Source organism: Paracoccus salipaludis (assembly GCF_002287065.1).
GTDB lineage: Bacteria > Pseudomonadota > Alphaproteobacteria > Rhodobacterales > Rhodobacteraceae > Paracoccus > Paracoccus salipaludis.
The window spans coordinates 56,348-277,036 of the sequence record NZ_NSJZ01000002.1 but is presented as its reverse complement, the minus strand read 5'-3'; the positions used below and the strand labels follow the sequence as shown (position 1 = coordinate 277,036).

At 69.4% G+C, this 220,689-nt stretch carries 217 protein-coding genes, 4 tRNA genes and 2 pseudogenes (2 of these 223 only partly in view); 100 read left to right on the top strand and 123 right to left on the bottom strand.

Annotated elements, in window-relative coordinates; genetic code table 11:
• The 13 genes from CK240_RS04005 to CK240_RS03945 form a co-directional block, all read right to left on the bottom strand.
• Positions 1-632: the 5' portion of a succinate dehydrogenase iron-sulfur subunit gene (locus CK240_RS04005; protein WP_095639036.1), read on the bottom strand. It extends 148 nt beyond the left edge of the window; the window shows 632 of its 780 coding nt (coding positions 1-632); its start codon is at positions 630-632; its stop codon lies beyond the left edge, outside the window.
• Between the two features lie 44 nt (positions 633-676).
• Entirely contained in the window at positions 677-2,407 is a 1,731-nt protein-coding gene (locus CK240_RS04000; RefSeq protein ID WP_095639035.1) for a glycosyltransferase family 2 protein, read from the bottom strand.
• A 30-nt stretch (positions 2,408-2,437) separates the two neighbouring features.
• Positions 2,438-3,202, bottom strand: a complete 765-nt coding sequence (locus CK240_RS03995; protein WP_095639034.1) for a hypothetical protein — start codon at positions 3,200-3,202, stop codon at positions 2,438-2,440.
• Between the two features lie 2 nt (positions 3,203-3,204).
• Complete coding sequence (locus CK240_RS03990) at positions 3,205-3,528, bottom strand: hypothetical protein (protein WP_095639244.1); 324 nt, start codon at positions 3,526-3,528, stop codon at positions 3,205-3,207.
• Positions 3,528-3,899 carry a hypothetical protein gene (locus CK240_RS03985; protein ID WP_095639033.1) on the bottom strand — a complete coding sequence of 124 codons (372 nt, stop codon included), beginning with the start codon at positions 3,897-3,899 and terminating at the stop codon, positions 3,528-3,530. Before CK240_RS03985 ends, CK240_RS03990 begins: the two co-directional genes overlap by 1 nt.
• Entirely contained in the window at positions 3,899-5,701 is a 1,803-nt protein-coding gene (sdhA, locus tag CK240_RS03980; protein ID WP_095639032.1) for a succinate dehydrogenase flavoprotein subunit, read from the bottom strand. Before sdhA ends, CK240_RS03985 begins: the two co-directional genes overlap by 1 nt.
• A gap of 7 nt (positions 5,702-5,708) precedes the next feature.
• On the bottom strand, positions 5,709-6,125 hold the full coding sequence (locus CK240_RS03975; RefSeq protein ID WP_095639031.1) for a succinate dehydrogenase, hydrophobic membrane anchor protein: 417 nt from the start codon (positions 6,123-6,125) through the stop codon (positions 5,709-5,711).
• An 11-nt stretch (positions 6,126-6,136) separates the two neighbouring features.
• Positions 6,137-6,526, bottom strand: a complete 390-nt coding sequence (sdhC, locus tag CK240_RS03970; RefSeq protein WP_095639030.1) for a succinate dehydrogenase, cytochrome b556 subunit — start codon at positions 6,524-6,526, stop codon at positions 6,137-6,139.
• A 170-nt stretch (positions 6,527-6,696) separates the two neighbouring features.
• Positions 6,697-7,557 carry an endonuclease/exonuclease/phosphatase family protein gene (locus tag CK240_RS03965; protein WP_095639029.1) on the bottom strand — a complete coding sequence of 287 codons (861 nt, stop codon included), beginning with the start codon at positions 7,555-7,557 and terminating at the stop codon, positions 6,697-6,699.
• Positions 7,554-8,591, bottom strand: a complete 1,038-nt coding sequence (locus CK240_RS03960) for a MaoC family dehydratase (RefSeq protein WP_095639028.1) — start codon at positions 8,589-8,591, stop codon at positions 7,554-7,556. Before CK240_RS03960 ends, CK240_RS03965 begins: the two co-directional genes overlap by 4 nt.
• Before the next feature lie 5 nt (positions 8,592-8,596).
• Positions 8,597-8,803: a DUF1737 domain-containing protein gene (locus tag CK240_RS03955; RefSeq protein ID WP_095639027.1), complete on the bottom strand. Its 207-nt coding sequence runs from the start codon at positions 8,801-8,803 to the stop codon at positions 8,597-8,599.
• Between the two features lie 2 nt (positions 8,804-8,805).
• Positions 8,806-9,351 carry an NnrU family protein gene (locus CK240_RS03950; RefSeq protein WP_095639026.1) on the bottom strand — a complete coding sequence of 182 codons (546 nt, stop codon included), beginning with the start codon at positions 9,349-9,351 and terminating at the stop codon, positions 8,806-8,808.
• 39 nt (positions 9,352-9,390) lie between these two features.
• On the bottom strand, positions 9,391-10,230 hold the full coding sequence (locus tag CK240_RS03945; RefSeq protein WP_095639025.1) for an HpcH/HpaI aldolase/citrate lyase family protein: 840 nt from the start codon (positions 10,228-10,230) through the stop codon (positions 9,391-9,393).
• A 171-nt stretch (positions 10,231-10,401) separates the two neighbouring features.
• Here CK240_RS03945 and CK240_RS03940 point away from each other — a divergent pair, with 171 nt between their 5' ends.
• The gene (locus CK240_RS03940; protein ID WP_095639024.1) at positions 10,402-10,941 is read left to right on the top strand and encodes a YciE/YciF ferroxidase family protein; all 540 of its coding nucleotides are present in this window, start codon (positions 10,402-10,404) and stop codon (positions 10,939-10,941) included.
• Between the two features lie 37 nt (positions 10,942-10,978).
• On the opposite strand, the gene CK240_RS03935 is transcribed toward CK240_RS03940, so the two are convergent.
• A complete protein-coding gene (locus tag CK240_RS03935; RefSeq protein WP_095639243.1) occupies positions 10,979-11,719 on the bottom strand; it encodes a sulfite exporter TauE/SafE family protein in 741 nt (246 codons plus the stop codon).
• Positions 11,720-11,850: 131 nt separating this feature from the next.
• Here CK240_RS03935 and mdh point away from each other — a divergent pair, with 131 nt between their 5' ends.
• From mdh to CK240_RS03885, 11 genes are all read left to right on the top strand, one after another.
• Entirely contained in the window at positions 11,851-12,813 is a 963-nt protein-coding gene (mdh, locus tag CK240_RS03930; protein WP_095639023.1) for a malate dehydrogenase, read from the top strand.
• 248 nt (positions 12,814-13,061) lie between these two features.
• Positions 13,062-14,255, top strand: a complete 1,194-nt coding sequence (sucC, locus tag CK240_RS03925) for an ADP-forming succinate--CoA ligase subunit beta (protein ID WP_095639022.1) — start codon at positions 13,062-13,064, stop codon at positions 14,253-14,255.
• A 2-nt stretch (positions 14,256-14,257) separates the two neighbouring features.
• Positions 14,258-14,818: a hypothetical protein gene (locus CK240_RS18160; RefSeq protein ID WP_135058788.1), complete on the top strand. Its 561-nt coding sequence runs from the start codon at positions 14,258-14,260 to the stop codon at positions 14,816-14,818.
• A gap of 53 nt (positions 14,819-14,871) precedes the next feature.
• Positions 14,872-15,756 carry a succinate--CoA ligase subunit alpha gene (sucD, locus tag CK240_RS03920; protein WP_095639021.1) on the top strand — a complete coding sequence of 295 codons (885 nt, stop codon included), beginning with the start codon at positions 14,872-14,874 and terminating at the stop codon, positions 15,754-15,756.
• Positions 15,757-15,865: 109 nt separating this feature from the next.
• A complete protein-coding gene (locus CK240_RS03915) occupies positions 15,866-18,832 on the top strand; it encodes a 2-oxoglutarate dehydrogenase E1 component (protein WP_095639020.1) in 2,967 nt (988 codons plus the stop codon).
• A gap of 1 nt (position 18,833) precedes the next feature.
• Positions 18,834-20,450, top strand: coding sequence for a 2-oxoglutarate dehydrogenase complex dihydrolipoyllysine-residue succinyltransferase (gene odhB / locus CK240_RS03910; protein ID WP_095639019.1), 1,617 nt, complete (start codon positions 18,834-18,836; stop codon positions 20,448-20,450).
• 57 nt (positions 20,451-20,507) lie between these two features.
• Positions 20,508-20,768 carry a hypothetical protein gene (locus CK240_RS03905; protein WP_095639018.1) on the top strand — a complete coding sequence of 87 codons (261 nt, stop codon included), beginning with the start codon at positions 20,508-20,510 and terminating at the stop codon, positions 20,766-20,768.
• Positions 20,765-21,163 carry an MAPEG family protein gene (locus tag CK240_RS03900; RefSeq protein WP_095639017.1) on the top strand — a complete coding sequence of 133 codons (399 nt, stop codon included), beginning with the start codon at positions 20,765-20,767 and terminating at the stop codon, positions 21,161-21,163. The genes CK240_RS03905 and CK240_RS03900 overlap by 4 nt, the downstream gene beginning before the upstream one ends.
• A 93-nt stretch (positions 21,164-21,256) precedes the next feature.
• Positions 21,257-22,645 (top strand): dihydrolipoyl dehydrogenase, encoded by a 1,389-nt coding sequence (lpdA, locus tag CK240_RS03895; protein ID WP_095639016.1) that lies wholly within the window; start codon positions 21,257-21,259, stop codon positions 22,643-22,645.
• Between the two features lie 200 nt (positions 22,646-22,845).
• A complete protein-coding gene (locus tag CK240_RS03890) occupies positions 22,846-23,334 on the top strand; it encodes a lytic transglycosylase domain-containing protein (RefSeq protein ID WP_095639015.1) in 489 nt (162 codons plus the stop codon).
• Between the two features lie 62 nt (positions 23,335-23,396).
• Positions 23,397-24,080 carry a hypothetical protein gene (locus CK240_RS03885; protein ID WP_095639014.1) on the top strand — a complete coding sequence of 228 codons (684 nt, stop codon included), beginning with the start codon at positions 23,397-23,399 and terminating at the stop codon, positions 24,078-24,080.
• A 68-nt stretch (positions 24,081-24,148) separates the two neighbouring features.
• On the opposite strand, the gene CK240_RS03880 is transcribed toward CK240_RS03885, so the two are convergent.
• The gene (locus CK240_RS03880) at positions 24,149-24,901 is read right to left on the bottom strand and encodes an NAD kinase (RefSeq protein ID WP_095639013.1); all 753 of its coding nucleotides are present in this window, start codon (positions 24,899-24,901) and stop codon (positions 24,149-24,151) included.
• Positions 24,902-25,014: 113 nt separating this feature from the next.
• Here CK240_RS03880 and glyA point away from each other — a divergent pair, with 113 nt between their 5' ends.
• The gene (gene glyA / locus CK240_RS03875; RefSeq protein WP_095639012.1) at positions 25,015-26,298 is read left to right on the top strand and encodes a serine hydroxymethyltransferase; all 1,284 of its coding nucleotides are present in this window, start codon (positions 25,015-25,017) and stop codon (positions 26,296-26,298) included.
• Positions 26,299-26,397: 99 nt separating this feature from the next.
• On the opposite strand, the gene CK240_RS03870 is transcribed toward glyA, so the two are convergent.
• On the bottom strand, positions 26,398-26,781 hold the full coding sequence (locus CK240_RS03870; RefSeq protein WP_095639011.1) for a hypothetical protein: 384 nt from the start codon (positions 26,779-26,781) through the stop codon (positions 26,398-26,400).
• A gap of 82 nt (positions 26,782-26,863) precedes the next feature.
• Here CK240_RS03870 and CK240_RS03865 point away from each other — a divergent pair, with 82 nt between their 5' ends.
• Entirely contained in the window at positions 26,864-27,631 is a 768-nt protein-coding gene (locus tag CK240_RS03865) for an alpha/beta fold hydrolase (RefSeq protein WP_095639010.1), read from the top strand.
• Positions 27,632-27,634: 3 nt separating this feature from the next.
• On the opposite strand, the gene CK240_RS03860 is transcribed toward CK240_RS03865, so the two are convergent.
• The 4 genes from CK240_RS03860 to CK240_RS03845 all read right to left on the bottom strand — a co-directional run bounded on the left by CK240_RS03860 (position 27,635) and on the right by CK240_RS03845 (position 29,471).
• Positions 27,635-27,835: a hypothetical protein gene (locus CK240_RS03860; protein WP_095639009.1), complete on the bottom strand. Its 201-nt coding sequence runs from the start codon at positions 27,833-27,835 to the stop codon at positions 27,635-27,637.
• Positions 27,836-27,901: 66 nt separating this feature from the next.
• Positions 27,902-28,438 carry a cytochrome b gene (locus tag CK240_RS03855; RefSeq protein ID WP_095639008.1) on the bottom strand — a complete coding sequence of 179 codons (537 nt, stop codon included), beginning with the start codon at positions 28,436-28,438 and terminating at the stop codon, positions 27,902-27,904.
• A gap of 68 nt (positions 28,439-28,506) precedes the next feature.
• Entirely contained in the window at positions 28,507-28,821 is a 315-nt protein-coding gene (locus CK240_RS03850) for a TraR/DksA family transcriptional regulator (RefSeq protein WP_095639007.1), read from the bottom strand.
• Positions 28,822-28,985: 164 nt separating this feature from the next.
• Complete coding sequence (locus CK240_RS03845; RefSeq protein WP_095639006.1) at positions 28,986-29,471, bottom strand: nucleoside deaminase; 486 nt, start codon at positions 29,469-29,471, stop codon at positions 28,986-28,988.
• Between the two features lie 101 nt (positions 29,472-29,572).
• On the opposite strand from CK240_RS03845, the gene CK240_RS03840 reads away from it, so the two are divergent.
• Positions 29,573-30,070 (top strand): REP-associated tyrosine transposase, encoded by a 498-nt coding sequence (locus tag CK240_RS03840; protein WP_240517273.1) that lies wholly within the window; start codon positions 29,573-29,575, stop codon positions 30,068-30,070.
• 43 nt (positions 30,071-30,113) lie between these two features.
• Here the strand turns inward: CK240_RS03840 and CK240_RS18155 are convergent, their stop codons facing one another.
• Genes CK240_RS18155 through CK240_RS03830 form a run of 3 tightly spaced genes read right to left on the bottom strand, consistent with a single transcriptional unit; the run spans position 30,114 to position 33,463 of the window.
• Positions 30,114-30,677, bottom strand: a complete 564-nt coding sequence (locus CK240_RS18155) for a hypothetical protein (protein WP_135058787.1) — start codon at positions 30,675-30,677, stop codon at positions 30,114-30,116.
• 41 nt (positions 30,678-30,718) lie between these two features.
• The gene (lepA, locus tag CK240_RS03835) at positions 30,719-32,518 is read right to left on the bottom strand and encodes a translation elongation factor 4 (RefSeq protein WP_095639005.1); all 1,800 of its coding nucleotides are present in this window, start codon (positions 32,516-32,518) and stop codon (positions 30,719-30,721) included.
• Between the two features lie 39 nt (positions 32,519-32,557).
• Entirely contained in the window at positions 32,558-33,463 is a 906-nt protein-coding gene (locus CK240_RS03830) for a DMT family transporter (protein WP_095639004.1), read from the bottom strand.
• A gap of 53 nt (positions 33,464-33,516) precedes the next feature.
• Here CK240_RS03830 and CK240_RS03825 point away from each other — a divergent pair, with 53 nt between their 5' ends.
• From CK240_RS03825 to CK240_RS03815, 3 genes are all read left to right on the top strand, one after another.
• Complete coding sequence (locus CK240_RS03825) at positions 33,517-33,705, top strand: heavy-metal-associated domain-containing protein (protein WP_095639003.1); 189 nt, start codon at positions 33,517-33,519, stop codon at positions 33,703-33,705.
• Positions 33,706-33,894: 189 nt separating this feature from the next.
• Complete coding sequence (locus CK240_RS03820) at positions 33,895-34,197, top strand: hypothetical protein (RefSeq protein WP_095639002.1); 303 nt, start codon at positions 33,895-33,897, stop codon at positions 34,195-34,197.
• Entirely contained in the window at positions 34,194-34,871 is a 678-nt protein-coding gene (locus CK240_RS03815; RefSeq protein WP_095639001.1) for an NAD-dependent deacylase, read from the top strand. The genes CK240_RS03820 and CK240_RS03815 overlap by 4 nt, the downstream gene beginning before the upstream one ends.
• A 78-nt stretch (positions 34,872-34,949) precedes the next feature.
• Here the strand turns inward: CK240_RS03815 and CK240_RS03810 are convergent, their stop codons facing one another.
• Complete coding sequence (locus CK240_RS03810) at positions 34,950-37,373, bottom strand: heavy metal translocating P-type ATPase (RefSeq protein WP_095639000.1); 2,424 nt, start codon at positions 37,371-37,373, stop codon at positions 34,950-34,952.
• Between the two features lie 426 nt (positions 37,374-37,799).
• On the opposite strand from CK240_RS03810, the gene CK240_RS03805 reads away from it, so the two are divergent.
• Together CK240_RS03805 and mnmH are read left to right on the top strand one after the other, a co-directional pair.
• The gene (locus CK240_RS03805; RefSeq protein WP_095638999.1) at positions 37,800-38,381 is read left to right on the top strand and encodes a L,D-transpeptidase; all 582 of its coding nucleotides are present in this window, start codon (positions 37,800-37,802) and stop codon (positions 38,379-38,381) included.
• 23 nt (positions 38,382-38,404) lie between these two features.
• Positions 38,405-39,490, top strand: coding sequence for a tRNA 2-selenouridine(34) synthase MnmH (mnmH, locus tag CK240_RS03800; protein ID WP_240517272.1), 1,086 nt, complete (start codon positions 38,405-38,407; stop codon positions 39,488-39,490).
• 3 nt (positions 39,491-39,493) lie between these two features.
• Here the strand turns inward: mnmH and CK240_RS03795 are convergent, their stop codons facing one another.
• The 3 genes from CK240_RS03795 to rpmB form a co-directional block, all read right to left on the bottom strand.
• Positions 39,494-40,003: a copper chaperone PCu(A)C gene (locus CK240_RS03795; protein WP_095638997.1), complete on the bottom strand. Its 510-nt coding sequence runs from the start codon at positions 40,001-40,003 to the stop codon at positions 39,494-39,496.
• Positions 40,004-40,042: 39 nt separating this feature from the next.
• Positions 40,043-40,366 (bottom strand): hypothetical protein, encoded by a 324-nt coding sequence (locus CK240_RS03790; protein WP_095638996.1) that lies wholly within the window; start codon positions 40,364-40,366, stop codon positions 40,043-40,045.
• Between the two features lie 112 nt (positions 40,367-40,478).
• The gene (rpmB, locus tag CK240_RS03785; RefSeq protein ID WP_090754202.1) at positions 40,479-40,754 is read right to left on the bottom strand and encodes a 50S ribosomal protein L28; all 276 of its coding nucleotides are present in this window, start codon (positions 40,752-40,754) and stop codon (positions 40,479-40,481) included.
• Between the two features lie 210 nt (positions 40,755-40,964).
• On the opposite strand from rpmB, the gene meaB reads away from it, so the two are divergent.
• Positions 40,965-41,948 carry a methylmalonyl Co-A mutase-associated GTPase MeaB gene (gene meaB, locus CK240_RS03780; RefSeq protein ID WP_095638995.1) on the top strand — a complete coding sequence of 328 codons (984 nt, stop codon included), beginning with the start codon at positions 40,965-40,967 and terminating at the stop codon, positions 41,946-41,948.
• A 152-nt stretch (positions 41,949-42,100) separates the two neighbouring features.
• Here the strand turns inward: meaB and CK240_RS03775 are convergent, their stop codons facing one another.
• Positions 42,101-42,796: a hypothetical protein gene (locus CK240_RS03775; protein ID WP_135058786.1), complete on the bottom strand. Its 696-nt coding sequence runs from the start codon at positions 42,794-42,796 to the stop codon at positions 42,101-42,103.
• Between the two features lie 209 nt (positions 42,797-43,005).
• On the opposite strand from CK240_RS03775, the gene CK240_RS03770 reads away from it, so the two are divergent.
• The 4 genes from CK240_RS03770 to CK240_RS03755 all read left to right on the top strand — a co-directional run bounded on the left by CK240_RS03770 (position 43,006) and on the right by CK240_RS03755 (position 46,843).
• The gene (locus CK240_RS03770; protein WP_095638993.1) at positions 43,006-44,088 is read left to right on the top strand and encodes a bifunctional transcriptional activator/DNA repair enzyme AdaA; all 1,083 of its coding nucleotides are present in this window, start codon (positions 43,006-43,008) and stop codon (positions 44,086-44,088) included.
• 163 nt (positions 44,089-44,251) lie between these two features.
• Positions 44,252-44,608, top strand: coding sequence for a thioredoxin family protein (locus tag CK240_RS03765; protein ID WP_095638992.1), 357 nt, complete (start codon positions 44,252-44,254; stop codon positions 44,606-44,608).
• 92 nt (positions 44,609-44,700) lie between these two features.
• A complete protein-coding gene (serS, locus tag CK240_RS03760) occupies positions 44,701-45,993 on the top strand; it encodes a serine--tRNA ligase (RefSeq protein WP_095638991.1) in 1,293 nt (430 codons plus the stop codon).
• Positions 45,994-46,087: 94 nt separating this feature from the next.
• The gene (locus CK240_RS03755; protein WP_095638990.1) at positions 46,088-46,843 is read left to right on the top strand and encodes a hypothetical protein; all 756 of its coding nucleotides are present in this window, start codon (positions 46,088-46,090) and stop codon (positions 46,841-46,843) included.
• 69 nt (positions 46,844-46,912) lie between these two features.
• Here CK240_RS03755 and CK240_RS03750 read toward each other — a convergent pair whose 3' ends face one another.
• Entirely contained in the window at positions 46,913-47,830 is a 918-nt protein-coding gene (locus CK240_RS03750; protein ID WP_095638989.1) for an MBL fold metallo-hydrolase, read from the bottom strand.
• Between the two features lie 213 nt (positions 47,831-48,043).
• Here CK240_RS03750 and CK240_RS03745 point away from each other — a divergent pair, with 213 nt between their 5' ends.
• Complete coding sequence (locus CK240_RS03745; protein ID WP_095638988.1) at positions 48,044-48,388, top strand: ArsR/SmtB family transcription factor; 345 nt, start codon at positions 48,044-48,046, stop codon at positions 48,386-48,388.
• A 340-nt stretch (positions 48,389-48,728) separates the two neighbouring features.
• Here the strand turns inward: CK240_RS03745 and CK240_RS03740 are convergent, their stop codons facing one another.
• From CK240_RS03740 to CK240_RS19560, 3 genes are all read right to left on the bottom strand, one after another.
• Positions 48,729-49,955: an extracellular catalytic domain type 1 short-chain-length polyhydroxyalkanoate depolymerase gene (locus CK240_RS03740; RefSeq protein ID WP_095638987.1), complete on the bottom strand. Its 1,227-nt coding sequence runs from the start codon at positions 49,953-49,955 to the stop codon at positions 48,729-48,731.
• Between the two features lie 25 nt (positions 49,956-49,980).
• On the bottom strand, positions 49,981-50,379 hold the full coding sequence (locus tag CK240_RS03735; RefSeq protein WP_095639242.1) for a CopG family transcriptional regulator: 399 nt from the start codon (positions 50,377-50,379) through the stop codon (positions 49,981-49,983).
• A 262-nt stretch (positions 50,380-50,641) separates the two neighbouring features.
• Positions 50,642-50,848, bottom strand: coding sequence for a hypothetical protein (locus tag CK240_RS19560; RefSeq protein WP_420818609.1), 207 nt, complete (start codon positions 50,846-50,848; stop codon positions 50,642-50,644).
• Here CK240_RS19560 and CK240_RS19145 point away from each other — a divergent pair.
• The 11 genes from CK240_RS19145 to CK240_RS03680 all read left to right on the top strand — a co-directional run bounded on the left by CK240_RS19145 (position 50,780) and on the right by CK240_RS03680 (position 64,087).
• A complete protein-coding gene (locus CK240_RS19145) occupies positions 50,780-50,917 on the top strand; it encodes a hypothetical protein (protein ID WP_420818607.1) in 138 nt (45 codons plus the stop codon). The genes CK240_RS19560 and CK240_RS19145 overlap by 69 nt on opposite strands.
• Positions 50,918-51,027: 110 nt before the next feature.
• Entirely contained in the window at positions 51,028-51,282 is a 255-nt protein-coding gene (locus CK240_RS03725) for a DUF982 domain-containing protein (protein WP_338048843.1), read from the top strand.
• A gap of 184 nt (positions 51,283-51,466) precedes the next feature.
• On the top strand, positions 51,467-52,051 hold the full coding sequence (locus CK240_RS03720) for an ANTAR domain-containing response regulator (RefSeq protein ID WP_095638984.1): 585 nt from the start codon (positions 51,467-51,469) through the stop codon (positions 52,049-52,051).
• Complete coding sequence (locus CK240_RS03715; RefSeq protein WP_095638983.1) at positions 52,048-53,175, top strand: CmpA/NrtA family ABC transporter substrate-binding protein; 1,128 nt, start codon at positions 52,048-52,050, stop codon at positions 53,173-53,175. Before CK240_RS03720 ends, CK240_RS03715 begins: the two co-directional genes overlap by 4 nt.
• A 264-nt stretch (positions 53,176-53,439) precedes the next feature.
• Positions 53,440-54,678 carry an MFS transporter gene (locus CK240_RS03710; protein WP_095638982.1) on the top strand — a complete coding sequence of 413 codons (1,239 nt, stop codon included), beginning with the start codon at positions 53,440-53,442 and terminating at the stop codon, positions 54,676-54,678.
• A 23-nt stretch (positions 54,679-54,701) separates the two neighbouring features.
• Positions 54,702-57,137 carry a nitrite reductase large subunit NirB gene (gene nirB / locus CK240_RS03705; RefSeq protein ID WP_095638981.1) on the top strand — a complete coding sequence of 812 codons (2,436 nt, stop codon included), beginning with the start codon at positions 54,702-54,704 and terminating at the stop codon, positions 57,135-57,137.
• Positions 57,134-57,469, top strand: a complete 336-nt coding sequence (nirD, locus tag CK240_RS03700; protein WP_095638980.1) for a nitrite reductase small subunit NirD — start codon at positions 57,134-57,136, stop codon at positions 57,467-57,469. The genes nirB and nirD overlap by 4 nt, the downstream gene beginning before the upstream one ends.
• A complete protein-coding gene (locus CK240_RS03695; protein WP_095638979.1) occupies positions 57,466-60,072 on the top strand; it encodes a nitrate reductase in 2,607 nt (868 codons plus the stop codon). The genes nirD and CK240_RS03695 overlap by 4 nt, the downstream gene beginning before the upstream one ends.
• 414 nt (positions 60,073-60,486) lie before the next feature.
• Complete coding sequence (locus CK240_RS03690; protein WP_095638978.1) at positions 60,487-61,566, top strand: zinc-binding metallopeptidase family protein; 1,080 nt, start codon at positions 60,487-60,489, stop codon at positions 61,564-61,566.
• A gap of 95 nt (positions 61,567-61,661) precedes the next feature.
• The gene (locus CK240_RS03685; RefSeq protein ID WP_095638977.1) at positions 61,662-63,116 is read left to right on the top strand and encodes a circularly permuted type 2 ATP-grasp protein; all 1,455 of its coding nucleotides are present in this window, start codon (positions 61,662-61,664) and stop codon (positions 63,114-63,116) included.
• Complete coding sequence (locus CK240_RS03680; protein WP_095638976.1) at positions 63,116-64,087, top strand: alpha-E domain-containing protein; 972 nt, start codon at positions 63,116-63,118, stop codon at positions 64,085-64,087. The genes CK240_RS03685 and CK240_RS03680 overlap by 1 nt, the downstream gene beginning before the upstream one ends.
• 14 nt (positions 64,088-64,101) lie before the next feature.
• Here CK240_RS03680 and CK240_RS03675 read toward each other — a convergent pair whose 3' ends face one another.
• On the bottom strand, positions 64,102-64,845 hold the full coding sequence (locus tag CK240_RS03675) for a proteasome-type protease (protein ID WP_095638975.1): 744 nt from the start codon (positions 64,843-64,845) through the stop codon (positions 64,102-64,104).
• A gap of 782 nt (positions 64,846-65,627) precedes the next feature.
• Complete coding sequence (locus tag CK240_RS03670) at positions 65,628-66,185, bottom strand: RNA ligase family protein (RefSeq protein ID WP_240517271.1); 558 nt, start codon at positions 66,183-66,185, stop codon at positions 65,628-65,630.
• 454 nt (positions 66,186-66,639) lie between these two features.
• Between CK240_RS03670 and CK240_RS03665 the strand changes: the two genes are divergently transcribed.
• Both CK240_RS03665 and chrA read left to right on the top strand, forming a co-directional pair.
• Complete coding sequence (locus CK240_RS03665) at positions 66,640-68,709, top strand: catalase (protein ID WP_095639241.1); 2,070 nt, start codon at positions 66,640-66,642, stop codon at positions 68,707-68,709.
• A gap of 376 nt (positions 68,710-69,085) precedes the next feature.
• Entirely contained in the window at positions 69,086-70,498 is a 1,413-nt protein-coding gene (gene chrA / locus CK240_RS03660; protein WP_476704009.1) for a chromate efflux transporter, read from the top strand.
• A 174-nt stretch (positions 70,499-70,672) separates the two neighbouring features.
• Here chrA and CK240_RS19555 read toward each other — a convergent pair whose 3' ends face one another.
• Positions 70,673-71,116, bottom strand: coding sequence for an MFS transporter (locus CK240_RS19555; RefSeq protein ID WP_420818606.1), 444 nt, complete (start codon positions 71,114-71,116; stop codon positions 70,673-70,675).
• Between the two features lie 96 nt (positions 71,117-71,212).
• Positions 71,213-71,289 (bottom strand) — tRNA-Arg (locus tag CK240_RS03655).
• Between the two features lie 98 nt (positions 71,290-71,387).
• Between CK240_RS03655 and CK240_RS03650 the strand changes: the two genes are divergently transcribed.
• Positions 71,388-72,416, top strand: coding sequence for a LacI family DNA-binding transcriptional regulator (locus CK240_RS03650; RefSeq protein WP_095638972.1), 1,029 nt, complete (start codon positions 71,388-71,390; stop codon positions 72,414-72,416).
• Positions 72,417-72,488: 72 nt separating this feature from the next.
• Here CK240_RS03650 and CK240_RS03645 read toward each other — a convergent pair whose 3' ends face one another.
• A complete protein-coding gene (locus CK240_RS03645) occupies positions 72,489-73,181 on the bottom strand; it encodes a metal-dependent hydrolase (RefSeq protein ID WP_095638971.1) in 693 nt (230 codons plus the stop codon).
• 92 nt (positions 73,182-73,273) lie between these two features.
• On the opposite strand from CK240_RS03645, the gene gatC reads away from it, so the two are divergent.
• Genes gatC through CK240_RS03615 form a run of 6 tightly spaced genes read left to right on the top strand, consistent with a single transcriptional unit; the run spans position 73,274 to position 77,802 of the window.
• Positions 73,274-73,561 carry an Asp-tRNA(Asn)/Glu-tRNA(Gln) amidotransferase subunit GatC gene (gatC, locus tag CK240_RS03640; protein WP_095638970.1) on the top strand — a complete coding sequence of 96 codons (288 nt, stop codon included), beginning with the start codon at positions 73,274-73,276 and terminating at the stop codon, positions 73,559-73,561.
• Positions 73,558-75,036, top strand: a complete 1,479-nt coding sequence (gatA, locus tag CK240_RS03635) for an Asp-tRNA(Asn)/Glu-tRNA(Gln) amidotransferase subunit GatA (RefSeq protein ID WP_095638969.1) — start codon at positions 73,558-73,560, stop codon at positions 75,034-75,036. Before gatC ends, gatA begins: the two co-directional genes overlap by 4 nt.
• A gap of 37 nt (positions 75,037-75,073) precedes the next feature.
• Positions 75,074-75,721 (top strand): hypothetical protein, encoded by a 648-nt coding sequence (locus tag CK240_RS03630; RefSeq protein ID WP_095638968.1) that lies wholly within the window; start codon positions 75,074-75,076, stop codon positions 75,719-75,721.
• A 34-nt stretch (positions 75,722-75,755) separates the two neighbouring features.
• Complete coding sequence (locus tag CK240_RS03625; protein ID WP_095638967.1) at positions 75,756-76,412, top strand: N-acetylmuramoyl-L-alanine amidase; 657 nt, start codon at positions 75,756-75,758, stop codon at positions 76,410-76,412.
• Positions 76,406-76,741 (top strand): DUF952 domain-containing protein, encoded by a 336-nt coding sequence (locus tag CK240_RS03620; RefSeq protein ID WP_095638966.1) that lies wholly within the window; start codon positions 76,406-76,408, stop codon positions 76,739-76,741. The genes CK240_RS03625 and CK240_RS03620 overlap by 7 nt, the downstream gene beginning before the upstream one ends.
• Positions 76,738-77,802, top strand: a complete 1,065-nt coding sequence (locus CK240_RS03615; protein WP_095638965.1) for a quinone-dependent dihydroorotate dehydrogenase — start codon at positions 76,738-76,740, stop codon at positions 77,800-77,802. Before CK240_RS03620 ends, CK240_RS03615 begins: the two co-directional genes overlap by 4 nt.
• On the opposite strand, the gene cysE is transcribed toward CK240_RS03615, so the two are convergent.
• From cysE to CK240_RS03580, 8 genes and pseudogenes are all read right to left on the bottom strand, one after another.
• Complete coding sequence (gene cysE / locus CK240_RS03610) at positions 77,799-78,623, bottom strand: serine O-acetyltransferase (RefSeq protein ID WP_095638964.1); 825 nt, start codon at positions 78,621-78,623, stop codon at positions 77,799-77,801. The genes CK240_RS03615 and cysE overlap by 4 nt on opposite strands.
• Before the next feature lie 59 nt (positions 78,624-78,682).
• Positions 78,683-79,402 carry a DUF2793 domain-containing protein gene (locus CK240_RS03605; protein ID WP_095638963.1) on the bottom strand — a complete coding sequence of 240 codons (720 nt, stop codon included), beginning with the start codon at positions 79,400-79,402 and terminating at the stop codon, positions 78,683-78,685.
• Positions 79,395-82,265 (bottom strand): annotated as a pseudogene (locus CK240_RS03600) (baseplate multidomain protein megatron); the annotation flags it as partial. The pseudogene CK240_RS03600 and the gene CK240_RS03605, both read right to left, overlap by 8 nt.
• 76 nt (positions 82,266-82,341) lie before the next feature.
• Positions 82,342-82,698, bottom strand: a pseudogene (locus CK240_RS19550) (phage major capsid protein); the annotation flags it as partial.
• A gap of 255 nt (positions 82,699-82,953) precedes the next feature.
• Complete coding sequence (locus CK240_RS03595; protein WP_205957746.1) at positions 82,954-84,330, bottom strand: Coenzyme F420 hydrogenase/dehydrogenase, beta subunit C-terminal domain; 1,377 nt, start codon at positions 84,328-84,330, stop codon at positions 82,954-82,956.
• Positions 84,327-85,382: a polysaccharide pyruvyl transferase family protein gene (locus CK240_RS03590; RefSeq protein ID WP_095638962.1), complete on the bottom strand. Its 1,056-nt coding sequence runs from the start codon at positions 85,380-85,382 to the stop codon at positions 84,327-84,329. The genes CK240_RS03595 and CK240_RS03590 overlap by 4 nt, the downstream gene beginning before the upstream one ends.
• A complete protein-coding gene (locus CK240_RS03585; RefSeq protein ID WP_095638961.1) occupies positions 85,383-86,369 on the bottom strand; it encodes a Gfo/Idh/MocA family protein in 987 nt (328 codons plus the stop codon).
• Positions 86,366-87,331, bottom strand: coding sequence for an MDR/zinc-dependent alcohol dehydrogenase-like family protein (locus CK240_RS03580; RefSeq protein WP_240517270.1), 966 nt, complete (start codon positions 87,329-87,331; stop codon positions 86,366-86,368). The genes CK240_RS03585 and CK240_RS03580 overlap by 4 nt, the downstream gene beginning before the upstream one ends.
• 119 nt (positions 87,332-87,450) lie before the next feature.
• On the opposite strand from CK240_RS03580, the gene CK240_RS03575 reads away from it, so the two are divergent.
• On the top strand, positions 87,451-88,023 hold the full coding sequence (locus CK240_RS03575; RefSeq protein WP_167649955.1) for a DUF1003 domain-containing protein: 573 nt from the start codon (positions 87,451-87,453) through the stop codon (positions 88,021-88,023).
• Here CK240_RS03575 and CK240_RS03570 read toward each other — a convergent pair.
• The 4 genes from CK240_RS03570 to CK240_RS03555 are packed head-to-tail and all read right to left on the bottom strand — an operon-like array spanning position 87,966 to position 91,403.
• Positions 87,966-89,087: an inositol-3-phosphate synthase gene (locus CK240_RS03570; RefSeq protein WP_240517269.1), complete on the bottom strand. Its 1,122-nt coding sequence runs from the start codon at positions 89,085-89,087 to the stop codon at positions 87,966-87,968. The two genes, CK240_RS03575 and CK240_RS03570, sit on opposite strands and share 58 nt — an antisense overlap.
• An 11-nt stretch (positions 89,088-89,098) precedes the next feature.
• Positions 89,099-90,031 carry a glycosyl hydrolase gene (locus tag CK240_RS03565; RefSeq protein ID WP_095638958.1) on the bottom strand — a complete coding sequence of 311 codons (933 nt, stop codon included), beginning with the start codon at positions 90,029-90,031 and terminating at the stop codon, positions 89,099-89,101.
• Positions 90,028-90,798: a TIGR04290 family methyltransferase gene (locus CK240_RS03560; protein ID WP_095638957.1), complete on the bottom strand. Its 771-nt coding sequence runs from the start codon at positions 90,796-90,798 to the stop codon at positions 90,028-90,030. Before CK240_RS03560 ends, CK240_RS03565 begins: the two co-directional genes overlap by 4 nt.
• Positions 90,799-90,809: 11 nt before the next feature.
• Positions 90,810-91,403, bottom strand: coding sequence for a histidine phosphatase family protein (locus CK240_RS03555; RefSeq protein WP_205957745.1), 594 nt, complete (start codon positions 91,401-91,403; stop codon positions 90,810-90,812).
• A gap of 140 nt (positions 91,404-91,543) precedes the next feature.
• On the opposite strand from CK240_RS03555, the gene CK240_RS03550 reads away from it, so the two are divergent.
• From CK240_RS03550 to CK240_RS03505, 10 genes are read left to right on the top strand one after another with little or no spacing between them, the layout of a single operon-like run.
• Entirely contained in the window at positions 91,544-92,659 is a 1,116-nt protein-coding gene (locus tag CK240_RS03550; protein WP_095638955.1) for an NAD-dependent epimerase/dehydratase family protein, read from the top strand.
• A complete protein-coding gene (locus CK240_RS03545; protein WP_240517268.1) occupies positions 92,659-93,747 on the top strand; it encodes an SDR family NAD(P)-dependent oxidoreductase in 1,089 nt (362 codons plus the stop codon). The genes CK240_RS03550 and CK240_RS03545 overlap by 1 nt, the downstream gene beginning before the upstream one ends.
• Positions 93,744-94,817 (top strand): glycosyltransferase family 4 protein, encoded by a 1,074-nt coding sequence (locus tag CK240_RS03540; RefSeq protein WP_095638953.1) that lies wholly within the window; start codon positions 93,744-93,746, stop codon positions 94,815-94,817. The genes CK240_RS03545 and CK240_RS03540 overlap by 4 nt, the downstream gene beginning before the upstream one ends.
• The gene (locus CK240_RS03535; RefSeq protein ID WP_095638952.1) at positions 94,814-95,923 is read left to right on the top strand and encodes a CgeB family protein; all 1,110 of its coding nucleotides are present in this window, start codon (positions 94,814-94,816) and stop codon (positions 95,921-95,923) included. Before CK240_RS03540 ends, CK240_RS03535 begins: the two co-directional genes overlap by 4 nt.
• Positions 95,920-97,011, top strand: coding sequence for a CgeB family protein (locus tag CK240_RS03530; protein ID WP_095638951.1), 1,092 nt, complete (start codon positions 95,920-95,922; stop codon positions 97,009-97,011). The genes CK240_RS03535 and CK240_RS03530 overlap by 4 nt, the downstream gene beginning before the upstream one ends.
• Positions 97,008-98,093, top strand: a complete 1,086-nt coding sequence (locus CK240_RS03525; protein ID WP_095638950.1) for a CgeB family protein — start codon at positions 97,008-97,010, stop codon at positions 98,091-98,093. The genes CK240_RS03530 and CK240_RS03525 overlap by 4 nt, the downstream gene beginning before the upstream one ends.
• A gap of 2 nt (positions 98,094-98,095) precedes the next feature.
• Entirely contained in the window at positions 98,096-99,124 is a 1,029-nt protein-coding gene (locus CK240_RS03520; protein WP_095638949.1) for a UDP-glucuronic acid decarboxylase family protein, read from the top strand.
• A 3-nt stretch (positions 99,125-99,127) separates the two neighbouring features.
• Complete coding sequence (locus tag CK240_RS03515; RefSeq protein ID WP_095638948.1) at positions 99,128-100,006, top strand: glycosyltransferase family protein; 879 nt, start codon at positions 99,128-99,130, stop codon at positions 100,004-100,006.
• Complete coding sequence (locus tag CK240_RS03510) at positions 100,003-100,410, top strand: DUF6165 family protein (protein WP_095638947.1); 408 nt, start codon at positions 100,003-100,005, stop codon at positions 100,408-100,410. Before CK240_RS03515 ends, CK240_RS03510 begins: the two co-directional genes overlap by 4 nt.
• 22 nt (positions 100,411-100,432) lie before the next feature.
• The gene (locus CK240_RS03505) at positions 100,433-100,891 is read left to right on the top strand and encodes a GNAT family N-acetyltransferase (protein ID WP_095638946.1); all 459 of its coding nucleotides are present in this window, start codon (positions 100,433-100,435) and stop codon (positions 100,889-100,891) included.
• Here the strand turns inward: CK240_RS03505 and CK240_RS03500 are convergent.
• The 5 genes from CK240_RS03500 to CK240_RS03480 all read right to left on the bottom strand — a co-directional run bounded on the left by CK240_RS03500 (position 100,878) and on the right by CK240_RS03480 (position 105,989).
• Positions 100,878-101,627 (bottom strand): DUF2243 domain-containing protein, encoded by a 750-nt coding sequence (locus tag CK240_RS03500; protein ID WP_095638945.1) that lies wholly within the window; start codon positions 101,625-101,627, stop codon positions 100,878-100,880. The two genes, CK240_RS03505 and CK240_RS03500, sit on opposite strands and share 14 nt — an antisense overlap.
• Positions 101,628-101,686: 59 nt before the next feature.
• A complete protein-coding gene (locus tag CK240_RS03495) occupies positions 101,687-102,721 on the bottom strand; it encodes an AI-2E family transporter (protein WP_095638944.1) in 1,035 nt (344 codons plus the stop codon).
• Between the two features lie 82 nt (positions 102,722-102,803).
• On the bottom strand, positions 102,804-104,231 hold the full coding sequence (locus CK240_RS03490; protein ID WP_095638943.1) for a UdgX family uracil-DNA binding protein: 1,428 nt from the start codon (positions 104,229-104,231) through the stop codon (positions 102,804-102,806).
• Positions 104,231-105,460 carry a putative DNA modification/repair radical SAM protein gene (locus tag CK240_RS03485; RefSeq protein ID WP_240517267.1) on the bottom strand — a complete coding sequence of 410 codons (1,230 nt, stop codon included), beginning with the start codon at positions 105,458-105,460 and terminating at the stop codon, positions 104,231-104,233. Before CK240_RS03485 ends, CK240_RS03490 begins: the two co-directional genes overlap by 1 nt.
• 67 nt (positions 105,461-105,527) lie before the next feature.
• On the bottom strand, positions 105,528-105,989 hold the full coding sequence (locus tag CK240_RS03480) for an Lrp/AsnC family transcriptional regulator (protein ID WP_095638941.1): 462 nt from the start codon (positions 105,987-105,989) through the stop codon (positions 105,528-105,530).
• 112 nt (positions 105,990-106,101) lie between these two features.
• Between CK240_RS03480 and putA the strand changes: the two genes are divergently transcribed.
• Positions 106,102-109,509, top strand: coding sequence for a bifunctional proline dehydrogenase/L-glutamate gamma-semialdehyde dehydrogenase PutA (gene putA / locus CK240_RS03475; RefSeq protein WP_095638940.1), 3,408 nt, complete (start codon positions 106,102-106,104; stop codon positions 109,507-109,509).
• A gap of 319 nt (positions 109,510-109,828) precedes the next feature.
• On the opposite strand, the gene CK240_RS03470 is transcribed toward putA, so the two are convergent.
• From CK240_RS03470 to CK240_RS03415, 12 genes are all read right to left on the bottom strand, one after another.
• Complete coding sequence (locus CK240_RS03470; protein WP_095639238.1) at positions 109,829-110,860, bottom strand: Ldh family oxidoreductase; 1,032 nt, start codon at positions 110,858-110,860, stop codon at positions 109,829-109,831.
• Positions 110,861-110,892: 32 nt separating this feature from the next.
• On the bottom strand, positions 110,893-111,921 hold the full coding sequence (locus CK240_RS03465; protein WP_095639237.1) for a trans-3-hydroxy-L-proline dehydratase: 1,029 nt from the start codon (positions 111,919-111,921) through the stop codon (positions 110,893-110,895).
• Between the two features lie 9 nt (positions 111,922-111,930).
• Positions 111,931-113,598 (bottom strand): cis-3-hydroxy-L-proline dehydratase, encoded by a 1,668-nt coding sequence (lhpI, locus tag CK240_RS03460; RefSeq protein ID WP_095638939.1) that lies wholly within the window; start codon positions 113,596-113,598, stop codon positions 111,931-111,933.
• Positions 113,595-114,596: a 4-hydroxyproline epimerase gene (locus tag CK240_RS03455; protein WP_095638938.1), complete on the bottom strand. Its 1,002-nt coding sequence runs from the start codon at positions 114,594-114,596 to the stop codon at positions 113,595-113,597. The genes lhpI and CK240_RS03455 overlap by 4 nt, the downstream gene beginning before the upstream one ends.
• On the bottom strand, positions 114,593-115,843 hold the full coding sequence (locus tag CK240_RS03450) for an NAD(P)/FAD-dependent oxidoreductase (protein ID WP_095638937.1): 1,251 nt from the start codon (positions 115,841-115,843) through the stop codon (positions 114,593-114,595). The genes CK240_RS03455 and CK240_RS03450 overlap by 4 nt, the downstream gene beginning before the upstream one ends.
• A 1-nt stretch (position 115,844) precedes the next feature.
• A complete protein-coding gene (locus CK240_RS03445) occupies positions 115,845-116,567 on the bottom strand; it encodes an amino acid ABC transporter ATP-binding protein (RefSeq protein ID WP_095638936.1) in 723 nt (240 codons plus the stop codon).
• The gene (locus CK240_RS03440; RefSeq protein ID WP_095638935.1) at positions 116,560-117,213 is read right to left on the bottom strand and encodes an amino acid ABC transporter permease; all 654 of its coding nucleotides are present in this window, start codon (positions 117,211-117,213) and stop codon (positions 116,560-116,562) included. The genes CK240_RS03445 and CK240_RS03440 overlap by 8 nt, the downstream gene beginning before the upstream one ends.
• Before the next feature lie 13 nt (positions 117,214-117,226).
• Positions 117,227-117,892, bottom strand: coding sequence for an amino acid ABC transporter permease (locus tag CK240_RS03435; protein ID WP_095638934.1), 666 nt, complete (start codon positions 117,890-117,892; stop codon positions 117,227-117,229).
• Positions 117,893-117,950: 58 nt separating this feature from the next.
• The gene (locus CK240_RS03430; protein WP_095638933.1) at positions 117,951-118,760 is read right to left on the bottom strand and encodes an ABC transporter substrate-binding protein; all 810 of its coding nucleotides are present in this window, start codon (positions 118,758-118,760) and stop codon (positions 117,951-117,953) included.
• A 129-nt stretch (positions 118,761-118,889) separates the two neighbouring features.
• Complete coding sequence (locus CK240_RS03425; RefSeq protein ID WP_095638932.1) at positions 118,890-119,852, bottom strand: dihydrodipicolinate synthase family protein; 963 nt, start codon at positions 119,850-119,852, stop codon at positions 118,890-118,892.
• Positions 119,853-119,941: 89 nt separating this feature from the next.
• Complete coding sequence (locus CK240_RS03420; RefSeq protein ID WP_095638931.1) at positions 119,942-120,643, bottom strand: GntR family transcriptional regulator; 702 nt, start codon at positions 120,641-120,643, stop codon at positions 119,942-119,944.
• Positions 120,644-120,716: 73 nt separating this feature from the next.
• Positions 120,717-120,793: transfer RNA gene (locus CK240_RS03415), tRNA-His, on the bottom strand.
• A gap of 108 nt (positions 120,794-120,901) precedes the next feature.
• Here CK240_RS03415 and CK240_RS03410 point away from each other — a divergent pair.
• Positions 120,902-121,141, top strand: coding sequence for a DUF6324 family protein (locus CK240_RS03410; RefSeq protein ID WP_095638930.1), 240 nt, complete (start codon positions 120,902-120,904; stop codon positions 121,139-121,141).
• 124 nt (positions 121,142-121,265) lie between these two features.
• On the opposite strand, the gene CK240_RS03405 is transcribed toward CK240_RS03410, so the two are convergent.
• From CK240_RS03405 to CK240_RS03375, 7 genes are all read right to left on the bottom strand, one after another.
• Complete coding sequence (locus CK240_RS03405) at positions 121,266-121,736, bottom strand: MmcB family DNA repair protein (RefSeq protein WP_095639236.1); 471 nt, start codon at positions 121,734-121,736, stop codon at positions 121,266-121,268.
• Positions 121,737-122,111: 375 nt separating this feature from the next.
• Complete coding sequence (locus CK240_RS03400) at positions 122,112-123,047, bottom strand: DUF481 domain-containing protein (protein ID WP_095638929.1); 936 nt, start codon at positions 123,045-123,047, stop codon at positions 122,112-122,114.
• A gap of 378 nt (positions 123,048-123,425) precedes the next feature.
• The gene (locus CK240_RS03395; protein WP_095639235.1) at positions 123,426-123,737 is read right to left on the bottom strand and encodes a hypothetical protein; all 312 of its coding nucleotides are present in this window, start codon (positions 123,735-123,737) and stop codon (positions 123,426-123,428) included.
• Positions 123,738-123,807: 70 nt separating this feature from the next.
• A complete protein-coding gene (gene nusB, locus CK240_RS03390) occupies positions 123,808-124,287 on the bottom strand; it encodes a transcription antitermination factor NusB (protein ID WP_095638928.1) in 480 nt (159 codons plus the stop codon).
• Entirely contained in the window at positions 124,284-124,844 is a 561-nt protein-coding gene (locus CK240_RS03385; RefSeq protein WP_095638927.1) for a 6,7-dimethyl-8-ribityllumazine synthase, read from the bottom strand. Before CK240_RS03385 ends, nusB begins: the two co-directional genes overlap by 4 nt.
• A gap of 6 nt (positions 124,845-124,850) precedes the next feature.
• Positions 124,851-125,963: a 3,4-dihydroxy-2-butanone-4-phosphate synthase gene (gene ribB / locus CK240_RS03380; protein ID WP_095638926.1), complete on the bottom strand. Its 1,113-nt coding sequence runs from the start codon at positions 125,961-125,963 to the stop codon at positions 124,851-124,853.
• Between the two features lie 194 nt (positions 125,964-126,157).
• Positions 126,158-126,751, bottom strand: coding sequence for a riboflavin synthase (locus CK240_RS03375; RefSeq protein WP_095638925.1), 594 nt, complete (start codon positions 126,749-126,751; stop codon positions 126,158-126,160).
• Between the two features lie 187 nt (positions 126,752-126,938).
• Here CK240_RS03375 and CK240_RS03370 point away from each other — a divergent pair, with 187 nt between their 5' ends.
• The 7 genes from CK240_RS03370 to CK240_RS03340 all read left to right on the top strand — a co-directional run bounded on the left by CK240_RS03370 (position 126,939) and on the right by CK240_RS03340 (position 136,699).
• A complete protein-coding gene (locus CK240_RS03370; RefSeq protein WP_095638924.1) occupies positions 126,939-128,276 on the top strand; it encodes a capsule biosynthesis protein in 1,338 nt (445 codons plus the stop codon).
• A 144-nt stretch (positions 128,277-128,420) separates the two neighbouring features.
• The gene (locus tag CK240_RS03365) at positions 128,421-129,533 is read left to right on the top strand and encodes a polysaccharide biosynthesis/export family protein (protein WP_420818605.1); all 1,113 of its coding nucleotides are present in this window, start codon (positions 128,421-128,423) and stop codon (positions 129,531-129,533) included.
• 2 nt (positions 129,534-129,535) lie between these two features.
• Positions 129,536-131,536 (top strand): capsular polysaccharide biosynthesis protein, encoded by a 2,001-nt coding sequence (locus CK240_RS03360; protein WP_095638923.1) that lies wholly within the window; start codon positions 129,536-129,538, stop codon positions 131,534-131,536.
• Between the two features lie 51 nt (positions 131,537-131,587).
• Complete coding sequence (locus CK240_RS03355) at positions 131,588-132,175, top strand: TetR/AcrR family transcriptional regulator (protein WP_095638922.1); 588 nt, start codon at positions 131,588-131,590, stop codon at positions 132,173-132,175.
• A gap of 7 nt (positions 132,176-132,182) precedes the next feature.
• Positions 132,183-134,063: a DNA primase gene (gene dnaG / locus CK240_RS03350; RefSeq protein WP_095638921.1), complete on the top strand. Its 1,881-nt coding sequence runs from the start codon at positions 132,183-132,185 to the stop codon at positions 134,061-134,063.
• A 127-nt stretch (positions 134,064-134,190) separates the two neighbouring features.
• Positions 134,191-136,170, top strand: a complete 1,980-nt coding sequence (gene rpoD / locus CK240_RS03345; protein ID WP_095638920.1) for an RNA polymerase sigma factor RpoD — start codon at positions 134,191-134,193, stop codon at positions 136,168-136,170.
• Between the two features lie 115 nt (positions 136,171-136,285).
• Positions 136,286-136,699 (top strand): BLUF domain-containing protein, encoded by a 414-nt coding sequence (locus CK240_RS03340; RefSeq protein ID WP_095638919.1) that lies wholly within the window; start codon positions 136,286-136,288, stop codon positions 136,697-136,699.
• 4 nt (positions 136,700-136,703) lie between these two features.
• Here CK240_RS03340 and CK240_RS03335 read toward each other — a convergent pair whose 3' ends face one another.
• Positions 136,704-137,258 carry an NADPH-dependent FMN reductase gene (locus CK240_RS03335; protein WP_095638918.1) on the bottom strand — a complete coding sequence of 185 codons (555 nt, stop codon included), beginning with the start codon at positions 137,256-137,258 and terminating at the stop codon, positions 136,704-136,706.
• A 106-nt stretch (positions 137,259-137,364) separates the two neighbouring features.
• Between CK240_RS03335 and CK240_RS03330 the strand changes: the two genes are divergently transcribed.
• The 5 genes from CK240_RS03330 to CK240_RS03310 all read left to right on the top strand — a co-directional run bounded on the left by CK240_RS03330 (position 137,365) and on the right by CK240_RS03310 (position 142,360).
• Positions 137,365-138,897 carry a DNA recombination protein RmuC gene (locus CK240_RS03330; protein WP_095638917.1) on the top strand — a complete coding sequence of 511 codons (1,533 nt, stop codon included), beginning with the start codon at positions 137,365-137,367 and terminating at the stop codon, positions 138,895-138,897.
• Between the two features lie 119 nt (positions 138,898-139,016).
• Positions 139,017-139,475 carry a transcriptional regulator NrdR gene (nrdR, locus tag CK240_RS03325; RefSeq protein ID WP_095639233.1) on the top strand — a complete coding sequence of 153 codons (459 nt, stop codon included), beginning with the start codon at positions 139,017-139,019 and terminating at the stop codon, positions 139,473-139,475.
• Between the two features lie 17 nt (positions 139,476-139,492).
• Positions 139,493-140,476 carry a bifunctional diaminohydroxyphosphoribosylaminopyrimidine deaminase/5-amino-6-(5-phosphoribosylamino)uracil reductase RibD gene (ribD, locus tag CK240_RS03320; protein WP_095638916.1) on the top strand — a complete coding sequence of 328 codons (984 nt, stop codon included), beginning with the start codon at positions 139,493-139,495 and terminating at the stop codon, positions 140,474-140,476.
• 178 nt (positions 140,477-140,654) lie between these two features.
• Positions 140,655-141,170, top strand: coding sequence for a hypothetical protein (locus CK240_RS03315; protein ID WP_095638915.1), 516 nt, complete (start codon positions 140,655-140,657; stop codon positions 141,168-141,170).
• A gap of 26 nt (positions 141,171-141,196) precedes the next feature.
• Entirely contained in the window at positions 141,197-142,360 is a 1,164-nt protein-coding gene (locus CK240_RS03310; RefSeq protein WP_095638914.1) for an alpha-hydroxy acid oxidase, read from the top strand.
• A gap of 102 nt (positions 142,361-142,462) precedes the next feature.
• On the opposite strand, the gene CK240_RS03305 is transcribed toward CK240_RS03310, so the two are convergent.
• On the bottom strand, positions 142,463-143,092 hold the full coding sequence (locus CK240_RS03305) for a hypothetical protein (RefSeq protein WP_095638913.1): 630 nt from the start codon (positions 143,090-143,092) through the stop codon (positions 142,463-142,465).
• Positions 143,093-143,313: 221 nt separating this feature from the next.
• Between CK240_RS03305 and CK240_RS03300 the strand changes: the two genes are divergently transcribed.
• The 3 genes from CK240_RS03300 to gluQRS all read left to right on the top strand — a co-directional run bounded on the left by CK240_RS03300 (position 143,314) and on the right by gluQRS (position 146,327).
• On the top strand, positions 143,314-143,931 hold the full coding sequence (locus CK240_RS03300) for a 50S ribosomal protein L25/general stress protein Ctc (protein WP_095638912.1): 618 nt from the start codon (positions 143,314-143,316) through the stop codon (positions 143,929-143,931).
• 162 nt (positions 143,932-144,093) lie between these two features.
• On the top strand, positions 144,094-145,431 hold the full coding sequence (gene trmFO / locus CK240_RS03295; RefSeq protein WP_095638911.1) for a methylenetetrahydrofolate--tRNA-(uracil(54)-C(5))-methyltransferase (FADH(2)-oxidizing) TrmFO: 1,338 nt from the start codon (positions 144,094-144,096) through the stop codon (positions 145,429-145,431).
• Complete coding sequence (gene gluQRS / locus CK240_RS03290) at positions 145,413-146,327, top strand: tRNA glutamyl-Q(34) synthetase GluQRS (RefSeq protein WP_095638910.1); 915 nt, start codon at positions 145,413-145,415, stop codon at positions 146,325-146,327. The genes trmFO and gluQRS overlap by 19 nt, the downstream gene beginning before the upstream one ends.
• Before the next feature lie 7 nt (positions 146,328-146,334).
• Here gluQRS and hisI read toward each other — a convergent pair whose 3' ends face one another.
• Positions 146,335-146,691: a phosphoribosyl-AMP cyclohydrolase gene (gene hisI, locus CK240_RS03285; RefSeq protein ID WP_095638909.1), complete on the bottom strand. Its 357-nt coding sequence runs from the start codon at positions 146,689-146,691 to the stop codon at positions 146,335-146,337.
• Between the two features lie 58 nt (positions 146,692-146,749).
• On the opposite strand from hisI, the gene CK240_RS03280 reads away from it, so the two are divergent.
• On the top strand, positions 146,750-147,178 hold the full coding sequence (locus CK240_RS03280; protein WP_090754375.1) for an iron-sulfur cluster assembly scaffold protein: 429 nt from the start codon (positions 146,750-146,752) through the stop codon (positions 147,176-147,178).
• Here CK240_RS03280 and hemC read toward each other — a convergent pair.
• Positions 147,175-148,149 (bottom strand): hydroxymethylbilane synthase, encoded by a 975-nt coding sequence (hemC, locus tag CK240_RS03275; protein ID WP_095638908.1) that lies wholly within the window; start codon positions 148,147-148,149, stop codon positions 147,175-147,177. The two genes, CK240_RS03280 and hemC, sit on opposite strands and share 4 nt — an antisense overlap.
• Positions 148,150-148,267: 118 nt before the next feature.
• On the opposite strand from hemC, the gene hemE reads away from it, so the two are divergent.
• Positions 148,268-149,335: a uroporphyrinogen decarboxylase gene (hemE, locus tag CK240_RS03270; RefSeq protein WP_095638907.1), complete on the top strand. Its 1,068-nt coding sequence runs from the start codon at positions 148,268-148,270 to the stop codon at positions 149,333-149,335.
• A 4-nt stretch (positions 149,336-149,339) separates the two neighbouring features.
• On the top strand, positions 149,340-150,209 hold the full coding sequence (locus CK240_RS03265) for an EamA family transporter (RefSeq protein WP_095638906.1): 870 nt from the start codon (positions 149,340-149,342) through the stop codon (positions 150,207-150,209).
• A gap of 4 nt (positions 150,210-150,213) precedes the next feature.
• On the opposite strand, the gene hemF is transcribed toward CK240_RS03265, so the two are convergent.
• On the bottom strand, positions 150,214-151,074 hold the full coding sequence (gene hemF / locus CK240_RS03260) for an oxygen-dependent coproporphyrinogen oxidase (RefSeq protein WP_095638905.1): 861 nt from the start codon (positions 151,072-151,074) through the stop codon (positions 150,214-150,216).
• Between the two features lie 79 nt (positions 151,075-151,153).
• Between hemF and CK240_RS03255 the strand changes: the two genes are divergently transcribed.
• Positions 151,154-151,564 (top strand): hypothetical protein, encoded by a 411-nt coding sequence (locus CK240_RS03255; protein ID WP_095638904.1) that lies wholly within the window; start codon positions 151,154-151,156, stop codon positions 151,562-151,564.
• Here CK240_RS03255 and CK240_RS03250 read toward each other — a convergent pair.
• Positions 151,561-152,541: a class I SAM-dependent methyltransferase gene (locus CK240_RS03250; protein WP_095638903.1), complete on the bottom strand. Its 981-nt coding sequence runs from the start codon at positions 152,539-152,541 to the stop codon at positions 151,561-151,563. The genes CK240_RS03255 and CK240_RS03250 overlap by 4 nt on opposite strands.
• Complete coding sequence (clpS, locus tag CK240_RS03245) at positions 152,542-152,862, bottom strand: ATP-dependent Clp protease adapter ClpS (RefSeq protein ID WP_095639232.1); 321 nt, start codon at positions 152,860-152,862, stop codon at positions 152,542-152,544.
• A 271-nt stretch (positions 152,863-153,133) separates the two neighbouring features.
• On the opposite strand from clpS, the gene CK240_RS03240 reads away from it, so the two are divergent.
• Entirely contained in the window at positions 153,134-154,714 is a 1,581-nt protein-coding gene (locus tag CK240_RS03240) for a D-alanyl-D-alanine carboxypeptidase family protein (RefSeq protein WP_338048841.1), read from the top strand.
• Between the two features lie 462 nt (positions 154,715-155,176).
• Here the strand turns inward: CK240_RS03240 and ccoS are convergent, their stop codons facing one another.
• From ccoS to ccoN, 8 genes are all read right to left on the bottom strand, one after another.
• A complete protein-coding gene (gene ccoS, locus CK240_RS03235) occupies positions 155,177-155,335 on the bottom strand; it encodes a cbb3-type cytochrome oxidase assembly protein CcoS (protein WP_095638902.1) in 159 nt (52 codons plus the stop codon).
• A complete protein-coding gene (locus tag CK240_RS03230; RefSeq protein WP_095638901.1) occupies positions 155,335-157,512 on the bottom strand; it encodes a heavy metal translocating P-type ATPase in 2,178 nt (725 codons plus the stop codon). The genes ccoS and CK240_RS03230 overlap by 1 nt, the downstream gene beginning before the upstream one ends.
• Complete coding sequence (locus CK240_RS03225; RefSeq protein WP_095638900.1) at positions 157,512-157,976, bottom strand: FixH family protein; 465 nt, start codon at positions 157,974-157,976, stop codon at positions 157,512-157,514. Before CK240_RS03225 ends, CK240_RS03230 begins: the two co-directional genes overlap by 1 nt.
• Positions 157,977-157,978: 2 nt before the next feature.
• Positions 157,979-159,439 carry a cytochrome c oxidase accessory protein CcoG gene (gene ccoG / locus CK240_RS03220; protein WP_095638899.1) on the bottom strand — a complete coding sequence of 487 codons (1,461 nt, stop codon included), beginning with the start codon at positions 159,437-159,439 and terminating at the stop codon, positions 157,979-157,981.
• 252 nt (positions 159,440-159,691) lie between these two features.
• Positions 159,692-160,630, bottom strand: a complete 939-nt coding sequence (ccoP, locus tag CK240_RS03215; protein WP_240517285.1) for a cytochrome-c oxidase, cbb3-type subunit III — start codon at positions 160,628-160,630, stop codon at positions 159,692-159,694.
• Positions 160,631-160,803: 173 nt separating this feature from the next.
• Entirely contained in the window at positions 160,804-161,013 is a 210-nt protein-coding gene (locus CK240_RS03210) for a cbb3-type cytochrome c oxidase subunit 3 (protein WP_095638897.1), read from the bottom strand.
• A gap of 13 nt (positions 161,014-161,026) precedes the next feature.
• Positions 161,027-161,752, bottom strand: a complete 726-nt coding sequence (gene ccoO / locus CK240_RS03205) for a cytochrome-c oxidase, cbb3-type subunit II (protein ID WP_095638896.1) — start codon at positions 161,750-161,752, stop codon at positions 161,027-161,029.
• A gap of 15 nt (positions 161,753-161,767) precedes the next feature.
• Positions 161,768-163,384 (bottom strand): cytochrome-c oxidase, cbb3-type subunit I, encoded by a 1,617-nt coding sequence (gene ccoN / locus CK240_RS03200; protein WP_095638895.1) that lies wholly within the window; start codon positions 163,382-163,384, stop codon positions 161,768-161,770.
• 192 nt (positions 163,385-163,576) lie between these two features.
• Between ccoN and CK240_RS03195 the strand changes: the two genes are divergently transcribed.
• Positions 163,577-164,416: a universal stress protein gene (locus CK240_RS03195; protein ID WP_095638894.1), complete on the top strand. Its 840-nt coding sequence runs from the start codon at positions 163,577-163,579 to the stop codon at positions 164,414-164,416.
• 39 nt (positions 164,417-164,455) lie between these two features.
• Here the strand turns inward: CK240_RS03195 and fnrL are convergent, their stop codons facing one another.
• The gene (gene fnrL / locus CK240_RS03190) at positions 164,456-165,178 is read right to left on the bottom strand and encodes a transcriptional regulator FnrL (protein ID WP_167649965.1); all 723 of its coding nucleotides are present in this window, start codon (positions 165,176-165,178) and stop codon (positions 164,456-164,458) included.
• A 77-nt stretch (positions 165,179-165,255) separates the two neighbouring features.
• Here fnrL and hemN point away from each other — a divergent pair, with 77 nt between their 5' ends.
• The gene (gene hemN, locus CK240_RS03185) at positions 165,256-166,611 is read left to right on the top strand and encodes an oxygen-independent coproporphyrinogen III oxidase (RefSeq protein WP_095638893.1); all 1,356 of its coding nucleotides are present in this window, start codon (positions 165,256-165,258) and stop codon (positions 166,609-166,611) included.
• A 160-nt stretch (positions 166,612-166,771) separates the two neighbouring features.
• Here hemN and CK240_RS03180 read toward each other — a convergent pair whose 3' ends face one another.
• Positions 166,772-167,590, bottom strand: a complete 819-nt coding sequence (locus tag CK240_RS03180) for a sulfotransferase family protein (protein ID WP_095638892.1) — start codon at positions 167,588-167,590, stop codon at positions 166,772-166,774.
• 143 nt (positions 167,591-167,733) lie between these two features.
• On the opposite strand from CK240_RS03180, the gene CK240_RS03175 reads away from it, so the two are divergent.
• Positions 167,734-169,311 (top strand): DUF5928 domain-containing protein, encoded by a 1,578-nt coding sequence (locus CK240_RS03175; protein ID WP_095638891.1) that lies wholly within the window; start codon positions 167,734-167,736, stop codon positions 169,309-169,311.
• A gap of 10 nt (positions 169,312-169,321) precedes the next feature.
• A complete protein-coding gene (locus CK240_RS03170; protein WP_095638890.1) occupies positions 169,322-169,696 on the top strand; it encodes an HIT domain-containing protein in 375 nt (124 codons plus the stop codon).
• A gap of 11 nt (positions 169,697-169,707) precedes the next feature.
• Here CK240_RS03170 and CK240_RS03165 read toward each other — a convergent pair whose 3' ends face one another.
• On the bottom strand, positions 169,708-170,652 hold the full coding sequence (locus tag CK240_RS03165) for an ABC transporter ATP-binding protein (RefSeq protein WP_095638889.1): 945 nt from the start codon (positions 170,650-170,652) through the stop codon (positions 169,708-169,710).
• A gap of 110 nt (positions 170,653-170,762) precedes the next feature.
• On the opposite strand from CK240_RS03165, the gene CK240_RS03160 reads away from it, so the two are divergent.
• Complete coding sequence (locus CK240_RS03160) at positions 170,763-170,993, top strand: zinc-finger domain-containing protein (RefSeq protein ID WP_240517266.1); 231 nt, start codon at positions 170,763-170,765, stop codon at positions 170,991-170,993.
• A 95-nt stretch (positions 170,994-171,088) separates the two neighbouring features.
• Here the strand turns inward: CK240_RS03160 and CK240_RS03155 are convergent, their stop codons facing one another.
• Together CK240_RS03155 and polA are read right to left on the bottom strand one after the other, a co-directional pair.
• Positions 171,089-172,024 carry a cation diffusion facilitator family transporter gene (locus tag CK240_RS03155; RefSeq protein WP_095638887.1) on the bottom strand — a complete coding sequence of 312 codons (936 nt, stop codon included), beginning with the start codon at positions 172,022-172,024 and terminating at the stop codon, positions 171,089-171,091.
• A gap of 85 nt (positions 172,025-172,109) precedes the next feature.
• A complete protein-coding gene (gene polA / locus CK240_RS03150) occupies positions 172,110-174,917 on the bottom strand; it encodes a DNA polymerase I (RefSeq protein WP_095638886.1) in 2,808 nt (935 codons plus the stop codon).
• Between the two features lie 190 nt (positions 174,918-175,107).
• On the opposite strand from polA, the gene fumC reads away from it, so the two are divergent.
• Complete coding sequence (fumC, locus tag CK240_RS03145) at positions 175,108-176,502, top strand: class II fumarate hydratase (RefSeq protein ID WP_095638885.1); 1,395 nt, start codon at positions 175,108-175,110, stop codon at positions 176,500-176,502.
• A 67-nt stretch (positions 176,503-176,569) separates the two neighbouring features.
• Here the strand turns inward: fumC and CK240_RS03140 are convergent, their stop codons facing one another.
• Complete coding sequence (locus tag CK240_RS03140) at positions 176,570-177,301, bottom strand: ZinT family metal-binding protein (protein ID WP_095638884.1); 732 nt, start codon at positions 177,299-177,301, stop codon at positions 176,570-176,572.
• A gap of 144 nt (positions 177,302-177,445) precedes the next feature.
• Here CK240_RS03140 and CK240_RS03135 point away from each other — a divergent pair, with 144 nt between their 5' ends.
• The 5 genes from CK240_RS03135 to CK240_RS03115 all read left to right on the top strand — a co-directional run bounded on the left by CK240_RS03135 (position 177,446) and on the right by CK240_RS03115 (position 180,314).
• A complete protein-coding gene (locus CK240_RS03135; protein WP_095638883.1) occupies positions 177,446-177,625 on the top strand; it encodes a DUF4169 family protein in 180 nt (59 codons plus the stop codon).
• Positions 177,615-177,884 (top strand): ribbon-helix-helix domain-containing protein, encoded by a 270-nt coding sequence (locus tag CK240_RS03130; protein ID WP_095638882.1) that lies wholly within the window; start codon positions 177,615-177,617, stop codon positions 177,882-177,884. Before CK240_RS03135 ends, CK240_RS03130 begins: the two co-directional genes overlap by 11 nt.
• On the top strand, positions 177,881-178,747 hold the full coding sequence (locus CK240_RS03125; RefSeq protein WP_095638881.1) for a class I SAM-dependent methyltransferase: 867 nt from the start codon (positions 177,881-177,883) through the stop codon (positions 178,745-178,747). The genes CK240_RS03130 and CK240_RS03125 overlap by 4 nt, the downstream gene beginning before the upstream one ends.
• 139 nt (positions 178,748-178,886) lie before the next feature.
• Complete coding sequence (locus CK240_RS03120; protein ID WP_095638880.1) at positions 178,887-179,633, top strand: YebC/PmpR family DNA-binding transcriptional regulator; 747 nt, start codon at positions 178,887-178,889, stop codon at positions 179,631-179,633.
• A 60-nt stretch (positions 179,634-179,693) separates the two neighbouring features.
• Positions 179,694-180,314 (top strand): LysE/ArgO family amino acid transporter, encoded by a 621-nt coding sequence (locus CK240_RS03115; RefSeq protein WP_240517265.1) that lies wholly within the window; start codon positions 179,694-179,696, stop codon positions 180,312-180,314.
• A gap of 165 nt (positions 180,315-180,479) precedes the next feature.
• Here the strand turns inward: CK240_RS03115 and CK240_RS03110 are convergent, their stop codons facing one another.
• From CK240_RS03110 to choX, 3 genes are read right to left on the bottom strand one after another with little or no spacing between them, the layout of a single operon-like run.
• Entirely contained in the window at positions 180,480-181,508 is a 1,029-nt protein-coding gene (locus CK240_RS03110) for a quaternary amine ABC transporter ATP-binding protein (protein WP_095638879.1), read from the bottom strand.
• Positions 181,505-182,362, bottom strand: coding sequence for a choline ABC transporter permease subunit (choW, locus tag CK240_RS03105; RefSeq protein WP_095638878.1), 858 nt, complete (start codon positions 182,360-182,362; stop codon positions 181,505-181,507). The genes CK240_RS03110 and choW overlap by 4 nt, the downstream gene beginning before the upstream one ends.
• Before the next feature lies 1 nt (position 182,363).
• Positions 182,364-183,302: a choline ABC transporter substrate-binding protein gene (choX, locus tag CK240_RS03100; protein WP_095638877.1), complete on the bottom strand. Its 939-nt coding sequence runs from the start codon at positions 183,300-183,302 to the stop codon at positions 182,364-182,366.
• A 98-nt stretch (positions 183,303-183,400) separates the two neighbouring features.
• Between choX and betI the strand changes: the two genes are divergently transcribed.
• Positions 183,401-183,970, top strand: coding sequence for a transcriptional regulator BetI (gene betI, locus CK240_RS03095; protein ID WP_095638876.1), 570 nt, complete (start codon positions 183,401-183,403; stop codon positions 183,968-183,970).
• A 10-nt stretch (positions 183,971-183,980) separates the two neighbouring features.
• Here the strand turns inward: betI and CK240_RS03090 are convergent, their stop codons facing one another.
• The 6 genes from CK240_RS03090 to CK240_RS03065 form a co-directional block, all read right to left on the bottom strand.
• Positions 183,981-184,445 (bottom strand): SspB family protein, encoded by a 465-nt coding sequence (locus CK240_RS03090; protein ID WP_095638875.1) that lies wholly within the window; start codon positions 184,443-184,445, stop codon positions 183,981-183,983.
• A 113-nt stretch (positions 184,446-184,558) separates the two neighbouring features.
• Positions 184,559-184,635, bottom strand: a tRNA-Asp gene (locus CK240_RS03085).
• A 30-nt stretch (positions 184,636-184,665) separates the two neighbouring features.
• Positions 184,666-184,742, bottom strand: a tRNA-Asp gene (locus tag CK240_RS03080).
• 168 nt (positions 184,743-184,910) lie between these two features.
• Entirely contained in the window at positions 184,911-186,164 is a 1,254-nt protein-coding gene (locus CK240_RS03075) for a hypothetical protein (protein ID WP_095638874.1), read from the bottom strand.
• Between the two features lie 149 nt (positions 186,165-186,313).
• Complete coding sequence (locus CK240_RS03070) at positions 186,314-187,132, bottom strand: PRC-barrel domain-containing protein (protein ID WP_095638873.1); 819 nt, start codon at positions 187,130-187,132, stop codon at positions 186,314-186,316.
• A gap of 108 nt (positions 187,133-187,240) precedes the next feature.
• On the bottom strand, positions 187,241-188,332 hold the full coding sequence (locus CK240_RS03065) for an anhydro-N-acetylmuramic acid kinase (protein WP_095638872.1): 1,092 nt from the start codon (positions 188,330-188,332) through the stop codon (positions 187,241-187,243).
• A gap of 64 nt (positions 188,333-188,396) precedes the next feature.
• On the opposite strand from CK240_RS03065, the gene tyrS reads away from it, so the two are divergent.
• The 3 genes from tyrS to CK240_RS03050 all read left to right on the top strand — a co-directional run bounded on the left by tyrS (position 188,397) and on the right by CK240_RS03050 (position 191,519).
• On the top strand, positions 188,397-189,644 hold the full coding sequence (gene tyrS, locus CK240_RS03060) for a tyrosine--tRNA ligase (protein WP_095638871.1): 1,248 nt from the start codon (positions 188,397-188,399) through the stop codon (positions 189,642-189,644).
• Positions 189,641-190,537 carry a PfkB family carbohydrate kinase gene (locus CK240_RS03055; protein ID WP_095638870.1) on the top strand — a complete coding sequence of 299 codons (897 nt, stop codon included), beginning with the start codon at positions 189,641-189,643 and terminating at the stop codon, positions 190,535-190,537. The genes tyrS and CK240_RS03055 overlap by 4 nt, the downstream gene beginning before the upstream one ends.
• Positions 190,538-190,610: 73 nt before the next feature.
• Positions 190,611-191,519 carry a pseudouridine-5'-phosphate glycosidase gene (locus tag CK240_RS03050; protein ID WP_095638869.1) on the top strand — a complete coding sequence of 303 codons (909 nt, stop codon included), beginning with the start codon at positions 190,611-190,613 and terminating at the stop codon, positions 191,517-191,519.
• Between the two features lie 84 nt (positions 191,520-191,603).
• On the opposite strand, the gene CK240_RS03045 is transcribed toward CK240_RS03050, so the two are convergent.
• The 6 genes from CK240_RS03045 to CK240_RS03020 all read right to left on the bottom strand — a co-directional run bounded on the left by CK240_RS03045 (position 191,604) and on the right by CK240_RS03020 (position 199,380).
• Entirely contained in the window at positions 191,604-192,653 is a 1,050-nt protein-coding gene (locus CK240_RS03045; RefSeq protein ID WP_095638868.1) for a patatin-like phospholipase family protein, read from the bottom strand.
• An 88-nt stretch (positions 192,654-192,741) separates the two neighbouring features.
• Positions 192,742-193,161, bottom strand: coding sequence for a hypothetical protein (locus tag CK240_RS03040; protein WP_167649954.1), 420 nt, complete (start codon positions 193,159-193,161; stop codon positions 192,742-192,744).
• An 81-nt stretch (positions 193,162-193,242) separates the two neighbouring features.
• Positions 193,243-194,370, bottom strand: a complete 1,128-nt coding sequence (gene prfB, locus CK240_RS03035) for a peptide chain release factor 2 (protein WP_095638866.1) — start codon at positions 194,368-194,370, stop codon at positions 193,243-193,245.
• Positions 194,371-194,455: 85 nt separating this feature from the next.
• Entirely contained in the window at positions 194,456-196,954 is a 2,499-nt protein-coding gene (locus tag CK240_RS03030) for a penicillin-binding protein 1A (RefSeq protein WP_095638865.1), read from the bottom strand.
• A gap of 75 nt (positions 196,955-197,029) precedes the next feature.
• Positions 197,030-198,235 carry an N-acetylmuramoyl-L-alanine amidase family protein gene (locus CK240_RS03025; RefSeq protein ID WP_095638864.1) on the bottom strand — a complete coding sequence of 402 codons (1,206 nt, stop codon included), beginning with the start codon at positions 198,233-198,235 and terminating at the stop codon, positions 197,030-197,032.
• A gap of 2 nt (positions 198,236-198,237) precedes the next feature.
• Positions 198,238-199,380, bottom strand: coding sequence for a pyridoxal phosphate-dependent aminotransferase (locus CK240_RS03020; protein ID WP_095638863.1), 1,143 nt, complete (start codon positions 199,378-199,380; stop codon positions 198,238-198,240).
• 137 nt (positions 199,381-199,517) lie between these two features.
• On the opposite strand from CK240_RS03020, the gene CK240_RS03015 reads away from it, so the two are divergent.
• Positions 199,518-200,267 carry a DsbA family protein gene (locus tag CK240_RS03015; protein WP_095638862.1) on the top strand — a complete coding sequence of 250 codons (750 nt, stop codon included), beginning with the start codon at positions 199,518-199,520 and terminating at the stop codon, positions 200,265-200,267.
• Positions 200,268-200,495: 228 nt separating this feature from the next.
• Here CK240_RS03015 and ispG read toward each other — a convergent pair whose 3' ends face one another.
• The 3 genes from ispG to hemA all read right to left on the bottom strand — a co-directional run bounded on the left by ispG (position 200,496) and on the right by hemA (position 204,269).
• On the bottom strand, positions 200,496-201,617 hold the full coding sequence (ispG, locus tag CK240_RS03010; RefSeq protein ID WP_095638861.1) for a flavodoxin-dependent (E)-4-hydroxy-3-methylbut-2-enyl-diphosphate synthase: 1,122 nt from the start codon (positions 201,615-201,617) through the stop codon (positions 200,496-200,498).
• 69 nt (positions 201,618-201,686) lie between these two features.
• Entirely contained in the window at positions 201,687-202,847 is a 1,161-nt protein-coding gene (locus tag CK240_RS03005) for a helix-turn-helix domain-containing protein (RefSeq protein ID WP_240517284.1), read from the bottom strand.
• A gap of 192 nt (positions 202,848-203,039) precedes the next feature.
• On the bottom strand, positions 203,040-204,269 hold the full coding sequence (hemA, locus tag CK240_RS03000; protein WP_095638859.1) for a 5-aminolevulinate synthase: 1,230 nt from the start codon (positions 204,267-204,269) through the stop codon (positions 203,040-203,042).
• Between the two features lie 178 nt (positions 204,270-204,447).
• On the opposite strand from hemA, the gene CK240_RS02995 reads away from it, so the two are divergent.
• Complete coding sequence (locus CK240_RS02995) at positions 204,448-205,833, top strand: dipeptidase (RefSeq protein ID WP_095638858.1); 1,386 nt, start codon at positions 204,448-204,450, stop codon at positions 205,831-205,833.
• On the opposite strand, the gene CK240_RS02990 is transcribed toward CK240_RS02995, so the two are convergent.
• Complete coding sequence (locus CK240_RS02990; RefSeq protein ID WP_095638857.1) at positions 205,718-206,551, bottom strand: sulfotransferase family 2 domain-containing protein; 834 nt, start codon at positions 206,549-206,551, stop codon at positions 205,718-205,720. The two genes, CK240_RS02995 and CK240_RS02990, sit on opposite strands and share 116 nt — an antisense overlap.
• Positions 206,552-206,670: 119 nt before the next feature.
• On the opposite strand from CK240_RS02990, the gene CK240_RS02985 reads away from it, so the two are divergent.
• The gene (locus CK240_RS02985) at positions 206,671-206,931 is read left to right on the top strand and encodes a hypothetical protein (protein WP_095638856.1); all 261 of its coding nucleotides are present in this window, start codon (positions 206,671-206,673) and stop codon (positions 206,929-206,931) included.
• A gap of 48 nt (positions 206,932-206,979) precedes the next feature.
• On the opposite strand, the gene CK240_RS02980 is transcribed toward CK240_RS02985, so the two are convergent.
• The 5 genes from CK240_RS02980 to CK240_RS02960 form a co-directional block, all read right to left on the bottom strand.
• Complete coding sequence (locus tag CK240_RS02980; RefSeq protein ID WP_095639228.1) at positions 206,980-207,489, bottom strand: CarD family transcriptional regulator; 510 nt, start codon at positions 207,487-207,489, stop codon at positions 206,980-206,982.
• Between the two features lie 267 nt (positions 207,490-207,756).
• Positions 207,757-208,095: a ferredoxin FdxA gene (gene fdxA / locus CK240_RS02975; protein ID WP_095638855.1), complete on the bottom strand. Its 339-nt coding sequence runs from the start codon at positions 208,093-208,095 to the stop codon at positions 207,757-207,759.
• A gap of 82 nt (positions 208,096-208,177) precedes the next feature.
• A complete protein-coding gene (locus CK240_RS02970; RefSeq protein WP_095638854.1) occupies positions 208,178-208,513 on the bottom strand; it encodes an RNA-binding S4 domain-containing protein in 336 nt (111 codons plus the stop codon).
• Between the two features lie 25 nt (positions 208,514-208,538).
• Entirely contained in the window at positions 208,539-211,538 is a 3,000-nt protein-coding gene (locus tag CK240_RS02965) for a helicase-related protein (RefSeq protein WP_095639227.1), read from the bottom strand.
• A gap of 70 nt (positions 211,539-211,608) precedes the next feature.
• Positions 211,609-212,076, bottom strand: coding sequence for a tetratricopeptide repeat protein (locus tag CK240_RS02960; RefSeq protein WP_240517264.1), 468 nt, complete (start codon positions 212,074-212,076; stop codon positions 211,609-211,611).
• Positions 212,077-212,234: 158 nt separating this feature from the next.
• Here CK240_RS02960 and CK240_RS02955 point away from each other — a divergent pair, with 158 nt between their 5' ends.
• Both CK240_RS02955 and CK240_RS02950 read left to right on the top strand, forming a co-directional pair.
• Positions 212,235-212,519 (top strand): SCP2 sterol-binding domain-containing protein, encoded by a 285-nt coding sequence (locus CK240_RS02955; protein ID WP_095638853.1) that lies wholly within the window; start codon positions 212,235-212,237, stop codon positions 212,517-212,519.
• A 6-nt stretch (positions 212,520-212,525) separates the two neighbouring features.
• A complete protein-coding gene (locus CK240_RS02950; RefSeq protein ID WP_095638852.1) occupies positions 212,526-213,497 on the top strand; it encodes an alpha/beta hydrolase in 972 nt (323 codons plus the stop codon).
• Between the two features lie 296 nt (positions 213,498-213,793).
• On the opposite strand, the gene pgi is transcribed toward CK240_RS02950, so the two are convergent.
• The 5 genes from pgi to CK240_RS02925 are packed head-to-tail and all read right to left on the bottom strand — an operon-like array spanning position 213,794 to position 219,377.
• Positions 213,794-215,404, bottom strand: a complete 1,611-nt coding sequence (gene pgi / locus CK240_RS02945; RefSeq protein ID WP_095638851.1) for a glucose-6-phosphate isomerase — start codon at positions 215,402-215,404, stop codon at positions 213,794-213,796.
• 20 nt (positions 215,405-215,424) lie between these two features.
• The gene (gene pgl, locus CK240_RS02940) at positions 215,425-216,087 is read right to left on the bottom strand and encodes a 6-phosphogluconolactonase (RefSeq protein WP_095638850.1); all 663 of its coding nucleotides are present in this window, start codon (positions 216,085-216,087) and stop codon (positions 215,425-215,427) included.
• Between the two features lie 18 nt (positions 216,088-216,105).
• Entirely contained in the window at positions 216,106-217,557 is a 1,452-nt protein-coding gene (gene zwf, locus CK240_RS02935) for a glucose-6-phosphate dehydrogenase (RefSeq protein ID WP_095638849.1), read from the bottom strand.
• Positions 217,558-217,614: 57 nt separating this feature from the next.
• Positions 217,615-218,160, bottom strand: coding sequence for an RSP_2648 family PIN domain-containing protein (locus CK240_RS02930; RefSeq protein WP_095638848.1), 546 nt, complete (start codon positions 218,158-218,160; stop codon positions 217,615-217,617).
• Positions 218,157-219,377 carry an RSP_2647 family RNA methyltransferase gene (locus CK240_RS02925; RefSeq protein ID WP_095638847.1) on the bottom strand — a complete coding sequence of 407 codons (1,221 nt, stop codon included), beginning with the start codon at positions 219,375-219,377 and terminating at the stop codon, positions 218,157-218,159. The genes CK240_RS02930 and CK240_RS02925 overlap by 4 nt, the downstream gene beginning before the upstream one ends.
• 150 nt (positions 219,378-219,527) lie before the next feature.
• Here CK240_RS02925 and CK240_RS02920 point away from each other — a divergent pair, with 150 nt between their 5' ends.
• Positions 219,528-220,689: the 5' portion of a glutamate--cysteine ligase gene (locus CK240_RS02920; protein WP_095638846.1), read on the top strand. It continues 203 nt past the right edge of the window; only the first 1,162 of its 1,365 coding nucleotides appear in the window; it begins with the start codon at positions 219,528-219,530; its stop codon lies off the right edge, out of view.

Here is a 220,689-nt window from a genome sequence, read left to right as displayed (position 1 = left end):
GTGGCCTCGTCGCGGGAATCGATGATCCAGCGATAGGCGGTCAGCAGCGCCGCAGGCCCCATGAAGCGGTCCTGGTTCCACCAGTAGGACGGGCAGGCCGTCGAGCAGGAGGCGCAGAGGATGCATTCATACAGGCCGTCGAGCTTCTTGCGGTCCTCGATCGACTGGCGCCATTCCTTGCCCGGCGCGGGCGTCTCGGTGATCAGGTAGGGGTGCACCGCCGCGTGCTGGGCATAGAAATGCGTCAGGTCCGGGATCAGGTCCTTGACCACCGGCATGTGCGGCAGCGGGTAGATGTTCACGTCGCCCTTGATCTCGTCCATGCCGTAGATGCAGGCGAGATGGTTGCCGCCGTCGATGTTCATCGCGCAGGACCCGCAGATCCCCTCGCGGCAGGACCGGCGGAAGGTCAGCGTCGGGTCGATCTCGTTCTTGATCTTGATCAGCGCGTCCAGGACCATCGGACCGCACTTGTCGAGGTCGATCCAGTAGGTGTCCAGCCGCGGGTTCTCGCCGGTGTCCGGGTCCCAGCGGTAGATGTTGAAGCGGCGCAGGTTCGTCGCGCCCTCGGGCTTGGGCCAGGTCTTTCCGACCCGGATGCGGCTGTTCTTGGGAAGGTTGAACTGGACCATCTGGCTATCCTTTCAGGGCGCGTCTGCCCCATGTTGTTGCTGGTTCAGCGCGGGTCGGTGAAGGCGCCCGCGAAGCGTGTCAGCTGCTCGGGCGGCAGGGATTGGGGACAGACCGTGAAGCGCGCCATCCGCCCGGTCAGTTCGTCGCGGGGGATCAGCTCCTCGATCCAGTGGTAGTACTTGCGGTCGATATAGTCATCGAACAGCACGGTGACAGGCCGCGTGCAGCGGATCATCGCGGCCAGGAAACAGGCCACCCGGAAGCGCCCGTCGATCAGCACGACATCGGGATGGCGGAAACCGGGACGGTCCCAGATGCCCGTGGCGTAAAGGTGGAACCGCCGGTAGGCCCCGCTTCCGGCGGGACGGCCCCAGGGGCCGGTCGGGCCGATGTCGGCGTGATGGACAAGGAAGCGGTCCGCGGGGAACTCGGCGCCCAGGGCCGCGCCGATCCGTTCGGACCAGGCCTTGTCGCTTTCCACCGACATCACGAACTCGGCCCCCGAACGCAGCGCAAGAAAGGTCGAGCCGCCGCTGCCGTATTCCAGCACCACCCGGGCCGAGGCATAGGCCCGTTCCAGCGCCTCGGCTTCCTGATCCGGCAAGGTCAGGCGGAATCCGGGCTGCGCCGGGGCCGGGGGCTCCTCGGGGGCGGGTCCGGTCACTTCCTCCTGCGGGCGGTCGCCCGTCAGTTCGGCCAGCGCCTCGGCCGACAGCCGGGAAATCTCCTGCCGCACCTTTTCCATTGCCGCGTCATGCGCCGCGCGGACGGAGGGGATTGCCAGAAGGCGCGCCATCTCGCGGCCACATGCGGCTTCCCAGCGCAGGATGCTGCGGTCTTCGGCTTCGTTGCGGTTGTATGTGCGGTAATAGCTTGCACGATGACGCGGGTTGACCACGCCTTCCTGGTCTGCCCTGTACCCGGCCCCCCGGACGCGCTTCAGCAGGAAGAATTCGGGCGTCCGCACCGTGTAGTGGTTCACCTGGGCGATCTCGAAGCCGCGATCGGCAGGCGCGGTCTTGTTGTGCCCGCCTGCCTTTCCGGAAAGCCAGGCCTTCGAGCGCCGGTTGGACAGCAGTTGCCGCCCGGAACCGGTCGCGACAGCCGCAGGGGTCAGGTGCCTGTTCCGCGAAACGGCAGGACGATGTATGTCCGTCGACGAAAAGCCCGTGATGCCGTTGCCCTTCCTGAAGAAGGACTTGATCTCGTCATTCACGGGATCGTCCGGAGTGGCGGCCTTCACGAAGTCACCGGATACAAACCGCCCGCCGAAGCCGGCGTGGCCGTTGTCGCCGAACACCTTCCACTGGATCAGCATGCAGACGCGGTCGCCCATCCACTCGATCAGCGAATCCAGCCGGCCGTCGGCGTGGTGGATGTTCAGGAACTCGTCCGCGTCCAGCCACGCGACCCATGCGCCGTCGGGGATGTAATTCCCTTCGTTGGCAAGCCGGACCGCGTTGGGCTGGGCTGCGACTCCTGCGGGCGGCTCATGCGGGACATAGGTGATCTCGCCCGCATCGTGCAGCGCCGCCAGCAACTCGTCCGTTCCATCGGTCGAAGGATTCGCGAAGATGAGAAATCTCTCGAAACCGATGACCTTGTGATAGGCGATCCACTCGATCAGGAACGGCGCCTCGTTGCGCACCGCCGAGAAAAGACAGGTGCCGGGAACCGCGCCCTTCGACCCGGAAGGCACCTGCCGTCCGGCACGGACCGACTCGCCATCCTTCAGCGGGACATCAGGGGCGACGGATTCTGCGGCTCGGGTCATGACATCTGCGGCAAGTTACCTGCGTCCCGATCAGGATCGTGAGACGGCAGGCTGTTGCGGTTGGTCAGCGTGCTCCGGCCTTCCGTCGATGAGTTCGCGGATGCCCGCCACCACGGGCAGCGAAGGCTCCCTGCGGCTGAGGGACAGGCCCTCCTGCCCTTTCCCCGGCAGGTCCGCCAGCCAGCGGCTTTCCCGCGGCAGCGCCCAGGCGCGGCGGCCCGCGCGGTGGTTCAGCAGGGCGAATCCCACGTCGGCATGGCCGAGATAGGGCGCCATGCCGCTGATCGCGGGGATCGCGTCGCCGCGTGCCAGAACGGTGCCGGTGCCCAGCATCCGCACGCCCAGGGGCTGCGGCAGGGCGGCGTCGGGACGGATCCGGCGCCAGCCGCGCTCGCCTTCGCCGCCGTGCCGAAAATCCGAAGCGGCATAGCCGAAGACATTGCCCTCCCAGCCGATCGCGGTCGCCCGCTCGATCGAGCGGGCCACGTAGTCGGCCGGATAGGCGATGTCGTCGTCGATCAGGAAAACGATGTCGTCGGGCTGGGGACGGACAAGGAACCGACCCAGATCCTTGGTGTCGCGGTCGGTGGTGATCGCCTCGATGCGGGGATCGGCCTGCAAGTCGGCGGGCGCCTGATCCATCTCGTTGAAGACGATAACCAGCCGGTCCACCTGCGGCAGGATGGCCTTCACCACCTGCCGGAAGATGCCTGCGCGGCCCGGAAAGGTCGCCAGATGGGCCCGCACCAGGCCCATGGGGGCGCCGTCAGGGCGGGGGATGCGGCTGTCCGGCATGTTCAGCTCCTGTAGCCCGGCTGCTCGTGCAGGGGACGGGTCGGCACCTGGCCCGAGCGCCGCACGACGCAGTCGTGGAACACCACCGCCGGGTCGCGGCCCCTGATGTAGTCCGAGGACACCGAGACGCTGAAGCCCGCCAGCACCCCCACGTCATCCCCGTCGGTGCCCACGCCCAGTGCAACCTCGCTGCGCGGGGCCGTGGCGTCGCGCGCATCCCTGAGGCAGCTGCGTTCCGCCTGGTCCACGGGGACCGGCCCGCAGGCCGCGACCCCCGTGCCCAGCGAAAGCAGCGCCGCGAGGGCGGGATGCGCGCGGGCGATCATCAGGCGGTCGCCGCCCGGGCGATGCACTGCGAGGTCGCGGGACGCGACACGACCGAGGCCACCGCGCCCGCCGCACCCGGCTGGCCCTGCTGCGCCGCGATGTCGGCCAGTTCCGCCATGGTCGCGTTCGACACGACGCAGTCGGTCAGCGGCCCGACGTTGCGGCCCGGCAGGCGGCGCGCCATCTCGGCGTTGATGACCTGGCGGGCGGCCGCATTGTTCGGCGTGGCCGTGGGTGGCGTCACGACGACCGCGCCACCGGCGGGCGGCGCCACGACGACGGGCCCGGGGGCGACGGCAGGCGGCGGAACCGCCACGCAGCCCGCCAGCGCGGCGGCCACGGCCAGGACGGGGAGAACGGAAAGACGCATCAGTAGACCCTCGCTTTCGGTGCGATCTTCTTTGGATCGATCCCGCCGTCCTCGTGCTTCGTCAAAGGCTCGAGGTGGACGGGCCGATAGGCGAGTTTGACGTCATTTCCATCGACCCACGCAAGCGAATGCTTGCGCCAGTTGGCGTCATCCCGCTCGGGGTAGTCCTCGTGCGCGTGCGCCCCGCGCGATTCCTTGCGCGCTTCGGCGGCGACGATGGTCGCCAGCGCGTTCGGCATCAGGTTCGTCAGCTCCAGCGTTTCCATCAGGTCGCTGTTCCAGATCAGGCTGCGGTCGGTGACGCGCAGGTCATCCAGGCCCAGCGCGATCTCGCGCATCTTGTCCACGCCCTCGGCCAGCGTCTTGTCGGTGCGGAACACCGCCGCGTCCGACTGCATCGTGCGCTGCATCCGGTCGCGCAGCACCGCCGTGGGCGTGCCGCCCTGGGCGTGGCGCAGCGAGTCGAAGCGGTCGAGCGCGCGCTCGACCTCGGCCTTGTTGGTCGAGGGGATCGCGCTGGCGCGGTCGATGACGTCGCCGGCCCGGATCGCGGCGGCGCGGCCGAAGACCACAAGGTCGATCAGGCTGTTCGACCCCAGGCGGTTCGCCCCGTGGACCGAAGCGCAGCCCGCCTCGCCCACCGCCATCAGGCCGGGGAAGACGCGGTCGGGGTTGCCCTGCTCGGGGGCCAGCACCTCGCCCCAGTAGTTCGTGGGGATGCCGCCCATGTTGTAATGGACGGTCGGCAGCACCGGGATCGGTTCGCGCGTGACATCGACGCCCGCGAAGATCTTGGCGGATTCGCTGATGCCCGGCAGACGTTCGTGCAGCGTTTCGGGGGGCAGGTGCGACAGATGCAGGAAGATGTGGTCCTTCTGCTCGCCCACGCCGCGGCCTTCGCGGATCTCCATGGTCATGCAGCGGCTGACCACGTCGCGAGAGGCGAGATCCTTGTAGGTGGGCGCATAGCGCTCCATGAACCGCTCGCCTTCCGAGTTGGTCAGGTAGCCGCCCTCGCCCCGCGCCCCTTCGGTGATGAGGCAGCCCGAGCCGTAGATGCCGGTCGGGTGGAACTGCACGAACTCCATGTCCTGCAGGGGAAGGCCCGCGCGGGCCACCATGCCGCCGCCGTCGCCGGTGCAGCTGTGGGCCGAGGTCGCGCTGAAATAGGCGCGGCCATAGCCGCCGGTCGCCAGCACCACCATCTTGGCGTTGAAGACGTGGATCGTGCCGTCGTCCAGCTTCCAGCAGACGACGCCCGTGCAGGCCCCGTCCGTGATGATCAGGTCGAGCGCGAAGTACTCGATGAAGAACTCGGCCTTTTCCTTGAGGCTTTGCCCATACAGCGTGTGCAGGATGGCGTGGCCGGTGCGGTCGGCGGCGGCGCAGGTGCGCTGGACGGGCGGGCCTTCGCCGAACTCGGTCGTGTGGCCGCCGAAGGGACGCTGGTAGATCTTGCCTTCCTCGGTGCGCGAGAAGGGCACGCCGTAGTGTTCCAGCTCATAGACCGCGGCGGGGGCGCTGCGCGCGAGGTATTCCATCGCGTCGGTGTCGCCCAGCCAGTCGGACCCCTTCACGGTGTCGTAAAGGTGCCACTGCCAGTTGTCGGGGCCCATGTTCGACAGCGAGGCGGCGATGCCGCCCTGGGCCGCGACGGTGTGGCTGCGCGTCGGGAAGACCTTGGTCACGCAGGCGGTGCGGAAGCCCTGCTCGGCCATGCCGAGGGTGGCGCGCAGGCCCGCGCCGCCCGCGCCAACCACCACCACGTCATAGTCGTGCGTCTGATATTCGTAAGCGGACATGGAAACCTCAGTTGACGACGACGGCGGCGACGGGCGCGACCACGGGGGACAGCGCCATGCGCGCCAGCGCATAGACGGCGGCGGCGATCACCGCCCAGCCGAACAGCTGCGAGGCGATGATGGCGACGCGGCGCTCGGTGTGATCGGCATAGTCGTCGATCATGATGCGGGTGCCGTTGATGTAGTGGAGCATCCCCACGATCAGGAACAGCGCGGTGACGATCGCCGGATAGGGACGGCTGAAATAGGCGAACACCGCGTGATGCGGCAGGCCCAGGGCCGTGGCGACGACGAAGATGAAGGCGGGCGTCAGGATCAGCAGCGCGACCGAGGTCACGGTCATGGACCAGTGCTGCGCGGTGCCCGTGCTGGGACCGGCGGCGCCGAGGCCCCGGGCGGCCTTGCGGGGGGTGATGTAGCGCATGGGACGGTTCCTCAGAACGCGAACAGGATGACGGTGATGAGCGTCAGCACCACCGAGCCGATGATCAGCACCCAGCTTGCGCGCTGCGCGTCGTCGCGGGTCAGCAGCAGGCCCGAGTCATAGCACAGGTGCCGGATGCCGGACAGGAAGTGGAACCACAGCGCCCAGGCCGAGCCGAGCAGCACCAGGTAGCCGATCCAGCTGCGCACCACCCAATCGGCGGTGGCGAAGGCGCGGGGCCCGGTCGCAGCCGCGACCAGCCACCAGACGATCAGCAGAAGCCCGGCCAGCAGGGCCTGCCCGGTGATGCGGGTCATGATCGAGGTGACCGCCGCCATCGGCAGGCGATAGACGCTCAGGTGAGGCGAAAGCGGGCGGTTGCCGCGGGGGATGTCTGCCATGGGCGCTCCTGTCCGAAAAGCGCGGGCCAAGCTGGCGCGCGGGCTGGCTTGAAATCGGAGTCTCTCTAGCCATCCTTTCGTCGCTGTCACGGGATTGTTCAAGTCCCGGGCAGGCTTTCGCGCTGTTAGCGCCAATCGTGATCACAAGCCGCGAGACAGTGATCACAAAGTCACGGAGCCAGCACCGCCCTCTGCCCGCGGTGGTCAGATCCGAGGCGCGGACGCATCGCGGTGACGGCCGTCCAGCCTTCCGGGGCAAGCACATGGTCGATGGTGATCGGCAGACCCAGCAGCGAGAAGCTGGGCCGCAGGGGGCCCGCGCGGTGCGTGCCGGTCGCCTCGGCGATGCTGGCGACCGTCTGCGACCACGGCATGGCGTTGAAGTCGCCCGCGAGGATCACGGGGCGCGGCACCTCGCGCAGCCGGGGCAGCAGTTGCGCGACCTGTTCCGGCTGGCCCTGCGGCCAGGGCCAGTCCAGGTGCAGCGACACGACAGCCGCCTGTCCCTGCGGCAGCATCAGTTGCACCCACGCAAGCCCTACCCCGGTCGCACAATGCAGATCGCCCTCGAAGGGCCAGCGCGACAGGATCGCCACCGTGCCGGGCGTGTTCGAGGGACAGACCCCCTGGTGCGGCAGCACCTCGGCCAGCATCTTTCTCAGTGCGCCGTTCTGCGCACTCAGTTCCTGCAACAGCGCCACATCGGTCCCGCTGTCTTGGATGTCGGCCGCGATTTCCGAAGGATCGTCAACGGAATAAAGCAGGTTCTTCTGGTAGACGATGATCCCCTGCCCCGGGGCCTCGATCGGCCGCATGGCCCACAGGACCGGCGCCAGCGCCAGCAGCCCGCCCGCAACGGCCGCCCAGCCCATCCCTCCCCGGATGACCAGCCCGGCCACCACCAGCAGCGCCGCCAGGAACGGCCGTCCCACCCCCAGCGAGTCGCCCGCCGGGTGCAGCGCGCCCGCATAGGTCGCGGCCAGGACCACCAGCCCGACGGCCAGGGCCGCCGGGGCAAGCCTCCGCCTCACAGCGGCATCAGCGCCCAGTAGTCGAGATCGAGCAGCACATGCGGCGCATAGCGGCCGTCCTCGCGCTTCAGCGTCAGGTCGCCCGCCGGGCCCTTGTGGGCGACCAGCCGCAGCCGGACGGCGCCCACGCCGGGGGCGTTGGTCGGCGCGCGGTCCAGCACCTCTGACCAGGCGCGCACGGTGTCGCCCGCAAAGCAGGGGTTGGCGTGGGCGCCCGCATTCAGCGCCACGATCAGCTGGGCATTGGCCAGCCCGTTGAAGCTGAGCGCGCGGGCCAGGCTGATGACATGGCCGCCATAGATCAGGCGCTTGCCGTCCTCGCGGAAGGTCGCGTCGAAGTGGACCTTGGCCGTGTTCTGCCACAGCCGGGTGGCGAGCATGTGCTCGGCCTCTTCCACCGTCACGGCATCCACGTGGTCGATGACCTCGCCCACCTGGTAGTCGCCCCAGCGGTGCGGCTCTCCGGCAAGGGTAAAGTCGTAGTCGCTGAAGTCGAGCCCGTCGGGGATCACCAGCGCCTGCGGCAGCACCACGCGGTCGAGCCTGGGCACCACCTCGTCGGGCGCGGGGCTGGCGGCGTCGCGCTTGCGCACCATCACCCAGCGGACATATTCCAGCACCGGCACGTCGCGCTGGTTCAGCCCGCGCGTGCGGACATAAACGTTCCCCGAAGCCCCGTTCGAGTTCTGCTTGAGCCCGATCACCTCGGATTCCGCGCGAAGGGTGTCGCCGGGCCAGACGGGTTCCAGCCAGCGCCCCTCGGCATAGCCCAGGTTCGCCACCGCGTTCAGCGACACGTCCGGGACCGTCTTGCCGAAGACCGTGTGGAAGGCGATCAGGTCATCCAGCGGCGAGGCGGCCAGCCCGCAGGCCCGCGCGAAGTCGTCCGAGGAATGCAGCGCGTGCCGCGCGGGGTAGAGCGCGTGATACAGCGCCCGCTCGCCGCCCGAAAGCGTGCGGGGGACGGCGTGGGGGATCACCTCGCCGATGCGGTAATCCTCGAAGAAACGGCCTGCGTTGGTCTTGGTCGCCATGGTCCTCACTGCTCGCCCAGCTTCATGTCGGGGTGATAGTCGGCCTCGATCTCCTTCGTGACCGCCTGGGCGCAGCGCATGATGCCGCGGGTCGGGTCGAAGGCGATCGAGGGCGCGCCGTGCAGCGCCCAGCCCTTCGACAGCGCGAGGCTGACCTTGTGGCAGAAGGCCGAGGTGTCGTCCTCGGTCAGCAGGCGGTAGATCTGGGGCATCCTCAGGCTCCGAACGGGTTGTAGCCGAGCCAAGCGTGGATCAGGCCGACGACCAGATAGGCGGCCACGGCGCCGACGGCGGCCATGACTTCCTTGCGCATCACGGTCTGGTGCGGCGGGCGCACCCAGTTCGGCTCGGCGCGGTTGATGACGGCCATCTCGACCAGCGCCCACAGAAGCAGCCCGCCGAACAGCACAAAGGACGGCAGGTCGCCGTTCACCAGCAGATGCGCGAAGGCCCACAGCGCGAAGCCCGTCAGCTGCGGGTGCCGCATCTGGGTGCCGATGCGGTTCTTTATCCCGGCCGAGGCGAACAGGAAGAAGCCCACCAGCACCAGCAGGTTGTTGATCCCCTTCAGCGCCGGGCCGGCAGCCCACCACATCGTCACGTCGGCCCGCTTGTAGCCGACCGTCATCAGGATCACCGACAGGACCAGCGCCACGGTGACGATGCCCTTGCGCCGGTTGTCCGGCCCGGGATGAGGGGCGATGCGCTTGTAGAGATGCGCCCCCCACCAGAGCGCGACACCGAGGATCAGCAGGATCATGCGAGGGCATCCTTCATGCGGTTTCGCGCCACCCTGCCATCAGCCCGCCAGGGCGGCAATCGCCTGCGCCTTCGCCAGGGTGCGGCGTGCTGTCTCGACATGCAGGTTCTCGACGATGCGGCCGTCCACCACGGCGACCGCCTTGCCTTCCGCGATGGCGGCCTCGTAGGCCTCGATCTGGCGGCGGGACAGGTCCACCTCGGCCTCGGTCGGCGCAAAGGCGGCGTTGGCGATGTCAAGCTGCGCGGGGTGGATCAGGGTCTTGCCGTCAAAGCCCATGTCGCGGCCCTGCTCGCATTCGGCGCGCAGGCCCTCGTCGTCCTTGAAGGCGTTGAAGACCCCGTCCACGATCACCCGCCCATGCGCGCGCGCCGCCAGCAGGCAGAGCCCGAGGCCCGCCTGCATCGCCAGCCGGTCGGGGCGGTTGCGGCTGCCCAGTTCCTTGGCAAGGTCGTTGGTCCCCATCACCATGCCCTGAAGGCGGGGATGCGCCGCGATGGCGGCGGCGTTCAGCATTCCCAGCGCGGTTTCCATCATCGCCCACAGCGGCGTGTCCGGCACGATGGCCGCGACCGCGTCCAGGTCCCCGGGGTGGCTGACCTTGGGCACCAGCACCGCGTCCGCGCCGGTGGCGAAGGCCGCCGCGTCGTCCCGGCCCCATTCGGTGTCGAAGCCGTTGATGCGCACGATCCGCGCCCGCCCGCCGTAATCCTGCGCCAGCGCCGCCTTCAGCAGCTCGCGCGCGCCGGCCTTCTCGGCCGGGGCCACCGCGTCCTCGAGGTCGAAGATGATCGCGTCGGCGGCAAGCGTTCGCGCCTTTTCCATCGCACGCTGGTTGGCCGCGGGAATGTAGAGGACCGAGCGGTAGGGGCGCGACATGGCGGCAAGCTCTCCTGCTTGAAAAAAGTCCCCGCGATGAGTGCCCACTCGCCCTGCCCTCGGCAAGGGCGTTCCGTGCCGGCCGTTAGAGTTTGTTAGTGGAACCCGACCGCCTTCGTCGGGCTTTCCACGTCCGATGACCTGCTCCGCACAACCTCGAAAGGACAACACATGGCGAGTGAAGAGATGGGACTGACCGACCTGCTCAAGCATGGGCTCGAGGACATGTATTACGCCGAGGCGCGCATCCAGAAGGCCCTGCCCAAGATGATCGCGGCGGCCCAGGACGAGGAACTCAAGCGCGGCCTGGAACGCCACCTTGAGGAAACCGCCGAGCAGATCACCATGCTCGAGGAAGCCTTCGAGGCGATGGGCGAAAAGCCCCGGTCCGAGAAATGCGACGCGATGGACGGCATCCTCAAGGAGGGCGATTCGCTGCTGCAGGACTTTGGCGGAACGGCGGCGGGCGACGCGGCCATCATCTTCTCCTGCCAGGCGGTCGAGCATTACGAGATCGCCCGCTACGGCAGCCTGCGCGCCTATGCGGAACTGCTGGGCCTGGACCAGGTCGCCGACCTGATGAACGACATCCTGGAACAGGAAGAGGCCGCCGACGAGCTTCTGTCCGAGATCGCCGAGGACCGCGCCAATCCGATGGCGGCGGGCGAGTCGCCCGACGACCTGGACGACGAGGACGAAGAACAGGAATGATCCGCGTGGCCGGGCCCGCCGCCGTGCGGGCCCGGCCTCACATCACCGCGTCGGCGATCAGCTTCAGCGACACCGCCAGCAGCGCCCAGGTGATGAACAGGTAGAAGGCGCGCTGCGGGATGCGCCGCACCAGCCAGACCCCCGCCCCCACGCTGAGCGCCGCGACTGGGATCATGGCCGCCGCCTTTCCCAGGTTCTGCGCCCCGAGCTGGCCCAGCGCCGCATAGGGGATCAGCTTCACCGCGTTCACCACCGCGAAATAGACCGTGACGGTCCCCGCATAGGTTTCCTTGCCCAGCCGCAGCGGCTGGACATAGATCTGGTAGGGCGGCGCCCCCGAGTGGCTGACGAAGCTGGTGTAGCCCGTGATGAGGCCCCAGCCGGTGCCCCGCGTCCAGCCGGGCCGGCCCGGCGCCGCGTCCGGCGCGGGCGGACGCAGCAGCGTCAGGGCGGCGAAGCTTGCCCCGATGACGCCCACGATGCCGCCCACCGCCGCGTCGTCCACCAGGCTGGCCGTGGCCCAGCCCAGCGCGATCCCCGCGATGGACCCGGGCAGCAGCGTCGCCAGCACGCGCCGGTCCCAGTGGCGGCGATAGGCGATCAGCCCGAAGATGTCGGACACCACATAGACCGGCAGCAGCACGCCCGCCGCCTGCACCGGCGACATGGCCAGCGACAGGATCGGCACCGCCAGCATCCCCACCATCGCCAGCCCGCCCTTGGCCAGTCCCACCAGCGCCGAAGCCAGCGCCAGCAGCAGCCAGCCCGCTGTTGTCAGTTCCACCTGTCCCGCCCCCGATTGCCTTGCCTTTTAGCGCAAACACCGCCGCGCGCGCCCGGTCTACGCCTTGCGCGGTGGGGGGCAAGGGTCTATCGCCACCGCAATCCATCAGCCAAACGGAGGACTCCATGGCCCGTCCCAAGATCGCCCTCATCGGCGCCGGCCAGATCGGCGGCACGCTGGCGCACCTTGCCGCCATCAAGGAACTCGGCGACGTCGTCCTGTTCGACATCGCCGAGGGCACGCCCCAGGGCAAGGCGCTGGACATCGCGGAATCCGGCCCGTCCGAGGGCTTCGACGGGTCCTTCAAGGGCACCAACGATTATGCCGACATCGCGGGCGCCGACGTCTGCATCGTGACCGCCGGCGTGCCGCGCAAGCCGGGTATGAGCCGCGACGACCTGCTGGGCATCAACCTCAAGGTCATGAAATCCGTGGGCGAGGGCATCAAGGCCCATGCACCGAACGCATTCGTCATCTGCATCACCAACCCGCTGGACGCGATGGTCTGGGCGCTGCGCGAGTTCTCGGGCCTGCCGCACGAGAAGGTCGTGGGCATGGCCGGCGTGCTGGACTCGGCCCGCTTCCGCCACTTCCTGTCGCTGGAATTCGGCGTCTCGATGCGAGACGTGACGGCCTTCGTTCTGGGCGGCCACGGCGACACCATGGTCCCGCTGGTCCGCTATTCGACCATCGGCGGCATCCCCCTGCCCGACCTCGTGAAGATGGGCTGGACCACGCAGGAGAAGCTTGACGCCATCGTCCAGCGCACCCGCGACGGCGGCGCCGAGATCGTCGGCCTGCTCAAGACCGGCTCGGCCTTCTACGCGCCCGCGACCTCGGCCATCGAGATGGCGGAAGCCTATCTCAAGGACCAGAAGCGCGTGCTGCCCTGCGCGGCCTATGTCCAAGGGGCCTACGGGCTTGACGGCATGTATGTCGGCGTCCCGACGGTGATCGGCGCGGGCGGCATTGAGAAGGTCATCGCCATCGACATGAACGCCGAAGAGCAGGCGATGATGCAGAAGTCGATCGACGCGGTGAAGGGCCTGGTCGAGGCCTGCAAGGGCATCGACAGCACCCTGGCGTAAGGCGCGGCATCCCCGTCCGAGGCTTAGGGCCGCCCCTTCCGGGGCGGCCCTTTCCCTTGGTGCGGACGGACGGAGACCGCCTGCCCGAAGCACGGCATGCAAAGGTACATCAACAGTGTGATCACACGCCGGCGGCCTGTGATCACGGAACCTGCAAAAAGCATGGCCATGCACCAAAAGCTGAACGCGCGGCTTTGCTTTGCACGCGCGTTCTGGCACAGGAACCCCAGTTTCCTTGCGAGGTTCCCATGAACATCCACGAATACCAGGCCAAGGCGCTGCTGAAGCAATACGGCGCCCCGGTGTCCGAGGGCCGCGCGGTCCTGTCCGCCGACGAAGCCGAGGCGAAGGCCCGCGAACTGCCGGGCCCGCTCTGGGTCGTCAAGTCGCAGATCCACGCGGGCGGCCGCGGCAAGGGCCGGTTCAAGGAAGCCGAAGCCGGCGAGAAGGGCGGCGTCCGCCTGGCCAAGTCGATCGAGGACGTGATCGAGAACGTCCGCCAGATGCTCGGCTCGACGCTGGTCACCCACCAGACCGGCCCGGCCGGCAAGCAGGTGAACCGCATCTACCTGGAAGACGGCTCGGACATCGCGCGCGAGCTGTATCTGGCGCTGCTGGTGGACCGCTCGACCTCGCGCATCAGCTTCGTCGCCTCGACCGAAGGCGGCATGGACATCGAGGAAGTCGCGGCCTCGACCCCCGAGAAGATCGTGTCCTTCTCGGTCGATCCCGCCTCGGGCCTGTCGGACTTCCACGGCCGCCGCGTGGCCTTCGCGCTGGGCCTGACCGGCGATCAGGTGAAGCAGTGCGTGGCGCTGGTGAAGATCCTCTACAAGGCCTTCGTCGAGCGCGACATGGAGATGCTGGAGATCAACCCGCTGATCGTGACCGAGCAGGGTCAGATCAAGGTTCTGGACGCCAAGGTCAGCTTCGACAACAACGCGCTGTATCGCCAGAAGGACGTGATGGCGCTGCGCGACGAGACCGAGGAAGACCCCAAGGAACTCGAAGCCTCGAAATACGACCTGAACTACATCGCGCTGGACGGCGAGATCGGCTGCATGGTGAACGGCGCCGGGCTTGCGATGGCGACGATGGACATCATCAAGCTGTACGGCGCGGAGCCGGCCAACTTCCTGGACGTCGGCGGCGGCGCGTCCAAGGAAAAGGTCACCGAGGCCTTCAAGATCATCACCTCGGACCCGAACGTGAAGGGCATCCTGGTCAACATCTTTGGCGGCATCATGCGCTGCGACATCATCGCGGAAGGCATCATCGCCGCGGTGAAGGAAGTCGGCCTGCAGGTCCCGCTGGTCGTGCGGCTTGAGGGCACGAACGTGGACCTCGGCAAGCAGATCATCCGTGACAGCGGCCTGAACGTGATCCCGGCGGACGACCTGTCGGACGCGGCCGAGAAGATCGTGAAGGCGGTGCGGGGCTGAGGATGACACTGGGTCTCGGTCGTCTTCCCGTCTCTCTGATAACGGGGGTCGCGCTGACCTTCGGCTCCACGGCATCGGTGGCACAGGCCCCGACAGCCGTGTGGCTGGAACGCTTGGCCGCCGCCTGCGACGCAGCGGCCGCAGACCCGGCCTCTCTGAATGCACCCGTAATTCCGGATTCCCGGGGAGTTGTCACGGCCGACGGAAAGCTCGCAATGTGGAGCGGCTTTGTGCCTGAGCTGACGGAGAAGGGTAGCCCGGCATCAATGACGATTACCGCCAGCACCCTGCCGCAAGGGCGACTGCTCGCCTGCACGCTGGAGGTCCTGAACCCAACGGCTGGCGCCTATACAGATCTACCCGCACTTGTGGCAGAACGGGCACCTGACCTGCTGAGCGCTGAGCCGATTGCGCTTGGTGGTCGCTGGCAGGGCGAGAGCATTCCCGAAGGTTCCGCAATGCAATGGGTTGCGCCGGGGTTTCCTCCTCCTGCCTCGCTGATGGTGACGATGAACCCGCCAGTTGTGACGGTCGCGCTGAAACGCGCGATCGCCGCACAATGAAATCACGGGCCGCCTCGGACGCCCGACAGAAACGCTGATCAAGGAAAGCCACTATGGCCATTCTCGTCGACAAGAACACCAAGGTCATCACGCAGGGCATCACCGGCTCGCAGGGGACCTTCCACACCGAGCAGGCGATTGCCTATGGCACGCAGATGGTCGGCGGCGTGACCCCCGGAAAGGGCGGCACGACGCATCTGGACCTGCCCGTCTTCAACTCGGTTCATGAGGCCGTCGAGAAGACCGGCGCGAATGCCTCGGTCATCTACGTCCCCCCGCCCTTCGCGGCGGACTCGATCCTTGAGGCGATCGACGCGCAGGTGCCGCTGATCGTCTGCATCACGGAAGGCATTCCGGTGCTGGACATGATGAAGGTCAAGCGCGCGCTGGAAGGCTCGTCCTCGCGCCTGATCGGGCCGAACTGCCCCGGCATCATGACGCCCGACGAATGCAAGATCGGCATCATGCCGGGTTCGATCTTCAAGCGCGGCCGCGTGGGCGTGGTCTCGCGCTCGGGCACGCTGACCTATGAGGCGGTCAAGCAGACCTCGGACGTGGGCCTCGGCCAGTCCTCGGCCGTCGGCATTGGCGGCGACCCGATCAAGGGGATGGAGCACATCGACGTGCTGGAAATGTTCCTGGCCGACGACGAGACCGACGCCATCATCATGATCGGCGAGATCGGCGGCGCGGCCGAGGAAGACGCGGCGCAGTTCCTGGCCGACGAGAAGAAGCGCGGCCGCTGGAAGCCGACCGCCGGCTTCATCGCGGGCCGCACCGCGCCCCCCGGCCGCCGCATGGGCCATGCCGGCGCCATCGTCTCGGGCGGCAAGGGCGACGCGGAATCCAAGATCGCCGCGATGAAGGCCGCCGGCATCATCGTCGCCGATAGCCCCGCGGGCTTGGGCGAGGCGGTGCTGAAGGCCATGGGCCGGTAAGGCTGTTGATAACGGGCCGTCCCTGCTTAGGTAGGGGCGGCAAGACTTTCCCCGGGCGCGGCGCGAGGCCCCTGCCCTTTTCACAAGGCCATATGGTCAGGTGTCCGTCATGAACGATCAATCCCCGAACTCCGCCTTCCGCGACACGTCCTTCCTGCAGGGGGCGAACGCGGCCTATGTGGAACAGCTCTACGGTCAGTGGGCGAAGGATCCGGCCGCCGTGGACCACGCCTGGGACGAATACTTCCGCAGCCTGGGCGAGGCGCAGGCGACCGCCGCGCGGGGTGCCCAGGGCGCAAGCTGGGCGCGCCCCGACTGGCCGCCGATGCCCGCGGACGAGAACACCGCTGCGCTGACGGGCGAATGGCCGATGGCCTCGCAGGCCGAGGCGAAGGCCGCGATCAAGAAGATCACCGCCAAGGCCGACGAAAAGGGCGTGTCGCTGTCGGACGAACAGCTTCAGCGCGCCGTGCTGGACAGCGTCCGGGCGATCATGCTGATCCGCGCCTATCGCATCCGCGGGCACCTGCACGCCGACCTCGACCCGCTGGGGATGCGCGAGATGCCGCCCCTGGGCGAGCTTGACCCGGCGACCTACGGCTTCACCGCCTCGGACATGGACCGGCCGATCTTCATCGACAACGTGCTGGGCCTTCAGGTCGCGTCGATCCGCCAGATCACCGAACTGATGAAGCGCACCTATTGCGGCACCTTCGCGCTGCAGTTCATGCACATCTCGGACCCCGAGCAGGCCGCCTGGCTGAAGGAACGCATCGAGGGCTACGGGAAGGAGATCGCCTTCACCCAGGAAGGCCGCAAGGCGATCCTGAACAAGCTGGTCGAGGCCGAGGGCTTCGAGAAGTTCCTCCATGTGAAATACATGGGCACCAAGCGCTTCGGCCTTGACGGCGGCGAGGCGCTGATCCCGGCGATGGAGCAGATCATCAAGCGCGGCGGCGCGCTGGGCGCGAAAGAGGTCGTCATCGGGATGCCCCACCGGGGCCGCCTGTCGGTGCTGGCCAACGTGATGGGCAAGCCCTTCCGCGCGATCTTCCACGAATTCCAGGGCGGCAGCTACAAGCCCGAGGACGTGGACGGCTCGGGCGACGTGAAATACCACCTCGGCGCCTCGTCGGACCGCGAGTTCGACGGCAACAGCGTCCACCTGTCGCTGACGGCGAACCCCTCGCACCTGGAAGCCGTGAACCCGGTGGTGCTGGGCAAGGTCCGCGCCAAGCAGGACCAGTACAACGACCACACCGACCGCACCTCGGCCATCCCCGTGCTGCTGCACGGCGACGCGGCCTTCGCGGGCCAGGGCGTGGTGGCGGAATGCCTGCAGCTGTCGGGCATCCGCGGCCACCGCACGGGCGGGACGATCCACATCATCGTCAACAACCAGATCGGCTTCACCACGGCCCCGCATTTCAGCCGGACCTCGCCCTATCCGACCGACATCGCCCTGATGGTCGAGGCGCCGATCTTCCACGTGAACGGCGACGACCCCGAGGCCGTGGTCCATGCCGCCAAGGTCGCGACCGAGTTCCGCCAGCAGTTCCACAAGGACGTGGTCATCGACATCTTCTGCTATCGCCGCTTCGGTCACAACGAAGGCGACGAGCCGATGTTCACCAACCCGACGATGTACAAGCACATCAAGGGCCACAAGACGACGCTGCAGCTGTACACCGAGCGGCTGGTCAAGGACGGCCTGATCCCCGAGGGCGAGATCGAGGACATGAAGGCCGCCTTCCAGGCGACGCTCAACGAGGAATTCGAGCTGGGCAAGACCTTCAAGCCGAACAAGGCCGACTGGCTGGACGGCAAGTGGTCGGGCCTCAAGCCCGAAGGGTCCGAATATCACCCCGGCGAGACCGGCATCTCGCCCGAGACGATGGCGCAGGTGGGCGCGGCCCTGACCCGCGTGCCCGAGGGCTTCGACCTGCACAGGACGGTGAGCCGCCTGCTGGACAGCAAGCGCGCCATGTTCGAGACCGGGCGCGGCTTCGACTGGGCCACGGGCGAGGCGCTGGCCTTCGGCTCGCTGCTGGTCGAAGGGCATCCGGTCCGCCTGGCGGGCCAGGATTCCACGCGCGGCACCTTCAGCCAGCGCCATTCGGCCTTCATCGACCAGACCACCGAGGACCGGCATTACCCGCTGAACCACATCCGCGACGGACAGGCGCGGTATGAGGTCATCGACTCGATGCTGTCGGAATACGCGGTGCTGGGCTTCGAATACGGCTATTCCATGGCCGAGCCGAACGCGCTGACGCTGTGGGAAGCCCAGTTCGGCGACTTCGCCAACGGCGCGCAGATCATGTTCGACCAGTTCATCTCGTCGGGCGAGAAGAAATGGCTGCGGATGTCGGGCCTGGTCGTCCTGATGCCCCACGGCTTCGAGGGCCAGGGACCGGAACACTCCTCGGCCCGGCTGGAGCGCTGGTTGCAGATGTCGGCCGAGGACAACTGGATCGTCGCCAACCTGACGACCCCGGCCAACTACTTCCACATCCTGCGCCGCCAGCTGCACCGGGGCTTCCGCAAGCCGCTGATCCTGATGACGCCCAAGTCGCTGCTGCGCCATCCGCAGGCGGTCTCGACGGCGGACGAGTTCCAGACGGGCTCGACCTTCCACCGCGTGCTGCATGACGACGCGGACCGCGGCAAGGTGGACTTCCAGCTGGCCCCCGACGACCAGATTCGCCGCGTCGTGATCTGCTCGGGCAAGGTCTATTACGACCTTCTGGCCGCCCGGAACGAGGCGGGGGCCAAGGACGTCTATCTGCTGCGGCTGGAACAGTTCTATCCCTTCCCCGCGCAGTCGATGTCCAAGGAGCTGGAACGCTTCAAGGGGGCCGAGATCGTCTGGTGCCAGGAAGAGCCCAAGAACCAGGGCGCCTGGAGCTTCGTCGAGCCGAACCTCGAGTGGGTCCTGAACCGCGTGGGCGCCAGCCACACGCGCGCGCGCTATGTCGGCCGCGTGGCCCAGGCCTCGGTCGCCACGGGCCTGGCCAGCCGCCACAAGGCGGAACAGGACGCGCTGGTGCACGACGCCATCACGATCGGAGCCTGAGATGACGACCGAAGTCCGAGTGCCCGCGCTGGGCGAAAGCGTCAGCGAGGCCACCATCGCCACCTGGTTCAAGAAGCCCGGCGACGCCGTGGCCGTGGACGAGATGCTGTGCGAGCTGGAAACCGACAAGGTGACGGTCGAGGTCCCCTCGCCCGCCGCCGGCATCCTGGCCGAGATCGTGGCGCCCGAGGGCGAGACGGTGGGACCCAACGCGCTTCTGGCGCAGATCACCGAAGGCGGGGCGGCAGCCGCCCCGCGCGACAATGCAACGGCGGCGGCCCAGCCCGCCCAGGACAAGACCGCAGACGGGGGAAAGCCGAAGATGGCGGGAAACAAGGTTGACGTGATGGTGCCGACGCTCGGCGAAAGCGTGACCGAGGCGACGGTCGCCACCTGGTTCAAGAAGGTGGGCGACACCGTCCGTCAGGACGAGATGCTGTGCGAACTGGAAACCGACAAGGTGTCGGTCGAGGTGCCCAGCCCTGCCTCGGGTGTCCTGACCGAGATCCTGGCCGGGGAAGGCTCCACCGTTGACGCCAAGGCCCGCCTTGCGCTGATCACCGAGGGCGGCGCTTCGGGCGGCTCGACCGGCGGCGCGGGTCCGGGCGACGCGCCCGTGGTGGACCCCGACAAGCGGATCGAGAAGGCCGACGAGGTGAACTCGCCCGGCGCCGGCCCCGAGCAGATGACCCCCCGCGAGGGTGCGGGCCGCACCGACATCGAGGACGCGCCCTCGGCCCGCAAGGCCATGGCCGAGGCCGGCGTCAGCCGCGACCAGGTCCAGGGCTCGGGCCGCGACGGCCGCGTGATGAAGGAAGACGTGGCCCGCGCCGCGCAGGCCCCCGCGCCCGCGCCCCAGCGGACCGAGGCGCCCCAGCCTGCGCCCGCGCCCCGCGCGCCCTCCTCGGCCGAGGATGCGCGCCGCGAGGAACGGGTCAAGATGACCCGCCTGCGCGCGACCATCGCCCGCCGCCTGAAGGACGCCCAGAACACCGCCGCGATCCTGACCACCTACAACGAGGTGGACATGTCGGGCGTGATGGACCTGCGGAACGCCTACAAGGACCAGTTCGAGAAGAAGCACAAGGTGAAGCTGGGCTTCATGTCCTTCTTCGTGAAGGCCTGCTGCCACGCGCTGAAGGAAGTGCCCGAGGTCAACGCCGAGATCGACGGCGGCGACATCGTCTACAAGAACTTCGTCCACATGGGCGTCGCGGTCGGCACGCCCAGCGGCCTCGTGGTCCCTGTCGTGCGCGATGCCGACCAGAAGTCCTTCGCCGGCATCGAGAAGGAGATCGCCGAGCTGGGCGTCCGCGCCCGTGACGGCAAGCTGACCATGGCCGACATGCAGGGCGGCACCTTCACCATCTCGAACGGCGGCGTCTACGGCTCGCTGATGTCCTCGCCGATCCTGAACCCGCCGCAGTCGGGCATCCTGGGGATGCACAAGATCCAGGACCGCCCGGTCGTGGTCGGCGGCCAGATCGTGATCCGCCCGATGATGTACCTGGCGCTCAGCTACGACCACCGCATCGTGGACGGCAAGGGCGCGGTGACCTTCCTCGTGCGCGTCAAGGAAGCGCTGGAGGATCCCCGCCGCCTGCTGATGGACCTCTGATCCGGTCCGGGGCGTTCGGACCGCTGAACGCCCCGTTCCGAAGAAAGGACCATACCCATGACCAACCAGATCATCGCCCGCTACGACATCGCCGACTATGCCCAGTTCCGGGCCGAGTTCGACGCGGATGCCGAGGACCGCGGCAACGCCTCGCTGTCGGTGCTGCAGATCTGGCGCGAGGGGACGGGACGGGTCTGGGTGCTGTATCAGGTCGCGGACGGCAAGCGCGCGCTGGACTACCTGCAAGGCGCGGCGCAGGTCTTGAATGGTCGCGCCGGCGTGCAGGACGCGGACTATCACGTGGTGCAGACGGCATGATCCCACCCTCGCCCGAACTGGTGGTCCTGGGCCTCGCCGCGATCCTGCAGGCGATCCAGATCGGGCTTGCCGGCTGGTCGATGGGCCGGGACGGGCTGAGCGGGTGGAACGCCGGCCCCCGCGACGCCGAGCCGCAGTTCTCGCCCCGGACGGGGCGGCTGCGGCGCGCGGTGAACAACCATTTCGAGGCGCTGGCCTTCTTCACCATCGCCGTCGTCCTGGTCCAGTTCACCCAGTCGAACGGTGGCCTGACCGCCACCTGCGCCTGGCTCTACCTGTTCGCCCGCGTCCTTTATGTCCCGGCCTATGCGCTCGGCTGGTCGCCCTGGCGCTCGCTGATCTTCGGGGTGGGGTTTCTCGCCACGATGCTGATGATCCTGACCGCGCTCTTCTGAGTCCGGGCGGTCGCAAATATCCCGCGGGATCGTCGTCCACGACGATGGGGGCGCGAAGCCCCGGTCCGGCGGCCAAGAACAAAGGACGATGTCATGTATGATCTGATCGTGATCGGCGCCGGCCCCGGGGGCTATGTCTGCGCCATCCGCGCCGCGCAGCTGGGCCTGAAGGTCGCCTGCGTCGAGGGGCGCGAGACGCTGGGCGGCACCTGCCTGAACGTCGGCTGCATCCCCTCGAAGGCGCTGCTGCACGCGAGCCACATGGCCCACGAGATGCACGAGAACTTCGCCAAGATGGGCCTGATGAACGCCCATGCCGACATCGACTGGGACCGGATGCAGGCCTACAAGGCCGAGACCGTGGGCACCAACACCAAGGGCATCGAGTTCCTGTTCAAGAAGAACAAGATCGACTGGCTCAAGGGCTGGGCCACCATCCCGGCCGCGGGCAAGGTCCAGGTGGGCGACCAGACCTACGAGACGAAGAACATCGTCATCGCCTCGGGCTCGGCCGCGACCTCGCTGAAGGGCGTCGAGGTGGACAACGACGCGGGCATCGTGGTCGATTCCACCGGCGCGCTGGCGCTGAAGAAGATCCCGCAGACCATGGTCGTGATCGGCGCGGGCGTGATCGGGCTGGAACTCGGCTCGGTCTACAGCCGCCTCGGCACCGATGTCACGGTGGTGGAATACCTGGACGCCATCACCCCCGGCATGGACGGCGAGGTGCAGAAGCAGTTCCAGCGCATCCTGTCCAAGCAGGGGCTCAAGTTCATCCTCGGCGCCGCCGTCTCGGGGGTTGAGGTCGCAGACGGCCGCGCCACCGTCACCTACAGCCCGAAGAAGGGCGGCGACGCCCAGACGCTTGACGCCGACGTGGTGCTGGTCGCCACGGGCCGCCGTCCGTATCACGACGGCCTGGGCCTTGATGCGCTGGGTGTCACCCTGACGGATCGCGGGCAGATCGCCATCGACAGCCACTTCGCCACCAGCGTGCCGGGCGTCTACGCCATCGGCGATGCGGTGCCGGGCCCGATGCTGGCCCACAAGGCCGAGGACGAGGGCATGGCCGTGGCCGAGATCATTGCCGGCAAGCAGGGCCATGTGAACTACGACGTGATCCCCGGCGTGATCTACACGACGCCCGAGGTCGCGGCCGTGGGCCTGACCGAGGAAGGCGCCAAGGCCTCGGGCCGCAAGGTCAAGGTCGGCAAGTTCCCCCTGATGGGCAACGCGCGCGCCAAGGCGATGCTGCAGGCGGAAGGCTTCGTGAAGCTGATCGCGGACGCGGACACCGACCGCATCCTGGGCTGCCACATCATCGGCCCCGGCGCGGGCGAGATCATCCACGAGGTCTGCGTGGCGATGGAGTTCGGCGCGGCCGCGCAGGACCTGGCGCTTACCTGCCACGCCCATCCCACGGTCAGCGAGGCGGTGCGCGAGGCGGCGCTCGCCTGCGGCGACGGCGCGATCCACGTGTGACCGGAAAGGCCGGGCGGTGCCCGGCCTGGCCTCCGGCGGGGGTATTTGGGTGAGAAAGAAGCCGAAGGGTCGCGCGATCCTTCGGCGTTTTCTTGCCGATGGAATGGCCGGCCGTGGCGGCGGTCCGCTTTGCCGCTGGCGCGAGGGTGATGTGCGGCTATCGTCCGGCGCAGCCATAACCAGAATCCGGCAGGACAGTGATGACCCGAACCATAACCCGCCTCAGTGCGCTTGCGCTGGTGACAGTTCTCGCGGCCTGCGGCAGCGGCGGCGGCAAGTCGGAGCGGATGTACCTGGCCCAGCCGCGTGTGTCTCAAGCCGATCTGCACCCCAACGAGACTCCCGAGCTGCGCGCGCTGATCCGCAAGTACTCGGCCCTTTATGGCGTGCCCGAGGACCTCGTCCATCGCGTCGTCATTCGCGAAAGCCGGCATCGCCCGGGCGCCCGCAACGGCCGCTACTACGGGCTGATGCAGATGGCGCCCGCGACCGCGCGCGGCATGGGGTATAGCGGTTCGCCCCAGGGGCTGCTGGATGCCGAGACGAACCTGAAATACGGCGTGAAATACCTGCGAGGCGCTTACCTGGTCGCGGACGGCAACCACGACGCCGCGGTCAAGTGGTATTCGCGCGGCTATTACTACGAGGCCAAGCGCAAGGGCCTGCTGGAAGAAGCCGGGCTGCGCTGAGGGTCCGCCCCGGAACGCGCCACCCGGCCGCGCGTTCGGAGGCGTAGCAAGCCCTGGGCGACATGCGCGGCATCAGCATCACCTCCTGGAACGACTTCCTGTCCGCCGTGATCGGCGTGGCGCTGTTCGCGCTGATCGGAATCGGCATCCGGCTGCTTCTGATGTTCACCATTCAGGCGCGGCGCGAGCGGATGAACCGGCAGATCAACGAGCGGCTCAAGCTGCTGATCGCGGCCTACAAGACGCTCGGCGGGTCATTCACGGGCGAGCTTTCGGTGGACCCCACCCACCTGCGCGACCTGCGCCAGCGCATGGCCGAGGAGGACGGTGCCCCCGACGCACCCGACAGCCCGGGCGCCGACCGCCGCCGCCGCATCCGCGACGCCGTCGAGGCCGCGCTGTCCGACATCCTGCTGCTTGGAACCGAGGAGCAGGTGCGCCTGGCCGAGCGCGCCGCGCGCGAACTGGTCGAGGGCCGGAGGGTCCACACGCAGGAGCTTGTCGTCTTGCTGCGCAACTTCATCCGCGAGGCGCTGGACCTTGACCCGGTGCCCACAAGCCTTGCCATTCCACCCCAGGGCCCTGCCCGGCCCGCGACGGGCGCGGGCAGCCGCAACCGGGGCGAAGGCGGCGGCAGCGGTCGTGGAGGCGGCGGCGGAATGGGCGAGGGCGGCATGGGCGGCGGCGGGATGGGCGGCGGCATGGGCATGGGACTGGGCACGGACCGCCATGATCCCGACCCCTAGGGCACCTGCCCCTCAGACATCATTACGCGAGGTTGGCCTTCCCGCCCCCGTGACGGGTTCGAAGCGCCTCAGGTGAACTGTTCGCGCAGCATCCGCTCCTCCATCCCGTGGCCGGGATCGAACAGAAGGCGGTGGGCGATGCGCGGCTCGGTGCGGATCTCGACCCACAGCACGCGGTCCACCTGCTTGGCGTCGGCATCGGCCATGACGGGGCGCTTGCGGGGGTCCAGCACGTCCATGCGGATCACCGAATCGTTGCGCAGGATCGCGCCCCGCCAGCGGCGCGGGCGGAAAGGGGCCAGCGCCGTCAGGGCCAGCACGTCCGAGCCCATCGGCAGGATCGGCCCGCCGGCCGAATAGTTGTAGGCGGTCGATCCGGCCGGCGTCGCCACCAGCAGGCCATCGCAGACCATCTCCTCCATCCGCACGCGGCCGTCCACGCTGATGCGGATGCGCGCGGCCTGCGGACCCGCGCGCAGCATGGACACCTCGTTGATCGCCAGCGCCCGGTATTCGTCGCCGTCGATCGCGCCAGCCACCATCGACAACGGGTTGATGACGGTTTCCTCGGCATGGGCGATGCGGTCGGGCAGGTCGTCCTCGTCGTAGCTGTTCATCAGGAAGCCCACGGTGCCCCGGTTCATCCCGTAGACCGGACGCCCGAGGTTCTGGCGCAGCGTGGACAGAAGGAAGCCGTCGCCCCCCAGCGCCACCACCACGTCGGCGCGGGTGGCGGGGGCCTGTCCGTAACGCTCCATCAGCCGGCCAAGGGCATTCTGGGCGACATCGGTCTCGTTGGCGGCAAAATGGATCGCGGTCATGGGGCGCATCCATGCACCCCGCCCGGCCCTTGGCAAGCCTCGGCAGCGCCGAGGCGCTGGAAGGACCGGCGCAAAGTGGCTAACAGGGCGCTGACCCTGGCCCGGAGGACTCCATGACCGACAGCGCATTCTTCACCGAAGCCCTTTCCACCCGCGACCCCGAGATCTTCGACGCGATCCGCAAGGAACTGGGCCGCCAGCGCGACGAGATCGAGCTGATCGCCTCGGAAAACATCGTCAGCCGCGCGGTGCTGGAAGCGCAGGGCTCGGTGATGACGAACAAGTATGCCGAGGGCTATCCGGGCAAGCGCTATTACGGCGGCTGCGAGTTCGTGGACATCGCCGAGAACCTGGCGATCGACCGCGCGAAGCAGCTGTTCGGCTGCGACTTCGTGAACGTCCAGCCGAACTCGGGCAGCCAGGCGAACCAGGGGGTCTACCAGGCGCTGCTGACGCCGGGCGACACCATCCTGGGGATGAGCCTCGACGCGGGCGGGCACCTGACCCATGGCGCCAGGCCCAACCAGTCGGGCAAGTGGTTCAACGCGGTGCAATACGGCGTGCGCAAGCAGGACAGCCTGCTGGACTATGACCAGGTCGAGGCGCTTGCGAACGAACACAAGCCCAAGGCGATCATCGCCGGCGGCTCGGCCATTCCGCGCATCATCGACTTTGCCCGCCTGCGCCAGATCGCGGACCAGGTCGGCGCCTGGCTGATCGTGGACATGGCCCATTTCGCGGGGCTGGTGGCGGCGGGGCTTTACCCCTCGCCCTTCCCGCACGCGCATGTGGCGACCACGACCACGCACAAGACGCTGCGCGGGCCGCGTGGCGGCATGATCCTGACGAACGACGCCGACATCGCCAAGAAGATCAACTCGGCGATCTTCCCCGGCATCCAGGGCGGCCCGCTGATGCATGTGATCGCCGCCAAGGCCGTGGCCTTCGGCGAGGCGCTGCGGCCCGAGTTCAAGGATTATGCCAAGCAGGTCGTCCTGAACGCGCAGGCGCTGGCGGACGAGCTGATGAAGGGCGGGCTGGACATCGTGACCGGCGGCACCGACACGCACCTGATGCTGGTCGACCTGCGGCCCAAGGGCGTGAAGGGCAACCAGACCGAGGATGCTCTGGGCCGCGCGCATATCACCTGCAACAAGAACGGCATCCCCTTTGACCCGGAAAAGCCGACCGTGACCTCGGGCGTCCGCCTGGGCTCGCCCGCAGGCACCACGCGCGGCTTCGGCGAGGAGGAGTTCCGCCAGATCGGCCGCTGGATCGTCGAGGTCGTGGACGGCCTGGCCGCCAACGGCCCGGACGACAATGCCGAGGTCGAGGCCCGCGTCGCGGGCGAGGTCAAGGCGCTTTGCGCGCGCTTCCCGCTTTACGAGGGGCTGTAAGGACCAAGGCGCGCCGGACCGTCCGGCGCGTCCATCTTCCCGGGCGCGCAATCGCAGGGCGCGTGCCTCGCAGGCATCGTCACCGCCCTGCCACCGCCTTCAGATCATCCCGCGCCGGACCATGATCCAGACGGCGATGGCGCCGACCAGCAGCAGCCCCAGCATGACGGCGGCGGCCACGTTCAGCGCCCCCTCCTGCCAGCGGGCCGAGGCCCCCAGCGGGCGAAGATAGCGGATCAGTTCGGCATGGGCCCTGGCGGCGGCCGTGCCGTCCACCTGCCGCGCCAGCCTTGGCGTCGCCGCCTGCTTCTGCGCCCGGGCCAGCAGCTCCGCCGCGCGGCGCTGGCGGCGCGGCAGGGCGCGGCCCCGGCGGCGCAGCATGGTGGCAAGGTCCGGCTGCGTGCCCCGCCGCGCGCCGCCCAGCCGCTGCGCCATCAGCACCGCCACCTCGTCGGCCATCGCCCGCACGTCGTCCTGCGCCATTCCCCTGTCCCCTGCCCTTCCGGATCGGGCGAAAGGATAGGTCGCTTGCGGGCGCTTCGCCAGACGGGCTAGCATCGCCCGCATGAAACTGTCGCTCACCGTCACGGGCCAGCCCGGTCCCCTGCCCCCCGTCCTTGTCGCGCATGGCCTGTTCGGGCAGGCGCGGAACCTCGGCGTGATCTCGCGCGCCCTGTCCGAAACGCGGCAGGTGCTGGCCGTGGACATGCGCAACCACGGCGACTCGCCCTGGGACGACCGGCACGACTATGACGCGCTGGCCGGCGACCTGGCCGAGGTGATTTCGGCGCATGGCGGTCGGGCGGATGTCGTCGGGCATTCGATGGGCGGCAAGGCGGCGATGCGGCTGGCGCTGACGCGCGGCGACATGGTCCGGCGGCTGGCCGTCCTGGACATCGCCCCGCTCGCCTATGGCCACACGCAGGACGGCATCATCGAGGCGCTGGAAGCCACGGATGTCGCCAGCGCCACCAGCCGCAGCGGCGCCGACACGCTTCTTGCCCAGCAACTGGACGACCACAGCGTCCGCGCCTTCCTGCTGCAATCGCTGGACCTCAAGGCCAGCCCGCCGCGCTGGAAGATGAACCTCGCGGCCCTGCGCGCCAACATGGAGAACCTCACCGGCTGGCCGGGGGGCGGCACGCCCTTCGACGGCCCCGCCCTGTTCCTGCGCGGCGGCGACAGCGATTACGTGACCGACCGGGGCGAGGACGCGATCCGCGAGTTCTTCCCGCAGGCCGTCATCGAGGCGGTCCCCGGCACCGGCCACTGGCTGCACGCCGAAAAGCCGGGGCAGGTCACGCCCCGGGTCGCGGACTTCCTGAACGGCTGAGCGTCAGAGGCTGTCCTTGGGGTCGGTCGCCTGGATGCGCTTTGCGACCAGCCAGGCGACCAAAAAGCCCCCGACCGCGCCGACAACGGCAGCCGACAGCATCGCGCGCCAGTCGTAATAGCCGAGCGTCAGCATGATGATGACGCCGACGCCCGCCAGCGTGGGCACGGACATCATTGCAAGAAACAGGAACAGCCGCGACATCGCCCAACCTCTTCGTCTCGTTCAGGCCCGCCTAACGCACGGCGGCGGGCCTCGCCTTGATCCAGATCAGCCCCGGCGGCGCTGATTGACGGGGGGCACCCGTTCCACCCCCTGCTCGGGCCGCGTCATGCGCCGGATCAGCCCGTCCCTGCGGATGAACTGGTGATAGACAACCCCCGCCAGATGCATCGCCACCAGCGCCAGAAGGACCGGCACGGTGTTCTCGTGCAGGTTCCCCATCGCGCGGCTGGGGATAAGATAGGCGGCCAGCCCCACGACCGGCATGGCGATCAGCACCACATAGAACAGCCAGTGGTTCAGCTTGGACAGCACCTTGTCCCAGCCGGGCGAATCCGCCTTGGACGGCGGCGCGCCATGGGTGAAGCGCAGGGCCAGCCGGGTCAGCATGAAGATCAGGATCGCGATGCCCGACACCATGTGCCAGACGGCGTTGCCCATGATCGGCCGGCCGTCTTCGGCCCGCATCAGGGCGCGGAAATATTCGCTCATCATCCCCCCGGTGAGAAGCTGGACGATGACCAGGGCGAAGACGCCCCAGTGAAGCGCGATCTGGATGGCAGAGTATCGGGCGGGGTGACGCATGGCGTTGCCTTCGCAAAGGGGGCTCTCAGGCTGGAATGCACCAGCGGCCCGAATGTTCCACGGCCGCCTCAGGGCGAGCAGTTGGCGCAGAAGGGCGTGTCCGGCAGAAGCTGCAGCCGCTTTTCCGCGATGGGATTGCCGCACCGCACGCAGTCGCCGTAGTCCCCCGCCTCGATCCGGGCGAGCGCCGCGTCGATGCGCCGGATCTCGGCCTGGTCGGAATGGCCGAGCGCGGTCAGCACCTCGTCCCCCTGACGTTCCGAGGCCGCGTCCTCCCAGTCCTTGGGCATGGGATCGTCGAGCTGGTCCTCGATGCGGGCAATGTTGCCGAGCAGTTCGGTGCGGCGGGCGAGAAGGATGTCCCTAGCGGCTTCGGGGGTCATGGTGTGCCCTTCCCTTGCTGGCTGTGGTGGAGTCCAGATCAGCGGGAGGCTACCCTTTCGTCAAGCCCGAGGGTTCGGGCTGCGGGGTTCCGCCGCAGCGGCTGGCACCGCGGGGGATCATACGGGGATGCTACCGCAGGGTGCAGGATGCAAGGTGACCCGTCCTATGACTGCTGCCGGGAGTGGCGCCGGTGGAGGTCGCGCATTTCCTCTGCCAGTTCGGGCACGGGTCCCTCGACCGGCAGGCCCGGCACCACCTCCTGGATGGGCAGGGGGCGGACGGAGAGAGGACCGCGACCAAGCTCGGCCATCCAGTCGGCGTATTGTTGCGCCGAGTGGACATAGACGATCCGCCCCAGCCCGACCCAGCCATGCGCGGCGGCGCACATGGGGCAATGCTCCCCCGAGGTGAAGACGGTGGCCGCCTCCCGCTCCTCTGGCGTCATGTGGCGGGCGGCCCACTGTGCCAGCGCGAGTTCCGGATGCAGGGTCGCATCGCCGCCCCCGGTCCGGTTCCGATCCTCGGCCAGCACGGTCCCGTCCGCCGCCACGAGGACCGAACCGAAGGGCTGGTCCCCCGCCGCGAGCGCCTCGGCCGCAAGCTCGATGCAGCGGCGCAGGTGGTGGAGTTCGGTGGCGGTGGGGGTCATGGGGTCCTCCGGCGGGTCAACCACCGGAATGATGGGCCGCGACCCTCATGCGGGTCAATGCGGTGAGGCTTTGTTAACTGCGCGCGCCCCAGGCTACGGGGATGCCGCGTTACATCCGCCCGCGCCATCCTGGCGCCACGATCTTCTTCACGGTCGCGCTGGCCCAGCGCGGATCGCACCTGCTGGTCGCGGAAGTGGAGCGGCTGCGCCAAGCCGTCCGCGACACCCGCGCCGAACGGCCGTTCGGCATCGAGGCATGGGTGGTGCTGCCGGACCATCTGCACTGCATCTGGCGGATGCCCGAGGAGGACGCGGATTACGCCACGCGATGGCGCCTCATCAAGGCGCGGTTCTCGCGTGGGATCCAGGCGGGTCCGCGGCGCCCAAGCCATGTGGCACGAGGCGAGCGCGCGCTGTGGCAGCAGCGCTTCTGGAAGCATCACATCGACGACGAGGCTGATCTCGCGGCGCATCTGCGGTATTGCTGGTTCAATCCGGTAAGCACGGGCTGGTGGAGCGGCCTTAGGACTGGGCGTTCTCTTCGATCCAACGCAAGATCGGCGGACCGCAACGGGCACGGGCAGACGGTGATCCGTTAGGTGCGTGCTCCCCACGCACCTAACGCTTACGTGCTGCCGTGCTTCAAGCTGAAACTAAATCCTTCGCGTTAGCCGCCATGCCCAATAGGCCCGCAACAGCCGGGAGACTTTTGGCGGCAAAGCTTAGCGCCCTCTCTCCGAAAAGATAGCGCGCAATTTGCCCAGCTGCATCTTGACGAAGATGAACTGGATCATGCGGACCTGTTCTGTGTAGTTCAATGGCTATGTCCCCGATAGATTCGATGAGGCGCAATATACCAGCATCACTGCGGCCGTTGAGACGAAGAAAATAATGATCCCTGTCGGGCGTTATCTCAAAAACAATAGCTGGCAGGGAGGCAGAAGTAAGGCCAAGCTTATTTATGGCAAGGTTCGTGGCAGCGTAATCATAATGCTCTTCGCTGAAGACAGCATCGACTGCATAGCCCTCAAATTTATAAGGTATCATGAAATGCCATGCTTTTCCTACTTGTGCATCAAAAGCTCGGGCTGCACGCATAATCTTTTCGACACGAGATGGATAATACGCTCGGTCAAGATACAAACTTAGGACAGCTCTTGAACGACGAAGCTCATCCATTTGACTCTGGTTTTTGACAAGCCACATTCCAGACCATATCCCTTTTTTAGTTAAGGCGCGCGCGCACCTCACCCATCCATCTTCAACGCCGAGATAAACGCGCTCTGCGGGATCTCGACCTTCCCGAACTGGCGCATCTTCTTCTTGCCGGCCTTCTGCTTCTCCAGCAGTTTCTTCTTCCGCGTGGCGTCGCCGCCGTAGCACTTGGCGGTCACGTCCTTGCGCAAGGCCGCCAGCGTTTCGCGCGCGATCACTCGGCCGCCGATGGCCGCCTGGATCGGGATCTTGAACATGTGCCGCGGGATCAGCTCCTTCAGCTTCTCCACCATCGCGCGGCCGCGCGCCTCGGCGCGGTCGCGGTGGACCATGATCGACAACGCGTCCACCGGCTCGTCGTTCACCAGGATGGACATCTTGACTAGGTTGTCCTCGCGGTATTCCGAGATCTGGTAGTCGAACGAGGCATAGCCCTTGGTCACCGATTTCAGCCGGTCGTAGAAGTCGAAGACGACCTCGGCCAGCGGCAGGTCATAGACCACCATCGCGCGCGAGCCCGCATAGGTCAGGTCCAGCTGGATGCCGCGGCGGTCCTGGCACAGCTTCAGCACGTCGCCCAGGTACTCGTCGGGGACCATGATCGTGGCCTTGATCCGCGGCTCCTCGATATGGTCGATCATCATGGGGTCGGGCATGTCGGCCGGGTTGTGCAATTCGCGCACCTCGCCGTCCTTCATGTGCAGGCGGAAGACCACGCTCGGCGCGGTGGTGATCAGGTCGAGGTCGTATTCACGCTCCAGCCGGTCGCGGATGACCTCGAGGTGCAGCAGGCCCAGGAAGCCGCAGCGGAAGCCGAAGCCCAGCGCCGCCGAGGTTTCCATCTCGTAGGAGAAGCTCGCGTCGTTCAGCGCCAGCTTCTCGATGGCGTCGCGCAGGGCGTCGAAGTCGTTGGCATCCACGGGAAAGAGGCCGCAGAAGACGACCGGCTGGGCGGGCTTGAAGCCGGGCAGCGGTTCCTCGGTGCCCTTGCGCTCATGGGTGATGGTATCGCCGACGCGTGTGTCGCGGACCTGCTTGATGGAGGCGGTGAAGACGCCGATCTCGCCGGGGCCCAGTTCGGGGATGTCCACCATGCGCGGGGTCAGGACGGCCAGCTTGTCGATGCCGTAGACGGCGCCGGTCTGCATCATGCGGACGCGGTCGCCCTTGCGGATCACGCCGTCCATGACCCGGATCATCACGACGACGCCGAGATAGGCGTCATACCAGCTGTCCACCAGCATCGCCTTCAGCGGCGCGTCGCGCGTTCCCTTGGGCGCGGGCAGGCGGGTGACGATGGCCTCCAGCACGTCGGGGATGCCCAGGCCCGTCTTGGCCGAGATCAGCACCGCGTCGGATGCGTCGATGCCGATCACGTCCTCGATCTGTTCCTTGACCCGCTCGGGTTCCGCCGCGGGCAGGTCGATCTTGTTCAAGACCGGCACGATCTCGTGCCCCGCGTCGATCGCCTGATAAACGTTGGCCAGCGTCTGCGCCTCGACCCCCTGCGTCGCGTCGACCACCAGCAGCGACCCCTCGACCGCGCGCATCGACCGGCTGACCTCGTAGGCGAAGTCCACGTGGCCGGGGGTGTCGATCAGGTTCAGCGTATAGGTCTTGCCGTCCTTCGCCTGATAGCTGATGCGGACGGTGTTGGCCTTGATGGTGATGCCGCGCTCGCGCTCGATATCCATGCTGTCGAGCAGCTGCTCCTTCATGTCGCGGTCGGCGACAGTGCCGGTCGACTGGATCAGCCGGTCGGCGAGCGTGGATTTGCCGTGGTCGATATGGGCCACGATCGAGAAGTTGCGGATGAGGTCAAGCTGGGTCATGCGCGGCTTCTACAGCCACGCCGGGCTTGCGGGAAGGGGTCAGCGGCGGCGGTTGCGCACAAGCTCGCGCCACATGGCGAAGGCGCCCGAGCCGACGATCAGCGCGGCACCGGCAAGCGTCGCCGCATCCGGCCGTTCGCCGAAGACGGCGACGGCGATCCCCAGGGCGAAGATCAGGCGGACATAGCGCAGCGGCGCGATCAGCGAGGCCTCTCCGGCGCGGGTGGCGCCGACCATCATCGCATAGCCCAGCACGCTGAAGGCGATGCAGCCCAGGAAGCCCAGCGCCTCGGGACGCGTGGGAACCAGCATCGGCGTCCCCTGCACCAGGGCCAGCGCCAGCCCCGCCGGCACCAGCGCCGCGAAGGCCGAAGCCGAAAGCTGGTGCGAGGGCACCCGCGCCGGCATCCGCCGCGTCGCCAGATCGCGCACCGCCAGTCCCGCCACGCCCACCAGCGCCAGCGCGGATTGCGGCTGGAACCCCGCCGCGCCGGGCCGGATGATCAGCAGGACGCCCGCGAAGCCGACAAGGATCGCCGTCCAGCGCCGCCAGCCGACCTTCTCGCCGAGAAACAGCGCGCCCCCCATCACCAGCGCCAGCGGCAGCGCCTGCAGGATCGCCGAGGCCGAGGCCAGGTCCGTCAGGGCCAGCGCCAGCGTGAAGCCGATGGACCCCACCGCCTCGCCCCCGTTGCGCAGCAGGACGGCGGGGGTCAGCAGGGCGCGGGTGAACAGCCGCCCCCCGGCCCGCCGGAGCATGATCCAGAAGACCGCCATGCCCAGCACGCCCAGCGTGGCCAGCACCTGCCCCACGGGCAGCCTCGCGGCCAGGGTCTTGATGGCCGCGTCCTCGACCGCGAAGGCGGCCATGGCGGCGATCATCAGGGCCGCCGCGCGCAGGTTGGCGGCGCCCTGCAGCGGGCTCGGGGGACTGGTGGCGGTCATGGCCCGGGCGATGCTAGACTGGCCCCCTCGCGTCAAGCACGAAAGGTTTCGCCATGAGGTTCCACGTCGAGGACATGAGCTGCGGCCACTGCACCGCCACCATCGAGGCCGCCATCGCCAGGGCCGGGGGGCAGGCCCGCACCGACCTGGACAGCAGGACCGTGACCGTCGAGGGCATGGGCAGCGCGCGGGCGGCCGAGGTCATCAAGGAAGCGGGCTACACCGCCGTTCCCGTCGAATAGCGTCACCGAATCGGCGCTTCCGCCCTCCTGCCCCGGCGCCGGTCGCGCGCCCCTTCATGCATGGATTTGCGGCATTCTGTTTCGTTGCCGCATGACCCCGGCGATGGTATTCCTGAAGCTGTCCGCAACCACCGGCGGAACCAAGGCACGACTGCCGCAAAGGCAGCATTCAGGACGAGGAGACACCAGATGATGAAGCCCGTCGTGGCCATCGCCGCCATCCTTCTGACCACCCCCTTCGCCGAGGCCGGCCCCATCGACAACGCCTGCATCCGGTCCGACCGCGGCGCCCGCAGCCCGGGCCTTTGCGGCTGCATCCAGCAGGTCGCGGACCAGACCCTGTCGCGCGCCGACCAGCGCCGCGCCGCCGGGTTCTTCCGCAACGCCCAGCAGGCGCAGGACGTGCGGATGTCCAAGCGGGCCGCCGACAACCAGTTCTGGGACCGCTACAAGACCTTTGCGGCCACGGCGGAACGCTACTGCGCGCGGTGAGGATCGTCGTCCTGACCGGCGCGGGGCTGTCGGCCGAAAGCGGCCTTGCGACCTTCCGCGACTCGGACGGGCTCTGGGAACGGCACCGCGTCGAGGACGTGGCCACGCCCGAGGCCTTCCGCCGCAACCCCGCGCTGGTCATGCGCTTCTACGACGCGCGCCGGCTGGGGGCCGCCTCGGCCCGGCCCAACCCCGCGCATCAGGCGCTGGCGCGGCTCAGCCGCCAGCCCGGCGTCACGCTGATCACCCAGAACGTGGACGCCCTGCTGGACCGCGCGGGCGCGCAGGACGTGATCCACATGCACGGGCGGCTCGACTCGGCCCTCTGCGCCGCCTGCGGCCATCGCTGGCCCGCCCCCGACACGATGCCCGTCGGGATGCCCTGCCCCCGCTGCGGCAAGCCCGAGGCCCGGCCCGACATCGTCTGGTTCGGCGAGATGCCCTATCACATGGACCGGATCGAGGCCGCGCTGGACCGCGCCGACCTTTTCGCAGCCATCGGCACCTCGGGGAATGTCTACCCGGCCGCGGGCTTCGTGGACGTCGCCGCGATGAACGGCGCGGAAACGGTGGAACTCAACCTCGCCGCCACCGCGCCCGGCCGCTTCGACCGGGTGATCGAGGGTCCTGCCAGCCGCACCGTCCCGGAATGGGTCGCCTCGCTGATCGGCTGAACTCGCCGGTTCGTTCTTCTTCGTGAAAATATCCCGCGGGGGTCCGGGGGCGCGAAGCCCCCGGTCCGGCCTCTGCCCTCAGCGAAACCGCCGCAGCCGCAGCGCATTCGTCACCACGAAGACCGAGGACAGCGCCATGGCTGCCGCCCCCAGCATGGGCGACAGCCGCGGCCCGCCCAGGGGCACCAGCACCCCCATCGCCACCGGGATCAGCGCGACGTTGTAGGCGAAGGCCCAGAACAGGTTCTGCCGGATGTTGCGCATCACCGCCCGGCTCAGCCGGATCGCCTTCGCCACCCCCGAGGGATCGCCCGAGGCCAGCACGACCTCGGCCGCCTCGATGGCGACATCGGTGCCCGAGCCGATGGCGATGCCCGTCTCGGCCGCCGCCAGCGCGGGCGCGTCGTTGATGCCGTCGCCCACGAAGACGCTGCCCTCGCCCATGCCCCGGATCGCCTCCAGCTTGCCCTCGGGCAGCACGCCCCCGGTCACATGGTCGATGCCCAGGCGCCGGCCCACGGCCTCGGCGGCGGCGGGAACGTCGCCCGAGATCATGCGCGTCTCGATCCCAAGCCCGTGCAGCGCGGCTACCGCCTGAGCCGAGGTGTCGCGCACCGGATCGGCCATGCCCATGACCGCGACATGCGTCCCGTCCACGGCCAGATGCACCGGAGTCGCGGCCTCGGCCGACAGCGCCCCGGCCCGTGCGACCAGTTCCGGGTCGGGGGTGATCCCGGCCTCCTCCAGCGCCCGGGCGTTGCCGATCAGCACGGCGCGGCCTTCGACCGTCGCGCGCAGGCCCCGGCCCGCGCTGGCCGACACGGCCGAGGCGGCAGGCACCTCGATCCCCTGCTCGCGCGCGGCGGCCAGAACGGCGGCGGCCAGCGGATGCTCGGACCGCGCCTCGGCACCCGCAGCCAGCCGCAGGGCCTCGGCCTCCTCCATGCCACGCGCCTCAAGCGCGACCAGCGCCGGGCGGCCAAGCGTCAGGGTGCCGGTCTTGTCGAAGCCCACGACCCGCGCGTCGGCCAGCCGCTGCAGCGCGTCGCCGCGCCGGAACAGGATGCCCAGTTCCGCCCCCCGGCCCGTGCCCACCATGATCGAGACCGGCACCGCCAGCCCCATCGCGCAGGGGCAGGCGATGATCAGGACTGAGATCGCGGACACCAGCGCGTCCGTCAGCCCCGCCCCCATCAGCATCCAGACTGCAAAGGTCAGGACCGCCAGCCCGATCACCACGGGCACGAAGACCCGCGTCACGCGGTCCACCATGCCCTGCACGGGCAGCTTGGCGGCCTGCGCGTCTTCGACCATCCGCACGATCCGCGCCAGCGCCGTGTCCGCGCCCACCGCCGTCACGCGATAGCTCAGCGCCGAGGCGCCGTTGACCGTGCCCCCCGTCACCCGGTCGCCCGGGGCTTTCGCCACCTGCAGCGGCTCGCCCGTCAGCATGGATTCGTCGATCGCGCCCTGCCCTTCGGTGATCTCGCCGTCCACCGCCACGCGCTCGCCCGGCAAAAGCTCGACCAGGTCGCCGGGAACCAGTTCCGCGACCGGCACCTCGGCCACCGCGCCGCCGCGCCGCACGCGGGCGGTCGAGGGGGCGAGTTCGACCAGCCGCCGGATCGCCTGACCCGCCTGTCCGCGCGCCCGCGCTTCCAGCCAGCGGCCCAGCAGGATCAGCGTCACGATGACGGCCGCCGCCTCGTAATAGACATGCAGCGCGTCGGCGGGCAGCAGGCCCGGCGCGAAGGTGGCGACAGTGGAATACAGGAACGCCGCCCCCGCCCCCAGCGCGACGAGGCTGTTCATCTCGGGCGCGCCGCGCAGCAGCGCGGGGATGCCGTGGGCGAAGAAGATCCGCCCCGGCCCCGCCAGCACCGCCAGCGTCAAAACGAACTGCACCCCCCACAGCAGCCGCATGTCCGCCACCGACATCAGCCAGTGGTGGAAGGGCGGGACCAGGTGCCCGCCCATCTCGAGGATGAACAGCGGCAACGTCAGGACGGCGGCCAGCATGAAGCGCCCGCGCAGCCCCGCGGCCTCGTCGCGCTGCGCCGCGCGGGCAGGTTCCGCCGCCGGGTCAGGAGCCGCTGCCTTGTAACCCGCGCGCGTCACCGCCCCCGCCAGCGCGGCGGGCGTGACCGAGGGCGCGTGCGTCACCGTGACCGACCGGGTGGCCAGGTTCGCCACCGCCCCCGTCACGCCGGGCAGCGCGGTCAGCGCGCGTTCCACCCGCCCCGTGCAAGAGGCGCAGGTCATCCCCTCGACGGACAGCCGCGTGGATGCCAGCGCGGCCGGATAGCCCGCGCGGCCCACCGCCTCGATGGCGGGGACCACGGCGGCGGGGTCGTCAAGATCCAGGCGCGCGCGGCGGGTGGCAAGGTTGACGCTGGCGCGGGCGACGCCGGGGACGGCGGCAAGCGCGCGCTCGGCCCGGCCCACGCAGGAGGCGCAGCTCAGGCCCTCGAGCTCGAATTCGATCTGTCGTGATTGTGCCATGATAAGCCTTCTCGATTCCATGTTTCATCGGAGCCGAAAAGGCGGAAGGGCGGGGCCTGCGGCCGTCCCGGAGGATCGGCGGCGGCCTCGGCCGGCTGCAGCACGGGCAGCAGGTCGGCATCCCGCGCGCGCAAGGTGACGGGGGCACGCGCCGCAAGCCCCCGGTCCCGCTGGTGGCAGCGGCAGCCGCGCCCGCCCCGTCCCCGGCACAGATGCGCCGGACGCACGGGCGCGCGACGCGGGCGCCTTGCGGGTCGGGGGGTCACGGAACGGCAGCACATGGGCGTTCTCCTTGCGGGACTCCATATGGGACCTCGTCCCGCCGGGCGCAACGCCGCCCCGTTGACGCCGCTTTGAGTTGAAATGCCGCCCCATAACCGCTAGCGCAAAGGCCAAAAGGCACGAACCACGAGGGACCGAGTGTCGATGAACCGCCGCCAGATGATGATGCTGACCCTGCCGCTGATCGCGGCGCCCGGCGCCCTGATGGCGCAGGCCACCGCACCGGCCGCCCCGCCGAAGGCCAAGGCCAAGGCTGCCTATGACCCCGCACCGACCGAGGTGCCGATCCGCGACGGCTTCGAGGTGGGCTCGATCGTGGTCGTCTCGGGCGACTATTACCTGTATCACGTCATCGCGCCGGGCCGCGCGATCCGCTACGGCGTGGCCGTCGGCAAGGACGAACTGGTCTGGAAGGGCCGCGCGCTGATCGGCCGCAAGGTCGAATGGCCCAGCTGGAAGCCGACCCCCGCGATGGTCCAGCGCAACCCGGCCCATTACAAGAAATACGAGAACGGGATGCCGGGCGGCCCGGAAAACCCCCTGGGCGCGCGCGCGCTTTATCTGCACACGGTCGGCGGGCAGGACACCTCGATCCGCATCCACGGCACGACCGAGCCGGGCTCCATCGGCCGCTCGGTGTCCAACGGCTGCATCCGGATGCGGAACGAGGCGGTGATGGACCTGTTCGACAAGGTGCCGATCGGCACCCCCGTCTACGTCTACTGAGCTTGCAACCGGCCGAGTTCCGCGTGACCAGCCTGTCGGACCTGGCGAAAGCCGGGTTCGACACGATCATCGACTCGCGTTCGCCATCCGAATACGCCGAGGATCACCTGCCCGGCGCGATCAACCTGCCTGTCCTGGACGACGCCCAGCGGGCCGAGGTCGGCACGATCTACAAGCAGGTCTCGCCCTTCCAGGCCCGCAAGATCGGCGGCGCCATCGCGGCGGCCAATGTCGCGCGCCACGTCGCGGGGCCGCTGGCGCGGCATGACGGCGGCTGGCGTCCGCTGGTCTATTGCTGGCGCGGGGGGCAGCGGTCGGGCGCCTTTTCGACGATCCTGGCGCAGATCGGCTGGCGGACATCGCGGCTGGAAGGGGGCTGGAAGTCCTGGCGCGCGCTGGTGCTGCGGCAGGTGCAGGACCTCGGGCCGCCCTCGCCGCTGGTCGTGCTGGACGGCAATACCGGCTCGGCCAAGACCGAGATCCTGGCGCGGCTTGCCCTGCGGGGCGTGCAGGTGATCGACCTGGAAGGGCTGGCCAACCACCGGGGTAGCCTGTTCGGCGCGATGCCCGGGGGGCAGCCCGCGCAGAAGCTGTTCGAAAGCCGCCTTGCCATGGCGCTGGCGGCGCTGGACCCCTCGCGCCCTGCGGTGATCGAGGCCGAAAGCTCGCGCATCGGCGATCTCGCGGTGCCGCGCGCCGTGTGGCAGGCGCTGTGCGCCGCGCCCCGGTTGCGGCTCGAGGTGCCTCTGGCGGCGCGGGCGGCCTATACGGCCAGAGCCTATGCCGACGCGGTGGCCGAGCCGGGCCGGGTCGAGGCCACCGTCGCCCGCCTTGCCCCCCTGCACCCGGCCGAGCGGATCGCGGCCTGGCGCGCCATGGCCAAGCGCGGCGACTGGGCCGCGCTCGCTTGCGGGCTGATGCGGGATCACTACGACCCGCGCTATGAAAAGCACCGCGCCCGGCACGAAGAGAACGAACGCGGGACGATTCCTGTGGCGCGGTTGACCGGGGACGGCCTTGACGCCGCCGCCGCTGCGGTCGAGGCCGCCGTGGAAGGGCTGGCATTGCCGGGGAACAAGGCTGCAGGCCCGGCCGGCCCGCAGCCCTGAGCGTCAGTTCGCCGGGGCCCCGTGCCCTGCGCCGTGGCCATGGGCGCCCGGCATCCCGGCCTTGTTGTCCACCTTCATCATCACCGGCACCTTCCCGCAGGGGCCGAAGTCCAGTGTCAGCGCGACCTCGTCGCCCTCGGCCAGCGCCGTCCTGGTGTCCATCAGCATGACGTGGTCGCCGCCGCGTTCCAGCGCGTGGGTTCCGCCCGCCGGGACGGTGACCGAGTCGATCGGCACCATGGACATGACGCCGTTTTCCTCGCGGTGGGTGTGCAACTCGGCGCGGTCGGTCAGGTCAGGGGCGCTGACGGCGGTCAGGACGCAGTCGGCGCTGCCCTTGTTCTCGATGGTCATGAAGGCCGCGCCGGCCTTGGGGTTGGTGGACCGCGCGTAGGCGCCGGTGACGGTCAGGTCGCCGGCGGTGACGCCGTGGTCATGGTCGTGGTCCGCACGGGCGGGCGCAGCAAGGGAAAGGACCGCCATCGCGGCGGCAAGGATCAGGGTCGGGTTCATGTCGGGTAAGCTCGCTTGAAGATGTCGCAAGGGGTTCGATCAGGCGGCGCGCCGGGGCGGAGGATCGCGCGCCTGCGGCATCGGTCGCGACAAGGGCGAGACCCGCACGGGCTCGGGCGGATCCGCGCGGCGGACCGCTCCCCTGCCCGGCGCGACGGTTGGTGAGGGCACATCCAGCGCCGCCAGCAGGCCCGGCGCCATGTCGGGGCAATAGCGTGCCCGCCCCGGATCACCCGGATCGGTGATGACGGCCATGCCGCCGCACAGGATCACTTCGGTCCCCGCGCGCAGCTGCCCCCGCGCCATGCCCAGCGACAGGCTGGTCAGCAGGACAAGCGCGATCAGGGCCAGCCGGAACACCATGGCGCAGCTTTAAGGCGCGATGGCGCCGCCGCCAAGGGATCGCGTCATCTGCCAACGGCAAAGGCCCCGCCGCCGCCGGCAGGGCCTTTCCGAAATTGCCGAAGGGAAGGGCTCAGGCCTTCGCCAGCTCGCGCTTGATCTTCAGGGCGCGGGGCGACAGCTCGTCGTCCTTGGCCTTCGCCAGGAAGGCGTCCAGCCCGCCACGGTGATCGACCGAGCGCAGCGCCGCCGCCGAGATCCGCAGCGAGTAGGACTGGCCCAGCTTGTCCGAGATCAGCGTGACGTCGTTCAGGTTCGGCAGGAACCGGCGACGGGTCTTGTTGTTGGCGTGGCTGACGTTGTTGCCGGTCATCGGCCCCTTGCCGGTCAGTTCGCAGACGCGCGACATGATGTTGATCCTTCGTTGCAGCGTCCGGCCCCGCTGCTCGGGTGCCGGAAATTGAAAGGGCGCCGACTGGCAGCGCCCGGAAATCCGTTGCGCGTGGATAGAGGCCGAAGTGGCCCGCGTCAAGCCCGAATCGCGCGCGGCTCCGTCTTGGCAAGCCGGCATCCCGCCAATACCACAGGCCGATCCGAACGCCCATCAGGGGGAACGCCCATGCCCGAGCCGACCGCGCCCGACATCGCCGACCTTGCCGCGCGCCTGGTCGCGGGCGAACGCAGGGCGCTGGCCCGTGCGATCACCCTGGTCGAAAGCGCCCGCCCCGACCACCGGGCGCAGGCGGTCGCGCTGCTGGCCGCCCTGCCCCCGCGGCAGGCGCTGCGGATCGGGCTGTCGGGCACGCCGGGGGTCGGCAAGTCCTCCTTCATCGAGGCCTTCGGGCTGATGCTGACAGGTCAGGGCCTGCGCGTGGCGGTGCTGGCGGTGGACCCCTCCTCGGCGCGCTCGGGCGGCTCGATCCTGGGCGACAAGACGCGGATGGAGCGGCTGTCGCGCGACCCCCTTGCCTTCATCCGCCCCTCGCCCAGCCAGGCCGAACTGGGCGGCGTCGGCCGCCGCACGCGCGAGGTCGTGCGCCTGGCCGAGGCCGCGGGCTTCGACGTGGTGCTGATCGAGACGGTGGGCGTCGGCCAGTCCGAGACGCTGGTGGCCGAGATGAGCGACCTTTTCGTGCTGCTGCTGGCCCCGGCGGGCGGGGACGAGCTTCAGGGCGTCAAGCGCGGCATCATGGAGATCGCCGACCTGATCCTGGTGAACAAGGCCGACGGAGAGCTGAAGGCCACCGCCACCCGCACCGTGGCCGACTATGCGGGCGCCCTGCGGCTGCTGCGCAAGCGCCCGCAGGACCCCGAGGGCTTTCCCAAGGCCCTGCCCGTTTCGGCGCTGGAAGGCGACGGCCTTGCGCGCGCATGGGAGGAGATGCAGGCCCTTGCCGACTGGCGCCGGCAGACCAGCCACTTCGCCCGCCACCGGGCCGAGCAGGCCGAAAGCTGGTTCCTGTCCGAGGTCCGCGCGGGCCTTCTGGCGCGTCTCCGGTGCGAGCCCGCCGCGGGCAGGCTGGCCGCGCTTGGCGCCGAGGTCGCCGCCGGCCGGGCCGATCCCGTGGCCGCGGCGGCGGAGATGCTGGCGGGACTGAAGTGAGCCCCCGGCAAGGGAACGCCTGCGCCTGGCCCGTTGGATCCGCAGGTCGTTCGAGGCGCAGCCACTAGACGACAGGCCTTCCGCATCCGTCTAAAGGTTTGCGGGGCGCTCGGCATCTTCCGCCCGGACCGGCCCTTTGCCCACGCTGCAGTTCAGCGGAACAGGGAAATTCCCGGCGCGAGACCGGCTTCCCCCCGGTACCGGATTAGGGCGAACAGGAACAGGATCACGCCCAGCCCTTCGGCGCCTTCCTCGATATTGACGAGCAGGCGGTAGGGCCGCGCGAGAATGTCTCCGTCGTTGGCCGACAGCACCTCGCCTCCGATCGCCTCCATGCCCAGCGCACCCGACAGGAAGATGCCCGCTGCCACCAGCATCATGCTTGCCACCTTCGGGCCGATCGCGCGCAGGAAAGGCACTAGGACGACAAGCCCGACCAGGCAGAGGATCGCTGCCGGTATCACCCAAGCGAAATGCAGGCCTCCCATGCCCCCAATCTTGGCGGACAGGATTTCATGAAAGCTCAGCCCCTCATCGGCGGAAAGCAGGAAGAACACGGCGCCGAGCAGAAGAAACTGAAGAGCGATGCGGCGGCTGCGAGAAAACATCTTGCTACCGGTATCGACCAGCATCAGCCCTGTCAGAGCCAGGATCGTCTGGGAAAACCAAGTGTAGAAGCTCCGCTCGGCATCGACGTCCAACAGCCAGACCCGGGCATCGGCGCTTAGCGCGATCGCATCCTGGAAGAAACTGCCGCCAAGAAGTACGGCCCACAACGTGCAGATAATTCCCATGCTCGAGGAATTGCTCAGGAAGCCACTCCTGACGTGTTGAGGATAAACAGGCATCGCAACCTTTGAAATTGTAACAGACTCATGACAGAGCTACCCGCAGGTCCATAAGGAAGGCTTTTCACCGCCGCCAGATCGATGATTGTGAAATCGTTGCGGTGATCATTTACTTCGTGAGAGGCGGGATATCAGGGTTAAGGCCAGCTATCGGAATGCCGCGCCCGATCACCGGCTGCGCGCCCGGGCGAATCGGATAAGGTGAGGGCATGGACACGCTTTTCTCCCTTCCCGACGATGCCACGCTCTACCGCGCGCTGACAGAGCGCGACGCCGCCTATGAGGGCCGCGCCTGGGTCGGCGTCAGGACGACCGGCATCTTCTGCCGCCTGACCTGCCCCGCGCGGAAGCCCCGTCCCGAGAACTGCCAATGGTTCGACAGCCCGGCGGCGGCCCTGGGCGCGGGCTTCCGCCCCTGCCTGCGCTGCCGTCCCGTGGCGCCCGAGGCGGAGGGCGATCCCGTGGTCCGGCGGATGCTGGACGCGCTGGCCTCCGATCCCGCGCGCCGCTGGACCGAGGCCGGGGTGGCGGCGCTGGGGCTGGACCCCTCGACCGTGCGGCGCGCCTTCAGGAGGCATTTCGGCATGAGCTTTCTCGACTACGCCCGCCAGTCCCGCCTGCGCGCGGGCCTGCGCGGCCTTTCCGGCGGCGCCCCCGTGATCGAGGCGCAGCTTGACGCGGGCTTCGACAGCGCCAGCGGCTTCCGCGACGCCTTCGCGCGGCTTTTCGGCCATCCCCCTGCCGCCATGGCGCGGGGCGGGCCGGGGCTGGTGGCGGAATGGCTGGATACGCCCCTGGGCGGCATGATCGCCGTCGCGGACGACCGCAGCCTGCATCTGCTGGAGTTCACCGACCGCAGGGAACTGGCGGCGGAACTGCGGCGGCTGTCCACGGCGGCGCAGGGCCGGATCGGGCTGGGGCGCAGCGCCGTCACCGATGCGGCCGAGGCGCAGCTTGCGCGCTATTTCGCGGGGGAAAGCGGCGAGTTCGACCTGCCCCTGGTGCTGCACGGCACCCCCTTCCTGCGCCAGGTCTGGACCGAGCTGCGCGCCATCCCGCCGGGCGCGACCGTCAGCTATGGCCAGCTTGCCGCGCGTCTGGGCCGCCCGACCGCAGCGCGGGCCGTGGCCCGCGCCGTGGGGACCAACCAGATCGCCATCGTGATCCCCTGCCACCGCGTCCTCGGCGCGGATGGCAGCCTGACCGGCTACGCGGGCGGGCTGTGGCGCAAGCAGGCGCTGATCGGGATCGAGCGGAAGCTGGCTCAGGCTGGACACGACAGCGCCGGTTGAGGCGCCGCACCGGGGGTTTTCCACCCCATCGTCGTATACGACGATCCCGGAGGATATTTGGACAAAGAAGAAGCCCGCAAGCCGAGGTCCGGGCAGTGACCTGCTTGCGACCGGTTGCCGCGCAGGCGAGACTCGGCCCGAGTTTTCGTCGAAAAGATGTCCCATGCACCGCCGCGCCGTTCTGACCACGCTTGCCCTTGCCGCCGCCTTCCCTGCCGCCGCAGCCGCGCCTGCGCCGCGCGGGTGGGCGCTGCTGATGGTCGAGGCGCCGCGCTGTCCCTTCTGCGCGGCCTTCCGGCGCGAGGTGCTGCCCGGCTATGCCTCGCACCCCTTGGGCCGGGCCGCGCCGCTGGTGTCCGTGCCGATCGATGGGCCCTGGCCGGACGGGCTGGCGCTGGCAAGCGCGCCGCAGGCCTCGCCGACCTTCATCCTGCTGAAAGACCGCATGGAAGTCGGTCGGTTCCAGGGCTACGACGATCCCGAAACCTTCTGGCGCGCACTGGGCGGACTGCTGGCGTGAGCCCGCCCCTTTTGCCGCGCGCGCCCCTGCGCTAAGGCAAACCCGCGCGGTTGGATTTTTCCAACCCGGACCGGCAGCGAAAGGGACAGGCCATGCACGACATCCGCGTGATCCGCGACGACCCGGCGGCGTTCGACGCAGCCCTCGCCCGCCGGGGTCTTGCGCCGATGTCGCCCGAGATCCTGTCGCTGGATGCCGAGCGCCGCACGCGCATCGCCGCCGCCGAAACCGCCCAGGCGGAACAGAACCGCGCCAGCAAGGAAGTCGGCGCGGCCAAGGCGCGCGGCGACGAGGACGAGTTCCAGCGCCTGCGCGTCCTTGTCGGCACCAAGAAGGACGAGGTCGCCGCCATGCAGGCCGAGGCCTCGGCGCTGGACGGGCGCCTGCGCGACCTGCTGATGACGATCCCGAACCTGCCGCTGGACAGCGTGCCCGAGGGGAAGGACGAGAGCGACAACGTCGAGATCCGCCGCTGGGGCGAGCCGCGCGCGATGGACTTTGCCCCCGCCGAGCATTTCGAGATCGCGGGCGTGCGCCCCGGCATGGATTTCGCCACCGCCGCCAAGCTGTCGGGCGCGCGCTTCGTCCTGCTGACGGGCGCCGTCGCGCGCATCCACCGGGCGCTGGCGCAGTTCATGCTGGACCTGCACATCGACCGCCACGGGCTGACCGAGACATGGACCCCGGTCCTCGTCCTGTCCGAGATGATGGAGGGCACCGGCCAGCTGCCGAAGTTCGGCGAGGACAGCTATCAGACGCGCGAGGGCTGGTGGCTGATCCCCACCGCCGAGGTCACGCTGACCAACACCGTCCACGGCGAGCTGGTGGACCAGGCCACCCTGCCCCGCCGCATGGTCGCCCATTCCCAGTGCTTCCGGTCGGAAGCCGGCAGCGCGGGCCGCGACACCACGGGGATGCTGCGCCAGCACCAGTTCGAGAAGGTCGAGATGGTGTCGATCACCGACGCCGACACGGGCCTGGCCGAGCACGACCGCATGACGAAATGCGCCGAGGCCGTGCTGGAGGCGCTGGGCCTGCCTTATCGCACGATCGTCCTGTGCACCGGCGACATGGGTTTCGGCGCGCGCATCACCCATGACCTCGAGGTGTGGCTGCCCGGGCAGGACCGCTATCGCGAGATCTCGTCGGTCAGCTATTGCGGCGACTTCCAGGCGCGGCGGATGAACGCGCGCTATCGCCCGGCGGGCGGCGGCAAGCCCGAGTTCGTCCACACCCTGAACGGCTCGGGTCTGGCGGTGGGCCGCACGCTGATCGCGGTGCTGGAAAACGGCCAGCAGGCGGACGGCTCGGTGGACCTTCCGGCGGCGCTGCACCCCTATCTGGGCGGCGCCACGCGGCTGACAGCCGAGGGAACGCTGGCCTGACCGGCATGGCGGGCGGCGGTGCCGTTCCGCCTTTGTCCGGGCAAAAAGCTTGCCCCGCGAGGGACCCCGCACAATCCTGCGGCGTTTCTCCGGCATGAATCGGAACCTTCAGGCCGTGATCGAGGCGTTCACCGCGGGATTGTTTGCGATCTCGGCGATCCTGACCGCATTGCGGACAGTCACGGCCTGGGATGACCTTTACACGGACCCGCTGACCTTCGACCGCCCCATCATGGGGCGGATGGCGCTGCACGGCGGCGGCACCGAGGTCAACCTGCTGGGCGTCATCGCGCAGCCCACCAACCTGATCCTGTGGGGACTGCTTGCCGCGGCGGTGGCGGCGGCCATCCTGCATGTCGTGGGCAGGCTGCAGGAACGCTTCGGCCCGCCGCTGCCACGAGCCCTGAACATAGGCCTTCTGGCAGCCACGGCCGCGCCCTGGGTGGTCAACAGCGTCCCGATCGCGGGTCTCGCGCTGGGCGCGCTGGCCTGCGGCCTTCTGGTTTACGGCATGAAGACCCTTCCGGCCCCCGCGCGCGGGCTGGGGTTCTTTCCCATCGCCTTCCTGTGCGGCTGGTTCGTCATGGCCACCTGCGCCTCGCTGAGCCTGCTGGCCTATTACATGGGCCTCGGGCTTGAACGGGCGATCCTTCTGGGCCTTCTGGCCGCAGCGCTGCTGTCGGTGTGGATCCAGCTGAGGATCGACCGCTTTCCCAGCTTCGCGCTGGCCGTCATCTGGGCGATGATCGGCCTTGCGGGCGAAACGGCGGGCACCAGCATCACGATCGCCACCGCCTGCGTGCTGGGGATCTCGGCCCTCGCGGTGGTGCTGGTGCGGGTGACGACCTGAGGCCGCTTGCGGGAAGGCTCGGCCGGCCCTGCCTGTCCGCCCGGCGGGGCGACGCGTCCGGCCGTCGTTTCAGAAGCGGTTCACCGGGATCCTGAGATAGCTGTGGCCATCGGCCTCGGGTGGCGGCAGGCGCCCGCCGCGAAGGTTGATCTGCAGCGCGGCAAGCATGCGGTCGGGCAAGGGCAGCCGGGCGTCGCGCTGCTTGCGCAGCCTGATCCAGTCCTCGCGCAGGGTGCCGTCCCTGACGTGGCGGTTCGTGGCGCGCTGCTCGGCCACCGTCGCCTCCCATCGCGGCTCGGCGCGGGTGTCGGTGCCATAGTCATGTCCGACGAACAGGCGCGTGTCTCCGGGCAGCGACAGGATCTCGTGGATCGACTGCCACAGGTCCTCGGCGCTGCCGCCCGGGAAATCGGCGCGCGAGGTGCCCGCGTCGGGCTGCATCAGCGTGTCATGCACGAAGGCCGCGTCCCCGCAGACGAAGGTGATCGATCCCAGCGTGTGGCCCGGCGACAACATCACCCGCACGTCCAGATCGCCGATGCGGAAGGTCTCGCCATCGGCGAACAGGCGGTCGAAGTCGCGGGCGGGATCGAAGGCTTGGGGCAGATGGTAAAGATCCGCCCAGAGGCGGGCGATCTCCACCACCTTCTCGCCGATGGCCGTGACCGCCCCCGTGCGCCGCTTCAGCAGGGCCGAGGCCATGACGTGATCGGCATGGGGATGGGTGTCCAGCACCCATTCGACCGTCAGGCCATTGCGGCGCACCAGGTCAAGCACCTGGTCCATGCTGTCGGTCGAAAGGCGGGCGCTGCACGGGTCGAGGTTCCACACGACATCGATCAGCGCGGCCTTTCTTGTCGCGGGGTCGGCGCAGACATACTGGACCGAGCCGGTGTCAGGCTCGTAGATGCCCCAGACATCGGGGCTGCCCGGCCCGCGCGACGGCGAATGGCGCGTGATCGGCTGCTTCGGCTGCGGATCGCTCATGCCCTTGTCCCTTTCCGTTCCGAAGGCGTCATTTTCAGGCACGCCCGGACAGCGCCGCGCGCGGCCTGGGCCGCCGGTCCGGGGCGCGGCCCGGAGATGTCGCAAGGCCCCTGCCCGGGGCGGACCGAGACCGGCTGCATCTGCGCTTCCATCGCCTTCCTTTGTCCTGCCGCGGCGCTTGAGGTATCCCTTTCGCGGGCCTATGTATTAGGCATGTCTAATTCAGTCAACGCTAATACATCCGGGCGGGACATCGCGGGTTCTGCCGCCGCCCTGCAGGAGCGGGCCGAGGACGTGGCGGCGCGGCTGGCGCTGATCGCCAATGCCAGGCGCCTGCTGATCCTGTGCGAACTGGCAAAGGGGGAGCGATCGGTCGGCGCCCTGCAGCGGGCCGTCGGCCTGAGCCAGTCGGCGCTGAGCCAGCATCTGGCCCGACTGCGCGAGGCCGGGATGGTGGACACCCGCCGCGAAGGCCAGACGATCCACTACCGCCTCTGCGATCCCGATCTCGAAATCCTGATGGACGCGCTTTACGAGGCCTTCTGCCGGGACGGCTGAGACGGGGGCGGCTGGCCCGGCCTTCGTTCGTGCGCTGCGGCCGGGGGCCGAGCCGTCCCCGCGCAGTCGCCTGCGGCGGCGGCTCTTCGGGGAACGTCCCTGTCGGCTTCAGGATACAAGGGCCGGGTTGTGTCCGGAACGCAGCCCCGCTTGCCGCCGCTGACTGGCACCCTTGCACTGTCCGACGTGGCCGTGCCGGCCTCTGCCGGACGAAGGGAGACAACCCGCGCCGGGTTGCCCCGAGTTGCCGGGAACGCCTGGGCGAAACGGGCGGGCGCCGGGGATCTGCCGAGGCTCCCTTCGCTGCCCGCTCACCCTGCGGGCTTGCAGGTGACCCCGGTCACTGCCGCCCATGCAGGAAGAAGCGGACCATCTCGGCCGAGGCATCGGGGCCTGCGGGATCGGTATAGCTGCCCTCCACGCGCCCTCCGGACCAGGCATGGCCCGCGCCCTCGATGCGCCACGACTCGACCAGTGGCGTGCCGTCCCCGGCCTCGACCAGATCGCGGCTGTAGGCCCGTCCGCCCTTGGATCGGCCCTGTTCACGCCTTGAGGTGCCGCTCAGGGCGTGACCTGCGGCGGCGACCAGCGCCTCGGCGTTCGAGGGGTGGACCGTGGCGTCCGCCATGCCGTGGAAGACGATCATGCGGACAGCGCCCCGTGTCTTGCCGGGCGCCCGTCCCCCCTGCCCGCGCATCGCCCCGAAGGCCGAGGGCATGTCCCGCGCGATGCCGTGGGGCAGACCCGAATGGATGCCGACCGCGGCGAAGAGGCTCGGGTGGGTTGCCGCCAGCGTGGCTGTCATCGCGCCGCCGGCCGACAGCCCCGCCGCGAAGATCGCGTCCGGCGACACCGAGAACTCGGCCGCGACGGCGCGGGCCAGCGCCCCGAGCAGCGCAGCCTCGCCCGCCTCGGCGCGCTGGTCCTCGGGACGGAACCAGTTCCAGCACCCTTGGGCGTTATGGGCACGGGACTGGTGGGGATAGACCACGATCAGCCCGCTCTGCTCGGCGTGGCGGTTCATGTCGGTGCCGCGGGCGAAATCGTCCGGGTCCTGGGTGCAGCCGTGCAGCATCAGAACCAGCCCCTTCGGCCCGCCGGGACGGTTGGACGGCACGAACAGCCGGTAGTCGCGCGACCCGTGTTCCGAGTCGAAGCTGCGGGTCTCGTATAGCGCGCCCTCGGGGACGTGGGGCCGCGCGTTCACGCGGCCAAGGCCCGGCAGGCCGTTCGATCCTTGCGGGACCATGCAGTCCAGATTGTCCAGCATCCGCTGCAGATCAACCTGCCCCGTCTGCAGCGCGTGGGCCCCGCCCTTGCCGGGTGACGCGCCAAAGGGCGGCGGGGACTGGCGCGGCGGTTGCTCCTCCACCACCTCGGCCTCCTCGATGTGGGCCAGCGGATCGCCCCCCGAGCCGGCCGGCGCTTGTGCTGGCCGCGCCATCTCGTCCGGCTGTCGGTCCTTCCCTGCCAGCGCGGCCTGGATGATGCGGGCGGCCTCGGCGGGATTGCCGGCGCGCGTCTGTTCGAGTGCCCGGCTCATCGCCGTCGCGAAGTGGCTGTTCATGTCCGTCTCTCCGGGGCCGCGGCCCCTATGTGATGCGGTCTTTCAGGGCCGCCCTGATCGCAGGCGGGGCCTGCAGCGCGCCCAGGACTGTCAGCGAAGCGATCGCCGCCCGCGCGAGGTCCGGGTCGATGTCGGGCGCGATCCGCGCCAGCCCCACCACCTTGATGTGCAGCGTCTCGCCCCGGGCGACCGCCGCTTCCAGTTCGCTGCGCGTCACGTCGCGCAAGCCCATCTCCAGCGTGTGACGCTCGATCGAGCGGCTGACGGCATCGGCCTCGGCCGTCAGCTGGTTGCGGATGGCGGTGCGGATGAAGTCGCTGCGATTGCCGTAGAACCCCTCCTGCACCAGCAGGTCGATCCGGCCGAGGTCGACATGACCCAGGTTGATGGTGATCTTCTCGTTGTCAGGCTGCTTCGCCAGGATCGCCTCCTTATCCCAACATCCATATGGATGGTATATGGATGGTGTTCCGCAAGCATTCAAGACATCCGAGACCCGGAGGGCTTCGGAGGCAGGCGGTCCCTTTCCACCCTGTGGGAGTCGAAATCCGCACCTGGTGCCCGACACTGCCTTTCCCAGCCTTTCACAGGGCCGGATGCAGAGAAACCGCGGCGGTGCCTTAAAAAGGCGGTGACTGGCACCTATGTGTGTCGGGCAACCCTCTTTCGAACCTGTTCCTTCCGGCTCAGCTCTCGATCCCCAGCTTTGCCAGTCCGCCACAATCCGTGGGCGGCTTCGACGAAAGGAACATCACCATGACCTGCGCCTTGTGAAATGGCTCGATGCGGCCAGAGGCTTCGGCTTCATCCAGCCCGAAGGCGGCTTGAAGGACGCTTCCGTCCACATGCCCGGATCCGAGCGTGCCGGCACCTGTCGGCCGGATGACGACCATGCGGTCCCGTTCCATCCGGAACGCGACGCCGATGGGCGAAAGGCGGCAACGCAGCTCGTCCCCGGCTGAGCGAAGCCTTTGACATCATGACTGCGGGGCCGCTTTCGGGCAGGTCCCCTTACCCGCGGACCGGATCGCGCTGGAACGCGCCGGCCTCCGCCTCTTCAGGAAAAAGAAACGTGATCGAAATCAACTGGGGCAAGCCCCTGTCCTTTGTCATATCGCCCGATGGCGACATCCAGGAATTCACCACCGCCGAGCAGGCGCACTATTGGCTGCGGAAGAGATGGCCCGTCGCGGACACTGCCCGCGACCGCGCCCTCCACCAGATCCGGGCGGCCATGGACTGCATGGTTTCCGTGGGCTCCGCGCGCCGCGCCTTCATCTCGGCCGCGAAGACCGCGGGCTTCCGGTCAGAAAGCCGCGTCGCCTAGGCCGCACGCACGGCCGCCGCGCGACGCGGCGCCCGCCTGCACGCCCGGCCGCGATCCTCGGATCGCTCCGCGGGGCGGCACCATTGCACAAGATGTCGGCAGGTGCCCGCCCCGTGCGGGGCCTCGGCCGCTTCGGCGGCAACGACCTGTTGCGTTCGCCGCGTGCACTGCGTTCGCTTTCCGCATGAACCGGCACCTCAATATCCTCGTGATCGAGTCCGATGAAACGCGCGCGCGGACCGTCGCCGACGCGCTGGCCCAGGATGGCACCTGCCGGGTCGTGATCCTGGCCGACACCAGCAGCCTCAGCCGCCGGATCGCCGAGATGGACCCCGATGTCGTGCTGATCGACGTCGCCGACCCGTCGCGCGATGTGATCGAGGACATGGCCGTCGCGACCTCGCCCAAGGAGCGGGCGGTCGCGCTGTTCGCGCCGGGCGGGGATACCGAGTTCATGCGTGCGGCCATCGAGGCGGGCGTGTCGGCCTATGTCGCCGAGGACATCCGTCCCGAGGTGCTCCGCCCCGTGATCGACCTGGCGATCGCCCAGTTCGGCACGGTCCGGCGGCTGCGGCTGGAACTGGAAACCACCCGCCGCGCGCTGGAGGAGCGCAAGCTGATCGACCGCGCCAAGGGCATCCTGATGCGGGCGCGGGGCCTGTCGGAAGACGAGGCCTATGCGCTGCTGCGCAAGACCGCGATGGACCAGAAGAAGAAGATGGCCGAGGTCGCCGGCGCGCTGGTGACGGCGGCAGGGCTTCTGGGATGAGCGGCAAGTCCCTGCGTCTGGCCTATGTGCCGCTGACCGATGCGGCGCCCGTCATCATCGCGCGCGAAATGGGCTTTGCGGCGTCCGAGGGGGTCGCGCTCGATCTCGTGCAGGCGCGCTCATGGGCGCTTCTGCGCGACTTCCTTTCCGCCGGGACGGTCGAGGCCGCGCATATGCTGGCGCCGATGGCGGTGGCCCGCGCGATGGGGTTGCAGGCCTCGCTGCCGCCGGTCGAGGTGCTGATGGTCCTGTCGCACGGCGGGCAGGTAATCGGGACATCCACCGCCCTGGCCCGCGATCTTCCGCCGCTGACGGGGGCCGCGCAGGCGGCGGACGCGATCCGGTCGGCGGCGGGGCCCCGCCCCCGCGTGGGCGTGCCCTTTGCCTTCTCGACCCACGCGCTGCTGATGGGGCGCTGGCTGGGGCGCGGGATCGAGATCCGCACCGTGCCCCCGCCCCTGATGGCCGAGGCGCTGGCGCGGGGCGAGATCGATCTCTTCTGCGTGGGCGAGCCCTGGGGCACGGTCGCCGCCGAGGCGGGGGTGGGGGCGATCCTCGCCTCGGGCCGCTCGATCTGGGCGGCGCCACCCGAAAAGGTGCTGGCGGCCCGGGCCGGATGGGCCGAATCCCGGCCCGAGGCCGCGGGGGCGCTGATGCGGGCCGTGTGGCGGGCGGGGCGCTGGCTCGACCAGCGAGGCAACCGCGAGGTCGCCGCCGAGATCCTCGCGCGCCCCGAATATCTGGGCCTGCCGGTCGAAACGGTTGAAGCCTCGCTGACCGGCCGCACCGCCTTCGCCCTGCCTCCGCCGCCGGGACCGTTCATCACCTTCCACGACGGCGGGGCGAGCTTTCCCTGGCGAAGCACCGGCGCCCTGATCGGCGCCCAGCTCGCCCAGCGCTTCGACCTGCCGCAGGAGCCCGCCGCCCACGCGGGGGCCGCGATCTTCCGCACGGACCTTTACCGCCGGCACATGCGCGCGGCGGGTGCGGACCTGCCCGGCGCGTCCATGAAGATCGAGGGGACGCTGACCCATCCGACCGCCGTCGCGTCGGAACGCGGAACGATGATTCTCGCGCCCGACAGGTTCTTCGACGGCTGGATTTTTGATCCTCCCGTGGACTGACTGCCCAGCGTTTGCGCAAAAGCGCAGGCCGGCCCGGCACCCGCGCCCGCAGCGCCGGGATTTTCCATCCTCGCGCTTGCGGCAGCGCAGCAACCCTGCTGTGCTGCAGGACAGGAAGCCTGCAACGGCGCAGCCTTCCCCGGCACCTCGGGTGCCATCTTCCGCGACGACGCGGCCCCCGGACATTCACCCGCAGACATGCCGGCCCGTCGCGGCCCCCGCATGCCCGCTTTCTTCGACGCCACGCCACCCGGAGCCCGAAGCATGGCCGATTCCGCCGTTACCCCCGTCCCCCATCCGACCCGTGCCCTTGTCCTGTCGACCGGGGCCTTCACCATCTGCTTCGCCGTCTGGACGATCTTCGCGATCATCGGCCTGCAGATCCGCGAAACGCTGTCCCTTTCCGAAACCCAGTTCGGCCTTCTGGTCGGGATGCCGATCCTGACCGGATCGCTGATCCGCGTCCTTCTGGGCGTCTGGACCGACCGCCTGGGCGGCCGCACCGTCTTCACCCTGACCATGCTGGCCGCCGCGGCGGCGACCTTTCTTCTGTCCTTCGCCCAAACCTATCCGCAGTTCCTTCTTGCCGCGCTGGGCGTGGGGATCGCGGGCGGGTCCTTCGCGGTGGGCGTGGCTTATGTCTCGCGCTTCTACCCGGCCGGGCGGCAGGGCACGGCGCTGGGGATCTTCGGCGTCGGCAACGTCGGCGCGGCCGTGACCAAGTTCGCGGCGCCCTTCCTGATGCTGGCGCTGGGCTGGCAGGGCGCGGCGCAGGTCTATGCCGCGGTGCTGGCGCTGACGGCGGTGCTGTTCTGGTGGCTGAGCGAGGAAGACCCCGTCACCGCCGCGCGCGGCAGGGGCGAGGCCCCCGCCCGCAGCTTTGCCGCCGAGTTCGCGCCCTTGGCCGATATCCGCGTGCTGCGCTTCTCGCTTTACTACTTCTTCGTCTTCGGCGGCTTTGTCGCGCTGGCGCTGTGGCTGCCGCGCTATCTGGTCGGGGTCTACGGCTTCGACGTCGCCTCGGCCGGGATGGTCGGCGCGGCTTATTCGATCCCCGGCTCGATCTTCCGGGCCTGGGGCGGGGCGCTGTCGGACCGCCACGGCGCGCGGGCCGTCCTTTACTGGACCTTCGGCGTCTCGGCGCTGGCGGCCCTGGCCCTGTCGCTGCCCCTGGGCGCGGCGGGCCAGCCGGGCCTCTCCCCGGCGGCCTTCATCGCGCTGGTCTTCGTCCTCGGCCTGTTCATGGCCATCGGCAAGGCGGCGGTCTTCAAGCACATCCCCGTCTATTACCCGCAGAACGTGGGCGCTGTCGGCGGCATGGTCGGGATGATCGGGGGCCTGGGGGGCTTTGTCCTGCCCATCGCCTTCGGCTGGCTCAAGGATGCGACGGGGCTGTGGTCCAGCTGCTTCATGCTGCTGTTCCTGATCGTCGCCGCCTGCTTCGCCTGGATGCACCTGACCGTGCGGCGGCTGGACCGCACCCCTGCCGGCCAGCCGGCATGACCCCCCGTTTGCGAGGACTTCCCATGACACAGCGACTTGTCGTCATCGGCGCCGGCATGGCCTCCGGCCGGATGATCGAGCACCTGCTCGACGGCGCCCCCGAGGGCTGGGACATCACCCTCTTCAACGCCGAACCGCGCGGCAACTACAACCGGCTGATGCTGTCGCCGGTGCTGTCGGGCGAAAAGACCTACGACGAGATCGTCACCCACGACGACGGTTTCTACGCCGCCCGCGGCATCGCCTGCCGCTTCGGCGAGACGGTGACGCGCATCGACCGGGCGCGGAAGGTGGTCGTCTCGGCGGGCGGCGAGACACCCTATGACAGGCTGGTCATCGCGACCGGCTCGGCCCCCTTCATCATCCCGGTGGCGGGCCGCGACCTGCCGGGCGTCGTCACCTACCGCGACCTCGAGGACACCAACGCCATGATCGCCGCCAGCGCCCCCGGCGCCAAGGCGGTGGTGATCGGCGGCGGGCTTCTGGGGCTGGAAGCCGCGGCGGGCATGGCCGCGCGCGGCGCCGACGTGACGGTGATCCACCTGATGGGCCACCTGATGGAACGCCAGCTGGACCCGGCGGCGGGCTACCTGCTGCAGAAGGACCTGGAACGGCGCGGCATCCGCGTCCACTGCAAGGGCGCCACCAAGGCGATCCTGGGCCGTGACCGGGTCGAAGCGGTGCTGCTGGAAGACGGCACCGTCTATGGCGCGGATCTCGTCTGCATGGCCGTCGGCATCCGCCCCGAGGTGCGCATCGCCACGGACGCCGCTCTGGATGTCGGGCGGGGCATCACCGTGGATGCCCGGATGCAGACCTCGGACCCGTCGATCTTCGCGCTGGGCGAATGCGTCGAGTTCGAGGAGCAGCTGTTCGGCCTCGTGGCCCCGCTCTACGACCAGGCGCGGGTGCTGGCGGATGTGCTGAACGGCGGCGACGCGGCCTTCCGGCCGGTGCAGACGGCGACCAAGCTGAAGGTCACGGGCTGCGACCTGTTCAGCGCGGGCGACTTCGCCGAGGCGCCCGGCCGCGAGGAGATCGTGTTCCGCGATCCCGGACGCGGCATCTACAAGCGGCTGGTGATCGAGAACGACCGCCTGATCGGCGCGGTCATGTATGGCGACACCGCCGACGGCAACTGGTTCTTCCAGGCGATCAAGGACGGCACCGATATCAGCGCCACGCGCGAGACGCTGATCTTCGGCCCGGCCTTTGCAGGGGGCGTCCAGTCGGACCCTCTTGCAGCCGTTGCAGCATTGCCGCCTGAAGCGGAGATCTGCGGCTGCAACGGCGTATGCAAGGGCAGGATCGTGCAGGCGATCGAGGGCGGCGCGACCGACCTGGGGCAAGTGCGGGCGCAGACCAAGGCCTCGGCCTCGTGCGGCACCTGCACGGGGCTGGTGGAACAGGTCCTCGCGCTGACCCTGGGCGACGCCTTCCAGAAGCCTGCCGCGCAAGCCATCTGCGGCTGCACCGACCTGACGCACGAGGAGGTGCGGCGCCTGATCAAGGCGCGCGAGCTGAAATCCATGCCGGCGGTGATGCAGGAACTGGGCTGGCGCACCTCCTGCGGCTGCCCGTCCTGCCGGCCGGCGCTGAACTTCTACCTTCTGGCCGACTGGCCGCTGGAGTATCGCGACGACGCGCAGAGCCGCTTCGTCAACGAGCGGCTGCACGCCAACATCCAGAAGGACGGCACCTTCAGCGTGGTGCCGCGCATGTGGGGCGGGGTCACCAACCCGCGCGAGCTGCGCGCCATCGCCGACGCGGCCGAGAAATACGACGTGCCGATGGTCAAGGTCACGGGCGGCCAGCGCATCGACCTGCTGGGCGTCAGGAAAGAGGACCTGCCCGCGATCTGGGCTGACCTGAACGCGGCGGGGCTGGTCTCGGGCCACGCCTATTCCAAGGGGCTGCGCACGGTGAAGACCTGCGTCGGTTCCGAGTTCTGCCGCTTCGGCACGCAGGACTCGACCGGGCTGGGGATCGCGCTGGAACAGCGGCTGTGGGGGTCCTGGACGCCCCACAAGGTCAAGCTGGGCGTCTCGGGCTGCCCGCGCAACTGCGCCGAGGCCACCTGCAAGGACGTGGGCATCGTTTGCGTCGATTCCGGCTACGAGATCGGCGTCGGCGGCGCGGCCGGCATGGACGTCAAGGAAACGCAGCGCCTGATCAAGGCCGGGACCGAGGCCGAGGCGATCGAGATCACCGTGGCATTCGTCCAGCTTTACCGCGAGCACGCGAAGTATCTCGACCGCCCCTACAAGTGGATCGCCAAGGTCGGGCTGGACTGGGTCCGCGACCAGATCGCAGATCCCGCCACCCGCGCCGGTCTGGTCGAGCGCTTCGACCTGTCCCAGCGCGTCTACCAGAAGGACCCCTGGGCCGAGCGCGCGCAGCCCCGCGAGGCGCGCCGCTTCCGCCCCGTCGCCGATCTTTCGCTGGAGGCCGCCGAATGACCATCTGGATCGACATCGCCGCGCTGGACGAGATCCCGCAGCGGGGCGCCCGCACCGTCAGGACCGCCCAGGGCTGCGTGGCGGTGTTCCGCACCTTCGACGACCGGGTCTTCGCGCTGGACGACCGCTGCCCGCACAAGGGCGGGCCGCTGTCGGACGGGATCGTCCACGGCCACGCCGTCACCTGCCCGCTGCACGCCTGGGTGTTCAGCCTGGAAACCGGCATGGCGCAGGGGGCCGACGCCGGATCGGTCGCCACCTACCCGGCGCGCGTCGAAGCCGGCCGCGTCCTGATCGACGCCGAGCGCCTGATGGGAAGGCGGGTCGCATGATCCGCTCGACCTGTCCTTATTGCGGGGTCGGCTGCGGGGTGATCCTGTCGCCCGCGGGCCATGGCCTGTCGGTCAAGGGCGACCCCGACCATCCCGCCAACCGTGGACGCCTCTGCTCGAAGGGCACCGCCCTGGGCGAGACGGTCGGCCTGTCGGGGCGGCTGCTGGCGCCGGTGATTGACGGGGCCGGGGCGGACTGGGACACCGCCCTCGACCATGTCGCCGCGCGCTTCCGCGACACCATCGCGGCGCACGGGCCGGATTCGGTGGCCTTCTACCTGTCGGGGCAGATGCTGACCGAGGATTACTATGTCGCCAACAAGCTGATGAAGGGCTTCATCGGCAGCGCCAACGTGGACACGAACTCGCGGCTCTGCATGGCCTCGACCGTGGCGGGGCACGTCCGGGCCTTCGGCGCCGATACCGTGCCCGGAACCTACGAGGACCTGGACGAGGCCGATCTGGTCGTGCTTGTCGGCTCGAATCTCGCCTGGTGCCATCCGGTGCTGTGGCAGCGGGTCGAGGCCGCCCGCGCGGCGCGCGGCACGCGGATCGTCGTGATCGACCCCCGCCGCTCGGTCACGGCCGAGGCCGCCGACCTGCACCTGGCCATAGCGCCGGGGGCGGATGTGGCGCTGTTCAACCGCCTTCTGGCCGCCATCGCGGACCGCGGCCTGACGAACGCGGCCTTCCTGTCCCACGTGACCGGCGCAGGGGACGCCATCGCCTCGGCTTCGGCCGAGCAGGGGGACACCGGCCTTTCCCCCGCCGATCTGGGGCGCTTCATCGACCTGTGGTGCCGGACCGAGCGGGTCGTGACCGTCTTCTCGCAAGGGGTCAACCAGTCCAGCAGCGGCACCGACAAGGTGAACGCGATCCTGAACTGCCACCTGGCGACGGGCCGCATCGGCAGGCCCGGCATGGGGCCCTTCAGCGTCACGGGCCAGCCCAACGCCATGGGCGGCCGCGAGGTCGGCGGGCTGGCCAACCAGCTCGCCTGCCACCTGTCGCTGGAGAATGCCGACCACCGCGCCGCCGTCGCGGGCTTCTGGAACGCCCCGCGCATGGCGGAACGGCCCGGGCTGAAGGCGGTCGAGATGTTCCGCGCGGTCGCGGAGGGCCGGATCAAGGCGCTGTGGATCATCCACTCGAACCCCGCCGTCACCCTGCCCGAGGCCGACAAGGTCCGGGCGGCCATCGCCGGCTGCGATTTCGTCGTGGTCAGCGACGTGACCGGGGCAACCGACACCGCGCGGCTCGCCCATGTGCTGCTGCCCGCCGCCGCCTGGGGCGAGAAGTCGGGCACCGTCACCAACTCGGACCGCACGATCAGCCGCCAGCGCGCCGCCCTGCCGCCGCCGGGGCAGGCGCGGCCGGACTGGTGGGCGCTGGCACAGGTCGCGCGGCGGATGGGCTTTGCCGGGTTCGATTGGGACGGGCCGGCCGCGATCTTCCGCGAGCACGCGTCGCTGTCGGGCATCGCGGGCCGGCTGGGGCGTGACTTCGACATCTCGGGCAAGGCCGCCATTTCTGACGCCGAGTATGACCGGATGGAGCCGTTCCGCTGGCCCTGCACCACCGACCGCCAGGGTGGCCGTTTTTTCGCGGACGGCCGCTTCCTGACCCCCGACACCCGCGCGCGCATGGTCCCCGTGACCGCCCGCGCGCCTGCCGCCGCGCTGACCGCCGACCGTCCGTTCCGCCTGAACACCGGCCGCATCAGGGACCAGTGGCACACGATGACCCGGACGGGCCGCGCGCCCCGGCTGAACCGGCATCTGGGCGAACCCTTCGTCGAGGTGAACACGGCGGATGCGCTGAAGCTGGGACTGGCTCCCTTCTCGCTTGCCGAGGTGAGCAGCGACTCCGGCCGGGCGATCCTGCGCGTCATTGTCACCGACCGCGTCCCCGGCGGCCAGATCTTCGCGCCCATGCACTGGACCGGCGAGACCGCGCCCACGGGCCGGGTCGATGCGCTTGTCCCCGCCGCAACCGATCCGCTCTCCGGCCAGCCGGAATCCAAGGCAGCGGCGGTGACGCTGGCGCCTTGGGCCGCGCGCTGGTTCGCCTTTGCCGCCACCTGCGACGTGCTTGCCCCGTCCACGCCCTACTGGGCGCGGCGCATGACCGAGACCGGACAGGCCGCCGAACTGGCCGCCCCTGCCGCGCCGCCCGAGGGCACCGAGGCCATGGCGCGGGCCCTTTTCGGCCTGCCTGACGCCCAGATGATCCGATCCGACGACCCGGCGCGCGCGCTGACGACGCTCTGCTTTGTCACCGAGGGCCGGGTGCGGGCGCTGCTGTTCGCGGGGCCGGCCCCGGTGATGGCCGCCCGGGACAGCATCATCGCCCGGATCGGCGCGCCGGTCGGCCCCGCAAGCCTGGCCCCGCGCGCCGGAATGGACCAGCCCGACGAGGGGCCGATCCTCTGCGCCTGCATGGGGGTCGGCCGCAACCGCATCGCCGCGGCCGTCGCGGCGGGCGCGCGGGACGTGGCAACGGTCGCCTCGGCGACATGCGCCGGCACCGGATGCGGCGCCTGCCGGCCCGAGATCGCCGCGCTGATCGCCGCCACCCCCGTTCCCGCCATCGCGGCGGAATAGCCGAGAACGAAGATGGAGGCATTTCCCATGTTCCCGAACATCGCCGGACGCGGTTCCGTCGGCCTGCGCCGCGGCAGGCGGGCTGCATCCGCCGGGACGCGGCCGGGCCCTGGAGCTGTGGCCGCTCCGGTTCGCCGCTGGCTGGACTGCGTCATGCCGTCCGGCAGGGGCGGGCAGCCTGGCGGGACAGGTCTGGTGGGCGCGGGAACAGGTTGAACGGATGAGGGCCTGTCCTCCTCACGTCTTGGGGCGAGCCATGGTCGCCGCCCGCCATGCACCAGGATCAAAGCCGGATCACTCGCCGGCGGCTGATCAGCCCGGCCGTGGAACCTTCGGCCTCTCAGCTGATTGAACTTGGCTTTGCTCTCGGTGCCGCCGGCAGATGTTCGCGAAGCAAAGGTGTCAGGGATCTCCATGCAACTGTTCGAATGCCAGAACTGCGGGCAAACGCTTCATTTCGAGAACCGCTTCTGCGGGCGCTGCAACCACCGGCTGGGCTATGTCGCGGCGCGACAGGCGCTGGTGGCCCTGCGTCAGGGGGGCGAACTGTGGTTCCCCATCGACGCGCCGCACGAAAGCTATCGCTTCTGCGCTAATGCGGAACATGACGTCTGCAACTGGCTCGTTCCTGCCGGCGGGACACGCATCTTCTGCGAGGCTTGCAGCCACAACCGCACCATCCCGGACCTGTCGGTCGAGGGCAATCTGGAGCGGTGGCGGCGGATCGAGGACGCCAAGCACCGGCTGTTCTACTCGCTGATCCAGTTCGGGCTGCCGCTGGTCACGCGGGCAGAGGACCCCGAGGGACTGGTTCTCGACATGATCGCCGATCCCGACGATCCGAACGCGGACAAGGTGCTGACCGGACATGCCTCGGGGCTGATCACGATCAACATCGCCGAAGCCGACGACGCCGAGCGTGAAAGCCGGCGCACAGGCATGGGCGAGCTTTACCGGACTCTGCTGGGCCACTTCCGCCACGAGGTGGGCCACTACTACTGGGACCGCCTGGTGCGGGACGGCGATCCGGCGGTGCTGGAGCAGTTCCGCGCGCTGTTCGGCGACGAGCGCGAGGACTATGCCGAAGCCCTGAACCGCCACTACGCGCAGGGGCCGGCCCCCGACTGGCGCGAACGCTGCATCTCGGCCTATGCCTCTGCCCATCCTTGGGAGGACTTCGCCGAGACCTGGGCGCATTACCTGCATATCGTGGACACCCTGGGCACGGCGGGCGCCTATGGCCTGCGGTTGCGCCCGGACGTGGACCAGGCGGGCGAGCTTGCCACGCGCATCGACTTCGATTCCTACAGGGGGCAGACCATCGAGGCGCTGGTGGACGCCTGGACGCCGCTCACGCTGGCGGTCAACTCGCTGAACCGCAGCATGGGTTTGGCCGATCTTTACCCCTTCGTGCTGTCCACGCCCGTCATCACCAAGCTTGGATTCGTGCATGACCTGATCGCCTCTGCCCAAACAACAGGCAGGAACGGATGACGGCAGCAGGGCTCCCGCTGGGTGGCTTGTTCCACCATGACGCCCATGCAACGGATTGGTGAACATGCACGGGCGCGTCTTCAGCCGGAGGTGACATGGGAATACGCTGGAATGACTATCCCGTGGACGGAGTCCACGACGAGGTGATCCTCGGGCAGGGCCGCCCTCGCCCGGGCGCCGAGGCGCTTTGCAGCTATCTTGCCTCGGTCGATGATGCCGCGCTGGCCGAGCGCGTGGCCTCGGCCGAGATGGTGATCCGGCTCATGGGCATCACCTTCAGGGTTTATGGCGACGATGGCGGCTCGATCGACCGGCACTGGCCCTATGACCTGATCCCGCGCATCCTGCCCCTGCCGGAATGGCGGCGCATCGAAGCGGGGCTGAAGCAGCGCGCGCTTGCGTTGAACATGTTCATCGACGACGTTTACCACGACCAGAGGGCCTTCGCGGACGGCATCGTCCCGCGCGAACTGCTGGCGACATCGAAGAACTTCCGCCCCGAATGCATGGGCGTCTCGCCGCCGCATGGGGTCTGGGCGCATATCTGCGGCTCGGACCTCGTGCGCCATTGCGACGGGACCGTCTATGTGCTGGAGGACAACCTGCGGGTGCCCTCGGGCGTGTCCTACATGATCGAGAACCGCCAGATCACCAAGCGGTGCTTCCCCGAACTGTTCCGCCGCGCGCGCATCCTGCCGGTGGACGACTATCCTTCGCAGCTTTACGCGATGCTGGCCTCGCTGAGCCCCCGCCCGGGCGACTTGCCGCAGATCGTCGTGCTGACGCCGGGCATCTACAACTCGGCCTATTACGAGCACAGCTACCTTGCCCAGCGGATGGGGGTCGAACTGGTCACGGGTGCCGACCTGTTCGTGGACGAGGACGACTGCGTGCAGATGCGGACCATCTCGGGGCCGCGCCGGGTGGACGTCATCTACCGCCGCGTGGACGACCTGTTCCTTGATCCCGAGGTGTTCCATCCGGATTCGATGCTGGGCGTGCCCGGCCTGATGCGGGCGTGGCGGCAAGGCAAGGTCGCGCTGGCCAACGCACCCGGCGCGGGCGTGGCCGACGACAAGGTCGTCTATACCTATGCACCCGCGCTGATCCGCTACTACCTGGACGCCGAGCCGATCCTGCCCAACGTTCCCAGCTTCCGCTGCGTTTATCCCGATGAGCGCGACCATGTGCTTGCCAACATCGACAAGCTGGTCGTCAAGGCGGCGAACGAATCCGGCGGCTACGGCCTGCTGATCGGCCCGCACGCGACCCCGGCCGAACGTGACGCCTTTGCCGACGCGGTGCGGCGCGATCCCCGCAACTACATGGCGCAGCCGATGCTGACCCTGTCCACCGTGCCGACCATTGTCGGCAACCGTGCGGTTCCGCGCCACGTGGACCTTCGCCCCTTCATCCTGTCGGGCGAGAGCATCGAGGTGACGGCGGGCGGCCTGACGCGCGTGGCGCTGGTCGAGGGCTCGACGGTCGTCAACTCGAGCCAGGGGGGCGGCAGCAAGGACACCTGGGTGGTGGACGTCGGAGGAGCCTGATGCTGTCGTGTGTCGCCGAGAACATCTACTGGATGGCCCGCTATCTCGAGCGGGCCGAGAACACCGCCCGCCTTGTCGCCGTCCATTCCGAGCTGCGGCTGGACCGGCCCGATCGCGCCGGCTTCTTCTGGGAGCCGGTGCTGGCGATCACCGGCACGCTGGAGGACTTCCGGGCGCGGGGCTTGCAGCAGACCGAGCGCGAGGCGACCAACTTCCTGCTCAGCGACCTGCAGAACCCGTCCTCGCTGCTGGCCTCCTCCGCCTATGCCCGCGAGAACATCCGCACCCTGATGGAGATCCTGCCGCGCGAAAGCTGGGAAGCCGTCAACAGGCTGCACCAGGCCGCCGCGCGGCCGGGCGCGGGCGCCCCCCATCAGCGCGACGTGCACCTGCGCGAGATCATCGGACGGTCGCAGGCGATGGCAGGGCTGTTCCTGGGCGCGATGAACGACGACGCCGGATATGCCCTCCTCCGGCTGGGACGCACAGTCGAGCGCAGCAACTTCACCGTCCAAGTGCTGGAGGACGCGCTTGCCAGGATCGGCGATGGCGCGGGCGACATGCAGGCGCTGTGGGCCGCCGAATGGGTCGGCGTGCTCAAGTCGCTGACGGCCTATCAGATGTACCGCCGCAGTCTTCGGGGTCCGGTGACCCGCGCCGGCGTGAGCCGTTTCCTCATCTTCTCGCAGGTCTTTCCCCGGGCGCTGGTCTATTGCGTGGGCGAGATCGGCCAGGCACTCACGCGGCTTCCGGACCCGGGTGCGGCCACGGGGATCGTTGCCCGCCTGTCTTCTGAACTGGCGGCCGCGGAAAAGGCCGGGCCCGATGCCGCCCGGATCGCCGAGCTGCTGCCAGCCGTGCGATCCCACCTGTCTGCGCTGCACCGCGCGGTGTGCGAAAGGTATTTCATCTCGGCAACCCAGGCGCCGCCTTCGGCCTCGGTCGGCCAGACCCAGGCGCAGAGCGCCTGAGTTGCCCCGCCGGCTCAGCCCGCCGGCTCGAAGGGCACCTTCGGGACCGCCCTGCAGGCCTCGTTGATCACTTCGGACCAGCGCCGCGACAGTTCGGCGAAATAGCCGTCGTTCGTCTCGATCCGGCGAACGACCTCGGCCTCGGATTGCCCCTGCCGCGCGGTGACAAGGTCGATGGGCAGCCCGACCGCAAGGTTCGAGCGCATCGTCGAACTGAAGGAGATGAGGCCGATCTTCACCGCATCGTAAAGGTCCGTGTCATAGTCGAGCGCCCGGTCGAGGATCGGCTTGCCATACTTGTTCTCGCCGATCTGGAGATAGGGCGTATCGGGACCGCATTCGATGCAGTTGCCCGCGGGATAGACCAGGAACAGCCGCAGCGGCTCGCCCCCGACCGAGCCGCCGACAAGCAGCGTCGCATCGAAGCTGATCTGGCCCTGCTGCAGGCTGTCCATGCCGTCGCGCGCGGCACGGATGGCGCGCCCTGCCGCAAGCGCTGCGTCATAGATGCTGGTGACCGTCTCGAAGCTGTCGAGCGCGCCGGTTTCCGGGTTCGGCACACCCTGCTGCAACCGCTGCACCGCATCCTGCGTCGTCGAAAGGCTGCCCGCCGACGCGGTGACGATCAACCGCGTGCCGTCATTGCCGTGGAGCCGGAGCTTGCGGTAGGTCGAGACATTGTCGACCCCCGCGTTCGTCCGCGTGTCGGCCATCATCACCAGCCCGGCACGCACCAGGAACCCGACGCAATAGGTCATTCCGATCGCCTCTTTCTCTGAAAGCCGAAAGTAGCAGGCTTTCCACCCCGCTCAAGCCAGTGTCATGGATCGGTCGGAACCAGCCACGGAGGTGACGTTCTGTCGGCTTGCTGCCGCTTTCGTGAGCAGCGGATCAGGCGGACACAGCCGGGACCCGCGCCCCCAGCCCCGAGCGGACCGGCCCCGGGTTCGCGCCGTTGCCGATGGCGCAAGCGCGTGATCGCCGGACAGGACCGGCACCGGCACGCTGCCCGCCGACATGGCCGCTGCCGACCCGCGCGCCCGCGCCGAGCGGACCGGCCCGGCCAGTCCGGACAGGGGCATTGAGCGGACGATCCGGGTGACATCGCGAGGGTGGCGAGACCAACGAGAGACCAAGGGCAGACGACTGCTCCGGAACCACAGTCCCGCCTTCAAGGCCACGGCAGCCCTGGCGGGCATCGCGGGCGACAGGACGGGGGCCGAGCAGTCCGGCGCGCACCCGAACCGGATCACGCAGCGGCGGACGCAGCGCCTGCAAGGTGCCTACGGCGCAATCGGGACTGCCACGGCTGTCGCGTGCAGGCCCGACAGTGGACGTGCCTGCAAGCGACGGGCTGCAAGTTCGTGCGGGGGAACGATCTTTTCCCTCTCTGCAGGCCGACGCCGGTCCTAGCACAAGACGATGATCGGCCGCGCCTCGCCCGAGGGGCCACGCCGCAGATCGCCGTTTCCAACGCCGCCCGGCGTGCCGCCCTGCTACATCCCAGCGGGCAACATCCGCGTTTCGGGTATCGCGGCCGTCAGGCACCGGCAAGGCGATTGGGGATGAGTTCAGCCTTCATCCAGTGGATTTCCGACTGGACATGCCTTTCCCGGACATACTTGCCCACCCGGGCAGGCATGTCGCCTTCGGGGAACGAGCCGGCGATCCTTGCCACGAAACCTTCCTGCCTGCCCGGATCGAGCGCCTGCGCCAGGTCATCGAACAGACCTGCGCGGTAAGGCCCCCGATAAAGCGTCGGAACTGGCATGATGCCCAGTTCCTCGAAACGTGCCTGCGTCAGGTCCCACGACTGGACTTCATCGCCGACGATCCAGGCGAAGCCGAGAAAATACGACGGCAGCGCGTCATAGGCGATCGAATGACGCGCATAAAGGTTCTCGCCCACGATGCGTTCGTTCCCTGCCAGAAAGGGTGAAATCCCTGCCGCGAAGGCTTTGAGCCAGTCCCGGGAAGGATGGTAGCGGCTGTCAGGGCTGCGCGCATGGCAGCCGCCCGCGTGAATGGTCGTGTTCTCGCCGTCCATCTTCTCGGTGACAACAAGGTCTTCCACCATCAGGCCGTCCAGCGACGCCATGATCTTGTCGTCGCTGGTGGCGCCGGGTGAAATCGGCAGGTGAAAGGTGCGACCGTATTTCCTCATGCGGAAGCCATAGCACGACCGACCGAGCGGGGGCCAAGGGCGCACAGCAGACTTCGGGCCGATTCAGAGCGGGCCGTGGGTTTTCGCGGTTCCGGAAAAGCGGCAAGGATGCCCGCCGCTCAGGCGCAGCGCCTTGCGGTGCGGTGTCGGGCAGATCGGCATCCCTCGCCGCGCCGGGGCGCGAAGCTCATGACTTTGCTGCCTGACGGCCGGGCGGCGCGGCGGAACTTTGGTCCGATGTCGCCGTTGTGGGACAGCCTGCCGCCGTCAGCGCGGCCATGATCTGACCTGAGAGACCCGCATGACCGACCGCATTCACCACCGTGACGTGGCCCCGGATGCCCCGGACAACCAGCCTGAACCGCCGCCTGGCGCGAAGCACGGAAAGATGGCCGCAGCCGTGCGCGCCAGCGAGGCGGCAATGGGCGATCTCCTCGACCTGCCCTTGGGCAGCGGCGGTGAAACGCAGCAGCGGGACGGCACCGGCATCCTGACGACCGATCACGGCGTGCCGATCAGCGACAACCAGAACAGCCTCAAGGCCGGGCCGCGCGGGCCGGTGCTGCTGGAAGACTTCGTGCTGCGCGAGAAGATCTTCCACTTCGATCACGAGCGCATCCCGGAACGGATCGTCCATGCCCGCGGCTCGGGCGCGCATGGCACCTTTACCGTCACCCGCGCCATTCCCGAACTGACCCGCGCCGCCCTGTTCCAGAAGGCGGGCAACAGCTGCGAGACCTTCACCCGCTTCTCGACGGTCGCGGGCTCGAAAGGGTCCAAGGACACGCCGCGCGACGTGCGGGGCTTTGCCACCAAGCTCTACACCGCCGAAGGCAACTGGGATCTGGTCGCCAACAACTTCGCCCCCTTCTTCGTTCAGGACGCGCTCAAGTTCCCCGACCTGATCCATGCCGTGAAGCCCGAGGCGGACCGGATGTTCCCTCAGGCGGCCTCGGCCCATGACACCTTCTGGGACTTCGTCTCGCTGATGCCCGAGACGATGCACACGGTCATGTGGCTGATGTCGGACCGCGCCCTGCCGCGCAGCTATCGCATGATGGAGGGCTTCGGCGTCCACACCTTCCGCATGGTCAACGCCGAGGGCAAGGCAAGCTTCGTCAAGTTCCACTGGAAGCCCCGGCTGGGGGTGCAGTCGCTTCTGTGGGACGAGGCCGTGAAGATCGGGGGCGCCGATCCCGACTTCAACCGCCGCGACCTGTGGGAAGCGATCGACCGCGGGGACTTCCCCGAATTCGACCTGGGCATCCAGGTCTTCGACGCGGCCTTCGCCTCGGCGCAGTTCTACGACGTGCTGGATGCGACCAAGATCATCCCCGAGGAGGATGTGCCCGTCCAGATCATCGGCACGCTGCAGTTGAACCGCAACCCGGACAACTTCTTCGCGGAAACCGAGCAGGTCGCCTTCATGCCCCAGAACGTGCCGCCGGGGATCGACTTCAGCGACGACCCGCTGCTGCAGGGGCGGCTGTTTTCCTATCTCGACACGCAGAAGTCGCGGCTGGGGACGACCAACTTCTTCCAGATCCCGATCAACGCCCCGCGCTGCCCCTTCGCCAACATGCAGCGCGACGGCATGATGCAGACGCTGGTCCACAAGGGCCGCGCCAATTACGAGCCGAACAGCCTCGACAAGGCGGGCGAGGACCAGGGCCCGCGCCCGTCCGAGCAGGGGTTCGAAACGATCCGCCGCATGGACCAGGCCGAGGACGCGAACCAGAAGCTGCGGGTGCGCGCCGACAGTTTCCGCGACCACTTCAGCCACGCGCGGCTGTTCTACCGCAGCCAGACCCCGGTCGAGCAGGATCACATCGTCAACGCCTTCACCTTCGAGCTGTCCAAGGTGGACCTGCCCCATGTCCGCCTGGCCGTGCTGGCGCAGTTGCGCAACGTGGACGAGACGATGGCCGCGCGGGTGGCCAAGGGCCTCGCCCTTGACCTGCCGCCACGCGCCGCCCCCGCGAGCGAGCCGGTGGACATGCCGGCCTCGGACGCGCTGTCGATCCTGAAGAACGCGGCCGAGACGCTGGAAGGGCGCAAGGTCGGCATCCTCATGGATGAGGACAGCGACGCGTCCCAGGTCAGGGCACTGGTCGCGGCCATCAAGGCGGCGGGCGGGGTCGCCATAACCATCGCGCCGCGCCGGGGCCTGGGCGACGGGCAGCTGGACGGCACGCCGTCGGTCGTGGTGGACGCCATCGCGCTGGTGCTGACCGAGGCGGCGGCGCGCAAGCTCTGCCAGCACAAGCCGGCCATCGACTTCGTGTCGGATGCCTTCGCCCATTGCAAGGCGATCGGCCATGCCGCGGGCGCGCAACCGCTGCTGGACAAGGCGGGGGTGGTCGCCGATGCGGGCGTGGTTCCCCTTGACGCGCTGCCCGCGGCGGCCGTGCGGCGCTATCACGACCGCGAGGCGAGGATCTGGGCCGCCCATCCCTGACCTTCCGCCTGACGGAAGGATGACGAAAGCAAGGCGGCAGCCGGGAGCGCCCGGCTGCCGCCAAATGCACGTTTCGCGCCGCATCTGGGTTGCGGCACAACCTCGGGCGCGGCTCGCCTGGCGGTTCCGGCGTCTTGCCCGGCAGGAAAGGGCAAGCCTGCACATGTCCGCCTCCCCCCCGCCGGACTGACCTCGCGCGCGGCTGCGCCGTTCGGGCAAGGCGGACTGTCGCCGGGATACCGTGTCGTTCGGCCTTGCACGCATGTATGCTGACGATCACGAGCCGTTGCAGGCCGGGTCGGAGGCCGGACGCCGCCGGCGAGGCCCACAACTGGCCCATTGCGGGAACGGGAGTTGCGCTGTGTCCGAAACGAGGATTTCCTCTGAACCAGACCGGTCCGGCGGCTCTGCCGTCCGGGCCTCCCGGCCCGAGTTTCCCTCGCTGGCCGAGGCCACCCGAACCTGGGGGCGCATCGCGCTGCTGTCCTTTGGCGGCCCTGCCGGGCAGATCGCCGTCATGCACCGCATCCTTGTCGAGGAAAAGCGGTGGCTCGGCGACGGGCGGTTCCTGCATGCGCTGAACTTCTGCATGCTTCTTCCCGGACCCGAGGCGCAGCAGCTTGCCACCTATATAGGCTGGCTGATGCACGGAACGCGCGGCGGCCTGATCGCAGGCGCGCTGTTCATGCTGCCCGGCGCGGTGGCGATCATGGCCCTGAGCTGGCTTTACGTCCTTTACGGTGACGTGGGCGTGGTCCAGGGGCTGTTCTTCGGCCTCAAGGCCGCCATCCTTGCCATTGTACTGCAAGCGGTGGTCCGCGTCGGCCGCCGTGCCCTGAAGAACGATGCCATGCGCCTGCTCGCGGTTCTGTCCTTCGTGGCGATCTTTGCCTTCGATGCGCCGTTTCCCCTGATCGTGCTCACCGCGGGCCTGATCGGCTTTCTGGGGGCGCGGTCCGGCTTGCGCGCCTTCGCGCCGGGTGGCGGCCACGGACCGGCCGGCGGCGTTCACATCGACGATGCCGAAACGCTTCTCGGGGAGGAGATGGCCGAGATGCCGGCTGCCGCACGGCGGAACGCGCTCAGGGCGGGCGCGGCCGCGCTGATCCTGTGGCTGGCGCCGGTGGCGATCCTGGTCCTTGCCCTCGAGAAGGGCAACGTCTTCACCGACATCGCCCTTTTCTTCTCGAAGATGGCGGTGGTGACATTCGGCGGCGCCTATGCCGTCCTTGCCTATGTGGCCCAGGAAGCTGTCGGGACCTATGGCTGGCTCGGCCCCGGCGAGATGCTGGACGGTCTCGGCATGGCCGAGACGACGCCCGGCCCCCTGATCATGGTGCTTCAGTTCGTGGGCTTCCTGGGCGCCTTCCGGGAAGCGGGGTGGGAAAGCCCGCTTCTTGCCGGCACGATGGGCGGCCTGCTGACCACCTGGGTCACCTTCGCACCCTGCTTTGCCTTCATCTTCCTCGGTGCTCCCTACATGGAGGGTCTTCGCGCCAACCGGGCCCTGTCGGCTGCACTGACGGCCGTCACGGCCTCGGTCGTCGGCGTGATCCTGAACCTCGCGATCTGGTTCGGGGTCCATGTCATCTGGCGGGACGTGCAGCCGGTCGAGCGCGGGCCGGTATCGCTGGAACTGCCTGTCCTCGGCTCCATCGACTGGACGGCGGCTGCGCTGTCGGCGCTTGCTCTCGTGGCCGTGTTCCGGCTGAAGCTCGGGATGACCACGGTGCTGGCGGGAGCGGCGGCCCTTGGCGTCGCCCTTCATGCCGTCGGAATGCTGGTCTAGCCATTCCGCGGCGACGCATTCGCCCCCGGGCACTGGGCTCTTCGCTCCGATCCTCGGGCTGTCGATGAGCGCCTGCCGTCCCTCTCAGGTGCCAGGGCGGCCGAGGCTGGCGAAGGACGAGGGGAGGGAAATGCCCATCGCGAGGCTGGACGGAAGATCCGTCGTATCCCCCCTTCAGAATGGAAGCCGGGGACCGAAGCGCCGGAAGGGCAAGCCAAGGGGGTGCCCGGCTCGCCTTCGCGGCCGAGGGACTGGATGGTGACCAGCAGCCCCAGGATGAACAGCAGGCCCGACAGGATCATCGGGCTCGGGAAGATTGGTCAGGCAGAACAGCACTACGGACGCCCACGACCAGTGTCGGGATGGCTTCCGGCCGAACATCCACTGCCAGCCGTGCCATCCCCTGAGCCCGTCCATTTCCGCCAGCGTCCCGGCAATTGACGAGCCGAGCACCGGAGAAATCGGAGCGGCGGCCGTGAACAGGCCAGTCACCTGCGTCCGGTCCTTGGCCGGAAACCAGTATCTGAGATAGAGGGTGATGCCGGGAAAGGCCCCTGCCTCTGCCGCGCAGGATGCGGAAGCTGGCCGGCCGCTGAACGAAGGCCATCGCCCCGAGATAAGTCCTCAGGTCGGCATGACCCGTGCGCTCCAGATCCGGGCGCTGAACCTTCCCAGCGCAAGGCCCGAGGGAGAAGAGCAAGCCCGTCGATTTCATGGCGACCCCGAGAGGATTCGAACCTCCAACCTGCCCCTTAGGAGGGGGCTGCTCTATCCAGTTGAGCCACGGGGTCGTCGGGGTTGTTCTCGCACGGGCGGGCGCCGGATGGCAAGGTTGCGGATGAGGGCTGTCATGCGCTAACGGTGGACCGTTCCCCCAGGTGATTTGCCCATGACAGCTTCCCGTCCTCGCCGCCGCCCCCTGACGCTTCGCGACGTGTCGCTGGCCTCGGGGGTCAGCGAGATGACGGTCAGCCGGGTCCTGCGCAACCGCGGCGACGTTTCGGCCGCGACACGGGAAAAGGTGCTGAACGCGGCCCGCGCGCTGGGCTATGTCCCCAACAAGATCGCGGGCGGGCTGGCCAGCCAGCGCGTGAACCTGGTCGCGGTGGTGATCCCCTCGCTGTCGAACCTGGTCTTCCCGGACGTGCTGGGGGGGATTTCGGCGGAACTGGACGACACCGAACTGCAGCCGGTGATCGGCGTCACGAACTACGGCCCCGCGCGGGAAGAGGCGGTGCTGTACGACATGCTCAGCTGGCGGCCGACGGGCGTGATCCTGGCGGGGCTCGAGCATTCCAGGGCGTCCCGCGCGATGCTGGAGGGCGCGGGAGTTCCGGTGGTCGAGATCATGGACGTGGACGGCATTCCGATCGACACGGCGGTGGGCATCAGCCACGACCGCGCGGGGGCGGAAATGGCCGGCGAGATCCTGGCCGCCGGATATCGCCGCATCGGCTTCATCGGCACACACATGCCCGAGGATCACCGTGCCCGGAAGCGCCTTGCCGGCTTCGAGCGCACGCTTGAGGCTGCGGGCGTGCCGCTGGTCGCGCGTGAATACTATCAGGGCGGATCGTCCCTGGCGAAGGGGCGCGAGTTGACCGAGCGCATCCTCGCGCGCGAGCCGGAACTGGACTTCCTGTATTACTCGAACGACCTGATCGGAGCGGGCGGCCTGATCTGGGCGCGTGAACGCGGAATCGACATCCCGGGGCGGCTGGGGCTTGCCGGCTTCAACGGGGTGGACCTGCTGGACGGGCTGCCGATGCGGCTGGCCACGACCGATGCGCGGCGGCTGGACATCGGGCGGCGCGCGGCGCGGATCGTGTCAGGCAAGGACCCACGCCCCGAGGACGGGATCGTGGCGCTGTCCCCGACCTTCCTGCCCGGTGACACGATCCGCCCCCCGAAGAGGTGAAGGATGGGGGCGCTGCCCCCGTCACTTCGTGACTCCCCCGGGGTATTTCACATCAGGAAGAAGCAGCGGAGCTTACAGTTCGACCGCTTCCATGACCTTCGGGGTGAGGACATCGACACCGGGAAGGGCGCGGCGCATTACCTCGGGGTCCTGTCTCAGCGCGGGGAAGGTATCGTAGTGACAGGGAATGACGGTTTTGAAGTCGAAGTACCGCCTGGCCGCCCAGGCTGCGCGCTCCATGTCCATGGTGTAGTGGCCACCTGCGCAGAGGATGCCGATCTCGGGGCGGTGCAGTTCCGCCATCCATTCCATGTCCGCCATGATGTCGGTGTCGCCCGAAACGTAGATCGTGCGGCCCTCGCCCTGGATCATGTAGCCCGACTCGTGCCCGGCATAGACGGGCTTGCCATCCACCATCAGCGACGAGGAATGGCTGGCGTTGACCATCGTGACCCTTGCGCCCTTCAGGTCCACCGTGCCGCCCTTGTTGAAGCCGATGCCGTCCAGCCCCTCGGCCTCGGACCAGTAACCGATCAGATCGGCAATGCCGACGACCGTGGCCCCGAGTTCCTTGGCCAGCGCCACCGCGTCGCCGGTGTGGTCCCCGTGGCCGTGGGTCAGCAGGATATGGGTGGCGCCGCGCACGGCCTCGTCGCGCCGGTCTGCGGGGAACACGGGATTCCCGGACAGCCACGGGTCGATCAGGATCACGGCCTGCTCGATCTCAAGGCGGAAGCTCGCGTGGCCCAGCCAGGTCAGTTTCATTCCATACCTCCTGCGTTTCGGGCCGCAGGCTAGCGCGGCTTGCAGGGCCGGTCCACCGCGGGTAAACCGCGGGCCAAGCGAAAGGAACCCCCATGTCCATCACCGAAGCCGAGGCCCGGAAGGTCGCGCATCTGGCGCGGATCGCGGTCGCGGACGAGGCGCTGCCCGCGCTCGCCGCCGAATTGAACGGCATCCTGCAGTTCATGGAGCAGCTGAACGAGGTCGATGTCGAAGGCGTCGAGCCGATGACGGGGGTCGAGAAGATGCGCCTCAAGCGCCGCGAGGATGTGGTGACCGACGGCGACATGCAGGAGGCGATCCTGCGCAACGCCCCCGACGCGCGCGAGGGGTTCTTTGCCGTGCCGAAGGTGGTGGAATGAGCCTGAACGAACTGACCATCGCCGAGGCCCGCGACCGCCTGCGCGCGCGCGAGATCACGGCGGCCGAGCTGACCGACGCCTGCCTTTCCGCCGTCGACGGCGCGGGTGCGCTGAACGCCTTTGTCCACCACACGCCCGAGATCGCGCGCCAGCAGGCAGCGGCAGCGGATCGGCGGCTCGCCTCGGGCGACGCGCCGGCGATGTGCGGGATTCCCGTGGGGATCAAGGACCTGTTCTGCACGAAGGGCGTGCCCTCGCAGGCGGCCTCGCGCATCCTCGAAGGCTTCCGCCCGGAATACGAATCGACCGTCACGCAGAACCTGTTCGACGCCGGCGCGGTGATGCTCGGCAAGTTGAACATGGACGAATTCGCCATGGGCTCGTCGAACGAGACGAGCGTCTATGGCAACGTGGTGAATCCGTGGAAGCTGGACGACCGGCAACTGACGCCCGGGGGCTCCTCGGGGGGCTCGGCGGCGGCGGTGGCGGCGGACCTCTGCCTTGCGGCGACGGGGACCGACACCGGCGGCTCGATCCGCCAGCCGGCGGCATTCACCGGCACCGTGGGATTGAAGCCGACCTATGGCCGGGTGAGCCGCTGGGGCACCATCGCCTTTGCGTCCTCGCTGGACCAGGCGGGACCGATGACCAAGACGGTGCGCGACGCCGCGATCATGCTGGGCGCGATGGCCTCGGTCGATCCGAAGGATTCAACCTCGGCCGATCGCCCGGTGCCGGATTACGAGGCCGCGCTGACCGGCGACATCCGCGGCAAGCGCATCGGCATCCCGCGCGAATACCGCATGGACGGGATGCCGGTGGAAATCGACGCGCTGTGGAAGCAGGGCGCCGAAATGCTGCGCGACGCGGGCGCCGAGATCGTGGACATCTCGCTGCCCCACACGAAATACGCCCTGCCCACCTATTACGTGATCGCGCCGGCCGAGGCATCCTCGAACCTCGCCCGCTACGATGGCGTCCGCTACGGTCGCCGCGCAAGGCTGAGCCAGGGCGACGGCATCACCGAGATGTATGAAAAGACCCGCGCCGAAGGCTTCGGGCACGAGGTCCAGCGCCGCGTGATGATCGGCACCTATGTGCTGTCGGCGGGCTTCTATGACGCCTATTACAACCGCGCCCGCAAGGTCCGCGCGCTGATCAAGCGCGACTTCGACCAGGTCTTCGCGCAGGGCATCGACACGATCCTGACGCCCGCGACGCCCTCGGCCGCCTTCCCGCTGGGGGCGATGACCGACGCGGACCCGGTGCAGATGTATCTCAACGACGTCTTCACGGTGACGGTGAACCTCGCCGGGCTGCCCGGACTTGCCGTGCCGGTCGGACTGGACGCCCAGGGACTGCCGCTGGGGCTGCAGCTGATCGGCCGCCCGTGGGACGAAGGCAACCTTCTGAACCACGGCGCCGTTCTGGAAAATGCGGCGGGATTTGTCGCCAAGCCCCGGCGCTGGTGGTAAGTGGTAAGCTGACGGCCACCCCTTCGAGGAGAATGAGATGCGCGCCCTGACCCTGATCCCGCTCCTCGTATTGGCTGCCTGTTCGGGCGAGAATCAGGGCTGGAACCCGAATTACCGGGCGAACGCCACGCCCTATGGCGACTATCTGCGGGGGCGGGAACTGGCGCTCACCGGCTACCGGGCCGAGCCGCCGCGGGTCATTCCGGTCGCCCTGCCCGTCCGCGCGCCCACCCCGGCCGAGATCGCGGGTCCCTCGCCGGTCCAGATCCTAGAACAGGCCGTGACCCCGGACGGACTTCCCCCGCACCGGGTGCCGTTCCGCGGCGCACCCGCCGTGGACCCGCGCCCGCCCACGCTTCCCAGCACGCGGCCCGTACTGCCCAGCGAGCGGACCGTGCTGCCGGTGCCGGTCGCGCCCGTGGTGCGCCAGCGCACGGTTGTGCCCACTGCGCGCGTCACCGTGCCGGCCCCTGTCACGTCCCGCCGGCTTGAAGGGAACGTCGCCCCGATCTATCCGCGTGCCGTTGGCACCACTGGCAACTGCGCTGCCTATCGGACGCCCATCGCCGCCCAGCGCGCCTTCATCGCGGAAGGCGGGCCCGAGCGTGACCGGCTGGGCCTTGATCCCGATGGCGACGGTTACGCCTGCAGCTACCGCCCTGCGGCCGCCCCGCCTGTCCAATGACCTCGTGCGCCGCCCCTGAGGGGACCGGCCGCGCATGAGCTTTCCGTCACCCAATCACGGCGAACGGCGCGGCGTGCAAAGGCCTGACCTTGTGGTGATCCATTTTACCGGCATGGCGGATTATTCCTCGGCCCGCGCGCGGCTGTGCGATCCCGCGGCCGAGGTCTCGGCCCACTGGATCATCGACGCGGACGGCACGACCGAGGCGCTGGTTCCCGAGGATCGCCGCGCCTGGCATGCCGGGGCTGGCAGTTGGCAGGGACGTGAGGACGTGAATTCTCACTCCATCGGCATCGAGCTTGCCAACCCCGGCGACCGCCCCTTTCCGCATCCGCAGATGAACGCGCTCGAAACCTTGCTGGCCGGGATCATGGCGCGCTGGGCGATCCCGCCCCATCGCGTGATCGCCCATTCCGACATGGCGCCGGCCCGCAAGACCGATCCCGGCCCCCGCTTCGACTGGGGGCGTCTGGCCCGCGGGGGCCTTGCGCTGAGCCCGGGCATCGGCACGCGCGAGGCACCACTCGCCGCCATGCTCGACCGCATCGGCTATCCCCCGGCGGCTGCCGATACGCGGCTGTCCGCCTTCCGCCTGCGCTTCTGCCCGTGGAACGTCGGCCCCGAGAATGACGACGACCGCCGCATCGCCGCAGGCGTGCTAGCGGTCCTGCCGCAAGAGGAAACATGCTGATCTACAAGGTGCTGCGCGCCGCGGAATGGGCCGCCCTGCAAGCCGCCGGTCGCACTGACGGCGCGCCGGTGGACGTGGCCGACGGCTACGTGCATTTCTCCACGGCCGAGCAGCTCGCCACCACGCTCGCCAGGCATTTCGCGGGCGAGAACGACCTTGCCCTCCTCGCCTGCGAGGCCGAGGCCCTCGCCCCCGACCTGCGGTGGGAGCCCTCGCGCGGCGGCGCCCTGTTCCCGCATCTCTACCGTGACCTGAGGCTTTCCGATGTCCTGTGGCATCGTCCCATTCCCCTTGGTCCCCAAGGCCACGAACCGGGGGAACTCGCATGAGCCTGATCGAACGCGCAGGCCTTGCCGCCCTTCACCGGCTCGACCCGGAACGCGCCCATGACCTGTCGCTCAAGGCGCTCTCCACCGGTCTCGTGCCGCTGCCCGGCAAGCCCTTCACCTCGCCACGGCTTGCCACGCGTCTGGCCGGGCTGGACCTGCCGAACCCCGTGGGCCTCGCCGCGGGCTACGACAAGAACGCCCGCGTGGTCGGCCCACTGACCCGCGCAGGCTTCGGCTTCGCCGAGGTGGGCGCGGCCACCCCGCGACCCCAGCCCGGCAATTCCAGGCCCAGGCTGTTCCGCCTTACCGAGGACCGCGCGATCATCAACCGCTTCGGCTTCAACAACGAGGGCGCCGAGGCGATCTGCGCCCGCCTGGCTGCGCGCCCGCGCAACGGTGTCCCCGTGGGCCTCAACATCGGCGCGAACAAGGACAGCGCCGACCGCGCCGCCGACTTCGCCCATGTGGCTGGCCTCGCCGCGCCGGTCGCGGACTTCCTGACGATCAACGTCAGCTCGCCAAACACCGAAAAGCTGCGCGATCTGCAAGGCGCCCGCGCCCTTTCGGCCCTGATCCAGGGCGTGCTGGATGCGCGTGATGCCTCGGGCGCCCGTCCGCCCGTCTTCGTCAAGATCGCCCCCGACCTCGACGAGCAGGCGCTTGCCGAACTCGCCACCGTCCTGCGCGACAGCGGCATCGATGGTGCCATCGCCACCAACACGACGCTGACCCGCGCCGGACTGGCCTCGCGCCACGCGGGCCAGAGCGGTGGCCTTTCCGGCGCGCCCCTGTTCGATCTGTCCACGAAGATGCTCGCCCGCCTCTACCGCCACCTCGGTGGCAGCCTGCCCGTCATCGGCGTCGGCGGCATCGCTTCCGTCGAGCAGGCCTGGGCCAAGATCGAGGCGGGCGCCTCGGCCATCCAGATCTACAGCGCCCTCATCTACCAGGGCTTCTCGCTGGCCGACCGCATCGCGCGCGGTCTCGACGCCCGGCTTGAGGCCGAGAGGATCACCCTCGCCGACCTCACCGGCAGCGCCGCCGACCGCTGGGCCGCCTAGACGATCCCTTCCAGCCCGAGGATCTGGTTCATCATGTCCGAGGGCGCGCTGCATCCCGCGTCGCCCACGATCCGCGCCGGCACCCCCGCAACGGTCTTGCAGGGCGGCACGTCCGTCAGCACGACCGAGCCCGCCGCGATGCGGCTGCAGCGGCCCACGGTGATGTTGCCCAGCACCTTGGCGCCCGCGCCGATCAGCACGCCGTCCCCGATCTTGGGATGGCGGTCGCCGTCCTCTTTTCCGGTGCCACCCAGCGTCACCGAATGCAGCATGGACACGTCATTGCCGACCACCGCCGTTTCACCGATCACGATGGAATGGGCATGGTCGATCATCACGCCGGTTCCGATCCGGGCGGCCGGGTGGATGTCCACGCCGAAGACCTCGGAACAGCGCATCTGCACGAAATAGGCCATGTCGCGGCGGCCGTGGTCCCACAGCCAATGGCCGATCCGGTAAGCCTGCAGCGCCTGGAAGCCCTTGAAGAACAGCATCGGCTGCATCAGCCGGTGGCAGGCCGGGTCACGTTCGTAGACCGCGCGCAGGTCGGCCTCGGCGGCCATCGCCAGCGCGGGCTCGCGCCGGTGCGCGTCGTCCGCGATCTCGCGCAGGATCTGCTCGCTCATCTCGCCGGATGCGAGCTTCAGCGAAAAGCGGTAACCCAGCGCCGCCGGGAAGGTCCGGTGGTGCAGCAGTCCCGCGTGGATCAGCGCGCCCAGCAGCGGCTCGGCCGCCGCCGCCTCGGCCGCCTCGCGCTGGATCTGGTGCCAGACCGAGGCGTGGGTCACCTCGGGGCCATCGGCATAGGGCTGTCCGTCCATGTCCCGGTTCCTTTCGTCGCCCTTACCCATCTAGGGCAGGTTGGGGGCGACGAAAAGGCTCAGACCGGATCGGGAACGCGCAAGGCAAGCCAGTGGATCGCCAGCCGCACCCGTCCCCCGGCGAAGTTGCCCCCCGTGGCGGTCAGACGCAGTTCCTGCGCCGCATAGACGGCCGAAGGCGCCGACAGCAGCCCCTGCGACCACGAGTTCAGCGGCAGGCCCAACCCCGAGCCATAGCGGTTGGTCGCCCCCGTGACGCCGATCATCCAGCTGGTCAGCGTGCCGGTGACGGGCTTGATGACCCGGCCCGTGACGCCAAGAACCAGCACGTTCGCCGGGATGAACACCCCCGTGCCGAGCGTGGCCCCGGCGGTGATCTCGACCTCGCCCGTGGTCATCCCGGCGCCCAGACCGCCGCCCGAGGCCCCCAGCGTCAGCGCGCCGGGCAGCCAGGCCGTGCCGTCCCACAGCGCGCTCAGGCCCTGGTCCAGCACAAAGGCCCGCTGCCCGCGCTGCGGCTCGGCAAAGACCCAGCCGCCATTCGCCCCGATGGCGATGCGCCCGGCCTGCCCCGCCCAGGGACCGCCTGCGCCGAAGGGAACGGCCCAGCACTGCCCGTCCGTCACGGCGGGCGGAGGGCTGGCGGCCGTGACGCTCTGCAGCACCAGGTTCACCAGCCCGTCCAGCCGCATCAGGCCGTCGTTCACCGTGACATGCTTCTGCGCCTGCGCGGGCTGCAGAAGCGGCAGCCCGCAGCGCAGCGTTGCCTGTTCAGACATGGATGTTCCTCCTGACAGACGGGCCCGGCCCGTGGATTTCGGAAAGCTGCGCCACCTCGATGACGAAGCCGCCCCCCTGCGCGGCGCGGGTCCAGACACTTTCGGGGATCGTCCAAGCGGGACGCGAGACTTCCTCGCGGTGCAGTTCGCTCGTCCCCCGCACCAGCCGGATTACATAGCGTTCATAGGCCTCGCCCAGCGGCACCTCGGGCGCATCCCAGCCGTCGCCGCCGGTCCGGGTGCGGCGGACCCAAGTCACCTCGCGGTCCCTCACAGACAGGTGGCAGGGCGACAAGGGCCGCAGCCCCGCGCCTGCGGCGACAAGGGACCGCGCACGATAGCTCTCGTCATCGGGCGACTGGCTCGACGGCCCGATCCGCCAATGGCGCAACTGCCCCCGCGCGTCCGGGTCCAGGTCCACCTGACGCGGCGCCCCGTCCATCAGCACGACGACGCTGCCCGCCGGCCATTGCGCCGGCATCAGCGCATCCGTCCCTGCCTGTCCCCGCAGCCGACCCGAGATCTCCCACTCGCCCGGGGCCACCAGCTTTGCCTCGGAAAACTGCATCAGCTCCCAGTTCCCCGGCGAGCCATCCCCGATCGCCATCACGTTGCCGCCTGCCAGCAGCGCGTTGCGGGTGACGGACCGCAGGTTGCCGCCCTTGACGCGCAGCCGCAGCGCAGGCCCCCGGTCCATGACCCCCGGCCTCGCCGCAAGCAGCGGCCCAAGCGTCACCCCCATGACCGCGCGCGAGGGCAGGATCACGTTCGGCTGCCAGCCACCGTCCTCCTCGACCGACACCCAGGCCCGTACCGCGCCGGGCCAGGGCGTCCCCGTGACGGCAAGCCACGGCGCATGGGGCACCTCGGTCCCCCTCATCAGCGGCAGGTCCAGGAAGACCGGCCACACCGGCCCCGCCGGAACATGCGCCTTCCCGCGCAACTCACCGGTGACATACGGCGCAGGGCGATAGACCCCCGGCTCGACCCGCACCGCCTCGACCAGCGTGGCACCGGCCCGCTCGACCCGGTCGATGCGCCAGCGGTCCCCCGCCCCCGCGCCATCCGCCAGCCGCACCCCATCGCCCGGTCCCAGGTCAGCCCTTGACGGAGGCAGCGCGAACCGCGCCGCCTCCTGCGCGACCTTCGCCTCGACCAGCCAGCGGGACGCAATTGCGTGCCCCTCGCCCGGCGTGAGCACCATCGGCATGTCGCTGTCCGACACCGAGAGGATCTGTCCGTCCGGCAAAGCCGCCTCGGCGGTGCGCGCACCATAGTCGGCGCCCGTCTCGACATGGCTCAGCCGCACCCGGCCCACCATCTCGGCCGCCGGCGCACGGGTGATCTCGAACCCGCCGACCTCCTCGGCCACGGCAAGCTCGTCTTCTGCCAGCACCGCGTCCACCCGCCCGTCGCGCATGACAAAGCGCAGCACGCCATCCCGCTCCACCGCGTCGAACCCGTGCGCAAGCATCAGCGGCTGCAAGGCCGCCCGCCCGCTTTCGGGTCCGCTGACGGCATAGCCGCGCATGGCCCCATGCAGACCGCTCACGTCGAAGGCCGCGACCCCGGCTCCTTCACAGATGTCGCGCACCACATCCGCCAGCGGCACCGCGCCTGCCCGGCCGTTCAGCCAATGCCCCCGCTCCCAGGCAGGCCCGTCCGACCAGAGGTCGCCCCGCGCCGGAAAGGCCGGATAGGGCCGCGCGTCCCATGCCCAGACATGGGCGCGCGATAACTCGACCATCCGCCCGCCATTCTTCATGGCGGGATTGTTCGCCGGATCGGCCCAATACGAGGTCACCGCCTCGACACAGGCCGCCTGGATGGCGTCGTCCCGCCGCCCGTCCGAGAACCAGGGCAGCATCGACTCGCTGCTCATGGCATCCAGGAACTTGTTCGGCTGGTTCGTCCCTTTGTCGAGCGCCGCGCAGCCGTATTCCGTGAACCAGATCGGCCTCGACCCCGGCACCCAGGCCGTCGGATCGGCCGACCTCTGGCCATCCGGCCTCCGGTCGTAATGCCAGTTCGACCACCAGCCCTTCAGGTCCTTGTAGCGCCAGATCCAGGGCTCGCCCTGCCCGTCCGTGATCGGCGTGGGGACCTGCGACAGCCGGTGCTCGTCGCTTGCGTAATACCAGTCGAACCCCTCGCCCCCGCAGACATTGGCGCGCAGGTAATCGACATTGTGGATGTCGCCCCAATGCGCGTCGAGGTGGCTTTCGCCCTCACGCCAGTCCGACAGCGGCATGTAGTTGTCGATGCCGACGAAATCGATGTTCTCGTCGCCCCACAGCGGGTCCAGGTGGAACACCGCCTCGCCCCCGCCCGAATGATGGCCGAAATACTCTGACCAGTCCGCCGCATAGCCCAGCTTGACGCCTGGCCCGAGGATCGAACGCACCTCCGCCGCCAGCCGCCGCAAGGCCGCGATCGCCGGATAGTCCTGCGCCCCCCGGATCTGCGTCAGCCCGATCATCTCGGAGCCGATCAGGAAGGCGTCGATCCCGCCCGCCATCCGGCACAGATGCGCGTAATGCAGGATGAAGCGCCGATAGCCCCATTCCTGCGGCCCCGAATAAACGATCCGGCCGTCCCTTTCGGCAAAATCCGAGACCGAGGCCGCCCCGAAGAACGCCGCCACCTCGGCATCCGCCACAGCCGTTCCCTGTGGCGAGCCCTTGCGCCCGGCCGCGACCGACGTCGTGATCCGCCCTCGCCAGGGCATGACCAGCTGGTCCTTGGCATCGCTCCAAGGGTCCGGCCGCCCGTTTCCTTCCACCTGCTCCATCAGGACGAACGGATAGAACACCGCCGCCTTCCCCGAGGCGCGGATCGCCCGGATCGCCTCGACCACCGACCCGTCGGACGGAGTCGGCGGTCGAGGTGACCTCGGACGCCCAGCCCGCGCCGATGTCCGACTTGTCCATCAGCACTTCGTAGGACGAGGCCTCGACCTGCACGACCGTGGCCAGCGAGCGGATGGATCCCGTCGTGCGCAGCACGGCCTGCACGGTTTCGGAAATGGTCGGTGCGGCCAGATAGCCCCCGTCGGTGCCCGAGGCCATCGCCTTCTCCTCCAGCGCGAGGCTGCGAAGGCCGGAATCGTCGCCGCGGCGCAGGTAGGCGGCGAAGGCCTTCTGGTGCGGCGCCTCGATCTCGGCGGCCTGCGACAAGGGCGAGCGGCCCCGGAAGGCGGTCTTGCGGTCCAGCATGGTCATGCGTTTGTCCTGTGCTTGCAGTTTCTCTTCGACGTTCTCGCGGAATGCCTTGAGTTCGTTCACGAACTCGGCCATCGCGCCCTTCAGCCCGGCAGGCGTCCCGCTGCCGCAGGCCTCCGCGCCGGTCCTTGCCTCGGTCATTGCCGTCCCTCCTCAACCGAAAAAGGCGGCCCCGGCGTCCCCGCCCCAGCCGCCTGCCATCGGCGCGGGCGCATGGCCCGGCCGGTTCCCTCTCGCCCAGGGCGCCCGTTCCGGGCCGCGCCTTGCCGTCCTGTCCACCACGACCCGCCCGAGCCCAGCGCCGGAATGCGCCCGTCGGGCTTGGCGGTCCTAGCCGTCCTTGCGCCGACCGGCCACGCGCTCGATGCGGGAGAAAAGCGGCGCGAACCGGCCGCGGTCGTAGGTCAGCCCCTCGTAAACGGCATAAGTCCGCCGCGCCCAGCCGAGGTAAAGCTGCGGCCGCCCCGTCCGCGCCGCCAGCCATGCCATCCGGTGCGAATCCCGGCTGATCGCCGCGCGGGTGCGATAGACCAGCTTCCTGCGCCAGCCGATCCCCTTGGCCTGCGGCGCCACGCGCTTGACGGGGCGAATGCCGCGTTTTGCCCAGGTCAGCCGATAGGCCAATCCCTCGCGCCGCTGCCGGAAGCCCGCGGCCTGGGTGTCGGCCACGAAATCGGCATCGACGGGCTGCAGGTCCAGCCGCCCCTCGGCCCGGCCCTCGTCGATCAGGCGCTGGATCAGCGGCGCGCGGACGACCACCACGTTCGTGCCGCGCCCGTCCGAGGAATAGGGCTCGACCCAGGCATCCCCGAAACTGACATCCGCCGTTTCCGCCACCACGTCGTCGCAGAAGTTGCAGGCCGAGTTCTGGAAGTAGCCCGCGCCCCAGTCGCCATCGGCCAGATGGAACCACTCGTTCTGGACGGTCGAGCCGTCGTCCAGCGTCAGGTGCGCCGTGTACCAGTTCGCGGGCCGGTTCGCGTCCTTCAGCCGATATTCGACGGCGCGCACGCGGTCGTGGTCCACGCCCAACTGCCAGGCGAAGCTTTGCACGAAGCGCGCGCTTTTCATGTGGCCGCAGAACAGGCCCAGCATGTGCGTGATGCGTTCCGCCAGCACGGGGTCCTGCGCGCGGGCCAGATGCACCGCCTTGATGAAGCAGGGGATGCCCACCACCGCATAGCGCCCCGGCGTGGCCCGCACCTGATCCAGCACCTCGGCCAGATGGACCGGGTGATAGCGCGACCGGGCGCCGGCCAGCAGCTCGTCTTCGTTGCGGCTGATACGGTAGCCGAAGAAGGGCTGCCCCGGCGTGCCGGGGTGGACATGCAGCACGCCGTCGATCTCGCCGCGCCGCATCAGTTCGGCCGCCACCCAGCTGACCATGCCGCCGGAACTGCCCCGCTCACGGAAGGGCGCTTCCGCCACCGCGCCGACGTGGCACGAGGTGTAGCGGCCGAGACGCGCGTCGTGCTGCGGCGCATCGGGGAAGCGGGCGGCGGCGATGGCGTCCTCGTTTGTCGCCTCGGGCGAGAAGGGGCAGAGCCGGGCAAACGCCTCGCTGCGCCGGTGGGTGGCGGGACCGGTGGGCTTCAACTGGCCGTAGTCGTCCCACTCCATCCGCGCCTCGGCCCCGGACGCGCAGGCCCCGCAGCCGATGCAGAGGCCCGAGCGGACGATCTGCGCGGGGCTGAGGGCCTGCGTCATGCCCGCCCCGCCAGCGCCGCGTCCAGCCAGGCCGCCGACTGCGCCCGAAGGTCGGCAATCCGCGCCTGGACCGCCTCTGACACCGGCTCGGCCAGCAGCGCGCCCACGTCGGCGGGGTCGCGGTCCTCGAAGGTCAGGTGCCGCTCGGCCCCCAGCAGCGCGGTCAGGTCGCGCACCTTGGTCCAGCGGTAATCCGAGGGCGCGCAGGCCAGCGGCTTGCCGTTCACCAGCGCAAAGCAGCAGCCGTGGAAATAGGTCGTGGCCACCGCCTGCGCGCCCGCGACCAGCGCCGCGAACTCCTGCGGTCCGGCGTCCAGCCGCTGCTCGTCCGCCCAGTCGTTGCGATAGCCAACGCTGAGCGTCCGCAGGCCCTGCGCGCGCGCCGCGTCCTGCACGCGGGCGGCGAACCAGTCGGGGATGTGGTGGCCGTAGACCAGCACATAGGGCGCCTCCTTCGCCGCCTGAACCCGGGGCGGGTTCAGCAGCACCGGGTCCAGCACCATCGCCGGTCCGGCGCCCGTGGCCCCTTCCACCAGCCCGAAGCTGTTGTCGTCGCGCACCGAGATCGCGTCCAGATCACGCAGGCGATCCGCCCATTGCGGCTCGACGAAATCGGCGGCGTAGTTCCCGAAGCTTGCGGCATAGGTCACGACGCGGGGGGCCGCGATCCCCTCGCCCCAGAAGACGGGCTTGCCGCCGTACCAGGGGTGCGAGAGGTTCAGCACCTCGTCGCTGCCGATCACCGCCAGATCGACCGCAGGCATCCCCTCGGGGGCGTCCAGGTCGAAAGGCGCCGACAGCGGCAGCGCGCGGAAGGCGTCGAGGAACTTGCGCAGCTTGCGCCCGTATTGCGCCACATCCGCGCGGGACGACCGCTCGGGGGTGAGCGGCTGGAAGGCATAACGCCACTCGCGCGACGTCACCTCGCGGGAATGGTGGTCCAGCAACACGGCGTCATGGCCGCGCGCGGCGATCGCCTCGACCAGGCAGCGGGCCTGCCAGTAGCTGCCGTAGTTGATGCAGCGGTGGAAGGTCAGGACGCCGACCCGCATCTAGCGCCCGTAGATCCGGTCGATCACCCGCGCGACCGTCACCAGATGCCGCGCCTCGTCGTCGAAGCGTGCCTCTCGGGACAGCCGCGCCAGCCAGTCCACCGCCGCGCGCCCGCCCCATTCGTCCGGCGGCTCGGCCAGCGCCTCGGCGCGGATATGGTGATGCCGCTCGGCCCGCAGGTCGTAGAAGGACCCGTTGACGTTGCGCAGGCTGGCCCCGCCCTCGGTGCCGAAGAACTCGACCGCGATCACCGCCTCGCGCCCGGCCTGCAGGCCCCAGGAACAGGCCAGCCGCACCACGGTCCCGCCCGCAAGGTCCAGCGTGGCGACGGCGTAATCCTCGACCTGCACCGAGGGGTCGGCCAGAGGCGCGCCCTTGGCGTAAAGGCGGCTTTCGACGCCCGTGACCTCGGGCCAGCCCAGCGACCACAGCGCGAGGTCGATCAGGTGGACGCCCAGGTCCACCACGCAGCCGCCGCCCGAGAGCTTCGGGTCATAGAACCACGACTTGTCCGGCCCCCAGGCGTTGTGGAAGGTCACGTCCACGCCGAAGACATGGCCCAAGGCGCCCGCGTCCAGCAGCGGCCGGATCGCGCCCATCGCGGCGGTCTGGCGATAGGACAGGTCCACGCCCAGCAGGCGGTCGGCGCGGCGGGCGGCCTCGACCACCTCGGCGACCTCGGGGCCGGTGCGGCCCAGCGGCTTCTGGCAGAAGACGGCCTTGCCTGCCTCCAGCGCGGCGATGGACTGCTCGGCATGGGCAGCGCTGGGGGTGGCGATCACCACTGCGTCGATGTCTTCGCGCAGCAGCGCATCCAGACCGTCCACTCGCCGCGCATTGGGAGCGAGCGCCAGCGCCTCGGCGGCCCCGTTGTCGTCGGGCTCGGCCACCGCGACGATCTCGGCCAGCCCCGTCGCGGCCAGCGCCGCCATCCGGTGCCGCCCGATCCAGCCGGTGCCGAGGAAGCCCAGCCTGGGGCGGCTCACAGCGCCACCCAGGCCTTGACGAAGGCGCCCGGCTTGTCGCGGGTCGCGGCCAGCGCCTCGCCCAGATCCTCCAGCGCATAGGTCCCGGTCAGCAGCGGCGACAGGTCCAGCCGGCCCGAGGCCAACGCATCGACCGCCGCCCGCAGGCCGGCCACGCGGACGCCCGCGTCGCGTTCATGGGCGCTGGCGATGTCGATGCCCTTCCAGTTCCACATCTGCATGTTGACCTGCCGCGGTCCGTCCTGGTGATAGCCTGCGATCACCAGACGCCCGCCCTCGGCCACGAGTTCCCCGGCCAGGTCCAGCGGCCACTGCTTGCCCACGCATTCGATCACCCGCTCGGCCATGCGGCCATCGGTCAGGCGCTTCACGTCCTCGATGATGCGCCAATGGTCATCCATCGTGATCGTCTCGGACGCGCCCATGCGGCGCGCAAGATCCAGCGTCTCGGCCCGGCGCGACACCGCGATCACCCTTGCCCCCGCATCGGTGGCCAGCCGCGTCAGGATCGCGCCCAGGAAGCCGATGCCGACGATCACCACCGTCTGGCCGGGCCGCACGTCCGAGCGCGCGAAGATGTTCATGGCGCAGGCCACCGGCTCGCCCGGAACCGGCATTTCGTCCAGGCTGGCAGGCAGCGGCACCACCATGTCGGCCCGCGCCACGTCGTATTCCGCATAGGACCGTTCCGTCAGCGCCGTCACGCGGTCGCCGACCGACAACCCCTCGACCCCCTCGCCCAGTGCCGTGATCCGGCCCCAGCCTTCGTGCCCCATGCCGCCCGGCGCGCCCGGCCAGGTGGACCAGGGCTGGCCTTCCCACGGCTCGACATTCGAGGCGCAAACGCCGCAGCCTTCCAGCCGGATCAGCACCTCGCCGGGGCCGGGTTCGGGCAGGGGCACCTCGGCCACGGAAAACCTCTGCGGTCCTTCAAGGACCGCCGCACGCATGGTCTGGGTCATCGGCAATCGTCCGTAACAATATGGGGGACCGGAACCGGATCGCGGCCCCTCCCCTTGTGGATGGCAAAGGTGGAAAGGCTGTCATGGACCCCAAGGACCCCATCCCTGCCAGGGAAGGCATGAACGAGCAGCTGACCAGCAACATCATGCGCCTGGTCAGGCGCCGCCGGCAGGAGGACGCCCGCGCCTCGCTGAGCGACAGGATCGCCGAAAGGATCACCCGCATCGCCGGCTCGATGAGCTTCATCCTGCTGCACGTCGCCTTCTACGGCGGGGCGCTGCTGGTCCTGACGGACCTGATCCCGGTCCCGGTCCCCTTCGCCGACGGCATCGGGCTGATCGGCTCGGTCGCGTCGACCGAGGCGATCTTCCTGTCGCTGTTCGTGCTGATGAACCAGCGGCGCGAGGAGCAGCGCGCCGACGCCCGCAACGACTTCACCCTGCATGTCAGCCTGCTGACCGAGGACGAACTGACCAAGATCGCCACGGTCATCCACCGGATCGCCGAGAAGCTCGACGTGCCGGTCGACGAAAAGACCGCCGAGGAGGTCGAGAAGAACATCGATCCCGAGCAGGTCCTTGACGCGCTGGAGCAGATCGAAGGGGACAGCGGCGCCCCCGGTCATCCCCGCGCTCACGATGCGGGTGCGGCCAGGGGCAGTTCCGCGATGAAGGCTTCGACCGCCTCGTAGGCCTCGTCGTCGGTCATCTGGCGCGGCGGGTGCTTGCAGAAATAGGCCGCCGGGGCGAGGACCGGCCCGGCAAGCCCCCGGTCGCGGGCGACGGCGGCGCAGCGGATCATGTCGATGGCGACCCCGGCCGAGTTCGGGCTGTCCTCGACCGACAGGCGCAGTTCCAGGTTCATGGGGACGCCGCCGAACAGCTCGCCCTCCATCCGCAGGAAGCAGACCTTGTTGTCCTTCTGCCAGGCGACGTAATCGGACGGCCCGACGTGGATGTTCTCGTCCGCGATCCGCTCGGCGGCGACGGACTGGACGGCCTCGGTCTTCGAGATCTTCTTGCTTTCCAGCCGCTTGCGGTTGGCCATGTTCAGGAAGTCGGTGTTGCCGCCGGTGTTCAGCTGGTAGGTCCGGCACAGCTTGACCCCGCGCTTGGCGAACAGGTCCGTCAGCACGCGGTGGACGATGGTCGCGCCAAGCTGCGCCTTGATGTCGTCCCCGATGATCGGGACGCCCCCCTGGCGGAAGCGCTCGGCCCAGGCCGGGTCCGAGGCGATGAAGACGGGGATGTTGTTGACAAAGGCCACGCCCGCGTCCAGCGCGCATTCGGCATAGAACTCGGTCGCCTTCTGGCTGCCCACGGGCAGGTAGTTCATCAGCACGTCCACCCGCGCCTCGCGCAGCGCGGCCACGACCTCCTCGCGCGAGGGTTGCGCGGCGTCGGCGGGCACGAAGGTCCGCTCGGCCGGGTGGTCGGCCATGTGCTCGGCCACGCCGTCGAGGATGCGGCCCATGCGGACAACCGCGCCCGTGTCCGGCACCTCGGGGGCGAAGACGGCGGTGCAGTTGGGCGCGGCGAAGATCGCCTGCGCCACGTCGCGGCCGACCTTGCGCGCGTCGATGTCCCAGGCCGCAACCACGCGGATGTCGTCGGGGCGGTAGCCGCCGAGGTTGTGGTGCATCAGCCCCGCGGCGTCGTTGCGCCCGGCATAATGGGTCAGTCCCTGCACCAGGGAACTGGCGCAGTTGCCGACCCCGACGATGGCGATGTTGATCGGCATGTGGGCGTCTTTCATGCGGAGGGCCTTCAGGTCAGGGCCGGCTGAAGCGCGGCCGGCGTCGCCTCAACACGGGCAGGCGCATATCGTTCGATCATCGCGGCGCAGAAATCCGCGAACTGCTGCGGGTCGTGCGGCGGGCTGGTGTGATGCGCGCCCGGGCCGAGATGCTCGGGCGTGAAGCAGAAGGTGACGGTTGTGTCGAAATCGGCCAGCGCCTCCATCTGCCGGTCGAACCAGCCTAGCGCGTCGGGGCGGAAGCTGTCCGCCCAGCTGAGGCCCGTGCGCAGGTGCCGCACGCCCAGCCGCTTCATCCAGGCCACCGCATCGTCCAGGCGCGGGTCCTGGTAGTGGAACCACTGCATCAGCCCCATGTCGGCGGCGTGGGGCGCATAGGCGTCCAGCCCCGGCTTGGGCGTGCCGTCGGCGCGGATCAGGCCCATGTAGAAATGGCGGTAATAGGACGAGCCCTCGGCCTCGCGGTGGCGGGTCGTGGCGCCCCATTCCTGCGGCAGGTCGAAGAGCGAATACCAGAAGATGCGCGGCACGCGGCCGACCAGCAGCTCGGCCGTCTTCTGCACGCCGAAGACCTGCACCTCTTCCGCGCCGAACGATCCGACGCCGACCTCGGTCACCCAGACGGGCTTGTCCGTCACGGCCTCGATCTCGGCCACCTTGGCGGGCCATTCCTGGATCTGCCACAGGTTCCAGTCCAGCGGAAAGCCGTGGACCGCGACCACGTCCACGTGGTCGAGCGCGCCGTGCCCTTCCATCCGCCGCACCCACAGCGGGTCGATCGGGGACATGCCGCCCAGGACGCGGGTGATCGCCGGGTTGGCCTGCTTGATCGCCTGCCCCGCCAGCGTCACGCACTGGCCGAAGCGCGACCAGTCCGGGTCGAGTTCGGGGTCCCAGTGGGACTTGTTGTTCGGCTCGTTCCAGATCATCGCGGCTTCGATCATCGGGCAGGCTCCTCGGGTCGGGCAGGATAGACCGCGTGGGGTCCGTAATTGGCGAAGGGCACCGGAGCGGTGCGGCAAAGATAGACCTCGTCGGCGGGCCCGGCTTCCACGGCAAAGCCCGAGGCGCGCAGCATCGCCTCGACGCCCGCACGGTTCGGCACCCACCAGTTGGTCCAGTCATGGGCCCACTTGTGCTCGATGAAGGCCATGCGGGGCCAGTCGGGCTGCTGGAAATGGGCGTCTTCCGAGAAATCGTAGTCCTCGGCGGGCTCGGCCACCGTGCCGGGACCGCGCGTCAGCGTCTGGAACAGCATGGTGTCGCCCGCGACATGCGCGCGGATCAGGTCCAGCGCCAGCAGCGGGTGGCGCAGGTGATACAGCACCCCCATGAAGATCACGAGGTCGAAGCGTTCGCCCAGCGCGGCCACGTCATAGACGCCCATCTGGCGGAACTCGACCCCGTCCATGTCCAGCACCTCGGCCGCCAGCCGCGCCTGCGCCAGATAGCGGGCGTCGCTGTCGATCCCGAGAACGCGCGAGGCGCCCCGGCGGCGCATCTCGAAGCTGTAGAAGCCCGCGTTGCAGCCGATGTCGAGCACGGTCTTGCCCGTCAGGTCGCGGGGGACGAGATGGGCGAAGCGGGCGAACTTGTCGGCCGGGTAGTCGCCCAGGAAATGCCCGGGCGCGGTGCGGACACCGTTGAGGTCGAGGTTCTGGAACCAGGGGCCAAGCGCCTCGATTCTTTCTGCGATCTGCGTTGCGTTCATCAACCGTTCCGTCAGGCAGTACCGTTAACGGCTATGACATGCCCCGCCCCTTGTCCATGCGCCATCAGCCAGCTGACCGAGGCGGGGGCGATCTCGAACCGCAGCAGGTTGTCGAGCGGCAGCCCCAGCACCTGCGCGACCACCCCCCGGATCACGTCGCAATGGCTGACGCACAGGACCGGCCCGCCGCCCTGACCCGCCAGATGGTCGATGTGGCGCATGGCGCGGGCGACCGCCGCCGCCATCGTCTCGCCACCCGGCGTGGGCGCCGTTCCGCGGGCGGTGTTCCAGCACTCCCAGTCCGGGTCGCCGTCCAGGGCGGCAAAGCGCCGACCCGACCAGCGGCCGAAGTCGATCTCGTCGAGGTCGGGCGCAAGGACGGGCGTGAGGTTCAGCCCCGCGCCGAGGATGTCCGCCGTTTCCACCGTCCGCCGCCGCGGGCTGGCGGTGATCCCGACCACGCCCCGCCCCGCGAGCCGCCGCGCAAGGGCCGCCGTTTCCTCTCGCCCTGCCGCGTTCAGGGCCACGTCGCGGGTCCGTCCGCTCAGCCATGTGCCCAGGTCGTCATGCGACCCGTGGCGGACCAGCCCGATCAGAATGCCCATGCCAAACCCCCGCTGTGCCTGAAAAACCATGTCAAGCAACAAAGATGAAGAAGAAGATGGAACCCATGTCGCATGAAGGCTTTTACATCACGACATTGAGACTGCTTCAATTTCCAAGAAACGGACGACGAGGGGACAAGTTGGAAAAGGTTCTGATCACCGGGGGTGCAGGGTTCATCGGCCGCTTCGTCGCGGACGAGCTGCTGCGGCGCGGCCACCAGGTCCGCGTGCTGGACGCGCTGATCCCGCAGGTCCACGGCGAGGGCGCGGGCCGCCCCGAGGCACTGAACAGCGAGGCCGAGTTCATCCACGGCGACGTCCGCGACGCCGAGGCCGTGACCCGCGCGCTGAAGGGCGTGGACAGCGTGATCCACCTGGCCGCCGAGGTCGGCGTGGGCCAGTCCATGTACGAGGTAGAACGCTACACCTCGACGAACGACGTGGGCACCGCCGTCCTGTTCGAGAAGCTGATCGACAACCCCGTGCGCCGTGTCGTCACCGCCTCCTCCATGTCGATCTATGGTGAGGGGCTTTACCGCGACGCCGACGGCACGCTGGTCGAGGACGCCGAGCGCGTGGGCATCCGCGACGGGCTGAAGCAGTGGGACCCGACCGATGCGCAGGGCCGCCCGCTGGTGCCGGTCGCCACGCCCGAATGGAAGCGCCCGAACCTCGCGTCCATCTATGCGCTCAACAAGTTCGTGCAGGAACGCACCACCCACATCATGTCCGCCCCCTACGGGATCGAGGGCGTGTGCCTGCGGCTGTTCAACGTCTTCGGCCCCGGACAGGCGCTGTCGAACCCCTATACCGGGGTGCTGGCGATCTTCGCCTCGCGCTATCTGAACGGCCAGGCGCCGATGATCTTCGAGGATGGCGAGCAGCGCCGCGACTTCGTCCACGTGTCCGACGTGGCCCGCGCCTTCGCCGAGGCGCTGAGCCTGCCGCAGGCGGCGGGCGGCACCTTCAACATCGGGTCCGGCAACGACCGGTCCGTGACCGAGGTCGCGCAGGAACTGGGGCGCGCCATGGGCCGCAACGACCTTGAGCCGCTGATCGTCGGCAAGGCCCGCATCGGCGACATCCGCCACTGCTTCTGCGACACCACGCTGGCGGCCGAGAAGCTGGGCTTCCGCGCCGACACCGACTTCCGCGCGGGACTGGCGGAACTGGCCGAATGGGTCGCCAGCCAGACCGCCGTGGACAATGTCGAGAAGATGCGCGCGGAACTCGACAAGCGCGGGCTGGTGGCGTGATGGGGCGGACCGACGCATCCGCCGATACGCGGCCCGTGCTGGTCACGGGGGGCGCGGGCTTCATCGGCTCGAACCTCGCCGACCGGCTGGCGTCCGAAGGCCACCGGGTCATCGTCTATGACGCGATGAGCCGCCCCGGCGTGGAACGCAACCTCGCCTGGCTGCAATCCCGTCACGGCGACCGGATCGAGCACATCCCCGCCGACATCCGCGACGGCGCCCGCATGGCGGCGGCGGCGCAACAGGCGAAGGCGGTCTTCCACCTCGCAGCGCAGGTCGCGGTGACCACCAGCATGGTGGAACCCGTCGAGGACATGACGATCAACCTGATCGGCACCGTGAACCTGCTGGAGGCCCTGCGCGCCAAGGGTGACGGCACGCCGCTGATCTTCGCCTCCACCAACAAGGTTTACGGCGATCTGGCCGACCTCGACTTCGCGCTGGAAGGCGAGGCCTACAAGCCCACCGACAGCGACGTGCGCGCCCATGGCATCGGCGAGGCCCGCCCGCTGGACTTCCACACGCCCTACGGCTGTTCCAAGGGCGCGGCGGACCAGTATGTGCTGGACTATGCCCGCAGCTACGGGGTGCCCACCTGCGTGCTGCGGATGTCCTGCATCTACGGCCAGCGCCAGATGGGGACCGAGGACCAGGGCTGGGTCGCCCATTTCCTGATCCGCGCGCTCAAGGGCCAGCAGATCACGCTGTTCGGGGACGGCTGCCAGGTCCGCGACATCCTCGACGTGTCGAACGCCGTGGAAGCCTATCTTGCCGCGTGGCAGCGGATCGAGGAGGTGCAGGGCCGGGTGTTCAACCTCGGCGGCGGGCCGCAGAACGCGATCAGCCTGCGGCAGCTGCTGGACTTCGTGGGCCGGATCCTCGACCGGCCCGTGGACATCCAGTTCTCGGACTGGCGGGCGGGCGACCAGCGCTACTTCGTGGCCGACACCCGCGCCGCGGAAAAGGCGCTGGGGCTGTCGCCCAAGGTGAACTGGCAGGAGGGGGTGACGCGGCTGGCCCAGTGGCTCGCTGCGGAAAACGGCGTGAACCTTCCCGTGGGGCAGCCGCCCCTGAAGCAGTCGGCATGATGCGGCTGCTGATGACCACCGACGCGGTCGGCGGGGTCTGGCAGTATTCGCTGGAACTCGCCGCCGCCTTGCAGGCCGAGGTCACGCTGGCGGTGCTGGGCCCCGCGCCCGATGCCGGGCAGCGCGCGGCAGCCGCTGCGGCGGGCCTGCGGCTGGTCGAGACCGGCCTGCCGCTGGACTGGCTGAGCGACGGCCCCGCCCCGGTGCTGGCGGCGGGCGAAGCGGTGGCGCGGCTGGCGCGCGAAACGGGCGCCGACGTGGTGCATCTGAACGCCCCCGCGCTGGCGGCGGCGCGCTTCGACCGGCCGGTCGTGGCGGTGAACCACGGCTGCCTCGGCACCTGGTGGGACGCGGCGCGCGGCGGTCCGGTGGACCCTGCGCTTGCCTGGCTGCCGGAACTGGTGGGCCGGGGCCTTCGCGCGGCGGATCGCGTCGTCGCCCCGACCCGCGCCTATGCCGAGGCGACCGCGCGGCGCTACGGCCTGCCCGTGACGCCCACGGCGGTCCACAACGGCCGCTCGCCCCTGCCCCTGTCCGAGGCGCAGCCCTTCCACGGCGCGCTGACGGTCGGGCGGCTGTGGGACGAGGTGAAGGACACCGCCACCCTTGACGCCACGGCTGCCCTGCTGGACGCCCCCCTCGTCGCCATCGGCGCGACCCGTGCGCCCCATGGCGCGACGGTGACGCCCGCGCATCTGCAGGCCACGGGCCCCCTGCCCGCCGACGGGATCGCCCGTTGGCTGTCCCGCCGCCCGGTCTTCGTCAGCGCCGCCCGGTTCGAGCCCTTCGGCCTGGCCGTGCTGGAAGCCGCGCAGGCGGGCTGCCCGCTGGTGCTGTCGGACATCCCCACCTTCCGCGAACTCTGGGACGGCGCGGCCACCTTCGTCACCCCCGGCGACGCGCCGGGCTTCGCCGGGGCCATCGCCGCCCTGCTGGCCGACCCCGCGCGCCATGCCGCCCAAGGGGACGCCGCCCGCAGCCGCGCCGCCCGCCATACCCCCGCCGCAATGGCCGCGCAGATGTCCGGCATCTACCGCGACCTCGTTTCGGCCAAGGACAAAGCCGCATGAAGATCGTCTATTTCACCCATTCGCTGCAAAGCTGCTGGAACCACGGCAACGCCCATTTCCTGCGCGGCGTGCTGCGGGAACTGGTGGCGCTTGGCCACCACGTCCGCGCGCTGGAACCGCAGGGCGCATGGAGCCTTGACAACCTGCTGCGCGACCACGGCGCGGCGGGGCTGGAGCCCTTCCGCCGGAACTATCCCGAGCTGACGGTCGAAACCTACGACCCTGCCGCCGACCCGGTGGACCTGACGGGCAACGCCGACCTGGTGATCGTCCATGAATGGAACGACCCCGCGCTGGCCGCCACGCTGGGCAAGGCCCGCAAGTCCGGCGCGCGCTTCACGCTGCTGTTCCACGACACCCACCACCGCGCCGTCAGCGAGCCGGACGCGATCCGCGCCTTCGACCTGTCGGGCTTCGACGGCGTGCTGGCCTTTGGCGAGACGCTTTCCGAGGTTTACCGCCGCTGGGGCTGGGGCGACCGCGTCTGGACCTGGCACGAGGCCGCCGACACCCGCCTGTTCCATCCGCCCGCGCAGGAAACCGCGCGCGAGGGCCTCGTCTGGATCGGCAACTGGGGCGACGGCGAGCGGACCGAGGAACTGGAAAGCTTCCTCTTCCGCCCCGCCCGGGATGCCGGACTGCCGCTGGACATCTACGGCGTCCGCTATCCGGCCGAGGCGCTGGCGACGCTGGACCGCTACGGCGTGCGCTATCACGGCTGGGCGCCCAACGCCGCAGCACCGGGGATCTTCGCGCGCCACATGGCGACCGTCCACGTCCCGCGCCGCTTCTACACGACGGTGCTGCCCGGCATCCCCACCATCCGCGTCTTCGAGGCGCTGGCCTGCGGCATCCCCCTTGTCTCGGCCCCGTGGGCCGACAGCGAGAACCTGTTCCGCCCCGGCTTGGACTTCCTCTTTGCCCGGGACGGCGCGGAAATGACCGCCCACCTGCGCGACCTGTCGAACGACCCGGCCCTGCGCGCCTCGCTGGTCGCCAGCGGACTGGAAACCATCCGCACCCGCCACACCTGCGCCCATCGCGCGCAGGAACTTCTGTCCATCGCCGCAACGCTCGGCCTCAACCTCGGAGCCTCTGCGGCATGAAGATCGCCTTCTACGGATCCAGCCTTCTGTCGTCCTACTGGAACGGCGCGGCCACCTATTACCGCGGCATCTTGGGCGAACTGGCCAAGCGCGGCTACCAGATCACCTTCTACGAGCCCGACGCCTTCGACCGGCAGAAGCACCGCGACATCGACCCGCCGGACTGGTGCCGGTCCGTCGTCTATCCCGCGACCGAGGACGCCATGCGCGGCGTGCTGGCCGAGGCGGCGGATGCCGACATCGTGGTCAAGGCCAACGGCGTCGGCGTCTTCGACCGCGAGCTGCTGGAAGGGGCCATCGCCCAAGCCCGGCCCGGCGCGCTGAAGATCTTCTGGGACGTGGACGCCGCGGCCACGCTGGACGAGATGCGCGCCGACGACAGCCACCCCGTGCGCCGGGCGCTGCCCGGTCTGGACATGGTGCTGACCTATGGCGGCGGCCCGCCGGTGGTGGACGCCTACCGCGGCTTCGGCGCGAAGCTGTGCGAGCCGGTCTACAACGCGCTGGACCCCGCGACGCACCATCCCGCGCCGGCGGACCCGCGCTTCGCCTCGGACCTCGCCTTCCTCGGCAACCGCCTGCCCGACCGCGAGGCGCGGGTCGAGGAGTTCTTCCTGCGTCCCGCCGCGATGCTCAAGGACCGCAGCTTCCTGATCGGCGGAAACGGCTGGGAAACCAAGCAGATGCCGGGCAACGTCCGCCACCTCGGCCATGTCTACACGCATGAACACAACGCCTTCAACTGCACGCCGCTGGCGGTCCTGAACGTCGCCCGCGACAGCATGGCGCACGTGGGCTTTTCCCCCGCCACCCGCGTCTTCGAGGCGGCGGGCGCGGCCGCCTGCCTCATCACCGACGCCTGGGAAGGGATCGAGCTGTTCCTGACCCCGAACTCGGAGGTGCTGGTCGCCCGCGACGGGCAGGACGTGGCGGATCACCTGGCCTCGCTGACCCCGGAACGCGCGCGCGAGATCGGGCAGGCCGCGCTGGCGCGGATCAGGGCCGAGCACACCTATGCCCTGCGCGGCGCGCAGGTGGATGCGCTGTTCAAGGCGCACGCCCGGCAGCCTGAGGAGGCGGGGGCATGAAGCTGGTCGTCCTCGGCCTGTCGCTGTCCTCCTCCTGGGGGAACGGCCATGCCACCACCTTCCGCGCGCTGCTCAAGTCCTTCGCCCGGCGCGGGCACGAGATCCTGTTCCTCGAACGCGACGTGCCCTGGTATGCCAGCCAGCGCGACCTGACCGACCCCGACTGGTGCCGGCTGGAGTTCTACGCGGACCTTCCCGGCCTGGACCGGTGGCGCGAGGAAATCGCGGCGGCCGACGCGGTCATCGTCGGCTCCTACGTCCCCGAGGGGGTCGAGGTCTCGCGCCGCGTCCAGGCCTGGGCGCGCGGCACGACCGCATTCTACGACATCGACACGCCGGTGACGCTGGCGAAGCTGGAACGGGGCGACTACGAATATCTCTCGCCCGAGGTCATCCCCGGCTTCGACGTGTATCTCTCCTTCACCGGCGGCCCCACGCTGCGGCATATCGAGCGGCATTACCGCTCGCCCATGGCGCGGGCGCTCTACTGCTCGGTGGACCTGGACCTTTACGGCCCGCGCGAGGTGCCCACGCGCTGGGACCTGTCCTATCTGGGCACCTACAGCGACGACCGCCAGCCGACGCTGGAACGGCTGCTGCTGGAACCCGCGCGCCGCCGCCCGGACCTGCGCTTCGTGGTGGCGGGGCCGCAGTATCCGTCCGGCATCGACTGGCCCGGCAACGTCGAGCGGATCGAGCATTGCCCGCCCGCCGACCATGCCGGGTTCTACTCGGCCAGCCGCTTCACCCTGAACGTGACGCGGGCCGACATGATCCGCGCGGGCTGGTCGCCCTCGGTCCGGCTGTTCGAGGCCGGGGCCTGCGCCACGCCCATCATCTCGGACAAGTGGGGCGGGATCGAGACGCTGTTCCGGCCGGGGTCCGAGATCGTGCTGGCCGACGGCGCCGCCTGCGTGCTGGCCGCGCTGGACGGCGACGCGGGCGCCATGGGCCGGGCGGCGCGGGCGCGGATCGAGGCCGCGCACAGTTCCGACCATCGCGCGGCCGAGCTGGAAGCCCACCTGGCCGAGGCGGCACACCACAAGGCTGGCATCCGACCAGTCGCAACAGCGGAGGGATGAGCATGAAGAAGACCGACCGGGACGGCCCCCGTGCGACCGTGCAACCCTTGGCGCTGAACGTCGTCGCGGGGGGCGCGGGCTTCATCGGCTCGCATCTGTGCCGCGCGCTCCTGGACCGGGGGGAATCGGTCCTCTGCCTCGACAACCTCCAGACCTCGCGCCCGTCGAACCTGCGGGCGCTGGAAGGCCATCCGCGCTTCCGCTTCCTGCGCCACGACATCGGCCAGCCCATGCCGGCCGAGGTGCTGCGGATGGCCCCGCGCATCACGCGCGTCTGGAACCTCGCCTGCGCGGCCTCGCCGCCGCTGTACCAGCGCGACCCGGAACACACGATGCTGACCAACGTGGTGGGCACCAACAACCTGCTGCGGCTGGCCGAAGCGGCCAAGGCGCGCTTCCTGCTGACCTCGACCAGCGAGGTCTACGGCGACCCCGAGATCCACCCGCAGGCCGAGGATTACCGCGGCAACGTCAGCTGCACGGGCCCCCGCGCCTGCTATGACGAAGGCAAGCGCGCGGCCGAGGCGCTGACCTTCGACTATGGCCGCGCGGGCCGGGCGCAGGTGCGCGTGGCGCGCATCTTCAACACCTACGGGCCCAACATGGACCCCGACGACGGGCGGGTGGTGTCGAACCTGATCTGCCAGGCGCTGCGCGGGAACGAGATGACGGTCTATGGCGACGGCAGCCAGACCCGCAGCTTCTGCTATGTTTCGGACATGGTGGCGGGCCTGATGGCGCTGATGGACGCCGAGTTCGACGGGATGGAGCCGGTGAACCTGGGCAATCCCCACGAGATGACGGTGAACGAGCTTCTGGGCCATGTCGTCGCCCTGACCGGCACCCGCGCGCGCGTGGTCCACCGGCCCCTGCCCGTGGACGACCCGCGCCGCCGCCGCCCCGACATTTCCCGCGCGGGCGCGCTGCTGGGCTGGGCGCCGCGCGTGTCCCTGGCCGAAGGGCTCGACGCCACCTGCGCCTGGTTCGCCGAGGAACTGGTGGCCGAGCCCGCGGCCGGGGTCGCCGGCTAGGCCATGGCCGATCCCTGGACGCAGGCCATGCGGCGCGGCGACTTTCCCGCGGCATGGGCCATCGCGGAACAGGCGCTGGCGGGCCGCGACCCCGCCACGCGCGACGATCCCTCGCTGCCCTATCACCTGCGCTGGGTCTGGGACGGGCGGGCCTTCGACGGACGGGACGTGCTGGTCCGCTGCTATCACGGGCTCGGGGACACGCTGATGTTTTCCCGCTTCCTGCCCGTGCTGGCCCGGCGCGCGGCGCGGGTGACGGTCGAGATGCAGCCCCACCTTGTGCCGCTGTTCCGGGACTTTCCCGGCATCGGCCGGCTGGTGCCCTTCGACGTGGCCCGGCCCCTGCCGCCGCAGGATTGCGACCTCGAGATCATGGAACTGCCGCTGGCGCTGCGCGCCGCCCCCTCGGACGCGCCGATCCCCAGGCTGGACGTCACCCGTGCGGCGCTGCCTACCGGGACGGTGGCGCTGTGCTGGGGCGCGGGGGACTGGGACCCCGGCAGGTCCGTGCCCGAAGGGATGTTCGCGCCCCTCTGCGCCGGCCCGGCGCTGTCGCTGATGCCGGGGCCGACGGTCCTGCCGGTCCTGAACCCGCAGGGCTGCCCGTTGGACATCATGCTGACGGCGCGGCTAGTCGCTGGATCGGCGCTGGTCGTCACGGTGGACACGATGATCGCGCATCTGGCGGGCGTGCTGGGCCGCCCCGCGTGGCTGCTGCTCAGGCACGACCCCGACTGGCGCTGGCCGGTCCCCGGCACGCGCACGCCCTGGTACCCGACGATGCACGTCTTCCGCCAGCCCGCGCCCGGCGACTGGGACGCCGTGATGGCCGAGGTCCGGCAGGCGCTGGAGGGCACCACCCGACAAAGGAAGGTGACATGACCGAGACCCGCCCCGCCCCCCTTGCCCCCGTGTCCTGGGGCGAGCTTCTGGACAAGATCACCATCCTGGAGATCAAGGCCGAGCGCATCGCCAACCCTGCGGCCCGAGCCAACGTGGCGCGCGAACTGTCCCTGCTGCGCGAAACCGCGGCCCCCGTCCTGCCCCAGCCGGACCTTGCGCCGCTGCTGGACGGGTTGCGCCGGGTGAACGCCGCGCTGTGGGACATCGAGGACGACATCCGCGCGCATGAGGCGGCGGGCGACTTCGGGGCCGGGTTCGTGGAGCTTGCGCGCTCGGTCTATCTGACGAACGACGAACGCTCGGCGATCAAGCGGCAGGTCAACGCGCTGCTGCGGTCCGAACTGGTCGAGGAAAAGTACCACGCCGCGGCGAAGATGGGGTAAGCTGCGGCGGGGGACAGGTGCCATGCAGATCACCCTTGCCACGCCGGACGACATCGGGACGCTGTTCGACATCCGCACGGGCGTCACGCAGAACCACCAGTCGCGCCAGGAACTCGCGGCGCTGGGGGTGACGGCCGAGCGCCTGGCCGAGATGCTGCAAACCCGCAGCCGGGCCTGGCTGGCGCATGTGGACGGCGCGGCGGCGGGCTTCTCGATGGCCGATTCCGCAAGGGCGACCGTCTTCGCCCTGTTCGTGCGCCCCGGCTTCGAGGGGCGCGGCATCGGGCGGCGGCTGATGGCCGAGGCGGAAGACTGGCTGTTCGGGCAGGGCTGGGACCAGATCTGGCTTGCCACCGGCGGCGATGAAAGCCTGCGGGCCTTGGGCTTCTATGGCCACCTGGGCTGGGTTCCGGCGGGCGTGCTGGACGACGGGCAGATCCGCTTCGTCAAGCGCCAGCCGGGCCCTCTCATGCCCGGCTGAAGTCGAAGCAGCCGGCGGGCACGCCCGAGCCGCTGACCATCATCGCGCCGCGCGCGTAGAAGCCCCAGCGCTTGCCGGGATCCACGTCCACCAGCACGACGGCCATCTTCGGGTCGGCCCAGACGATCCGCGCGCCCGCCTCGGCCAGGACGGCCTCGGCCCGCGCGGCATCGACCGAGGGGCGGAAGACGATCGCGGTCAGGGCCATGTCGGCGGGCGTGCGCTGCGCCCAGGCGCCGGCGCCCACGGTCAGCAGCGCCACGGTGGCCACGAAGGCGCCCGAGGGCGCGGCCCCTCTGCCCCCGCGCCGCAGGCGCAGGCCCAGAAGCAGCGGAACGATGCCGAAGACCACCAGCCACAGCAGGTCCCATGCCAGCGGGTTGGGGCTGTCGATCCTGATGCGGTGGATGCCCAGGAACCAGTGCGACAACAGCGTGTCGATGACATGCCACGTGCCGAAGCCGATCAGCATCGCGCCCGCCACGATCCCGCGCGGCACCTGCGGGTCGCGGCGATGCGCGCGCCACAGGGCGACCAGTCCCGCGGCCGCGATCACGTACATCAGCGCGTGGAAGACCCCGTCCCACATCACCTGCGCGCGCAGGTCGCCGATGCCGGGCACGAGGCTCAGCAGGTGGTGCCATTGCAGGATCTGGTGCAGCAGGATGCCGTCGAAGAACCCGCCCAGCGCAAAGCCAAGGATGGCCCCCGCCCATGTCCAGTGCCGCGCGGTCATGGCGCCCCCTCCCCGATCCATCCTGGCGGGAACATGGCAGGGCCGCGGATTGTTCCGCCTCAGCCGCGCTTCCCGGGGTCGAGGCGGTCGGAACGGTCACCCAGCACGTCCTCGACATAGATCATGCGGACCAGGATGATGAGGACCAGCAGCAGGGGCGTGGCCAGGAACACGCCCATGAAGCCGAACAGCACGCCAAAGGCGACCACGGCCAGGATGGTCAGCACGGGCGGCAGCGCGCTGGCCCGCTTCTGGATCACGGGCATCAGGACGTTTCCCTCGACCTGCTGGATCACGAGAAACAGGATCGCGGTCCACACCGCCTCGGCCGGTCCCTCTGCCAGCGCCAGCAGCACCGCGGGCGCGGCGCCCAGCCAGGGGCCGACATAGGGGATGAAGTCCAGAAGGCCCGCGATCAGCCCCAGGGCCAGCGCCAGCGGCACCCCGATCAGCCACAGCCCGACGCCCGACAGCACCGCGACCGCCGCCATGGCGATCCCCTGCCCCAGAAGCCAGCGCCACAGGCCTTGTCCCAGCGCATCCAGGATCTCGGCGGCGCGCGGGCGCTTGTCCAGCGGGATCAGGCGCAGCAGCCCGCGCCGGTAGAGCTGGGGGTCCATCGCCAGGAAGATCGCGACCGTGACCACGATGACGACGTTCGCCAGCACCCCGATCACGGAGGACACGGTGCCGCCGATCATGCCGAGGACGTTCCAGCTTGGCCGTTCCTCGTCCGAGGGCACGCGTTCCAGCAGGCTCTGGGCCCAGGAATACTGCCGCAGCAGCGCCTCGAACTGCGCCAGCGCGCGGGGCACCATGTCGGCCACCTGCTGCAGCTGCCCCACCAGACGCGGGCCGAGGAACATGACCCCCAGCACGATCAGCACCGCAAGCGCCAGCGCGACGACCAGCACGCCCGCCGAGGCCGACAAGGGCGTGTGCCGCGCGAGGATCAGCGCAAGGTGCCGCAAGAGCACGGCCATGAGGACGCCGAGGAAGGCCAGAAGCAGGACAAAGGACAAGTGCCAGGCCGTCACGGCCAGAAGGACGATCAGCAGGGAAACGAAGACGACGGCGGGAACGGCTCGGGGCATGGGTCGCCTGCGGAGGAATGGCGTGGCGGCACTGGGGCCACGACGCCCAACGCCCGCGCGGCTGATGCGGTTCGCGGCCGCTTCAGGCCAGCAGCTTGCGGGCGAGCGCGAGATCCTCGGCCAGTTCCGCCCGTGCCTCGGCCGCGCGGCCCGCGTCGGGCAGGCGCAGGATATAGGACGGGTGCCAGCTCAGCAGCACGGGGCCGCTGGACGTGTCCTCGACGGTGCCGCGCCGCCTGGTGATCCCCGCGCCCGTCCCCGTCAGCGCCTGCGCCGCCGTCGCGCCGAGGCCGAGGGTCAGCTGCGGCTTGACGAAGTCGCGTTCGAGGTCGAGCCACCACTTGCAGGCGGCGACCTCGCCCTTGTCGGGGGACTGGTGGATGCGGCGCTTGCCGCGCGGGGTGAACTTGAAATGCTTGACCGCATTCGTCATCCACGCGCGGCCCCGATCGAGACCCGAGGCCTGCATCACCTCGTCCAGCACCTTGCCCGCGGGACCGACGAAGGGGCGGCCAGCCAGGTCCTCCTGGTCGCCGGGCTGTTCGCCCACGACCATCAGGCGGGCGCCCGCAGGCCCCTCGCCGAAGACCGCCTGCGTGGCGTGGCGGCAAAGGTCGCAGCGGGTGCAATGCCGGACGGCGGCGCGCGCTTCCTCCAGCGTCCCGATCACGGCGGGCGCCTTCGGCATCGCGGCGCGGTAGCGTTCGGTGATGGTGGCGGCGCGGGCGGGGGCCTGGGTCGCGCCTGCCGCCTGCATGGCGCGCACGCGGGCCTCGGCGCCTTCCAGCATGGCGGGGATCTGCGCCGTTTCCGGCATGTTCTTCCAGTATTTCAGCGGCATGTGCTGCCGCATCGACCCCAGCTTGATGCGCGCCGGGTTGAAGATGTTGGTGAAATAGGTGGCCCAGAGCGATTCCGCTGCGTCGTCCGGCAGGTCGGGACGCGGGGCGCCGGGGGCGAAGCTGACTTCGCCATCTTCAAAGATCACGCTCAGGTCCGGGGTGTGGATCGCCCAGTCCATGTCGGAAAAGCGGCGGGCGAAGAAGCCGGCGTTGGCTTCCACCACGCGATGTTCCGGCTCGAACCAGGCGGCAAAGCGGCGGCGGTCCCTGTCCGAAGGGATCTCGCGGAAGCGCACAAAGGCGCGCATCTTGTGGATGTCGCGATGGACCGCCTTCTGCAGTGCACCGAGGCGGCGGACCAGCGGGTCGGCGGCGTCCGACAGAAGCTGCGGCTGGTCCTGCAGGCGCACCAGCGCCTGATACAGCAGGTCGGGCGCCGCCGGGTCGCGGTGCAGGATGGCCTTTTCCGCGATTTCCAGAAAGGCGCGGGGCACCTTCAGCGCCCGCCCCTCGCCTGATGGCAGGGGCTCGGGATCGAACAGGCCCTGAGGCGCCTCGCCCACGGCCCATTCCACCTGCGCGGGCGGCACGGCATGGGTGGCCAGCCGGCGGGCGGCCTCGCGCCAGGCGTCCATCGTCCCGGTCTCGGGCAGGACGACCCGGTGCATCAGAACAGGCTCAGCTGCTGCGGCGGGGGCGCGAAGCGGGCGCGCAGGTTCTGGGCGTCGATCAGCCCGCCGGGGGACCAGCCGGGCAAGCTGATGAAGGGCTTGGCCTTGGTCATCGAGGCGCCGATGCGGACGAGGTCGTCCCATTGCAGCGTGCGGTGGCGGCGGGCGGACAGGATGCGGTCCACCGTCTTTGTGCCGAAGCCGGGGACGCGCAGAAGCTGTTCCTTGGTGGCGCGGTTCACGTCCACGGGGAAATCCTCGCGATGCGCCAGCGCCCAGCCCAGCTTGGGATCGACGCCGAGGTCCAGCATCCCGTCGGGCGTGGCCGAGGCGATCTCCTCGGCCTCGAAGCCGTAGAAGCGCATCAGCCAGTCAGCCTGATACAGCCGGTGTTCCCGGATCAGCGGCGGCTTCACCAGCGGCAGCATGGCCGAGGAGTCGGGGATGGGCGAGAAGGCCGAGTAATAGACGCGCTTCAGCCCATAGCCCGCGTAAAGCCGGGACGAGGTGTTCAGGATCGTCGCGTCGTTCGCCCCGTCCGCGCCCACGATCATCTGCGTGGACTGGCCCGCCGGGGCAAAGCGGGCGGGGCGCTTGCCGGTGTGGCTTGTCTCGCGGCTCGCCTCTCGCCCGCTGCGGACGCGGGCCATGGCGGTGCGGATCGTCTCGGGGCGCTTTTCCGGCGCAAAGGTGCGGATCGAGTCGTCCTGCGGCAGTTCGATGTTGATCGACAGGCGGTCGGCGTAAAGCCCCGCCTCGTCGATCAGTTCGGGCGAGGCGTCGGGAATGGTCTTGAGATGGATGTAGCCCTTGAAGCCATGCTCCTCGCGCAGGGTCTTGGCGATCCGCACCATGTCGGCCATGGTCTGGTCCGGGCTGCGGATGATGCCCGAGGACAAAAACAGCCCCTCGATGTAGTTGCGGCGATAGAATTCCAGCGTCAGCGTCACGACCTCCTCGACCGAGAAGCGGGCGCGCTCGACGTTGGAACTGACGCGGTTCACGCAATAAGCGCAGTCGAAGATGCAGAAGTTCGTCATCAGGATCTTCAGCAGGCTGATGCAGCGCCCGTCCGGGGTATAGGCGTGGCAGATCCCCGACCCTTCGGTCGAGCCCAGGCCCCCCTTGCGCGCGTCGCGCCGTTCCGTTCCGCTGGACGCGCAGGAGGCGTCGTACTTGGCCGCGTCCGACAGGATCGCGAGCTTCCGGGAGAGTTCTGGCGTCACGGAAGTTCCCTTGATGTTCCTGTCATATCTAGGAAATCGCAGGCCGGTTTCAACGGTTCCCCCGGCGTCAGATGGCCGTCCAGTTCTGTTCCACCACCGCCTCCATCGCGACATAGCTGGAGGTCGAGGTGATATATGGCAGCGTGGAAATCCGCTCGGCCATGACCTGCCGGAAATGCGCCATGTCGCGGGACCGGATCTTGAGCTGATAGTCGAAGCCCCCCGCGATCATGTAGCATTCCTCGACCTCGGGGATCAGGCGGACGGCGGCGTTGAACTCCTCCAGCGCCTTCTGGCGGGTGTCGGACATGGACACCTCGACATAGGTCACATGGGTCAGACCCAGCTTCAGCGGCGACAGGATCGCGCGGTAGCCGGTGATGATGCCCGTCTCCTCCAGCCGTTTCAGCCGTTGAGCCACGGGGGTCTTGGACAGCCCCACCGCGCGGGCCAGTTCGGTCAGCGGGATGCGCGCATCGGCGACAAGGATCTCAAGGATGCGCCGGTCGATGGGGTCAAGCTGGTTCATCCTGAAAATGTCCTTTCCTGCAGCCGTTCCGGCTAGGGCTTTGCCCATCTTTGGTCACATCGTCCAGCGATCTGCGGCTATCCTGTGCCATCCTTAGCCCTGCGAGCCTGCCATGACCCCTGCCGCCTTCCCAACCCTCGGCCTTGAAGCCAAGTTCGCCGACGAAACGGCCGTGCTGGACCGGCTGGTGTCCGAGGCCGCGATCGGCGCGCAGACGCGCCAGCGCATCACCGACCGCGCCGTGGCCCTCGTCCGCCGCATCCGCAGCGAGGCCAAGCCCACGCTGATGGAGCATTTCCTGGCCGAATACGGGCTGTCCACCCGCGAGGGCGTGGCCCTGATGTGCCTGGCCGAGGCCATGCTGCGCGTCCCCGACGCCCCCACCATCGACGCCCTGATCGAGGACAAGATCGCGCCCTCGGAATGGAACCGGCATCTCGGGACGGCGGCCTCGTCGCTGGTCAACGCCTCGACCTGGGCGCTGATGCTGACGGGCAAGGTCCTGACGGAACCCCGCCCCGGCATCGCGGGCACCCTGCGCGGCGCGATCCGCCGCCTGGGCGAGCCGGTGATCCGCACCGCCGTCGGCCGCGCCATGAAGGAGATGGGCCGCCAGTTCGTGCTGGGCGAGACCATCGAGGGGGCGCTGGAACGCGGCCGCAAGCGCGAGGCGCAGGGCTACACCTATTCCTTCGACATGCTGGGCGAGGCCGCGCGGACCGAAGCCGACGCCGCCCGCTATGCCCGCGACTACGAACATGCCATCGCCGCCATCGGCCGCGCGGCCAAGGCGGACTCGATCGTGAAGAACCCCGGCATCTCGATCAAGCTGTCGGCGCTGCACCCCCGCCATGAGGTCGCCAAGACCGAGCGCGTCATGGCGGAACTGGTCCCGGTCGTCAGCAAGTTGGCGCGCCAGGCGCGCGAGGCGGGGATCGCGCTGCACGTGGACGCCGAGGAACAGGACCGGCTGGTCCTGTCCCTGCAGGTGATCGACGCGGTGCTGTCGGATACCGCGCTGGCAGGATGGGACGGCTTCGGCGTGGTCGTGCAGGCCTATGGCAAGCGCGCGGGGGCGGCCATCGAGGTGCTGTATGACATGGCGAGCCGCTATGACCGGCGCATGAACATCCGGCTGGTCAAGGGCGCCTATTGGGACAGCGAGATGAAGATGGCGCAGGTCGGGGGCATGCCGGGCTTCCCGCTGTTCACCACCAAAACCGCGACGGACGTGGCCTATATCTGCCTGGCGCAGAAGCTGTTCGGCATGGGCGACCGGCTGTTCCCGCAGTTCGCCACCCACAACGCCCATACCGCCGCCGCTATCCTGGAACTCGCCCAGGGCCGCCCCTACGAGTTCCAGCGCCTGCATGGCATGGGCGAGCGGCTGCACGACATCCTGCTGTCGGAAACCAAGGGGCACTGCCGCATCTATGCCCCCGTGGGCGCGCACCGCGACCTGCTGGCCTATCTCGTCCGGCGTCTGCTGGAAAACGGGGCGAACTCGTCCTTCGTCCACCAGATCGTGGATGAGGGCGTCGCGCCCGAATCCATCGCCCGCGACCCCTTCGAGGCGCTGTCCGAGGCGCACGCGCCCAAGGCCCTGAAGGCGCCCGAGGCGCTGTTCGCGCCGCACCACCGGAACTCTCGCGGCTGGGACCTGTCCGACGCGGGCGTGCTCGACCACATCGAGGCCGCCCGCCGCGTCCCCCTGCCCCCGGCCGGGCCGCTGACGGTGGCCGAGCCTTCGGGCACGACCCGCCCCGTGGTGAACCCCGCCACGGGCGAGGTCATCGGCGAGGTGACCGAGGCCGACGAAGCCACCGTTGCCCGTGCCCTGGACGAGGCCCGCACCTGGGACGCGCCGGCGTCGGAACGCGCCGCCACCCTGCGCCGCGCCGCCGACCTGTACGAAGGCAACTTCGGCCCCATCTTCGCCACGCTGGCGCGCGAGGCGGGCAAGACCCTGCCCGACGCGGTGGGCGAGCTGCGCGAGGCGGTGGACTTCCTGCTGTATTATGCGGCCGAAGGCGAGAACGACACGCGCAGCCCCCGCGGCATCTTCGCGGCGATCAGCCCGTGGAACTTCCCGCTGGCGATCTTCACCGGGCAGATCGCGGCCGCGCTGATGGCCGGGAACGCCGTGCTGGCCAAGCCCGCAGAACAGGCGCCGCTGATCGCCGCCATGGCCGTGCGGCTGCTGCACCAGGCGGGCGTGCCCCGCAGCGCCCTGCAACTGCTGCCGGGCGACGGGGCGACCGTGGGTGCGGCGATCACGGCGGACCCGCGCGTCAAGGGCGTGGTCTTCACCGGCTCGACCGACACGGCGCAGGTCATTGCGCGCAGCATGGCACAACACCTGGAACCCGGCACGCCGCTGATCGCGGAAACGGGCGGCCTGAACGCCATGATCGCGGATTCGACCGCCCTGCCCGAACAGGCGGTGCGCGACATCGTGGCCTCGGCCTTCCAGTCGGCGGGCCAGCGCTGCTCGGCGCTGCGCTGCCTGTATCTGCAGGAGGACAGCGCGCCGCATGTGATCGAGATGATCAAGGGCGCGATGGACCAGCTGACGGTGGGCGACCCGTGGCACGTGTCCACCGACGTGGGCCCGGTGATCGACCGAGACGCGCAGGCTGACATCGCGGGCTACATCCAGGCCAACGGCAACGCGGTCCTGCACCGGGGCGCGCAGCCCGAGGGCGGCACCTTCGTCGCGCCGACGCTGATCCGCGTGGGCGGCATCGGCGATCTGGAACGCGAGGTCTTCGGCCCCGTGCTGCATGTCGCCACCTTCCCGGCCGGGAAGCTGGACGAGGTGGTGCGCGACGTGAACGCCCGCGGCTTCGGCCTGACCTTCGGCCTGCACACCCGCATCGACGGCCGCGTGCAGGAGATCAGCGAAGCCGTCCGCGTCGGCAACATCTACGTCAACCGCAACCAGATCGGCGCGGTCGTGGGCTCGCAGCCCTTCGGCGGCGAGGGCCTGTCGGGCACCGGCCCAAAGGCGGGCGGCCCGAACTACCTGCCGCGCTTCTATGCCCCCGAAGGGGCGGACTTGGCCGAGGGCGCCTTCGAGGGCGCGCAGGACATGGCCGCGCTGGACCGCGCCCTGGGCCAGACCGAGGAGCGCCGCATCGACGAGCGCCTGATGCCCGGCCCCACGGGCGAGATGAACCGCCTGAGCCTTTACACCCGCCCGCCGCTGCTGTGCCTCGGCCCCGGTCCGGGGGCGGCCCGCGCCCAGCGCGCGGCGGTCGAGGCCTTGGGCGGCTCGGCCGTCGAGGCCACGGGTCGGGTCGAGCCCGCGGCACTCGCGCATCTCGAAGGCTTCTCGGGCGCGCTCTGGTGGGGCGAGGCCGAGATGGCCGAGGCCTATGCGCAGGCGCTGGCCGGGCGGAAGGGCCCGATCCTGCCGCTGATCACGGCCATGCCCGACCGCGCCCATGTCGCGCATGAACGGCATCTCTGCGTGGACACCACGGCGGCGGGCGGCAACGCGGCGCTGCTGGCGGGGTGAGCCTTGAGCCCTGCGGCCGGTTTGTCGGCCGCAGGACAGTCATGCGAGGCAGGGCGGCTGTGCCAGGGCAGCGAAAGCGGCGCGGCAATGGCACCCGTGTGAGCCGGGGGCTGTCTGCCCCCGCACCCCCGAGGATATTTTTATCCGGCCCGAGAGAGCTGGCCCATGCATGACACGGGAAGACCGCAGAATGGTGCCGGTCGGGGCAGTCCGGCTGTTGCCATCCGTGCGGCTTGATGCGGGCCTGCGTCTTCCTGATCCCGCTTGCGTCCGGTCCGGCGGGTGATGGACCGGATCGCGGTCCGAGGGGTGCAATCCGTTACGCCTGCGCCCCGAAGGGTGCGCGCTCCAGCCGCTCCAGCATCTCCACTTCCTCTGCCGTCAGCGGGATGCCTTCCGCTGCCGCGCGCTTGCGCGCCTCGAAGCGGCGCTGCGACGGCAGGCGGGCGCCCTGGCCCAGGATCGCCTGAAACAGCGTCTCGGCGCGGGCGAAGGGATCGCCCCGGCCCGCAGCGAAGCGTTCGGGCGAGAAGGCGAGGATCAGTTCGCCGTGATGCGGACCGAGGGTCGTCGTGCCGAGGTAGTCCAGCGCCTCGGTGCTGGTCAGGTCGCCGATCATGGCGGCGGCCAGAAGCTCGATCATGGTCGAGATGGCCGAGCCCTTGTGGCCGCCGAAGGGCAGCATCGCGCCCGCCAGCGCCTCGGCGGGGTCGGTGGTGGGGTTGCCGTCGCGATCGACCGCCGTGCCCTCGGGCAGCGGGCGGCCCTCGATCCGGTGCAGTTCCACGTCGCCCCGCGCCATGACCGAGGTGGCGAAGTCGAAGACGTAGGGCGAGGCATCCTTGCGGGGCCAGCCGAAGGCGAAGGGGTTGGTGCCCAGCAGCGGCGCGCTGCCCCCGGCAGGCGCAACTGTTGCATAGCTGGGGCACATGGCCATGGCGGCGAGGCCCTCGGCGGTGATCGCCTCGATTTCCGGCCAGAGCGCCGAGATATGGGTGCAGGAGTTCACGACCATCGCCGCAAGCCCGTGCTGGCGCGCCCTTGCCACCAGCACCGGAAGGCCAACCGCGAAGGCGGCGGTGGAAAACGCGCCCTTCGCATCGACGCGGACGACAGGCGAGCCGTCGTCCTGCAACTCGGGCTCGGCCTGCGGCTGGACCTTGCCGGCGGCGACGGTGCGCAGGCAGCCCTCGATCCGGTAGATGCCGTGCGACTTGCAGGCGTCACGCTCGCCCGCGACGATGGTGGCGGCCAGCGTTTCCGCCTGAAGCGGCGACAGGCCGGCGGCAAGGAAGATGCGCGACACCCTTTCGGCCAGGGCCTCGGGACTGACGGTGATCGGTTGGGCCATCATGCGCTCCTTCTTCTTGCAGGCGGGGCGCGTCAGCGCGCACCCCAGGTGTCGGTCAACCGGTAGCCCTCGGGCCAGGGGTCCGAGGGGTCCAGCATGTGCTGGTGGATGCCGGTGATCCAGCCGCGCCCCGAGATCTCGGGGCGGATCGCGGGCAGGTCGCCCACGGTGGTCGTCCCGAGGATGCGGCCCGCGAAGGTCGATCCGATCAGCGAAACGGCGGTCAGCCGGTCACCCTCGCCCATCTGCCCCCGCGCGTGCAGCACCGCCATGCGCGCCGAAAGCGCCGTGCCGGTGGGCGAGCGGTCCACCTTGCCGGGACGGATCGCCACGGCGGCGCCTGCGCGCAACTCGTTGCCCTCGCGGCTTACGGGACCGGCAAACAGGCAGAAGGAGAAATGCCGCCAGTCCGGGTTGGTCGGATGGTGGAAGCCGAGCTGTTCGTCGGCGGCCTTGGTGATGCGGACGCCCAAGCGGGCGATGTCATGCGCCTCGTCGGGGGTCAGCGCGAAGCCCATCGCGGCGGCGTCCACGATGACGAAGCTGTCGCCGCCATAGGCGGTGTCGACCTTGAGGCTGCCGATGCCCTCGACCTCAAGCGCGGCGTCCAGCCTGCCCGCGAAGCTGGGCAGGTTTTCCACGAAGATGCGTTCGGCCTTGCCGTCCCTGCATTCGGCACGGACGCGGACGAGGCCGCCGGGGGCTTCCAGCGTAATCCGCGTCTCGGGCTCGGTCATCGGCAGGATGCCCGCGTCCAGCAGCACCGTGGACACGCAGATCGAGTTCGAGCCGGACATGGGCGGCGTGTCCTCGGGCTCCATGATGATGAAGGCGGCGTCGGCGTCCGGGTTCTTCGGCGGGACCAGCAGGTTCACGTGGCGGAAGACGCCGCCGCGCGGCTCGTTCAGGACGAAGTTCCTGAGCGTGTTGTCCCGCGCGATCCAGCGGGACTGGTCCCACAGCGTTTCGCCCGGAGGCGGCGCGACGCCGCCCACGATCACGTCGCCGACCTCGCCCTCGGCATGGGCGGAAATCACGTGGATGGTCTTGCTGCTGCGCATCTTCATCTCTCAGGTCAGCCAGTGGGGGAGCGGGGCCGCCTGCCCCGTCCGCGCGGCGCGGGCGCAGTCGGCAAGGCCGCCGAAGCGCAGGGCGCGGCCGGAAAGGCCGGGGCCGTAATGGGCGTACTTGCCCGAGTTCGTCATCACCGCCCGTGCCTGCGGCGGGAACACCGGCTCGGTAATGGAACACCAGCAGAGGTCGGGGATGACCTGCACGCCATTGGCTTTCAGCCGCTTGAGCGTGCCGTCGCGGTCGAGGTCCGCGATGATCGCGCGGCCTGCGGTGACGATCAGGGGGATGGCCACAGGGCCGTCCAGCAGGTCCGCAAGCGCCCGGCACTCGGGGGCCGAGGCATGGGGGCTGCCGATGGCGATCAGGTCCACCTGCTCGGGACCCTGGTTCAGTTCCGCCCAGGCGCGCGACAGGTCGGCGCGGGTGATGGGGGCGTGAGTGGCATCGGGCAGCGGGGACAGGTTCGCCTCGGGGGTGACGTCCTCGACATGCAGCATCGGCGCGCCCGAAGTGGTGCCGAAGGCCGCGCACATCGCCTTGAGGTCGTCGGTCGTGGGGTTCAGCCCGGCGAGGCCGCGCAGCAGCGGGATCGCGCCGCCCGCCGCATGGCCCGCGACATAGCCCAGCAGCGGCCAGAAGGAATCGTCCGCGCCCTCGGGGGTATCCACGTCCAGCACCAGCGCGGGGCGGCGCGCCTCGTCCAGATAGACGCCGGCGAGGGGCGCGCGGCCCGTCACGGCCATGCAGAGGTCGAGGTAATCGGGGTGCTTCGGCGTCCGCGCGCCCAGGACGGTGTTGGCGAAGACGACCGCGTTGGATTCGGCCCAGGCGATGTCCTCGCCCGCTGCCGGGCGGTCGGTCAGCAGGTAGGGCGCGCAGGTGAAGCTGGGGCGGCACCCCATGCGGACATAGGCATCGGCAAGGCGCGAGGCGCGGCTGCCGAAATCGGGATCGACGCCCTGCCCCGGCCAGCCCTCGCGGTCCACCGAGATGGCGTTGATGGTCGTGGGCACCCGGACCTGCGCGCCAAGCTCGGCCATCCGCTCGGCGAAGATCAGGTTCGCCGGATGGGCGAGAATGGTGCCGTCCATGTGGCCGCGCGAAATGTCGGTGAGGCGCTCGGCCCCCTGCTGGCGGGCCATCGCGCAGACGATCCGCATGGAAAGCGCCGCCGCTTCTCCGTCGCGGCCATCGAGAATTGCGCGGTCCTCGGGCGTCAGGGTCAGGGCCGTGTCGGGGGCGTCCCCGACGGGGACCGAGACGCCATTGCCCGTGATCGCATCCGCCCCGATCCGCAGGCGTGGCTGGGCGGACAGGCGGGCGAAGTCCTGCGCGCTGACGCGCAGCACCGGGACCGTGCGGCCGAACATCTCGGCCCCGATCAGGGCGCCGAGGGTCAGGATGTCCTCGGCTTCGGAAAACACCAGCGCCGCCGGGGCGCGGGCGTTCAGCATCAGGTCCAGCATCACGCCCGAGCCCGAGCAGGACCCCCGGCTGGTCGGCATCATCACCACCGCGCCCGCCAGCCCCGCGCCATGGGCCGGGTGATGGGCGTCGATCACCCGCGCCGTTTCGGGATCGACGCCGCCCCAGAAGCTGAGGCCCTCGGCCATCGCAAGGACCGGGCCTTCCGCCAGCCCCGGCAGGATGCGCCGGGCGGTCATTTCACGACAAAGCCGTGGGCGAAGGGGTCGCGTTCGTCGATGAAGATCGTGTTGTAGCCCGTCATCCGCGCCCAGCCCGCGACGGACGGGATGATCGCGTCGCGGTCGCCCACGCGGGCCGCGGCCTCGACCCGGCCCTTGAAGATCGAGCCGATGATGGATTCGTGCCAGAACTCGTCGCCGACCTTCAGCCTGCCCTTGGCGGCAAGCTGGGCCATGCGGGCCGAGGTGCCGGTGCCGCAGGGGCTGCGGTCGATGGCCTTGTCGCCGTAGAAGACAGCGTTGCGGGCATGGGAGCCCTCGACCGTCGGCTGGCCGGTCCACAGGATATGCGACAGGCCGTTGATCGCGGGATGCTCGGGGTGGACGAACTGGTACTTGGCGTTCAGGGCCGCGCGCAGCTTGGGCGACCAGCCGATCAGCTCGCCCGCCGTGTGGTCGGCCATGTCGCGGAAGTTCTTCTGCGGCTCGACGATGGCGTAGAAGTTGCCGCCATAGGCCACGTCCACGACGATCTCGCCCAGGCCCTCGACCTCGGCCGTCAGGCCCTCGGCGTAAAGGAAGCCGGGGACGTTGGTCAGGCGCACTTCCTCGACGAAGCGGCCCTCCTGCCGGTAGGTCACGTCCACGCGGCCGGCGGGGGCGTCGATGGACAGCCTGCCCGGCTCGCGGGGCTGGATCAGGCCGTTCTCGATCCCCATGGTGATCGTGCCGATCAGCCCGTGGCCGCACATGGGCAGGCAGCCCGAGGTTTCGATGAACAGCACCGCCACGTCGCAGTCGGGGCGCGTCGGCGGGTACAGGATGGATCCCGACATCATGTCGTGGCCGCGCGGCTCGAACATCAGGCCGGTGCGGATCCAGTCGAAGTCGCGCAGGAAATGCGCGCGGCGTTCCAGCATCGTCGCGCCTTCCAGCCGCGGGCCGCCGCCCGAAACCAGCCGCACCGGGTTGCCGCAGGTGTGCCCGTCGATGCAGGAGAAGGTGTGGGTCGTCATGGCAGCCTCTTGAAGCGTTGCGGCGAAAAGGCCGCGAGGTCGATGGCAGGGGTCCGCCCGGTCAGCAGGTCCGCGACCAGCCGGGCGGTGCCGGCGGATTGTGTCAGGCCCAGATGGCCGTGGCCGAAGGCATAGGTGACGCGGGGCGTCGCCCGCGCGCGGCCGATGGCGGGCAGGCTGTCGGGCAGCGAGGGACGGAAGCCCATCCACTGCACGCCGTTTTCGGTTTTCAGCGCGGGAAGGAAGGCCTTGGCCTTCTTCAGCATCGCGTCCGACCGGCGGAAGTTCGGCGGCAGGTTCAGCCCGCCCAGCTCCACCGCGCCGCCGACGCGGATGCCGGTGGACAGCCGCGAGACGACGAAGCCGTGGCCGCCGAAGGTGACCTGCGTCCTCAGGTCGAAGGCGCCGGGGGGCAGCGTGGTGTTGTAGCCGCGCTCGGTTTCCAGGGGGATGCGCTCGCCCAGGGTGCGGGCGATGCGGTGGGAAAAGGCGCCCGCCGCGACGACCACCTGCGCGGCCGTGAAGCTGCGGCCATCCGTGGCGCGCAGGTCCACGGCCGTCTCGGTCGGGCGCAGGGCGGCGATCTCGGCGATCTCGATGGCCCCGCCGCGGGCGCGGACATGATCGGCCAGCGCCAGCGTGTAATCCTTCGGGTCCGCGATGGAATACCAGCCGGGCGTGAAGGTGCCGTGGGTAAAGCGGGGGGACAGGCCGGGCTGAAGCTCGGCCATCTCGTCCGGGGCCATGTGCCGGAACTCGATCCCATGCGCCTCGCGGGCGTCCCAGCCGGGGCGCGAGGCGTCGAACTCGGCCTGCGATTCATAGACCTGAAGGTTGCCGTCGCGGCGCAGCATCGGCGTGGTGCCGGTCAGGGCGAGGAAGCCGTCCAGTTCCGCCCTGGACAGGTCCATCAGCGCCGTCTGGGCGACGATGGACTGCGCCACGCGGGCGGGCGCGCAGGCGCGGCCGAAGCGCAGCATCCAGGGCGCGATCCGCAGGGCATAGCGCGGCGGCACCGTCAGCGGCCCCAAAGGGTCCAGCAGCCAGCGCGGCGCCTTCCTCAGGATGCCGGGCGAGGCCAGCGGCAGGATGTCGGTGAAGGCGAAGGCGCCCGCGTTCCCGGCGGACGCGCCCGCCGCCGGCCCTTCCCGGTCGATCACGGTGACCGACAGGCCGCGATCCTGAGCGGCGGCAGCAATGGACAGGCCGACGACGCCGGCCCCGATGACGATCAGCTCTGCGGGCATGTCAGTGGGTCGCGGCCAGGAACTTCTGCAGCTCGGGGTCCTTGGGCGCCCCGAACAGTTCGGCCGGCGGCGCGATCTCGGCCATGACGCCCTTATGAAAGAAGGCCACGCGGTCGGACACCTCGCGCGCGAACTTCATCTCGTGCGTGACGCAGATCATGGTCATGCCCTCGGACGCGAGCATCCGCAGCGTGTCCAGCACCTCGCCCACCAGCATGGGGTCGAGGGCGGATGTCACCTCGTCGAACAGCATGTAGGACGGCGACATCGCCAGCGCGCGGGCGATCGCCATGCGCTGCTGCTGGCCGCCTGACATGCGCGTCGGATAGACGCCCAGCTTGTCGCCCAGGCCCACGTGGGACAACTGCCTGACGGCGATCTCCTCGGCCTGGGCCTTGGACATGCCCAGCACCTTGCGGGGGGCAAGGGTCACGTTCTCCAGCACCGTCAGGTGGGGGAAGGCGTTGAACTGCTGGAAGACGATGCCGATCTTCTGGCGCAGCTTGTTGAGGTTGGTGGACTTGGCGTGGACCTCGATCCCGTCCACGACGATGCGGCCGCCGTTGATGGGTTCCAGCCCGTTGATGCAGGTCAGCAGCGTCGACTTGCCCGACCCCGAGCCGCCGATCACCGTCAGCACCTCGCCCTTGTCCACGGTCAGGTCGATGCCCTTCAGCACCTCGAGCGAGCCGAAGGATTTGCGGACGTTCTCGATCTCAATCATTGGTCCAGCGCCTTTCAAGATAGCCGCCAAGCCGGGCCAGCGGGAAGCTGATGAGGAAATAGAAGGCGCCGCAGATCATCAGCAGGAACAGCGGCTCTTGCAGGCGGGTGATGAGGATCTGCGTGGATTTCAGCAGCTCCGTCACCTGCACGACATAGACGAGGGCCGAGTCCTTCATGACGCCCAGAGCCAGGCCGATCCACGACGGCAGCGCCACGCGGGTCGCCAAAGGCATGACGATGCTGGTCATGTCCTGCCGCCAGGTCATGCCCAGCGACCGCGCCGCGCGGCGGGTGTTCATGGGCACGGCCTCGATGCCGCCGCGCACGATCTCGGCGCAATAGGCGGCGGTGTACATGGTCAGCACCCCGCAGGCGACGGTGAAGCCCGACATGCGCAGCTTCAGCACGACGCCCAGGAAGGCGTTGGCCAGCACAAGCTGGATCAGCAGCGGGACCGAGCGGAAGACATCCAGCACGAAGGTCAGGGGCGCCGCCCACCAAGGGCCGACCTGATAGCGGATGACGCCGAAGACGATCCCCAGAAGGGTGCCCAGCGCCACCGAGATCAGGGTGACGAGGATGGTGACGCCGGCCCCCTTGGCCAGGAACAGGAGGTCGGCGGCTGTCAGGGCCGTGTCGAACATGCGCGTGGCCCCCTCAGTACCGGAACAGGCGCCAGGCGATCAGCCGCGCGGCCGTCTGGATCACCTTGACGATCAGATAGAAGATGACGGCCGCGACGGCGAACAGCTCGAAGGTGCGGAAGGTCAGCGCGTTGAGGTCCTGCGTGACGCCGAACAGGTCGGTGTTCATCCCCACGGTCACGCCCAGCGAGGTCATCAGCACCGCCCAGACCATCTGGTTCGTCATCGGCAGGAAGGCGATGCGCAGCATCTGCGGCACGACGATGTGGCGGAAGGCCTGCAGCGGGCTCATCCCCAGCGAGCGGCCTGCGCGGGTCTGCGTTTCGGGGATGGCCTTCAGCGCGCCGCGGAAGTTTTCCGCAAGGTAGCCCGCGTTGTTGAAGGTGATGCCCACCAGCAGCGAGACATAGGGGCTGAGATGGATGCCGAAGCTGCCCAGCCCGAAATGGGCCATGTAGATCTGGAACAGCGCCGGGGTGTTGCGCGCGATCTCGACCCAGGCGGTCGCGATCCCCGACAACAGACGGCTGCCGGATTGCCGGAACAGCGTCAGCAGAACCGCCAGCACGATGCCGATGACCATCGACAGGACGGCGATCTGCATGGTGACAAGCGCGCCGTCCAGCATCTGCGGCAAGCGTGCGAACACCTGCTTCCACTGGAATGTGTAACCGAACATGGCCAATCCTGTCCGTGGGAAGGGCGCGGCGCGGGCCGGTCCCGCGCCGCGCGGGCAATCAGCGGTAGACGCGGCCCACGGTCAGGTCGGCAGGCTCGCCCTCGCCCACCCATTTCTTGTAAAGCTCGTTGTAGCGGCCGGTGCGGACCTGCTGGTTCACGAACAGGTTCAGGTAGTTGATGAGGCCGTATTCCTCGCGCAGCGTGAACAGGGCGACATAGTCCGGCACCATCGGGGCCTTGTCCACGACGCGGATGCCGGGGAAGTTGCCCGACTTGACGTTGGCATTGGCGACCTCGACGGTGGACACCGTGGCGTCCAGCTGCCCCTGGCTCAGCGCCAGGAAGACGTCGGCCTGGGTCTGGTAGGGACGGAACTCGCCCTCGCCCCATTCCTTGACCTTGCCTTCCAGCCAGATCGCCTCGTAGGTGCCGGCGGTAGCGCCGACGGTCTTGCCCTTCATGCCTTCCCAGTTCGTCATCTCGACGCCTTCGCGGGCGACGACGGCGTTTTCGAACGCATAATAGGGGATCGACATGCCGACGGTCTTGGCGCGCTCCAGCGTGTCCGAGGTCGAGGCGACGCCCACGTCCACCCGGCCCGCCATCAGCGCGGGGATGCGCTCGGGGAAGGGCGTTTCCACGATCTCGGCGGTGACGCCCAGCGCCTTGGCAAGGTCGTTGCAGTAGTCGACGTCGAAGCCGATCGGGTTGTTCTGCTCGTCGCGCATCCCCATCGGCGGGAAGTCCAGCACCACCGCGCAGCGCAGCGTGCCCGAGGCGATGATGTCGTCCAGCTTGTCGGCATGGGCCGCGCCGGCGATGGCGGTGGCGGCGACCAGCGCCGCACCGAAGATCGAGGTCTTCATGGTAACACTCCCTGTCTGGCTCTCTGGCCGTTTCGTCGTGACGTCGTCAGCTACCCGCCCGACCCGCAGCGGATCAACCTGATATTAGCGGCAGTATTCCCCATCGGCCCGGCAAATCGACGGCCTGCCTCAGGCGTAGTCACCAGGCGCGGCGCCGGGCAGCTTGCACCATTCGGCGTACCAGGCGCGGAACTGGTTGAACTGCGCCTCGGCCCAGGCGCGCTGGCTGGGGCTGAGCTCGTCCGTGGGGTTGAAGTGCAGCGCGTATTCCGCGTCGCCCTGCATGACCATCATGTGCTTGTAATACAGCACCAGGTCCGTGCCCTCGTCCCAGGAGGACAGCACCTCAAGCGCCTCGCCCAGTTCGCGCGCGCGCAGCCGGGCACTCACGTCGCCCGCGGCGGCGGCCCTGGCCAGCGCGACGAAATGCAGGATTTCCTTCGGGATCACGTTGCCGATGCCGGTGATCGTGCCGGTCGCGCCCGCCTTGACATAGCCGTGGAAGACGCCGGTATCGACGCCCGCCATGAGGATCACGTCAGGGTCGGCGCTGGTGATGTGCTCGGCCGCGTAGGTCATGGACTTCGTGCCGCCGAATTCCTTGAAGCCGACGAGGTTCGGATGCTCGGCGCGCAGGGCGAAGAACAGGTCGGCGCGGGTCTCGAAGCCGTAATGGGGGCTGTTGTAGATCACCGCCGGCAGGTCGGGCGCGGCCGACAGGATCGCCTTGAAGTGGTTCTTCTGCGCGATGGGCGAGCTGCCGCGCGACAGCACGCGCGGAATCACCATCAGGCCCGCCGCGCCGACCTTCTGCGCATGGGCCGCATGGGCCGCGGCAAGGGCCGAGTTCACCGCCCCCGTGCCCACGATCACAGGCAGCCCGGCCTTCACGAGCCGTTCCACCCCTTCCATCCGCTGCGCATCCGTCAGCAGCGGCCAGTCGCCCATGGAGCCGCAGTAGACGACCGCCGACATGCCGGCCGCGACCAGTTCCTGCGCCTTGCGCACCAGCGCGTCGAAGTCGGGCTGCCGGTCGGCGGTGCAGGGGGTCATCAGCGCGGGGATCACGCCGGTGAAAATGTCGGTCTTCATGCTGGCTCCTCTGGCGCAAGCGAGTGCGCGCCCGAATCTGTGGTCAGGAGCATTCTTGCCGAATTGTATTTTCCGTGTCGACAAAAATCTTACAGCGGCAGGTCCTCGCGGCGGTCGCGGGCGAAGAAGGACTGGATCTGGCGGATGATCTGGTCGGCATGGGCGCGGCCCAGCCGGTCGCACAGCTCGACGTCGCCCGCCTCGATGGCGGCGATGATGTCCTCGTGCTCGCCCACGATGCTTTGCGGCAGGCGGTCGTTGTAGGACTGGTAGTACAGCCGCAGCAGGCGCCGCCCTTCGTCCAGCACGCGCAGGAAGAAGGCGATGTAGTAAGGGTTGCCGCCCGCATCCGCGATGGCGGCATGGAAGGCGCGGTTGGTGGCGATCATCGCCAGGGCATCCTGCGCCTCGACGGCCGCCGCGAACTGCGCCTGGCGGGCGCGGATGGCGGCAAGGTCCGCATCGCTGCGGTTCAGCGCGGCCAGCCGCGTCGTCACGCGATACATCAGCGTCATCGCGTCGAAGAAGTGGTGCAGGTTCAGGAAGTCGATGTTGGCCACGATGGCCGAGCGGTTGGGCAGCGTCTCGACCAGCCCCTCGCCCGCCAGCCGCAGCAGCGCCTCGCGGATGGGGGTGCGCGACATGCCGAAGCGTTCCGCCAGTGCGACCTCGTCAATGGGAGTGCCGGGGGGCAGGACCAGTTCCAGGATCTCGTCGCGCAGGGCGTCATAAACCAGCCGCGCGCCCGAGCCGCGCTTGCGTTCGGATGGCGAATCAGGGGTGTCGGTCATCCGGCAGGCTCCAGCGGTCACAGGGAATCGCCGCCTGCTAGCGGTCCCGGGCAAAAGCGTAAAGGCTGGAAGGTGGTACCGCCTCCCCGGCTCGAACGGGGGACCTCTGGATCCACAATCCAGCGCTCTAACCAACTGAGCTAAGGCGGCACAGGCGCAGCAGATAGATCGTCGCGGCGGCCGATGCAAGCGCATCTTGCCGGAAGCGGGCGCAGTCGGCTAGACCTTGCGGCGTCAAGCTGCGCAAGGGATCGTGCGATGAGCATCAACAAGGAAAGCGACATCGCCGCCAACCTGCAGATCGGGCCGACCGACCTGGGGATGGTCCGCATCTATGTCGAGGGCGAGGGGATCGAGCTGCCGCTGGATTTCGATCCCGACGAGGCGACCGAGATCGCCGAGGAGCTGCTGGCCGCCGCCGAAGCCGCGCGCGAGATCGGCCAGGGCGCGAAGCCCAAGTCCGACAAGCCCCGCCCCAAGGGCCCGGCGCGGCGCTGAGCCTGTTCTTCCTGACGGCAATGCCATGGGGGCTTCCAAGCGCCCGGAAGGCAGTCGAGCGGACTGTTTCCCGCAAGAAAGGCCGCAGTAGCGGCCGCGCCCCGTGCGGGGGCGAAGGCCCCTTCTAGCCGTCGGCGAATGCCCCCGGATCGTTCACCCGCACCAGCCGGCAGGCCGCGACCCGCGCGATGTCGCGCAGCACCCGCGCGCGGCGCGCGGCAGCCAGCTTCGCCACGGGCGCCATCCGCGCCAGTTCCGCGCCGTAAGGGTCCGCGACCATCAGCCCGCTGTCCTCGGGCAGCAGTTCGACCGGGAAATCGCAGTCGGTCGCCCAGAAGAAGCGGTCGCACCATTCCAGGTAGCCCTGCCACTTGCGGTCGCCCACGAAATCCGCGCGGCAGCTCTTGCATTCGACGATCCAGATCTCGCCCGAGGGCGCGACCGAAATCACGTCCACCCGCAGGCCGGGCGCGGGCACGAATTCCAGCAGCGGCGCGTGACCCGAGGCCAGCAGCATCCGCGCCACGCCCCGCGCCAGCCGGTGGCCGGGCTGGGCGGGCAGCAGGTCGACGGAAGGGGAAAGGTCGTCATTCATGCGCGCCACCATGAACGAAGCGGAAACATCCCGCAAGCGCGCGTGCCCGTGCGGGACACTCTTGCGCAGCCCGCGCGTCCTTCCTACCTAGAAGTCAGGCGGGTTTCTGCTCTTCTCGTGGTTCGGCCATTTTTCCCACTGGCCTATAACTTCTCCGAGGGGGCTGGCTCTGTCAGGGCCCTGGTCCTGTTACCCGGCACCCACCTGGATATCCAGGCTTTCGGGGGAACCTGCGCCGGCACGGTCGCTGCGGTTCCCGCCACGTCCAAAAGGCCGCCCCTCGGGGGCGGCCTTTTTCCGTTGGTTCCCGCCGCAGGAAGAAGGGGGCGGCCTTGCGACCGCCCCCTTCCCAGAGAGACTTCCAATCGGGAAAAATCAGAAGCCGTAGACGAGCGAAACGCCCAGCGTGTTGTCGGTGCGGATCGCACGATCCGACACATACTCGGTCTTGTAGGACACGCGGGTCGAGAAGCTCTCCGCCATGCGGAAGTTCAGGCCCAGTTCGTTCGTGGCGACATCGTTGACGTCCGAGGTCAGGTAGTCGGTGTCGTTGGTCAGGAAGAACTGGTCGTTGAACTTGTGGTAGAAGCGCGACGACACGATGTAGCCGGTGTCGGTGTCCGACTCGAACTCGCCGGTGCCCAGCAGCGGGTCGATCGGGTCCGTGGTCAGGACCTCGAACCGCTTGGTGTAGCGGATGCCCACGCCGGCCTGGACGCGCCATGCGGTCGAGTCGCTGTTGAAGATCCGGTAGCCCGGACCCACGCCGAAGAAGGCGTCGCGCTTCAGGTTGCCGTCCAGGTCCGAGTAGTCCTGGTCATCCGACAGCCCGTCGATGTCCCCTGCCAGCGAGTCGGTCGACAGGCGACCGAGGGCGAAGGCATAGAACTGGTCGTTGAAGTAGTAGTTGGCGTCATAGATGACCGAGGTGCGCTCGGTGTCGACGTCGCCGTTGTCATCTTCGCCGTATTCCAGCAGAAGGCCGACGGACTGCTGGAACTGCCCGGCGTTGTGCGACAAACGGCCAGCCAGGCTGAAGTCCTGGTTCTCGTCGTTGCCGGTGCGGCCGGCGTAGGACAGCGCGACCGAGCCGAACAGGCCGGTCTGGCGGTCGGCGGGACCGAAGCGGGCGGCGTCCTGCGAACGGTCGAAATCGTCCTGGACGGCGTCTTCCACGTCGGTGATCTGGTCGTTGATGTTGCCCGCGCCGATAACGTTCGCACCCGGGGCGAACTCGGTCTGCGCGAAGGCCGGCGCGCCGATCACGAAGGCCAGGGCAGATGCGCTGGCGAGAAGGGAAATTTTCTTCATTCTGAGCCTCTCGATCCTTTTGCGACCACTCGTCCGGGCCGCTCGGTGATACAACGCCGATCTAGGGATCGGGTGCCCGGTCTAGGGATCGGGTGCCCGGGCGTAAAGACTTCGGGGTCCACCCGCGATTCTCACAGGATCGTGATGGAACCCGCCAGCATTCCAGAACACTCGGCTACAGGCCAGAGGAAAAACACGCGGCAAAGCCGAAAGACTGATGCTTTGACAAAGGCTTGCGCAACCGCGAGGCGACGCTTTCGCAACCGGGCTGCGCCCCGCGTTGCAACAGGCCCGGCTGCACAAGGCAAAGCCGGGCCCGAGTTGAGTGTTGCAAAACTCTCACATTGCCGGGGCGAAACTGCCCCGGCGCCCTCCCGCTCAGCGGCGTCGGGACGCGGCGGGCGCAGGCGCCAGCACCGGTTCGGGCTCGGCCACCGGCGCGCGCTTGCCGCCGCGGGGGCCGTCCTCGGGTTCGGCCATGCGCATGATCGCGATGGCGAACTGCACGCCCGCGAAGACAATGGTGTTGAAGACGACCAGCAGCCCCAAGGCCAGCCAGCCGCCCGAGGTTTCCAGCGTCAGGTGGCGCAGGTTCGCGACGTCCAGCACGACCAGCGCCGCCGTGAAGACCAGCGCCAGCAGGAAACCGAAGAAGATGTTGCGGATGTAAAGGCGGATGAGTTCGGGCATCGCGCGACCTCCCATGCGTGACTCCTGATATGTAGGGGTCCGCGCGGGGCCTGTCACCGCCCCCGAGGGATCAAAATGCCTCGGGGCGGGCGGCGCGGGCCATGTGGTCCAGCACGGCGTTCACGAAGCGGGCTTCCTTTCCCTCGGGGAAGAAGGCGTCGGCCACCGCGACATATTCGGAAATGACCACGCGGGGCGGCGTGTCCGCGCCCACAAGCTCGGACCCCGCCGCGCGGAAGACCGCGCGCAGGACCGGGTCGATGCGGTCGATGGGCCACTTGGCGACCAGCGCGCGGTCGGTCATCTGGTCGATGCGCGCCTGCCAGTTCACGGCGCCGTCCACGATCCGCTCGAACAGGTCCTCGTCGGCCTCGGGCGAGGTGCCCTCGTCATAATCGACGCCGATGCGCCAGTTGGCGAACTCGCGCACGACGCGGTCGGCGGACTGGTCGGCGGCCTCCATCTGGAACAGGGCCTGCACGGCATAGACGCGTGCGGCCGCGCTGAGCGCGCGGCGGTTGGGGCGGGGATTCTGGGACACGTCGCTCATCCTTGGGCCGAACCGTCCAGCTCGCCCGCGAGCCGGATCACGTCGCGCGGCCCCTCGTCGCGGCCGAAGCCGACCGGGCGCCTTGTGCCTGACCAGCGGCGTTGCAGCGCGATCAGGTGCAACGCGGCGGCGGCGGCCCCGCCGCCCTTGTTCTGGTCCTGCGGATCGGCGCGGACCACGGCTTGGTCCATGTTTTCCACCGTCAGGATGCCGTTGCCGATGCAAAGCCCCTGCAGCCCCAGCAGCGTCAGCCCGCGCGAGCTGTCGTTGCAGACGGTGTCGTAATGCGTCGTCTCGCCCCGGATCACGCAGCCCAGCGCGACATAGCCGTCGTATTGCGCGAGCCGGCCGGCCATGGCGATGGCGGTCGGGATCTCGAGCGCGCCCGGAACCTCGATCAGGTCGATGGTCGCGCCTGCCCCCTCGGCCGCGGCCCTGGCGCCGGCGATCAGGTCGTCGGCGATGGCGCGGTAATAGGGCGCCACAACGATCAGCAGCCGCACCGGCGCGTCGAAGGCGGGAACGGGCAAGGTGTAATGTTCGGTCAGCGCGGCCATGGCGGGTCAGTCCTGCGGGATGGGACGGGTGGAATGGATGGCAAGGCCATAGCCGTCAAGCCCCACCACCTTGAGCGGCGCGGTGTTCGTCAGCAGCACCAGTTCGTGAATGCCCAGCGCGGCGAGGATCTGCGCCCCCACCCCGTACTGGCGCAGCGTGTGGGGCGAGGCCTCGCCCAAGTGCGGCAGCTTGGGCGAAAGATCCCTGAGCAGGACCACCACGCCCCTGCCCTCGGACGCGATCATGCGCATGGCCGCGGGCAGGTCGCCGGGGCGGCCGATCCCCAGCACGTCATGCAGCGGGTCCAGCGAATGCATGCGGACCAGCACGGGGTCCGGGGTGGTCAGGTCGCCCTTGCTCAGCACGATATGCTCGGCGCCCTGCGCCTCGTCGGCGAAGACGCGCATCATCCATTCGCCGCCGTGGACCGAGGTGACGGTGCGGGCGTCGCGTTCCGCGATCAGGTTGTCGTGGCGGCGCCGATAAGCGATCAGGTCGCTGATGGTGCCGATCTTCAGCCCGTGCTTCTGCGCGAATGCCACAAGGTCGGGCAGCCGGGCCATCGAGCCGTCGTCCTTCATGATCTCGCAGATCACGCCCGAAGGGTTCAGCCCGGCCAGCCGGGCGATGTCCACGGCGGCCTCGGTATGGCCCGCGCGGACCAGCACGCCGCCGTCGCGGGCGCGCAGGGGGAAGACATGGCCGGGCGTGGCGATGTCGCCCGCGCCCTTGGTCGGGTCGATGGCGACCGAAACGGTGCGGGCGCGGTCATGGGCGGAAATCCCGGTCGTCACGCCTTCGCGCGCCTCGATCGACAGGGTGAAGGCGGTCTCGTGCCGGCTGGAGTTCTTGGGGCTCATCAGCGGCAGCCCGAGGGCGTCGATGCGCGCCCCCGGCAGCGCCAGGCAGATCAGCCCGCGGCCGTGGGTCGCCATGAAGTTGATCGCATCGGGGGTCGCCATCTGCGCGGGAACGATCAGGTCGCCCTCGTTCTCGCGGTCCTCGTGGTCCACCAGGATGAACATGCGGCCGTTGCGGGCATCCTCGATGATCTCCTCGATCGAGGAAATGGCGTCAGACCAGTCGCGCTCGACGGGCCCCGGCTGTTCGTAATGCATCTCAAGCTTCCTGCAGCGCGTTCGGGCGAGGCTTAGCCCAAGCCGCCATCCAACGAAAGATGTCAAGCGACCGGCCCCCCCGACGGTCCGGGACGTCACGGGCCCGCGCAGCGCCCCGCGGCAGCCCGGCGGACGGTTCCCGCCAAGCGGCGGCCGAAGCCCGGCCGGGGGCCGCGCCCCGGCTTGCGCTGGCCCTATCCCGCCTCTGCCAGACGCGCGACATAGCGCGCCAGGGTGTCGATCTCGAGGTTGACCAGGTCCCCCTCGGCGACCTCGCCCCAGGTCGTCACGGCGCGGGTATGGGGGATCAGGTTCACGCCGAAACGGTTGCCCTCGACCTCGTTCACGGTCAGCGAGGTGCCGTTCAGCGCGACCGAGCCCTTGGGCGCGATGAAGCGCGCAAGTCCCGGCGGCGCCTCGAAGCTCAGCCGCAGGCTGTCGCCCTCGTCCCTGGCGCCTACCACGCGGGCGATGCCGTCCACGTGGCCCGACACAATGTGCCCCCCCAGTTCGTCGCCGACCCGCAGGGCGCGTTCCAGGTTGATGCGCTGCCCCGCGCGCCAGCCCTGCGCGCCGATGTTGGTGCGCGCCAGCGTTTCGGCCGAGATGTCCACCTCGAACCAGTCCGGCCCCTTGGCCACCACGGTCAGGCAGATGCCGTCGCAGGCGATCGAGGCGCCCATGTCCACGCCGCCCATGTCGTAGTTGCAGGCAACGCGCGCGCGCATGTCGCCGCGCATCTCGACCGCGGCGACCGTGCCGACGTCGGTGATGATTCCGGTGAACATCTCGGGCCGCCCCTGCTATCCTGGCATCGAGCCGACACGATGACCGCCCTGCGCGTCGGGTGCAAGCCTTGCCGCACCCGCGGCATTCCGACCGGTTGACCCGGCCGGCGCCACGTTTATTAACCTTTTGGCAGCTTCGCCCCCGTCTACTTCACATGCCGCTTCTCCGCCTGGGCTGGATCCTTTCATGAACGCGCGCGCGCCCGGCCTGTCCTGTTCCCTGTCCCGGACCGCGGAACTGCCCCCCGAGCGGCGGGTCTTCCTGCTGCTGCAAGGACCCCACGGGCCGTTCTTCGACCGGCTGGGGCGGCTGCTTCGCGCGGCGGGCGCCACCGTCTGGCGCGTCGGCTTCAACGCGGGCGACGAGTTCTTCTGGCGCGAGCGCGAGTTTTTCATCCCCCATTCCGGCGGCCCCGACGGATGGCCCGCCCACCTGGACCGGCTGATCGCCGAGAAGGGCGTCACCGACATCGTGCTTTACGGCGACGTGCGCCCGGTCCACGCGGCGGCGCGCGCCGCCGCCACCCGCGACGGCCTGACGCTGCATGTCTTCGAGGAAGGCTATCTCCGCCCCTTCTGGATCACCTATGAGCGCGGCGGCGCGAACGGCTATTCGGCGCTGATGGAGGTCAGCCTGGACCGGATGCGCGCCGTGCAGCGCGTCTTCGGGGCGGACGTGAACCGCCCGCCCGCGCAGTGGGGCGACATGCGCCAGCACAAGTTCTACGGCGCGCTTTACCATTTCCTCGTGCTGACGGCGAACCGGCGCTACCCCGGCTTCACCTCGCACCGCGACATCACGCTGGCGCGCGAGTTCCGGCTGAACCTCGCGCGCCTTCTGCTGTCGCCGGTCCATGCCGCCCGCCGGTGGCGGCAGGCGCGCCGCATCCGCGCGGCGGGCTTTCCCTATGTCCTGGTGCTGATGCAGCTTGAACATGATTCGAGCTTCCGCGCGCATTCGCATTATCGCACCATGTCCGAGTTCACCGCCGAGGTGCTGGAAGCCTTTGCCCGCGCCGCGCCCCGCCATCACCACATCGTCTTCAAGGCCCATCCGCTGGAAGACGGGCGCGCGGCGCTGCAGGCCGCCATCATCGCCCAGGCGCAGGCGCTGGGACTCGCCGACCGGGTGCATCTGGTGCAGGGTGGCAAGCTGGCGGGGCTTCTGTCGCAGGCGCGCTCGGCGGTGACGATCAACTCGACCGCGGCGCAGCAGGCGCTGTGGCGGGGACTGCCGGTCAAGGCGATGGGGCGGTCGGTTTATGCCAAGCCCGGCCTTGTGTCGGACCAGAGCCTCGACGAGTTTCTGCGCCGCCCCCTGCCGCCCGACCAGGCGCGCTACCGCGATTACCGCAACTACCTGCTGGACACCTGCCAGGTGCCGGGCGGATTCTACGCGGCGCGGTCGCGCGCCCATGCCCTGCGGCTGGTGGTGGACATGATGCTGGACCCGCAGGATCCTTATGCCGCGCTCGAAGGCGGGCATGCGCGCTCTCGGCAACAGATGGACGGGCGCGACCGGTAAACCATGCTTTTTCTGGATACGCCCCGGCGCAGCGGGTAAAGACGATCACAAGAGAACAAGACGGCGCGACCAAGAATCGCCCGGTGGACAGGAGACCTGGACTTGGCTGACCTTTCCCTCACCCCCGCCGCACGGGGCGGCGCCATGCGGGTTGCCCTTCGGATCGCGGCGCTGTCGTCGATGGCGCTTCTGGCTGCCTGCTCCCTTCCCCGCTCGGGCCCGAACAAGAACGAGATCTACAAGGGCTCGGTTGACCGGGGCGGCAACACGCATGTCCTTTACGTGAACGACCACGTGGCGCGGGCGTCCTCCTATACGCCCACCTACGGCTTCGGGTCGGACTTCCTGGCCGCAGGCACCGTGGGCGCGGACGAGATCCGGCCGGGCGACGTCCTGGGCCTGACGATCTGGGAAAACGTGGACGACGGGCTGCTGGCATCCATGGGCCAGTCGAACACGGCGCTGCAGGAACTGCAGGTGGACAGCGGCGGCTATATCTTCGTGCCCTACGCGGGCCGGGTGCGCGCGTCGGGCAACACGCCGGACGAGCTGCGCCAGATCATCACGCGGCAGCTGGAAACCCAGACCCCCGACCCGCAGGTGACCGTGACGCGCGTCGCCGGCAACGGCGCCACCGTGTCCGTCATGGGCAAGGTCGGCGGCCAGGGCGTCTTCCCGATCGAGCGCCCGACCCGCACCCTGTCGGCGATGCTGGCGCAGGCGGGCGGCGTCACCATCGATCCCGAAATCGCGGTCGTGACGGTCAAGCGCGGCAACAGCACCGGCCGCGTCTGGCTGCGCGACCTTTACGCCAACCCGCGCAACGACGTGGCGCTGCGCCCCGGCGACGTGATCCTGGTGGAAGAGGACCAGCGCAGCTTCACCGCCCTGGGCGCGCTGGGCGGGCAGACCAAGGTTCCGCTGGGGTCCGAGGAGATCAACGCCATCGAGGCCATCGCCATGGTGGGCGGCCTCAGCTCGAACCTCGCCGACCCGACGGGCGTCTTCGTGCTGCGCGACGAGCCGCAGTCGGTGGCCCGCAACGTGCTGGGCCAGGATGTCTATGGCGACCAGCGCATGGCCTATGTTCTGGACCTGACGCGGCCGAACGGGCTGTTCCTGGCCCGCGACTTCCTGATCCGCGACGGCGACACGGTTTACGTGACCGAAGCGCCCTATGTGCAGTGGCAGAAGACCCTCGGCGCCATCACCGGCAGCGCCAACAGCGCGAACTCGCTGAGCAACCTCGCCAACTGAGGATGACGGAACAGCCGCCCGAGCGCTCGGGCCAACGGCGGCTGTTCGTCCTGAACGGCGGATTCTTCGCCAGGCCCCGGCTGCGGCGCATCCTGAACCTGGCGGGCTGGCGGCTGGCCGTCGGGCGGCCGGACGAGGGCGAGGCCGTGGGCATCTGGGGCGCAAGCCCCACCGCCTGGCGCGGCCGGGCGCTTGCCGCGCGCACCGGCGCGCAGGTGGTCACGGTCGAGGATGCCTTTCTGCGGTCCGTCCTGCCGGGGCGCGACCGCAGCCCGGTCGGGCGGCGCGGCCCCGTCGGCCTGCTGATCGACCCCGAGGGGCTACATTTCGACCCGTCCGTTCCCTCGCTGATCGAGACGCTGGCGGCCTCGCCCGAGGCCATGGCGCGGGGCGAGGAGGCGATGGCGGCGCTCGCGCGGCTGCGCGCGGCGGACCTGTCGAAATACAACGCCCATCTGCCGGACCTGCGCGCGGCCGAGCCCGGCTATGTGCTGGTGATCGACCAGACGCGCGGCGACGCCTCGCTGCGGGGGGCGGGCCGCGAAACCTTCATGCGGATGCTCGAGGCGGCGCGCGACGAGAACCCCGGCGCGCGCATCGTCCTGCGCACCCATCCCGAAACCGCCGCGGGCCTGCGCCGCGGGCATCTCGGCCCCGCCGACCTGCAAAGCGGGGACATCCTGTGCGACGCCCCGGTCTCGCCCTGGCGGCTGGTCGGGGATGCGGCCGCCGTCTATGCCGTGAGTTCCCAGCTTGGCTACGAGGCGATGCTGGCGGGCCACCGGCCGCGCCTGTTCGGCCAGCCCTTCTATGCGGGCTGGGGCCTCAGCGCCGACGAGGCGCCCGTGCCGCGCCGCATGGGGCGGACCACCCTGCCCGCGCTGTTCGCCGCGACGCACCTGATGGCGCCGGTCTGGTATGACCCCTGCCGCGACCGCCTGACCGACCTGGAAGGCGCGATCCGCCAGCTCGAGGCCGAGGCGCGGGCCTTCCGGCAGGACCGCGACGGGCATCTGGCCCTCGGCATCCGCCTGTGGAAGCGGCGCACCATTGCCGGGTTCTTCGGCGACGGACGCGGGGTGCGCTTCACCCGCCGCCCCTCGGCCGCCGTGACGCTGGCCTGGGCGAACCGGGCAGGCGCGGTGCCGCAGGCGCTGCGGGTCGAGGACGGCTTCCTGCGCTCGCGCGGCTTGGGGGCGGAACTGGTCCCGCCGCTGTCGCTGGTCGCGGACGGACGCGGCATCTACTATGATCCGACCCGCGACAGCGACCTTGAACACCTGATCGCCCAGCCCCTGCCGCCCGGCGGACGCGCCCGCGCGCAGGCCCTGATCGCCCGGCTGCGCGAAGGGGCGCTGACGAAATACAACCTGTCGGGCGACCTGCCCCCGATCCCGCGCGACGGCCGCCCCGTGATCCTCGTGCCGGGCCAGGTCGAGGACGACGCCTCGATCCGCCTGGGCGCGGGAGCCGAACGCACCAACCTTGCCCTGCTCAGGCGCGCGCGGGCCGCGAACCCCGGGGCGCTGATCGTCTGGAAGCCCCACCCGGATGTCGAGGCCGGCCTGCGCCCCGGCGCGATCCCCGAAGGGGAACTCGCGGGCCTCGCCGACGTGGTTGCGGCCAAGGCCCCCGCCGCCGCGCTGATCGACGCGGCGGACGAGGTCTGGACCATCACCTCGACCCTTGGCTTCGAGGCGCTGATTCGCGGCCGCCCCGTCACCACGCTCGGGGCGCCCTTCTATGCGGGCTGGGGGCTGACGCGCGATCTGGGGCCCGTGCCCGCGCGCAGGCAGGCGCGAATCGACCTTGAAACGCTGGTCCATGCGGCGCTGGTCGCCTATCCGCGCTACCGCGATCCGGTTTCGGGCCTGCCCTGCCCGGTCGAGGTCGCGGTGGACCGCCTGTCGGACCCCGGGCTGGCGCTGGGCGGCCCCGGTCTGCGCTGGCTCGCCAAGGCGCAGGGGGCGCTGTCCGGCCACAGCTGGATCTGGCGGCGCTGAGCCCGCGACCGTGGCCTTTCCCCCGGACCCGCTTCGGCCTACACCCCGGCCATGGCCCGCACCACAGGTTCCCGCGCCGAGATCACCGGCCCGCTTGTCCGCGACGCAGCCCTGCGGCTGTTCGCGCGCCACGGCTATGCGGCCGTGTCCATGCGCCAGATCGCGGCAACGGTGGGCGTGCAGGCGGGCGCGCTTTACGCCTATACCCCCGACAAGCAGGCGCTGCTGGCGAACCTGCTGACGGATCACATGGAAAACCTGCTGGCCGCCTGGAAGGACGGCCCCGACGCCCCGCCGCTGGAACGGCTTGAGGCCTTTGTGCGCTTCCACATCGCCTATTCGCTGGACCATGCCGACGCCGTGTTCCTCAGCTACATGGAGCTGCGGAACCTTTCTCCCGCCAACTTCGCCGCGGTGGCCGCCCTGCGCGGGCGCTACGAGGACAGCCTGACCGCAATCCTGCGCGCAGGGGCCGAGGCCGGGGCGATGCGCCTAGCCGACCCCCGGCTGACGACAATGGCGCTGATCGGGATGCTGACAGGCGTCACCAACTGGTTCCGCGAAGGCGGGCGGCTGGATCGCCGCGCGGTCGCGGACCACTACTGGGGACTTGTCCGCGGGGCGGTCGGCGCGGGATGATCGGCGCATGAGTCTGCCGCCCGGATTCCTGGACGACCTGCGGACCCGCGTTCCGATCAGCCGGATCGTGGGGCGCAAGGTGACGTGGGACCTGAAGCGCTCGAACCAGGCCAAGGGCGACTGGTGGGCGCCCTGCCCCTTCCACGGCGAAAAGACCGCGTCCTTCCACGTCGATGACCAGAAGGGCTTCTATTACTGCTTCGGCTGCCACGCCAAGGGGGACGCGCTCGCCTTCCTGCGCGAGGCCGAGGGCCTGGGCTTCATGGAGGCCGTGGCGGTCATGGCCTCGGAAGCCGGGGTGCCCATGCCGGAGCGCAGCCCGCGCGAGCAGGCGCAGACCGACCGGCGGACGCAACTGGTCGAGGTGATGGACCGCGCCGTCCGCTGGTTCCGCCTGCAGCTGCAAAGCGGCGCGGGCGGGGCCGCGCGCGACTACCTGTCGCGCCGGGGGCTGGACGCGGCGGCGCTGGAGCGCTTCGAGATCGGCTTCGCCCCAGACCTGCGGCAGGGCCTTCTGCGGCATCTGACGGATGCGGGCGTGCCCGAGGCGCTGGTGATCGAGGCGGGGCTGGCGGCCAGGCCCGAGGACGGCGGCGCGGCCTATGACCGCTTCCGGAGCCGCATCATCTTCCCCATCCGCGACGCGCGGGGGCGCTGCATTTCCTTTGGTGGCCGCGCGATGGACCCGAACGCGCGGGCGAAATACCTCAACGGCCCGGAAACGGCGCTGTTCGACAAGGGGCGCAACCTTTACAACCTCGGGCCCGCGCGCTCGGCGGTGGCCAAGGGCCAGCCGCTGGTGGTGGCCGAAGGCTACATGGACGTGATCGCGCTGGTCCGCGCGGGCGTCGAGGGCGCGGTCGCGCCCCTGGGCACCGCCATCACCGAGGAGCAGCTGCGCCTGATGTGGCGCGTCGCGCCCGAGCCGGTGATCGCGCTGGACGGGGACGCCGCCGGCCTGCGCGCGGCCATGCGGCTGATCGACATGGCGCTGCCGCTGGCGGGGCCGGGACAGGCGCTGCGCTTCGCGCTGCTGCCCTCGGGGCAGGACCCCGACGACCTGATCCGCGCGGGCGGCGCGGGGGCGATCCGCGCCGTTCTGGATCAGGCGCAGCCGCTGGTGGACCTTCTGTGGCGGCGCGAGACCGAGGGGCGCGTCTTCGACAGCCCCGAACGCCGCGCGGCGCTGGACAAGGCGCTGGACGAGGCCGTCGCCCGCGTCCCCGACCAGGCCACGCGGGAACATTACGCCCGCGAACTCAAGCGCAAGCGCTGGGCCCTGTTCGCGCCGCCGCGTGCCGAGAAGGGCCGGTTCGCGCGACGCGACGCGCCGCAGCAGCCGGTGCCGCAGACACGCGCCTCGGCCCTTGTGGCGACCGATCCGGGCGAGGCGCTGATCGAGGCAATGATCCTTGCGCTCTGCGCCACCCATCCTGCGCTGGTCGCGCGCGTCGAATCCCGGCTCGAGCGGCTGGAACCCGCTGACCCCGGACGCGCGGCGCTGGTCCACGACCTGCTGGCCGGGTCCTCGAGCGCAACGGGGCGGGCCGCCCTTGACGCGATCCTGGCCGATCCCCATGTCCGCTGCGCCCCGGCGATCTCCCATCCCGCGGGCGCCATGGACACCGCCGAGCCGCTGCTTCTGAACGCGCTGGACCGGATCGAGGCCCACCGTGCGGCGCGCGACGAAATCGCGCGGGCCGAGGCTGAGATCCAGGGGCTGGCCGACGAAGGGCTGACCTGGCGCGTCACGCAATCGGCGCGGGCCCGGCTGCAGGCCGACCAGCCGTCGATGGGCGGCGGCGACGATCTTGGCGAGGATCGCGACGAACTCGCGGCCCGGCTCAGCCGGGCCTTGACGGACGAAATCTGGCGAAAACGTCGCTGATTGCGTCGAATCAGGGAACCGAATCAGACGTCGTCCGCTTTGCCGGCCGGCGTCTTTCAATTAGAACCGCCGGTATCCCGGCATCCGATTCGCCTGATTCGCGAATCAGCTCAGAAGGAACCGCCCGATGGCCAAGGACGACGACGACAAGCCGGAAGCCAAGGACGACGATCATTCGCTGGACATGAGCCAGGCGGCCGTCAAGCGCATGATCGCCGACGCGCGCGAACGCGGCTACATCACCTATGACCAGCTGAACGCCGCCCTGCCCCCGGAACACGCCTCGTCCGAGCAGATCGAGGACGTCATGTCGATGCTGTCCGAGATGGGCATCAACGTCATCGAGGACGAGGAGGCCGAGGAGGCCGAAACGGGCGGCGCCGTCGTGCCGGCCTCGACCAGCCGCGAGATCGCGGTGGCCGCCCCCGAGACCGAGAAGCTCGACCGCACGGACGACCCGGTGCGGATGTACCTGCGCGAGATGGGCTCGGTCGAACTGCTGTCGCGCGAAGGCGAGATCGCCATCGCCAAGCGGATCGAGGCCGGGCGCAACACCATGATCGCGGGGCTGTGCGAAAGCCCGCTGACCTTCAAGGCCATCACCATGTGGCGGCAGGAGCTTCTGAACGAGGAGATCCTGCTGCGCGACGTGATCGACCTGGAAACGACCTTCGGGCGGTCCATGGCCGACGAGGACGAGGACGACCTGCCGGTGGACCTGCCGCTGGCCGACGCCGCGCCCGCCGAGCGGACCAAGTCCTGGGGCGACGAACTGGACGCCGACGGCAACCCCATCCGCGTCGAAGCCGACGAGGACGAGGACGACGACGGCCAGAACCTGTCGCTGGCCGCGATGGAGGCCAGCCTCAAGCCGCGCGTTCTGGAAACGCTGGAAGCGATCGCTGCCGACTACGAGGATCTTGCGCATATGCAGGACAACCGGATGTCGGCCACGCTGAACGAGGACGGCAGCTTTTCCGCCGCGGACGAGGCCGCCTATCAGCAGCTTCGCACCCGCATCGTCGGGCTGGTGAACGAGCTTCACCTGCACAACAACCGCATCGAGGCGCTGGTTGACCAGATCTACGGCATCAACCGCCGGATCGTGACCATCGACTCGGGGATGGTGAAGCTGGCCGACGCCGCCCGCATCAACCGGCGCGAGTTCATCGACGCGTACCGCGGCGCGGAACTCGATCCCACCTGGATCGACCGGATGATCCAGAACAAGGGCCGGGGCTGGCAGGCGCTGTTCGAACGCTCGCGCGTCCAGGTCGAAAGCCTGCGGGGCGAGATGGCCATGGTCGGCCAGCACGTCGGCGTGGACATCGAGGAATTCCGCCGGATCGTGAACCAGGTCCAGCGCGGCGAAAAGGAAGCGCGCCAGGCCAAGAAGGAAATGGTCGAGGCGAACCTGCGCCTCGTGATCTCGATCGCCAAGAAATACACGAACCGCGGGCTGCAGTTCCTTGACCTGATCCAGGAAGGCAACATCGGCCTGATGAAGGCCGTGGACAAGTTCGAGTACCGCCGCGGCTACAAGTTCTCGACCTATGCGACCTGGTGGATCCGTCAGGCGATCACCCGGTCCATCGCGGACCAGGCGCGGACCATCCGCATCCCGGTCCACATGATCGAGACGATCAACAAGCTGGTCCGCACCGGCCGGCAGATGCTGCACGAGATCGGCCGGGAACCGACCCCGGAGGAACTGGCCGAAAAGCTGCAGATGCCGCTGGAAAAGGTCCGCAAGGTGATGAAGATCGCCAAGGAGCCGATCTCGCTCGAAACCCCGATCGGGGACGAGGAGGACAGCCAGCTCGGCGATTTCATCGAGGACAAGAACGCCGTCCTGCCGCTCGACAGCGCCATTCAGGAGAACCTGAAGGAAACGACGACGCGGGTTCTGGCCAGCCTGACGCCGCGCGAGGAACGGGTCCTGCGGATGCGCTTCGGCATCGGCATGAACACCGATCACACGCTGGAAGAAGTGGGCCAGCAGTTCAGCGTCACCCGCGAGCGTATCCGCCAGATCGAGGCCAAGGCGCTGCGGAAGCTGAAGCATCCCTCGCGCTCGCGGAAGCTGCGGTCGTTCCTGGACCAGTGACGCAAGGTTGCAAGTTAATAAAGGATTAATGGGAACATTGGTGGTATCGTCAACCTGCGGGCGACTCCATGATCGGTGTTAACCGTTTGATCTGGTTCATGCCGCGGGGGGCGCGATGGCTACCTTCTCGTTTATCCTGTACCGCAGCGAAACCGACTTGCGCCCCGGCAGCGAGCCGGCGCGCGCCCTGGTCGAAACGGCCCGCCGCTGCAACGAGCGCTTCGGCCTGACGGGCTTTCTTCATCACGAGGAAGGGTTCTTCTTCCAGTGGCTGGAAGGAGAGCCCGTCAACCTGGCCGGCATCATGGCGCGGATCGAACGCGATCCGCGCCACCGGAACCTGACCTATCTGGCGCAGGGCACCGAGCCGGAGCGCCAGTTTTCACGCTGGCGCATGGGCTATTCGACCCGCAGCGACGCCTCGGTCCTGCGCTGGATGGCCGAGCATCCGGTCGTGATCCGCGAGCGGTCGGAATACGCGGCCGGGATGCTGGCCTTCCTGCGCGAACGCGAGGCCTTCGCGCACTGAGGCGTCAGCTCAGCCGCTCGATATGGGCGGCCAGAGCGTCGGCGTAGGTCTTGAGGAAGCCGCGCAGGCTTTCGTCCGTGACGGTGCCGTCCTCGGCGAACTTCTCGGGGTCGAACTTCAGGTAGAACTCGGGATGGCCCATCACGACCATGCCCAGCGTCACCATCTGCGCCTTCAGCGCCAGTTGCGCCGCCGCCGTGCCGATGGCGCCGGTCGCCGCCCCGCAGCAGCCCGCGGGCTTGTTCACCCAGACCGACTGGCCCCAGGGCCGGCTGCCCCAATCCAGTGCGTTGACCAGAACGCCCGGCACCGTGCGGTTGTATTCCGGCGTCACCAGCAGCACGCCGTCGGCCGCCGCGATCTGCGCGCGCATCCGCTCGACCGGCTCGGGACCGCGGCCGTCGTGCCACAGGTCGTCGTTGTAAAGCGGCAGGTCGCCGATCTCGACGAAGTCGAAGACCAGCCTGCCTTCCGCGACCTTCGCCAGCGCCTTGGCGACGGTGTGGTTGATCGACTGCGAACGCAGCGATCCGACAAGGACGGCAACGGTGCGGGTCATGCGGGCTCTCCTGATCTTCGGCATCCGTTAAGGACAAGTGCGAAAGCTTGTTGATGTTCCCGAACGGATTGGCAACACCACGAGTCCGTGACACGGGGGACCGGCGATGGCGTGGGTGGGCGATCTTCAGGCGATGCGCGTGCTGGCGCTGGCGCTGGCTGTCGCGGCGGCAGTCCTTCTGGCGATCCTGCGGCGGCAGGCCGGTGCGCTTGGGGCGGCCCAAGAGGGGGCGGCGGGCGCCGGGGCCGAGGCGCAGGCCGCGGGCCTGCGGGCCGCCGATGCCATGGCCCGGCTGGACGGGCTGACACGGCGCCTCGACGACCTGGGCGACGAACGGGACGAGTTGCGCGACGCCCTGCACGCCAGCCGCGAACGCCTCGCCGCGCTGGAACGCGAGCTTGCGGGCGCAGCCACGCGGCATCAGGCGGCCTCGGCCCGCGTCGCCGAACTCGAGGGCGAACGTGGGCAGTTGCGCCATGCGCTGGACGAGGCCCAGGCGCAGCTTGCCCAGCGCAGCCGCGAACTGGCCGAGGTGCGCCTTGCCGCCGCCAAGGACCGCGAGACGGCCGAGCAGAACCTGGCCCTGCTGCGCGAGTTGCGCGAAGAGATGACCGGCCAGTTCCGCCTGATGGCGGATGAGTCCCTCCGCCGCCAGGGGGCCGACCTTGAGAAGGCCCATACGGAGCGCCTGGCCGCGCTGCTGACCCCCTTCCGCGAGCAGGTGCAGGGCTTCCAGACCGAATTGCAGGCCCGCAACAGGATCGTGGACGAGGAACGCGCCATGCTGCGCGAACAGATCGAGGGGCTGCACCGCCGGTCCGAAGAGATCGGCCGCGACGCGGTGGCGCTGACCCGGGCGCTCAAGGGCGAAAAGCAGCGGCAGGGCGCTTGGGGCGAGATGATCCTGGAACGGGTGCTGGAAGGCTCGGGGCTGGAACGCGGCACGCATTACGTCACGCAGGAAAGCTGGCGCGCCGAGGACGGCAAGCTGTGGCGCCCCGACGTGGTGGTGCACCTGCCGCGCCGGAAGGTGCTGGTGATCGACAGCAAGGTGTCGCTGAACGACTACGAGACTGCCGTGAACGCCGAAGGACCGGGCGACCGCACCGCCGCGCTCAGGCGTCATGTCACGGCGATCCGCGCCCATGTGACGACGCTGTCCGACAAGGGATACCAGCGGATCGACAATGCCTCGGTCGACTACGTGGTGATGTTCATCCCCATCGAGGGCGCCCTGTCCGAGGCGCTGCGCGTCGATCCCGACCTCGGGCTTTCGGCGCTGAACCAGCGGGTCGTGCTGGCGACGCCCATGACCCTGATGCCCATGCTGCGCACCGTCGATCACATCTGGGCCGTCGAGCGGCGGGAAACCAACGCAATGGAGATCGCCCAGCGCGCGGGCCACCTTTACGACAAGCTGGCGCTGTTCGTGGACGCGATGGAGGACGTGGGCAAGTCGCTGGACGGGGCCGTACGGGCGCATGGGCAGGCCATGGACCGGCTGACCCGCGGCTCGGGCAACGTGGTCGGACAGGTCGAGAAGCTGCGCGCACTGGGCGCGCGGGCGCAGAAGCGCATCTCGGTCGATCACGACGCCGAGGACCCGGCCCCCGTCCGCCTGCTGGAAGCGGGCGAGTAAACCCGTTTCTGGCCGATCTGGTGTCTTCAACCAGATGTTGTGATTCGCCGCATCCCCTATGCAAATCCTGTGAAAGGCCCTATTTTGAAGGCCAGTCATGGATGCATGGGGACGAACCGATGCGCTGCCCCTTCTGCGGAAACGCCGACACCCAGGTCAAGGACTCGCGTCCCGCCGAGGACAACGTCGCGATCCGCCGCCGCCGCTTCTGCCCTTCCTGCGGGGGGCGCTTCACCACCTATGAACGGGTGCAGCTGCGCGACCTGGTCGTGCTCAAGTCCAGTGGGCGCCGCGAGGATTTCGACCGCGACAAGCTTGCCCGGTCCATCCGCATCGCCATGCAGAAGCGCCCGATCGAGGCCGAGCGCATCGACCAGGTGATCTCGGGCATCGTGCGGCGGCTGGAAAGCATGGGCGACACGGACATCCCGTCCAAGGCCATCGGCGAGATCGTGATGGACACGCTGGCCCGGATCGACACGGTGGCCTACGTGCGTTTCGCCAGCGTCTACAAGAACTTCCAGGCGGCCGACGATTTCGACCGCTTTGTGTCGGAACTGCGCCCGGCGTCCGAGTGACCCCCGACCTGCGCCACATGGACCACGCGCTGCGGCTGGCACGGCGGGGCCTGGGCAACGTCTGGCCGAACCCCGCCGTGGGCTGCGTGATCGTGGCAGATGGCCGGATCGCGGGCCGGGGCTGGACCCAGCCCGGCGGGCGTCCCCATGCCGAGCGGATGGCGCTGGACATGGCGGGTCCGGCCGCGCGGGGGGCCACGGCCTATGTCACCCTTGAACCCTGCGCCCACCACGGCCGCACCCCGCCCTGCGCCGAAGGACTGATCCGTGCGGGCGTCGCGCGGGTCGTCACGGCGCTGACCGATCCCGACCCGCGCGTCGCCGGGCGCGGCCATGCCATGCTGCGCGCCGAGGGCATCGAGGTCACCGAGGGCGTCCGGGCCGAGGCGGCAGCCGCCCTGCAGCGCGGCTTCCTGAGCCGCGTGACCCTTGGCCGCCCGATGGTGACGCTGAAGCTTGCCACCAGCTTCGACGGGCGGATCGCGACGGCCACGGGCGAAAGCCGCTGGATCACGGGCGGGGCCGCGCGCCGCCATGTCCACCTGCTGCGGCTCACCCATGACGCCGTCATGGTCGGCGCGGGCACGGCGCGCGCGGACCGCCCGGCGCTGAACGTGCGTGGTTTCGGCCCCGTGCGCCAGCCGGTCCGGGTGGTGCTGGCGAATGACGCGATCCCGCCCCTGCCCCCCGAGGATGCGGATCACGGTCCCCTCTGGGTGCTGCCCGGCCCGCCTGCCGGGGCGCTGGCCGAGCTTGGCCGCCGCGGGATCACGCGGGTCTTCTGCGAGGGTGGCGGGCACCTTGCCGCGGCGCTGCTGGCCGGGGGGCTGGTGGACGAGATGGTCGGCTACACGGCTGGCGTCCTGTTGGGCGGCGACGGCCGCGCCGCCGTTGCCCCGATGGGACTGGCCGCGCTTGCGGACGCGCCGCGCTTTCAACTGGCCGAAACGCGGGCGTTGGGCGGGGACCTGTTCCACCGCTGGGTCAGGGCCGGCGCCTAGGGCGATCCCGACGGCCGCTTCCCTGCCGGGATCCACGGCGGGACGGCCCGACGGCTGCGCCCCGATCCGCCCCGGCAGGCCTGCGCCCGGCACAAGGTCCGGAAGGAAGATGCCCCCGGCTGCACGGGCACGCTGGTCCGCCTTGCCGCGACCGGCGGGGCTTTCTATCCTGCGCCCGATGCCCATGCGCGCCGCCCTGCCCCGCCTTTGCCTTGCCGTGCTTGCCCTGTTGCCGGCGGCCTGCGGCAGCGACGAATCCTATCCCCGGCTGCTGCCGCTGTCCGAACTGAACACTCCCCCCGCCATTCCCGCCCATGCGGCGGATGCCGCCGCCGACCCCGAGGCCGTGGGCGAGGCCCTGCGCGCCCGCCGCGCGGAAACCGCGGCCCGGGCCGCCGCCGCGCAAGGGACGGTTGCCGATCCCACCGCGCTCGGGGCGCGCGCAGGCGCCCTGCGTGAGCGCGCCGAGGCCCTGGCCCGCCGCGACCCGGCGCAAGGCGGTGCCGTGTCGGTCAGTGCGCCCGCCTCTGCGTCCCAAGCCACCCCCGAGACCGACCCGGAAACCGCCGCGCGGGCGCAGGCCCTGCGCGAGCGCGCCCGCCGGATGCTGGAAGACGGTGCGGCCCCCGCCGATCTGCCGCCCTGTCCGCCCGGCACGGCCGACCCGGCAGCCGCAGGCTGCCTGCCCCGCTGAAGCGGCCATTCACCCAGAGGATACCCATGCCTGTCATCACCTGCATCGACGACCTCAAGCGCCTGCACAAGGCGCGCACGCCACGCATGTTCTACGACTACGCGGAATCGGGCAGCTACACCGAACAGACCTTCCGCGAGAACACGACCGACTTTTCCAAGATCCGCCTGCGCCAGAAGGTGGCGGTGGACATGTCGGGCCGCAGCCTCGCGTCCGACATGGTGGGCCTGCCGGTGTCCATGCCCGTGGGCCTCGCGCCCGTGGGGATGACGGGGATGCAGCGCGCGGACGGCGAGATCAAGGCCGCCCGCGCGGCCGAGGCCTTCGGCGTGCCCTTCTGCCTGTCCACCATGTCTATCTGTTCCATCGAGGACGTGGCGCTGCACACGACCAGGCCCTTCATGTTCCAGCTTTACGTGATGAAGGACCAGGAATTCCTGGAGAACATCATCGCGCGCGCCAAGGCGGCGAACTGTTCCGCGCTGGTGCTGACACTGGACCTGCAGATCCTCGGGCAGCGGCACAAGGACCTCAGGAACGGGCTTTCGGCGCCGCCGAAGCTGACGCCCTCCTCCATCGCCGACCTCGCGACGCGCTGGCGCTGGGGGATCGAGATGCTGCAAACGAAGCGCCGCTTCTTCGGCAACATCGTGGGCCATGCCAAGGGCGTGACGGACACCGCCAACCTTGCCAGCTGGACGGCCGAGCAGTTCGACCCGCAGCTCGACTGGACCAAGATCGCCCGCATCCGCGACCTGTGGGGCGGCAAGCTGATCCTGAAGGGCATCCTGGATGCCGAGGATGCCCGCATGGCCGCCGACTTCGGCGCGGATGCCATCATCGTGTCGAACCACGGCGGGCGGCAGCTCGACGGCGCGCTCAGTTCCATCCGGATGCTGCCCGAGATCGTGGCGGCCGTGGGCGACCGGGTCGAGATCCATCTCGATTCCGGCATCCGATCGGGCCAGGACGTGCTGAAGGCCCTGGCGCTGGGGGCGCATGCGACCTGGATCGGGCGGGCCTGGGTGCATGGCCTGGGCGCGCTGGGGCAGGAAGGCGTGACCGCCGCGCTGGAGGTGATCCGCAAGGAACTGGACGTCACCATGGCGCTGTGCGGCGAACGCGACATCCGCAACGTCGGCCGCCACAACGTGCTTGTTCCCGCGGAGTGGAGCAGCGACTACGTCTGACCCGGGCGGCGGGGCGCGCCCTGCCTGCGGCGACCGCCCGCCCCGCCCCGACCAAGCACGACGCACCCCTGATCGCCGGCAGACCGGCAGGCGGCGCAGGGGTCAGAAGCGGTACCGGATCCCGATGCTGCCATATTGCACGCCGCCCCAGGCATCGCTGACCAGGCCGAACACGCCCGAACGGTGATGCAGGCGGAACAGGATCTCGCGGTCCGGGGCCTCGGGCAGGGCAAAGGTGATCTCGGGCGAGAAGAAGTGCATCAGGCGGTCGCCCGTGTCGTCCCGGGCGCGGTTGCGCTCGACGTCGGAAATGTCGCTTGCATAGTTCAGGCCGGTCGAGACCGCGACGGAGGTGACGAGAAAGCGGTCCCAGGGAAAGCCCCGATAGCGCAGATAGGCGGCGCCCCAGACCTCGGTTTCGCTCTGCCGTCCGAAGCGCTTGCCCAGGCCGACCTCCGCCTCGACCGTGAACCCCCGGCCGAGGGTGGCGACCTGGCGCGACAGGGTGAGCGCCAGGATGTGGTCGTCGCGGTAGTCCCAGGTCCAGGGCGGCTCGGGATCGGTGAGAAGGATCCGCTCCATCGAGTTCTCGACATAGGTTCCGCCATAGACCGCAACGGCGCAGTCGCCGTCGCAGGGCGCAAGCAACCGCATGTCCGCCGCAGCCGGCGCCGCGGCCAGCAACAGGATGGCGGGCGTCGCCGCCAGGAACCGCCAGCCTCGGGCCGCCATCCTCCCATCCCCCGGTGCGTCCGCGCCCGTCCATGCAGCACGAGCCGGGCGCGAATCACAAGCGCGGAAAGGACCTGCCGCCGTCCGGTCGTGATGTCGTGCAGCGCGCCCCCTCGTCCCGTGCGGTTCCGCCTTGCCAGCGCGCGGGCTTTCGGCTATGCGCGCGGCTTCCGGTCAGGCACCCTTGGAGGCTGGCCGGCTGCAACCTGAAAGGAACGAACATGGCCAAAGAGATCCAGGATCTGGTGGCCGAGGCACGCGCGGGGACAGGCAAGGGGGCCGCCCGCCACGCTCGCCGCAACGGCAAGGTGCCCGGCATTGTCTACGGTGACGGCAAGGAGCCGACTCCGATCCAGATGGACTTCAACCCCCTTCTGACCAAGCTGCGCGCCGGCCGCTTCATGTCCACGCTGTGGAACCTGAAGGTCGAGGGCCAGGACGACGTCCGCGTCATCTGCCGCGGCGTCCAGCGCGACGTGGTCAAGGACCTGCCGACGCACATCGACTTCATGCGCACGCACCGCAACTCGCTTGTGAACCTGTTCGTGCATGTCGAGTTCATCAACCACGAGGACAGCCCCGGCCTCAAGCGCGGCGGCACCCTGACCGTCGTGCGCCCGGAAGTCGAGCTGGTCGTGACCGCCGGCGACATCCCCGAGCAGATCGTCGTGGACCTGAAGGACCGCAAGATCGGCGACGTGATCCACATCAACGACATCGAGCTGCCCGCCGGCGCGAAGCCGACGATCGACCGCAACTTCGTCATCGCCAACATCACCGCGCCCTCGGGCCTGGCCGCCAGCGACGACGAAGCCGAGGAAGCCCCCGCCGAGGCCTGATCGCCACGGACGGTTGACTTTCAAGGGCGGCGCCACGGTGCCGCCCTTTCGCTTTCCTGCGCCGCCGGTTCTTCTTTCTGACCCAAATACCCCGGGGTGCGGGGCAGCGCCCCGCGGCGGCCTCTCCTTTCCCGAGCCCGCGTCACCTGCTAGATCACCCCCATGACCCAACCCATCCATATCGTCGGCGCCGGCATGGCGGGCTCCGAAGCCGCGTGGCAGGCCGCCCGGGCGGGCGTTCCCGTGATCCTGCACGAGATGCGCCCCCAGGTCGGCACCTTCGCCCATCGCACCGGCGACTGCGCCGAGATGGTCTGTTCCAACAGCTTCCGCTCGGACGACGACGTGAACAACGCCGTGGGCCAGCTGCACTGGGAGATGCGGGCGGCGGGCGGCCTCATCATGACCGCCGCCGACCGCCACAAGCTGCCCGCGGGCGGCGCGCTGGCCGTGGACCGCGACGCCTTTTCGGCCGACGTGACCGCCGCCCTCCGCGCCCATCCGCTCGTGACCATCGCGGAAGGCGAGATCACCGCCCTGCCCGAGGACGGCAACTGGATCATCGCCACCGGCCCGCTGACCTCGGCCGCCCTGGGGCAGGCCATCGCAGCTGAAACCGGGGCCGACGCGCTCGCCTTCTTCGACGCCATCGCCCCCATCGTCCATGCCGACACCATCGACATGGGCGTGGCCTGGCGGCAGTCCCGCTATGACAAGGGCGAGACCGAGGAGGAGCGGACCGCCTATATCAACTGCCCCATGACGCGGGCGGAATACGACGCCTTCATCGACGCCCTTCTGGCCGCCGAGAAGACCGAGTTCCGCGAGGGCGAGACGGCGGGCTATTTCGACGGCTGCCTGCCCATCGAGGTCATGGCCGAGCGCGGCCGCGACACCCTGCGCCACGGCCCGATGAAGCCGGTCGGGCTGACGAACGCCCACAAGCCGGGGGAAAAACCCTACGCGGTGGTCCAGCTTCGGCGGGATAACGCCCTGGGAACGCTGTACAACATCGTCGGCTTCCAGACGAAGATGAAATACGGCGCGCAGACCCAGGTCTTCCGCATGATCCCCGGACTTCAGGACGCCAGCTTCGCCCGGCTGGGCGGCATCCACCGCAACACCTTCCTGAACTCGCCCACGCTGCTGGACGACCGGATGCGGCTGCGCGCGCGACCGCACCTGCGCTTTGCCGGGCAGGTCACGGGGGTCGAGGGCTATGTCGAAAGCGCCGCCATGGGGCTGCTGGCGGGCCGCATGGCCGCCGCGCAGGCGCTGGGGCGCGACCTCGCGCCCCCGCCCGGGACGACGGCAATGGGCGCACTGGTCCACCACATCACGGGCGGGGCCGAGGCGAAGACCTTCCAGCCGATGAACGTGAACTTCGGCCTCTTCCCCCCGGTCGAGGCGAAGTCGGGCCGCCGCGGCCGCAAGGACCGCTATCCGGCCTATACGGACCGGGCGAAGCAGGACTTTTCGGCGTGGCTGTCGGCGCAGTAAGGCGGACGCGCTTTGCGCCCTCGCCCACCGGGCCGCTGCATCTGGGCCATGCCTTCGCGGCGCTGACGGCCGCCCGCCTGGCCGATCCCGGTCAGTTCCTGCTGCGGATCGAGGACATCGACCGCTCCCGCTGCCGTCCCGAATGGGAGGCTGCGATTTACGAGGACCTGCGCTGGCTGGGGCTTTCATGGCCGCAGCCGGTCATGCGCCAGTCCGACCGGCTGCCCGCCTACCGCGCGGCGCTGGACCGGCTGGCGGGGATGGGCTTGCTTTATCCCTGCCGCTGCCGCCGTGCCGACATCGCGGCAGCGCTGTCCGCCCCGCAGGAAGGCGTGATCGGTCCTGATGGCCCGGTCTATCCTGGCACCTGCCGGGGACGGTCCATGGAGGACGCGGGCCCGGAGGACGCGATCCGGCTGGACGTGCGCCGCGCCTTTGACCACCTCGGCCTTGACCGCATCGGCTTTCACGACGAGGCGGTTCTGCCCGGACAGCGCCATGACCTGACCGCCGAGGATTTCATCGCCGGTGTGGGCGACGTGGTGCTGGCACGGCGGGGCATGGGGACGAGCTATCACCTGTCGGTCGTGGTGGACGACGCCGCGCAGGGCATCACGCTGGTCACGCGCGGCAAGGACCTGTTCGATTCTACGTATATCCACGCGCTTCTTCAGGCGCTGCTGGGCCTGCCGCTGCCGCTTTACCACCACCACCGCCTGATCCGTGACGACGCCGGCAAGCGGCTGGCCAAGCGCGACGACGCCCGCGCGATCCGTCTTTACCGGGCCGAGGGCGCCTCGCCGGCGGACATTGCTGCGGCGGTCGGCCTGCAGGAGGCGGGCGACAGTCCTGCGTCGCTGCCGCATGGGTATTTGGGTCAGGAAGAAGACCCTTGAGGCGGCTTCAGGCTTCGGGCGCCATGAGTTCGACCTCGGCGCCGTCGCGCACGGCGGTGTAGAAGCAGGTCCGGCGGTTGGTGTGGCAGGCGGGGCCGGACTGGTCCACCAGCACCAGCAGGCAGTCTCGGTCGCAGTCGAGCCGCATCTCGACCAGCCGCTGCACATGGCCCGAGCTTTCGCCCTTGACCCAGAAGGCCGCCCGCGAGCGCGACCAGTAGGTGACGCGGCCGGTCTCGAGCGTGCGGGCGACGGCCTCGGCGTTCATCCAGGCCAGCATCAGCACCTCGCCCGAGGCATGGTCCTGCGCGATGGCCGGGATCAGGCCGTTCGCGTCGAAACGCAGGGTCGCGGGGTCGAACATCGGTTTTCCTTTCACGCTCGGATGCCTATCTAGCGGGCGGACGGTGTGGGGAAAAGCGATGGCCGACGACGATCTGATGGCGCTCTATTCGCGCAGGCTGCTGGCGCTGGCGGCGGATATCCCGCACCTGGGCCGCCTGCCCGCGCCGACCGGATCGGCCACGCGCCGCTCGCCCCAATGCGGTTCCACGGTGACGGCGCATGTGGTCGTCGCGGATGGGGTCGTGACCGACTTCGCGCAGGAGGTGCGGGCCTGCGCGCTGGGGCAGGCCTCGGCCGCCGTGCTGGGCGGCGCGGTCCTCGGGCGGACCCCGGCCGAGTTGGCAGCAGGCCGTGATGCATTGCGCGCGATGCTGACGGAAGGCGCTCCCGCGCCAGACGAACCCTTCGCGGCTGCCGAGGCATTGACCCCGGCGCGGGATTTCCCGAACCGCCACGCCTCGATCCTGCTGGCCTGGGAGGCCGCGGCCGAGGCCGCAGGCGCCTAGACCGGCGGAGAAGTCCGTTCGGGGTTGATGCCCGCAAGTTCGCGGAACTCGGGCGGGGCGCGGCCCAGCAGTTCCTCGGCCAGGTCGCGGCCCATCTCGATGCCGTCGCTGACAAGCCCGCGCCGCTCGCCCCGGACCGACAGCGAGCCGTCGGGCAGCAGGATCTCGCCCCGCAGCCACAGGTTCTCGCCGTCAAGCTCGGCCAAGCCCGCCAAGGGCGTCTCGCAGGAGCCGTCGAGGCGGCGCAGGAAGGCGCGTTCCGCCGTCACCCGCAGCGTCGTGGGCAGGTCCGAGATGGTGGCCAGCATCGCTGCCGCGATCACGTCGTCCTTGCGCCGTTCCACCCCGATGGCGCCTTGGGCCACGGCGGGCAGCATCTCCTCGGGCGTAATCGCGCTGCGGACCACGTTCAGCATCCCCAGCCGCGTCAGGCCCGCCATGGCGAGAAAGGTCGCCTCGGCCACCCCTTCATCGAGCTTGCGCATCCGCGTCTGCACGTTGCCCCGGAACTCGACCAGCGTCAGGTCGGGCCGGTAATGGATCAGCTGCGCCCGGCGCCGCAGGCTCGACGAGCCGACAAGCGTGCCCGCCGGAAGCTCGGCAATGGAGCCCCAGCGGCGGCTGACGAAGGCGTCGCGCACGTCCTCGCGCGGCAGGTAGCAGTCGATGATCAGCCCTTCCGGCTGCAGGACCGGCATGTCCTTCATCGAGTGGACGGCGATGTCGATGCGTTGGTCGAGCAGCGCGTCCTCGATCTCGCGGGTGAACAGGCCCTTGCCGCCGATCTCGCGCAGGGGACGGTCCAGCACGCGGTCGCCGGTGGTCTTGATGACCACGATCTCGAAGGCGTCGGCGGGCAGGTCATGCGCGGCGGCCAGCCGGTCGCGCGTTTCATGCGCCTGCGCGAGCGCCAGCGCCGAGCCGCGCGTGCCGATCCGAAGGGGGCGGTCGGGGGTGGGTAAAGCGTCCATGCGGAATGGGTTATCCCTGCCCTGCCCGCTTGACAACCACGCTGCGGCGGAAGGGCGCAGGCCAGCGCCCGCGACCCGCCAAGCTTGCAAGCCGGGCCCGGCCTTGCGACAAGGCCGCATGACACAGGATCCCCGCCCCGAACCGCAGCAAAGCCCCGCCAAGACCATCCTGCGCGCCCTTGCGGGCGAGCGCCAGCCGGTGCCGCCGATCTGGATGATGCGGCAGGCCGGGCGCTATCTGCCCGAATACCGCGCGACCCGCGCGCAGGCGGGGGATTTCCTGTCGCTGTGCTACACGCCGGACCTTGCGGCCGAGGTCACGCTGCAACCCATCCGCCGCTATGGCTTCGACGCGGCGATCCTGTTCGCCGACATCCTGCTGATCCCGCAGGCGCTGGGGATGGACCTTTGGTTCGTGACGGGCGAAGGCCCGCGGCTGTCCACCGTCACCACGCCCGGGGAACTGGCCGCGCTGAAGCCCGCCGAGGCCATCCACGAGACGCTGTCGCCCGTCTATGAAACCGTCCGCATCCTGTCGCGGGAACTTCCGCGCGAAACGACGCTGATCGGCTTCGCGGGCGCGCCCTGGACGGTGGCGACCTACATGATCGCCGGGCGCGGCACGCGCGACCAGGGCCCGGCCCATGCCTTGAAGCAGGCCGACCGCGCCACCTTCCAGGGCATCATCGACCGCGTGACCGAGGCGACCGTCCTTTACCTCTCTGCGCAGATCGAGGCGGGGGCCGAGGTCGTCAAGCTGTTCGACAGCTGGGCGGGCAGCCTGCACGGTCAGGACTTCGACGATTTCGCCGTCGCGCCCGCGCGCCGGATCATCGCCGCGCTGAAGCAGCGTCATCCGCATGTCCCCGTGATCGCCTTTCCGCGCGAGGCGGGCGATCGCTACGTGGGCTTTGCCAAGGCCACGGGGGCGGACTGCGTGGCGCTGGACAACTCGGTGTCTGCCGAATGGGCCGCGCGGCATGTCCAGACGGACGGCTGCGTGCAGGGAAACCTTGCGCCCGGCCACATGGTCACGGGCGGGCCGGCCCTGGTGGACGCGACGCGGGCCATCGTGCGCGCCTTCTCGGGCGGGCCCCATATCTTCAACCTCGGCCACGGGATCACGCCCGACGCGGACCCCGAGAACGTGGCCCTGATGATCCGCACGGTACGCGAGGGGGCCTGAGCCGATGTGGGTCGCCGCGACCTTGGTCGCCGCCCTGGCGCAGACGGGGCGCAACGCGGCGCAGGCCGGGCTGACCGCGCGCATCGGGACCATGGGCGCGACGGGGGTGCGGTTCCTCTTCGGCCTGCCCTTCGCCATCCTGTTCCTGGGACTGGTGGCGCTGGCCGAGCCGGTGCCCGCCCTGACCGCGACCGCGTTTGGGTATGCCGCGATGGGCGCCGTGTCGCAGGTGGCGGCGACCGCGCTGATGCTGACGGCCATGCAGCGGCGCGGCTTTGCGGTGGCGACCGCGCTGATCAAGACCGAGCCGGTGACGCTTGCCATCCTCGGCGCGGCCCTGCTGGCCGAGCCGCTGACCCCGGCCCGCCTTGGCGCCATCGCCGTGGCCACGGCCGGGGTGCTGGCGATGTCGGGCGGAGGCTGGCGGCGGGCGGGCGCAGGTCCCGCAGCGCTGGCCGTGCTGGCGGGCGGGCTGTTCGGCCTGTCGGCCATCGGCTTCCGCGGCGGCATCCTGTCCTTGCCCCACGGCGGCGAACTGATCCGGGCGACCACGATCCTTGTTCTGTCGCTGGCGCTGCAGACGGCACTGGTCGGCGTCTGGCTCGCGCTGCGCGACCGCCCGGCCCTGCGGGGGATGGTGGCTGCTTGGCGCGAGTCGCTGGGCGCGGGGTTCCTCGGCGCGCTGGCCTCGCAGTTCTGGTTTCTGGCCTTCGCGCTGGCCCTTGCGGCCAACGTGCGGACGCTGGCGCTGGTCGAGGTGGTCTTCGCCGCCGCCGTCTCGCGTCACCGGCGCGAGGCGCTGGGCCCGCGCCAGCTTGCCGGCATGGCGCTGATCGTCGCGGGCGTGGGCTGGTTGATGTGGACGACGCGCTGAGGGCTCAGACCCACTTCGCCAGCGGCGGCAGGCTCATCAGCACGGCGTCGGCATTGTGGCCGGTTTCCAGCCCGAACTTGGTCCCCCGGTCGTAGACGAGGTTGTATTCGGCATAAAGCCCGCGGTGAACCAGCTGGGCGTCGCGGTGCTCGGGTTCCCATTCCTGCACCATCCGCCTGCGGACCAGCGGCAGGAACGCGGGCAGGAAGGCCTCGCCCACCCTGCGGGTGAAGGCGAAGTCGGCCTGCCAGTCGCCGGTGTTCAGATCGTCGTAGAAGATGCCGCCCACGCCCCGCGCGCGCCCGCGATGGGGGATAAAGAAATACTCGTCCGCCCAGGCCTTGAAGCGGTCGTAGTAATCGGCGCCGTGCGGGGCGCAGGCCTCGCGCAGCGTGTCGTGGAAATGCGCGGTGTCCTCAGGGTATTCGAGGCAGGGGTTCAGGTCCGACCCGCCCCCGAACCACCAGGCCGACGGCGTCCAGAACATCCGGGTGTTCATGTGGACGGCGGGCACATGGGGGTTCTGCATGTGGGCGACCAGGCTGATGCCGCTGGCCCAGAAGCGCGGGTCCTCGGCGATCCCCGGCACGCCGCGCGCGGCCATGGCGGATTGCGCGCGCGGGGCAAGCGTGCCGTGCACCTCGGACCAGTTCACGCCGACCTTCTCGAAGACGCGGCCGCCGCGCATGACCGACATGATGCCGCCGCCGCCGTCCTCGGCCCGCTCGGTCGGGGTGACGGTGAAGCGGCCGGGCGGCGCATCGGACAGGGCCTCGTCCTCCAGCCCCTCGAAGGCTGCCACGATTCGGTCGCGCAGGCTGCGGAACCATTCGGCCGCCGCGCGGCGTTCGTCGGTCATGTCCATGGACCGGCCCCCCTTTCGTGAATTGCGGCACAGAATGGCGCGCGCTAGGATTCCTTCAATCTGATTAGAGGCGCCGCCGATGAGCCGCAACCTGACCCTGACCGCGCTGGCCTGCCTGGCGCTGGCGGCCTGCGGGACCCCGCAGGAACAGTGCATCAGCCGCAACACCGACGAATATCGCACCGTCGCGCGTCTGCTGGCGCAGGTCGAGGGGAACCTTGCGCGCGGCTATGCCTGGGACGAGCGGGTGGTCACGCGGACCGACTTCGACTTCTGTCCGACCCTTGTGCGCGACCTCGACGGCGAGGACGTGCTGGTCCATCGCAGCTGCTGGCGCGACGTGGCCGACACCGAGGTCTTCCGGGTGCCGATCGATCCGGTGATCGAACAGCGCAAGGCCGACAACCTGCGCAGCCGCCTGGCGGCGCTGCGCCCGGATGCGGAACGCGCCGTGCAGGCCTGCCGCGCGGCCTATCCGCAGGAAGGCTAGCGCCGCTTCGGACGCCCCGCCCCGGTTGCGGTGATGACCTTGAAGCGGTTGTCGCCGCCGATCTCCTGCACGTCGGCGAACAGTTCCGACAGCGCGGCCTCGTAGGGCAGGTGCCGGTTGGCGACCATCCAGAGCCGCCCGGCCCCGGTCAGAAGCCCCGCCGCCGCGCGGATGAAGCGCGCGCCAAGATGGGGGTCGGCGGCCCGGCCCTCGTGGAAGGGCGGGTTCATGACGACGCCGTTCACAGGCTCGGGCAGGCGGAAGGTGGTGGCGTCGGCCCAGTGAAATCGCGCCCGGGGGTCCGTCACGTTGCGGCGCGCGCAGTCCAGCGCAGCGTGATCGGCCTCGACCAGATGCAGGACCTCGACGCCGGGGTGGCGGAGCACCTGCGCCGAAAGCCACCCCCAGCCCGCGCCCAGGTCGACCATGCGCGTGGGCAGGCGGTCCGGCAGGCAGGCCGCCAGCGCCACCGAGGCCGGGTCGGGCCCGTCGGCGGAAAAGACGCCCGGCGCGGTGACGAAGCCGCCGTCCACCGTCCGTTCGGCCCCCGTCCAGTCGGGGGGCAGCCAGTCGCCGGCCGGAACGGTCACGCGGAAGATCTTTCCATGCGCGCGGGACTGCACCTGATCGACCGGGGCCAGCGTCCGCAACTCGCGCAGCATGGCATCGACGCCGTCCGTCTTCTGTCCGTCGATCCACAAGGCCGCGCCTTCCTCCAGCGCGGCGGCGGCGGCGGCGACCCGCGCCCGCGCCTCGGCCCGCGCGCGGGGCAGGAAGACCACGGCGGCGTCCGCCCGGTCCTCGACCGCCGTCCGCACGCGGAACCCCTGCGCCGCCGCCGAATCATGGGCGGGACGGAATCCCTGCACAACCGTGGTGCGAGCCGGATCGAACCCCGCGAGGTCCCCCGGCCCTGCCCCGACCAGCAGCACCGCGCCCGCGATCGGGTCGATCAGTTCAAGCCGAGAACCCGCCACTTATTCCTTTTCCATCGTGCATTGCAGCGGATGCTGCTGGCGGCGCGCAAGCTCCATCACCTGCGCGACCTTTGTTTCGGCGATCTCGTGGGAAAAGACCCCGACGACGGCCACGCCCTTGCGATGGACGGTCAGCATGATCTCGATCGCCTGTGCGTGGGTCATGCCGAACAGGCGTTCGAGGATATGGACCACGAACTCCATCGGCGTGAAATCGTCGTTCAGCAACAGCACCTTGTAAAGCGGGGGGCGCTGCGTCTTGGGCTTGGTCCGGGTGGCAAGATCGACATCCTCCCTGCCCTTCGAAGGCGGATCGGTCATGCGCGGGAAATCGGTCGTCAGCGTCACGAGCGGCAAGTCCTGAACGGGCGGGTTGCCGGGGAATATAGGGACGGCGCGGCCCGAGGAAAAGGCTGACGAACCTTCCGCGCCCGAAAGGTCGCAGCATGGCAAATACGCGGTTCCCGCAGCGCGTGTGGCGTGCTATTCTGGGTTTGTTAAGGAAGGGCGTGCAATCAAGAACGCGCCCGCAGGCAGAGAGACCGGGACAGTGCAAATTCTTCATCGAACCCTGATCGCGGGGTGGATTGCCTTGGTCGGCGCCCTTGTGCCGCTGACCGCGTCCGCCGCCCCCTTCGCGGCCTTTGTCATGGACGGGCGGACGGGCAAGGAAATCTATTCGCAGAACGCCGATGCGCGGCTGCATCCGGCATCGCTGACCAAGATGATGACGCTTTACATGGCCTTCACGGCGATCGAGCGGGGTCAGGTCCGGCTGGACTCCAAGTTCACGGTCACACCGCACGCGGCGGGCCAGCCGCCTTCGCGCCTCGGGCTGCGGGCAGGCCAGAAGATCGAGCTGCGCTATCTCATCCGCGCGGCGGCGGTGAAATCGGCCAACGACGCCGCCACCGCCATCGGCGAGGGGCTTGCCGGGTCCGAGGCGAAGTTCGGCCAGCAGATGACCGCCATGGCCCGCGCGCTCGGCATGAGGAACAGCACCTTCCGCAACGCCAACGGGCTGACGCAGGAAGGGCATTATTCCAGCGCCCGCGACCTTTCGACCCTGGGCCGGCGGCTGTTCTATGATTTCCCGCAGTATTATTCGATCTTCTCGCGCCGCTCGGCGGATGCGGGCATCGCCACCGTGTCCAGCACCAACAAGCGCTTCCTGGACAGCTACCAGGGCGCGGACGGGATCAAGACCGGCTACACGCGGGCCGCGGGCTTCAACCTGACCGCCTCGGCGCAGCGCGGGTCCAAGCGGATCATCGCGACCGTGATGGGCGGGCAGTCGACCGCGCAGCGCAATGCGATCATGGCGCAGCTTCTGGATACCGGCTTCGGCAAGGCGCCGACGCGGGTGAAGGAGATCCGCCCCGAGGCGCCCGCCTATATCGTGGAACGCAAGCGCAGCGTGCAGGTGGCCCGCGCCGAGGCGCCCGCCCCCGCGCCCGTGGCTGCGGCCCGGCCGGTGAAGGGATCGACCGTCCCGGTCGCGGCAGCGCCCCGGCAGGCCGAGGCGCCTGCCCGCGTCGAGGCCGCTCCCGTCGTGGCGCAGGCCAGCGTCGGCTCGGCCCGGCCCGTGCGGCGGCCGGCAGGCGCCGCGGCATCCGTCAAGCTGGCCTCGGCCGAGCCTGCCGCGATCGAGGCCGCGGTGAAGCTTGCCAGCACCGATGCGGCCCCTCCGCCCGCCCCGCGCCCCGGCCCTGCCGCCCAGGCCAAGGCGCCGCGCACGCTGGGGTCCACCTTTGCGGCGGCCGAGCCGAAGGAGGCCGCGCCCAAGGCCGCAGAAGCGCCGCAGGCCAGCACGAAGCTGGTCGCCTCGTCAAAGCCCGTCCGCAAGTCCGACGCCGTGATCCTGGCGGCGATGGAGGAAGAAGGCGACCGGTCCGAGCCCGAGGCGATGCAGATCGTCTCGCGCCCTTCGACCAAGGGCCGCGGCAACCACGGCATCACGCTGGGCCGCTTCGAGACCAAGGCCGAGGCCGAGCAGCTTCTGCTGCGCATCGCCCTGCAGGAAAGCGCCGTGCTGAACAACGCCACCCGCCGGGTCGGCAACACCCCCAAGGGGTGGGAGGCGAATTTCTCGGGCCTGACCAGCGACGCGGCGCAGCTTGCCTGCGACAAGCTTGCCGCCCGTTCGCAGCGCTGCACGGTGCTGGGGAACTGAGCGGTCCGAACCCGCAGGATGCGAAAGCCCGGCTCACGCCGGGCTTTTTTATTTGCGGTGCCAAGGCAGCGAGGGGCGGCGACTGCCCTGGAAGGAAGGCCGCAGGCAGCGCGGTCAGAGCGGCGCGCAGCCTGTGACCGGGCAAGCGGCCGGTGAGCTGCAGGGGCCTGACACGAGCGGCAGCGGGAGGCCACGGAGCTGGCCGGCGGCTCTGCCCCTCCCCTGCCCCGAGGCCGGGTGCGGTCCTTGAACTGTCACCGAAAAGCAGGCCCGAGGGTCGAGGCCGCACGGCGGGCCGATCCATCCTGAACCAGGCTCATGCACCGGCGCCGACGCTTGGAAGTGGTCCCTCGCGGGGGCTTCATCACGGCAGCGGCCGGGAGGCCGACGCCGGTGTGCTGCCCGATTAAGCCCGAGCGACCGACCGGCTCACAAGACCTTCAAGGGCCCCGCAGTCCCGCATCACGGCTTGGGACGGTCGTCCCATTCGTCGCTGAGGATGCGCTGCGCGTCGCCCTTGGGGTCCTCGTACTGCCGGTTGCGCAGCGCCCAGACAAAGGCCCCGAGTCCGAGGCCACCCAGCCCCAGCGACACGGGAATGAGGTAAACCAGCACCTCCATCAGCGCAGCCTCAGTGCGTTCAGGGTCACGCTGACGGAACTCAGCGACATGGCCAGCGCGGCGATCAGCGGCGTGGCCAGCCCCGCCAGTGCGAAGGGCACCGCGACGACGTTGTAAAGGATCGAGAGCGCGAAATTCTCCCGGATGCGCCGGATCGAGGCGCGGGCCACGCCCACAGCATCGGCGACAGGGCCGAGGTCCCGACCGACCAGCACCATGTCGGACGCGACCCGCGCCGCATCCAGTGCGCTTGCGGGCGAGATCGAGGCATGAGCCGAGGCCAGCGCCGCCGTGTCGTTCAGACCGTCGCCCACCATCAGGACATGGCGGCCCTGCGCGGACAGTTCGGCCACGGTGGCGGCCTTTTCCTGGGGCGTGACGCCGGCCCGCCATTCCTCGACCCCCAGCCGCGCGGCGATGTCGCGCACGGCGCCCGCGCCGTCGCCCGACAGGATCATCACGCGCAGGCCCGCATGGCGCAGGCGCGCCACCGCCTTGTCGGCGCCCGGACGCAGGCTGTCGGTGAAGTCGATGCGATGCACCCGGCTGCCGATCCGCAGCCAGGTCGCGGCGCCCGGCGCCTCGTCATCTGCCCCAACCCAGTCGGCGCGGCCGAGCCGCACGGGATTGCCCTGCCAGCGCGCCTCGACGCCATAGCCCGGAACCTCGCGCAGGTCCTCGACCTCTGCCGCCTGCCCCTCGATACCGGCCACGATAGCGCGGGACAGGGGATGGGCGGAGCCGCCCGCCAGCGCCAGCGCCACGGCGCGGCCCTCGGCGTCAAGGTCGGCCCCGGCGACCTGCGGCGTGCCCATGGTCAGGGTGCCCGTCTTGTCGAAGACCACGGTATCGACCTCGGCCAGCCGTTCCAGCGCGGTGCCGTCCTTGATCAGCAGCCCTTCGCGGAACAGCCGACCGGAGGCCGCCGTGATGACAGCCGGCACCGCCAGCCCCAGCGCGCAGGGGCAGGTGATGATCAGCACCGCCGCCGCCACGTTCACCGCGACCCGCACGTCGCGGGTCAGCCACAGCCAGCCCAGGAAGCTCGCCAGCGCCAGCAGGTGGACGGCGGGCGCATAGCTGCGGCTCGCCCGGTCGGCGATCGAGGTATAGCGCCCGCGCGCCGATTCCGCCGCCGCGACCAGCGCGGTCAGGCGCGACAGCGAACTGTCGCGCCCGGCCGCCGTCACCTGCAGCGTCAGCGGACCGGTCAGGTTCACCTCGCCCGCCGACAGCGCGGCGCCGGGACGCGCGGCGACGGGCACGGACTCGCCCGTCAGCAGCGAGCGGTCGATCTCGGACGCGCCCGCCGTCACCACGCCGTCCGCCGGAACGCGGCCACCGGGACGCACCAGGATCAGGTCGCCGGGGCGCAGGTCGGCCACGGGCACGGTTTCCTCGGCGACGTCGCGCAACAGGATGGCGCGCGGCACCTCGAGCGCGGTCAGCTCCTCGGCGGCGGACCGGGCCACGGCGCGGGTGCGATAGTCGAGATAGCGCCCGACTAGAAGGAAGAAGCACAGCATCACCACGCCGTCGAAATAGGCGTGAGGGCCGCTGTTCCAGGTCTCGAAGACGGAAATGGCGCTGGCGAGGATCAGCGCCAGCGAGATCGGCACGTCCATGCCGAGCCGTCCGGCGCGCAGCGCCCGCCAGGCGCTGGCGAAGAAGGGCTGGCCGGCAAAGGCCACGGTCGGCAGGGCGATGGCGCCCGAGATCATGTGGAACAGGTCGCGGGTCGCGGCATCCGCGCCCGACCAGACCGCGACCGACAGGATCATGATGTTCATGGAGGCAAAGCCCGCGACCCCGATCCGCATCAGCAGGTCGCGCCCCTGCCGGTCGGCCGCGGTGGCCGTCAGCGCGCCGGGGTCGAGTTCATGCGCCTCGTAGCCGATGCGGTCGAGCACGGGGATCAGGTCGTCGGCCGTGACGCCCTCGGCATCGACGACGACGCGGCGCAGGGACAGGTTCACCCGCGCGGCGCGCACGCCCGGAACGGCCGACAGCGCGCGTTCCACGTCGGTGATGCAGGCCGCGCAATGAGCCGTCGGCAGCGACAGGATCACGTCGCCCCGCACCGGCCCCGAGCGCGCGAGCCGCCCCGCCAGGGGGGCCACGTCGCAGGCGGGGCAGGCGCCGAGGCGGCTTTCGAAGTCGGTGGAAACGTCCGTCATCACTTCACCCGGTTGCCGGCGTAATGGTCGATGCGCTGCCGGAAGACCGTCCCGTCCCAGGCCTCGGCCGTCACGTTGATGTTCCAGATGCCGGGCGCCAGCGTCAACGCCGCCCGGAAGATGCCGTTCTCGTAGATGAAGCGCGGCGTCTGGTCCTCGCGCACATGGGTCGGGCGGCCGACGGTGGCCGTCAGCGACCTGACGCGGGCGGGGTTGCCCTGCGCGTCCCGGACCAGCAGCGTCAGCTCTCGTCCGTTGTATTCGGGCGTCACGGTCCAGCCGAGCGCGGCCTGCGCCGCCCGATCACGGTCGAAACGCTGCGAGGCGACATAGCTGTTGGGCGTTTCCAGCCCCGGGAAGGTGCTGACGGCCTTGACGGCCATCACCATGTTGACCGCGATGATGACCCCGAAGGCCGCCAGCGTGATGGCCAGCACGTGCCGGCCCGTCAGTTCCCGTGCCATTCTCAGCGCTCCGTTCCCTGGAAGACCGTCTCGACCGCGGCGCGGCGGCCCGAGTCCAGGTCCTCGATCCACATGGTCAGCGGCGTCTGCGCACCGTCTGCCAAGGCCGAATCCGGGTCGGCCGTGATGTAGACGCGCTGCTCGAAGGTTTCGTCGGCCGGGACCGTCACCGTCGAGCGTCCGCCTTCCAGCGTGATCTCGGCACCGGGAAGCGCCTGTCCCTCGTGGCCGTCCGCGCCCACGGCGAAGGTCTTTTCCTGGCCCTGCATGTTGCGCAGCCGCAGTTCGTAGGTGTTGCGGATCGAGCCGTCCGCCATGGTCACATACAGCGGGTTCCGCACCGGCGAGACGTTCAGGTCATAGGGCGAGCGCAGGAACAGCGCCACGATCAGACCGACGCCGATGGCCCCCCACAAGGTGAAATACAGCAGCGGCCGGGGACGCAGGACGTGCTTCCAGAGCGACTCGCCTTCCTGGCCGGTCTTTTCGGCGCTTTCGTCCTTGAGCGCCATGTAGTCGATCAGACCGCGCGGCTTGCCGATCTTCGCCATCACGTCGTCGCAGGCGTCGATGCACAGCGCGCAGGTGATGCATTCCAGCTGCTGGCCTTCGCGGATGTCGATGCCCATGGGGCAGACGTTCACGCAGGCCAGGCAGTCGATGCAGTCGCCCTTGAGCGCGGCCGGGCTGTCGGACTTGGTGGGCTGGCCCTTGGCGATCTTGCCGCGCGGCTCGCCCCGCCATTCGCGATAGGCGACGGTCAGGGTGTTCTCGTCCATCATGGCGCCCTGGATGCGGGGCCAGGGGCAGGCGTAGATGCAGATCTGCTCGCGCGCGAAGCCGCCGAAGAAGAAGGTGGTCGCGGTCATGATGCCGATGGTGGTGTAGGCGACGGGATGGGCGTTCAGCGTGACCAGGTTGCGCAGCAGCGTCGGCGCGTCGGCGAAATAGAAGACCCAGGCGCCGCCCGTCAGCAGGCCGATCAGCAGCCAGGCCGCCCACTTGGTCGCGCGCAGGCGCACCTTGCGGGCGTCCCAGGGCTGTTCATACAGGCGGATGCGGGCGTTGCGGTCGCCCTCGATCCGGCGCTCGACCATCATGAACAGGTCGGTCCAGACGGTCTGCGGGCAGAAATAGCCGCACCAGACCCGACCCAGGACCGAGGTGAAGAGAAAGAGCCCCAAGCCCGCCATGATCAGGAGGCCCGCGACGAAGTAGAACTCGTGCGGCCAGATCTCGATCCAAAAGAAGAAGAAGCGGCGGTTCGCCAGATCGACCAGGACGGCCTGGTCGGGCATCCCCGGCCCGCGGTCCCATCTGATCCAGGGGGTGATGTAGTAGATGCCCAGCGTGACCGCCATGAGCACCCATTTGAGGTTGCGGAACTGGCCCCGGACCCGGCGCGGGAAGATCGGCTCGCGTGCGGCGTAAAGGCGGGGAGGTTCCTGCTCGATCGTGGACATGCTCGACTCCTGATGGGCAGGGACCGGGCGCGCCGCCCTGCCGAACCGGCGGTTGACCTGCATCAAGCGCCGCGAGCCCGGAATATAGGATGGAACCCGGCTGATTTCAGGGACCGTTTGTCGCACCCCCGGCGGCAACCGCGTCGCGGCCGGGATGGTTGTGCTTGAGGACCGGCCCCCCTGAAACGCGCGAATGGATCGGGGGGCCGGCAGCCCCTGCCTTGCGGCAGGAGCGTCCGTCAGGGGCGGCGATTACTCGCCGCCGCCCAGGCCGTGGACATAGGTGGCCACGGCGCGGATCTCGGCCTCGCTGAGGCGGTCGGACCAGGCGGGCATGACGCCGAAGGGCCCGTCATGGATGATCCGGTGGATCGTCGCCTCGTCCGGCTGGCCGTCCTTGTTGTAAAGCCAGACGGCGTCCGTCAGGTTCGGCGCGCCCTGGGAACGGTCGCCGGTCCCGTCCTCCATGTGGCAGGCCGAGCAGTTGTCCTGGAAGACCGCGGCGCCTTCGGCGGCCTGCGCCTCGTCATGGGGCAGGTTCCCCAGCGCCAGCACGTGCTGCGTGACCTGCTGGATCTGCGTGTCGTCAAGGATGCCGTCCACGCCGAACTTGGGCATTTCCGAATAGCGCGTGTCGGCGTCCTCGGGGCTGCGGATGCCGTGCTGCAGGGTCAGGTGGATGTCCTCGATCGTGCCGCCCCACAGCCAGTCGTTGTCCAGCAGGTTGGGATAGCCGGGGTTCCCGGCCGCGCCCGCCCCGTGGCACTGCGCGCAGTAGGTGCGGAAGATCGAGCTGCCCGCGTTGTTGGCATAGTTCAGCAGATCGGGATTGGCCGGGATGTCGGTCAGGTTCGCGGCCACCAGCTGCGTCTCGATCGGGGCGTTGGCCTCGTCGAACTGCCGGATCTCCTGGGCGACCTCCTCGCGCTGGGTGGTGCCCAGCAGGCCCGAGGTGTTGTCGCGGATCAGCGGGATCGCGGGATAGGCGATGACATAGCCCAGCGCCCAGATGATGGTGGCGTAGAAGGTCCACAGCCACCAGCGCGGCAGGGGGTTGTCGTATTCCTCGATCCCGTCCCAGGCATGACCGGTGGACTTGACCTCGACGACCTTCTTGCCGACGCGGCGCGTGACCTTGTGGCGCGGCTCGCGCTCGGCCCGCGGCTTCACGCCGGTCAGCACCTCGGGCATGTTCGCCAGGATCTGCTCGGCATTTTCGCGGTCCGCCGCGCGCCGGTCGACCGAGATGCGGTTTTCCGGGTTGGCGGGGGACTCGTGCGGGTCGTTCAGGTCGGCGCCGATGTTCTCGGCCACCTCACGCTCGCGCGGGGTCGGCGGGGGGTTCTCGTCTTTCGGATCGGCCATCACTCGACCTCCTTGCGGTCCGCCTTGGCCCCGTCAGCGGCCTCGGGTGCGGGTCTCGTCTCGTTGCGGAAGATGCTTTCGGCGGCGTCGCGGTGCAGCCGGCGCGAGCCGGGCCGCCACACGAACAGGACCACGCCGATGAACACCAGGAACAGCGCCAGCAGCACCCAGCTGTCGGCGAGCTGGCGCAGGAAGGAATATCGGTCCATTCCCCGGGCGCCCTCAGCGATGCTCGTCCGGCTGGAAGGTCGAGAAATCGACCATCGTCCCCATGACCTGCAGATAGGCGATCAGGGCATCCATCTCGGTCACGCCCGCCTGGCGGTCGAAGTTGCGCGCCTGCGCGCCGGGATAGCGTTCCTGCAGCCCCGAGGCATCCAGGTCCGGGTCCGCCTGCGCCAGGAAGTCGGCCCGCGCTTCGGTGATCATGTCCTCGGTGTAGGGCACGCCCACGCGGCTGTCGGCCGTCAGGCGGTCCGAGATGTAGGTGGGATCGATCTGGCGGTGGCGCAGGAAGGAATAGGCCGGCATGATCGATTCCGGCACGACCGAGCGCGGGTCGTTCAGGTGGTCGATGTGCCATTCGTCCGAATAGCGCCCGCCCACCCGGGCCAGGTCCGGCCCGGTGCGCTTGGAGCCCCACTGGAAGGGGTGGTCGTACATCGATTCCGCGGCAAGGCTGTAGTGGCCGTAGCGTTCGACCTCGTCCCGCATGGGGCGGATCATCTGGCTGTGGCAGACATAGCAGCCCTCGCGGACGTAGATGTCGCGGCCGGTCAGCTCGAGCGGGGTGTAGGGGCGCATCCCCTCCACCTTCTCGATGGTGTTCTCAAGGTAGAACAGGGGGGCGATCTGGACGATGCCGCCGATGGTCACCACGAGGAACGAGAACACCAGAAGCAGTGTCGCGTTCTTCTCGAGGATCTTGTGGTGGTCGAGAATGGCCATGAAAGATCCCCTTCCTTATTCGGCCGGAACGGCAACGCGGGCGGGCGCGATGCGCGGCTGCCGGGCGACGGTGGCCCAAAGGTTCCAGGCCATGATGATCCCGCCCGCCAGGTAGAAGACGCCGCCCAAGGTCCGCACGACCAGCATCGGATACTTGGCGATGACGGTGTCGGCGAAGGCGTTGACCAGGAAGCCCTGGCTGTCCACCTCGCGCCACATCAGGCCTTCCATGATGCCCGACACCCACATGGACGAGGCGTAGAGCACGAGGCCGATGGTCGCGAGCCAGAAGTGCCAGCTGACGGCCGCGGTCGAATACAGCCGCTCGCGGCCCCAGAGGCGCGGCGTCAGGTAGTAGAGCGCGCCGAAGGTGATCATGCCGTTCCAGCCCAGCGCGCCGGAATGGACATGGCCGATGGTCCAGTCGGTATAGTGCGACAGCGAGTTCACGGCCTTGATCGACATCATCGGCCCTTCGAAGGTCGCCATGCCGTAGAAGCCGACGGCCACGACCATCATCCGCAGGATGGGGTCGGTGCGCAGCTTGTCCCAGGCCCCCGACAGCGTCATCAGGCCGTTGATCATGCCGCCCCACGAGGGCATCCACAGCATGATCGAGAAGACCATGCCCAGCGTCGAGGCCCATTCGGGCAGCGCGGTATAGTGCAGGTGGTGGGGGCCCGCCCAGATGTACATGAAGATCAGGGCCCAGAAGTGGATGATCGACAGCTTGTAGCTGTAGACCGGGCGCTCGGCCTGCTTGGGGATGAAGTAGTACATCATGCCCAGGAAGCCCGCGGTCAGGAAGAAGCCCACGGCGTTGTGTCCGTACCACCACTGGGTCATCGCGTCCTGCACGCCCGCGAACAGCGGCACCGACTTGGACCCGAACAGGCTGACCGGCATCGCCAGGTTGTTGACGATGTGCAGCATCGCGATGGTCACGATGAAGGACAGGTAGAACCAGTTGGCCACGTAGATGTGCGGCTCGCGGCGCTTCATGATCGTGCCAAGGTAGATCAGCAGGTAGACGACCCAGACGATCGTCAGCCACAGGTCCACGTACCACTCGGGTTCCGCGTATTCCTTGGAATGGGTCGCGCCGAGGATATAGCCCGTCGCCGCCAGGACGATGAACAGGTTGTAGCCCCAGAAGACGAACCAGCCGGCGTTGCCGCCCCACAGCCGCGTCGCGCAGGACCGCTGGACCACGTAGAACGAGGTCGCGATTAGGGCGTTGCCGCCGAAGGCGAAGATCACGGCCGAGGTGTGCAGCGGGCGCAGCTTGCCGAAGTTGGCGAAGCCTTCCAGCGCATCCGAGAAGTTCAGCGACGGCCAGGCGAGCTGCGCCGCGATGACCACGCCGACCAGAAAGCCCACGACGCCCCAGAAGGCGGTGGCGATCACCCCGGCGCGGACCGGGCCGTCCAGGTATTCGGACTGCACGCCGGCCAGGGCCAGCTTGAGGTCCGGGTTGTCCATCCGGCGCAGCACAAACAGGAATGCCAGCCCGGCAGCCAGCATGATTGTCAGGGCATTGACCTGATATGCCAGATCGCGCGCATAGTTGGCGGCGATCGCGGCAAAGACCGCGATCACGCCAAGCACGATCAGCTTGAAGCTATCCCACATCGTGTTCGGTGTCCTTTGTCTCGAAGCGGCAAAGCCGAATCGCCTGTCGGGCGATCCGGCGGACCGTCTTGGTCGTGATCTTTATGGGCCAAATCTGGTGCAAACCTTGATCTGGGTCAACAAAACGGGGCACCCCTGCATCATACTGTCACACCGCGATCCCAACGGGCCGTCACAGCAGGAGCCAAGCCAATGGGCTACAAGACCATCCTCACCGTCATCACCCAGGCCGGACAGACCGCGCAGCTTGAGGCGGCGGTGGCGCTGGCCCGGCGCGAGGACGCCCATCTCGAGGTCTTCGCGGTGGGCGTGGACCACACCCAGACCGGCTACTATTACGCGGGCGCCTCGGCCTATGTCTTTCAGGAGGCGATCGACCGCGCGATGGCGGCTGCCGAGGCGCTGGAAACCGAGGTGCGCGCCGAGCTTGCCCCCGAGGACATCCGCTGGTCGGTCGAAAGCGCGGTCGCGCAGATGGGGGGCGTATCCACGCTGATCGCCATGCGCGCGCGCTTTGCCGACTTGGTCGTGCTGATGAAGCCCTACGGGTCCAAGGCCGCGCCCGACGCCGAGGCGGTGCTGGAAGCCTCGCTGTTCGAAGGCGGCGCCCCGGTGCTGGTCCTGCCGCAGGGGAATGTCGCCGTCGAGGGCCTGGGCAAGCGCATCCTGGTCGCCTGGAACCAGTCGGACGAGGCGCTGCACGCCATCCGCCGCGCCCTGCCCGTCCTGAAGGCGGCCGAGGCGGTCGAGATCGCGGTCGTGGACCCCTCGCCCTATTCGCCCGAGGGTTCGGACCCCGGCGGAAAGCTGTGCCAGATGCTGACGCGGCACGGCGTCAAGGCCGAGATCGCGGTTCTCGCCAAGACCCTGCCCACGGTGACGGAGGTCCTGACCCGCCGCGCCGCCGAAACCGGGGCGGACATGCTGGTGATGGGCGCCTACAGCAAGTCGCGGCTGCGCGAGGCGATCATGGGCGGCGCCACGCGCCACATGCTGGAACGCGCCAACCTGCCGGTGCTGATGGCCCGCTGACGCCCGCAGCCTGCGCCGGCGCGTGGCGCCGGTGCGGGTTCAGGCCGGCAGCCCGCCGTCTGAATCGTCGCCGCTTTCCAGCACCAGCCGGTGGAAATCAGGCACCGTCACGCGGCGGTTGCCTTCCAGCGTGATGACGCCGTCGCGCTTCAGGGCCGAGATCTGGCGGCTCACGGTTTCCAGCGTCAGGCCGAGGTAGTCGGCCATCGTCTCGCGCGTCAGCGGCAGGTCGATGCGCACGCGGCCCTCGGGCCGGGTCTGGTGCAGCCCCGCCTCGCGGCGCGCCAGAAAGGCGATAAAGGACGCGATCTTTTCGCGCGCGGACTTGCGGCCCAGCAGCAGCAGCCATTCCCGCGCCGCGTCCAGGTCGTCCAGTGTCATGTCCAGAAGCCGCGTGGCAATCCGGGGGGTGGACCGCAGCAGCTCCTCAAAGGGCATGCGGCGGAAGCAGCACAGCGTCAGGTCCGACAGCGCGGTGACGGTATAGGCCGAGGTCGCGCGCCCGGGCCGCCCCAGGAAGTCCGAAGGCAGCAGCAGCCCGACCATCTGGGTGCGCCCGTCCTCCATCGTCTGCGAAAGGCCCGCCACGCCCTGGACGACCGAGGCCACGAAATCCACCCGCTCGCCGGCAAGGGCCACGACCTGCCCCGCCTCGTAGCGGCGATAGTATTTGGTGGCGTCCAGCCGGTCCAGTTCCGGCGCCTCGCAACTGGCGCAGACGGCCCGATAGCGGATCGGGCAGTCCCCGCACGGAACATGCAGGCCCTGGCAGGAGTCCTGCGCTTTCAGTTTGACCTGCGTCAATGTTCTTTCCCGCTTTGGGTGAGATACCTAGGCGCATGGAACAGGAATCGCAACTGACCCGGCTGGGGCTGTTTGACGCGCGGGTGCCGCGCTATACGTCCTACCCCACCGCCCCGCACTTCAAGCCGTCCGTGGGACCGGCCGATTTCACCGACTGGGTCCATGCGATCCCGGCGGGCGGGTCGATCTCGCTTTACATGCATGTGCCCTTCTGCCGCAGGCTCTGCTGGTTCTGCGCCTGCCGCACGCAGGGCACGCAGTCCGACGCCCCCGTGCGCGCCTATGCCGACGTGCTGCTTGAGGAGCTGGAGCTGCTGAAGGCGAACCTCGCCCCCGGCGTCAGGCTGTCGCGCCTGCACTGGGGCGGCGGTACGCCCACGCTGATGCCGCCCGACATGATGCGGCGCATCGCCCGCGCGGTCTTCGACGCCTTCCCGCTTGCGGAGGGGGCCGAGTTCTCGGTCGAGATCGATCCCAACGAGATCGACGAGGCGCGCATGGACGCGCTGGCGGAGTCGGGGCTGACCCGCGCCTCGATCGGGGTGCAGGACTTCGACCCCGAGATCCAGAAGACCATCGGCCGCGACCAGAGCTTCGAGGTGACGGCCGAGGCCGTCCGCATGATCCGCGACCGCGGCATCGCCAGCCTCAACACCGACATCCTTTACGGCCTGCCGCACCAGACGCCTTACAGGATCGCGGATTCGATCCAGAAGCTGATGGCGCTGTCGCCCGACCGAATCGCGCTTTACGGCTATGCCCATGTGCCGTGGATGGCCAAGCGGCAGGTGATGATCCCCGACGAGGCCCTTCCCGACGCCCCCGCCCGGCTGCGCCTGTTCGAGGTTGCCCGCGACCTGCTGGTCGCCGACGGCTATGACGAGATCGGCATCGACCACTTCGCCCGTCCCGGCGACGGGCTGGCCGTGGCGCAGAAGGCCGGGCTGCTGCGCCGGAACTTCCAGGGCTACACGGACGACCAGGCGCAGGTGCTGGTGGGCATGGGCGCGTCGTCCATCTCGCGCTTCCCGCAGGGCTATGCGCAGAACGCCCCCGCGACCGGCGCCCATGTCAAGGCGATCCGCGAGGGCCGCTTCTCGACCACGAAGGGCCATGTCTTCACGCCCGAGGACATCTGGCGCGCCCGCATGATCGAGGCGCTGATGTGCGACTTCCGCATCTCGGCCGATGAATTCATCCGCGACCACGGCTTCGCCCCCGCCGCGCTGGCCGAGCTCTTCGCCCCGGTCAAGGCGCAGTTCGGCGAGATGGTGACGGTGAACGAAGCCGGCCTGTCGATCCCCGAGCGCGGCCGCCCGCTGACGCGCATGATCGCGCGGATGTTCGACGGCTACGAGATGGAAGCCAAGGGCCACAGTCCCGCCATCTGACATCTGCCGGACCGGGGGCCAGCCCCCGGACCCCCGGGGTATTTGCATCAGAAAGAAGCCCTGCCCGCGCAGGGGTCTTCTTCCTGACCGAAATACCCTCGGGGGGAATCGCCGTCAGGCGATGGGGGGCAGACGGCCCCCCTGCCGCGCCGGCGAAGAATCAGCGTCCCAGCTTGGCGTGGACCTCGTCCAGATCGACCTCGCCCTTGGGCAGCTTGTTGTCGGGGTTGTCGAAGTCATAGCGGAACAGCTGGAAATCCTTCTTGTAGATTTCCCAGACCAGGTGCTGCGACAGGTCGTCGAAATAGTCGCTGACCTTGTGCAGCCGCTTCGGCCCGTGCCCTTCGGACTCGTTGAAGCGCGGCACCTCGTTGACGTCCAGCTTCACCGGGGTCTCGGCCGCGTCCAGGACCTTCTGCATCCCCTCGTTGAACTTCTCGGTGAAGAAGATCTGGTCATAGCGGCCGCCGTTCACGATGAAGGTCGCGATATGGCCCGACATGGCCGACCAGTGGATGTCCGGCTCCATCGGGCGGCGCCAGCGGATGGTGTCGCGCGCGAACAGCAGGAACCGGCGGAAGCTGGTTACCTGGTCGAAGTCGAAGTTGTCCTCGGGACTGCCCACCTCGACGCCGTAGCGCTGCATGATCTGGGGGATCAGGTTGCCGCGGTAGCGCTTGCCGTTGCGCTGGATGCCCGCGATCTTGTCGAAGAAGGACGACAGGATGCGCGCGTAGGGGTTGCGCACGCAGGTGAAGCTGACCGGCTTGCGCGCCTTCACCGCCTGCTCGATCGCCGGCTGGCTGGCGTTCTGGTTCCACTTGTGCAGGCCAGAGGTCGAATCGTGGATGTCGCCGTCGAAGTAGCGGGCGTGGTCGGAAAAGAACATGATCTGCCCGATGGTCGAGCAGGCGCATTTCGGCACCACCCGATAGGCCATGCTTTCGCTTTCGGTCATCCAGGTGCCGGGAAAGGCCATGATGGGCGTCCTCTTTCGGTTGTGCGGCGGCTTGTTCCTGCCCATAAAATCGTTATGCACCCAAGGCAACTCGCGACGGTTGAATTGTCACGATCAGGCATGCGTTACGCCGGTTGTCGCCTTGGACGAAGTGAACCCGGAACATGGCCCGCATCGCCTTCATCCTGCTGTGCCACAAGGATCCCAAGGGCATCATCGCCCAGGCCCAGCGGCTGACGGGCTCGGGCGACTTCGTGTCGATCCATTTCGATGCGCGCGCGAATCCGGCCGATTTCGACATGCTGCGCCAGGCCTTGGCGGACAACCCTGGGGTGACCTTCGCCGCGCGGCGGCTGAAATGCGGCTGGGGCGAGTGGTCGCTGGTGGCCGCCACGCTCGAGGCCGTGCGGGCGGCGGTCCGGGCCTTTCCCTCGGCCACCCATTTCTACATGCTTTCGGGCGACTGCATGCCGATCAAGTCGGCGGTCTACACGCACGAGTTCCTGGACGCCCACGACCTCGACTACATCGAGAACTTCGATTTCTTCGAAAGCGACTGGATCAAGACCGGCTTCAAGGAAGAGCGGCTGATCTATCGCCACTGGTTCAACGAACGCACCCAGAAGAAGCTGTTCTACGGCAGCTACGAGCTGCAGAAGCGGCTGGGCCTGACCCGGCAGGTGCCTTCGGACATCCAGGTCATGATCGGCTCGCAGTGGTGGTGCCTGCGGCGGCAGACGATGGAGAAGGTGCTGGCCTTCTGCGACGAACGGCCCGATGTTGTGCGCTTCTTCCAGACCACCTGGATCCCGGACGAGACCTTCTTCCAGACCATCGTCCCCCATGTCGTGCCGCGCAAGGAGATCCGCGCCCGGACGCTGACCTTCCTGATGTTCACCGACTACGGGATGCCGGTGACCTTCTACAACGACCATTACGACCTGCTGCTGGGGCAGGACTATCTTTTCGCCCGCAAGATCAGCGGCGAGGCGATCGGGCTGCGCGAGCGGCTGGGCGCGCTGTGGAAGGCTGATGACGCGCAGTTCGCCATCTCGAACGAGGCGGCGGGGCTTTACCGCTTCCTGATCCAGCGGGGCCGGATCGGCCGCCGCTTCGGCCAGCGCTTCTGGGAAGCCGAGGGCTCGCTGGGCCGGGACCGGACACTGATCCTGATCGTGGCGAAGAAGTGGCACGTGGCCAAGCGCCTGACCGCCGCGATCCGCTGGCACACGGACATCCCGGCGATGAACTACCTGTTCAACGAACTCGACGCCGAGCTGCCCGACATGGGCGGGATCGAGACGACGCTGGCCAAGCGCGAGCGTCACAGGCGCGCGCTGGTCAAGATGCTGTTCGTGCTGTTCGACACGCCCTGCATCGCCCTCTGCCTGGACACCTCGGCGCTGGGGCTGATCCAGGACTTCCTGGACGACAAGGCCGACACGCGCCTTCTGCTGATCGACACCGAGTTCGACGACGACTACGTGCGCGGCCATATCGGGCGCGTCGGCCTTGCCGGCCAGCACAGCGCGCCCGAATACCTGAACCGCCTCATCCCCGCCGTGCGCAGCGACCTCGAACACGAGGCCGAGCGGATCCACGACCTCGAGATCCAGGATTTCGAGACGATCTCGAGGAACAAGGGCGAGCAGGCGAATGCCGAGGCCCTGCAACGCCTGCTGGGCGTCACCCCCGAAGTTGCGGCAGAACTGTCCCGAACCCCGAATCTGTTCGAAGACTGAGGAGCCCGCCATGAGCTATGACACCAGCAACATCTTCGCCCGCATCCTGCGCGGCGAGATCCCCAACGACACCGTGGCCGAGAACGCGCATGCGCTGGCCTTCCGCGATATCCGCCCGCAGGCGCCGGTCCACGTGCTGGTGATCCCGAAGGGCGCCTATGTCAGCTATGACGACTTCGCGGCCAATGCCTCGGACGACGAGATCGTGGGCTTCCACCGGCTGGTGGCGCAGGTCGCGCAGTCCGAGGGGCTGTCGCTGGCGGATGGCAGCCAGGGCTTCCGCGCCATCACCAACGCCGGCGCCCACGGCGTGCAGGAGGTCCCGCATTTCCACATGCACCTGCTGGGCGGCCGTCCGCTGGGGCGGATGCTTCAGGCGGGCTGAGGCCCCCTGCGTCAGGTCCGCGTCAGCGTCAGGAACACGTCCTCGAGATCGGGTTCCTCGGTCGCCACGTCGATCATCGGCACGCCCCCCTGCCGCAGCGCGTCGATGACCTGATGGGCCTCGATCCCGCCCATGGGCCAGGTCAGGGCGATGCGGCCCTCGCGCCGCTCGGCCCCGACGCCCGGCGGCAGGGGCGGCAGCGCCCCGTCCCAGGGGCCGGGGTCCACCAGCAGCGTCTTGGACCCCGCACGCGCCAGCAGCTGCCCGGTCGGTTCCTGCACGATCTTGGCGCCATGGTTGATGATGGCGATCTCGTCGCACATCTCCTCGGCCTCCTGCAGGTAATGGGTGGTCAGGATCACCGTCATCCCCTGCGCGTTCAGCTTGCGGACGTTGGTCCACAGCATGTCCCGCAGGGCGATGTCCACGCCCGCGGTCGGTTCGTCCAGCACCAGGATGCGCGGGCGGTGGACCAGCGCCTTGGCCAGCAGCAGCCGCCGCTTCATGCCGCCCGACAGGTGGCGCGAATAGCTGTTGGCCTGGTCCGACAGGCCGACAAGCGCGAGGATCTCGTCCGTCCAGCGGTCGGCTCTGGGCACGGCGTAAAGCCCCGCCTGCACCTCGAGGCTCGCGCGCGGGGTCAGGAACGGGTCGATCACCAGTTCCTGCGGCATGACGCCGATGGCGGCGCGGGACTGGCGCGGGTTCACGTCCTGGTCGAAGCCCCAGATCTCGACGCGGCCCGCCGTCTTGTTGACCAATCCGGCCAGGATGTTGATCAGCGTCGACTTGCCCGCCCCGTTCGGCCCCAGCAGGCCGAAGATCGACCCGCGCGGCACCACAAGGTCCACGCCCTTCAGCGCCTCCTTGGCGGGCGCCTCGCCCGAGGCGGCATAGGTCTTGCGCAAACCGCTCAGGCGGATCGCGGCGTCGGGCGGGGTGAAGGACCTGGGCATGGCGCACCTTTCGGCCGCCCGGCTTGCGATGGGGCGGGGGCTGGCTAGAATGGCCCCCTGTTAAACCGGCCTTCCCCCGCCAGCACAAGAGAGCCCCGATGCGCCATCCCGTGACCGAGACCCCCCTGTCCACCAACCAGGACCCGGCCGCCGAGGCTCTGCCCGCCCCGGAAACCGCCGTGGTGACGACCTGGAAGGTCGCCTGCTCGGGCGACGAAGCGCGGGGCTTCGGCCATCCCCGGGTGTGGCTGGCGATCTCGCCCGACACCGGCTGGGTCGAATGCGGCTATTGCGACAAGCGCTTCATCATCGACCGCGACCACGCGCATGGCGATCACTGAAGCACCCCTGCCCCCTTCCTCGTGAAAACATCCCGGGACCGTCGCATGCGACGATGGGGCAGCGTCCGACTGCAACGCTGCCGTCCCGCGGCACCTCAATGATGGGCGTGCGCGTGGCCCGCCAGTTCGTCCGCGCAGCCCGACAGGGGGCTTTCCGTCTCGATGGTCGAATGGGTGATTCCGTGGTCGCGCAGGACGGACTTGACCGCCAGCCGGGTCGCGTGGGGATCGGCGCCCTCGGCCACGACAAGATGCATCTCGGCTGACAGCCGCCGCTCGTCGATCTGCCACAGGTGCAGGTGGTGCAGGTCCTCGACGCCGGGCACGGCGCTGACGGCACTCCGCAATCCGGCATCGTCCACATGGGCCGGTGCGCCCAGCATCAGCATCCGCAGGATGGGGCCGATGTCGCCCTTGATGTGCCACAGGATCACCGCCGAGATCAGGATCGTCAGGATCGGGTCGGCGATGCGCCAGCCGAAGGCGAGGATCAGCGCGCCCCCTGCCAGCACCGCCACCGACACGCCCGCGTCGGCCAGGTTGTGCAGGTAGGCCGCGCGGATGTTGACGCTTTCCTTCGCCAGCCGCGCCGTCAGCCAGGCCGTGCCGAGATCGATCACCAGCGCCAGCCCCGCCAGCGCCATCACCAGCCCGCCCGCGACCTGCGGCGGGTCGGCCAGCCGGCCCAGCGCCTCGATCACCAGCCAGACGGACACGGCGATCAGCGCGAGGTAGTTGACGAAGGCCGCCACGATCTCGGCCCGCCCCCAGCCGAAGCTCATCGCGGGGCTGGCGGCCCGCGCGGCGAGCTTTCTCGCGCCGAAGGCCAGCACCAGCGCCAGCGCATCCGAGAGGTTGTGCACCCCGTCCGCCACCAGTGCCGTGGAATCGGCCGCCAGCCCGCCGATGACCTGCGCCGCCGTCAGCCCGAGGTTGATGACAACCGCCCACAGCAGGGCGCGGTCGCCCAAGCCCTCGCCGTGCGAATGGGCGTGGCCTGCGTGATGCCCGTGGGAATGATCATGCGGCATGTGCGCTTACCTTCAAGGTCAGGGCCGGGGCGCTGCCCCGGCCCCCAGGATGCTCAAACGAAGAAGAACCGGCCCATGCGCGGCATCAATGCGCCTCGGCCCAGGTGCGGCCCGCGCCTGCATCCACGACCAGCGGCACGGACAGGTGGACGGCGGGGATGTGGGCGTTTTCCATGATCTCGCGGGCGATGGAGATCAGGGATTCCACGGCGGAGTCCTCGGCTTCGAAGACGAGTTCGTCGTGGACCTGCAGCAGCATCTTCGCGGGCAGCCCCTCGATGGCCTTGGGCATCCGGATCATGGCGCGGCGGATGATGTCGGCGGCCGTCCCTTGGATCGGCGCGTTGATCGCCGCGCGCCGAGCGCCCCCGGCGGCAGGCCCCGAGGAGGAGATGCCCGGCGTGTGGATGCGCCGCCCGAAGAGGGTGCGGACGAAGCCTTGGGTCTTCGCCTCGCGCGTGGTGCGGTCCATGTAGGCGCGGATCTCGGGGAAGCGCTTGAAGTAGGTGTCGATGAACTCCTGCGCCTCGGCGCGCGGGATGCGCAGGTTGCGCGACAGGCCGAAGGACGAGATGCCGTAGATCACGCCGAAGTTGATGGCCTTGGCCCGGCGGCGGATCATCGGGTCCATCCCTTCCACCGGCACGCCGAACATCTGGCTGGCCGTCATGGCGTGGATGTCGATGCCCTCCGAGAACGCCTGCTTCAGCGCCGGGATGTCGGCCATGTGGGCCAGGATGCGTAGCTCGATCTGGCTGTAGTCGAGGCTGACGAGCTTGCGGCCTTCCGGCGCGATGAAGGCTTCGCGGATGCGGCGGCCTTCCTCGGTCCGCACGGGGATGTTCTGCAGGTTCGGATCGGTGGACGCGAGCCGCCCCGTCGCCGCCCCGGCGATGGAATAGCTGGTGTGGACGCGTCCCGTTTCCGGGTTCACATAGGTCGGCAGCGCGTCGGTATAGGTCGATTTCAGCTTGGAGATCCCGCGCCAGTCGAGGATGCGGGCGGGCAGTTCATGGCCCTCGGCCGCGAAATCTTCCAGCACGTCGGCGCTGGTGGACAGCGCCCCCGACTTGCCCGCCTTGGTCCCCGCCAGCCCCATCTGGTTGAACAGGATGTCCCCCAGCTGCTTGGTCGAGCCGAGGTTGAACTTGCAGCCCGCGAGCGCATGGGCCTCGTCCTCGAGCTGCGCCATCTTCTGGGCGAAGGCGCCGGACATGGCGCGCAGGTGGTCCGAATCGATCTGGACGCCCGCCATCTCCATCCCCGCCAGCACCTCGATCATGGGGCGTTCCAGCGTTTCGTAGACGGTCGTGACCTGCGCGGCCGGAAGCTGCGGCTTGAAGTGCTGCCACAGGCGCCAGGTGACCTCGGCATCCTCGGCGGCATAGCGGGTGGCGCGGTCGATGGGCACCTGGGCGAAGGTGATCTGGTTCTTGCCCGCCCCGATCAGTTCCTTGATGGGCTGGCAGCGGTGGCCGATGTAGGTCTGCGCCAGCTCGTCCATGCCGTGGTTGTGCAAGGCCGCGTTCAGCGCATAGCTGAGCAGCATGGTGTCATCGAGGGGCGCCATGCGGATGCCGTAACGGGCGAGGATCTTCCAGTCGTACTTGGCATTGTGCCCGATCTTGAGGATGGCGGGGTCTTCCAGCACCGGCTTCAGCGCCGCCAGCGCCTCCTCCATCGAGATCTGGCCTTCCGTCCTGGCGCCGCCGCCGAACAGGTCCGCCGTGCCCTCGACATGGCCCAGCGGGATATAGGCGGCCATGCCGACCTCGGGGCACAGCGAGACGCCGACCAGGTCCGCCTGCATCTCGTCGAGGCTGGTCGTCTCGGTGTCCACCGCGACCACGCCCTTGTCGCGGATCGCGTCGAGCCACTGGCGCAGCGTGTCCATGTCGCGGATGGTGACGTAGTTCTCGCAGTTGAGCGGCGGGAACTGCGGCGCGGCGGGGGCGGAGGTTTCCGTCTTCGCGGGTGCGACCGGCTCGGGCGGGGCGGCCTTGAAACGCTCGGCCACGCGGTTCGTCAGCGTGCGGAACTCCATCTGGTTGAGGAAGTCCATCAGCACCGCCGGGTCGGGGTCCTTCACCTCCAGCGTCGCCATGGCGAAGTCGATGGGAGTCTTGCAGTCGAGCTGCACCAGCCGCTTGGAGATGCGGATCTGCTCGGCATGGTCGATCAGGGTCTGGCGGCGCTTGGGCTGCTTGATCTCCTCGGCGCGCGCCAGCAGCGATTCCAGGTCGCCGTATTCGTTGATCAGCTGCGCGGCGGTCTTGATGCCGATGCCCGGCGCGCCCGGCACGTTGTCCACCGCGTCGCCCGCCAGCGCCTGCACGTCGGCCACGCGGTCAGGGTAGACGCCGAACTTCTCGAAGACCTCGTCGCGGGTGATGGACTTGCCCTTGATCGGGTCCAGCATGTCCACGCCGTCCCCCACAAGCTGCATCAGGTCCTTGTCGGAGCTGATGATCGTGACGGTCCCGCCCAGTTCCCGCGCCTGGCAGGCCAGCGTGGCGATGATGTCATCGGCCTCGTAGTCGCGGATCTCGATGCAGGCGAGGTTGAAGGCGCGCGTGGCCTCTCGCGTCAGGGGGAACTGGGGGCGCAGCTCCTCGGGCGGCTCGGGACGGTTCGCCTTGTAGTCGCCGTAGATCTCGTTGCGGAAGGTTTTCGAGGAATGGTCGAAGATCACCGCCGCATGGGTGGGCGCATCCGGCCCCCGCGCGTCGTTGATGTATTTCCAGATCATGTTGCAGAAGCCCGCGACCGCGCCGACCGGCAGCCCGTCGGACTTGCGCGTGAGCGGCGGCAGCGCGTGATAGGCGCGGAAGATGAAGGCCGACCCGTCGATCAGATGCAGGTGGCTGCCCTTGCCGAAGCCTTCGTCGTTCATCGCTGTCCCCTTTTCCGCATGGGCCGTTCTGCCACGCCCCGCGTGCCCGCGCAAACCGGCCCAGCTGCAGATGGGGTCTGCGGGCCGCCGCGTCCAGCGACAGGCTGGTATGCCACGGCATACCGATTGCGAAGCCGGGGGGATCGCCCTAGAACGCCGCCAACACTGGCCCAGGTCGCAGAGGATTGCCATGACCGACACCCGCACCGAAACCGACAGCTTCGGCCCGCTGGAAGTTCCGTCCGACCGCTACTGGGGCGCGCAGACCCAGCGCAGCCTCGGCAACTTCAGGATCGGCTGGGAAAAGCAGCCTGTCGCCATCGTCCGCGCGCTGGGCGTGGTCAAGCAGGCCGCAGCCCAGGTCAACATGGCGACCGGCAATCTCGACCCCGGGATCGGCGAGGCGATGGTGCAGGCCGCGCAGGAGGTCGTCGCGGGCAAGCTGGACGACCACTTCCCGCTGGTCGTCTGGCAGACCGGCTCGGGCACCCAGTCGAACATGAATGCCAACGAGGTCATCTCGAACCGCGCGATCGAGATCCTGGGCGGCGAGATGGGGTCCAAGAAGCCGGTCCATCCGAACGACCACGTCAACATGGGCCAGTCGTCGAACGACACCTTCCCGACCGCGATGCATGTCGCCATCGGCATGGTCGCCCGCGACGTGCTGCTGCCGGGGCTGGACCATCTCGCCAAGGCGCTGGAAGCCAAGCGCGACGAGTTCAAGGACATCATCAAGATCGGCCGCACCCACACCCAGGACGCCACGCCCCTGACGCTCGGGCAGGAGTTCTCGGGCTACGCCCACCAGGTCCGCATGGGGATCGAGCGGGTCAGGCTGTGCCTGCCGCAGATCTACGAACTCGCGCAGGGCGGCACGGCGGTCGGCACGGGGCTGAACACGAAGAAGGGCTGGGACACGGCCATCGCGGCGGAAATCGCCGGGATCACCGGCCTGCCCTTCGTCACCGCCCCCAACAAGTTCGAGGCGCTGGCCGCGCATGACGCCATGGTCTTCTTCCACGGCGCGCTGAAGACCGTCGCGGCGTCGCTGTTCAAGATCGCCAACGACCTGCGGCTGCTGGGCTCGGGCCCCCGCTCGGGCCTGGGCGAACTGATCCTGCCGGAAAACGAGCCCGGCTCGTCCATCATGCCGGGCAAGGTGAACCCGACCCAGGCCGAGGCGCTGACCATGGTCTGCGCCCATGTCATGGGCAACGACGCGGCGGTGGGCTTTGCCGGGTCGCAGGGGCACTTCGAACTGAACGTCTACAACCCGATGATGTCCTACAACGTGCTGCAGTCGATGCAGCTTCTGGGCGACGCGGCGGTCAGCTTCACCGACAACATGGTGGTCGGCACGCAGGCCAACATCCCGCGCATCGAGAAGCTGATGAACGAATCGCTGATGCTGGTGACGGCGCTGGCGCCGACCATCGGCTATGACGCGGCGACCAAGGTCGCCAAGACCGCCCACAAGAACGGCACCACCCTGCGCGAGGAAGCCGTGGGCCTGGGCTATGTCACGGCCGAGGAGTTCGACCGCGTGGTGCGGCCCGAACAGATGATCGGCCCCCACGACTGAGACTGTCCACCAGGGACCAAGGGGGGCGCGCGGACTGCCATCCGCGCGCCCCTTTGCATCTGTCCCGTCAGTGCGCCATCATTTCGCGCGCAATCTCTGCCCCTGTCAGCGCCGCGGGATAATAGGTCGGCCAGTGCGTGACCTCGTTCAGCAGGGCCGCGCGGTCATCGCCCCAGTAGAGATGGAAATGCCCGGATTTCTCGGGCGCGATACGGTGGTCGCTGAACTGGATGAAACCGGGGGCCGCCGCGTCGCCGGCGGTCTTCCTGAAAACGTAGCGGACGCCACGGTTGCCCTTCTCATAGGTCAGGATCTCGTGGCCGTCGGGGGCATAGCGCCCTGAAACCACGCCCGCGCCCCGGTGGAAGGTGACAAGATCGCCGTCGATCCGGATGCGATCCACGTCGGTGCGGTATCCGGCCTCGTACTCTTCGCGAAAGGCGGCGGCGGACCTGTCGCCGTGTTCGGCCTTGTGCGCCATCACCGGGTCCAGCGTGCCGTCGATCAGATGGGGATAAACCGACTGCCAATCGCCTTCCCAGTCACCCAGACGGCGCGGCTGCACCTGACCGTCATCGAAATGGCCTTTGCGGACCGCATCCGGGCCATGGTTCCGCATATTCTCCTGCGCGTGGTCATGCGCATGTTCCGGGGCATGGCCGTGGTCCGCCTCATGTGCATGTCCATGCGCATGGCCGTGGCCTGCGGCCAGGGGCGGATTTGCGGTCGCCTGGCTGGCGATGACCGCGAAGGCGCCGAGGGCAAGCGCGGCAAGACGCGGCGGAAGGATGGTTCTCATCAGGATGGTCCTTTGCACGTGACGGGCGAAAAACGCCCCGGCAATCTGTTACGTTATAACATAACGGATTGTCGAGCCGCTGCCGGACCTTTCCCCTGCATCTCCTCCGTTTTCCCCGGACGACGGAGGGGCTATGATCGTGCCATGGCGCAGATCACCAACCTCAACCGCTTCCGCAAGGACAAGGCACGCGCCGAAAAGCGCCGCGTGGGGGACGAGAACGCGGCGAAGCACGGCCGGACCAAGGCGCAGAAGGCCGCCGAGGAGGCGGATGCCGCCCGTGCCGCGCGCACGCTGGACCAGCACCGCCGCGATGACGCTTGACCTGCCTCCGCTGACGCCTCCGGCCAAGCGGTCGCTGTCCATTGACGGGCACGCGACCAGCGTCAGCCTTGAGGAAGCCTTCTGGCGCGCCGCGCAGCAGGCCGCCGCCACGCGGGGCATGACCCGCGCCCAGCTGATCGCCGCAATTGATCACGCCCGCCCCGCCGAGGTCGGCCTTGCCACCGCGATCCGCCTGTTCCTGCTGGCCGAGGCGCAACATCATGCCGGCGCGCCAGCACCCACCCGAGACGACCCATGACCCGTTCCCCCTTGCTGACGGACACCGCGGCAGGCGGCCCGCGTGCGGGCGAAAGCGCCCTTGCCCGCAGCATCAAGGCCGCAATTGCCGCCGTCGCGGCGCGCGATCCGGCCGAGCCGCTTGATCCGGCCGAGCTTCGCGCCGTCCACGAACTGCAGGCGGCCCTCAAGGACCTGTCCTACGGCGACCGGGACATCTTCGGCTCGGCCGAGACCTTCGAGTTCGGCTGGGGCGCCCAGACAATGGTCTTCGCCACGGATGTCCTGCCCTATCTCCATGACGTCCTGCTGAAGCACTACCGCCGGCAGGACACCCTGACATTTCTGGATGTCGGCTGCGGCGGAGGGGCTGCCGCCCAGTTCATGGCGCAGCTTCATTCGACGGACATCGTGTTCTCGCGGATGACCGTCCACGCGATCGATCATGTCCCCCTGCGGGAGCCGTGGATCCGGCTGAACTATCCGCGGGTGAACTTCGCCTGCCGCGACCTTTATGAGATGGACGAGCAGCATGACATCGTCTTCTGCTCGCATTGCATCGAGCATGTGCCGCAGGTGGAGCGTTTCGTGGCGCGGCTGACGGAAGTCTGCCGGGGCTTCTGCTTCATCTACGCCCCCTTCGAGGAACGCGATCCCATCCCCGGCCATGTCAACATCATCACCCGAGAGCTTTTCGCCCCTTTCGGCGACCGCGCCCGGACGCATGTTTTCCGCAGCATGGGCTGGAAGCCCGCGCAGCCTGATGCCGCCTGCATCCTGGCGGTGATCGACTGCCGCCCCGAAGGCCGCCGCCACAAGCCGCTGCGCCACTCGCTGCGCGATCCTGTCGCCCTTGCGCCTCACGGTCCCATAGCTGCGCCTTGATCGGGCGGGCGCCCCCCGCTAGAACGGCGGCGCACGAGGCGCCTGCCTGCCGCAGCTTGCGCGCGAGGCCGTGGGCGGCTCGCTCTGACATATCCGCATCCAGACGCCTTCACGGCGTCCCGCACGAAGGGCGCACCCCATGGCAGGCCATTCCAAATGGGCCAACATCCAGCACCGCAAGGGCAAGCAGGACAAGCTGCGGTCCAAGCTGTTTTCCAAGCTGGCCAAGGAGATCACCGTCGCCGCCAAGATGGGCGACCCCGACCCCGACAAGAACCCGCGCCTCCGGCTTGCCGTGAAGGAAGCCAAGTCGAGCTCCGTCCCCAAGGACGTGATCGACCGCGCCATCAAGAAGTCGCAGGGCGGCGACGCCGAGAACTACGAGGAAATCCGCTACGAGGGCTATGGCCCGAACGGCGTCGCCATCATCGTCGAGGCGATGACGGACAACCGCAACCGCACCGCGTCGAACGTGCGGTCCTATTTCACCAAACATGGCGGCGACCTGGGGCAGACCGGCTCGGTCAGCTTCATGTTCGACCGCGTGGGCGAGATCATGTACCCCGCCTCGGCCGGTGACGCCGACACGGTCATGATGGCCGCGCTGGAAGCGGGCGCTTCGGACGTCGAAAGCGACGACGAGGGCCACTGGATCTACACGGCGGACACCGACCTGGCCGAGGTCTCGGCCGCGCTCGAGGCTGCCCTGGGCGAATCCCAGACCGCCAAGCTGATCTGGAAGCCGCAGGCCCCCGCCGAGGTATCCGACCTCGACCATGCGCAGAAGCTGATGAAGCTGATCGACACGCTGGAAGAGGACGACGACGTCCAGAACGTGACGGCGAACTTCGACCTGACCGAGGACGTGGCAGCGCAGCTTGGCTGAGACGCCCGAACCGTACCGGGCGGCGCCTTCGGGCGCCGCTTTTTCATGCAGGGGTGCAGGATGATGTTTCAGGGCGCCTCGGCCGCCTCCTTCCTGTCGGGCTTGGGCATCGGGCTGTCGCTGATCGTGGCCATCGGCGCGCAGAACGCCTTTGTGCTGAAGCAGGGACTGCTGCGGCAGCATGTCCTTGCCGTCTGCCTGTTCTGCGCGGCCTCGGATGCCGCGCTGATCGCGGCGGGCGTCGCAGGCGCGGGCGCCATCGCGCGCAACGCGCCCTGGTTCCTGTCGGCGATGCGCTGGGGAGGTGCGGCCTTCCTGCTGTATTACGGCTTCCGCTCGGCCCGGGCCGCCTGGCGCGGGGGCGAGGCGCTGCGCGCCGAGGGCGCGGCGGCGCCGACGCTGGCCGCGACGCTGGCCACCATCGCCGCGCTGACCTGGCTGAACCCGCATGTGTGGCTGGACACGGTTGTGCTGCTGGGTTCGGTGTCCTCGGCGCAGCCCGACCGCCTGGCCTTCGCCCTTGGCGCAATGAGCGGGTCGTTCCTGTTCTTCTTCTCGCTTGGCTACGGGGCGCGGCTGCTCGGGCCGCTGTTCGTGCGCCCCGTTGCCTGGCGCATCCTGGACGCAGGCGTGGCGCTGGTCATGTGGACGATCGCGGCAACCCTGATCCTTGGTGCCTGAAGCGCTTTCCGTGATCTGCGCGATTCTTGCGTCACGGCCGCATGGGTATTTGGGTCAGGAAGAAACTGCCTCGGGCAGTTCTGCGCGGGTCGGTGTCGACGCCAAGGGTCTTCTTCCTGACCCAAATACCCATGCGACGGCGCAACCCGCGCGGCGGCGCGACCTTCAGCCCGATCCGTTGCGCGGGTTCGCCAGCCGGTGCAGCACGCCCGCCCGCGTCACCCTGCCCCCGCCCGCAAGCGGCAGCGCTTCGGCCCCCGCCAGCGCGGCCATCACCTCGCGCACGGACAGGTCGGGCGACAGCGGCCTGCCCTGGGCTTCGCCCGGCTCGGACAGGTCGGCGGCGGTCAGGACCGCCAGCGGGTCCATGTGGGCCACGAACTCGGCGACATAGGGGCTGGCCGGGTGGCGGACGATGTCGCGCGCGGTGCCGGTCTGGACGATGCGCCCGCCCTCCATCAGCGAGATGCGATCGCCCAGCTTGAAGGCTTCGTCGAGGTCGTGGCTGACGAAGATGATCGTGCGCGGGGCGCGGGCCTGCATCTTCAGCAGGTCGTCCTGCAACCGGGTGCGGATCAGCGGGTCGAGCGCCGAAAAGGGTTCGTCCATCAGCAGGATCGGCGCGTGGGTGGCGAAGGCGCGGGCAAGGCCCACGCGCTGCTGCATCCCCCCGGACAGGTCGCCGACGCGGCGGTCGGCCCATTCGGACAGGCCCACGGTTTCCAGCTCCTCGTCCACCCGCGCGCGGCGCTGGGCGCGGGACTTGCCCGCCAGTTCCAGCCCCAGGCCCACGTTCTCGCGCACGGTGCGCCAGGGCAGCAGGCCGAACTGCTGGAAGACCATCGAGACATGGCACAGCCGGATCGTCTGCAGGGTGTCCTTGTCCGCGCGGGTGACGCTGGTCATGTCCTGCCCCATGCGGATGCGCACATCGCCCCGCACCACGGGCGCAAGCCCGTTCACCGCCCGCAGCAGGGTGGACTTGCCCGATCCCGACAGGCCCATCAGCACCAGGATCTCGCCCTCGGCCACGCCCAGCGAACAGTCGTGGACGCCCAGCACCTGACCCGTGGCCTCGCGGATGGCGCCGCGGTCCAGTCCCTGATCGGCGAGCGGCAGGGCGCGTTGCGGCTTGTCGCCAAAGACGATGGACACGCGGTCGAACTCGACCGCCATGCGGGAGGCTTGGCTCATTTCTCCTTCTCCCGCCGGGGAGCGGCGAGCATCCGGTCGAGGATGATGGCGACGACCACGATCACGAAGCCCGATTCGAAGCCCAGCGCCGTGTTCACGCTGTTCAGCGCGCGCACGACCGGCACGCCAAGGCCCGCCGCGCCGACCAGCGCCGCGATCACCACCATCGACAGCGACAGCATGATCGTCTGGTTCAGCCCCGCCATGATCTGCGGCAGCGCGCTGGGCAGTTCCACTTTCCACAGAAGCTGGCGCGGGGTGGCGCCAAAGGCGCGGGCGGCCTCGACCAGCGCCTTGGGGGTCGAGGCGATCCCCAGCCGCGTCAGCCGGATCGGCGCGGGCAACACGAAGATCACGGTGGCGATCAGGCCGGGCACCGTGCCGATGCCGAAGAAGACAATGGCCGGGATCAGGTAGACGAAGGTCGGCAGCGTCTGCATCAGGTCCAGCAGCGGCTGGACATAGCGGTACAGCCGCGGCCGGTGCGCCAGGGCGATGCCGATGGGCACGCCCACCGCCATGCAGACGACGCCCGCCGCCAGCACCAGCGTCAGCGACTGCATCGTCTCGTCCCAGTAGCCCTGGTTCAGGATGAACAGGAAACCGACCGCGACCCACAGGCAGGTGCGCCAGCTGCGCCGCAGCACCCAAGCCAGCGCCACGGCCAGCGCCGTGAAGACCAGCGGATGGGGCAGTTCCAGCACCGTCTCGATCGCCGCGATCAGGCGGTCGAGCACCGCGGCCACGGCGTCGAACAGCGGCGCGCCATGCAGCTTGAGCCAGTCGAAGGCGCGGCGCGCGGTCTGGCCGACCGGCAGCTTGGTGTCGGTCAGCAGGTCGGTCAGCCAGTCCATCTCAGTCGTCCAGCGCCTCGTTCAATGCCGCCTGCGCGTCGCCGCCGTCAAAGGTGGTGACACCCTCCAGCCACGGGGTCGCGGCCTCGGGGTTCGCCACCAGCCAATCCTTCGCGGCGGGGCCGGGTTCCTTTCCCTCGTCCAGGATGGCGGACATGATCTGGTTTTCCATGTCCAGCGTGAAGGCGAGGTTCTGCAGGAAGCGCCCCACGTTCGGGCATTCCGCGACATAGCCCGCGCGCGTGTTGGTGCGCACCTCGGCGCCGCCCAGGTTCGGGCCGAAGATCTCGTCGCCGCCCGGCAGGTAGGTCATCTGGAAGCGGGCGTTCATGGGATGGGGCTCCCACCCCAGGAAGACGATGGGCTCGCCCTCGGCGTCGGCGCGCGCCACCTGCGCCAGCATCCCCTGCTCGCTCGATTCGACGATCTCGAAGGTGCCGAGGCCGAACTTGTCCTGCGCGATCATGTCCAGCAGCAGGCGGTTGCCGTCGTTGCCCGGCTCGATCCCGTAGATCTTGCCGTCCAGCGCCTCGCTTTGCGCGGCGATCGAGGCGAAGTCGGTGATCCCCGCCTCGACGCCCGCCTTGTTGGTGGCGAGGGTGTATTTTGCACCGGTCAGGTTGGTGCGGACGGTGTCCACGGTCCCGGCCTCGGCATAGGGACGCAGGTCGGCGGCCATCGAGGGGTGCCAGTAGCCCAGGAACACGTCCACGTCGTCGGTGGACAGGGCCGAATAGGTCACGGGCAGCGACAGCACCTTGATCTCGGTCTCGTAGCCCAGCGCGTCCAGCACGGTGGTCGCAAGGCCGGTGGTTGCCGAGATGTCGGTCCAGCCTACGTCGGAAAAGCGGACCGTGCGACAGCCGTCCGGCTCGGCCGCGCTGGCGGCAAAGGCGGGCAGCGTGGCGGCAACCGCCAGAAGCGTCCTGCGGATGGTCATGGGCTTCTCCTTGCTTTGGGCCGGCTTTCGTTGATTGACGAGTCAATCAACCGGCGTTATTGGTGCGGCACTTGGGTGATTCTGCCGAGGGGTCAGTTATGCCCAAAACAGGGGCCGAGGCCAGCCGAAAGGCTGCGCTGGTCGATGCCGCAATCGCGGCGGTCGGACGGTCGGGCACCCAGGATGTCACCGTGGCCGGGATCGCGCGCGAGGCAGGAATGTCGCCTGCGCTGGCGCATCACTACTTCGGGTCCAAGTCGCAGATGCTGGTGGCCGCCATGCGGCACATCCTGTCCGTTTATGGCGCGGGGGTTCGCACCGCGCTGGCCGGGGCCGCCCCCGGGCAGCGGGCCGAGGCGATCATCGCGGCCAGCCTCGACGGCACGCATTTCGACAAGGATACCGTCGCCGCCTGGCTGAACTTCTATGCGCTGGCGCTGACCGAACCCGAAGCGGGGCGGCTTCTGTCCATCTATCACCGCAGGCTGCGGTCGAACCTGATCCATGCGCTGCGGCCCCGCGCGGGCGACCAGGCCCCGCGGCTGGCGGAAACGCTGGGGGCGCTGATCGACGGGGTCTACCTGCGCGCCGTCCTGGACCAGAGCGGCCCGGAACCGGCCAAGGCGCACCGCATGGTGCGGCGCTGGCTGGAAGACGCCCTGGGCTGAGGCCCCGTCCCTACTTGCGCCACTTGTCCAGGCTGACGACCTCGGCCCCGCCGCTGGGCAGGGGAGCCTCGGCGGGGGCGGCCTCCGGGACCTCGGGCGCCTCCTCGGCCTCGTCCTCGCTGTCCTGCGTTTCGAAGCGCAGGCCGAACTCGACCGAGGGGTCCACGAAGGTGCGCACCGAATCGAAGGGGATGTACAGCGGCTCGGGCGAGTTGCCGAAGTTCAGCGTGATCCAGAAACCCTCGTGCGTCACCTTCAGGTTGTCGAACCAGTGCTGGATGACGATAGTCATCTCCTCGGGGTAACGCTCGCGCAGCCAGTCGGCCATCTCGACACCCTCGTCGCGGGTGTCGAAGGTGATGAAGAAGTGATGCTCTCCGGGCAGGCCGTCCTGGGCCACGCCATGCAGGACATCGGCGATCAGGCCCTGCATCGCGCGGTGCATCATCCCGCCGTAATCGATTCCGCGTGCCATCGTCGTCTCCTGCCTTGGGGCCACGCCAGCATAGGGATGTGACAGGGATTGAAAAGACCAAGGCGCAGCCGCATGGCGGCGGCTCGCGCAGCTATCTGGAAGAAGGGGGAAAGTGGCGCGGTTGACGGGGCTCGAACCCGCGACCCCCGGCGTGACAGGCCGGTACTCTAACCAACTGAGCTACAACCGCGCATTGCCCGGTGGCGATCCTCGGGGGTGGTGGCGCGGTTGACGGGGCTCGAACCCGCGACCCCCGGCGTGACAGGCCGGTACTCTAACCAACTGAGCTACAACCGCCCAACCACCCCCGGATCACCCTAGGGTGCGCGGGGTTTACGCAGCCCCGCGCAGGAGGTCAAGCGCGAATAAGCAGCTGAAGGGGGAAAGGCGAAAAAGAAAGAACCCCGCACGAGGCGGGGTTCTTCCGAGCCGAGTGGGCGGGGTGGATGGGCCGCCCTGCCCGGCTCAGTTGCTGCTGCCGGTCGCCGCGCCTGCATCCGTGCCAGCGCCCGCGCCCGAGGCGGTGCCGGAATAGGCGGGCAGGTTCTGGATCTGGTCGGCGGGCGTGCCGACATAGGCTTCAAGATCGCCGGCCGCGGTGCGCTGGAACGAGATCTGGTCCAGCGGATAGGCGACCTGACGCTCGCCGATCCCCAGGAAGCCGCCGACCGCCACGATCGCGGTGTTGCTCGCGGCGTCGAAGGCGTCGATCTCGCCGATCTCGGTGTAGTCCTCGCCGTTCGCCGCGAAGACCTGCAGCCCGTCGATGCCCTGGTTCGTCACCTCGACCGGATCGACCAGGGTATAGCCTTCGCGCAGCGCGATGTCGGTGGCCATCACCGGGGCGACCGTCGTCGCGCCCGCAGCGGCGGCCGCGTCGGCGCCAGTCACGTTCACGGTGGCCTCGCCCTGCTGGACTTCGACATTCGCCTGGCCGGCCTGCTGCACCTCGACCTGCGGCTCGGGCGCCTCGGCGACGTTCACCTGGGCCTCGCCCGTCTGCTCGACGTTGACGGTGGCCTCGTTCTGGCGGATCTCGACCTGCGCGGCCTCGGCCCGCGTCACCTCGACCTGAGCCTCGGCCTCGGTCACGTTGACCTGGGCCTCGGCGCCCTCGACGACGACGCGCGGCTCGGGCTGGATGAAGGAGACCACCGGCTCGGGGGTTTCCACGGTCACGACCGGCTGGGTTTCGCCCACGCGGACCTCGGGATCGGCCAGCGCGACCGAGACAATCGGCTGCGGGATGTTCACGGTCACGGTGGGCTCGGCCTGGGTGACGGTGATGCGCGGGGCGCACTGTTCCACGTTCACCTGCGGCGGCGCCTGGGTGACGGTCACGGTCGGCTCGGGCTGTTCGACCTGAACCTGCGGCGCGGCCTGGATCACCTGCACCTCGGGGTTCGGAACCTCGACGTTCACGACGGGCTCGGCCTGCTCGACCACGACCTGGCCGCCCGGCACGGCAACGGTGCCGGTGGCTGCGGTTCCGGTCGCGGCAGTCCCGGTCGCGGCGTCGGTGGTCGCGGCCGCATCGGTGGCGGCATCATCGGACGCGACTTCGGCCGCCACCGCGGCGGCACCGGCGGCGTCTGCGGCCGAATCAGCAGCCTGGGCCGCGGGGTCTGCGGGCGTGGTTTCGGGTGCGGTCTGCGCCATCGCGCCAGCCGCGACAAAGGACAGCACAGCGGCCGTTCCAAAGAGCTGCTTGATCAGCATCGAGGTTCCTTTCCTTATTCTTTTTGTAAGTGCCCGCCGGTGTCTCAGGCATCGCCGTCACAACCCCGCGTCCGCGCGCCGGTTCCCGCCGGAACGAAAAAGGGGCACCCCGAAGGGCGCCCCTTTCCGTCGCGGCCGCAGCCCGCGCGTCAGCGCATGACGGTGGTCGAGTCGAAGTCCGGCAGCGCCTCGAGCTCCTCGCGGGTGAAGTTCGTCGCGAAGAAGGCGTCGTCCCCGATCTGCACGAAATGCAGCGCGTCCTTGTTCAGCAGCACCTGCTTGGCGCCCAGGCCCAGGAAGCCGCCGATGTCGGCCACATAGCCCATGATGTTGCCATCCACGTCCACGACGATGTCATCCACCTTGGCGATGTCGGTCCACTCGGCCGGACGCTCGGTCAGGGTCGTGTCCGCCCATTCGGTGGACGAGGGCTGGTTGGTCGTCCAGATGCGCCGGTTCATGATCCACGAGCCCAGCATGCCGGGGTGATCGGCCGACATCGCCGGGGCGCCCGCATCATTTGTGGCGGTCACCGTCGTCGATTCGGTCGTGGTGGTGGTCGCCGTCACCGGGTCGGCGCCCGCGCCGGTCGCGCCCATGGCCGCGTCCGAACCCGTCGCGGTCGTGGTGGTCGCCGCGGTGCCGCTGCCCGCCGTCACGGCCGCATCGGCGCTGTCCTCGGCCGCGTCGGCAGCATCCTCGGCGCGGTCCTGCCCGTCCTCGGCGGCATCCGAAGTGCCCATCGTCACCGACTCATCAACCGCGTTGCCGGTCTGGTCTGCCGCGTTCTCGGCCTGGTCCGCCATATCCTCGGCCTGGTCGCCCACGGCCTGCGCGGCGTTGCCGGTCGCGGTTGCAGCGTTCTCGACGGCGTTTTCAGCCGGGGTGTCCGTGGTGACCGCGGTCTGCGCCATGGCGAAGCCGGTCAGGGCCAGAGACGAAGTGGCGGCGAGAAGCAGAGCTTTCATCGTTGACGTCCTTCTTTTCATCAAGATCAGCCGGGAGCGTTCTTCCGTCCCCGATCTGCGCCCCCAACGCCCTCGCGCGGCTCGCGTTCCCGTTCGATCAAGCAGTTGTCAGCGGAAGGCCGGGCTGATCCGCCCGCCGCAGACGGCAGCAGGAACCCCCGTCGTCCGCGGTCCCGAGGTCGGCAGGCCCCGCAGAACCCTTGCGCCGAGCCAGGCGAAAGCCTGCGCCTCGATCATGTCCCCGTCCAGTCCGGCATCCTCGACCGGGCGCACGGGCAGGCCGCAGCGCAGCGCCAGCGCCGCCATCATCGCGGCGTTGTGGCGCCCGCCCCCGCAGGCCAGCACGACCGCCGGGCGCGAGGGCAGCAGCCCCAGCCCCGCCGCCACCGCCGCCGCCGCCGCATGGGCCAGGGTCGCGGCGGCGTCGGCATCGTCCATCTGCGCGACCGCCGGACCCAGCGCCGCGAAGGCGTCGCGGTCCAGCGACTTCGGCGCGGGGCGGGCGAAATAGGGATGGCGCAGGAACTCTGCGATCACCGGTTCGCGGGGCGTGCCCCGGGCGGCAAGCCTGCCGCCCTCGTCGCGCGGAACCCCGCGCCGCGCCCGCATCAGGTCGTTCAGCGGCGCGTTGGCCGGGCCGGTATCGAAGGCCACGCAGGCCGCAAGCGGATCGGGCTCGCGCGGGTCGCACCAGGTCAGGTTGCCGACGCCGCCAAGGTTCAGGAACACCACGGGCGCCGCCTCCAGCCGCGCCTGCCCCACGGCCCAGCGCGCCAGCGCATGGTGGAAGAAGGGGGCAAGCGGCGCACCCTCTCCGCCCTGCCGCACGTCCTCGGACCGGAAGTCCCAGACCACGCGGTGGCCCGTGGCGCGGGCAAGCCGCCAGCCCTGCCCCGCCTGATGTGTGCGGCCCGCGCCTGGATCATGCGCCAGCGTCTGGCCGTGATAGCCGATCACCTCGGCCTCGGGGAAATCCGCCGCCAGTTCCGCATGGGTCCGGACCGACAGCGCCGCCGCCTCGGCCACGCCCGCCTCTCCCGGCCAGCGGCCCAGCGACGCGTGCAGGACCTCGGCCTCTCCGGTCGTGTAAGCACGATAGCCCGTCCGCCCGAAGGCGAAGATCTCCTGCCCGTCGGTGTCCAGCACCGCCGCGTCCACCCCGTCCAGCGAGGTGCCCGACATCATCCCGAGGACCAGCATCCGCCTTTTCTTTCCCTTGTGTTTCACGCGCTGTATAGGCGGGCCGAGTAGAAGGAAGAAGCCGATGACCTACCGCCCGAAGTCCGAGTTCCTGACCGTGATGGTTGAACGCGGCTATCTGGCCGACTGCACCGACCTGCAGGCGCTGGATGACGCCCTGATCGAGGGACCGGTCACGGCATATATCGGCTATGACGCGACGGCGGCGAGCCTGCACGTCGGCCACCTGCTGAACATCATGATGCTGCGCTGGTTCCAGAAGACCGGCAACCGCCCGATCACGCTGATGGGCGGCGGCACGACCAAGGTGGGCGACCCCAGCTTCCGCAGCGAGGAGCGTCCGCTGCTCGGCCCCGAGCAGATCCAGTCGAACATCGACGGGATGGCGCAGGTCTTCGCCCGCTACCTGCGCTATGGCGACGGTGCGGCGATGATGCTGAACAACGCCGAATGGCTGGACGGGCTGAACTACCTCGATTTCCTGCGCGACATCGGGCGGCATTTCTCGGTCAACCGGATGCTGTCCTTCGAATCCGTGAAATCGCGGCTGGACCGGGAACAGAGCCTGTCCTTCCTCGAATTCAACTACATGATCCTGCAGGCCTACGACTTCCTCGAACTCTACCGCCGCTATGGCTGCCGGCTGCAGATGGGCGGGTCGGACCAGTGGGGCAACATCGTCAACGGGATCGACCTGACCCGCCGTGTGCTGGACGCCGAGATCTGGGGCCTGACCTCGCCGCTGCTGACGACCTCGGACGGGCGCAAGATGGGCAAGTCGGCCGGGGGTGCTGTCTGGCTGAACGGCGCGATGCTGTCGCCCTACGAATTCTGGCAGTTCTGGCGCAACACCACCGACGCCGACGTGGGCCGCTTCCTCAAGCTCTACACCGAGCTTCCGGTCGCGGAATGTGACCGCCTGGGCGCGCTTCAGGGCCAGGCGATCAACGACGCCAAGATCCTGCTGGCCAACGAGGTCACGACGCTTCTGCACGGGGCCGAGGCCGCCGCGTCCGCCGAGGCGACCGCCCGGCAGGTCTTCGAGCAGGGCGGCACCGGCGCGGACCTGGAACTGGTCGCCATGCCGGCTTCCGCCTTCGAGGGCGGGCTGTCGGTCGTCCAGATGCTTGCGCAGACGGGGCTGACCGCCAGCGGCAAGGAAGCCAAGCGCCTGATCGCCGAAGGGGGCCTGCGGCTGAACAACGACGCCGTGGCCGACCCTCAGCGGATGCTGACCGCCGAGGAAATCGGCGAGGGCATGAAGGTCAGCCTCGGCAAGAAAAAGCACCGGATGCTGCGGATCGTCGGATGACATCCGCGCGCCCGGACATCCTCTGCGTCGGCGCGGTGCTGTGGGACGTGATCGGCCGCAGTCCCGCGCCGATGGCGCCGGGCGCCGACGTGCCGGGCCGCATCCGCCACGTGCCCGGCGGCGTCGCGCTGAACGTGGCCGTTGCCCTGGCCGCGCGAGAACAGTCCGTTGCCGTGCTGGGCGCGGTCGGCGCCGACCCCGAGGGTGACGCGCTGCTGGCCGCCGTGCGCGCCCTGGGGGTCGCCACCGACTGGATGCAGCGGCTGCCGGAATGGCCGACCGACATCTACATGGCGATCGAGGATACCCACGGCCTGATCGCCGCCGTGGCCGACGCCCATTCGCTGGAAGCCGCGGGCCACCGGGTGCTGGCACCCCTGCGCGACGGCACCTTCGGCTCGGCCGAAGCGCCCTGGCGCGGCACGGTGGTGATCGACGGCAACCTGACCGTGGCGCAGCTGGAAGCCATCGCCGCCGACCCGGCCCTGCGCCAGGCCGACCTGCGCGTGGTTCCGGCCAGCCCCGGCAAGGCCGAGCGCCTCGCCCCCCTGCTGGGGCTGGACCATGTCACGCTGTATCTCAACCGCGCCGAGGCCGAGACGCTGGCGGGCCATTCCTGCACCGATGCCGCCGAGGCCGCGCAGGCCGTGGTCGCCCGGGGCGCGGCCCGCGTGCTGGTGACGGACGGCCCCCGCCCCGCCGCCTGCGCCGGACGCGGGACCGAGGTGCTGACACAGGCCCCGCCCCCCGTCACCATCGCCCGCGTGACGGGCGCGGGCGACTGCTTCATGGCCGCCCACATGGTGGCCGAACGCGGGGGAAAGGACCGGGCCGCCGCGCTGGAAGCGGCGATCCTCGCCGCCGCCGCCCATGTCTCGGGCGAAGGCCCGTGAGTTTCTTCTTCGTCCAAATATCCCGGGGTCCGGGGCAGCGCCCCGGCTTTCTTCCCCTTCCAAGGAGCCGCCGATGACCGACCTGCCGCTGAGCTTCACCCCCGAGGTCCGCGAGGCGCTGGACGCGGGCCGCCCCGTCGTCGCACTGGAATCGACCATCATCACCCACGGGATGCCCTTCCCGAAGAACCTGGAAATGGCGCGCGACGTGGAGGCGGCGATCCGCGAGGCGGGCGCGGTGCCCGCCACCATCGCCCTGATGGACGGCCGCATCCACATCGGCCTGGACGACGCGACGCTGGAAGCGCTCGCCCAGGCGCAGGACGTGATGAAGGTCAGCCGTGCGGACCTCGCCGTCTGCCTGACCACGCGCCGCACCGGGGCGACCACGGTCGCGGCCACGATGATCTGCGCCGCGCTGGCGGGCATCCGCGTCTTCGCCACCGGCGGCATCGGCGGCGTGCATCGCGGCGTCGAGGACACCATGGACATCTCGGCCGACCTTTACGAACTGGCGGCGACGCCGGTGACGGTGGTCTCGGCGGGGGCCAAGGCGATCCTCGACCTGCCCCGGACCTTCGAATATCTCGAAACCCTGGGCGTGCCGGTGATCGCGGTCGGTCAGGATGTCATCCCCGCTTTCTGGAGCCGCGATTCGGGGCTGCCCGCGCCGCTGCGTCTGGACGATCCCGCCCGGATCGCCGAGGCCGCCCGGATGCGCCGCGCGCTTGGCCTGCCCGGCGGCCAGCTTGTCGTGAACCCGATCCCGCTTGATGCCGAGATCCCCCGCGCCGAGATCATGCCCGTGGTCGAGCAGGCGCTGGCCGAGGCCACGGCGCAGGGCATCGCCGCCAAGGCCGTCACGCCCTTCCTTCTGGACCGCATCTTCGAACTGACCGAAGGCCGGTCGCTGGCGGCCAACATCGCGCTGGTGCTGGCGAATGCCCGCCTGGCTGCCAGGATCGCGGCGGCAGGAGCCTGATCCTTTCGCTCTCTGGCGCTGGAAACATCCTCCGGCGGCACGGGGGGAATAACCCCGCGCCACCCGGAACGCCCGCGCTGCGGCTCACCCGTAAAGCCGCGGCAGGTCGACGGAGTCGCGCTCGCCGATGTTGGCGGCACTCGTGACCAGGAACCTTTCGGCCGCGATGCGCCCGGCGGCCTTCATCCGCCCGACCAGCCCCGGTCCGGGCAGCAGCTTGCTGCGGGCCCCCAGCGAGGTCATCAGCGCGTCGTCCGAAAGCAGGTGAAGCAGCGGTTCCTTCATGCCGCGGCCGGTCAGGCGGCCTTCGGCCGACAGGCGCTTGACGAACTGGATCGCGCGCAGCTCGCGCTGCAGCGAGGAGTTGAAGCTGATCTCGTTGATCCGGTCCTGGATTTCGACGGGCGTGCGGGGAATGATGTCGCGCTCGGTCGGGTTGATGGTGACGATGACGATGTCGCGCGGCAGTTCGTTGCCGAACAGCGGGAACAGCGCCGGATTGCCGGAATAGCCGCCGTCCCAATAGGCCTCGGCCCGTCCGGTCTTGGGGTCGTCGATCTCGACCGCGCGGAACAGCGTGGGCAGGCAGGCCGAGGCCATCACGGCCTCGGGCGTCACCTCGGCGCCGGAAAAGACGCGCACCCGGCCCGTGCGGACGTTGGTCGCGGTGACGAACAGCGCCGGGCGCCGGCTGTCGCAGGGGCCAAGGGGATGAGGCATCCCGGCCATGATCCGGCCCAGCGGGTTGGAATAGAACGGCCCCGAATCATAAGGGCTGAAGATCCGCGACCAGCTCTCCATCCAGGCCACGGGCGAAAAGAACTCGGCCAAGCGCTGGAAGGGCGAGGGCACATGGTCCAGGCAGGTCATCCAGCGCAGCAGCCTGTGGTCGTTGACACGGCTGACCTCGGCCCAGACGTGGTCGAGGTTCTCGCGCGCCGCGCGGCGCCCCTCGGCGCCCGCAGCCGCGGCCATGCCCGCCGCCACGGCCGCCCCGTTCAGCGCCCCCGCCGAGGTGCCGCTGATCCCGGCGATCTCAAGCTCGTCGCCTTCCAGCAGGCGGTCCAGCACGCCCCAGGCGAATGCGCCATGCGCGCCGCCGCCTTGCAGGGCCAGGTTGATCTGTTTGGACATCGGGCGCTCCATTCACGCTGCAGTGCAGCATAGCATGAAGACGGCGATGGACCGAGTCTGTCGCCGCTGCATCCGCTCTCAGGATATGTCAGGACTCCCTGGAACGCAGGCCTTGGCCGGGGACGTGGCGACGCGCGAGAAATCCCAGCAGTCCGACCGATGCTCCGGCCAGCAGGCAAAGACCCATCTCGGACCAATCCAGCCAGCGAAAGCCGACCAGGAACCGGGCGATCACATATCCACAGACCACGCAGGCCAGCACCGACCGGGCGCTGCGCAACTCGCCCGCAGGCGGCAGGCGCCAGACGCAGACCGCCACCCCAAGGACAACGACGGCCCGGAACAGCCAGTCGAGCACATGGTTCGCGGACAGCGCGCCACCGTGAGCCAGCGCCGCGATCGTGCGGGCGAATACGGCCGGGTCATCCGACATCAGGTCGGCAATCACCCGTCCCGCCTCGTCATGGGCACGGCTGCACAGCGGCCCTGTCAGGATGTCCGCTGTCACTGCACAGGCCGAAGGAAAAAGGACCAGAGCGGCTGCCTGCCACCACCGCATTGGGCAACCTCCTGCCGAGGAAAGCGCGCCTCAGTCCTCGGCGTTGGCTTCGGCGCGGCTTTTGCCCGCCACGTCCATCGCCAGGGTCGCGGCCATGAGGCCGTCGAGGTCGCCGTCCAGGACCCCCTGCGTGTCCGAGGTCTCGTAGCCCGTCCGCAGGTCCTTCACCATCTGGTAGGGCTGAAGGACGTAGCTGCGGATCTGGTTGCCCCAGCCCGCGTCGCCCTTGGCGTCATGGGCCGCGTTGATCGCCGCGTTCCGCTTGTCCAGTTCCAGCTGGTACAGCCGCGCGCGTAGCGCGTTCATCGCCGCCTCGCGGTTCTGGTGCTGCGACTTCATCGAGCTGGTCACGACGATGTTCGTCGGGAGGTGGGTGATCCGCACCGCCGAGTCGGTGGTGTTCACGTGCTGCCCGCCCGCGCCCGACGAACGGTAGGTGTCGATGCGGATCTCGTTGTCGGGGATCACGATCTCGATGTTGTCGTCCACCACCGGATAAACCCAGACGGACGAGAACGAGGTGTGCCGCCGCGCCGCCGAATCGTAGGGGCTGATGCGGACCAGCCGGTGCACGCCCGATTCCGACTTGAGCCAGCCATAGGCGTTCGGGCCGGAGATCTTGTAGGCGGCCGAGCGGATGCCCGCCTCGTCGCCCGGCGTCTCGGACTGAAGCTCGACCTTGTAGCCCTTCTTCTCGGCCCAGCGCGTGTACATCCGCGCCAGCATGGACGCCCAGTCGCAGCTTTCCGTGCCGCCCGCGCCCGCGTTGATTTCGAGGAAGGTGTCGTTGCCGTCGGCCTCGCCGTCCAGCAGCGCCTCGAGCTCCTTCTGGGCGGCCAGCTCGGCCAGGGTCTTCAGCGTGGACTCCGCGTCGGCCACGATCTCGGCGTCGCCCTCGGCCTCGCCCAGCTCGATCAGCTCGACGCTGTCCTTGAGGTCGCGGTCGATGCGGCGGAAGGTTTCGACCTTGTCCGACAGCACCTGCCGGTCGCGCATCAGCTTCTGCGCGCGGGCGGGGTCGGACCACAGGTCGCCGTCCTCGATCATCGCGTTCATCTCTTCCAGGCGATGGGGCGCGGTGTCCCAGTCCATCCGCTGCGCAAGCAGGTTCAGCGACTTGCGGATGGCTTCGACGGAGGCTTGGGTTTCGGCGCGCATGGGCGATCCCTGCAAAGAAACGGACGGCGGAACGGATAGGAGGAGGCTGATACCGCGCGGGGCCGGTCGGCACAAGCAGGGCGGGTCAGTAAAGCCCGCCCGCGCTCATGCTGTTGAAGTCGGCCTTCTTGGGGATGACCTTGCGCTTGCCGGTCGAGGTGGTCACGGCCTTTTCGGTCGTCTCGGTCACGTCGCTGCTTTTCTTGGACCCGCGGTCGAAGCCGCCGTCCACGACGCGGCTGACCACGACGGACCCCTCGCGGAAGTATTCCGAGACGGTGAACTTGCCGTAGGACACGTCGGCGAAATAGCCGCCCGGAGGCACCTTGAAGGCGGTCCCGCCGTATTTCTTCACCGCCTGCCGCATGAACGAGTTGAACACCGGCACGCAGAGCGTCCCGCCATAGGCGTTCGAGCCCAGGCTGCGCGGCTCGTCGAAGCCGAGATAGCAGCCCGCCACGATGTTCGAGGTGAAGCCGATGAACCACACGTCCTTGGCGTCGTTGGTGGTCCCCGTCTTGCCCGCGACCGGCACCGGCAGCTTGACGCCCTTGCCCGAGCCGCGCTGGACCACCCCTTCCAGCATCGAGGTCAGCTGATAGGCGGTGATGGCGTCCATCACCCGCTCGCGGTCGGATTCGATCACCGGCGCCTGGCCGGGGGGTAGCGCGCCCTGCACGCAGTTCGTGCAGGCGCGCCGGTCGTGGCGGTAAACGGTGCGGCCGCGCCGGTCCTGAACGCGGTCCACCAGCGTGGGTTCGACCCGCTCGCCGCCGTTGGCGAACATGGCATAGGCCGCGACCATCTTGAACAACGTGGTTTCCTGCGCCCCCAGGCTGTTGGCGAGGAAGGGCGAAAGGTGGTCGTAGACGCCGAAGCGCTCGGCGTATTTCGCCACCGTGTCCATTCCGATGTCCTGGGCGATGCGGATGGTCATCAGGTTCCTGGACTGCTCGATCCCCGTGCGCAGGGGCGTCGGGCCATAGAAGCCGCCGCCCGAGTTCTTGGGCGTCCACAACCCCTGCGGCGTGTTCACGGTGATCGGCTCGTCGGCGACGATGGTGGCGGGGGTGAAGCCCCGGTCCAGCGCGGCCGCATAAACGAAGGGCTTGAAGGCCGAGCCGGGCTGCCGCATCGCCTGCGTGGCCCGGTTGAAGACCGAGGACTGGTAGCTGAAGCCGCCCTGCATGGCCACGACGCGGCCGGTGTTGACGTCCATCGCCATGAAGCCGCCCTGGATCGTCGGGATCTGGCGCAGCGTCCAGCGGATGAAGGCGCCGGTGCTGTCGTCCGTCATCCGCCGCACCATCACCACGTCGCCCACCGACAGCAGGTCGGACGCCACCTTCGCCTGCGGCGCGCGCTCGCGCCCCGGCATCAGCTTGCGCGCCCATTGCACGTCCTTGGCGGGGATGACGTGGGGCTCGGCCTCGGAGGCAACGCCCTCGATGCCGATGACGGCGTCGGCTTTCGTCAGTTCCAGCACGACGGCCGGGTGCCAGCCCTCGATGTCGCGGGGCACCTTGGCCTTGGCCAGCGCCGCGCGCCACCGGTCCTCGGACCCGAGCTGGTCGGCGGGGATCGTCTGGCCGGTGCCGCGCCAGACGCCGAGGCCACGGTCATAGCGTTCCAGCGCGTCCTGCAGCGACTTGGCCGCGATCTCCTGCATTGCCGGGTCCATGGTCGCGCGGATCTGCAGGCCGCCGGTGAAGAACTCGTCCTCGCCGAACTGCTGGGACAGCTGGCGGCGGATCTCGTCCGTGAAATAGCCGCGCGGCGGCAGGCTGTTGCGGAAGGCGGGATAATCGCCGTTCTGCACCGACTTCAGCGGCAGGGCGGATTCGGCGCGATAAACGGCCTCGGTCAGGTAGCCGTTCTGCCACATCTCGCGCAGGACATAGTTGCGCCGTTCCGTGATGCGGTCCTTGTCGCGCACGACCGACCGCGAGGGCGCCTGCGGCATCGCGGCAAGCGTCGCGGCCTCGTGGGGGGCAAGCTCGCTCAGCGACTTGTTGAAATAGGTCTGGGCGGCGGCGGCCACGCCCGCGCTGTTCTGGCCCAGGAATATCTCGTTGAGGTAGAGTTCGAGGATCTGGTCCTTGGACAGCGTGTTTTCCAGCCGCGTGGCGAGGATCAGCTCCTTCACCTTGCGTTCGACGCTGCGCGAGGAATCGAGCAGGAAGTTCTTCATCACCTGCTGGGTGATGGTCGAGGCGCCGCGCACGCTTTCCCCGCGCGTCTGGATCGCCTGCACCGCCGCCCCCGCCATGCCGCGCGGGTCATAGCCCCGGTGCTGGTAGAAGTTCTTGTCCTCGGCCGACACGAAGGCGTGCTTCACCAGGTCCGGGATTTCTTCGATCGGCACGAAGATGCGGCGCTCTTCCGCGAACTCGTCGATCAGCCGCCCTTCTCCGGAATAGATGCGGCTGATGGTCTTGGGGGCATAGCTCGCCAGCGCCTCGTGGCTCGGCAGGTCGCGCGAATAGATCCAGAAGATGCCCCCGACGACGAGCGCCAGGAACACCCCGGCGGTCACGAACCAGGAAAAGACCCCGCCGAGGAAGTTCAGGACGAAACGGATCACTGATGGAGCCTACCGCGACATTGAGCGAGGTGTTCCTATAGCGCCACACCCCCTGCGGGTCAAAGAAAGCTTGCGTCAGGGACCGGCGTTCTGGGCGGTCCCCTGCCCATGCTGGTCCGCCGCCCAGGCGAGGATGCCGCGCGTCAGCGCCTGCGCCACCCGCTCGCGCCAGTCGGGATCGAACAGGTTGGCGCGGTCGTCGGCATGGGTCAGAAAGCCCAGTTCGATCAGCAGGGACGGAATATCGGGCGATTTCAGCACCGAGAAGGCCGCGCCGCGCACGGGCGTGCGGTGCATCACGACGCCCGCCTCGTTCAGCTTGGCGACCAGATGGCGCGCCGCGTCCTGGCTGCGGGGCTGGGTGTCGATGCGGGCAAGGTCCATCAGCGCGCGGCTCACGTCCTCGTCGGTGTCCGACAGGTCGAGGCCCGCCAGCATGTCGCTGCGGTCATGCCGCAGGGCCAGCTGCCGCGCCGCGCGGTCGTTCGACCGCCCGTCCCAGGTGTAGATGGTGGCCCCCGCCGCCTCGCCCTCGGGCAGGGCGTCGGCGTGCAGCGAGACGAAGAGGTCGGCCCCCTTCGCGCGTGCGATGGTGGTGCGCCGTTCCAGCGGGATGAAGCGGTCGTCCTCGCGCGTCAGCACGACCTCGATTCCCTGCGCGCGCAGGGCGGCGGCGAATTCGCGCGCAAAGCCCAGCATGACGGCCGCCTCGGTGATGCCGCCCGCCTGCGCGCCCGGATCGAAGCCGCCATGGCCGGGGTCCAGCACCACGCGCAGCCGGTCGTCGCCCGGACCGCTGGCCCCGCCCACGGATGGCGCAGGCTGCGGCACGCCGCGCAGCACGGTCAGCGTGTCGGTGCGGGGACTGAAGCTTTCGGGTGCGACGGGCACCAGTTGCAGGGTCAGGGCGGGATCCGTCGCGGTCCCCATCCGGGCAGTCATCAGCTCCATCGGCCCCGGCAGCGTCAGAATCGCCCGCGCGCCGCCCTGGGGCGCTGCACCCCATCGCAGGGACAGAGGATCGCCGGCGGCGATGTCGGGCGGGCGGGTGTCGCGCAGGTCCACCACCAGCCGGGGCGGGCCGTCGATGATGGCGATGCTGTGGGGCACCGGGCGGTCCAGCCCGATCGTCAGCGCCAGGGGGCGCGGCCTGCCCCGGTCGCGCCCCAGGAAGCCAAGCGTCGTGCGGGCGGGATCGACCTCGGCCAGCGCCTCAGCCCGTGCTTGGACCGGCACGGCCAGCAGCAGCGCCAGAGCCAGCGCCCGCAGCGCGCGCCGCATCCTCAGCGCCCGGCCATGTAGCGGGCCAGCCGGTCCAGCCCCTCGGCGATGTCCCCGCTGGACCGCGCATAGGAAAACCGCAGCGTCCCCGCCCCCCGCACGGGATCGAAATCCACCCCTGGCGTGACCGCCACGCCCGCGCGGTCCAGGATGTCCGCCGCCAGCGCCGCGCTGTCATGGGTCAGGGCCGAGACGTCGGCATAGACATAGAAGGCTCCGTCCGGCGGCGCGATCCGGTCGAAGCCCATCGCGGGCAGCCGCTCGAGCATCATCCGGCGGTTCTCGGCATAGACGGCAAGGTTCGCCTGCGCCTCGGCCTCGGACTCGGGGGTCAGGGCGGCCAGCGCGGCGACCTGGCTGGCATGGGGCGCGCAGATGAACATGTTGGCAGCCAGCCGGTCCATCGTGCGGACCATGTCGGGCGGCACCACCAGCCAGCCCACGCGCCAGCCGGTCATGCTGAAGTATTTCGAGAAGCTGTTGATGACGACGACATCGTCCGTCAGCTCCAGCGCGCTGACCGCACGCTGGCCGTAGTCGAGGCCGTGGTAGATCTCGTCCGAGATCAGCGCGGCCCCGATTTCCTGCGTGCGCTCGACCAGCGCCGCAAGCGCCTGCCGGTCCAGCATGGTGCCCGAGGGATTGCCGGGCGAGGCGATCATGACGCCCTGAACGCCCTCGGGGATGTCCGCGGGGACGGGCTGATAGCGGTTTTCGGCGCGGGTCTGCATTCCCACCGGCTCGACCGACATGGCGCGCAGGATCTGGCGATAGCTGGGATAGCCCGGCTCGCCGACCGCCACCCTGTCGCCCGCGTCGAACAGCGCGGCAAAGGCAAGAAGGAACGCCCCCGAGGACCCGGGCGTCACCACCACCCGCGCGGGGTCCAGGTCCACGCCGTACCAGCGGCGGTAAAGGCCCGCGATCCCCTCGCGCAGCGCGGGCAGGCCCAGCGCGACGGTATAGCCCAGGGGCTCGGCCAGTTCCTGCCCCAGCGCCTTCAGCGCGGCAGCGGGCGCAGGCGTCGAGGGCTGGCCCACCTCCATGTGGATGATGTGGCGGCCCGAGGCCTCGGCCCGGCGCGCGGCTTCCATGACGTCCATGACGATGAAGGGGTCGACCTGACCCCGCCGCGACTGCCGCATCCGCCTGCCCCTTTTCGTTCGGCCGCCCTTTTCACCCCCGCCCCCCCTGCTGGTCAAGCGGCGGTGATCCGTGCAGGGATGGACAGCGCGCCCGGGACTGGCGCAATGTCCGCGCGAACCCGGGGAAAGGACCAACGATGAAAGCCCTGATGACGGCCGCGCTGATGACGGCGGCCCTTGCCACCCCCGCCGCGGCCTTCGACCCCGCCAGCATGACCGAAGCCGAGCGCGCGGCCTTCGGCGAGGCGGTGCGCGACTACATCATGCAGAACCCCGAGGTGCTGGTCGAGTCGCTGAACGCGATGGAGGCCAAGCGCCTGGCCAACGAGGCCGAGAACGACAAGCTTCTGGTCGCCGCCAACAGCGCCGAGATCTTCGAGGACGGCCATTCCTGGATCGGCGGCAACCCCGAGGGCGACCTGACCATTGTCGAGTTCATCGACTACCGCTGCGGCTACTGCCGCCGCGTCGCCCCCGAGGTGGACGAGGTCGTGGCCAAGGACGGCAACATCAAGCTGATCCTCAAGGAGTTCCCCATCCTCGGGCAGGAAAGCGACCTCGCCTCGCGCTACGCCATCGCGGTCAAGCAGCTTGCTGGCGGCGACAGCTACAAGTCGGTGCATGACAGGCTTTACGCCATGCGAGGCGCGGTCACGATCGAGTCGCTGAACGCGATCTCGCAGGAACTGGGACTGGACGCCCAGGCCATCGTGCAGCGGATGAACACCGAGGAGGTGTCCGCCGAGATCCGCAAGAACCGCCAGCTGGCCGAGAAGATGCAGATCATGGGCACGCCCACCTTCGTGATCGGGCCCGAGCTTCTGCGCGGCATCCCCTCGACGGGGCTGGCCTCTGCGGTCGAGCAGATCCGGGCGGCTCAGGGCTGAGCGTCCGGACGTGACGTCAGACGATGCCATTAACGGAATGTTAACTCTCGGACCCTAGAAGCGGTGTCGCGGCACAGGCGGAAGCGCCGAAGGCCGCGCCGGCGAAAGCAAGCCCCCGTCCATGCAGGCGGGGGCACACCTTGTCAAAGAGTACGATGTTTCTTCAGGGGGTAAGGCGACTCGACGAGACGCCGGGGACCGAAAGGTCCCCAACCCTCCGGAGAAAGCCTATTCTGCCGCCTGCGGCTCGCGGGCCAGCTCCTCGGCCCGCCGCTCGACCAGTTCGACGATATGGTCGATCATCTGCTCGTTGGACATCTTATGGCTTTGCCGGCCGGCCATGTAGACCATGCCGCTGCCCGCGCCGCCGCCCGTGAAGCCGAGGTCCGTCATCAGCGCCTCGCCCGGTCCGTTCACCACGCAGCCGATGATCGACAGGCTCATGGGCGTCCTGATGTGCTCAAGCCGCTTTTCCAGCGCCTCGACCGTCTTGATGACGTCGAAGCCCTGCCGCGCGCAGGACGGGCAGCTGATGATCTGGACGCCCCGCGTCCGCAGCCCCAGCGACTTGAGGATCTCGTAGCCGACCTTGACCTCCTCGACCGGGTCGGCCGACAGCGACACGCGGATCGTGTCGCCGATGCCCATCCACAGAAGGTTGCCCATGCCGATGGCGGACTTGACCGTGCCGCCGCGCAGGCCCCCGGCCTCGGTGATGCCCAGGTGGATGGGCGCGTCCGTCGCCTCGGCGAGTTCCTGATAGGCGGCGGCGGCCAGGAACACGTCCGAGGCCTTCACGCTGATCTTGAACTCGTGGAAGTCGTTGTCCTGCAGCAGCTTGATGTGGTCGAGCCCGGATTCGACCATCGCCGCCGGACAGGGCTCGCCGTATTTCTCAAGCAGGTGGCGTTCCAGCGAACCGGCATTCACGCCGATGCGGATGGAACAACCGTAATCCTTCGCGGCCTGCACGACCTCGCGCACGCGGGCGGAGTCGCCGATGTTGCCGGGGTTGATCCGCAGGCAGGCGGCGCCCGCCTGCGCGGCCTCGATCGCGCGGCGGTAGTGGAAATGGATGTCGGCCACGATCGGCACGGGGCTTTCGCGGGTGATCTCGCGCAGCGCACGGGTCGCCGCCTCGTCGGGGGTCGAGACGCGCACGATGTCCGCGCCCGCGTCGGCCGCCGCGATCACCTGCGCAAGCGTTGCGCGCACGTCCGACGAATCGGTGTTCGTCATGGTCTGCACGCTGATCGGCGCGTCGCCCCCCACCGGCACGCGGCCGACCATGATCTGGCGCGACCGGCGGCGTTCGATGTTGCGCCAGGGACGGATGGGGTTGTGCGTCATCGCGGGACCTTTCGGCTGACGCCCGCAGACATAGGCGCTTGCCGCCGCGCGGGCAACCGCACGAAGCCGTCAGGGGGTCGCCTGCCCTCCCTCGCCCGGCAGGGGCGCGGCCGAGGCGACGGCGAACATGCTGGCCAGCTCGGGGTCGGCCGTGACATCGGCGACCGCGTAGTTCTGCGCCAGCGCGTCGGGCGACAGCACCACGTCCTTGATGACCTTGGCCCCCGGCGCCGCCGGACCATAGGTTTGCCCGTTCACCGCGAAATAGACGGCGCCCGAGTTCCCCGTCCGCAGCTTCGGCGGCTGTTCGGTCGCCGGCAGCGTGAAGCGCTCGCCCGCGTCCAGCGTCTTTTCCAGGATCACCGTCCCGTCGGCCGAGCTGATGCGCACCCAGGCGGGCCGGGCCGCCAGGATCTCGAGCTGCGGCGCATCGGGACCCAGCGTGCGGACCGTCTGCGCAGCCACCTGCGCCTCGGCGGCGCCCGGCTGCGGGGTGGCGGCCGTGCCGGGCTGCTGCGCGACATCGGCCGCAGCGACCTGCGTCTGGGCGGCGGGCTGCTGTTCCGGCAGGCCCGGGTCGATCGCGGCGATGGGGGTGTCGCGCGGGGTCAGGACCGGCACCTCAAGCGCGCGGGGGCGATAGATGCGGTCCAGCGCCTCGGGCTGCGGCAGATCGACCGAGGCCATGTCCTGCAGCCCCGCGGGCGCCGCGTCCTGCACCGGGTCCAGGGTCGCCACCACTGCGGGCGCCTGGTCCGAGGGCGTCAGGTTGACCTTCTGCACTTCCTTCAGCACCGACCAGCCGCCATAGCCGAGGCCAAGGACCACGGCCGCCATCACCAGCACCGAGCCGACGGCGCGGGGTTCCAGCGAGGACCAGAAGCTTTCGGGTTGCGGAAGATAAAGCGCGCGCGGATTGGCCAGCGCCTCGGCCGGGTCGCCGGGCTGGCGCGGCGCCTTGGCGCCGGGCAAGCCGGGTGCGACCCCATGGGCCGGCTGGAAGCCCGATTCCTCGCAGAAGCGGCGGAACACCCAGTCCTGGTCCATCCCGAGGTAGCGGGCATAGGACCGCACATAGCCCGCGACGAAACTGGGCGCGTCGAAGGCCGAGATATCGCAGTTCTCGATGGCGGCGATATACGAGGCGCGGATCCGCAACTCGCGCTGGACGTCCAGCAGCGACTTGCCGATTGTCGCACGCTCACCGCGCATCATGTCGCCGAGCCGCATTTCGAAATCGTCGAAACCCGGTGCAGCCGCCCCATCCGTCAAGGAATCGCCCGTCGTCGACGACGCCCGCGTCCCGCTCATCTCTGCCTGCCTCATTCTGGAAGGTCTGGTTCACGCCTAACGCGAATCTGACCCTCTTTGTTTAAGGACAGGTTATCACGGGGGCGAGAGCAGCGACACTGCTTGTTGGCCTCAGGCGACCGCGTGCGAACGATTGAGCGCGCAGCGTGACCAGAGCGCATCCATCGCGCGCACCAGATGGTCGATCTGCTTGGGATCGTGCACCGGCGAGGGCGTGAAGCGCAGCCGTTCCGTTCCGCGCGGAACCGTGGGGAAGTTGATCGGCTGGACGTAGATGCCGAAGTCCGACAGCAGCATGTCCGACAGCATCTTGCAGTGGACCGGGTTGCCGACATGAACCGGCACGATGTGGCTGCCGCGGTCGTCGATGGGCATGCCAAGCCCGCGCAGGCGCATCTTGAGAATGCGGGCGTGCAGCTGCTGGGCGTCGCGCAGCTTCTGGCCCTCGGCGGTCTTCAGATAGGCGATCGAGGCGGCCGCCCCCGCCGCGACGGCCGGGGGGATCGAGGTCGTGAAGATGAACCCCGGCGCATAGGACCGGATCGCGTCGCACATCTTGGCCGAGCCCGCGATATAGCCGCCGAAGACGCCGAATGCCTTGCCCAGCGTCCCGTTGAAGATGTCGATGCGCCCCATCAGCCCGTCACGCTCGGCCACGCCGCCGCCGCGGGGACCGTACATGCCGACCGCGTGCACTTCGTCCAGGTAGGTCAGGGCGTTGAACTCGTCCGCGAGGTCGCAGATCTCGGCAATGGGACCGAAGTCGCCATCCATCGAATAGATCGATTCGAAGGCGATCAGCTTGGGAGCCGCCGGGTCGTCCTTGGCCAGAAGCTCGCGCAGGTGGGCCACGTCGTTGTGGCGGAAGATGCGCTTGGCGCCGTCGAAGCGCTTGATGCCCTCGATCATGGACGCGTGGTTCAGCTCGTCCGAATAGATGATCAGGCCGGGGAACAGCTTGCGCAGCGTCGAAAGCGTCGCGTCATTGGCGATATAGGCCGAGGAAAAGACCAGCGCGGCCTCTTTCCCGTGCAGGTCGGCCAGCTCGGCTTCCAGGCGCTTGTGATAGACCGTGGTGCCGGAAATGTTGCGCGTCCCGCCCGAGCCCGCGCCGGTCGCGTCCAGCGCCTCGTGCATCGCGCTCAGCACGACGGGATGCTGGCCCATGCCCAGGTAATCGTTCCCGCACCAGACGGTGATCTCCTGCTCGCCCCCGTCGGGCCGCTTCCAGATCGCCTGCGGGAAATGTCCCTTGCGCCGCTCGATGTCGATGAACGTCCGATAGCGGCCCTCGTCGTGCAGACGCTGCAGTGCCTGATCGAGTGCGGCTTCGTAGTTCATCGTCTTGATCCCTTGCGTAACTGGCTGGGCTTGCGGCACACGCCTGACCGGAACATCGTCCGGCCGAGCGGTCCATGCATTGATAAGGATCAATGGCGGCGATTAACACCCTCTATTCCCCGGGTGAGGCGAAAAGTCCTAGGGGAACGCGATGAATATGCTCAGGAAAGGATGCGACATGGCCACGGATTCCCGGCTGGACGAGGTGCTGGAGCGGCTGGACGCGGGGTTGTCCGGGGCGGTCGAACGGCTCAGGACCTTCCTGCGCATCCCCTCGATCTCGACCGATCCCGCCTTCGCGGCGGACGTGCGCGCGGCCGCGAACTGGCTTCGGGACGAACTGGCGGACCTCGGATTCGACGCGGCGGTGATGGACACGCCCGGCCATCCGATGGTGGTGGCGCGCACGCCGGCGGGCGAGGGCCGCAGCCTGCTGTTCTACGGCCATTACGACGTGCAGCCCGTCGATCCGCTGGAGCTGTGGAACCGCCCGCCCTTCGACCCGGCTGTCGAGGACACGCCGAACGGCCCCGTGATCCGCGGCCGGGGCGCCGCCGACGACAAGGGCCAGCTGATGACCTTTGTCGAGGCCTGCCGCGCCTGGAAGGCCGTCCACGGCGCCCTGCCCCCGGGCCTCATCCTGCTGTTCGAGGGCGAGGAGGAATCGGGCTCGACCAACCTCCAGCCGTTCCTGCGCGAGAATGCAGGGATGCTGCGGGCCGACCTCGCGCTGATCTGCGACACCAACATGTATTCGGACGGGCGCCCCGCGATCACGACCCAGCTGCGCGGGCTGCTGGGCGAGGAGATCGTGGTCCGCGCGGCCGACCGCGACCTGCATTCGGGCAGCTTCGGGGGCCTGGCCGCGAACCCGATCCAGGTGCTGGTGAACGCGCTGGCCACCGTCAAGGACGCCGAGGGCCGGGTGACGCTGCCCGGCTTCTACGACGGCGCGCCCGAGCTGACGGACGAACTGCGTGCCGACTGGCAGGCGCTGGGCTTCGACCCGGCCGAGTTCCTGTCCCGGGTCGGCCTGCACGAGCCCATCGGCGAAAAGGGCCGCACGGGGCTCGAGATGGTCTGGAACCGTCCGACCTTCGAGATCAACGGCATCGCCGGGGGCTATGCGGGCGAGGGCTTCAAGACCGTGCTTCCGGCGGAAGCCCGCGCCAAGGTCAGCTGCCGCCTTGTCGGCACCCAGGACACCGACGCGATCCGCGAAGCCCTGCGCGCCCACGTCCGCGCCCATGTCCCCGCCGACTGCACGGTCGAGTTCCACGCCCATGGCAATTCGCAGGCCAGCGTCATGGACACCTCGGACCCCGCCTTCGCGGCGGCCAAGGCGGCGCTGACCGCAGAATGGGGCCGCGAGGCCGCCTTCATCGGCGCGGGCGGGTCGATCCCCGTGGCAGGCGACTTCAAGCGCCTGCTGGGGATGGACACGATGCTTATCGGTTTTGGCCGGGACGACGACCGGATTCACTCTCCGAACGAGAAATACGACGTCCAAAGCTTTGCCAAAGGCGCGCGAAGCTGGGCGCGGATTCTGGCTGCGCTGGCGTAGGGAAAACCTGTTGGTCGCCGGGCATGGTCCGCAAAGCGCCCGATAGCCAGCCCCGCCCGTACTGGTAAAGCTGCTCGTCGAAGACGTTCAGCTCGACCAGGCGGGCGCGCAGGGGGGCGGGGATGTGATACCTCCCTGTCCGCTCCTCATTTCTCAGCTCGTGCTGGATCGCGACGGGGGCGGCATTGGGAAAGAACAGGTGGCGGAAGACGCGGGCGCTGTCCTCGAAACGCTCGGTGCAGCCGATAAAGGCCAGTTCGTCCCGGTCCAGCGCGCGCAACTGAGCGAACTGGCGGTTGGCACCATAGCGGGTCTGTTCAAAGAACTCGCGTTCGGAGAGTTCCTTGGCCTTGCGTTCCCATTCGGGCTGCTCGTCGACGGGCGTATCCAGCTTGCGCAGGAAGTGATAGGTGGACATGCAACGTTCGGCGGGGTCGCGCAGCCAGGTGATGAAGACCGGCTCGATCCCCTCGATCTCGCGCAGGCGCAGATACTTGCGGGCGTTGAAATGTCCGTGGACGCAGCGGATGCCGTTCTCGAACATCGCCCGGATCTCGTCGTCGCTGCCCTGCAGTTCGGTCCCGTCCATCAGGGCGGGCCGCGGCTCCCAGTCATAGTCGGGCTGGAATCCGTCGCCGAACAGATCTTCCAGCATCCGACGGAAGCTTGTTCCGCCGGTCTTGGGGACATGGATCGAAATCATGACCTTCAGCGACAAGGGTAGCCCTTCCTGTCGAAGGCGACGCGCGGGTGAGCCATACTTCAGGCGGGGAGCCGGAGTCGATGCCGCAGGTGGAGGATGAGCGCAAAGCCGCAAGGCAAGAGGCGGCCGGGTAGGTGCGGCTTCTTCGCCTGATCCGCATCCTGCCGCTGGGGGCGGCGCTCGCCGCTTGGCTGATCGCGCTGGCTGCTGTCTCGCTCCTGCCCGGCTGCGACCTTGCCGGCGGCAGCGTCCAAGGATGCCGTCTTTCCGGACGGGACATCAGCCAGACGGTTCACAGCCTTGGACTGATCGCACCTTTCCTGCTGGCGGCGGGAGTCCCCTGGTTTGCCGTGATGTCGCTGGTCATCGCCCTGGTCGAGCCGCGCCGGACATGAAAAGGGCGGGCCCGACGGACCCGCCCCTGCATTGCCGGACGAATGCGCTTACGCCGCGCGGGCGGTCAGAACGGCCTCGACCTTCTTCTGCGCGCCCCCCTCGTCCATGCCGCTGACGGCCGCAACCTCGCGGGTCAGGCGATCCAGCGCGGCTTCGTACAGCTGGCGCTCGGAATAGGACTGCTCGCGCTGGTCGTCGCTGCGGTGCAGGTCGCGCACGACCTCGGCGATCGACAGCAGGTCGCCCGAGTTGATCTTCTGTTCGTATTCCTGCGCCCGGCGCGACCACATGGCGCGCTTGACGCGGGCCTTGCCCTTCAGCGTTTCCAGCGCGCGGTCCACCATGTCGGGCGAGGCGAGGCTGCGCATCCCGATCTCGGTCGCGCGGGCGGTCGGAACGCGCAGGGTCATCTTGTCCTTGTCGAACGAGATCACGAACATCTCAAGACGGAGGCCGGCGACCTCCTGCTCTTCGATGGACACGATGCGGCCGACGCCGTGGGCCGGATAGACCACGAAATCGTCGGGATGAAACTCGTTCTTCTTGGTCTTCGACATCATGCTTCCTTCCAGGTCGCGTCTTGCGAGGCGCAAAATACCCCCGAGGGTCTTGTCCTCCTGGGGTGCGTGTGATCTTTGTCGGCTGTCCGGGCTGTCAGGTTTCGGGCCGCAGAACAGCTGGCCCACGCCCGAGAGCGTGGCCAATGTGACAATGATATAGCACGAATCACCCCCTTCTTGAAGGGGTATTCGGGCGCTTGCACGCCAAATCAGGCCGCCCGGGCCTGCCGAACCGGCATCCCGCGCGCTGCAGGAAGGACGACCTCAGTCGCCCTCGCCCGGAGTCGGAGAGAAGTATTTCTCAAGCTTGCCCGCAACGCCATCCATTTCGGTGGCAGTCGGCAGCGGGTCCTTCTTCCGGGTGATGACGGGCCACTGCTCGGCATATTTCCGGTTGAACTCGACCCAGGCCTCCATGTCCGGCTCGGTGTCGGGGCGGATCGCGTCGGCGGGGCATTCGGGTTCGCAGACCCCGCAGTCGATGCACTCGTCGGGGTGGATCGCCAGCGTGTTCTCGCCCTCGTAGAAGCAGTCGACCGGACAGACCTCGACGCAATCGGTGTATTTGCACATGATGCAGTTGTCGGTCACGACATAGGTCATCGGATTCCTCGCGGGCAGGTGCGGGGCCTCACCTATGCCTTTCGCCGGGCGGGTTCAACCCGGGCTGCGGCCTGCGCGGCCGTCATGCGTCCGGCGCATCCGGGACGGGCGGCGCATCCAGATCCTCGTAAAGCTCGCGCGCCTCGCTGGCGGGGCCGCGGCGCTCGCCGGGCGACAGGACGCGCAGGCTGCGCACGCCCCCGGGGGCGGCGGCCGTCACCACGTCGCCCACCTTCACCTCGTGCCCCGGCTTGCGGCAGGGCGCGCCGTTGATGCGCACGCCCCCCGCCGCGATCCGCTCGGCCGCCATCGTGCGGGTCTTGAAGACGCGCGCATGGCAGAGCCAGCGGTCCAGCCGGATCGAGTCCGCCGGCGCGTCCTCGACCTCGGGCGCCCGGTCCCTGCCCCTGCGCGCCATCAGCGCCGCTGGCCTCCGGCCCGCGTCACGACTTGTTCTTCAGCGCCGCCAGCACGGCAAAGGGGCTGTCGGGGTCGATCGGCTTGTCGTTGCGCGGAGGCCGCGCCTCGAAGCTGCGCCCGCCCTCGTTGCGGGGTGGCCGGTCCTTGCCGCCCTGGCGCCCTTCGGACTTGCCGCGGTCGCCCTTGCCCTGCGGCTTGCCCTTGCCGTGGCGCCCCTGCCCCTCGCCCTGGTCCTCGCGGCGCTTGCCGTCGAAGCGCCGCTCGCCGCGGGGCCGGTCATCGCGGCGCGCACCCTCGGGGGCGGCTGCGTCCTGCGGCTGGCCCTCTCGGGGCTGGCTGTCGCGGGGCTGGCCCTCGCGGCGCTGGCCCTGGTCCGGGCCCTGGCCCTGGCCCTGCGCGCCGTCGAAGCGGCGCGGCCTGCGGTTGTTGCCACGCCCCTCGTTGTCACCGCCCTGACGGCGAGGCCCGCGCGGACGCGGCGCCCAGGTGAAGGTGTAGAAGCCTTCCATCTCGACCGGAGCGGGCTCGGCCCCTTCGGACGCCGCCTCGTCGATCTCGCCCGACGCGGCGGCCGCTTCGGCCTCGGCGCGCTGGCGCTCGGCCTGCTCGGCCTCCCAGCGGGCGCGGGTCTCGGCGGCAAGGACGCTTTCCTCCTCGGTCATCGGTGCGACCGCCTCGCCCTCGGCAGCCGGGGCAGGCTCGGGAACCGCGACCGGGGCGGCGGCGCGGGTCTTGGCCCGCTCACCCTTCTCGGCGCGGTAGCCCAGGCCCCCCATGAGGTCCGCGAACTGGTCCAGCGTCATGCCGGTGATCGACAGCATGTCGGCCGTCGCCTCGAAGCCCGCGCGGCTGTCCTGGCCGCGCAGCATGTCGGCCAGGCGCTCCAGCATGTCGATGCGGATCGCGCGCTCGCCCGCCGGGTGATAGCCCGACAGCGTGTAATAATCGCGCGGCACGTCGGGCAGGTTCGGGATCGTGACCAGCCCCGGAGGCGGTGATTCGGGGAACTCGTCCGCCCCGGCCCACAGCGCCGACAGCAGCAGCCGCAGCCGGGTCGGCGCGGGCTTCAGCAGCGCGGGAAGGAAGATGGTGAACTGGCCGAAGCGGACCCCGTGCTTGCGCAGGCTGCCGCGCGCGTCCTGGTCCAGTTCCTTGATCTCGGACGCAATGCCTTCGCGCGGCAGCACGCCCATCGCCTCGACCAGCCGGAAGGCCACGCCGCGGGCAAGGCCCGTCAGCGATTCGTCGGCCTGCATCGCCATCAGCGGCTCGAAGCCCGCGGCGATCTTGCGGTCGATGAAATGCTGCAAGCGGCGGCGGACCTTTTCGGCCACGTCGCTGCCCGCTTCCTCGTCCACGAAGACCTCGATGCCGGGCTTCATCGGATCGGCGCCCTTGACCAGCTTGCCCACGGCCGAGCCGCCCCACATGAGGCCGCCCTGCACGGTGAAGTCCAGTTCCGTGTCCGGCGCGTTGTAGAAGCGGTCCGCGCGCAGGTGGAACTCGGGGCGCAGCGCCTCATAGGCGGCGCGGGTCAGCATCCTCGCCTCGTCGCCCTGGGCGCTCGGGTCGGTGCGGAACCGGAAACCCTCAAGACGGCCGGCGAATTCGCCCTCGACCGTCACCTCGCCCTTGTCGTTCACCTCGGCCACCAGGCTCTCCTTCTGCTTGAGCCGGCGCAGCAGCACGGAGGTGCGCCGGTCCACGAATCGCTGCGTCAGCGCGGCATGAAGCGCGTCAGACAGCCGATCTTCTACCGCGCGGGTTTCCTCGCGCCAATGGGCTTCGTCCCTCACCCAGCCATTGCGCTGCGCCACATAGGTCCAGGTGCGGATATAGGCGAGCCGCTTGGACAGGGTGTCGATGTCGCCGGCCGTCTTGTCGATGCGCGCCACCGAGCGCGCCAGCCAGTCGCCGGGGATGCCGCCGTCCTGCAGGAAGCCGAAGATCCGGGTCAGCAGGGTGGTGTGCTCGGCCGGCGAAATGCCGCGGAAATCGGGGATGCGGCAAACGTCCCAAAGCAGCCGCACGTCCTTGGGATGCGTCACCCGGTCGCGGATCTCGGGCAGCGCCGAAAGGGTCTTGAGCGACGTCATGTCGTCCGCCTCGCGCCCGCGCCCCAGCCATTCGTTGCCCGAGGGCTGTTCCAGCGACTGGATCAGGCGCTCGACGGTGCCGAACTCCAGCGACGAGTTGCGCCAGATCAGGCGGCTGATCGGCTGGAAGCGGTGGTTCTCGATGGCGTCGATCAGGCCCTCGTCCAGGGGCTGGGCCTCGCCGGTGACGCCAAAGGTGCCGGGCTCGGTGTGGCGGCCCGCGCGGCCCGCGATCTGGCCCAGCTCGTGCGGGAACAGGGGCCGCAGGCGGCGGCCGTCGAACTTGTGGGTCGACTCGAAGGCGACGTGGCGGATGTCGAGGTTCAGGCCCATGCCGATGGCATCGGTGGCGACAAGGTAATCGACCTCGCCCGCCTGATACATCGCCACCTGCGCGTTCCGGGTGCGGGGCGACAGCGCCCCCATGACCACCGCGCAGCCGCCCTTCTGCCGGCGGATCAGCTCCGCCGTGGCATAAACGTCATCGACGCTGAAGCCCACGATGGCCGAGCGCGCCGGCATCCGGCTGAGCTTCTTCGACCCGGCCCAGGACAGCGTCGAGAACCGCTCGCGCCGCATGAACTGCGCTTCGGGGACCAGCGCCGCGATAGCGGGCCGCATGGTGGCGCTGCCCAGGAACAGCGTCTCGTGCAGGCCGCGCATGTTCAGCAGGCGGTCGGTGAAGACATGGCCGCGCTCGGGGTCGGCGCAAAGCTGGATCTCGTCAATGGCGACGAAATCGGCCAGCACCTCGGGCATGGCCTCGGTGGTGGCGACCCAGTAGGCGGCGCGCTCGGGGACGATCCGCTCCTCGCCGGTGATCAGCGCGACGACGGACGGCCCGCGCGCCTTGACGATCCGGTCATAAACCTCGCGCGCCAGCAGCCGCAGCGGCAGGCCGATGACGCCGGTCCGGTGCGCGAGCATCCGCTCGATCGCGTAATGGGTCTTGCCGGTATTGGTTGGCCCCAGCACGGCCGTGACGCGACCCGCCACCTCAGGCGTCCTGCCCTTGGCTTTCGGCCATCAGGCGGGCGACGCCATCCTCGGCCTCTTCCTGATGCGGGTTGATCGCGAGGCTTTCGCGATAAGCGGCTAGCGCCCGTTCGGTGTCGCCCATGTCCTCGAGGATCGTGGCCAGCAGCGTGACCGAGGGCCAGTGCCGGGGTTCCAGCCGCAGCGCCTGCGCGAGGTCCGCCATGGCCGGGCCGGTTTCCCCGGCCAGCTGGAAGGCGACCGCCCGCGCGGCCCAGCCTGCGGCGAAGCCGGGCGCGTTCTCGGTCAGCGCGGTCAGGTGGCCGATGGCGGCCGGCACGTCGCCCGCGTCCAGCGCGGCCTCGCCCCGCATCAGCAGCAGGTCCAGGGCCGCCGAACCCGAGCGCGACCAGATCCGCTCGATGTCGGACTGCGCCCGCATCCATCCGTCCCCCTGCTGCGAGGACAATTCGCTGAAAAGTGAATCCATTTCTTCCGGGCTTTGTGCAGCCAATGGCGCTGCCGTTAACAGGATCGACAGCAGTGCCGCGCCAAATGCCGTGGCGGCAGAGTGGAACTGGGTCAACGGCACGCGCATATGAACGATGTAAGCATTCCCGCGCCGCGGCGCCAGATTGGGAGAGATTGATGAGTGCAGTCATTGAAGGGGCCGTCAAGGCGCTGGGGGCCCGGATTTCGTCCTTCGACGGTTCGGCCAAGTTCGTGGTGGAAGGCGAAGGCGCCATCATGATCGACGAACAGGGCGTGCGCGCGGGCGACGAGCCGGCCGATGTCACGCTGACCGCCAACCGCGACACGTTCGAGGGCATCCTGAACGGCGACACCAATCCGACCATGGCCTACATGACGGGCAAGCTGAAGATCGACGGCTCGCTGCCGGCCGCGATGAAGCTGGGCGCCGCGCTGTCCTGACGCCCCATGGACGCAGGGGCCCCGGCGATCCGGCTTGCGGGTTTCCAGCCCGCGCCTCTGAACCGACTGCCCGGCGAGGCACACTCGCCGGGACAGGCCTTCTTCCTTCGGACCGAGGACGGACTGCGCCTGCGGCTGGGCCTCTGGCAGCCGGAAGGCGAGGCCACCGGCACGGTGCTGCTGTTCCCCGGCCGCACCGAGTATCTTGAGAAATACGCCCCTGTCGCCGCCCGGCTGGCGGCCGAAGGCCTGGCCGTGCTGGCCATCGACTGGCGCGGACAGGGGATGTCCGACCGCCTGCTGCCCGATCCCCGCGCGGGCCACATCCGGGATTTCGCGGATTACCAGACCGACGTGGTGGAAATAGTGCTGGCCGCCGATGCGCTGGCGCTGCCCCGCCCCTGGCACCTGCTCGCCCATTCCATGGGCGGCTGCATCGGCCTGGGAGCGCTGCTGAACGGGCTGCCCGTGCGGACGGCGGCCTTTTCGGCCCCGATGTGGGGGCTGCACCATCCCCGCGTCCCCGATGCGGTCATCACCGGACTGACGGGAACCGCGCACCGGCTCGGCCGGGCGGAACTGACCGCCATCGGCACGGGCGGGGGCGGCACCTACCTGCTGGACGCGCCCTTCCGGGGCAACGCCCTGACGGGCGACCCCCTGCAGTGGGCGCGGCTGGTGGCACAGGCGGGAAGCTGGCCCCACCTCACGCTGGGGGGCGCGACCTATGCCTGGATCGCCGCCGCCCGGGCCGAGTGCCGCCGCCTCGCCGCCCTGCCCTCGCCCGACCTGCCCGCGCTGATCGGCCTGGGCGGGGCCGAGGCGGTCATATCGCGCGCGGCCGTGCAGAATCGCGCCGCCGTCTGGCCCGGGGCGCGACTGCTCGACCTTCCGGGCGCGCGGCACGAGCTGATGTTCGAATCCGCCCCGGTGGCCGAACAGTTCCTGGCCGCCGCCCTTGAACTGTTCCGGGCCTGATCCCGAGGGTCTTCTCCTGCAAGCGGTCCCGCACTGCGCCGGCCGTCAGGGAACAGCTTCGGCAAAGGGCGTGACCTCCTGCCGTGGTGCCTCCGTCACCGCCGAATGGGTATTTGGGTCAGAGAGAAGCCAAGGTCGGGCCGGGGTTCAGGCCGGAAGTTCCCCGCAGCTTCTTCCTGATCCGAAATACCCATGCGACCTCGCCTCTCCACGCAAGGCCCGCACGCGGAGAACCGGCCGCGTGTCATGAGGAGCAGCGCGAGGGCCGGACACACCCGCCGCCCGCGCCTGTCGGCTCAGCCTTCGCCGCGCAACTCGCGGATATGCGCCACCAGCCCAAGGGTCGAGGCGTCCTGCCCGTCCGCCGCGCCGCCGTCCAGCAGCGGGCCCAGCTTCAGCGCCAGTTCCTTGCCCAGTTCCACCCCCCACTGGTCGAAGCTGTTGATCCCAAGGATCACGCCCTCGACGAAGACGCGGTGTTCATACAGCGCGACGATCTGGCCCAGGGTGAAGGGCGTCAGCGCCTTTGTCACCAGCGTGGTCGAGGGACGGTTGCCCGGGAAGACGCGGTGGCGGGCCTGCCGCTCGGCCTCGGCGGCGTCCAACCCCTTGCCCGCCATCAGCGCCCGCGCTTCCTCGAGCGAGCGGCCGCGCAGCAGCGCGCCGCTCTGCGCCAGGCAATTGGCGATCAGCAGCTTCTGCTGGTGGTCCAGCTCGGGCTCGTGCCCGCGGGCGGCGACGATGAACTCGCAGGGAACGACCTGGGTGCCCTGGTGGATCAGCTGGTAGAAGGCGTGCTGGCCGTTGGTGCCCGGCTCTCCCCAGACCACGGGACCCGAGGGGCGGGACAGGTCCGCCCCGTCCATCGTGACGCCCTTGCCGTTCGATTCCATCTCGAGCTGCTGCAGATAGGCGGGCAGCCGCAGGAGGCGGTTGGCGTAAGGCAGCACCGCGCGGGTCGGATAGCCGCAGACCTGATGGTGCCAGACGCCGGTCAGCGCCAGCATGACCGGCAGGTTGCGGTCCGGGGGCGCCGCGCGGAAATGGTCGTCCATCGCCCGTCCGCCCGCCAGGAATTCGTCGAAGCGGTCCGGCCCGATGCCCAGCATCAGCGACAGGCCGATCGGACCCCAGACCGAATAGCGCCCGCCCACCCAATCGGCGAAGCCGAAGACACGCTCGGGGTCGATGCCGAAGGCGGCGGTCCTGTCCAGCGCGCTCGACACGGCCGCGAACTGGCCCGCGGGATCATCCACCCGTTCCGCCATCCAGCGGCGGACCGTTTCGGCGTTGGTCATCGTCTCGATGGTGGTGAAGGTCTTGGAGGACACGATCACCAGCGTCGTTTCGGGGTCCAGCCCCTTCAGCGTGTCGGCGGCGTCCGCCCCGTCCACGTTGGAAATGAAATGCAGCCTCGGCCCGTCCTGATAGGGTGCCAGCGCCAGCGCGGCCATGACGGGGCCAAGGTCCGAGCCGCCGATGCCGATGTTGACGACATCCGTGTAGCGCCCGCCCTGCCCCGCGATTTCGCCGGACCGCACCCGGTCCGCAAAGCGGCGCATCCGGTCCAGCGTCGCATGGACCTCGGGCAGGACGTCGCGGCCATCGACCAGGATCGGGCCTTCGGTCGCGCGCAGCGCGGTGTGCAGGACGGCGCGGTTCTCGGTCTCGTTGATCTTCTCGCCCGTGAACATCGCCTCGCGCCGGGCGGGGACGCCTTCGGCAAGGGCCAGCAGCAGGTCAAGCGCGGTGTCGTCGATGGCGGTCTTGGACCAGTCGAACCACAGGCCGTCGGCCGTCACCGTGCAGCGACGGGCGCGATCTGGGTCCGCGTCGAACAGGGCCGCAATGGGCCGGTCGTCGGTTTCGGCGCGATGCGCGGCAAGCCGCTGCCAGATGTCGGTCATCGGAAAATCCTTCACTCGAATCACTCTGCGTAATGAACCATCATTCCCTTGAGGACGGCGCGGACCGGCGCCTCCTCGACGGAGAGCGCGGCCGCGCGCTCCAGCGCCTCGCGCTTTTCGGGGCCGGTGATCATCAGAAAGGCTTCGGTCGCCGAGCACAGCGCCGGCACCGTCAGCGTGACCCGCGGCTCGGCGGCGGTCTGGATCGGCAGGACCGGGGGCGCAGAGGATTCCAGCGCCGCGGCCAGCCCCTCGGCGCCGGGGATCAGGCTTGCGGTGTGCATGTCCTCGCCCATGCCCAGCAGCAGGACCGACAGCGGCAGCAGCGGCGCGATGCGCTCGGACGCCAGCGCCGCGCCCGCCTGCGGGTCCAGCCCCTCGGCGTAAAGCTCGATCAGTTCGGCGCCCGCGCCTTCCTCGATCAGGTTGCGCCGGATCAGCCTGGCGTTCGAGCGCGAGTGGTCCGGCGGCACCCAGCGTTCGTCGCTGGGGATGACGATCACCCGGTCCCATTCCAGCCGGGCGGCCGCCAGCGCCTTGAAGACGGGCACGGGCGTCGAGCCGCCCGGCAGGCACAGCACGGCACGCTCGCGCACCTTCAGCGCCATGCCCAGCGCCTCGGTGATGGCCTGGGCCACGGCAAGGGTCAGGGCCTCGCGGTCAGGATGCTCGGTCAGGGTCATCGGGTCACGCCTCAGGGTTCAGGTCTTGATGTCGCGCCAGCGGCGGCCGTCGCGGTGGATCAGCCTCAACGCCTCATCCGGGCCGCTGGTGCCCGGCTGATAGGGCTCGGGCCGGGCCGAGCCCTGTTCCCAGGCGGCGATGATGGGGTCGGCCCAGGCCCAGGCGGCTTCGACCTCGTCGCCGCGCATGAACAGGGTCTGGTTGCCGCGGATGACGTCGGTGATCAGCCGTTCGTAGGCGTCGGGCATCTCGGCGCCCTCGGGGCCCAGCGCCTCGGCGAAGCTCATGTCCAGCGGCACCTGCACCAGGCGCATGCCCCCGGGGCCGGGCTCCTTGATCATGACCTTGAGGTTGATCCCCTCGTTCGGCTGCAGCCGGATCACAAGCTGGTTGGGCTTCTGCTGGTCGGCCGTGTCGAAGATCGAATGCGGCGGCTCGCGGAAGACGACCGCGATCTCGCTGGTGCGCGCGCGCAGGCATTTGCCGGTGCGCAGGTAGAAGGGCACCCCCTGCCAGCGCCAGTTGGCGATGCGAAGCTTCAGCGCGACAAAGCTTTCCGTGCGGCTGTCGGGGTTGCCGACGTCGGTCAGGTAATCGGGTTCGTCGCCCTCGCCCGCGTATTGCCCGCGCACGATGTCGGCGGGCGGGACCGTTTCCAGCGCGCGGATGACCTTGAGCTTCTCGTCGCGTGCCGCGTCCGGGCCGAAGTGCCACGGCGGCTCCATCGCGATTAGGCAGACAAGCTGCAGCAGGTGGTTCTGCACCATGTCGCGCATGGCGCCCGCATGGTCGTAATAGGCCGCGCGCCCCGCGACGCCCACGGTTTCCGCCACGGTGATCTGGACGTGGTCGATGTAATGGGCGTTCCACAGCGGCTCGAACAGGATGTTGGCAAAGCGCACCGCCATCAGGTTCTGGACCGTTTCCTTTCCGAGGTAATGGTCGATGCGATAGATCTGGCGTTCGTCGAAGTGGCGGGCGAGCACCTGGTTCAACTCGCGCGCCGAGGCGAGGTCGCGGCCAAAGGGCTTTTCGACGACGATGCGCGCTTGGGGCCCGGCGATGCCGTGCCGGGCGAGCCGCTCGGCCAGGTCGCCGAACAGGCTGGGCGCGACCGAGAAATAGAAGGCCTGCACGACGTCCTTGCGCATCCTCGCGGCCAGTTCGGGCCAACCCTCCTCGCCGCAGGCATCGACGCGCACATAGGACAGGCGGTCGAGGAACCCGGGCAGTTCGGGGTCCTCGGCGCGGTCGGGGTCGAACTCGGCGATGGCGGCGCGGATGTCGGCGCGGAAAGCCGCGTCGTCCATCTCGGCGCGGGCGGCGGCGATGATGCGCGCGCCCTCGGGGAACTGGCCCCCGGCATGGCGGCGGAACAGGCCCGGCAGGATCTTGCGCCGCGCCAGATCTCCGGTCGCGCCGAAGATGACGAGGTCGAAGTCATCGACCTGGATCAGACGCGAGGCCATCCGCTTCCCCCATCGCTTGCCCGGACGGTGGTAGAGGCTGCGCGGCCCGGCGGCAAGTCAGCCGACGCGGCCCAGGGCCTTGGCGAGCCGCGGCAGCCGCGCCCGCGCCATCAGGTCGCGCAGGGGCATGGGGCCGCCCAGGGCCTGCGCTTTCCCATGGGCGGCGCGGACGCTGGCGGCGACCGGCTCGGGGGCGCGCCGCCACAGGTCCAGCAGGAAGGCGTCGGGATGGACCGCCCGCAGGCCCAGCACGCCCAGCGCCCGCAGCGGAAAGTCGCGCAGGTTGGCGGTGACGATCAGCTCCGCGCCCGAGGCCAGCGCAGCCTCGGCCACGTGGCGGTCGGCGGGGTCGGGCCAGTCGAAGCCCGCGGCCAGGGTGCCGTCGTCGGGGGCCTCGGCCGCGGGACGGGCGGCGCGCAGCAGGGCGATCTCGGCCCCTGCCACGGCGGCCCCGTCGGGACCGAGGCGGGCCGCGGCGTGGCGCCATTCGGCCAGGATGCGGGCGGACCAGACGGGTTCGTAAAGCCCCGCATCCGCCGCGCCGATCAGGATCTCCCGCAGCACGGTCGGGTAAAGGACGCAGGCGTCAAGGACCGCCTTCATCCGTCCAGCCGGAAGAACAGCGACTTGAGGTATCCGCTTTCGGCCAGTTGCGGCAGCATGGGGTGATCCGGCCCGGCGAAGCCCGTGTGGATCAGCTGCATCCGCCGTCCCCCGCGCCCGATCCCGCGTGCGCTGGCGTTGCGGAAGGCCGTCAGGTCGGCGGCATGGCTGCACGAGCAGAGGCACAGGTATCCCCCCGGCGCCACCAGCGGCGCGGCCAGCCGGGCGATCCGCTCATAGGCGCGCAGGCCGGCCTCCAGCGCCTGTTTCGCCGGGGCGAAGGCGGGCGGGTCGCAGATCACGACATCGAAGCGCTGGCCCTCGGCCGCCATGGCCTCCATCGCCGCGAAGGCGTCGCCCTGCCGGGTGGTCAGGCGCCCCTCGAGCCCCATCGCGCGCGCCCCGCCCTGCGCCAGCGACAGCGCCGCGGCCGAGCCGTCCACGCAGGTCGCGCTTTCCGCCCCACCCGCCAGCGCGGCAAGCCCGAAGCCGCCGACATGGGAAAACACGTCCAGCACCCGCGCGCCGCGCGACAACCGCTGGGCGAAGGCATGGTTCGGCCGCTGATCATAGAACAGCCCCGTCTTCTGCCCGCCCGTCAGGTCGGCCAGATAGGTCGCGCCGTTCATCGGCACCTCGATGGGGGCCGGGACGCCGCCGGTCAGGACCTCGGTGCGCTCGTCCAGCCCTTCCAGCCCCCGCGCCCGGCCCGAGCCGTTCATGACGACCGTGGACACGCCCGTGACCTCGGCCAGCGCACCGGCCAGGTCGGGCAGCATCCGGTCGGCCCAGGCGGCATTGGGCTGGATCACCGCCGCGTCGCCGAAGCGGTCGATGACGACGCCCGGCAAGCCATCGGCCTCGGCGTGAACGAGGCGATAGAATGGCGCGTCGAACAGCCGCTCGCGCATCGCAAGCGCCCGGCGCAGGCGGCCGGCCAGCCAGGCGCGGTCGATGGTCGCATTCGCGTCCTGGTCCATGACCCGCGCCACGATCTTCGAGTTCACGTTGACCGTGACCACGCCAAGGTCCGCCCGCTCGGCGTCCTGCAGCACGGCCATTGCGCCGGGGGCCAAGCCCCTGGTGCGGCGGTCTACTACCAACTCGTCGGCATAAACCCAGGGAAAGCCGTGCCGGATCGCCCGCGCATTCGCCTTGGGCCGCAGGCGCACCACCGGCAGGACGTGGGCATCGAGGGTTTCGGACGGGTCGGTCATGGCGATCTCGGGGGCTTGGGGATTGGCCCCAGCCTGTGACACGCGCGGGCGGGCCGGGCAAGGCTTGGGCGGGACCCGCCGAAGGGTTGGCTTGACACTCCTCCACCGCCGCGCCACCTGTCCCAACGATTACGACCTCGTGAGGGCCCCATGTCCATTCCCCAGCAGGGCGGCGGCCCGATCGAGCGGCAAGAGCAGCTTGCCGACTACATCGCCTCGGGCGAGAAGCCGCGCGACAGCTGGCGCATCGGCACCGAGCACGAGAAGTTCGGCTTCCTGTGGGACACGCTCGAGCCCCTGCCCTACGAGGGGCCGCGCTCGATCCTGGCGATCCTCGAAGGGCTGCGCGACCGCTTCGGCTGGTCCGAGCTGCGCGAGAACGGCCATCTGATCGGCCTGTCGCGGGACGGCGCGAACGTCAGCCTTGAACCCGGCGGGCAGCTTGAACTGTCAGGCGCGCCGGTCGGGACGATCCACGACACCGACGCCGAGACGCGCCAGCACCTGGCCGAGGTCGCGGCCGTGACCGAAGGGCTGGGCATCGGCTTCATGGGCCTCGGCGCCGCGCCGGTCTGGACGCAGGACCAGATGCCGATGATGCCCAAGGGGCGCTATGCGCTGATGACGCCCTACATGCAGAAGGTCGGCACGCTGGGCACGCAGATGATGTACCGGACCTGCACCGTGCAGGTGAACCTCGACTATGCGTCCGAGGCCGACATGGTGCAGAAGCTGCGGGTGGCGCTGGCCCTGCAGCCGGTGGCGACGGCGCTGTTCGCAAGCTCGCCCTTCCTCGACGGCAAGCCGAACGGGATGAAGTCCTGGCGCGCGCATATCTGGCAGAACCTCGACGCGGCGCGCACGGGGATGCTGCCCTTCGTCTTCGAGGAGGGCTTCGGCTACGAGGCCTGGGTGGACTATGTCCTCGATGTGCCGATGTATTTCGTCTACCGCGACGGGAAATACATCGACGCGCTGGGGCAGAGCTTCCGCGATTTCCTCAAGGGCCGGCTGCCCGCGCTGCCGGGCGAGGTGCCCACGCTGTCGGACTGGGCCGACCACATGACCACCGTCTTCCCCGAAGCGCGGGTCAAGAAATACATCGAGATGCGCGGTGCGGACTGCGGTCCCCTCAGCCACCTGAACGCCCTGCCCGCCCTGTGGGTCGGGCTGACCTATGACCAGGGGGCGCTGGACGCGGCGACGGAACTGACGCGCGGCTGGACGCACGAGCAGCGCGAGGGCCTGCGCCGCGCGGCCGCCCGCGATGGTCTGGCAGGCGAGTTCGAGGGGCTCAAGCTGCGCGACCTCG

Excerpts from the sequence above, each read along its gene's own strand:
- CK240_RS03940 (WP_095639024.1), top strand. The coding sequence starts at position 10,402 with ATGGCGAGTGAAGAGATGGGACTGACCGACCTGCTCAAGCATGGGCTC.
- CK240_RS03515 (WP_095638948.1), top strand. The coding sequence starts at position 99,128 with ATGGCCGATCCCTGGACGCAGGCCATGCGGCGCGGCGACTTTCCCGCG.
- CK240_RS03450 (WP_095638937.1), bottom strand. The coding sequence starts at position 115,843 with ATGCCCGCAGAGCTGATCGTCATCGGGGCCGGCGTCGTCGGCCTGTCC.
- CK240_RS03400 (WP_095638929.1), bottom strand. The coding sequence starts at position 123,047 with ATGAAGAAAATTTCCCTTCTCGCCAGCGCATCTGCCCTGGCCTTCGTG.
- ribD (WP_095638916.1), top strand. The coding sequence starts at position 139,493 with ATGGACCACGCGCTGCGGCTGGCACGGCGGGGCCTGGGCAACGTCTGG.
- CK240_RS03230 (WP_095638901.1), bottom strand. The coding sequence starts at position 157,512 with ATGACGGACGTTTCCACCGACTTCGAAAGCCGCCTCGGCGCCTGCCCC.
- tyrS (WP_095638871.1), top strand. The coding sequence starts at position 188,397 with ATGACCTACCGCCCGAAGTCCGAGTTCCTGACCGTGATGGTTGAACGC.
- CK240_RS03795 (WP_095638997.1), bottom strand. The coding sequence starts at position 40,003 with ATGAACCCGACCCTGATCCTTGCCGCCGCGATGGCGGTCCTTTCCCTT.
- serS (WP_095638991.1), top strand. The coding sequence starts at position 44,701 with ATGCACGACATCCGCGTGATCCGCGACGACCCGGCGGCGTTCGACGCA.
- CK240_RS03820 (WP_095639002.1), top strand. The coding sequence starts at position 33,895 with ATGATGAAGCCCGTCGTGGCCATCGCCGCCATCCTTCTGACCACCCCC.
- CK240_RS02965 (WP_095639227.1), bottom strand. The coding sequence starts at position 211,538 with ATGCTCGCGCACCGGACCGGCGTCATCGGCCTGCCGCTGCGGCTGCTG.
- CK240_RS03685 (WP_095638977.1), top strand. The coding sequence starts at position 61,662 with ATGGGAATACGCTGGAATGACTATCCCGTGGACGGAGTCCACGACGAG.
- lpdA (WP_095639016.1), top strand. The coding sequence starts at position 21,257 with ATGTATGATCTGATCGTGATCGGCGCCGGCCCCGGGGGCTATGTCTGC.
- CK240_RS03055 (WP_095638870.1), top strand. The coding sequence starts at position 189,641 with ATGACATCCGCGCGCCCGGACATCCTCTGCGTCGGCGCGGTGCTGTGG.
- CK240_RS03070 (WP_095638873.1), bottom strand. The coding sequence starts at position 187,132 with ATGAAAGCTCTGCTTCTCGCCGCCACTTCGTCTCTGGCCCTGACCGGC.
- CK240_RS03990 (WP_095639244.1), bottom strand. The coding sequence starts at position 3,528 with ATGATCGCCCGCGCGCATCCCGCCCTCGCGGCGCTGCTTTCGCTGGGC.
- CK240_RS03385 (WP_095638927.1), bottom strand. The coding sequence starts at position 124,844 with ATGGCCGCGCTGACCGAACATTACACCTTGCCCGTTCCCGCCTTCGAC.
- CK240_RS03470 (WP_095639238.1), bottom strand. The coding sequence starts at position 110,860 with ATGGCCCAACCGATCACCGTCAGTCCCGAGGCCCTGGCCGAAAGGGTG.
- CK240_RS03845 (WP_095639006.1), bottom strand. The coding sequence starts at position 29,471 with ATGACCCCCACCGCCACCGAACTCCACCACCTGCGCCGCTGCATCGAG.
- CK240_RS03090 (WP_095638875.1), bottom strand. The coding sequence starts at position 184,445 with ATGGCACGCGGAATCGATTACGGCGGGATGATGCACCGCGCGATGCAG.
- CK240_RS02925 (WP_095638847.1), bottom strand. The coding sequence starts at position 219,377 with ATGACCGACCCGTCCGAAACCCTCGATGCCCACGTCCTGCCGGTGGTG.
- CK240_RS03590 (WP_095638962.1), bottom strand. The coding sequence starts at position 85,382 with ATGCGGGTCGGCGTCCTGACCTTCCACCGCTGCATCAACTACGGCAGC.
- glyA (WP_095639012.1), top strand. The coding sequence starts at position 25,015 with ATGACCGACAGCGCATTCTTCACCGAAGCCCTTTCCACCCGCGACCCC.
- CK240_RS03255 (WP_095638904.1), top strand. The coding sequence starts at position 151,154 with ATGAGCCGCAACCTGACCCTGACCGCGCTGGCCTGCCTGGCGCTGGCG.
- CK240_RS03370 (WP_095638924.1), top strand. The coding sequence starts at position 126,939 with ATGAACGCGCGCGCGCCCGGCCTGTCCTGTTCCCTGTCCCGGACCGCG.
- hemE (WP_095638907.1), top strand. The coding sequence starts at position 148,268 with ATGACACAGGATCCCCGCCCCGAACCGCAGCAAAGCCCCGCCAAGACC.
- CK240_RS03675 (WP_095638975.1), bottom strand. The coding sequence starts at position 64,845 with ATGACCTATTGCGTCGGGTTCCTGGTGCGTGCCGGGCTGGTGATGATG.
- CK240_RS03490 (WP_095638943.1), bottom strand. The coding sequence starts at position 104,231 with ATGCACCGGGTCGTCCTGCCCGAGACCGGGACGATGGACGCCTGGCGC.
- CK240_RS03915 (WP_095639020.1), top strand. The coding sequence starts at position 15,866 with ATGAACGATCAATCCCCGAACTCCGCCTTCCGCGACACGTCCTTCCTG.
- CK240_RS03665 (WP_095639241.1), top strand. The coding sequence starts at position 66,640 with ATGGCCGCAGCCGTGCGCGCCAGCGAGGCGGCAATGGGCGATCTCCTC.
- CK240_RS03870 (WP_095639011.1), bottom strand. The coding sequence starts at position 26,781 with ATGGCGCAGGACGACGTGCGGGCGATGGCCGACGAGGTGGCGGTGCTG.
- clpS (WP_095639232.1), bottom strand. The coding sequence starts at position 152,862 with ATGACCGATCCGCCTTCGAAGGGCAGGGAGGATGTCGATCTTGCCACC.
- CK240_RS03505 (WP_095638946.1), top strand. The coding sequence starts at position 100,433 with ATGCAGATCACCCTTGCCACGCCGGACGACATCGGGACGCTGTTCGAC.
- betI (WP_095638876.1), top strand. The coding sequence starts at position 183,401 with ATGCCCAAAACAGGGGCCGAGGCCAGCCGAAAGGCTGCGCTGGTCGAT.
- CK240_RS18155 (WP_135058787.1), bottom strand. The coding sequence starts at position 30,677 with ATGTGGCTTGTCAAAAACCAGAGTCAAATGGATGAGCTTCGTCGTTCA.
- CK240_RS03265 (WP_095638906.1), top strand. The coding sequence starts at position 149,340 with ATGTGGGTCGCCGCGACCTTGGTCGCCGCCCTGGCGCAGACGGGGCGC.
- CK240_RS03750 (WP_095638989.1), bottom strand. The coding sequence starts at position 47,830 with ATGAGCGATCCGCAGCCGAAGCAGCCGATCACGCGCCATTCGCCGTCG.
- CK240_RS03850 (WP_095639007.1), bottom strand. The coding sequence starts at position 28,821 with ATGACCCCCGAAGCCGCTAGGGACATCCTTCTCGCCCGCCGCACCGAA.
- CK240_RS03335 (WP_095638918.1), bottom strand. The coding sequence starts at position 137,258 with ATGACCCGCACCGTTGCCGTCCTTGTCGGATCGCTGCGTTCGCAGTCG.
- CK240_RS03110 (WP_095638879.1), bottom strand. The coding sequence starts at position 181,508 with ATGAGCCAAGCCTCCCGCATGGCGGTCGAGTTCGACCGCGTGTCCATC.
- CK240_RS02980 (WP_095639228.1), bottom strand. The coding sequence starts at position 207,489 with ATGTCGAAGACCAAGAAGAACGAGTTTCATCCCGACGATTTCGTGGTC.
- CK240_RS03715 (WP_095638983.1), top strand. The coding sequence starts at position 52,048 with ATGAGCGGCAAGTCCCTGCGTCTGGCCTATGTGCCGCTGACCGATGCG.
- CK240_RS03545 (WP_240517268.1), top strand. The coding sequence starts at position 92,659 with ATGGGGCGGACCGACGCATCCGCCGATACGCGGCCCGTGCTGGTCACG.
- CK240_RS02995 (WP_095638858.1), top strand. The coding sequence starts at position 204,448 with ATGGCCACGGATTCCCGGCTGGACGAGGTGCTGGAGCGGCTGGACGCG.
- CK240_RS03955 (WP_095639027.1), bottom strand. The coding sequence starts at position 8,803 with ATGCCCCAGATCTACCGCCTGCTGACCGAGGACGACACCTCGGCCTTC.
- CK240_RS03155 (WP_095638887.1), bottom strand. The coding sequence starts at position 172,024 with ATGCCGCATGATCATTCCCACGGGCATCACGCAGGCCACGCCCATTCG.
- nirD (WP_095638980.1), top strand. The coding sequence starts at position 57,134 with ATGACCATCTGGATCGACATCGCCGCGCTGGACGAGATCCCGCAGCGG.
- CK240_RS03305 (WP_095638913.1), bottom strand. The coding sequence starts at position 143,092 with ATGGCGGCCCGAGGCTGGCGGTTCCTGGCGGCGACGCCCGCCATCCTG.
- ccoN (WP_095638895.1), bottom strand. The coding sequence starts at position 163,384 with ATGTGGGATAGCTTCAAGCTGATCGTGCTTGGCGTGATCGCGGTCTTT.
- CK240_RS02950 (WP_095638852.1), top strand. The coding sequence starts at position 212,526 with ATGGACGCAGGGGCCCCGGCGATCCGGCTTGCGGGTTTCCAGCCCGCG.
- CK240_RS03075 (WP_095638874.1), bottom strand. The coding sequence starts at position 186,164 with ATGCTGATCAAGCAGCTCTTTGGAACGGCCGCTGTGCTGTCCTTTGTC.
- CK240_RS03495 (WP_095638944.1), bottom strand. The coding sequence starts at position 102,721 with ATGCCCCGAGCCGTTCCCGCCGTCGTCTTCGTTTCCCTGCTGATCGTC.
- nirB (WP_095638981.1), top strand. The coding sequence starts at position 54,702 with ATGACACAGCGACTTGTCGTCATCGGCGCCGGCATGGCCTCCGGCCGG.
- choW (WP_095638878.1), bottom strand. The coding sequence starts at position 182,362 with ATGGACTGGCTGACCGACCTGCTGACCGACACCAAGCTGCCGGTCGGC.
- CK240_RS03020 (WP_095638863.1), bottom strand. The coding sequence starts at position 199,380 with ATGCGGCAGTCGCGGCGGGGTCAGGTCGACCCCTTCATCGTCATGGAC.
- choX (WP_095638877.1), bottom strand. The coding sequence starts at position 183,302 with ATGACCATCCGCAGGACGCTTCTGGCGGTTGCCGCCACGCTGCCCGCC.
- CK240_RS03440 (WP_095638935.1), bottom strand. The coding sequence starts at position 117,213 with ATGTTCGACACGGCCCTGACAGCCGCCGACCTCCTGTTCCTGGCCAAG.
- CK240_RS03840 (WP_240517273.1), top strand. The coding sequence starts at position 29,573 with ATGCCGCGTTACATCCGCCCGCGCCATCCTGGCGCCACGATCTTCTTC.
- CK240_RS03170 (WP_095638890.1), top strand. The coding sequence starts at position 169,322 with ATGAGCTATGACACCAGCAACATCTTCGCCCGCATCCTGCGCGGCGAG.
- CK240_RS03740 (WP_095638987.1), bottom strand. The coding sequence starts at position 49,955 with ATGAACAGCCACTTCGCGACGGCGATGAGCCGGGCACTCGAACAGACG.
- CK240_RS03465 (WP_095639237.1), bottom strand. The coding sequence starts at position 111,921 with ATGCGCAGCAGCAAGACCATCCACGTGATTTCCGCCCATGCCGAGGGC.
- CK240_RS03885 (WP_095639014.1), top strand. The coding sequence starts at position 23,397 with ATGCGCGGCATCAGCATCACCTCCTGGAACGACTTCCTGTCCGCCGTG.
- CK240_RS03825 (WP_095639003.1), top strand. The coding sequence starts at position 33,517 with ATGAGGTTCCACGTCGAGGACATGAGCTGCGGCCACTGCACCGCCACC.
- hemA (WP_095638859.1), bottom strand. The coding sequence starts at position 204,269 with ATGAACTACGAAGCCGCACTCGATCAGGCACTGCAGCGTCTGCACGAC.
- CK240_RS03995 (WP_095639034.1), bottom strand. The coding sequence starts at position 3,202 with ATGCCGGACAGCCGCATCCCCCGCCCTGACGGCGCCCCCATGGGCCTG.
- CK240_RS03615 (WP_095638965.1), top strand. The coding sequence starts at position 76,738 with ATGAGCCTGATCGAACGCGCAGGCCTTGCCGCCCTTCACCGGCTCGAC.
- CK240_RS03375 (WP_095638925.1), bottom strand. The coding sequence starts at position 126,751 with ATGTTCACCGGAATCATCACCGACGTCGGCACGGTCGCCGCGGTCGAG.
- CK240_RS03680 (WP_095638976.1), top strand. The coding sequence starts at position 63,116 with ATGCTGTCGTGTGTCGCCGAGAACATCTACTGGATGGCCCGCTATCTC.
- CK240_RS03560 (WP_095638957.1), bottom strand. The coding sequence starts at position 90,798 with ATGAACGCAACGCAGATCGCAGAAAGAATCGAGGCGCTTGGCCCCTGG.
- hemF (WP_095638905.1), bottom strand. The coding sequence starts at position 151,074 with ATGGACATGACCGACGAACGCCGCGCGGCGGCCGAATGGTTCCGCAGC.
- CK240_RS03540 (WP_095638953.1), top strand. The coding sequence starts at position 93,744 with ATGATGCGGCTGCTGATGACCACCGACGCGGTCGGCGGGGTCTGGCAG.
- CK240_RS03810 (WP_095639000.1), bottom strand. The coding sequence starts at position 37,373 with ATGGCACAATCACGACAGATCGAATTCGAGCTCGAGGGCCTGAGCTGC.
- CK240_RS03630 (WP_095638968.1), top strand. The coding sequence starts at position 75,074 with ATGCGCGCCCTGACCCTGATCCCGCTCCTCGTATTGGCTGCCTGTTCG.
- CK240_RS03355 (WP_095638922.1), top strand. The coding sequence starts at position 131,588 with ATGGCCCGCACCACAGGTTCCCGCGCCGAGATCACCGGCCCGCTTGTC.
- CK240_RS02970 (WP_095638854.1), bottom strand. The coding sequence starts at position 208,513 with ATGGCGCGCAGGGGCAGGGACCGGGCGCCCGAGGTCGAGGACGCGCCG.
- CK240_RS03975 (WP_095639031.1), bottom strand. The coding sequence starts at position 6,125 with ATGCGCTACATCACCCCCCGCAAGGCCGCCCGGGGCCTCGGCGCCGCC.
- ccoG (WP_095638899.1), bottom strand. The coding sequence starts at position 159,439 with ATGTCCACGATCGAGCAGGAACCTCCCCGCCTTTACGCCGCACGCGAG.
- CK240_RS03650 (WP_095638972.1), top strand. The coding sequence starts at position 71,388 with ATGACAGCTTCCCGTCCTCGCCGCCGCCCCCTGACGCTTCGCGACGTG.
- ribB (WP_095638926.1), bottom strand. The coding sequence starts at position 125,963 with ATGCATTACGAACAGCCGGGGCCCGTCGAGCGCGACTGGTCTGACGCC.
- CK240_RS03175 (WP_095638891.1), top strand. The coding sequence starts at position 167,734 with ATGGCCCGCATCGCCTTCATCCTGCTGTGCCACAAGGATCCCAAGGGC.
- CK240_RS03340 (WP_095638919.1), top strand. The coding sequence starts at position 136,286 with ATGGCTACCTTCTCGTTTATCCTGTACCGCAGCGAAACCGACTTGCGC.
- CK240_RS03565 (WP_095638958.1), bottom strand. The coding sequence starts at position 90,031 with ATGATCGAAGCCGCGATGATCTGGAACGAGCCGAACAACAAGTCCCAC.
- CK240_RS03595 (WP_205957746.1), bottom strand. The coding sequence starts at position 84,330 with ATGACGCAGGCCCTCAGCCCCGCGCAGATCGTCCGCTCGGGCCTCTGC.
- nrdR (WP_095639233.1), top strand. The coding sequence starts at position 139,017 with ATGCGCTGCCCCTTCTGCGGAAACGCCGACACCCAGGTCAAGGACTCG.
- CK240_RS03950 (WP_095639026.1), bottom strand. The coding sequence starts at position 9,351 with ATGATCCTGCTGATCCTCGGTGTCGCGCTCTGGTGGGGGGCGCATCTC.
- fdxA (WP_095638855.1), bottom strand. The coding sequence starts at position 208,095 with ATGACCTATGTCGTGACCGACAACTGCATCATGTGCAAATACACCGAT.
- CK240_RS03855 (WP_095639008.1), bottom strand. The coding sequence starts at position 28,438 with ATGCGTCACCCCGCCCGATACTCTGCCATCCAGATCGCGCTTCACTGG.
- CK240_RS03985 (WP_095639033.1), bottom strand. The coding sequence starts at position 3,899 with ATGCGTCTTTCCGTTCTCCCCGTCCTGGCCGTGGCCGCCGCGCTGGCG.
- CK240_RS19560 (WP_420818609.1), bottom strand. The coding sequence starts at position 50,848 with ATGGTCGTCATCCGGCCGACAGGTGCCGGCACGCTCGGATCCGGGCAT.
- CK240_RS03530 (WP_095638951.1), top strand. The coding sequence starts at position 95,920 with ATGAAGATCGCCTTCTACGGATCCAGCCTTCTGTCGTCCTACTGGAAC.
- CK240_RS03360 (WP_095638923.1), top strand. The coding sequence starts at position 129,536 with ATGACGGAACAGCCGCCCGAGCGCTCGGGCCAACGGCGGCTGTTCGTC.
- CK240_RS03670 (WP_240517271.1), bottom strand. The coding sequence starts at position 66,185 with ATGGCGTCGCTGGACGGCCTGATGGTGGAAGACCTTGTTGTCACCGAG.
- dnaG (WP_095638921.1), top strand. The coding sequence starts at position 132,183 with ATGAGTCTGCCGCCCGGATTCCTGGACGACCTGCGGACCCGCGTTCCG.
- CK240_RS02955 (WP_095638853.1), top strand. The coding sequence starts at position 212,235 with ATGAGTGCAGTCATTGAAGGGGCCGTCAAGGCGCTGGGGGCCCGGATT.
- CK240_RS03130 (WP_095638882.1), top strand. The coding sequence starts at position 177,615 with ATGACGCTTGACCTGCCTCCGCTGACGCCTCCGGCCAAGCGGTCGCTG.
- pgl (WP_095638850.1), bottom strand. The coding sequence starts at position 216,087 with ATGACCCTGACCGAGCATCCTGACCGCGAGGCCCTGACCCTTGCCGTG.
- CK240_RS03165 (WP_095638889.1), bottom strand. The coding sequence starts at position 170,652 with ATGCCCAGGTCCTTCACCCCGCCCGACGCCGCGATCCGCCTGAGCGGT.
- CK240_RS03195 (WP_095638894.1), top strand. The coding sequence starts at position 163,577 with ATGGGCTACAAGACCATCCTCACCGTCATCACCCAGGCCGGACAGACC.
- CK240_RS03455 (WP_095638938.1), bottom strand. The coding sequence starts at position 114,596 with ATGACGACCCACACCTTCTCCTGCATCGACGGGCACACCTGCGGCAAC.
- ispG (WP_095638861.1), bottom strand. The coding sequence starts at position 201,617 with ATGACGCACAACCCCATCCGTCCCTGGCGCAACATCGAACGCCGCCGG.
- sdhA (WP_095639032.1), bottom strand. The coding sequence starts at position 5,701 with ATGTCCGCTTACGAATATCAGACGCACGACTATGACGTGGTGGTGGTT.
- cysE (WP_095638964.1), bottom strand. The coding sequence starts at position 78,623 with ATGGACGGACAGCCCTATGCCGATGGCCCCGAGGTGACCCACGCCTCG.
- CK240_RS03395 (WP_095639235.1), bottom strand. The coding sequence starts at position 123,737 with ATGCCCGAACTCATCCGCCTTTACATCCGCAACATCTTCTTCGGTTTC.
- CK240_RS03580 (WP_240517270.1), bottom strand. The coding sequence starts at position 87,331 with ATGACCCAGACCATGCGTGCGGCGGTCCTTGAAGGACCGCAGAGGTTT.
- CK240_RS03500 (WP_095638945.1), bottom strand. The coding sequence starts at position 101,627 with ATGACCGCGCGGCACTGGACATGGGCGGGGGCCATCCTTGGCTTTGCG.
- nusB (WP_095638928.1), bottom strand. The coding sequence starts at position 124,287 with ATGAGCGACGTGTCCCAGAATCCCCGCCCCAACCGCCGCGCGCTCAGC.
- CK240_RS03695 (WP_095638979.1), top strand. The coding sequence starts at position 57,466 with ATGATCCGCTCGACCTGTCCTTATTGCGGGGTCGGCTGCGGGGTGATC.
- CK240_RS03120 (WP_095638880.1), top strand. The coding sequence starts at position 178,887 with ATGGCAGGCCATTCCAAATGGGCCAACATCCAGCACCGCAAGGGCAAG.
- CK240_RS03115 (WP_240517265.1), top strand. The coding sequence starts at position 179,694 with ATGATGTTTCAGGGCGCCTCGGCCGCCTCCTTCCTGTCGGGCTTGGGC.
- CK240_RS03050 (WP_095638869.1), top strand. The coding sequence starts at position 190,611 with ATGACCGACCTGCCGCTGAGCTTCACCCCCGAGGTCCGCGAGGCGCTG.
- CK240_RS03410 (WP_095638930.1), top strand. The coding sequence starts at position 120,902 with ATGAGCATCAACAAGGAAAGCGACATCGCCGCCAACCTGCAGATCGGG.
- CK240_RS03900 (WP_095639017.1), top strand. The coding sequence starts at position 20,765 with ATGATCCCACCCTCGCCCGAACTGGTGGTCCTGGGCCTCGCCGCGATC.
- CK240_RS03535 (WP_095638952.1), top strand. The coding sequence starts at position 94,814 with ATGAAGATCGTCTATTTCACCCATTCGCTGCAAAGCTGCTGGAACCAC.
- CK240_RS02930 (WP_095638848.1), bottom strand. The coding sequence starts at position 218,160 with ATGAAGGCGGTCCTTGACGCCTGCGTCCTTTACCCGACCGTGCTGCGG.
- meaB (WP_095638995.1), top strand. The coding sequence starts at position 40,965 with ATGCCCGAGCCGACCGCGCCCGACATCGCCGACCTTGCCGCGCGCCTG.
- zwf (WP_095638849.1), bottom strand. The coding sequence starts at position 217,557 with ATGGCCTCGCGTCTGATCCAGGTCGATGACTTCGACCTCGTCATCTTC.
- CK240_RS03310 (WP_095638914.1), top strand. The coding sequence starts at position 141,197 with ATGCCTGTCATCACCTGCATCGACGACCTCAAGCGCCTGCACAAGGCG.
- CK240_RS03425 (WP_095638932.1), bottom strand. The coding sequence starts at position 119,852 with ATGAAGACCGACATTTTCACCGGCGTGATCCCCGCGCTGATGACCCCC.
- CK240_RS03045 (WP_095638868.1), bottom strand. The coding sequence starts at position 192,653 with ATGTCCAAACAGATCAACCTGGCCCTGCAAGGCGGCGGCGCGCATGGC.
- CK240_RS03790 (WP_095638996.1), bottom strand. The coding sequence starts at position 40,366 with ATGGTGTTCCGGCTGGCCCTGATCGCGCTTGTCCTGCTGACCAGCCTG.
- ccoS (WP_095638902.1), bottom strand. The coding sequence starts at position 155,335 with ATGGAGGTGCTGGTTTACCTCATTCCCGTGTCGCTGGGGCTGGGTGGC.
- CK240_RS03210 (WP_095638897.1), bottom strand. The coding sequence starts at position 161,013 with ATGGACCGATATTCCTTCCTGCGCCAGCTCGCCGACAGCTGGGTGCTG.
- CK240_RS03315 (WP_095638915.1), top strand. The coding sequence starts at position 140,655 with ATGCCCATGCGCGCCGCCCTGCCCCGCCTTTGCCTTGCCGTGCTTGCC.
- CK240_RS03830 (WP_095639004.1), bottom strand. The coding sequence starts at position 33,463 with ATGACCGCCACCAGTCCCCCGAGCCCGCTGCAGGGCGCCGCCAACCTG.
- CK240_RS03645 (WP_095638971.1), bottom strand. The coding sequence starts at position 73,181 with ATGAAACTGACCTGGCTGGGCCACGCGAGCTTCCGCCTTGAGATCGAG.
- CK240_RS03005 (WP_240517284.1), bottom strand. The coding sequence starts at position 202,847 with ATGCGGCTCGGCGACATGATGCGCGGTGAGCGTGCGACAATCGGCAAG.
- putA (WP_095638940.1), top strand. The coding sequence starts at position 106,102 with ATGACCCCTGCCGCCTTCCCAACCCTCGGCCTTGAAGCCAAGTTCGCC.
- rpoD (WP_095638920.1), top strand. The coding sequence starts at position 134,191 with ATGGCCAAGGACGACGACGACAAGCCGGAAGCCAAGGACGACGATCAT.
- CK240_RS03570 (WP_240517269.1), bottom strand. The coding sequence starts at position 89,087 with ATGAAAGACGCCCACATGCCGATCAACATCGCCATCGTCGGGGTCGGC.
- CK240_RS03575 (WP_167649955.1), top strand. The coding sequence starts at position 87,451 with ATGAACGAGCAGCTGACCAGCAACATCATGCGCCTGGTCAGGCGCCGC.
- sucC (WP_095639022.1), top strand. The coding sequence starts at position 13,062 with ATGAACATCCACGAATACCAGGCCAAGGCGCTGCTGAAGCAATACGGC.
- CK240_RS03555 (WP_205957745.1), bottom strand. The coding sequence starts at position 91,403 with ATGGGCATTCTGATCGGGCTGGTCCGCCACGGGTCGCATGACGACCTG.
- CK240_RS03140 (WP_095638884.1), bottom strand. The coding sequence starts at position 177,301 with ATGAGAACCATCCTTCCGCCGCGTCTTGCCGCGCTTGCCCTCGGCGCC.
- CK240_RS03025 (WP_095638864.1), bottom strand. The coding sequence starts at position 198,235 with ATGCGGCGCGCGCTGCGGGCGCTGGCTCTGGCGCTGCTGCTGGCCGTG.
- CK240_RS04000 (WP_095639035.1), bottom strand. The coding sequence starts at position 2,407 with ATGACCCGAGCCGCAGAATCCGTCGCCCCTGATGTCCCGCTGAAGGAT.
- CK240_RS03860 (WP_095639009.1), bottom strand. The coding sequence starts at position 27,835 with ATGTCGCGGCTGTTCCTGTTTCTTGCAATGATGTCCGTGCCCACGCTG.
- gatC (WP_095638970.1), top strand. The coding sequence starts at position 73,274 with ATGTCCATCACCGAAGCCGAGGCCCGGAAGGTCGCGCATCTGGCGCGG.
- pgi (WP_095638851.1), bottom strand. The coding sequence starts at position 215,404 with ATGACCGACATCTGGCAGCGGCTTGCCGCGCATCGCGCCGAAACCGAC.
- mdh (WP_095639023.1), top strand. The coding sequence starts at position 11,851 with ATGGCCCGTCCCAAGATCGCCCTCATCGGCGCCGGCCAGATCGGCGGC.
- CK240_RS03510 (WP_095638947.1), top strand. The coding sequence starts at position 100,003 with ATGACCGAGACCCGCCCCGCCCCCCTTGCCCCCGTGTCCTGGGGCGAG.
- lepA (WP_095639005.1), bottom strand. The coding sequence starts at position 32,518 with ATGACCCAGCTTGACCTCATCCGCAACTTCTCGATCGTGGCCCATATC.
- CK240_RS03945 (WP_095639025.1), bottom strand. The coding sequence starts at position 10,230 with ATGTCGCGCCCCTACCGCTCGGTCCTCTACATTCCCGCGGCCAACCAG.
- CK240_RS03905 (WP_095639018.1), top strand. The coding sequence starts at position 20,508 with ATGACCAACCAGATCATCGCCCGCTACGACATCGCCGACTATGCCCAG.
- hemN (WP_095638893.1), top strand. The coding sequence starts at position 165,256 with ATGGAACAGGAATCGCAACTGACCCGGCTGGGGCTGTTTGACGCGCGG.
- prfB (WP_095638866.1), bottom strand. The coding sequence starts at position 194,370 with ATGCGCGCCGAAACCCAAGCCTCCGTCGAAGCCATCCGCAAGTCGCTG.
- gatA (WP_095638969.1), top strand. The coding sequence starts at position 73,558 with ATGAGCCTGAACGAACTGACCATCGCCGAGGCCCGCGACCGCCTGCGC.
- CK240_RS03520 (WP_095638949.1), top strand. The coding sequence starts at position 98,096 with ATGAAGAAGACCGACCGGGACGGCCCCCGTGCGACCGTGCAACCCTTG.
- CK240_RS03880 (WP_095639013.1), bottom strand. The coding sequence starts at position 24,901 with ATGACCGCGATCCATTTTGCCGCCAACGAGACCGATGTCGCCCAGAAT.
- CK240_RS03775 (WP_135058786.1), bottom strand. The coding sequence starts at position 42,796 with ATGCCTGTTTATCCTCAACACGTCAGGAGTGGCTTCCTGAGCAATTCC.
- CK240_RS03405 (WP_095639236.1), bottom strand. The coding sequence starts at position 121,736 with ATGAATGACGACCTTTCCCCTTCCGTCGACCTGCTGCCCGCCCAGCCC.
- CK240_RS03620 (WP_095638966.1), top strand. The coding sequence starts at position 76,406 with ATGCTGATCTACAAGGTGCTGCGCGCCGCGGAATGGGCCGCCCTGCAA.
- CK240_RS03770 (WP_095638993.1), top strand. The coding sequence starts at position 43,006 with ATGGACACGCTTTTCTCCCTTCCCGACGATGCCACGCTCTACCGCGCG.
- CK240_RS03805 (WP_095638999.1), top strand. The coding sequence starts at position 37,800 with ATGAACCGCCGCCAGATGATGATGCTGACCCTGCCGCTGATCGCGGCG.
- CK240_RS03065 (WP_095638872.1), bottom strand. The coding sequence starts at position 188,332 with ATGCTGGTCCTCGGGATGATGTCGGGCACCTCGCTGGACGGGGTGGAC.
- trmFO (WP_095638911.1), top strand. The coding sequence starts at position 144,094 with ATGACCCAACCCATCCATATCGTCGGCGCCGGCATGGCGGGCTCCGAA.
- CK240_RS03125 (WP_095638881.1), top strand. The coding sequence starts at position 177,881 with ATGACCCGTTCCCCCTTGCTGACGGACACCGCGGCAGGCGGCCCGCGT.
- CK240_RS03755 (WP_095638990.1), top strand. The coding sequence starts at position 46,088 with ATGAATCGGAACCTTCAGGCCGTGATCGAGGCGTTCACCGCGGGATTG.
- sucD (WP_095639021.1), top strand. The coding sequence starts at position 14,872 with ATGGCCATTCTCGTCGACAAGAACACCAAGGTCATCACGCAGGGCATC.
- CK240_RS03330 (WP_095638917.1), top strand. The coding sequence starts at position 137,365 with ATGGCGTGGGTGGGCGATCTTCAGGCGATGCGCGTGCTGGCGCTGGCG.
- CK240_RS03300 (WP_095638912.1), top strand. The coding sequence starts at position 143,314 with ATGGCCAAAGAGATCCAGGATCTGGTGGCCGAGGCACGCGCGGGGACA.
- CK240_RS03690 (WP_095638978.1), top strand. The coding sequence starts at position 60,487 with ATGCAACTGTTCGAATGCCAGAACTGCGGGCAAACGCTTCATTTCGAG.
- CK240_RS03365 (WP_420818605.1), top strand. The coding sequence starts at position 128,421 with ATGCGGGTTGCCCTTCGGATCGCGGCGCTGTCGTCGATGGCGCTTCTG.
- CK240_RS03430 (WP_095638933.1), bottom strand. The coding sequence starts at position 118,760 with ATGAAGACCTCGATCTTCGGTGCGGCGCTGGTCGCCGCCACCGCCATC.
- CK240_RS02960 (WP_240517264.1), bottom strand. The coding sequence starts at position 212,076 with ATGGATTCACTTTTCAGCGAATTGTCCTCGCAGCAGGGGGACGGATGG.
- CK240_RS03015 (WP_095638862.1), top strand. The coding sequence starts at position 199,518 with ATGAAAGCCCTGATGACGGCCGCGCTGATGACGGCGGCCCTTGCCACC.
- fumC (WP_095638885.1), top strand. The coding sequence starts at position 175,108 with ATGACCGACACCCGCACCGAAACCGACAGCTTCGGCCCGCTGGAAGTT.
- CK240_RS03710 (WP_095638982.1), top strand. The coding sequence starts at position 53,440 with ATGGCCGATTCCGCCGTTACCCCCGTCCCCCATCCGACCCGTGCCCTT.
- CK240_RS03280 (WP_090754375.1), top strand. The coding sequence starts at position 146,750 with ATGGCCGACGACGATCTGATGGCGCTCTATTCGCGCAGGCTGCTGGCG.
- hisI (WP_095638909.1), bottom strand. The coding sequence starts at position 146,691 with ATGTTCGACCCCGCGACCCTGCGTTTCGACGCGAACGGCCTGATCCCG.
- CK240_RS03960 (WP_095639028.1), bottom strand. The coding sequence starts at position 8,591 with ATGGCGACCAAGACCAACGCAGGCCGTTTCTTCGAGGATTACCGCATC.
- CK240_RS03865 (WP_095639010.1), top strand. The coding sequence starts at position 26,864 with ATGAAACTGTCGCTCACCGTCACGGGCCAGCCCGGTCCCCTGCCCCCC.
- CK240_RS03745 (WP_095638988.1), top strand. The coding sequence starts at position 48,044 with ATGTCTAATTCAGTCAACGCTAATACATCCGGGCGGGACATCGCGGGT.
- CK240_RS03480 (WP_095638941.1), bottom strand. The coding sequence starts at position 105,989 with ATGAACCAGCTTGACCCCATCGACCGGCGCATCCTTGAGATCCTTGTC.
- CK240_RS03435 (WP_095638934.1), bottom strand. The coding sequence starts at position 117,892 with ATGTTCGGTTACACATTCCAGTGGAAGCAGGTGTTCGCACGCTTGCCG.
- CK240_RS03525 (WP_095638950.1), top strand. The coding sequence starts at position 97,008 with ATGAAGCTGGTCGTCCTCGGCCTGTCGCTGTCCTCCTCCTGGGGGAAC.
- sdhC (WP_095639030.1), bottom strand. The coding sequence starts at position 6,526 with ATGGCAGACATCCCCCGCGGCAACCGCCCGCTTTCGCCTCACCTGAGC.
- polA (WP_095638886.1), bottom strand. The coding sequence starts at position 174,917 with ATGAACGACGAAGGCTTCGGCAAGGGCAGCCACCTGCATCTGATCGAC.
- hemC (WP_095638908.1), bottom strand. The coding sequence starts at position 148,149 with ATGGACGCTTTACCCACCCCCGACCGCCCCCTTCGGATCGGCACGCGC.
- lhpI (WP_095638939.1), bottom strand. The coding sequence starts at position 113,598 with ATGACCGCCCGGCGCATCCTGCCGGGGCTGGCGGAAGGCCCGGTCCTT.
- CK240_RS03765 (WP_095638992.1), top strand. The coding sequence starts at position 44,252 with ATGCACCGCCGCGCCGTTCTGACCACGCTTGCCCTTGCCGCCGCCTTC.
- CK240_RS18160 (WP_135058788.1), top strand. The coding sequence starts at position 14,258 with ATGACACTGGGTCTCGGTCGTCTTCCCGTCTCTCTGATAACGGGGGTC.
- CK240_RS03625 (WP_095638967.1), top strand. The coding sequence starts at position 75,756 with ATGAGCTTTCCGTCACCCAATCACGGCGAACGGCGCGGCGTGCAAAGG.
- odhB (WP_095639019.1), top strand. The coding sequence starts at position 18,834 with ATGACGACCGAAGTCCGAGTGCCCGCGCTGGGCGAAAGCGTCAGCGAG.
- CK240_RS03225 (WP_095638900.1), bottom strand. The coding sequence starts at position 157,976 with ATGGCACGGGAACTGACGGGCCGGCACGTGCTGGCCATCACGCTGGCG.
- CK240_RS03420 (WP_095638931.1), bottom strand. The coding sequence starts at position 120,643 with ATGACCGACACCCCTGATTCGCCATCCGAACGCAAGCGCGGCTCGGGC.
- rpmB (WP_090754202.1), bottom strand. The coding sequence starts at position 40,754 with ATGTCGCGCGTCTGCGAACTGACCGGCAAGGGGCCGATGACCGGCAAC.
- CK240_RS03445 (WP_095638936.1), bottom strand. The coding sequence starts at position 116,567 with ATGATTGAGATCGAGAACGTCCGCAAATCCTTCGGCTCGCTCGAGGTG.
- CK240_RS03605 (WP_095638963.1), bottom strand. The coding sequence starts at position 79,402 with ATGTCTGAACAGGCAACGCTGCGCTGCGGGCTGCCGCTTCTGCAGCCC.
- ccoP (WP_240517285.1), bottom strand. The coding sequence starts at position 160,630 with ATGCCCGAGGTGCTGACCGGCGTGAAGCCGCGGGCCGAGCGCGAGCCG.
- ccoO (WP_095638896.1), bottom strand. The coding sequence starts at position 161,752 with ATGGCCATTCTCGACCACCACAAGATCCTCGAGAAGAACGCGACACTG.
- CK240_RS03180 (WP_095638892.1), bottom strand. The coding sequence starts at position 167,590 with ATGGCCTTTCCCGGCACCTGGATGACCGAAAGCGAAAGCATGGCCTAT.
- CK240_RS03720 (WP_095638984.1), top strand. The coding sequence starts at position 51,467 with ATGAACCGGCACCTCAATATCCTCGTGATCGAGTCCGATGAAACGCGC.
- CK240_RS03890 (WP_095639015.1), top strand. The coding sequence starts at position 22,846 with ATGACCCGAACCATAACCCGCCTCAGTGCGCTTGCGCTGGTGACAGTT.
- CK240_RS03135 (WP_095638883.1), top strand. The coding sequence starts at position 177,446 with ATGGCGCAGATCACCAACCTCAACCGCTTCCGCAAGGACAAGGCACGC.